Annotated in this window: 211 protein-coding genes (2 of these 211 cut by a window edge); 106 read left to right on the forward strand and 105 right to left on the reverse strand. The window is 65.1% G+C overall.

What is annotated here, in order from left to right; translation table 11 throughout:
* On the forward strand, positions 1-2381 hold the end of the coding sequence (locus tag AC1Q5W_RS03705) for an RHS repeat-associated core domain-containing protein (RefSeq protein WP_492704068.1). Its footprint begins 2428 nt before the window's first position; the window shows 2381 of its 4809 coding nt (coding positions 2429-4809); its start codon lies beyond the left edge, outside the window; its stop codon occupies positions 2379-2381.
* Positions 2356-2925: a DUF3828 domain-containing protein gene (locus tag AC1Q5W_RS03710; RefSeq protein ID WP_492704070.1), complete on the forward strand. Its 570-nt coding sequence runs from the start codon at positions 2356-2358 to the stop codon at positions 2923-2925. The genes AC1Q5W_RS03705 and AC1Q5W_RS03710 overlap by 26 nt, the downstream gene beginning before the upstream one ends.
* Positions 2926-3222: 297 nt before the next feature.
* Here the strand turns inward: AC1Q5W_RS03710 and AC1Q5W_RS03715 are convergent, their stop codons facing one another.
* Positions 3223-5094 carry a GNAT family N-acetyltransferase gene (locus AC1Q5W_RS03715; protein ID WP_492643802.1) on the reverse strand — a complete coding sequence of 624 codons (1872 nt, stop codon included), beginning with the start codon at positions 5092-5094 and terminating at the stop codon, positions 3223-3225.
* 81 nt (positions 5095-5175) lie between these two features.
* Between AC1Q5W_RS03715 and AC1Q5W_RS03720 the strand changes: the two genes are divergently transcribed.
* A complete protein-coding gene (locus AC1Q5W_RS03720) occupies positions 5176-5970 on the forward strand; it encodes an SDR family oxidoreductase (protein WP_492643801.1) in 795 nt (264 codons plus the stop codon).
* 7 nt (positions 5971-5977) lie between these two features.
* Positions 5978-6643 (forward strand): rhomboid family intramembrane serine protease, encoded by a 666-nt coding sequence (locus AC1Q5W_RS03725; RefSeq protein ID WP_492643800.1) that lies wholly within the window; start codon positions 5978-5980, stop codon positions 6641-6643.
* Here AC1Q5W_RS03725 and AC1Q5W_RS03730 read toward each other — a convergent pair.
* From AC1Q5W_RS03730 to AC1Q5W_RS03740, 3 genes are all read right to left on the reverse strand, one after another.
* Entirely contained in the window at positions 6602-8770 is a 2169-nt protein-coding gene (locus AC1Q5W_RS03730; protein WP_492643799.1) for a S8 family peptidase, read from the reverse strand. The two genes, AC1Q5W_RS03725 and AC1Q5W_RS03730, sit on opposite strands and share 42 nt — an antisense overlap.
* Before the next feature lie 106 nt (positions 8771-8876).
* On the reverse strand, positions 8877-9317 hold the full coding sequence (locus AC1Q5W_RS03735) for a hypothetical protein (protein WP_492704072.1): 441 nt from the start codon (positions 9315-9317) through the stop codon (positions 8877-8879).
* A gap of 165 nt (positions 9318-9482) precedes the next feature.
* The gene (locus AC1Q5W_RS03740; RefSeq protein ID WP_492643797.1) at positions 9483-10385 is read right to left on the reverse strand and encodes a DMT family transporter; all 903 of its coding nucleotides are present in this window, start codon (positions 10383-10385) and stop codon (positions 9483-9485) included.
* Positions 10386-10510: 125 nt separating this feature from the next.
* Between AC1Q5W_RS03740 and AC1Q5W_RS03745 the strand changes: the two genes are divergently transcribed.
* Together AC1Q5W_RS03745 and AC1Q5W_RS03750 are read left to right on the forward strand one after the other, a co-directional pair.
* Positions 10511-11494, forward strand: a complete 984-nt coding sequence (locus AC1Q5W_RS03745; RefSeq protein ID WP_492646120.1) for a quinone oxidoreductase family protein — start codon at positions 10511-10513, stop codon at positions 11492-11494.
* Between the two features lie 43 nt (positions 11495-11537).
* The gene (locus tag AC1Q5W_RS03750; protein WP_492643796.1) at positions 11538-12449 is read left to right on the forward strand and encodes a hypothetical protein; all 912 of its coding nucleotides are present in this window, start codon (positions 11538-11540) and stop codon (positions 12447-12449) included.
* 27 nt (positions 12450-12476) lie between these two features.
* On the opposite strand, the gene AC1Q5W_RS03755 is transcribed toward AC1Q5W_RS03750, so the two are convergent.
* The 7 genes from AC1Q5W_RS03755 to AC1Q5W_RS03785 form a co-directional block, all read right to left on the reverse strand.
* On the reverse strand, positions 12477-13361 hold the full coding sequence (locus tag AC1Q5W_RS03755; protein ID WP_492643795.1) for an ABC transporter permease: 885 nt from the start codon (positions 13359-13361) through the stop codon (positions 12477-12479).
* Positions 13358-14245 carry an ABC transporter permease gene (locus AC1Q5W_RS03760; protein WP_492643794.1) on the reverse strand — a complete coding sequence of 296 codons (888 nt, stop codon included), beginning with the start codon at positions 14243-14245 and terminating at the stop codon, positions 13358-13360. Before AC1Q5W_RS03760 ends, AC1Q5W_RS03755 begins: the two co-directional genes overlap by 4 nt.
* Positions 14232-15380, reverse strand: coding sequence for an ABC transporter ATP-binding protein (locus AC1Q5W_RS03765; RefSeq protein ID WP_492643793.1), 1149 nt, complete (start codon positions 15378-15380; stop codon positions 14232-14234). The genes AC1Q5W_RS03760 and AC1Q5W_RS03765 overlap by 14 nt, the downstream gene beginning before the upstream one ends.
* Before the next feature lie 7 nt (positions 15381-15387).
* Positions 15388-16455 (reverse strand): extracellular solute-binding protein, encoded by a 1068-nt coding sequence (locus tag AC1Q5W_RS03770; RefSeq protein WP_492643792.1) that lies wholly within the window; start codon positions 16453-16455, stop codon positions 15388-15390.
* A gap of 157 nt (positions 16456-16612) precedes the next feature.
* The gene (gene lspA / locus AC1Q5W_RS03775; RefSeq protein WP_492643791.1) at positions 16613-17110 is read right to left on the reverse strand and encodes a signal peptidase II; all 498 of its coding nucleotides are present in this window, start codon (positions 17108-17110) and stop codon (positions 16613-16615) included.
* A gap of 52 nt (positions 17111-17162) precedes the next feature.
* A complete protein-coding gene (gene ileS / locus AC1Q5W_RS03780; protein ID WP_492643790.1) occupies positions 17163-20039 on the reverse strand; it encodes an isoleucine--tRNA ligase in 2877 nt (958 codons plus the stop codon).
* 111 nt (positions 20040-20150) lie between these two features.
* A complete protein-coding gene (locus AC1Q5W_RS03785; protein ID WP_492643789.1) occupies positions 20151-21125 on the reverse strand; it encodes a bifunctional riboflavin kinase/FAD synthetase in 975 nt (324 codons plus the stop codon).
* Between the two features lie 174 nt (positions 21126-21299).
* On the opposite strand from AC1Q5W_RS03785, the gene AC1Q5W_RS03790 reads away from it, so the two are divergent.
* A complete protein-coding gene (locus AC1Q5W_RS03790) occupies positions 21300-21857 on the forward strand; it encodes an HNH endonuclease (RefSeq protein ID WP_492643788.1) in 558 nt (185 codons plus the stop codon).
* A gap of 203 nt (positions 21858-22060) precedes the next feature.
* Entirely contained in the window at positions 22061-24292 is a 2232-nt protein-coding gene (locus AC1Q5W_RS03795; RefSeq protein ID WP_492643787.1) for a DUF1631 family protein, read from the forward strand.
* A gap of 80 nt (positions 24293-24372) precedes the next feature.
* Here the strand turns inward: AC1Q5W_RS03795 and AC1Q5W_RS03800 are convergent, their stop codons facing one another.
* From AC1Q5W_RS03800 to AC1Q5W_RS03845, 10 genes are all read right to left on the reverse strand, one after another.
* A complete protein-coding gene (locus AC1Q5W_RS03800; protein ID WP_492643786.1) occupies positions 24373-28245 on the reverse strand; it encodes a PilC/PilY family type IV pilus protein in 3873 nt (1290 codons plus the stop codon).
* A 37-nt stretch (positions 28246-28282) separates the two neighbouring features.
* A complete protein-coding gene (locus AC1Q5W_RS03805; RefSeq protein WP_492643785.1) occupies positions 28283-28825 on the reverse strand; it encodes a pilus assembly PilX family protein in 543 nt (180 codons plus the stop codon).
* Positions 28822-29889, reverse strand: coding sequence for a PilW family protein (locus AC1Q5W_RS03810; RefSeq protein WP_492643784.1), 1068 nt, complete (start codon positions 29887-29889; stop codon positions 28822-28824). Before AC1Q5W_RS03810 ends, AC1Q5W_RS03805 begins: the two co-directional genes overlap by 4 nt.
* A gap of 3 nt (positions 29890-29892) precedes the next feature.
* Complete coding sequence (pilV, locus tag AC1Q5W_RS03815; protein WP_492643783.1) at positions 29893-30507, reverse strand: type IV pilus modification protein PilV; 615 nt, start codon at positions 30505-30507, stop codon at positions 29893-29895.
* The gene (locus AC1Q5W_RS03820) at positions 30504-30992 is read right to left on the reverse strand and encodes a GspH/FimT family pseudopilin (RefSeq protein ID WP_492643782.1); all 489 of its coding nucleotides are present in this window, start codon (positions 30990-30992) and stop codon (positions 30504-30506) included. Before AC1Q5W_RS03820 ends, pilV begins: the two co-directional genes overlap by 4 nt.
* 7 nt (positions 30993-30999) lie before the next feature.
* Positions 31000-31458, reverse strand: coding sequence for a type IV pilin protein (locus AC1Q5W_RS03825; RefSeq protein ID WP_492643781.1), 459 nt, complete (start codon positions 31456-31458; stop codon positions 31000-31002).
* Positions 31459-31619: 161 nt separating this feature from the next.
* Positions 31620-32813: a DUF5666 domain-containing protein gene (locus AC1Q5W_RS03830; RefSeq protein WP_492643780.1), complete on the reverse strand. Its 1194-nt coding sequence runs from the start codon at positions 32811-32813 to the stop codon at positions 31620-31622.
* On the reverse strand, positions 32810-33664 hold the full coding sequence (locus AC1Q5W_RS03835) for a DUF6502 family protein (protein WP_492643779.1): 855 nt from the start codon (positions 33662-33664) through the stop codon (positions 32810-32812). The genes AC1Q5W_RS03830 and AC1Q5W_RS03835 overlap by 4 nt, the downstream gene beginning before the upstream one ends.
* 132 nt (positions 33665-33796) lie before the next feature.
* Positions 33797-34912: an acyl-CoA dehydrogenase family protein gene (locus AC1Q5W_RS03840; protein WP_492643778.1), complete on the reverse strand. Its 1116-nt coding sequence runs from the start codon at positions 34910-34912 to the stop codon at positions 33797-33799.
* A 33-nt stretch (positions 34913-34945) separates the two neighbouring features.
* Positions 34946-36121, reverse strand: coding sequence for an acyl-CoA dehydrogenase family protein (locus AC1Q5W_RS03845; RefSeq protein WP_492643777.1), 1176 nt, complete (start codon positions 36119-36121; stop codon positions 34946-34948).
* 146 nt (positions 36122-36267) lie between these two features.
* On the opposite strand from AC1Q5W_RS03845, the gene purN reads away from it, so the two are divergent.
* On the forward strand, positions 36268-36861 hold the full coding sequence (purN, locus tag AC1Q5W_RS03850) for a phosphoribosylglycinamide formyltransferase (protein ID WP_492643776.1): 594 nt from the start codon (positions 36268-36270) through the stop codon (positions 36859-36861).
* Positions 36862-36951: 90 nt separating this feature from the next.
* Here purN and AC1Q5W_RS03855 read toward each other — a convergent pair whose 3' ends face one another.
* Positions 36952-37191: a DUF1653 domain-containing protein gene (locus tag AC1Q5W_RS03855; RefSeq protein ID WP_492643775.1), complete on the reverse strand. Its 240-nt coding sequence runs from the start codon at positions 37189-37191 to the stop codon at positions 36952-36954.
* Positions 37192-37207: 16 nt separating this feature from the next.
* On the opposite strand from AC1Q5W_RS03855, the gene AC1Q5W_RS03860 reads away from it, so the two are divergent.
* On the forward strand, positions 37208-38479 hold the full coding sequence (locus AC1Q5W_RS03860; protein ID WP_492643774.1) for an RsmB/NOP family class I SAM-dependent RNA methyltransferase: 1272 nt from the start codon (positions 37208-37210) through the stop codon (positions 38477-38479).
* A 144-nt stretch (positions 38480-38623) separates the two neighbouring features.
* Positions 38624-39841, forward strand: coding sequence for a DesA family fatty acid desaturase (locus AC1Q5W_RS03865; RefSeq protein ID WP_492643773.1), 1218 nt, complete (start codon positions 38624-38626; stop codon positions 39839-39841).
* 11 nt (positions 39842-39852) lie between these two features.
* On the opposite strand, the gene AC1Q5W_RS03870 is transcribed toward AC1Q5W_RS03865, so the two are convergent.
* The 5 genes from AC1Q5W_RS03870 to trxB all read right to left on the reverse strand — a co-directional run bounded on the left by AC1Q5W_RS03870 (position 39853) and on the right by trxB (position 42192).
* Positions 39853-40140 (reverse strand): helix-turn-helix domain-containing protein, encoded by a 288-nt coding sequence (locus AC1Q5W_RS03870; RefSeq protein WP_492643772.1) that lies wholly within the window; start codon positions 40138-40140, stop codon positions 39853-39855.
* 61 nt (positions 40141-40201) lie between these two features.
* Positions 40202-40435: a hypothetical protein gene (locus AC1Q5W_RS03875; protein WP_492643771.1), complete on the reverse strand. Its 234-nt coding sequence runs from the start codon at positions 40433-40435 to the stop codon at positions 40202-40204.
* A gap of 99 nt (positions 40436-40534) precedes the next feature.
* Positions 40535-40705: a 50S ribosomal protein L33 gene (gene rpmG / locus AC1Q5W_RS03880; RefSeq protein ID WP_011465453.1), complete on the reverse strand. Its 171-nt coding sequence runs from the start codon at positions 40703-40705 to the stop codon at positions 40535-40537.
* An 11-nt stretch (positions 40706-40716) separates the two neighbouring features.
* Positions 40717-40950: a 50S ribosomal protein L28 gene (gene rpmB, locus AC1Q5W_RS03885; protein WP_492643770.1), complete on the reverse strand. Its 234-nt coding sequence runs from the start codon at positions 40948-40950 to the stop codon at positions 40717-40719.
* A 291-nt stretch (positions 40951-41241) separates the two neighbouring features.
* The gene (gene trxB / locus AC1Q5W_RS03890; RefSeq protein WP_492643769.1) at positions 41242-42192 is read right to left on the reverse strand and encodes a thioredoxin-disulfide reductase; all 951 of its coding nucleotides are present in this window, start codon (positions 42190-42192) and stop codon (positions 41242-41244) included.
* 160 nt (positions 42193-42352) lie between these two features.
* Here trxB and AC1Q5W_RS03895 point away from each other — a divergent pair, with 160 nt between their 5' ends.
* Genes AC1Q5W_RS03895 through AC1Q5W_RS03910 form a run of 4 tightly spaced genes read left to right on the forward strand, consistent with a single transcriptional unit; the run spans position 42353 to position 46761 of the window.
* A complete protein-coding gene (locus AC1Q5W_RS03895) occupies positions 42353-43027 on the forward strand; it encodes a Crp/Fnr family transcriptional regulator (RefSeq protein ID WP_492643768.1) in 675 nt (224 codons plus the stop codon).
* A 53-nt stretch (positions 43028-43080) separates the two neighbouring features.
* Positions 43081-45408: a DNA translocase FtsK gene (locus AC1Q5W_RS03900; RefSeq protein ID WP_492643767.1), complete on the forward strand. Its 2328-nt coding sequence runs from the start codon at positions 43081-43083 to the stop codon at positions 45406-45408.
* 55 nt (positions 45409-45463) lie between these two features.
* Positions 45464-46096 carry an outer membrane lipoprotein periplasmic chaperone LolA gene (gene lolA, locus AC1Q5W_RS03905; RefSeq protein WP_492643766.1) on the forward strand — a complete coding sequence of 211 codons (633 nt, stop codon included), beginning with the start codon at positions 45464-45466 and terminating at the stop codon, positions 46094-46096.
* A 5-nt stretch (positions 46097-46101) separates the two neighbouring features.
* Positions 46102-46761: a DUF1345 domain-containing protein gene (locus tag AC1Q5W_RS03910; protein ID WP_492643765.1), complete on the forward strand. Its 660-nt coding sequence runs from the start codon at positions 46102-46104 to the stop codon at positions 46759-46761.
* Between the two features lie 111 nt (positions 46762-46872).
* On the opposite strand, the gene AC1Q5W_RS03915 is transcribed toward AC1Q5W_RS03910, so the two are convergent.
* The 3 genes from AC1Q5W_RS03915 to AC1Q5W_RS03925 are packed head-to-tail and all read right to left on the reverse strand — an operon-like array spanning position 46873 to position 49889.
* The gene (locus tag AC1Q5W_RS03915; protein WP_492643764.1) at positions 46873-47781 is read right to left on the reverse strand and encodes a DMT family transporter; all 909 of its coding nucleotides are present in this window, start codon (positions 47779-47781) and stop codon (positions 46873-46875) included.
* Positions 47778-48272, reverse strand: a complete 495-nt coding sequence (locus tag AC1Q5W_RS03920) for a methylated-DNA--[protein]-cysteine S-methyltransferase (RefSeq protein WP_492643763.1) — start codon at positions 48270-48272, stop codon at positions 47778-47780. The genes AC1Q5W_RS03915 and AC1Q5W_RS03920 overlap by 4 nt, the downstream gene beginning before the upstream one ends.
* Before the next feature lie 42 nt (positions 48273-48314).
* The gene (locus AC1Q5W_RS03925; protein ID WP_492704075.1) at positions 48315-49889 is read right to left on the reverse strand and encodes a DNA-3-methyladenine glycosylase 2 family protein; all 1575 of its coding nucleotides are present in this window, start codon (positions 49887-49889) and stop codon (positions 48315-48317) included.
* Between the two features lie 94 nt (positions 49890-49983).
* On the opposite strand from AC1Q5W_RS03925, the gene AC1Q5W_RS03930 reads away from it, so the two are divergent.
* Genes AC1Q5W_RS03930 through AC1Q5W_RS03940 form a run of 3 tightly spaced genes read left to right on the forward strand, consistent with a single transcriptional unit; the run spans position 49984 to position 53725 of the window.
* Positions 49984-51366, forward strand: coding sequence for a phosphomannomutase/phosphoglucomutase (locus AC1Q5W_RS03930; protein WP_492643761.1), 1383 nt, complete (start codon positions 49984-49986; stop codon positions 51364-51366).
* Between the two features lie 11 nt (positions 51367-51377).
* A complete protein-coding gene (waaC, locus tag AC1Q5W_RS03935) occupies positions 51378-52406 on the forward strand; it encodes a lipopolysaccharide heptosyltransferase I (protein WP_492704077.1) in 1029 nt (342 codons plus the stop codon).
* Positions 52403-53725: a 3-deoxy-D-manno-octulosonic acid transferase gene (locus tag AC1Q5W_RS03940; RefSeq protein ID WP_492646119.1), complete on the forward strand. Its 1323-nt coding sequence runs from the start codon at positions 52403-52405 to the stop codon at positions 53723-53725. Before waaC ends, AC1Q5W_RS03940 begins: the two co-directional genes overlap by 4 nt.
* Here AC1Q5W_RS03940 and AC1Q5W_RS03945 read toward each other — a convergent pair.
* The 6 genes from AC1Q5W_RS03945 to AC1Q5W_RS03970 are packed head-to-tail and all read right to left on the reverse strand — an operon-like array spanning position 53714 to position 61150.
* Positions 53714-55066, reverse strand: coding sequence for a TolC family outer membrane protein (locus AC1Q5W_RS03945; RefSeq protein WP_492643759.1), 1353 nt, complete (start codon positions 55064-55066; stop codon positions 53714-53716). The genes AC1Q5W_RS03940 and AC1Q5W_RS03945 overlap by 12 nt on opposite strands.
* Before the next feature lie 55 nt (positions 55067-55121).
* The gene (locus AC1Q5W_RS03950) at positions 55122-55463 is read right to left on the reverse strand and encodes a rhodanese-like domain-containing protein (RefSeq protein WP_492643758.1); all 342 of its coding nucleotides are present in this window, start codon (positions 55461-55463) and stop codon (positions 55122-55124) included.
* 18 nt (positions 55464-55481) lie between these two features.
* Positions 55482-56135: a protein-L-isoaspartate O-methyltransferase family protein gene (locus AC1Q5W_RS03955; RefSeq protein WP_492643757.1), complete on the reverse strand. Its 654-nt coding sequence runs from the start codon at positions 56133-56135 to the stop codon at positions 55482-55484.
* Positions 56136-56177: 42 nt separating this feature from the next.
* On the reverse strand, positions 56178-59330 hold the full coding sequence (locus AC1Q5W_RS03960; RefSeq protein WP_492643756.1) for an efflux RND transporter permease subunit: 3153 nt from the start codon (positions 59328-59330) through the stop codon (positions 56178-56180).
* A gap of 3 nt (positions 59331-59333) precedes the next feature.
* Positions 59334-60467 carry an efflux RND transporter periplasmic adaptor subunit gene (locus AC1Q5W_RS03965; protein ID WP_492643755.1) on the reverse strand — a complete coding sequence of 378 codons (1134 nt, stop codon included), beginning with the start codon at positions 60465-60467 and terminating at the stop codon, positions 59334-59336.
* Positions 60464-61150 carry a TetR/AcrR family transcriptional regulator gene (locus AC1Q5W_RS03970; RefSeq protein ID WP_492643754.1) on the reverse strand — a complete coding sequence of 229 codons (687 nt, stop codon included), beginning with the start codon at positions 61148-61150 and terminating at the stop codon, positions 60464-60466. Before AC1Q5W_RS03970 ends, AC1Q5W_RS03965 begins: the two co-directional genes overlap by 4 nt.
* Positions 61151-61419: 269 nt before the next feature.
* On the opposite strand from AC1Q5W_RS03970, the gene ubiU reads away from it, so the two are divergent.
* The 19 genes from ubiU to AC1Q5W_RS04065 all read left to right on the forward strand — a co-directional run bounded on the left by ubiU (position 61420) and on the right by AC1Q5W_RS04065 (position 76494).
* Positions 61420-62454 carry a ubiquinone anaerobic biosynthesis protein UbiU gene (gene ubiU / locus AC1Q5W_RS03975; protein ID WP_492643753.1) on the forward strand — a complete coding sequence of 345 codons (1035 nt, stop codon included), beginning with the start codon at positions 61420-61422 and terminating at the stop codon, positions 62452-62454.
* Positions 62455-62468: 14 nt separating this feature from the next.
* On the forward strand, positions 62469-63380 hold the full coding sequence (gene ubiV / locus AC1Q5W_RS03980; RefSeq protein WP_492643752.1) for a ubiquinone anaerobic biosynthesis protein UbiV: 912 nt from the start codon (positions 62469-62471) through the stop codon (positions 63378-63380).
* A gap of 5 nt (positions 63381-63385) precedes the next feature.
* Positions 63386-64003: a PAQR family membrane homeostasis protein TrhA gene (gene trhA, locus AC1Q5W_RS03985; RefSeq protein WP_492643751.1), complete on the forward strand. Its 618-nt coding sequence runs from the start codon at positions 63386-63388 to the stop codon at positions 64001-64003.
* A gap of 14 nt (positions 64004-64017) precedes the next feature.
* Positions 64018-64518: a ubiquinone anaerobic biosynthesis accessory factor UbiT gene (gene ubiT / locus AC1Q5W_RS03990; protein ID WP_492643750.1), complete on the forward strand. Its 501-nt coding sequence runs from the start codon at positions 64018-64020 to the stop codon at positions 64516-64518.
* 2 nt (positions 64519-64520) lie between these two features.
* Complete coding sequence (locus tag AC1Q5W_RS03995; protein ID WP_492643749.1) at positions 64521-64979, forward strand: putative zinc-binding protein; 459 nt, start codon at positions 64521-64523, stop codon at positions 64977-64979.
* Positions 64976-65596 (forward strand): UbiX family flavin prenyltransferase, encoded by a 621-nt coding sequence (locus AC1Q5W_RS04000; RefSeq protein WP_492643748.1) that lies wholly within the window; start codon positions 64976-64978, stop codon positions 65594-65596. The genes AC1Q5W_RS03995 and AC1Q5W_RS04000 overlap by 4 nt, the downstream gene beginning before the upstream one ends.
* 17 nt (positions 65597-65613) lie before the next feature.
* Entirely contained in the window at positions 65614-67098 is a 1485-nt protein-coding gene (gene ubiD / locus AC1Q5W_RS04005; RefSeq protein ID WP_492643747.1) for a 4-hydroxy-3-polyprenylbenzoate decarboxylase, read from the forward strand.
* 322 nt (positions 67099-67420) lie between these two features.
* Positions 67421-68095, forward strand: a complete 675-nt coding sequence (locus AC1Q5W_RS04010; RefSeq protein ID WP_492643746.1) for a CsgG/HfaB family protein — start codon at positions 67421-67423, stop codon at positions 68093-68095.
* A gap of 31 nt (positions 68096-68126) precedes the next feature.
* Complete coding sequence (locus tag AC1Q5W_RS04015) at positions 68127-68483, forward strand: DUF4810 domain-containing protein (protein WP_492643745.1); 357 nt, start codon at positions 68127-68129, stop codon at positions 68481-68483.
* 9 nt (positions 68484-68492) lie between these two features.
* A complete protein-coding gene (locus AC1Q5W_RS04020) occupies positions 68493-69155 on the forward strand; it encodes a DUF799 domain-containing protein (RefSeq protein ID WP_492643744.1) in 663 nt (220 codons plus the stop codon).
* A 91-nt stretch (positions 69156-69246) separates the two neighbouring features.
* Positions 69247-70551: an acyl-CoA dehydrogenase family protein gene (locus AC1Q5W_RS04025; protein ID WP_492643743.1), complete on the forward strand. Its 1305-nt coding sequence runs from the start codon at positions 69247-69249 to the stop codon at positions 70549-70551.
* 71 nt (positions 70552-70622) lie between these two features.
* Positions 70623-71774, forward strand: coding sequence for a hypothetical protein (locus AC1Q5W_RS04030; protein ID WP_492704080.1), 1152 nt, complete (start codon positions 70623-70625; stop codon positions 71772-71774).
* Between the two features lie 9 nt (positions 71775-71783).
* The gene (locus AC1Q5W_RS04035) at positions 71784-72869 is read left to right on the forward strand and encodes an acyltransferase family protein (protein WP_492643741.1); all 1086 of its coding nucleotides are present in this window, start codon (positions 71784-71786) and stop codon (positions 72867-72869) included.
* Between the two features lie 37 nt (positions 72870-72906).
* The gene (gene msrA / locus AC1Q5W_RS04040) at positions 72907-73449 is read left to right on the forward strand and encodes a peptide-methionine (S)-S-oxide reductase MsrA (RefSeq protein ID WP_492643740.1); all 543 of its coding nucleotides are present in this window, start codon (positions 72907-72909) and stop codon (positions 73447-73449) included.
* Positions 73450-73460: 11 nt separating this feature from the next.
* On the forward strand, positions 73461-73727 hold the full coding sequence (locus tag AC1Q5W_RS04045) for an HNH endonuclease (RefSeq protein ID WP_492643739.1): 267 nt from the start codon (positions 73461-73463) through the stop codon (positions 73725-73727).
* Between the two features lie 59 nt (positions 73728-73786).
* Positions 73787-74455 (forward strand): ABC transporter ATP-binding protein, encoded by a 669-nt coding sequence (locus AC1Q5W_RS04050; protein ID WP_492643738.1) that lies wholly within the window; start codon positions 73787-73789, stop codon positions 74453-74455.
* Positions 74452-75654: an ABC transporter permease gene (locus AC1Q5W_RS04055; RefSeq protein ID WP_492643737.1), complete on the forward strand. Its 1203-nt coding sequence runs from the start codon at positions 74452-74454 to the stop codon at positions 75652-75654. The genes AC1Q5W_RS04050 and AC1Q5W_RS04055 overlap by 4 nt, the downstream gene beginning before the upstream one ends.
* Positions 75655-75678: 24 nt before the next feature.
* Complete coding sequence (locus AC1Q5W_RS04060; RefSeq protein ID WP_492643736.1) at positions 75679-75927, forward strand: hypothetical protein; 249 nt, start codon at positions 75679-75681, stop codon at positions 75925-75927.
* 24 nt (positions 75928-75951) lie between these two features.
* Positions 75952-76494, forward strand: a complete 543-nt coding sequence (locus AC1Q5W_RS04065) for a DUF3299 domain-containing protein (RefSeq protein WP_492643735.1) — start codon at positions 75952-75954, stop codon at positions 76492-76494.
* 9 nt (positions 76495-76503) lie between these two features.
* Here the strand turns inward: AC1Q5W_RS04065 and pdxH are convergent, their stop codons facing one another.
* Positions 76504-77142 (reverse strand): pyridoxamine 5'-phosphate oxidase, encoded by a 639-nt coding sequence (gene pdxH / locus AC1Q5W_RS04070; protein ID WP_492643734.1) that lies wholly within the window; start codon positions 77140-77142, stop codon positions 76504-76506.
* A 190-nt stretch (positions 77143-77332) separates the two neighbouring features.
* Between pdxH and AC1Q5W_RS04075 the strand changes: the two genes are divergently transcribed.
* The 7 genes from AC1Q5W_RS04075 to AC1Q5W_RS04105 all read left to right on the forward strand — a co-directional run bounded on the left by AC1Q5W_RS04075 (position 77333) and on the right by AC1Q5W_RS04105 (position 84783).
* On the forward strand, positions 77333-77797 hold the full coding sequence (locus AC1Q5W_RS04075) for a (2Fe-2S)-binding protein (RefSeq protein ID WP_492643733.1): 465 nt from the start codon (positions 77333-77335) through the stop codon (positions 77795-77797).
* Between the two features lie 11 nt (positions 77798-77808).
* Complete coding sequence (locus AC1Q5W_RS04080) at positions 77809-79935, forward strand: xanthine dehydrogenase family protein molybdopterin-binding subunit (protein ID WP_492643732.1); 2127 nt, start codon at positions 77809-77811, stop codon at positions 79933-79935.
* Between the two features lie 23 nt (positions 79936-79958).
* On the forward strand, positions 79959-80987 hold the full coding sequence (locus AC1Q5W_RS04085; RefSeq protein WP_492643731.1) for an XdhC family protein: 1029 nt from the start codon (positions 79959-79961) through the stop codon (positions 80985-80987).
* Positions 80988-81009: 22 nt separating this feature from the next.
* Entirely contained in the window at positions 81010-81558 is a 549-nt protein-coding gene (locus tag AC1Q5W_RS04090; protein ID WP_492643730.1) for a nucleotidyltransferase family protein, read from the forward strand.
* Positions 81559-81658: 100 nt separating this feature from the next.
* Positions 81659-83518, forward strand: a complete 1860-nt coding sequence (edd, locus tag AC1Q5W_RS04095) for a phosphogluconate dehydratase (protein ID WP_492643729.1) — start codon at positions 81659-81661, stop codon at positions 83516-83518.
* On the forward strand, positions 83503-84150 hold the full coding sequence (gene eda / locus AC1Q5W_RS04100) for a bifunctional 4-hydroxy-2-oxoglutarate aldolase/2-dehydro-3-deoxy-phosphogluconate aldolase (protein WP_492643728.1): 648 nt from the start codon (positions 83503-83505) through the stop codon (positions 84148-84150). The genes edd and eda overlap by 16 nt, the downstream gene beginning before the upstream one ends.
* Positions 84151-84291: 141 nt before the next feature.
* Complete coding sequence (locus tag AC1Q5W_RS04105; protein WP_492643727.1) at positions 84292-84783, forward strand: LapA family protein; 492 nt, start codon at positions 84292-84294, stop codon at positions 84781-84783.
* An 18-nt stretch (positions 84784-84801) separates the two neighbouring features.
* On the opposite strand, the gene gloA is transcribed toward AC1Q5W_RS04105, so the two are convergent.
* Together gloA and AC1Q5W_RS04115 are read right to left on the reverse strand one after the other, a co-directional pair.
* A complete protein-coding gene (gene gloA / locus AC1Q5W_RS04110) occupies positions 84802-85215 on the reverse strand; it encodes a lactoylglutathione lyase (RefSeq protein ID WP_492643726.1) in 414 nt (137 codons plus the stop codon).
* Positions 85216-85281: 66 nt separating this feature from the next.
* Entirely contained in the window at positions 85282-85824 is a 543-nt protein-coding gene (locus tag AC1Q5W_RS04115; protein WP_492643725.1) for a PaaI family thioesterase, read from the reverse strand.
* 66 nt (positions 85825-85890) lie between these two features.
* On the opposite strand from AC1Q5W_RS04115, the gene AC1Q5W_RS04120 reads away from it, so the two are divergent.
* The 3 genes from AC1Q5W_RS04120 to AC1Q5W_RS04130 are packed head-to-tail and all read left to right on the forward strand — an operon-like array spanning position 85891 to position 88044.
* Positions 85891-86388 carry a MarR family winged helix-turn-helix transcriptional regulator gene (locus tag AC1Q5W_RS04120; protein ID WP_492643724.1) on the forward strand — a complete coding sequence of 166 codons (498 nt, stop codon included), beginning with the start codon at positions 85891-85893 and terminating at the stop codon, positions 86386-86388.
* A complete protein-coding gene (locus AC1Q5W_RS04125) occupies positions 86381-87619 on the forward strand; it encodes an MFS transporter (RefSeq protein ID WP_492643723.1) in 1239 nt (412 codons plus the stop codon). The genes AC1Q5W_RS04120 and AC1Q5W_RS04125 overlap by 8 nt, the downstream gene beginning before the upstream one ends.
* A 41-nt stretch (positions 87620-87660) precedes the next feature.
* Positions 87661-88044 (forward strand): cupin domain-containing protein, encoded by a 384-nt coding sequence (locus tag AC1Q5W_RS04130; protein WP_492643722.1) that lies wholly within the window; start codon positions 87661-87663, stop codon positions 88042-88044.
* A gap of 13 nt (positions 88045-88057) precedes the next feature.
* Here the strand turns inward: AC1Q5W_RS04130 and AC1Q5W_RS04135 are convergent, their stop codons facing one another.
* Together AC1Q5W_RS04135 and AC1Q5W_RS04140 are read right to left on the reverse strand one after the other, a co-directional pair.
* Positions 88058-88714, reverse strand: a complete 657-nt coding sequence (locus AC1Q5W_RS04135; protein ID WP_492704082.1) for a Rossmann-fold NAD(P)-binding domain-containing protein — start codon at positions 88712-88714, stop codon at positions 88058-88060.
* Entirely contained in the window at positions 88629-90377 is a 1749-nt protein-coding gene (locus tag AC1Q5W_RS04140; RefSeq protein WP_492643720.1) for a DEAD/DEAH box helicase, read from the reverse strand. The genes AC1Q5W_RS04135 and AC1Q5W_RS04140 overlap by 86 nt, the downstream gene beginning before the upstream one ends.
* Before the next feature lie 286 nt (positions 90378-90663).
* Here AC1Q5W_RS04140 and AC1Q5W_RS04145 point away from each other — a divergent pair, with 286 nt between their 5' ends.
* The 3 genes from AC1Q5W_RS04145 to AC1Q5W_RS04155 all read left to right on the forward strand — a co-directional run bounded on the left by AC1Q5W_RS04145 (position 90664) and on the right by AC1Q5W_RS04155 (position 96998).
* On the forward strand, positions 90664-92871 hold the full coding sequence (locus AC1Q5W_RS04145; protein ID WP_492643719.1) for a DUF1631 family protein: 2208 nt from the start codon (positions 90664-90666) through the stop codon (positions 92869-92871).
* A 77-nt stretch (positions 92872-92948) separates the two neighbouring features.
* On the forward strand, positions 92949-94610 hold the full coding sequence (gene ettA / locus AC1Q5W_RS04150; RefSeq protein WP_492643718.1) for an energy-dependent translational throttle protein EttA: 1662 nt from the start codon (positions 92949-92951) through the stop codon (positions 94608-94610).
* A gap of 66 nt (positions 94611-94676) precedes the next feature.
* Positions 94677-96998 carry a DUF1631 family protein gene (locus tag AC1Q5W_RS04155; RefSeq protein ID WP_492643717.1) on the forward strand — a complete coding sequence of 774 codons (2322 nt, stop codon included), beginning with the start codon at positions 94677-94679 and terminating at the stop codon, positions 96996-96998.
* 47 nt (positions 96999-97045) lie between these two features.
* Here AC1Q5W_RS04155 and AC1Q5W_RS04160 read toward each other — a convergent pair whose 3' ends face one another.
* Positions 97046-97957 (reverse strand): DMT family transporter, encoded by a 912-nt coding sequence (locus tag AC1Q5W_RS04160; RefSeq protein ID WP_492643716.1) that lies wholly within the window; start codon positions 97955-97957, stop codon positions 97046-97048.
* Positions 97954-98472, reverse strand: a complete 519-nt coding sequence (locus AC1Q5W_RS04165; RefSeq protein WP_492643715.1) for a flavin reductase family protein — start codon at positions 98470-98472, stop codon at positions 97954-97956. The genes AC1Q5W_RS04160 and AC1Q5W_RS04165 overlap by 4 nt, the downstream gene beginning before the upstream one ends.
* Positions 98473-98655: 183 nt before the next feature.
* Here AC1Q5W_RS04165 and AC1Q5W_RS04170 point away from each other — a divergent pair, with 183 nt between their 5' ends.
* Positions 98656-99402 carry a M14 family murein peptide amidase A gene (locus AC1Q5W_RS04170; RefSeq protein ID WP_492643714.1) on the forward strand — a complete coding sequence of 249 codons (747 nt, stop codon included), beginning with the start codon at positions 98656-98658 and terminating at the stop codon, positions 99400-99402.
* Positions 99403-99426: 24 nt separating this feature from the next.
* Here the strand turns inward: AC1Q5W_RS04170 and AC1Q5W_RS04175 are convergent, their stop codons facing one another.
* Genes AC1Q5W_RS04175 through AC1Q5W_RS04190 form a run of 4 tightly spaced genes read right to left on the reverse strand, consistent with a single transcriptional unit; the run spans position 99427 to position 103505 of the window.
* Positions 99427-100170, reverse strand: coding sequence for an amino acid ABC transporter ATP-binding protein (locus AC1Q5W_RS04175; protein WP_492643713.1), 744 nt, complete (start codon positions 100168-100170; stop codon positions 99427-99429).
* The gene (locus tag AC1Q5W_RS04180; protein ID WP_492643712.1) at positions 100167-101273 is read right to left on the reverse strand and encodes an amino acid ABC transporter permease; all 1107 of its coding nucleotides are present in this window, start codon (positions 101271-101273) and stop codon (positions 100167-100169) included. Before AC1Q5W_RS04180 ends, AC1Q5W_RS04175 begins: the two co-directional genes overlap by 4 nt.
* 9 nt (positions 101274-101282) lie before the next feature.
* The gene (locus AC1Q5W_RS04185; RefSeq protein ID WP_492643711.1) at positions 101283-102446 is read right to left on the reverse strand and encodes an amino acid ABC transporter permease; all 1164 of its coding nucleotides are present in this window, start codon (positions 102444-102446) and stop codon (positions 101283-101285) included.
* Positions 102447-102467: 21 nt separating this feature from the next.
* Entirely contained in the window at positions 102468-103505 is a 1038-nt protein-coding gene (locus AC1Q5W_RS04190) for an amino acid ABC transporter substrate-binding protein (RefSeq protein WP_492643710.1), read from the reverse strand.
* 189 nt (positions 103506-103694) lie between these two features.
* Here AC1Q5W_RS04190 and AC1Q5W_RS04195 point away from each other — a divergent pair, with 189 nt between their 5' ends.
* Genes AC1Q5W_RS04195 through AC1Q5W_RS04205 form a run of 3 tightly spaced genes read left to right on the forward strand, consistent with a single transcriptional unit; the run spans position 103695 to position 107460 of the window.
* On the forward strand, positions 103695-105380 hold the full coding sequence (locus AC1Q5W_RS04195; RefSeq protein WP_492643709.1) for a long-chain fatty acid--CoA ligase: 1686 nt from the start codon (positions 103695-103697) through the stop codon (positions 105378-105380).
* On the forward strand, positions 105380-106258 hold the full coding sequence (locus AC1Q5W_RS04200; RefSeq protein WP_492643708.1) for an ion transporter: 879 nt from the start codon (positions 105380-105382) through the stop codon (positions 106256-106258). Before AC1Q5W_RS04195 ends, AC1Q5W_RS04200 begins: the two co-directional genes overlap by 1 nt.
* A complete protein-coding gene (locus AC1Q5W_RS04205; protein WP_492643707.1) occupies positions 106255-107460 on the forward strand; it encodes a serine hydrolase domain-containing protein in 1206 nt (401 codons plus the stop codon). Before AC1Q5W_RS04200 ends, AC1Q5W_RS04205 begins: the two co-directional genes overlap by 4 nt.
* A 308-nt stretch (positions 107461-107768) precedes the next feature.
* Here the strand turns inward: AC1Q5W_RS04205 and AC1Q5W_RS04210 are convergent, their stop codons facing one another.
* The 3 genes from AC1Q5W_RS04210 to AC1Q5W_RS04220 are packed head-to-tail and all read right to left on the reverse strand — an operon-like array spanning position 107769 to position 109309.
* Positions 107769-108782 carry a tellurite resistance/C4-dicarboxylate transporter family protein gene (locus AC1Q5W_RS04210; RefSeq protein ID WP_492646118.1) on the reverse strand — a complete coding sequence of 338 codons (1014 nt, stop codon included), beginning with the start codon at positions 108780-108782 and terminating at the stop codon, positions 107769-107771.
* A gap of 53 nt (positions 108783-108835) precedes the next feature.
* The gene (locus AC1Q5W_RS04215; RefSeq protein WP_492643706.1) at positions 108836-109072 is read right to left on the reverse strand and encodes a hypothetical protein; all 237 of its coding nucleotides are present in this window, start codon (positions 109070-109072) and stop codon (positions 108836-108838) included.
* Between the two features lie 45 nt (positions 109073-109117).
* Entirely contained in the window at positions 109118-109309 is a 192-nt protein-coding gene (locus AC1Q5W_RS04220) for a hypothetical protein (protein ID WP_492643705.1), read from the reverse strand.
* A gap of 115 nt (positions 109310-109424) precedes the next feature.
* On the opposite strand from AC1Q5W_RS04220, the gene AC1Q5W_RS04225 reads away from it, so the two are divergent.
* Positions 109425-110270: a YiiX/YebB-like N1pC/P60 family cysteine hydrolase gene (locus tag AC1Q5W_RS04225; protein WP_492643704.1), complete on the forward strand. Its 846-nt coding sequence runs from the start codon at positions 109425-109427 to the stop codon at positions 110268-110270.
* On the opposite strand, the gene AC1Q5W_RS04230 is transcribed toward AC1Q5W_RS04225, so the two are convergent.
* Positions 110221-111264, reverse strand: coding sequence for an NADP-dependent oxidoreductase (locus AC1Q5W_RS04230; RefSeq protein WP_492643703.1), 1044 nt, complete (start codon positions 111262-111264; stop codon positions 110221-110223). The genes AC1Q5W_RS04225 and AC1Q5W_RS04230 overlap by 50 nt on opposite strands.
* Before the next feature lie 157 nt (positions 111265-111421).
* On the opposite strand from AC1Q5W_RS04230, the gene AC1Q5W_RS04235 reads away from it, so the two are divergent.
* On the forward strand, positions 111422-112168 hold the full coding sequence (locus AC1Q5W_RS04235) for a 2OG-Fe dioxygenase family protein (protein ID WP_492643702.1): 747 nt from the start codon (positions 111422-111424) through the stop codon (positions 112166-112168).
* Positions 112169-112207: 39 nt separating this feature from the next.
* Positions 112208-113824 (forward strand): GGDEF domain-containing response regulator, encoded by a 1617-nt coding sequence (locus AC1Q5W_RS04240; protein WP_492643701.1) that lies wholly within the window; start codon positions 112208-112210, stop codon positions 113822-113824.
* A gap of 11 nt (positions 113825-113835) precedes the next feature.
* Here the strand turns inward: AC1Q5W_RS04240 and AC1Q5W_RS04245 are convergent, their stop codons facing one another.
* From AC1Q5W_RS04245 to AC1Q5W_RS04255, 3 genes are all read right to left on the reverse strand, one after another.
* A complete protein-coding gene (locus AC1Q5W_RS04245; RefSeq protein WP_492643700.1) occupies positions 113836-114447 on the reverse strand; it encodes a YitT family protein in 612 nt (203 codons plus the stop codon).
* Between the two features lie 8 nt (positions 114448-114455).
* The gene (locus AC1Q5W_RS04250) at positions 114456-114944 is read right to left on the reverse strand and encodes a hemerythrin domain-containing protein (RefSeq protein ID WP_492643699.1); all 489 of its coding nucleotides are present in this window, start codon (positions 114942-114944) and stop codon (positions 114456-114458) included.
* 128 nt (positions 114945-115072) lie between these two features.
* Complete coding sequence (locus AC1Q5W_RS04255; protein ID WP_492643698.1) at positions 115073-117763, reverse strand: bifunctional acetate--CoA ligase family protein/GNAT family N-acetyltransferase; 2691 nt, start codon at positions 117761-117763, stop codon at positions 115073-115075.
* Between the two features lie 171 nt (positions 117764-117934).
* Between AC1Q5W_RS04255 and scpC the strand changes: the two genes are divergently transcribed.
* Positions 117935-119473, forward strand: coding sequence for a succinyl-CoA:acetate CoA-transferase ScpC (scpC, locus tag AC1Q5W_RS04260; protein WP_492643697.1), 1539 nt, complete (start codon positions 117935-117937; stop codon positions 119471-119473).
* Here the strand turns inward: scpC and bktB are convergent.
* From bktB to AC1Q5W_RS04275, 3 genes are all read right to left on the reverse strand, one after another.
* Positions 119470-120654 (reverse strand): beta-ketothiolase BktB, encoded by a 1185-nt coding sequence (gene bktB, locus AC1Q5W_RS04265; protein ID WP_492643696.1) that lies wholly within the window; start codon positions 120652-120654, stop codon positions 119470-119472. The two genes, scpC and bktB, sit on opposite strands and share 4 nt — an antisense overlap.
* Before the next feature lie 104 nt (positions 120655-120758).
* Complete coding sequence (recJ, locus tag AC1Q5W_RS04270; protein WP_492643695.1) at positions 120759-122468, reverse strand: single-stranded-DNA-specific exonuclease RecJ; 1710 nt, start codon at positions 122466-122468, stop codon at positions 120759-120761.
* A complete protein-coding gene (locus AC1Q5W_RS04275) occupies positions 122465-123421 on the reverse strand; it encodes a phosphoglycerate mutase (RefSeq protein WP_492643694.1) in 957 nt (318 codons plus the stop codon). Before AC1Q5W_RS04275 ends, recJ begins: the two co-directional genes overlap by 4 nt.
* 39 nt (positions 123422-123460) lie before the next feature.
* Between AC1Q5W_RS04275 and AC1Q5W_RS04280 the strand changes: the two genes are divergently transcribed.
* The gene (locus tag AC1Q5W_RS04280) at positions 123461-124717 is read left to right on the forward strand and encodes a lipoprotein-releasing ABC transporter permease subunit (RefSeq protein ID WP_492646117.1); all 1257 of its coding nucleotides are present in this window, start codon (positions 123461-123463) and stop codon (positions 124715-124717) included.
* A gap of 178 nt (positions 124718-124895) precedes the next feature.
* Entirely contained in the window at positions 124896-125570 is a 675-nt protein-coding gene (gene lolD, locus AC1Q5W_RS04285; RefSeq protein WP_492646116.1) for a lipoprotein-releasing ABC transporter ATP-binding protein LolD, read from the forward strand.
* A 1-nt stretch (position 125571) separates the two neighbouring features.
* Here lolD and gdhA read toward each other — a convergent pair whose 3' ends face one another.
* From gdhA to AC1Q5W_RS04305, 4 genes are all read right to left on the reverse strand, one after another.
* A complete protein-coding gene (gdhA, locus tag AC1Q5W_RS04290; RefSeq protein WP_492643693.1) occupies positions 125572-126915 on the reverse strand; it encodes an NADP-specific glutamate dehydrogenase in 1344 nt (447 codons plus the stop codon).
* A gap of 156 nt (positions 126916-127071) precedes the next feature.
* Entirely contained in the window at positions 127072-128634 is a 1563-nt protein-coding gene (locus AC1Q5W_RS04295; protein WP_492643692.1) for an FGGY-family carbohydrate kinase, read from the reverse strand.
* Complete coding sequence (locus AC1Q5W_RS04300; RefSeq protein WP_492643691.1) at positions 128627-130255, reverse strand: glycerol-3-phosphate dehydrogenase/oxidase; 1629 nt, start codon at positions 130253-130255, stop codon at positions 128627-128629. Before AC1Q5W_RS04300 ends, AC1Q5W_RS04295 begins: the two co-directional genes overlap by 8 nt.
* Positions 130252-131856: an FAD-binding oxidoreductase gene (locus tag AC1Q5W_RS04305; RefSeq protein WP_492643690.1), complete on the reverse strand. Its 1605-nt coding sequence runs from the start codon at positions 131854-131856 to the stop codon at positions 130252-130254. The genes AC1Q5W_RS04300 and AC1Q5W_RS04305 overlap by 4 nt, the downstream gene beginning before the upstream one ends.
* A 110-nt stretch (positions 131857-131966) precedes the next feature.
* Between AC1Q5W_RS04305 and AC1Q5W_RS04310 the strand changes: the two genes are divergently transcribed.
* The 12 genes from AC1Q5W_RS04310 to AC1Q5W_RS04365 all read left to right on the forward strand — a co-directional run bounded on the left by AC1Q5W_RS04310 (position 131967) and on the right by AC1Q5W_RS04365 (position 145308).
* On the forward strand, positions 131967-133010 hold the full coding sequence (locus tag AC1Q5W_RS04310) for an AraC family transcriptional regulator (RefSeq protein ID WP_492643689.1): 1044 nt from the start codon (positions 131967-131969) through the stop codon (positions 133008-133010).
* Positions 133007-133852, forward strand: coding sequence for a TatD family hydrolase (locus AC1Q5W_RS04315; RefSeq protein WP_492643688.1), 846 nt, complete (start codon positions 133007-133009; stop codon positions 133850-133852). The genes AC1Q5W_RS04310 and AC1Q5W_RS04315 overlap by 4 nt, the downstream gene beginning before the upstream one ends.
* A 6-nt stretch (positions 133853-133858) precedes the next feature.
* On the forward strand, positions 133859-134617 hold the full coding sequence (locus AC1Q5W_RS04320) for a class I SAM-dependent methyltransferase (protein ID WP_492643687.1): 759 nt from the start codon (positions 133859-133861) through the stop codon (positions 134615-134617).
* Positions 134614-136401, forward strand: a complete 1788-nt coding sequence (gene tfpB / locus AC1Q5W_RS04325) for a type IV pilus assembly ATPase TfpB (protein WP_492643686.1) — start codon at positions 134614-134616, stop codon at positions 136399-136401. Before AC1Q5W_RS04320 ends, tfpB begins: the two co-directional genes overlap by 4 nt.
* Positions 136402-136421: 20 nt before the next feature.
* On the forward strand, positions 136422-136910 hold the full coding sequence (locus AC1Q5W_RS04330; RefSeq protein WP_492643685.1) for a tripartite tricarboxylate transporter TctB family protein: 489 nt from the start codon (positions 136422-136424) through the stop codon (positions 136908-136910).
* Between the two features lie 9 nt (positions 136911-136919).
* A complete protein-coding gene (locus tag AC1Q5W_RS04335; RefSeq protein ID WP_492643684.1) occupies positions 136920-138431 on the forward strand; it encodes a tripartite tricarboxylate transporter permease in 1512 nt (503 codons plus the stop codon).
* A 1-nt stretch (position 138432) separates the two neighbouring features.
* Positions 138433-139710 (forward strand): DUF3422 family protein, encoded by a 1278-nt coding sequence (locus AC1Q5W_RS04340; protein ID WP_492643683.1) that lies wholly within the window; start codon positions 138433-138435, stop codon positions 139708-139710.
* Between the two features lie 123 nt (positions 139711-139833).
* On the forward strand, positions 139834-140409 hold the full coding sequence (ahpC, locus tag AC1Q5W_RS04345) for an alkyl hydroperoxide reductase subunit C (protein ID WP_492643682.1): 576 nt from the start codon (positions 139834-139836) through the stop codon (positions 140407-140409).
* Positions 140410-140574: 165 nt separating this feature from the next.
* Positions 140575-142131, forward strand: coding sequence for an alkyl hydroperoxide reductase subunit F (gene ahpF, locus AC1Q5W_RS04350; protein WP_492643681.1), 1557 nt, complete (start codon positions 140575-140577; stop codon positions 142129-142131).
* 208 nt (positions 142132-142339) lie between these two features.
* A complete protein-coding gene (locus AC1Q5W_RS04355; protein ID WP_492643680.1) occupies positions 142340-142801 on the forward strand; it encodes a methyltransferase family protein in 462 nt (153 codons plus the stop codon).
* Between the two features lie 71 nt (positions 142802-142872).
* Entirely contained in the window at positions 142873-144198 is a 1326-nt protein-coding gene (locus tag AC1Q5W_RS04360; protein ID WP_492643679.1) for a glycosyltransferase, read from the forward strand.
* A 129-nt stretch (positions 144199-144327) separates the two neighbouring features.
* On the forward strand, positions 144328-145308 hold the full coding sequence (locus tag AC1Q5W_RS04365; protein WP_492646115.1) for a tRNA dihydrouridine synthase: 981 nt from the start codon (positions 144328-144330) through the stop codon (positions 145306-145308).
* A gap of 56 nt (positions 145309-145364) precedes the next feature.
* Here AC1Q5W_RS04365 and AC1Q5W_RS04370 read toward each other — a convergent pair whose 3' ends face one another.
* Positions 145365-146231 carry an NUDIX hydrolase gene (locus tag AC1Q5W_RS04370; protein WP_492643678.1) on the reverse strand — a complete coding sequence of 289 codons (867 nt, stop codon included), beginning with the start codon at positions 146229-146231 and terminating at the stop codon, positions 145365-145367.
* Positions 146232-146350: 119 nt separating this feature from the next.
* Here AC1Q5W_RS04370 and AC1Q5W_RS04375 point away from each other — a divergent pair, with 119 nt between their 5' ends.
* The 3 genes from AC1Q5W_RS04375 (at position 146351) to AC1Q5W_RS04385 (ending at position 149447) form a co-directional block, all read left to right on the forward strand.
* Positions 146351-147265: an SDR family oxidoreductase gene (locus AC1Q5W_RS04375; RefSeq protein WP_492643677.1), complete on the forward strand. Its 915-nt coding sequence runs from the start codon at positions 146351-146353 to the stop codon at positions 147263-147265.
* A 90-nt stretch (positions 147266-147355) separates the two neighbouring features.
* Complete coding sequence (gshA, locus tag AC1Q5W_RS04380; protein ID WP_492643676.1) at positions 147356-148906, forward strand: glutamate--cysteine ligase; 1551 nt, start codon at positions 147356-147358, stop codon at positions 148904-148906.
* Positions 148907-149018: 112 nt separating this feature from the next.
* Positions 149019-149447, forward strand: coding sequence for an Hsp20/alpha crystallin family protein (locus AC1Q5W_RS04385; RefSeq protein ID WP_492643675.1), 429 nt, complete (start codon positions 149019-149021; stop codon positions 149445-149447).
* A gap of 3 nt (positions 149448-149450) precedes the next feature.
* Here AC1Q5W_RS04385 and AC1Q5W_RS04390 read toward each other — a convergent pair whose 3' ends face one another.
* Complete coding sequence (locus AC1Q5W_RS04390; RefSeq protein WP_492643674.1) at positions 149451-149978, reverse strand: hypothetical protein; 528 nt, start codon at positions 149976-149978, stop codon at positions 149451-149453.
* A 185-nt stretch (positions 149979-150163) separates the two neighbouring features.
* Between AC1Q5W_RS04390 and AC1Q5W_RS04395 the strand changes: the two genes are divergently transcribed.
* Positions 150164-151447: an O-acetylhomoserine aminocarboxypropyltransferase/cysteine synthase family protein gene (locus tag AC1Q5W_RS04395; protein WP_492643673.1), complete on the forward strand. Its 1284-nt coding sequence runs from the start codon at positions 150164-150166 to the stop codon at positions 151445-151447.
* A 26-nt stretch (positions 151448-151473) separates the two neighbouring features.
* On the forward strand, positions 151474-152454 hold the full coding sequence (ylqF, locus tag AC1Q5W_RS04400) for a ribosome biogenesis GTPase YlqF (protein ID WP_492643672.1): 981 nt from the start codon (positions 151474-151476) through the stop codon (positions 152452-152454).
* A gap of 67 nt (positions 152455-152521) precedes the next feature.
* Here the strand turns inward: ylqF and mobB are convergent, their stop codons facing one another.
* The 8 genes from mobB to modA all read right to left on the reverse strand — a co-directional run bounded on the left by mobB (position 152522) and on the right by modA (position 159631).
* Complete coding sequence (gene mobB / locus AC1Q5W_RS04405; protein WP_492643671.1) at positions 152522-153037, reverse strand: molybdopterin-guanine dinucleotide biosynthesis protein B; 516 nt, start codon at positions 153035-153037, stop codon at positions 152522-152524.
* A gap of 51 nt (positions 153038-153088) precedes the next feature.
* Positions 153089-153904, reverse strand: coding sequence for a TOBE domain-containing protein (locus AC1Q5W_RS04410; protein WP_492643670.1), 816 nt, complete (start codon positions 153902-153904; stop codon positions 153089-153091).
* A complete protein-coding gene (locus AC1Q5W_RS04415) occupies positions 153901-154464 on the reverse strand; it encodes a nitrogen fixation protein NifQ (protein WP_492643669.1) in 564 nt (187 codons plus the stop codon). Before AC1Q5W_RS04415 ends, AC1Q5W_RS04410 begins: the two co-directional genes overlap by 4 nt.
* Before the next feature lie 7 nt (positions 154465-154471).
* Positions 154472-155314: a molybdopterin-dependent oxidoreductase gene (locus AC1Q5W_RS04420; RefSeq protein WP_492643668.1), complete on the reverse strand. Its 843-nt coding sequence runs from the start codon at positions 155312-155314 to the stop codon at positions 154472-154474.
* 29 nt (positions 155315-155343) lie between these two features.
* A complete protein-coding gene (locus AC1Q5W_RS04425) occupies positions 155344-157380 on the reverse strand; it encodes a TonB-dependent receptor plug domain-containing protein (RefSeq protein WP_492704086.1) in 2037 nt (678 codons plus the stop codon).
* Between the two features lie 79 nt (positions 157381-157459).
* Positions 157460-158170, reverse strand: a complete 711-nt coding sequence (locus AC1Q5W_RS04430; protein WP_492643666.1) for an ABC transporter ATP-binding protein — start codon at positions 158168-158170, stop codon at positions 157460-157462.
* A gap of 11 nt (positions 158171-158181) precedes the next feature.
* Complete coding sequence (gene modB / locus AC1Q5W_RS04435) at positions 158182-158853, reverse strand: molybdate ABC transporter permease subunit (RefSeq protein WP_492643665.1); 672 nt, start codon at positions 158851-158853, stop codon at positions 158182-158184.
* 19 nt (positions 158854-158872) lie between these two features.
* On the reverse strand, positions 158873-159631 hold the full coding sequence (modA, locus tag AC1Q5W_RS04440; protein ID WP_492643664.1) for a molybdate ABC transporter substrate-binding protein: 759 nt from the start codon (positions 159629-159631) through the stop codon (positions 158873-158875).
* Positions 159632-159802: 171 nt separating this feature from the next.
* Between modA and AC1Q5W_RS04445 the strand changes: the two genes are divergently transcribed.
* A complete protein-coding gene (locus tag AC1Q5W_RS04445) occupies positions 159803-160393 on the forward strand; it encodes an NAD(P)H-dependent oxidoreductase (protein WP_492643663.1) in 591 nt (196 codons plus the stop codon).
* Between the two features lie 10 nt (positions 160394-160403).
* On the opposite strand, the gene AC1Q5W_RS04450 is transcribed toward AC1Q5W_RS04445, so the two are convergent.
* On the reverse strand, positions 160404-161453 hold the full coding sequence (locus AC1Q5W_RS04450) for an AraC family transcriptional regulator (protein WP_492643662.1): 1050 nt from the start codon (positions 161451-161453) through the stop codon (positions 160404-160406).
* Positions 161454-161565: 112 nt separating this feature from the next.
* Between AC1Q5W_RS04450 and AC1Q5W_RS04455 the strand changes: the two genes are divergently transcribed.
* The 6 genes from AC1Q5W_RS04455 to AC1Q5W_RS04480 all read left to right on the forward strand — a co-directional run bounded on the left by AC1Q5W_RS04455 (position 161566) and on the right by AC1Q5W_RS04480 (position 167028).
* Complete coding sequence (locus tag AC1Q5W_RS04455) at positions 161566-163176, forward strand: FAD-binding dehydrogenase (protein WP_492643661.1); 1611 nt, start codon at positions 161566-161568, stop codon at positions 163174-163176.
* A 34-nt stretch (positions 163177-163210) separates the two neighbouring features.
* Entirely contained in the window at positions 163211-164866 is a 1656-nt protein-coding gene (locus tag AC1Q5W_RS04460) for an acetolactate synthase large subunit (RefSeq protein WP_492643660.1), read from the forward strand.
* Between the two features lie 81 nt (positions 164867-164947).
* Positions 164948-165514, forward strand: a complete 567-nt coding sequence (locus tag AC1Q5W_RS04465; RefSeq protein WP_492643659.1) for a sigma-70 family RNA polymerase sigma factor — start codon at positions 164948-164950, stop codon at positions 165512-165514.
* Positions 165511-165960 (forward strand): anti-sigma factor family protein, encoded by a 450-nt coding sequence (locus AC1Q5W_RS04470; RefSeq protein WP_492643658.1) that lies wholly within the window; start codon positions 165511-165513, stop codon positions 165958-165960. The genes AC1Q5W_RS04465 and AC1Q5W_RS04470 overlap by 4 nt, the downstream gene beginning before the upstream one ends.
* A complete protein-coding gene (locus tag AC1Q5W_RS04475; RefSeq protein ID WP_492643657.1) occupies positions 165957-166427 on the forward strand; it encodes a Spy/CpxP family protein refolding chaperone in 471 nt (156 codons plus the stop codon). Before AC1Q5W_RS04470 ends, AC1Q5W_RS04475 begins: the two co-directional genes overlap by 4 nt.
* 127 nt (positions 166428-166554) lie before the next feature.
* Positions 166555-167028, forward strand: a complete 474-nt coding sequence (locus tag AC1Q5W_RS04480; RefSeq protein WP_492643656.1) for a hypothetical protein — start codon at positions 166555-166557, stop codon at positions 167026-167028.
* Between the two features lie 75 nt (positions 167029-167103).
* On the opposite strand, the gene AC1Q5W_RS04485 is transcribed toward AC1Q5W_RS04480, so the two are convergent.
* Positions 167104-167514, reverse strand: coding sequence for a hemerythrin domain-containing protein (locus AC1Q5W_RS04485; RefSeq protein ID WP_492643655.1), 411 nt, complete (start codon positions 167512-167514; stop codon positions 167104-167106).
* A 148-nt stretch (positions 167515-167662) separates the two neighbouring features.
* Positions 167663-168574 carry a cation diffusion facilitator family transporter gene (locus tag AC1Q5W_RS04490; protein ID WP_492643654.1) on the reverse strand — a complete coding sequence of 304 codons (912 nt, stop codon included), beginning with the start codon at positions 168572-168574 and terminating at the stop codon, positions 167663-167665.
* Positions 168575-169043: 469 nt separating this feature from the next.
* On the opposite strand from AC1Q5W_RS04490, the gene AC1Q5W_RS04495 reads away from it, so the two are divergent.
* Positions 169044-171830: an EAL domain-containing protein gene (locus AC1Q5W_RS04495; RefSeq protein WP_492643653.1), complete on the forward strand. Its 2787-nt coding sequence runs from the start codon at positions 169044-169046 to the stop codon at positions 171828-171830.
* Here AC1Q5W_RS04495 and AC1Q5W_RS04500 read toward each other — a convergent pair.
* On the reverse strand, positions 171811-174411 hold the full coding sequence (locus AC1Q5W_RS04500; protein ID WP_492643652.1) for a cation-translocating P-type ATPase: 2601 nt from the start codon (positions 174409-174411) through the stop codon (positions 171811-171813). The two genes, AC1Q5W_RS04495 and AC1Q5W_RS04500, sit on opposite strands and share 20 nt — an antisense overlap.
* A gap of 63 nt (positions 174412-174474) precedes the next feature.
* Between AC1Q5W_RS04500 and AC1Q5W_RS04505 the strand changes: the two genes are divergently transcribed.
* Complete coding sequence (locus AC1Q5W_RS04505) at positions 174475-175428, forward strand: DHH family phosphoesterase (protein ID WP_492643651.1); 954 nt, start codon at positions 174475-174477, stop codon at positions 175426-175428.
* Here the strand turns inward: AC1Q5W_RS04505 and AC1Q5W_RS04510 are convergent.
* Entirely contained in the window at positions 175401-176024 is a 624-nt protein-coding gene (locus AC1Q5W_RS04510) for a class I SAM-dependent methyltransferase (protein WP_492643650.1), read from the reverse strand. The two genes, AC1Q5W_RS04505 and AC1Q5W_RS04510, sit on opposite strands and share 28 nt — an antisense overlap.
* A gap of 36 nt (positions 176025-176060) precedes the next feature.
* On the reverse strand, positions 176061-176534 hold the full coding sequence (locus tag AC1Q5W_RS04515; RefSeq protein WP_492643649.1) for an RrF2 family transcriptional regulator: 474 nt from the start codon (positions 176532-176534) through the stop codon (positions 176061-176063).
* Positions 176535-176758: 224 nt separating this feature from the next.
* Between AC1Q5W_RS04515 and AC1Q5W_RS04520 the strand changes: the two genes are divergently transcribed.
* The gene (locus tag AC1Q5W_RS04520; RefSeq protein ID WP_492643648.1) at positions 176759-179038 is read left to right on the forward strand and encodes a nitric-oxide reductase large subunit; all 2280 of its coding nucleotides are present in this window, start codon (positions 176759-176761) and stop codon (positions 179036-179038) included.
* A gap of 65 nt (positions 179039-179103) precedes the next feature.
* On the opposite strand, the gene AC1Q5W_RS04525 is transcribed toward AC1Q5W_RS04520, so the two are convergent.
* Positions 179104-179241: a hypothetical protein gene (locus AC1Q5W_RS04525; protein ID WP_492643647.1), complete on the reverse strand. Its 138-nt coding sequence runs from the start codon at positions 179239-179241 to the stop codon at positions 179104-179106.
* A gap of 123 nt (positions 179242-179364) precedes the next feature.
* Here AC1Q5W_RS04525 and AC1Q5W_RS04530 point away from each other — a divergent pair, with 123 nt between their 5' ends.
* Positions 179365-179805: a universal stress protein gene (locus AC1Q5W_RS04530; RefSeq protein ID WP_492643646.1), complete on the forward strand. Its 441-nt coding sequence runs from the start codon at positions 179365-179367 to the stop codon at positions 179803-179805.
* Here the strand turns inward: AC1Q5W_RS04530 and AC1Q5W_RS04535 are convergent, their stop codons facing one another.
* The 5 genes from AC1Q5W_RS04535 to AC1Q5W_RS04555 form a co-directional block, all read right to left on the reverse strand.
* A complete protein-coding gene (locus tag AC1Q5W_RS04535) occupies positions 179806-180759 on the reverse strand; it encodes a glutathione S-transferase N-terminal domain-containing protein (protein WP_492643645.1) in 954 nt (317 codons plus the stop codon).
* The gene (locus AC1Q5W_RS04540) at positions 180756-182033 is read right to left on the reverse strand and encodes a cation:proton antiporter (protein ID WP_492643644.1); all 1278 of its coding nucleotides are present in this window, start codon (positions 182031-182033) and stop codon (positions 180756-180758) included. The genes AC1Q5W_RS04535 and AC1Q5W_RS04540 overlap by 4 nt, the downstream gene beginning before the upstream one ends.
* Before the next feature lie 395 nt (positions 182034-182428).
* Entirely contained in the window at positions 182429-184066 is a 1638-nt protein-coding gene (locus tag AC1Q5W_RS04545; RefSeq protein WP_492643643.1) for a 3-(methylthio)propionyl-CoA ligase, read from the reverse strand.
* Positions 184067-184098: 32 nt separating this feature from the next.
* The gene (locus AC1Q5W_RS04550; RefSeq protein ID WP_492643642.1) at positions 184099-184536 is read right to left on the reverse strand and encodes an RcnB family protein; all 438 of its coding nucleotides are present in this window, start codon (positions 184534-184536) and stop codon (positions 184099-184101) included.
* A 104-nt stretch (positions 184537-184640) separates the two neighbouring features.
* Positions 184641-184928: a 2Fe-2S iron-sulfur cluster-binding protein gene (locus AC1Q5W_RS04555; protein ID WP_492643641.1), complete on the reverse strand. Its 288-nt coding sequence runs from the start codon at positions 184926-184928 to the stop codon at positions 184641-184643.
* A 266-nt stretch (positions 184929-185194) separates the two neighbouring features.
* Between AC1Q5W_RS04555 and AC1Q5W_RS04560 the strand changes: the two genes are divergently transcribed.
* The gene (locus AC1Q5W_RS04560) at positions 185195-185896 is read left to right on the forward strand and encodes a hypothetical protein (protein ID WP_492643640.1); all 702 of its coding nucleotides are present in this window, start codon (positions 185195-185197) and stop codon (positions 185894-185896) included.
* Between the two features lie 18 nt (positions 185897-185914).
* On the opposite strand, the gene AC1Q5W_RS04565 is transcribed toward AC1Q5W_RS04560, so the two are convergent.
* Positions 185915-186163, reverse strand: a complete 249-nt coding sequence (locus AC1Q5W_RS04565; protein WP_492643639.1) for a hypothetical protein — start codon at positions 186161-186163, stop codon at positions 185915-185917.
* 87 nt (positions 186164-186250) lie between these two features.
* Between AC1Q5W_RS04565 and AC1Q5W_RS04570 the strand changes: the two genes are divergently transcribed.
* Genes AC1Q5W_RS04570 through AC1Q5W_RS04580 form a run of 3 tightly spaced genes read left to right on the forward strand, consistent with a single transcriptional unit; the run spans position 186251 to position 187971 of the window.
* Positions 186251-186961, forward strand: a complete 711-nt coding sequence (locus AC1Q5W_RS04570; protein ID WP_492643638.1) for an RNA polymerase sigma factor — start codon at positions 186251-186253, stop codon at positions 186959-186961.
* Between the two features lie 39 nt (positions 186962-187000).
* Positions 187001-187573 carry a ferritin-like domain-containing protein gene (locus AC1Q5W_RS04575; RefSeq protein ID WP_492643637.1) on the forward strand — a complete coding sequence of 191 codons (573 nt, stop codon included), beginning with the start codon at positions 187001-187003 and terminating at the stop codon, positions 187571-187573.
* Complete coding sequence (locus AC1Q5W_RS04580; RefSeq protein WP_492643636.1) at positions 187573-187971, forward strand: c-type cytochrome; 399 nt, start codon at positions 187573-187575, stop codon at positions 187969-187971. The genes AC1Q5W_RS04575 and AC1Q5W_RS04580 overlap by 1 nt, the downstream gene beginning before the upstream one ends.
* Positions 187972-188033: 62 nt before the next feature.
* On the opposite strand, the gene AC1Q5W_RS04585 is transcribed toward AC1Q5W_RS04580, so the two are convergent.
* Positions 188034-188360 (reverse strand): hypothetical protein, encoded by a 327-nt coding sequence (locus AC1Q5W_RS04585; RefSeq protein WP_492643635.1) that lies wholly within the window; start codon positions 188358-188360, stop codon positions 188034-188036.
* Between the two features lie 129 nt (positions 188361-188489).
* On the opposite strand from AC1Q5W_RS04585, the gene AC1Q5W_RS04590 reads away from it, so the two are divergent.
* Both AC1Q5W_RS04590 and AC1Q5W_RS04595 read left to right on the forward strand, forming a co-directional pair.
* Positions 188490-189245 (forward strand): NYN domain-containing protein, encoded by a 756-nt coding sequence (locus AC1Q5W_RS04590; protein WP_492643634.1) that lies wholly within the window; start codon positions 188490-188492, stop codon positions 189243-189245.
* A 116-nt stretch (positions 189246-189361) separates the two neighbouring features.
* Positions 189362-190522, forward strand: coding sequence for a hypothetical protein (locus AC1Q5W_RS04595; protein WP_492643633.1), 1161 nt, complete (start codon positions 189362-189364; stop codon positions 190520-190522).
* A gap of 154 nt (positions 190523-190676) precedes the next feature.
* Here AC1Q5W_RS04595 and AC1Q5W_RS04600 read toward each other — a convergent pair whose 3' ends face one another.
* From AC1Q5W_RS04600 to AC1Q5W_RS04610, 3 genes are read right to left on the reverse strand one after another with little or no spacing between them, the layout of a single operon-like run.
* A complete protein-coding gene (locus tag AC1Q5W_RS04600) occupies positions 190677-191582 on the reverse strand; it encodes a hypothetical protein (RefSeq protein WP_492643632.1) in 906 nt (301 codons plus the stop codon).
* On the reverse strand, positions 191579-193063 hold the full coding sequence (locus AC1Q5W_RS04605) for an AAA family ATPase (protein WP_492643631.1): 1485 nt from the start codon (positions 193061-193063) through the stop codon (positions 191579-191581). The genes AC1Q5W_RS04600 and AC1Q5W_RS04605 overlap by 4 nt, the downstream gene beginning before the upstream one ends.
* A 44-nt stretch (positions 193064-193107) precedes the next feature.
* Positions 193108-195168, reverse strand: coding sequence for a glutamine--tRNA ligase (locus tag AC1Q5W_RS04610; protein ID WP_492643630.1), 2061 nt, complete (start codon positions 195166-195168; stop codon positions 193108-193110).
* A gap of 71 nt (positions 195169-195239) precedes the next feature.
* On the opposite strand from AC1Q5W_RS04610, the gene AC1Q5W_RS04615 reads away from it, so the two are divergent.
* Positions 195240-196349: a DUF2157 domain-containing protein gene (locus tag AC1Q5W_RS04615; RefSeq protein ID WP_492643629.1), complete on the forward strand. Its 1110-nt coding sequence runs from the start codon at positions 195240-195242 to the stop codon at positions 196347-196349.
* Between the two features lie 18 nt (positions 196350-196367).
* Here the strand turns inward: AC1Q5W_RS04615 and AC1Q5W_RS04620 are convergent, their stop codons facing one another.
* Positions 196368-196958, reverse strand: coding sequence for a hypothetical protein (locus tag AC1Q5W_RS04620; RefSeq protein WP_492643628.1), 591 nt, complete (start codon positions 196956-196958; stop codon positions 196368-196370).
* A gap of 319 nt (positions 196959-197277) precedes the next feature.
* Here AC1Q5W_RS04620 and AC1Q5W_RS04625 point away from each other — a divergent pair, with 319 nt between their 5' ends.
* Both AC1Q5W_RS04625 and AC1Q5W_RS04630 read left to right on the forward strand, forming a co-directional pair.
* Complete coding sequence (locus AC1Q5W_RS04625) at positions 197278-198132, forward strand: tetratricopeptide repeat protein (RefSeq protein WP_492643627.1); 855 nt, start codon at positions 197278-197280, stop codon at positions 198130-198132.
* A gap of 335 nt (positions 198133-198467) precedes the next feature.
* Positions 198468-199745: an NRAMP family divalent metal transporter gene (locus tag AC1Q5W_RS04630; protein ID WP_492643626.1), complete on the forward strand. Its 1278-nt coding sequence runs from the start codon at positions 198468-198470 to the stop codon at positions 199743-199745.
* 19 nt (positions 199746-199764) lie between these two features.
* Here AC1Q5W_RS04630 and ccoG read toward each other — a convergent pair whose 3' ends face one another.
* Positions 199765-201213, reverse strand: coding sequence for a cytochrome c oxidase accessory protein CcoG (gene ccoG, locus AC1Q5W_RS04635; protein WP_492643625.1), 1449 nt, complete (start codon positions 201211-201213; stop codon positions 199765-199767).
* Between the two features lie 149 nt (positions 201214-201362).
* Between ccoG and AC1Q5W_RS04640 the strand changes: the two genes are divergently transcribed.
* On the forward strand, positions 201363-202196 hold the full coding sequence (locus tag AC1Q5W_RS04640) for an undecaprenyl-diphosphate phosphatase (protein ID WP_492643624.1): 834 nt from the start codon (positions 201363-201365) through the stop codon (positions 202194-202196).
* A gap of 6 nt (positions 202197-202202) precedes the next feature.
* Here AC1Q5W_RS04640 and AC1Q5W_RS04645 read toward each other — a convergent pair whose 3' ends face one another.
* The 8 genes from AC1Q5W_RS04645 to AC1Q5W_RS04680 all read right to left on the reverse strand — a co-directional run bounded on the left by AC1Q5W_RS04645 (position 202203) and on the right by AC1Q5W_RS04680 (position 206949).
* Entirely contained in the window at positions 202203-203006 is an 804-nt protein-coding gene (locus tag AC1Q5W_RS04645) for an alpha/beta fold hydrolase (protein WP_492643623.1), read from the reverse strand.
* A 23-nt stretch (positions 203007-203029) separates the two neighbouring features.
* Positions 203030-203857, reverse strand: a complete 828-nt coding sequence (locus tag AC1Q5W_RS04650) for a proteasome-type protease (protein WP_492643622.1) — start codon at positions 203855-203857, stop codon at positions 203030-203032.
* A gap of 245 nt (positions 203858-204102) precedes the next feature.
* Positions 204103-204666, reverse strand: a complete 564-nt coding sequence (locus AC1Q5W_RS04655) for an RNA polymerase sigma factor (protein ID WP_492643621.1) — start codon at positions 204664-204666, stop codon at positions 204103-204105.
* 2 nt (positions 204667-204668) lie between these two features.
* On the reverse strand, positions 204669-204878 hold the full coding sequence (locus AC1Q5W_RS04660; protein WP_492643620.1) for a YgaP family membrane protein: 210 nt from the start codon (positions 204876-204878) through the stop codon (positions 204669-204671).
* Between the two features lie 103 nt (positions 204879-204981).
* Positions 204982-205710, reverse strand: a complete 729-nt coding sequence (locus AC1Q5W_RS04665) for a cytochrome c biogenesis CcdA family protein (RefSeq protein WP_492643619.1) — start codon at positions 205708-205710, stop codon at positions 204982-204984.
* Entirely contained in the window at positions 205710-206096 is a 387-nt protein-coding gene (locus AC1Q5W_RS04670) for a thioredoxin family protein (RefSeq protein WP_492643618.1), read from the reverse strand. The genes AC1Q5W_RS04665 and AC1Q5W_RS04670 overlap by 1 nt, the downstream gene beginning before the upstream one ends.
* A 17-nt stretch (positions 206097-206113) precedes the next feature.
* A complete protein-coding gene (locus tag AC1Q5W_RS04675; RefSeq protein WP_492643617.1) occupies positions 206114-206533 on the reverse strand; it encodes a c-type cytochrome in 420 nt (139 codons plus the stop codon).
* A gap of 38 nt (positions 206534-206571) precedes the next feature.
* The gene (locus tag AC1Q5W_RS04680) at positions 206572-206949 is read right to left on the reverse strand and encodes a hypothetical protein (RefSeq protein ID WP_492704093.1); all 378 of its coding nucleotides are present in this window, start codon (positions 206947-206949) and stop codon (positions 206572-206574) included.
* A gap of 27 nt (positions 206950-206976) precedes the next feature.
* On the opposite strand from AC1Q5W_RS04680, the gene AC1Q5W_RS04685 reads away from it, so the two are divergent.
* Positions 206977-207696: a DUF6969 family protein gene (locus AC1Q5W_RS04685; protein WP_492643615.1), complete on the forward strand. Its 720-nt coding sequence runs from the start codon at positions 206977-206979 to the stop codon at positions 207694-207696.
* Between the two features lie 94 nt (positions 207697-207790).
* Here the strand turns inward: AC1Q5W_RS04685 and mutS are convergent, their stop codons facing one another.
* The gene (gene mutS, locus AC1Q5W_RS04690; RefSeq protein WP_492643614.1) at positions 207791-210430 is read right to left on the reverse strand and encodes a DNA mismatch repair protein MutS; all 2640 of its coding nucleotides are present in this window, start codon (positions 210428-210430) and stop codon (positions 207791-207793) included.
* Between the two features lie 174 nt (positions 210431-210604).
* Positions 210605-211219, reverse strand: a complete 615-nt coding sequence (locus AC1Q5W_RS04695) for a Crp/Fnr family transcriptional regulator (RefSeq protein WP_492643613.1) — start codon at positions 211217-211219, stop codon at positions 210605-210607.
* Positions 211220-211304: 85 nt separating this feature from the next.
* Between AC1Q5W_RS04695 and AC1Q5W_RS04700 the strand changes: the two genes are divergently transcribed.
* The 3 genes from AC1Q5W_RS04700 (at position 211305) to AC1Q5W_RS04710 (ending at position 216839) form a co-directional block, all read left to right on the forward strand.
* Positions 211305-212063 (forward strand): DUF4395 domain-containing protein, encoded by a 759-nt coding sequence (locus AC1Q5W_RS04700; RefSeq protein ID WP_492643612.1) that lies wholly within the window; start codon positions 211305-211307, stop codon positions 212061-212063.
* A gap of 219 nt (positions 212064-212282) precedes the next feature.
* The gene (locus AC1Q5W_RS04705) at positions 212283-213755 is read left to right on the forward strand and encodes a trypsin-like peptidase domain-containing protein (protein WP_492643611.1); all 1473 of its coding nucleotides are present in this window, start codon (positions 212283-212285) and stop codon (positions 213753-213755) included.
* A gap of 141 nt (positions 213756-213896) precedes the next feature.
* On the forward strand, positions 213897-216839 hold the full coding sequence (locus tag AC1Q5W_RS04710) for a sensor domain-containing protein (protein WP_492643610.1): 2943 nt from the start codon (positions 213897-213899) through the stop codon (positions 216837-216839).
* A 23-nt stretch (positions 216840-216862) separates the two neighbouring features.
* Here AC1Q5W_RS04710 and AC1Q5W_RS04715 read toward each other — a convergent pair whose 3' ends face one another.
* Positions 216863-217771 carry an inositol monophosphatase family protein gene (locus AC1Q5W_RS04715; protein ID WP_492643609.1) on the reverse strand — a complete coding sequence of 303 codons (909 nt, stop codon included), beginning with the start codon at positions 217769-217771 and terminating at the stop codon, positions 216863-216865.
* A 141-nt stretch (positions 217772-217912) separates the two neighbouring features.
* Between AC1Q5W_RS04715 and AC1Q5W_RS04720 the strand changes: the two genes are divergently transcribed.
* Both AC1Q5W_RS04720 and cysE read left to right on the forward strand, forming a co-directional pair.
* A complete protein-coding gene (locus tag AC1Q5W_RS04720) occupies positions 217913-218713 on the forward strand; it encodes an RNA methyltransferase (protein WP_492643608.1) in 801 nt (266 codons plus the stop codon).
* A gap of 10 nt (positions 218714-218723) precedes the next feature.
* Entirely contained in the window at positions 218724-219497 is a 774-nt protein-coding gene (gene cysE / locus AC1Q5W_RS04725) for a serine O-acetyltransferase (protein ID WP_492643607.1), read from the forward strand.
* A gap of 6 nt (positions 219498-219503) precedes the next feature.
* Here the strand turns inward: cysE and mog are convergent, their stop codons facing one another.
* Positions 219504-220112 (reverse strand): molybdopterin adenylyltransferase, encoded by a 609-nt coding sequence (gene mog, locus AC1Q5W_RS04730; protein WP_492643606.1) that lies wholly within the window; start codon positions 220110-220112, stop codon positions 219504-219506.
* Positions 220109-220771, reverse strand: coding sequence for a ribosome biogenesis factor YjgA (gene yjgA / locus AC1Q5W_RS04735; protein WP_492643605.1), 663 nt, complete (start codon positions 220769-220771; stop codon positions 220109-220111). Before yjgA ends, mog begins: the two co-directional genes overlap by 4 nt.
* A 25-nt stretch (positions 220772-220796) precedes the next feature.
* On the opposite strand from yjgA, the gene pmbA reads away from it, so the two are divergent.
* Together pmbA and AC1Q5W_RS04745 are read left to right on the forward strand one after the other, a co-directional pair.
* Positions 220797-222203, forward strand: coding sequence for a metalloprotease PmbA (pmbA, locus tag AC1Q5W_RS04740; protein WP_492643604.1), 1407 nt, complete (start codon positions 220797-220799; stop codon positions 222201-222203).
* Positions 222204-222326: 123 nt separating this feature from the next.
* Complete coding sequence (locus tag AC1Q5W_RS04745) at positions 222327-223502, forward strand: cytochrome P450 (RefSeq protein ID WP_492643603.1); 1176 nt, start codon at positions 222327-222329, stop codon at positions 223500-223502.
* Here AC1Q5W_RS04745 and AC1Q5W_RS04750 read toward each other — a convergent pair.
* A complete protein-coding gene (locus AC1Q5W_RS04750) occupies positions 223499-223945 on the reverse strand; it encodes a GatB/YqeY domain-containing protein (protein WP_492643602.1) in 447 nt (148 codons plus the stop codon). The two genes, AC1Q5W_RS04745 and AC1Q5W_RS04750, sit on opposite strands and share 4 nt — an antisense overlap.
* A gap of 113 nt (positions 223946-224058) precedes the next feature.
* Positions 224059-224149 carry the 3' portion of a 30S ribosomal protein S21 gene (rpsU, locus tag AC1Q5W_RS04755; protein WP_006296472.1) on the reverse strand. 122 nt of this gene lie beyond the right edge of the window, so only the last 91 of its 213 coding nucleotides appear in the window; the start codon falls outside the window, past its right edge; its stop codon occupies positions 224059-224061.

Below are 224149 nucleotides of genomic sequence, written 5' to 3' on the forward strand. Positions count from 1 at the left end.
CCCGCCAAACCCTGGACGCCCTGCGCCGGCCCATTGCCATCACCTTGCCCGACAACGCCCAGGCCAGCACCGCCTGGAGTGCCCTGGGCGAGCTCGCCAGCGCCACCGACCCCAAAGGCGTTACCACCACCTACGTGCGCAACGCCTGGGGTGAGGTACTGCAAGAAACCAGCCCCGATAGCGGCACGACCACCTATACGCGCGACGCTGCAGGCTACGTCAGCGCTCAAACCGATGCACGCGGCCAAGCCACCCGCTATGACCGCGACGCCTTGGGCCGCCCCACTTTGATCACTTTGGCCGACGGCAAAACTCAAACCCTGGGCTACGACGCCCAAGGCAATGTGGTTGAGGTGACGGACGCCAGCGGCAGCACCCGCTACACCCGCGATGCCTTCGGCCGTGTTCTGCAAAAAACGCAGACGGTGGCAGACAACCCCGGCTACCCCAGCACCACCACCACGGCCTATGCCTACCACCCCGGCGGCACGCTGGCCCAAGTTACTTACCCTAGCGGCTTGAAGGTCTACTACCGACTGGGCAGTGGCGCCAACGTGGGCCGCATCGTGCAGGTGGATGTGCAGCAACCCGGCTGGAACCAACCCCTGCAAAGTTTTGTAGCTAACCTGACCTACACCGCGCTGGGCAAGCCCCAGAGCTGGAACTGGAGCAACACCGACGTAGCCCAAAGAAGCTTCGATGCCGATGGCCGCATGACTGCCAACGAGTTCGCCAGCTACCAATACGACGCCGCCGGACGCATCACTGCCATCACGCAAGCTCTGCGCACCCAAGGCGGCAGTACCCCCATCAGTTGGAGTGCTGGCTACGACGCCCGCGACCGCCTTACCAGCTTCGCCCGCACCAGTGGCGGCGGTGCCAGCACCCGCTATACCTACGACGCCAACAGCAATCGCCTCAGCAGCATCGATACCACCACCAGCGACACTGACCTGGACGGCGACTTCGACCAGAGTGACACCACGCAAACTACCGCTCAGGCCCTGCTCATTGCGGCTACCAGCAACCGCCTGTTGGGCTTCACCCAAACCCAAACCGTCAACCGTACCAACGCCAAAGGCCAAGCGGTAGTGACCAGTACCAGCACCCAGGTCAACTACAGTCTGGACGAGACGGGAAACCTCACCAGCGATGGCCTGCGCCAGTTTGGCTACGACGCTGCCAACCGCCTGAGCCAGGTGCAAAGAGGTCAAACTCACCCCGGGGCGCATGACAACGCCAGCAAAGTGGTCTACCTGCACAACGCCCTAGGCCAGCGCGTCTTCAAGAGCGAACCGCAGGTCACGCAGGCCAAGCCGGATGCAGACGAACTCGGTGGTGATTTCCTTCACTGGCTCCAGAACAGTTTTGGCTGGCTGTTTGCCCACAGCCGCCAACCCACCCTGCTGGGCCAAAGCTATGTGTATGGCGACGGCCAACTGGGCAGCTACAACCTGCTGGGTGAATACGGTAACGGCGGCAGCAAGAGCGCCGGGCGCATGGAGTACCTCTGGCTACCCACCGAGGCGGGCAGTGCCCAGCTCATTGGCCTGTACCGCAACCACCGCTTCTATGCGGTGCACACGGATCACCTGGGAACCCCCCGCCTGGTCACGGACGACGACAATCGCCCGGTGTGGCAGTGGAGCTACTCCGCGTTTGGCGACAACAAACCCATGGGCATCCTCAGGGCCACGCACAACCCGAAGCAAGCGGTGACGAATATGCCGCAGATGCTCAAGGCCACCAACCCGGCCATCACGATGAACCTGCGTTTCTCCGGGCAGTATTGGGATGAGGAAAGCAAGCTGAGCTACAACTATTTTCGGTCGTACCAGGGTAGCCAGGGGCGGTACACGCAGAGTGATCCGATTGGGGTGAGAGGCGGGTTAAACACATATGCATATGTGGAGGGAAACCCGTTGCGCTTTATAGACCCACGCGGGTTGGATAACCCTAGGATGGGCCCCTATGGGCCATATTGGAACCTACCTTCGCTGGATATACCTGCTATGAGCACTTGGTTGAATGCCAATGCGTATTCTTCTTCCCACGGACAATGTGCCAAGTATGTCCGTCTCGGGCTGGAGGCCGCAGGTGCCAACACAAGCGGGCATCCGGTGGCTGCTGCGGACTACGCAACTACAGTTCAACGCAACGGGTATGTTCCGATCCACGCTGAGCAGTATGTACCGCGGGAGGGCGATATTACCGTAATCGATCGCACAGATCGGCATGCTTATGGTCATATAGCGGTGTATGACGGACAGCAATGGATTTCGGACTTCAAACAAAAGAATCAGTCACCCTATGCGGATAAGACGATACCGATGCAGGTCTATCGCTACCCTGTGAATGGCAGTGATTGTGGATGTCAGTAAGGGGCTCAATATGCGTACTTTGAACTTGTGGGTTCAATATGGTTCTTTATGCTTATTTTTCTTGGCTTGTATGACTCTCAATGCAAAGGCGACTCCAGTACCTGCGCAAAAAAATGAGTCAGCGCAAATGGTTGTGCAACGTCTTTATCAAGACTACGCTTGGGTGGTTTCTGCGAAACCAGTTCGAGGAAAGAAAGACTTAATTGCTGAATCGGAAGAAGTTCTGGCCCAGTATTTCACCGATGCTCTTGCCAAATTGATTCGCCAAGATTTCGAGTGCGCGCGGGAATCTTCTGAGATATGCAACTTGGATTTTGATCCAATTTATGCGTCGCAAGATCCTCAAGCAAGGAATTTGCGCGTCCTTGAGCTTGATAAAAACCAGCATGTTGCGGTTCAATTTAGGTACCCAAGTACAGGTCAGATGATTCAAGTGGAGTACAAAATGGAAATGGTGGATCGTGGGTGGCGCATCAGTGACGTTTGTTACAGGCATACGAAATGTCTTCGTCAAATCCTGGAACATCCTATTAAAAAAAAATAGCCACTCGTCATCTGTAGTTTTTGCACGTTGGCGTTGAGGTCACTATTTCGTCTGGTGCGTTTGTCCGTTCTGTGTGAAAACAGTTGATCTTTGAATCCACTGACGGGAAAGTTCAAACCATTATTGAAATCACTCCTGCCCCCTGGCCATAGTAGAAGTTTCTTTGAATTTTTGAACCAATCTGAAGTAGAGGTTGGAAAAATGTTTCGCACGGCATTTGACTGGCGGAGCGGACCTCGGTGCGTTATGGGTTTTTGGTAGCTGGGAACTTCCCGTCAAACCACAGACCTGATGCGCTCAAAACAACTGCGTCAAATGCACCGAGTCGCTGTTGCGCTCCACCTGTACCGTGTCCGAGCCCTTGTGCGCCAGGCGCAGCATGCGGTTGTTGCCGGGTAGCACGTCGGCCACGAAGCCGCGCAGGCCGCGCTTGGCGGCGTGCTGGGCCATGCAGTCCTGCATGGCGGTGCCCAGGCCGCAGCCCTGCCAGTCGGGGTGCACCATGAAGGCGGTGTCGGCCAGGTTGGTGGTGGGGTTGGTGAAGTAGCACGACTGCCCCACGATGTGCTCGTCTTCGCGCGGACCGGTGGTGGCCACAAACGCCACCTCGTGCTCGTAGTTGAGGTTGCACAGGCGTTGTACGTCGGCGTTGGAGAGGCCGCGCACATGGCGGAAGAAGCGGGTGTAGATGTCGGCTTCGCTCAGGTGGTGGAACAGGTCGCGTATGCCCTGGGCGTCGCTGGAGAGGGCCGGGCGCAGTTTCACGGTGCGGCCGTCTTTGAGGACGACGGTGCGCTCTTCTTCCACCGGGTAGGCGCGCAGGTTTTGCAGGGTCTGGTCTGCGGCCAGGTAGCCTAGCGCCTGGGCCTGGGCAAACAGCTCGGGGCGGAACTGCGGGTGGGCCAGCTCGATCAGCGCCGTGGCGCGCTCGCGGATGGATTTTCCAAACAGGTAGGCAATGCCGTATTCGGTGACCACGTAGTGCACGTCGGTGCGGGCAATGGTGGCGGCCTCGCCCGCCAGCAGTGCCGGGCGGATGCGCGAGGCCTTGCCGTCTTCGGTGGTGGAGCTCATGCAGATGATGGGCTTGCCGCCGGGGGAGCGCGAGGCGCCGCGCAGGAACTCGTCCTGGCAACCCATGCCGCTGTAGAACTCGCCGCCAAACTGGTCGATGCAGACCTGGCCGGTAAGGTCCACCGCAAAGCCTTGCGCAATGGCCACCATCTTGTACTGCGCCGCAATGGTCACCGGGTTGCACACCGCTTCGATGGGCTGGAACACGAACAGCGGGTTCTGGTCGATGTGGTCGTACAGCGCGCGCGAGCCCAGCGCCAGACTGGCCACGATCTTGAAGGCCTGGCGGGTCTTGCGCGCACCGGTCAAGCTGCCGTTTTCGAGCAGCGGCAGGATGGCGTCGGTGATCAGGTCGGAGTGGATGCCCAGGTCCTTGCGATCGGTCAGGTACTGCAGGGCTTCGTGGGCCACCGGTCCCAGGCCGATCTGCAGGGTGGAGCCGTCGTCGATGATGCCGGCAATGTAGCGCGCAATGCGCTGCACGGCTTCGGCCTGCACCGGCATGCGGTCCATTTCGGTGATGGGCGCGTTGACGGGCACCAGGTGGTGGATGCGGCTGATGTGCAGGGTGGAGTCGCCCATGGAGCGGGGCATGGCGGGGTTCACCTCGGCAATCACCAACCGGGCGCGGGCCACGGCCGCCGGAATGATGTCCACCGACACGCCCAGGCTCACGTAGCCAAAGGCATCGGGCAGCGACACCTGGATGAGCGCCACATCCACCGGAATTCGGCCCAGCGCAATCATCTCGGGCACACGGGCAATGGACATGGGCACATAGTCCACCAGCCCCTGCTTGATGGCCGCGCGCATGTCGGTGCCGACAAAGAAGGTGCGGTGGCGAAAGCGCGTGGTGCTCTGGCCCTGCGCGTCGTGACCAAAGGCCTTGATGGTGAGAAAGTGCAGCAGTTCCACGTCGGCGGGCGGCACGGCCATGGTCTCCAGCACCTGCAGCAACCGGTGGGGCGCGGCACAGCCGGTGCCCACAAACACATGCTCGCCGTTGTGGATGTGTCCCACGGCCGCCTCGGCGGTGGTGATCTTGTCGGCATAGGGCTGCAGGGCGGCGTGGGGGTCCGGGGCTTTTGCGGGCATGGGCAAGGGCGTGCTGTAAATGGAGTCCGTATCATCAGCGATATCGGTTTTGTTTGGCAACAGCGGCACAGGAGAATCAGCATGGATTTGGGCATTCGCGGTAAATGGGCGCTGGTGTGTGGCGCCAGCAAGGGGCTGGGCCTGGGTTGCGCGCAGGCACTGGTGCAGGAGGGTGTCAATGTGCTGATCGTGGCGCGGGGCGCCGAGCAGCTGGAAGCATCTGCTACCAAATTGAGAGCTGTTGACGCAGGTTCCACGGGCGCCAGCGTGCTGTTTTGTGCCCAAGACATCACCACCGAGGCTGGGCGGGCCGCCGTGTTTGCCATGCGCCGCGACTTCGACATCGTCGTCACCAACGCCGGCGGTCCGCCGCCCGGCGATTTCCGCGACTGGGACCGTGAGGCGTGGATCCGGGCTGTGGACGCCAACATGCTCACGCCCATTGAGCTCATCAAGGCCACGGTGGACGGCATGGCGGCGCGCGGCTTTGGTCGCATCGTCAACATCACGTCCAGTTCGGTGAAGGCGCCTATTGACATCTTGGGTCTGTCCAACGGCGCACGCAGCGGCCTGACGGGCTTTGTGGCCGGCGTGGCGCGCAGTGGCGTGGCAGCGCAGGGTGTCACCATCAACAACCTGCTGCCCGGGGTGTTTGACACCGACCGCATCAAGACCACCATGCAGGCAGCAGCGCAGAGAACCGGCCAGCCGGTGGAGGCCTTGTTGGCAGCCCGCCGCCAGGGCATTCCGGCACGCCGCTTTGGCACGCCGCAGGAGTTCGGCGCCATCTGCGCTTTCCTGTGCAGCGTGCAGGCCGGCTACATCAACGGCCAGAACGTGCTGGCCGATGGCGGTGCCTACCCGGGCACGTATTGAAATCTTCGTGAATTCTCTGCACGTGAACGGCAACACCTGGTACCGGTCGCCGCTGGCGGCCCTGGTCGTGGGCTTTGGCGTGTGCACGCTGGGGCTGCAGCTGTGGCCGGGCGCCGCCGAGGCGCTGCAGTTCACGCGCCTGCGCTACGCACAGGGCGCGCACTGGCAGCTGCTGACGGCGCAGTGGGTGCATCTGAGCCTGGGGCATGCGCTGGGCAATGCCCTGGCCTTTGCCGTGCTCGCCCTGTGGAGCGGGCGTTGGCTGGGTTGGCGCCAGCAACTGCTGGCGCTGGGCGGCGGCTATGCCGGCGTGGCGGTGGTGCTGGCACTGGATGCACAGTGCCGCTACTACGCGGGGGCTTCCGGCGCCTTGCACGGGCTGCTGGCGGGCAATGCTCTGTACATGGTCTGGGTGGGCCGTGCACAGGGGCTGCGCACGGGTGCCGCGCGCGAGCCCTGGTTCAACACCACGCGCGGGGTGGGCCTGGCTCTGCTGGGTGCGTTGGTCTTCAAGCTGTGGTGGCAGTCAGGTGACACACCAGCCGCACCATGGGGCGGCTGGAGCTTTCCGGTCTACCACCCCGCCCATATTGCCGGGGCCTTGGGCGGTATGGGGTTGGTGCTGCTGGTGTTAGCCGCGCGTGCCGTGCGGGCGACGCCCGACCAGGCCTAAGGCTGCCAGCGCCAGCAGGGCGAAGGCGTCCAGCCAGCCCAGGGAACCACCGCCGCCGCCGGCCGCGGGTGCAGGTGTCGCCGCCGTAACCGTGACGGACACGGTTTGTGGAGTTCCATCGACATAGCCATCATTGGGCTTGACCGTGAACGAGTAGCTTCCTGCCGGTCCGGCGGCATTCCAGGTAAATGCACCCGTAGTGGCATTCAGGCTGGCACCACTGGGCAGGCCGCTGGCGACGAAGGTTACGGTATTGCTATCCGCATCGGTGGCCGTGGCGGTGAAGCTCAGGTTAGCGCCGGCAACCACCGACAGCGCAGGAATCGATGCCAAGACGGGCGCCGTGTTGGTGATGACGCTGACGTAGTTCGACGCTGTCTGCGGCGTGCCGGCGCTGTCGGTGGCCGTGACCTTGAAGGTGTAGCCGCCTCCAGGTGTGGGAGCGACGAAGGACGGAGTGGCCGTCGTGGAATTGTTCAGGGTTACGGTACCACCGGCGACTTTTGTCCACACGTAGCTGTAGGGGGCGGTGCCGCCGTTGGGGGTCGCCGTCAGGTTGACGGTGGATCCGGTGAGGCGCACACCCGTCTGAACCACCGACGCAGCCACCGTGGGTGCTGAGGCGGTGACGCGGGCGAGGGCGGCATTGGCGTCCAGAAGGCCGGCACCACAGTCGGTACGGCCTGCGCAATAAGTACCTACCGGGTGGGCACGGACGGAACTGACCAGTATCGAGCTCACGGCGTCCGGGGTCAGAGTCGAATCCTTGCTGAACAGCAAGGCCGCCACACCGGCCACATGGGGCGTTGCCATGCTGGTGCCTTGGTAGCCTGCGTAGCTGTCGGCAACAGGGATGGTGGTGCCGCTGTTCAGGGTGGAGTACACCAGGGCGCCGTCGCCTGTCACGATGGTACCGTTGCCGCCACCGGGGGCGCTGATGGTGGTACCGGGGCCGATGTTGGCGTAAGTGGCGTTGTCGCCGAGTTTGGTGTGGGCGGTCACCGCGATGACGCCGCTGCAATTGGCGGGGCGGCTGATGGTGTTGTAGCCGTCATTGCCGGTAGCAACCACTACCACGCTGCCGGCGGTGCGAGCGGCATCGACGGCATCCTGGTAGGTCTGACCACATACGCCTCTACCGCCCAGACTCAGGTTCAGAACCTTGGCCTTGTTGGCGACGGGATTGTTTGGCACACCTGGAATGCTCACGCCGACCGCCCATTGCATGCCGGCAGCAATGTCGGAGATAAAGCCACCGCACTTGCCGAGTGCCCGTACCGGAAGAATCTTGGCGTTGTAGGCTACGCCGACGCCGCCGTTGCCATTGTTGGCCGCTGCCGCGATGGTCCCCGCCACGTGGGTGCCGTGCCAGGTGCTGTTGGTGGCGCTGGAGCCCGTGTAGCAGGCTCCGGCGGTTGTCCAGTCGCCCGGGTCGCTGGCATCGGCGTCACGGCCATCTCCGTCGTTGGCGACGGTGGTGTCGCTGATGAAGTCATAACCCGGTAGCAGGTTGGCGGTCAGATCGACGTGCGACCGGACACCGGTGTCAATCACGGCCACCACCACACCCGTACCCGTGGCTGTGTCCCACGCGGTTGGTAAGTTGATGGCGCCAGGGTAGGTGGCCGAATCCTGGTAATGCCATTGCTGAGCCGCATAGCTCGGATCAGTGGGGGTTGTGATGGATGGATAGGCCAGTTCGTCGACCTCGGCATACGCCACATTGGGATCCTGCTCAATCTGCTTGGCCAATGCAAACAACTCGGCGTGGCTGAGTTTCTGGCCCGTGGTGGCGACGTGGGTTTTGGGGGTGACCGACTTGAGGTACGTCAACCCGCCCACATTGGTGCTGGCCACTTGCAAGGCGGCGTTGCTCTCCAGCATCGACACCTGGCTACGCGCCGTGTTGAGGTCGAAAGTGCCAGCGGGTGTGGCGGCTTTGGCCTTGAACTTGATGATCAGGCGATTGAACTGAGCCCCGGTCTGTAGCGGCCCGGAGAGTGCGGACGTTCTTGCGTCGGGAGCGGATGTTCCCTTGGGTGTCAGCTGCGCCGTGGACAAGGTGCTGGCGGTTGCGACGGACAGTGCAATCGCGGTGATGCCAATATGTTTTGGCTTGATTCTCATGGTGATCCCTTAGGTCGAGGTTAGAAAAATGGTATATGGTTGCGTAAGCGATTGCGGTTGCATTCCCGGGGAGCGCCGCCAGCAGACAGTGGCTGGATGATTCGGCTCAGGAGGGGTGCGCCAGCGCGTCCACTTCGGTGCGCAACACGGTTGGGGCATCGCTCAGACGCTGCAGCACGTCAGCCGGGCGCTGGTTGCCCAGGGGTTCGACCCGGTACACATGGGTGTCGGCTGAAACGCTGTCCAGGTAGGTGATGTGGGCATTGGCCTGCTGGCCCAGGGTTTGCAGGAAGGTGGCGTCGGCATACGCAACGGTGGTCCGGAATTGCACAATGACGCGCATGGCGGGGCTGGAGGGCACCACGGCCGGGGCGGGTGCCGTTGTGTTCTGCGCCACCGGTGTGACCGGTGTCAGGGCCGGGCTGCAGGCACCCAGAAGCAGGGTCAGCGCAGGAGCCAAGGTAAGCCCCTGCCACGCGCCCTTGCCATGCGGCCTGGGCGCGCAGGCTTGCGCCGTTCGCGACCCGTTCGAACCGTTCTCTTGCATACCACTTCCCTGTGTTTCTTTGTTTGTCAGCCGGGAACTTTAGCTATGCGTATGACATTTGGCTGTGATTAAAGTCACGGTTCACTGCCTTTCGGGTGACGCCTTTGAGGAGAATCAACAGACCGACTCTCGGTGCGCACACGGATGTAACAAAAGGTATCAACATCACCGTCGTGACGACAGCACGATGCCCGAGACGATGAGCACAAACGCCACCCCGTGAAAGAGCTGCGGGGTTTCTCCCAGAAAGGCGGTGGACAGCAATGCGGTGAATAGCGGCGTCAGGTTGATGAAGAACCCCGCCGCTGCCGGCCCGGCGCGCGACACGCCTGCGCCCCATGCGCGGTAAGCGATCAGCGCCGGCCCCACGGCGATGAACAGCAAGGCCGCCAGCAGAGACCCGCTCCAGTCGACATGTGCATCGGTCAGTGCCCACTCGGCGCCGGTGAATGCGGCGGACCACAGCAGGCCAAACACGATTTGCCCCATCAAGAAAGCGGCCCAATCGGTACGCAGCGCGGCGGCTTTCGGGGTGGGGTGGGCCAGCATCCAGCTATAGTACGCCCAGCCCATGCTGGCCAGCAGCACATACAAATCGCCCATTACCAGATGCAGCCCCAGCAGCAGTGCCCACTGGCCCCGGCACAGCACCAGTAGCACGCCGCCAATGGACAGCACGGCGCCCAGCATCTGTCGCCCCGAGATGGTTTGCCCGAAAAACACCCGCCCGAACAGCAGCATCCAGATCGGCAGGCTGGCGCCCACCAGCGTGACGTTGATGGGCGTGGATGTATTGAGCGCCAGATAGAGCAAGGCGTTGAAGCCGCCAATGCTGAACAGACTCAGTAGCGTGAAATGCCGCCACTGGCTCCACAAGGGGCTGCTGCGGCGCAGGACGCCACGGGCCAGCGGCAGCAGGATCAGAAACGCCAATGTCCAGCGCAACAGGTTCAGGGTCATGGGCGAAATCACCGGACTGACGAGGCGCCCCACCACAGCATTGCCAGCCCACAGCAAGGGGGGAATGAGCAGCAGCACAAAGGCGGTGGGGGTCAGGCGTTGGGACATGGCGGGAACTGTACCAAGCCCTTCACCGTGCACGCACGCGCAGGGCCATTTCGTGGCAGGATGGTGCCCTGCGGCGCGCAGGGAGCGCGCCGCCTGATTCCACCGGAGACCCGCGCATGCCCATCCTGTCCAGAGCCATTCACATCGACCAGCACGGTGGCCCCGAGCAACTCAAGCTGGTGCAGGTCAGTGTGGGGGATCCGGGGCCGGGTGAGATCCGCATACGCCACCATGCCGTGGGGTTGAACTTCATCGACGTGTACCAGCGCAGCGGCCTGTATCCCATGGCCATGCCCCTGCAGCTGGGCATGGAGGCGGCCGGCGTGGTGGAGGCGGTGGGCCCCGGCGTGACGCACTTGCAGGCGGGAGACCGCGCGGCCTACGCCAGCCAGCCCCCGGGCAGCTACTGCGATGTGCGGGTGATGCCGGCCACGTGCGTCTGCAAGCTGCCCGATGCCATCCCGTTTGATACGGGCGCTGCCATGATGCTCAAGGGCCTGACGGCGCAGTACCTGCTGCGGAAGACGCTGCCCCAGGGCGGGCTGAACCCGGGTGACTTCGTGCTGTTCCATGCCGCCGCCGGTGGCGTGGGTTTGATTGCCTGCCAGTGGGCGCGCGCCCTAGGTCTGCAGCTCATCGGCACAGCGGGGTCGGACGCCAAATGCGCGCTGGCGCTGGAGCATGGTGCGGCGCATGCCATCAACTACGTCAAAGAGGATTTCCTGGCCCGGGTGAAGGAGATCACGGGTGGCAAGGGCGTGAAGGTGGTGTACGACTCGGTGGGCAAGGACACCTGGGACAAGTCGCTGGACTGCCTGGCTCCCTTTGGCCTGATGGCCAGCTTCGGCAACGCCTCGGGCCCGGTGGCACCGTTTGCCCCTGGCGTGCTGGGGGCCAAAGGCTCGCTCTACGTCACGCGCCAGACCCTGTTCACCCACATTGCCACGCGTGAAAGTACGCTGGCCATGGCCGATGAGCTGTTCGGGGTGGTGGTCAGCGGCAAGGTCGAGATTCGTATTGATCAGCGTTATCCGCTGGAGCAGGTGCAGCAGGCCCATCGGGACCTTGAGGCACGCAAAACAACTGGTTGCACTATCCTGACCCTGTAGGCCCGTCGGGTAAGGGGGCCGGGATAAAATTTTCCCACTCCCTATGAAAAATATTTCCGCCGGCCCTTTGCAGGTTGCGTTGGTGTGCGCCGCCAATTTTTTGGCCCTCCCCAGCAGCGTCGCCCGAATCACCAACACCGTGCTGTTGGCAGACGCAGCGCCGAACAAGTCGGTCCCTATCGCTGCGACGGCTGCGGCCGATACCCGAACAGCCGCCCAGAAAGATGCGGACACCACCAAACGGTGGTCGGTTTACTGGGGTTGGAACCGCTCTACGTATTCGCATAGCGACATCCATTTCAAAGGCTCCGACCACGACTTCACCATCAAGGATGTCGAAGCCAAGGACATGCAGTCGGATGTCGGCGGCGGGGGCCTCTTCCAGTATTTCCTGAACCCTGCGGAAATGACCATTCCGCAGACCAATATGCGCTTGGCGTACCAGTACAACGCGGATACTGCCGTTGCCTTGAACCTGGACCACATGAAATACGTGGTCACGCAGGATCAGTCCGTGCCGATTGAAGGGCAGATCAAAGGCGTAACCCAATCCGGCCAGCAAGTCATTGCAGACAACTGGTTGAACTACGAGCATACGGACGGACTGAACATCGTGAGTCTCGAGCTGGAGAGGCAGCGTCCGGTGAACTGGTTTGGTGACAACCACCACGCCAAGGTGTTCGCGCTGGCTGGCGTGGGTGTGGTCATTCCCAAAAGCAATGTCACCATGCACATGGTGAACCAGGTGCGCAACGATGAATTTCACTTGGCGGGCTATTCGGTCGGTGTGGGGGCCGGCCTGGAGGTGGACGTGTACAAAGACGTGTTCTTTCGCACCGCCTACAAATACGGCTACGTGAACCTGCCCGATGTGTTGACCAGTGCCCGCGGCGACAAGGCGGCACAGTCTTTCACCTATAACGAGTTGCTGATCGCGGTCGGCGTGCGCTTCTAGGCGGACCGCCTCTTGCGGTGACAGGGTTCAGGGCCTGCTGCCGGAATCTGGTGGGTCGGAGCGGCGCAGCAGCGTGAGTGCCAGCACGCCGGACGCCACCATCAGGAACAGGCTGACGGCATTGAGCACCGGCGTGGCGCCTTCGCGCATGCGGCCGTACATCATCACGGTGAGCGGTGCGTCCGAGCCCACCAGCATGAGGGTGGTGTTGAAGTTCTCGAACGACATCAGAAACGCAATGGCTGCGGCCCCGATGAGCGCCGGCTGCAGGTAGGGCAGCGTGATGGTGGTGAACACGGCCAGCCGCGAGGCGCCCAGGTTGTAGGCGGCTTCTTCCAGTGCCATGTCGAAGCGCCTGAGCCGGGCCGAGATGGTGAGCGTGGCAATGGACGCAATGTAGGTAAACTGCCCCAGCACCACCAGCGGCAGGCCGGGCCGCAGAAATTCCAGCTCCAGGCCCCACAGGTCGTCGGCCAGGTTGGCGATGCGGCTGGCGAAGGCCAGGATGGAGATGCCCAGGATCACGCCCGGAATCACCAGTGGCGCCAGCATCAGCAGGCTCAGGGCGCGCTTGCCGCGAAAGGTGTGGCGTTCCAGCAGAAACGCGTTAGCGGTTCCCACCGTGACCGTGAGCACCGTGACCCAGCCCGCCACCACCACGCTGGTCCACAGGCTGTGCAGGAGGGCGGTGTCGGCAAACAGGCCGCGGCGCGCGCCGCCGCTGGCCGTGGCGGGGCTGCCCAGAAACCAGTCCAGCGTAAAGCCCTGCCACGGCGGGGCCGGGTAGGGCGCATCGTTGAACGCGAACACCGCCACCACCGCCAGCGGCAGGAACAGGAAGGCCAGGAACAGCACCCCGTAGACCACGGTGCTGGCGCGCAGCCAGGCGGGGCGGGGCAGTGAGGGAATCATGTGCGTTGCATCACTTCGCCGAATTTCTGGCCGGATAGCCGAAGCCCCAGCCACACGGTGGCGGTGCTCAGGCCCAGCAGCAGAAAGCCGAAGGCCGCACCCTGCTCCCAGTTGAAGCGAGTGATGAACTGGGTGTAGATCTGCTCGGTAAACCACAGCGAGTTCTTGCCGCCCAGCAGGGTGGGCGTGAGGTAGTTGCCCAGCGTGAGCATGAACACCACGATGCAACCCGCCACCATGCCCGGTGCGGCGTGCGGCAGGATGATCTGGCGCAGGATGGACCAGCCGTTGCCGCCCAGATCGTAGGCCGCCTCGATGAGGGAGTCGTCCAGGCTTTCCAGTGCGCTCACGAGCGGGATGAGCATGAACAGCATGGACGTGTACACCAGGCCCACCAGAATGGTGGCGTCGTGGTACAGCAGCTCTACCGGCGCCGGTGTGAGCCCCAGCCACACCATCAGGCCGGGTAGCACGCCAGACTCGCGCAGCAGAATCATCCAGCCCAGGGTGCGCACGGTTTCGCTGACCCAGAACGGAATCAGGCACAGCACGAACAGCAGCGCCTTGGCGCGGCCACGGGCGATCTTGGCAATCGTCCAGGCCATGGGAAACGCCATCAGCAGGGTGACGGCGGTGGCCAGGACCGACATCCATGCCGTGCGCACCAGGGTGCGCCAATACAGCGGCTCCTCCAGGAAGGTGAGGTACTGCGCCAGGCTGGGTTCGTACACACGGGGGGCAACCCGCGTGCGCAGCGACAGCACGGCCAGCTCGGCGTGGGGCAGCACGATCAGGCTCACCAGCCACAGCAGCGCCGGCGCCAGCAGCAGCATGGCCAGCAGCCGCTGCACGGCGCGCTGGGATGCGACTTCAGGCGGCATCATGGACAGGCGGCGCGGCGAAGCACACCGCACGCTGCGGGTCAAAGCCAAACACCACGGTTTCGCCGGCGCGCAGGTCGGCAAACTGGCCGGTCTGCGGCAGCGCGATGCGGAATGCCGCCCGCGTGGCGGTCTCGTGCACCAGCACGGCGGAGTTGGCACCGTCAAACAGCAGGCTCTCCACCACGCCAGTGTGGTGCGGTACGCCGGTTGCTATGAATTCAGTAGCTGTCCGCGCAATGCGGATAACCTCCGGGCGCACAAATGCCTCTACAAAATCACCCACCTGGATGGGCCGATTTCCGGCCCGGCGCGCGTGCACGACCAGCCCGCTGACGCTGACCAGCTGCACACGATCGCCCTGCACGTCCACCGCCTTGCCCGGCAGGCGGTTGTTGGCGCCCACAAAGCCGGCCACAAACGGGGTTTGCGGCGCGTAGTACAGCGCCTGCGGTGTATCCAGCTGCTCAAAGCGGCCGTGGTTCATCACCGCCACGTGGTCGGACAGCACCAGGGCTTCCGACTGGTCGTGGGTGATGTAGACAAAGGTGGTGCCAAAAGCCGCCTGCAGCTGCTTGAGCTCGATCTTCATGTGCTCGCGCAGCTTGAGGTCCAGCGCGCCCAGCGGCTCGTCCAGCAGCAGCAGGGTGGGCTCCAGCACCAGGCTGCGGGCAATGGCCACGCGCTGGCGCTGGCCGCCCGAGAGCTGGTCCACGCGCTTGCCCTGGGCGCCGGCCAGGCTCACCCGTTCCAGCATCTCGCCCACGCGGCGCTTGATTTCTTCTCGCGCCACGCCGCGGCGCGCCAGGCCGTAGCCCACGTTGTCGCCCACGCTCATCATGGGAAACAGTGCCAGGTGCTGGAACACCATGTTCACTGGCCGCCGGTTGGGCGGCACGCCCTGCATGGATTGGCCGCCAATGTGGATCTCGCCGGCGTCCGGGCTCTGGAAGCCGGCCACCATGCGCAGGAGCGTGGTCTTGCCGCAGCCCGAAGGGCCGAGTATGGAAAAGAAGCTGCCCCGCTCCACGGTGAAGGACAGGTCGTCCACGGCCGCATGGGCGCCGTAGCGCTTGGCGATACCGCGAGCCTGGAGGTCGGGCTGCGCCCCTGCGGGCGCAGCGGGGGTGGCGGTCAACGGCAAATCAGTTGGCCGCCTTGATGCGGTCCAGCACGCGGCCTTCAATCTCTTCAATGCCAGCGGGAACGGCCGGGTACCACTTGATGTTCTTCAGCGCCGCCTCGGGGAAGCTGGTGGCAAACTGGGCCTTGAGCTTGGCGTCCATCAACTGGTCTGCGCCCTTGGATGCGGTGAAGTTGCCGGCCGCGCCCGCCACCTTGGCGGCAATCTCGGGGCGCATGTTGAAGTTGATCCAGGCGTAGGCGGCGGCGTCGTTCTTGCCCTTGGCAGGGATGGCAAAGGTGTCAATCCAGCCCATGGCGCCGGCCTTGGGGGCGATGTACCGGATCTCGGCCTTCTCGCCGTTGAGCTTCCAGCCGCCGGTGTCCCACATCATGGCGCCCACGATTTCGCCAGTGCGCATGCCATTGAGCAGCTGGTCCTTGTTGTCCCAGTAGAACTTCACGTTGGGCTTGCAGGCCACCAGGGTCTTGCCCACTTCGTCCATCAGGGCGCTGTAGGCCTTGGCGTCGTGGTACAGGGCAAAGGGGTTCTTGCCGGAGGCAAAGGCAAAGGCCAGCAGGGTGGGGCGCTTGAGGCGGTAGGCCACCTTGCCCTTGTATTCGGGCTTGCACAGGTCGGGGTAGTCGGCCATCTTGGCCAGCTGGGTGTTCACCACCAGGCCATCGGTCCCCCAGATGTGGGGCAGGCCATAGACCTTGCCGTCCACCGTGGTGTTGCCCTTGGTGGCTTCCAGCATGGAGGGGATGAACTGCTCGGCCTTGAGCTTGCTCAGGTCCAGGGGCTTGTAGATGCCGAATTCCTTCTGCGGGCCGGCAATGCGGTCCTGCGAGGGCTGCGCCAGGTCAAAGCCGGCGCCGCCGGTGGCGCGCAGCTTGGAGATCATTTCCTCGTTGTTGGAGAGGGTCAGCTCGACCTTGTAGCCGGTCTCTTTTTCAAACTGTTCCACCACGGCAGCGGGGGCATAGTCGGCCCAGGTGAGCAGGCGCAGGGTCTTTTCCTGTGCAATGGCCGAGCCGGCCAGGCCGAGCGTGAAAACTGCAGACGCAATGATGGCGCGTTTGAAAGTCATGGGGATGTCCTTGTAGCGTTGGGTGTTGCAGGCTGCAACACGCTGGGCAGACTAATGCACGGGCATGACAGTTATATGTCTGCCGTGCTACAAGGCGCTTGGTGTTTTCCCCTAGAGGGAATGCGCTGCCAGATGACTGGCGCTTGCCCAAAGGGCTTCAGTGGGTGCGGCGTACCCGCAGCAGCTCGTCCAGAACCAGGCACACGGCGCCGACGGTGATGGCACTGTCGGCGATGTTGAAGGCCGGAAAGTGCATGCCGAGCCAGTGGAAGTCCAGGAAATCGACCACGTAGCCGTACAGCAGGCGGTCGATCACGTTGCCCAAGGCACCGCCCAGGATGCAGGCCATGGCAAAGCTGAACAGGCGCTGGCCGGGGTGGGTCTTGAGCATCCACACGATCACGGCGCCCGCCACGATCCCCAGCACGGTGAAGAACCAGCGCTGCCAGCCCGAGGCGCCGGCCAGGAAGGAGAACGCCGCCCCGCTGTTGTGCACCCGCACGAGGTTGAAGAAGCTGGTGACATAGGTGCCCTCGCCCGGGTGGTAGTAGCCCAGCACCAGCACCTTGGTGAACTGGTCCACCAGCAGCACGATGAGGGCCAGGCCCAGCCACTGCAGCAGGCCACCGCCACCACTTTTGCCGCCCCGTGCCATCAGGCGCCTCCCACCGGGGAGCGTGCATGCACGCCGTGCTGCATGTGGGGGCTCATGCGCACTTGCGGGCTTCGCCCGCGCCAAAGAGGTTGCTGGTGCAGCGGCCGCACAGGGTGGGGTGGGCGGTGTCTGTGCCGACATCGTCGCGGTAATGCCAGCAGCGCTCGCATTTGACGGCTTTTGACGGTGTAACCGCCGCAGATACTGCGTCACCAGCTATTAATTCAATAGCAGATGTGATGAAGACGAACTTGAGGTCTTCGCCCAGGCTGGACAGCAATGCGTGGTCTTCGGCCGGCACGGTGAGCTGCACCGTGGCCTGCAGGCTTGATCCCACCTGGCCGGCGGCGCGCAGGGTTTCAATGTCCTTGTTCACCGCTTCGCGGATCTCGCGGATACGGCCCCACTTGGCCAACAGATCCACGTCGGGCGCCTGCAGCGCCACGTAGCCGTCCATGAAGATGGACTCCCGGGTGGCGGTAGGTGTCTTGCCTTCGGTACCCAGTACCGCCCACGCTTCTTCGGCCGTGAAGCTCAGGAAGGGCGCCATCCAGCGCAGCATGGCTTGGGTGATCTGCCACAGCGCGGTCTGCGCCGAGCGGCGGGCTTTGGAGTTGGCACCAGTGGTGTAGAGGCGGTCTTTCAGGACGTCCAGGTAGAACGCGCCCAGGTCTTCGCTGCAGTAAACCTGCAGCTTGGCCACCACGGGGTGGAACTCGTACACCTTGTAGTGCGCCAGGATGTCGGTCTGCAACTGGGCCGCGCGGCTCAGGGCGTAGCGGTCGATCTCCAGCATCTGCTCCAACGGCACGGCGTCTTTGACGGGGTCGAAATCGCTGACGTTGGCCAGCAGGAACTTCAAGGTGTTGCGCACGCGGCGGTAGGTGTCCACCACGCGGGCCAGGATCTTGTCGTCGATGTTGAGGTCGCCCGAGTAGTCGGTGGAGGCCACCCACAGACGCACGATCTCGGCGCCCATCTTGGTGGTGATGGCTTGCGGTTCCACCGTGTTGCCCAGGCTCTTGCTCATCTTGCGGCCCTGGCCGTCGGTGGCAAAGCCGTGGGTCAACAGGCCCTTGTAGGGTGCGCGGTCGTACAGGGCGCAGCCCAGGAGCAGCGAGCTGTGGAACCAGCCGCGGTGCTGGTCGTGGCCTTCCAGGTACAGGTCGGCTTCGGGGCCTTCTGCGTGGAAGGGTGGGCGGGCATAGGCGTCCTTGTGGCTGCCGCGCAGCACGTGCTGGAAGGTGCTGCCGGAGTCAAACCACACTTCCAGAATGTCGGTGCTCTTGGTGTAGTGCTCGGCGTCCGCTGCACCCAGGATGTCGGCCGTGGTGACGCGGCTCCAGGCTTCGATGCCGCCTTTTTCGACAATGTCGGCGGCCTGGTCCAGGATGGCCATGGTGTTGGGGTGCAGCTCGCCCGAATCCTTGTGCAGGAAGAAGGGCACGGGCACGCCCCAGCTGCGCTGGCGGCTGATGCACCAGTCGGGCCGGTTGGCGATCATGTCGCGCAGGCGGGTCTTGCCGTTTTCCGGGTAGAAGTTGGTTTGCTCGATGGCGTCCAGGGCGAGTTGGCGCAGGGTCTTGGGCGCCTTGTCCTTGGTGAACACGCCGGGGCCTTCGTCCATGCGGATGAACCACTGGGCCGCAGCGCGGTAGATCACCGGCGTCTTGTGGCGCCAGCAGTGCGGGTAGCTGTGGGTGATGGCCTGCGTGGCCAGCAGACGCTGGTTTTCCTGAAGGGTGGCGAGGATGACCGGGCAGGCCTTCCAGATGTTGAGGCCACCAAACAGCGGCAGGTCTTCGGCATAGCTGCCGTTGCCTTGCACGGGGTTGAGAATGTCGTCGTACTTCAGGCCGTGGGCCACGCAGCTGTTGAAGTCGTCCACCCCGTAGGCGGGGGCCGAGTGCACGATGCCGGTGCCGTCCACCGCGCTCACGTAGTCGGCCAGGTACACGGGCGACAGGCGGGCGTAGCCGGGGTCCACGTCGTACAGCGGGTGCTTGAAGTGCAGGCCACCCAGCTTCTCGCCGGTGGTCGTGGCCACCACGGTGCCCTGCACGCCGTAGCGTTCCAGGCACTTCTCGACCAGGCTTTCGGCCAGCACCAGGAGGCCGCGCGGTGTATCCACCAGCGCGTAGGTCAGTTCGGGGTGGGCGTTGAGCGCCTGGTTGGCGGGAATGGTCCAGGCGGTGGTGGTCCAGATGACGATGAAGGCCGACTTTTCGCTAGCGGGCAGGGCGGCCAGGCCGAAGGCCTTGGCCAGGGCCTGCGGGTCGGCGGCTTCAAAGGCCACGTCCAGCGTGTCGCTCTTCTTGTCGGCGTACTCGATCTCGAACTCGGCCAGGCTGGAGCCACAGTCAAAGCACCAGTACACGGGCTTCAAACCCCGATAGACAAAGCCGCGCTCGATCACGCGCTTGAAGGCGCGGATTTCGCCGGCCTCATTCGCGGGGTTCATGGTCTTGTAGGGGCGTTCCCAGTCGCCCAGCACGCCCAGGCGTTTGAAGTCTTCACGCTGCTGGTTGATCTGCTCGGTGGCGTAGGCGCGGCTCTTGGCCTGCATGTCGTCCCGGCTCAGGTTGCGGCCATGCAGTTTTTCGATGGCGTTCTCGATGGGCAGTCCGTGGCAGTCCCAGCCGGGGATGTACTGGGCGTCAAAACCGTCCAGCTGCTTGCTCTTGACGATCATGTCCTTGAGCACCTTGTTCAGCGCATGGCCAATGTGCAGTTTGCCGTTGGCGTAGGGCGGGCCGTCGTGCAGCACAAACAGCGGGGCGCCCTGGCGTGCCGTGCGCAGCTTCTGGTACAGGCCGTGCTCGTTCCAGTCTTTCACCCAGGCTGGCTCGCGCTTGGGCAGGTCGCCGCGCATGGGAAACGGGGTGTCGGGCAGGTTCAGGGTGCTGCGGTAGTCAACTTTGTCAGTCATGGCGAATTGCAATCTGGAAAATCGGAAGGGGCCGTGCCCGGGGCCAAAGCGGCGGCAGGCGATGGGACAAACGGGACAAGACGCGGGGCAAGGTGCGTCGGGTGAGCCCCGTCAAATTCGGGCAGCGAACCAGGCGCGTGCGTCATCGCAGTCCTGGTGGATGCCCCGGGTGAGGCTGTCCAGACCGTCGTATTTCAGCTCGTCGTGCAGTTTGTGCAGCAGTTCCACGCGGATGATTTTACCGTAGGCCCCCTCGGGGCCCAGTTCGGCGGGCCAGTCCAGGCAATGGGTTTCCAGCAGGACCCGCCCGCCGTTGACATCGTTGGGGTCCAGTGACGGACGCACACCCAGGTTGGCCACGCCTTGGATTGGCGCGTCCGACAGGCCGTGCACCAGCACGGCAAAGATGCCGCTGGCTGCCGGTTTCCAGTGGGCAAAGCGCAAGTTGAGCGTCTTGAAGCCCAGGGTGCGGCCCAGCTTGCGCCCGTGGACCACGTGGCCCGAGATGCAGTAGGGCCGGCCCAGCAGGCGCGCGGCGTCCGCCATGCGGCCCTGGCCCAGGGCGTCGCGCACCGCGGAGCTGGACACGCGCAGGCCGTGGACTTCGTAGCTGTTCATGCGCGCCACGTCAAAACCGTTGGCGTCGCCGGCGGCGTCCAGCAGGGCGTAGTCGCCGGCACGCTGCTTTCCAAAGCGGAAATCGTCGCCCACCAGCACGTAACGGGCACCCAGGCCGTCGATCAGCACCTGCTGGATGAATTCCTGCGGCGACTGGTTGGCCAGCCGGGCGTCAAAGGGCAGCACCACGGTCTGGTCCACGCCGCATTGGGCCAGGTCTTCGAGCTTGTCGCGCAACGTGCCCACACGCGCCGGGGCCAGTTCGGGTTTCCTGTGCAGCTCGGCAAAGTAGTCGCGCGGATGCGGTTCAAAGGTGAGCACACAGCTGGGCACGCCGCGCTGCTGGGCTTCGCCGCGCAGCAGGGCGAGCATGGCCTGGTGGCCCCGGTGGACACCATCGAAGTTGCCGATCGTCAGGGCGCAGGCGGGCGCAACGCCCGGGTGGTGGAAGCCGCGAAATACCTTCATAGATTTGTTATCTTTTTGATAGCAGGCCGCGCAGGGAGCGCCCATGCTGGAAGCCAGTTTGTCACAGAAACAGGGTATATTGTGACGCAGCAGCGCGCCGTGCTCCATGACGCCTGACTGCAGAGATGTGCATTCCCGGTTGGTGGTTGTTGTAACCGTTACAGGAGGCGTGTTTTGAAAGTCTTGAAACTGTCAGCCCAGGGGCTGCCGCAATCGTGGATCTCGCTGGAACAGGCGGTCATCCATTACGCCTCCGACGAGGTACGCTGGGAGTCGGGTGGCGAGGTGGCGGTGTTCCGCGGCGGGCACAACGCCGTCACGGGTGCGCAGTCCATCATCCGGGTCAACAGCATCATTGGCACGCGCGGCGTCCCCAACATCAACCCGTTCAACCTGCGTCCCGGCCTGACCAACGCCAAGCTGTTCATTCGCGACCGCAATGTGTGCGCCTACTGCGGCGGACATTTCCATGAGTCGGACCTGACGCGCGAGCACATCGTGCCCTTTGCGCAGAACGGGGTCGATACCTGGATGAACGTGGTCACCGCCTGCCGCCCCTGCAACCACCGCAAGAGCCACCGCACCCCGGAGCAGGCCCACATGCCGCTCCTGTACACACCCTACGTGCCCAGCCTGTGGGAGGACTTCATCCTGCGCAACCGCCGCATTCTGGCCGACCAGATGGAGTTCCTGATGGCCCACGTACCGCGGTCTTCACGCCTGCTGGCGTGAGGGTTTTCGGGTGAATCGGCCCGCCGGTTACAACCCCTTACATCTATCTCGTTCATGAGGCCGTTTTTCAGTCGAAGTTAAGCCTTACAGGGTGCGTGCGTTGAGGGAAATGAACCACAATTCAAACGAACTTGTTTCCTTCCTTCACGTGGTCGTTTTGGCCGCTGGAGATCTCTGCAGATTGAACGGTGATGCGCGAGCAAATGATTCCGACACATGGACGCACGGGCCGCGAACAGCAGGTGCTGGCGTTGGCGCGCACGCTCGTGACCCAAACCCTGGCCCATGTTGCCAAGCATGAGGACCAGACCCTGACGCGGGTGCGAGACCGGCTGATGGCGCTGGTGGATGCCAAGCCGCCATTGGGGCAGGGCCAAAACCTGCGGTCCATCCACCTGCTGCTGGGTCGTTACGGGGATCGCTTCAACCGGGCCTTTCAGAAAACACTGGCCGAAGAACTGTCGGGCGAGCTGAGCGCGGCCTTGCCGGGAATGCGCCGACCGGCCAACACGGCTGCGGGCGCCCTTGACGGCCTGAGTCTGATTGACGTGGACGAAGTAGAGCGCGTCCTGATGCTCGACCGGGTGGCCCAGCGCTTTACGGCCCGCTACGAGGCCGTGCTGGAGCCGCTGACGCAGCGTTTGGGCGTGCTGCTGGGCCGCGAAAGCAGTGCCGTGCAGGACAACCCGTTCCAGCCCCTGGTTTTGCTGCGTGCTTTTGTGAGCGCATGGGACCGCTGTGAACTGGATGCCCAGGCCACCACCGATCTGGTGCTCTCCCTGGAGCCGGTATTCTGGCTGGACCTGGTTCCCTTGTACGAAGAGTTGAACGCCACCCTGCAGAAGGCGGGAGTGCCCGCGCAGCGGGCATTGATCATCAAGCGCAGTGCCAGCGCATTCGCCCCGCTGGATGGCGCGTCGCCGTCGTCGCGGCCGGTGCCGCTGGGGGCGGAAGAACCAACCCGTTCGGCTTGGGGTGCGCTGGCGCCGGCCGGGCGCAGTGTCGCGGCGCATGCCCGCCAGTTCCTGCAGCGCCTAGGTCTGGGTGCCCGAGGTGACGGTGCTGGGGCGCCGGAGGATGGGGACGCAGGATTGCCGACGCACGCCGCGTTTGGCGTGGCCGACCCGGCCCTGATGGGTTATCTGGGCAACCTGCAGGCCGGCGCGGGTGCGGCGCCGCCGCAGCATTGGGAGGCCGGTCAGGACCCGTCCAGGCAGAACGTGCTGCGCCAGATGCGCGACCGCGACGAGGTGCGCCACGCACCGGAGCTGGACCGCGGTACGGTGGATGCGCTGGCCGAGGTGTTCGACTTCGTGTTTGCCGACCAGGCCATTCCGATGCAGATGAAGGTCATCATCGGGCGCCTGCAGATTCCGGTGCTCAAGGCGGCCATGATCGACCGCGATTTCTTTTTGTCCGACGAGCACCCGGCGCGCCGCCTGGTGGATACGCTGGCCGGGGCTTCGGTGGCCTGGGCGCCGGAAAAAGGGGAAGCCGACCCGTTGTACGTCCGCATCGAGAGCACGGTGCAGCGGGTGCTGACCGATTTTGAAGACGACCTGACCCTGTTTGCCGATTTGTTGCGGGAGTTCACCGAATTCCTGTTCGAGTCGGAGCAGCAGGCCCAGGCCCGGGTGGAGCCGGTTGCCCAGCAGGAGCATCGGGGCGAAAGCTGGGACGACGCCCTGGCCCAGGTGGATGAGTTGATCCATGAGCGCATCCAGGCGCTATCGGTTGATCAGCCCTTGGTGCCGTTTCTGCTGCCATTCCTGACGACCCAGTGGCGCCAGGTGCTGGCCCGGGCCATGGTGGACAAGGCCCCGCAGATGCCCAGCTACGAGCAGGCACTGGCAACCATGGAGCGCCTGATCTGGTCCACCCAGCCCAAGACCACATCCGAGCAGCGGCGCGAGCTGGTTGCCGTGTTGCCGGAGATGGTGCGCCAGCTCAACGCCGGGCTGGATGCCATTGAATGGAATGGCAAGCCCCGCGCCACGTTCACCCGCCGTCTGATCACCACCCACACACTGGCCATTCGCCTCACGCAAGCCCCGCCCGTAGACACCGGGTTGGGCGAACTGGAGGTCCGCGAAGGGCAGGCCGCCATGCAACAGCTCGACGAGCGTCGCGCAGCCCGGCAGTTTGCGCTGGAAGACACCTTTGATGCGCAGGCGCAGTCGTTCACGCGGGGCTTGTGGTTCGATGTGACGTTGGACGACGATGTCCACGTCCGTTCGCGCCTGAGCTGGATCAGCCCCATGCGCACCCGCCTGCTGTTTACCAACCGCGAAGGTTTCGATGCGTTTGTGCGCTCGGAACGTGAAGTCGCGGCCATGCTGCGGCTGGGACGCCTGCGGGTGCTGGACCAGGAACCCATCGTCGCACGGGCGCTGGACCAGATCATGGCCGCACAGGAACAACAACTGGCAGCCTAGCGACTTTTTGGCGGTTCGGTTTTCGTTGCAAAAAAGCCCTGGGGCCGGATTCCGGCCCCAGGGCTTTTTTCTGGGAAACCTTACTTGGTGTACCAGTACGACCGTTTCAGGCTCTTGGGAATGCCTTTGTCCGGCAGGCAGTTCTGCAGCGCGGAATTGCAGGCCGGTGGAGGGGTTCCTCCCGTTGTGGGAGGGGCGCCGGCGCAACCAATGCAGAACTTGCGCAGCAGGGAGCTACCGTCCTGCAGGGTGAGGCTGACCAACCCGGACACGGGGGAAGGAGGCAAGCCGCCACCATCGAAGACGTTGCTGGAATAGCCGCCGGTAAAGGGGTTGAGTGCATAGCCCTTGGCGACGCCGAGCGTGGACTTGCAGGACGTGGCCGAAGGCGTTGCCGGCGTGTTGGTTCCGAAGTAGGTGGCGCCGTACACGGTGACAGGCGCGTTGACCGATTTTTCACCCGCACCACTGAACGTGATGTAGTAGCCGTTCAGGGTGCCCGCGTAGTTGGTGCTGGTGGCATCGAACAGGCCCAGCAAGGACGGTGCCGGATTGGGGCTCGGTGGCGTCTCCACCGTGACGCTCACGGTGGGGGTTGCCACTGCGGTGTTGGTGTCCTTGAGGAAGTAGACGCGGTTGGTGACGTTGTAGGCGGAGTTGGTGGCTGTGTCCTTCAGGGGGTGCTCGCGGTCACCAGAGGCCAGCATGACAGCGTCGTAGGAGGTCGTGCCACCGGTTACCCCCACAGAGACAACCGCCGCAGGGAAGAAGAACTTCCGGGGCGTGGTTCCCGCAGCACAGGTGCCGCTGCTGCAACCCAAGGCCGCCAGCTTGCTCACGGTCCAGTTGGCGGGGCTGGCGTCAAAAAGGTCCATGCGCCAGATATTGCCGCCGGTGTCGCCCACATAGGCCTTGTCGGTTTTTCCGTCTGCGTCCCGGTCGACAAAGGTCACTTCCGACGGGATGGCGTAGTTCATGCCGGGCACATTGCGGCACGTGGCGCTGGTGGTGCAGGTGGGATTGGCGCTCCAGATTAAGGCGCCGGTTTCTGCGTTGACGACGAATATGCCTCGCCCCATGGTGTTCGTGGTGGGGGGCTCGCTGTCCTGCGCAGGGTCATAGCCTGCGCCAAATACCAGAACCGGAGTGCCGCTGCCATAGTTGTTCAGCACCGTGATACGGGGGCGGGACCAGGTCTGGCCGAGCTCCGAGAAACCTGCAGTGTTCTGGTCGATTTTCCAGAGCACTTGGGGATTGTTGGGCGTGGTTACGTCGATAGCGTACAGGAAGCGTCCGCCACGGCGCATGGCCAGGTACAGATAGGCTTTGTCAATGACCTGGGGCAGGGTCGTATCGGGCGTGCCGTCGGCCTTGAGTTGGTATTTCAGTTTCTGGTAGACACCGGTTGGTCCGTCGACAAAATAGTCCTTGGTCCGGGCCGTTGCCAGTGTGGTGGAGGGGAATTTCAATTCGGGCGCGTTGATGCGTTGGCGATTGAGCTTGCCGTAGTGCTCCGGCAGCACCAGGCTCCAGAACTCGCCACCCGCGGGCACCGTGGTGCCGTCGTAGTTGGCCAGCGCGGTGGTCTGGTTGCCGTTGACGGCGTGGAACATGCCGTCGTTGGCGCCGTAGAACACCACTGTGCCGCGGCTATCGCCGTAGTTCACCACCACGGGTCGGGAATGCAGCACGTCGCCATGCACCGACGGCCGAACCGTGATGCCGTTGCCCGGGCCGGCTTCGTCGCCGTAGTTGTCTTCCCCGCGCACCCAATTGATGAGCGAAGTGCGGTCGCTGGCGCCGACCTTGGTGACCTTGATCGTTCCCGTGGCGGGCGATACCGGCCCGATGGATGCCACACTGTAGGTGAAGCTGTTGGTTCCGGTCACCGTGACCGTGGGGCTTCCGTTGTAGGCCGGGATAACCGAGCCGTTGGCGTCACTGATGTTGGCCAGTGTCACGCTGTCACCTGTGGAAAAACCGTGCGCTGTGGTGGTGTTTACCGTCACGGTCGTGCTGCCCAGGACACGGACCACGCCGGGGATGGCGGCGTCCCATGCGGCAATCGTGACGGTTGTTCCGCCCTTCTTGGCCGTTCCACCGCCTGCAGGCGAGGCCGGTGATTCGAGAACCGGGAAACTGAAGGTGTTGGCGGTGGCCGCCGTCACGGCCACGTTGGTGACGTTGTATTCCGGCTGGGTGGCGCCGGTAATGGTGACGCGATCCAGCGTCGAGAAACCATGGCCGGCCTTGGTGATGGTGGCCACGTTGCCGGTACGGGTGAGCGCGCCGGCCGCCAGGGTGAAGCCGGAGCTCGAACCCAGCACTGTGTCGGTAATGCTGGCGTTGCTGGTGGCAAATGCGTTGCTCGTGTTGTTCAGTGCCGCGTTGCAGCTCGCACTCACCGTTGCAAAGCCGCCGCTGAGCGGGGCCTGGCCGGGACAGAAGGTGTACACCTTGCGGGGTCCTGCCGGCGTGCTGGTGTAATTCGTCGTCAGTATCTTTTTTCGGATCTGCTGCGCTGCGCCGCCTTTGTCGACTTGTTCACCATCCACTTTGTCGAAGGTCTTTCCGGCGCCGCGCGAGTCGTTGACGAAGAAGCCACCGGTGGTAGCGTCATCCGGCGCGTTGCTGGTGTCCTTGTAGGTCCAGAAGCTCACTGCATTGGCTGAAATGAAGCCGGTGGAGGTCGAACTGATGGCCGCATCGCCGTTGGCATCTGCCAGGATCAGCGAGGCATTGTTGGGGTCGGGTTTGGACGGGTCGTTGTAGACCAGGGCGAACTGGAACTGTTTGAGGTTGCCCACCCAGCGCGGCAGCGCAAAGGGGTCGGGGCGGAACATGCCCAGGTAAATCTGGTTCAGGTAGGTGCCTTGTGCGTTGACGCTGACGGGCAGGGTGGCTGAGGCGAACACGCTGTTGACCGCCTGCACCTCGTTGAGGATCTTGTCGATGGCGGTCTTGATCTCGTCGTAGCTGCTGGTGGCAAAGTACTTGCCACCGCCAACTTTGGCCATGCTGGTCATCAGGGCCGGGTAGTCGGGCTTGCAGGTGGTCCCCAGAAAGCCGATGGTGTAGGTGATGATGCCCTGGCTGTCGTCAAGGGTGCTGAAGATGTCCGTGCTCTTCATGAACTGGGACCACTCGTCACCGTACAGACCGGACGAGTCGGTGTGGTTGCCCATGCTGTAGTTGCCGCAGGAGAAATTGCTGGCACCGTACGAACCCGAGGGGATCGCTATGCTTTTCAACTGGTCAGCCGAGGCGCCGGCACTTGCCAGGGAGCTGTAGATGGCGGCGCTGCCGCCGTCTCCCGGTGTGCCGGAGGTGCCAAAGGCGTTGCCGACGAAAATGACGAAGTTCTTCTGACAGCCCGCTGTGGGTTGTATTCCCGCGTAGTTGCGTCCCGAGAGACCCGTGGCGCCCTTGTAGTAGGCCCAGGCTTCCTGCATGACGGCACCGGTGCGCTCGGTGCTGGACTTGATGTAGCCGTCGCCAGTGCCGCCGGTGGTTTTCCAGGTCTTGATCCAGGCCAGGAATGCCGCCTTGGCCGTTCCGCTCATGGGGATCAGCGGCTGTACGAGGCATCCGCCGTTGGAGTTCCCGCAGTTGGCGTTTGTGACGTCCCGGATATTGTTGGACTCGTACACCATCAGGCCAATGTTCACCGAGTTGGGCGTCAGCGCATAGACCGTGTTGTACAGCGCGCATTGCTCCACGCCACCCGAGGTGTTGCCCAGGGAGGGCGCCTGGTGGTCGTCCACATAGGTGCAGGTATTGGTGGCACTGGCATCGAAGCTAGCCGCGTTATCGAAAATGAACAGGACGTTGGGGGTGCCGGCCGTGCCGGAATTGTCGACATAGATGTCGGTGTCCTCCGCCCGTACCGATGCCGATAATCCAACGAACAGGCACAGGCCAGTCAACAAGACAGTGCGCAGATTTTTTTTCATCATGTGCTCCAAACGACGGGCTATTCAATATGGGTGATCACGGGCACTGAACCTGCGCCGACACGCGCACGGAAAAGCCCTGGTAGGTTGTTACCTTGGTTCCACTGGAGGGGTCGTCAACCGATGCCTCCACGCCCCACTGCTGGTCGTTGCAGGCTGATGGGCTGGTGGTCAAGCTGCCACTGGCGCTCACCTGCTTGTCGCTGTCGCTCGACTCGAAACACGGCAGGTCTGCCGGCTTGCTGGTGTTGAGCTCGGCGTTGCTGACGGGACGGGTGCTGACGCAGGCCGGGGCTTTCCAGGCAACCTTGTAATCGGCGCCGCCGGTGTTGATGGCGGGCGTGGTGGTGGTGCTGGCCGCAATCTTGTCGATGTTGGGCGCGTCCTTGACCTGTTCCATGACCCGCTCGATGGCAATTTGCGTCGCGGCCACGGCTTCCGATTGCGATTGCATGTTGCCGGCAATCTTCAGGTTGATGTTGCCAAAGCGGATGGCCGAGATGACAAGCAGGGTGAGCACTACCATCATGATCAGCGTGACGATCAGTGTGGTGCCTTTCTGCGTGGCTTGCGTGTTCACAATGGCCTCCTGCCGCTCGGATTGATGATGCGCACGGTCTGGGAAAACACGTGGCGCTTGTAGTGGTCATTCATAGCCGCCGTGGTTTTGAAGCTTCCCAGGTCGTAGAGCTTGGTGTCGGTGTAGCCCGCGGTGGTTTCGGGGCTCTTGGCCAGCAAATTCACTTTCACACTCATCACGTTGGGCCAGTCACTGACGCCCAGCGCCGCGCCATTGGTGTAGTCGCCGTCCGGAACGCCGTCGTTGTCGGTGTCCACGCCGTAGTCAATTTGCAGGTTTTCAATGCCTTCTGCAATCGACACAGCGGTCATGGCCGGGTTGCCTGCGGCAACGCCGAGTTCCATGCGTTTGAGCGTGGGTATGGGGGTTCCTCCATCGGCGCCGGCGCAGCTGTTGGCCACTGGTTCACTGCACTGGCTCACGTAATAGATGTGGATCAACACCTTGCGCAGACTGGCGGCTGTGCCGTCTTTTTTCTTCAACGTAAATACCGAGGTATCGCTGCCGGTTCCCATCCGGTATTCCAGGCCCATTCCCGAGGGCGTCAGTCCGGTCTGAACATAGACCTGCCCCGCCACGGCGCTGGCCAGAGGGATTTCCTGCGTGTCCGTACGCCGAACGACCAACACGTCGGTGTTGGCCAGCTGGTTGGTGACGCAGGTTATGGGTTCGGTCGCGAGCGTAGCGACAATGACATCGCTCTTGCCCTGCAGGTGCAACGGCAGGGCAGGCTGGATGTCGGCAACCGCAGTCGCGCAGGGATCGGGCAGCGCGGCCGGAGCCGTGGGAATGATCGACAGCTCACCCCAGTAGCCGGCCAGTTGGAGGTCCTGGACCAGGGTTTGCAGCGCATACCGGCCACTTTCAATCATCCGGCCGGATTTGTCGATTTCTGCCCGGGTGCCACTCTGGTTGGCGATCAAGGTTGCCAACCCCGCCACCAGGAAAAGGCCCACGGTGATGGAGATCATCAGTTCGATCAGGGTCAGCCCGGCTTGTCGCGCCCGCAGTCCGGATCGGCCGCGACCGGCGGGGGGGAGCGTATGGGGGTGGATGAGGAACATGGCTCAGGACAGGTTGGTGATGTGCAGTGGCAGGCTGACCGCACGCCGCTGGGTGTCGGTACCGTACAAGTCCTTGCCGCACGTAATACCGGCCGGCGGGGCATAGGTGGCGCCTCCGCCCTGCCAGGCGACGCTGACCTGGTATTCGTTGGTGGTGCCGGCAATTAGCGATACGCAGCCGCGAGCCCCCAGCACCGCACCGACCTTGTTGGTGCCGACCACCTCGGTGCTGCCCAGGATCAGATCGTGCCAGTCGGCCAGATCCTGGTTGGCGCGCGCCTGCTGGTTGGCGGTCCCCGCCGTGCACTGCGGCACATTGGCTTTGTTGGTGGTAGCTGCCGTGCCGCTGACCAGGGGGGAGTTGGTACCCAAGTAGCTGGCCAGGACGTAGCAGGATGCTACGGCCGAGTTGGCATTGATACGGGAGACCATATCCTGCGCCAGGGCCAGGGCCTGCACGCGCTGGTAGGATTCCAGTTGCGAGTTCTGGCTTTGGACCATCAGGCCGGTCAGGCCCAGCAAGGCCACCATCAGGATCAACAGCGACACCAGAATCTCGATCAGGCTGGAGCCCCGGGCTCCCCGACGCCGGCCCACCATGCTGTGCGTCCGTTTCATGGGCATGCTCCTGTTTTAGTACTGGTCATGCCACTGAGGTCCACGGTGACACACCGGCTTGACTGGCCGCCGCTGAGCGTGAACTGGGTCTTGCCGGCGGTCGGTCGTCCGGAGGCGCCCTGGTAAACCACGTTGGCCGGAATGCTGGGGTTGGTGATGGCGATGCCGCCGTAGGCTGCCTGCTCGGACAGGGTTGTGGTTCCCACGGTCACCGTCCAGCCGCCAACCCATCCGTCGGCAGCAACCTTGGGTGCCACCGTGACGTCGGCGTTGCGTTTGATCGCTTCACTGCGGGCCAGCAGCAAGGTGCTGGCCAGATCGAAGGCTGCGGTCTTGACGCGTTGCCCGACGATGAAATTGCTGAAGGACGGCACCCCGATGGTCAGCAGAATGGCCACCAGCACAACGACCACCATCAGCTCGATCAGCGAGAAGCCGCGCTGGCCATTGCGCGTCAAGCGAGGCGGGGAGTACTGCGTGTTCATGGTGAGCTCACCAGCAAGCCGATACCGAAGGTGCCGAGCCCGATTTGCCCTTGGCGCCGTCCTGTGCCAGGGTGAGGTTGGCGCACTTGGTGTCTCGCTGGGCCTGCACGCCGCTTGGGGTTGCCGTAATGGTGTAGGTCGGGGGGGCGCCAGCCGTGTTGTCGCTGGCCACCGTGATCACGTAATTGGCTTGTACCTCGGCGGGAACCGTGATGGAAGCCGCAGTCCATTCGGCGGCGGTACCCGTGGCAACCGAAAAATAGCTGCGGGCATTCAGCATGGACTGCTCCTGCCGGTTGGCCACCGTGTACATGAAACTCTGTGCCGCCGAGCGGTTGGCCCGGACGATGTACTGGGTATACGAGGGAAAGGCAACTGCCGCCAAGATTCCGATGACCGCTACGGTGATCATCAGTTCGATCAGGGTAAACCCGTGTTCCCTGCGTGGGTGCCGACCTGCCTGCATTTCACACTCCTGATTGAATGGCCCGGGTTTTCCTGTACTCAACCCGGTTTGATTATGTGAAAAATTACCATTTGCAAGCAGTGTAAGCGACAAGCGGTAGGTAAAACCCGACAGGCGTAGCGGATGCGGCTGGGAGGCACCGGGGAGCCCCGGTGCGGGGGTCAGGGGAGGAAGGTCACGGAGGTGGCGCTGAGCACGCCGTTGGTCACTTGCGTACCCAGCACTTGCACTTTCTTGCCGTTTTGCAGGTCTGCCACCGTTCCATTGGCGAAGGTGGTGCCTGGCACGGTGTAGACGGCTTTCTGGCCCTTGACGGAAAAACTCTGCTGCCCGGTATCGAGCAGACTCATGGGGCCGCTGAGCGAATAGGTCACTGGCGCGCCGCCGGTGCCGGTGTAAACCGTGACCTTCTGGGCCACCAGAACGTTGTTGAGCCAGTGGCCCTTCACCTGCACTTCGCTGCCGTTGCCGATGGACGCGCTGGAACCCACGAACTGGACCCCATTGCCGTCCGCTTTGACGGGTATTCCCAGAACCCGGAAGGACGCCAGCGTGGAGAAATCCGAAACCGCGCCGCGCAGGTGCACGTTTCCGCCGGCCTGGGGGTTGGCGGGTTGCCAGAGCTGCAGCTGTTGGGCGTTGAGCAAGCCGGCCACAGGGGCGCTGGGGGCGCGGACCTGGACAATCACCCCGGTGGCCAGGCCGGCCGCAGTCAGGCCACCCGCGTAGCTGGTTCCGCCGTAACTGATGGTGAGTGTTCCCAGCTGGAAGGTCTGCGCCAGGGTGTCGACGGACTGTATGGCGCCGGTGGTCTGGAACCGGGGCAGCGAAGCGCGCTTTTCGATGCGGGTGGCCAACAGCCTGCTGCCTTCCGGAACACCGTAAACAAACACGGGGTCAGCGGCCGACAGGGCGGACAGGCCCGCAACGCCGTCGTACACCGTTGCCGTACCCGTCTGTACGGTGACACCGGCAACCACCAGCGTGCCAGCGCCCGGGTTGGTGGACGCCACCGTATCCATCAGTTCGACGCCGGCCGAGAGGGTTTGCGCCACCCCGGTGGTCTGGCTGTTCAGGCTGCCCGAAATGCGCACCACCATGCCCAGCGCCAGTGTCGAAATGGAGTCCAGGCTGTTGGTGGTGGACGTGTTGTCGTAGGTGACGCCGTTGACGATCACGCTGCCAAATCCGTCGACGGAGCCGACGCTGGCCACATTGCCGGTGCCGCCGGAGCCGGGGTCGATGCCGGTGCCACCCGAGCCGGGGTAGGACGCCACATCGGTCGATCCGCCTCCGCACGAGGCCAGGCTGGCCATGACCACGGCCACCCGTAGCGCGAAGCCCAGCGTTCTCACGATGGGGCTCCGGTGGACCCTGCCTCGGGCGGCTGCGCGCCGCCCTGGGAGGGTTCGAAATAGGTAAAAATCCCCACCCGCATCCGGTGGGTGGGTGCGTCCGTGCTGCGTTGCTCGGAGGCCAGCATGTCCGAATAGATTTTGGCGTGCAGCTGGTCCCAATCCTTGCGGATGCCGGCCTGCAGTGCCTCGCACTCGGCTTCCGAGAGCCCCTCGGTGAAGATGGCCCGTTCCAGAAAGCGGGGCGCCTCGCCGGTCACATTGGCAACGCCGGCGGACAAATGGTCCCGACCGTTGTCCGCCAGGAAGGACAGCAGGGTCTGCAGGTCGTTGGAGGGAACAAAACCGTCGCGGGTCAGCTCCACAAATCTGCCGTCACAGCGGACCACGCCGAGCCGCTCCATGTCCTCCAGCAGTGCCCGAGCATGGACGTCGCCCCGGGTCTCCATCCGGGCCAGGGTTTCAAAGGACATGCCTGCCGCCTTGTCGGCAATGGGCAGGCGCCACAAGGCCGGATCGGCCATGACCTGCTGCAGCCATCGGGTGAATACCCGCGATGCGGGTGAGGCCTCGGTGTGGGGAATGCCGCCGTCGTCGCCTTCGCGCAGGCGGCTGGTGACATCCTTGCGGTGCAGGCCGGTGACCATGGCCAGCTGGCTGACGTTGGTGGGTGTCCCGCCCCGGGCGGTGAGCACACTGCGGGCTTCGCTGAGCAGGCTTTGCCGCAGCAGCGCATCCAGCTGGCTGTGCTTCAGACCCATACCCAGCGCCAAGCGGACAATCGGGCGCAGTAGCCGCGCTACCGTGCCCATGGCCCAGTCGGTCTGCTTACGCTGTAAGCCCGGCAGCATGTGAAGTCACGATGAAAATCCCGTCCATGAGCGCCGGTGCCAGCGGCACGGCTTGTATGGACAGGTATTTTAGGGGACTTCCCGCTGCGTCGGCGCCAGGAATGTGAAGGTTTCCCTGTTACAGACTGGCGTTCAGGCGAACACGCCGGCCGTGTCCTGCATGCGGTTGGAAACCTCACCCAGGTGGTGCAGGGTGTCGCCAAACGTCATTTCCAGCTGCGTGAGCTTCTTGAAGTAGTGGCTGACGATGTACTCGTCCGTTACGCCGATGCCGCCATGCAGTTGCACGGCCTGCTGGCCCACGAAGCGCATGGACTGGCCCAGCTGGTACTTTGCGCGGGCCAGTGCGGCACGGCGCTCGGCCACGGGCGCATTGAGCTTGAGGCTGGCGTAGTAGCTCATGGAGCGGGCCAGTTCCAGCTGCATCTTCATGTCGGCCGCGCGGTGGCGCAGAGCCTGGAAGCTGCTGATCACCACGCCGAACTGCTTGCGGGTGTTCAGGTACTCGGCGGTGATGGCCATGGTCTTGTCCATGACCCCTACCGCTTCGGCGCAGGTGGCGGCAATGCCGATGTCCACGGCATGCTCCAGGGCCGTCTGGCCATCCTGGGTGATCAGGGTGGCGGGCGCGTTCTTCAGGCTGACGTCGGCTGCGCGGCTGCCGTCCTGGGTGCCGTAGCCGGTGGTGGTGACACCGGCGGACTTGCGCTCCACCAGGAACAGGGCCAGCTGGCTGTTGATCTTTGCCGGCACGATGAAGGCATCGGCCTGGTCGCCCACTGGCACCACGGTCTTGGTGGCGTTGAGCACATAACCGCCGGGCGCCTGCGTGGCCTTGGCTTCGCACACATCGAGCTTGTAGCGGGCGGCGCGTTCCTGGTAGGCCAGCACCACCAGGGCTTCGCCGCTGGCAATCTTGGGCAGCCAGGCCGCCTTGGTGGCGGCGTCGGCATAGCCGGCCAGCACGCCGCCGGCGATCAGGCTTTGCGTCAGCGGTTCGAGCACGATGCCGCGACCCAGCTCTTCCATCACCACCATGCCTTCGACCGGGCCCATGCCCAGGCCGCCATCGTCTTCGGGAACGTACAGGCCGCACAGGCCGAGCTCGGCCAGTTCGTTCCACGCCGCGCGGTCAAAACCACCGGCTTTCTCGATGCTGCGGCGGCGTTCGAAGGTATAGCCCTTGTCTACCCATTTGCGTACGGCATCGCCGAGTTGTACCTGGTCGTCAGAAAAATCAAAATCCATTTTGTGTCACCTGTAATTGGGGGTGTATTGCCTTCAGCCCAGCACGAACTGGGAGACGATGTTGCGTTGCACTTCATTGCTGCCGCCGTAGATGGTGGTCTTGCGCATGTTGAAGTACGTGGACGCCAGCGGCGCACAGCGTGCCACGGCCTGGTCGCCCTGCCAGCCGGCTTCCATGGCTTCGCGGATCAGGGGCAGAGCGGCGGGGCCGGCGGCCAGCATCATCAGCTCGGAGTAGCGCTGCTGGATCTCGCTGCCGCGGATCTTGAGCAGGCCGGCGATGTCCAGCGAGTTCTTGCCGGATTTCTCGGCGGCCAGTACGCGCAGTACCAGCATTTCCAGCGCCACCACGTCTACTTCCAGCTTGGCGATTTCGTCGCGGAAACGGACATCGTCGTACACGCCTTCGGCCTTGGTCAGGCGCTTCAAGCGTTCGAGTTCGCGCTTGGCACGGTTCACGTCGGCAATGTTGGTGCGCTCGTGGCTCAGCAGGTGCTTGGCGTAGGTCCAGCCCTTGTTCTCTTCGCCGATCAGGTTCTCGGCCGGGACTTCGACGTTGTCGAAGAACACCTCGTTCACCTCGTGGCCGCCGTCGAGCATGATGATGGGGCGCACCGTCACGCCGGGGCTCTTCATGTCGATCAGCAGGAAGGAGATGCCGGTCTGGGGCTTGCCCTCGGTGCTGGTGCGCACCAGGCAGAAAATCCACTCGCCATACTGGCCCAGGGTGGTCCAGGTCTTCTGGCCGTTGACGATGTACTTGTTGCCCTGGCGTTCGGCGCGGGTCTTGACGGAGGCTAGGTCGGAGCCGGAACCGGGTTCGCTGTAGCCCTGGCTCCACCAGACTTCACCGCTGGCAATGCCGGGCAGGAAACGCTTGTGCTGCTCGGGCGTGCCAAAGGCCATGATCACCGGGGCCACCATCACGGGGCCGAAGGGCACGATGCGCGGTGCTCCGGCCAGCGCGCACTCTTCCTCGAACAGGTGCTTTTGGGTCGAATTCCAGCCCGGGCCGCCGAATTCCTTGGGCCACCCAAAGCCCAGCCAACCCTTCTTGCCCAGAATCTTGGCCCAGCGCTGCATGTCGTCGCGGGTCAGGTGCAGGGCGTTGTGCACTTTGTGGGCAATGTCGGCAGGCAGGTTTGCGCCCACCCAGGCGCGAATCTCTTCGCGGAATTTCTGCTCTTCAGGGGTAAATGCCAAATCCATCAGGGGTCTCCAGTCGTTCGGTCTCGGTACATCAACAACCGTCTTTTTAGCACGACCGTTCGCTTGCAGCTGTCCAAACGGCGACATTTTTTGCCGGTCGTCCGCGCCGGGCGCGGCGCCACGCACGGTCATAATCGGCGCTTCCCATGAAAAACATCGTCATACTGATCTCTGGCAGCGGCTCCAACATGGCCGCCATCATCCGGGCCGCCCAATGTGAAAACTGGGCCCAAACCCGCCAGGCGCGGGTGGCTGCCGTGATCAGCAACAAGGCCGATGCCCAGGGGCTGGTTTTTGCCCGGGAGCACGGCATCGCCACCGAGGTGCTGGACCACAAGGCGTTCGCTACACGGGAGGCCTTCGACAGTGCGCTGGCTGCGTTGATTGACGGGTTTGATTCCCCCGCGCAGCCTGTGCTGGTGGTGCTGGCCGGCTTCATGCGGATCCTCACGCCGGGTTTCGTGCAGCGCTACGCCGGGCGCCTGACCAACATCCACCCCTCGCTGCTGCCGGCTTTCGGGGGGCTGAACACCCACCAGCGGGCGCTGGATGCCGGTTGCCAGTTTGCCGGTGCCACGGTGCACCTGGTCACGCCCGAACTGGACCACGGCCCCATCCTGGCGCAGGCGGTGGTGCCGGTGGTGCCGGGCGACACGGCGGAAGTGCTGGCGGCTCGCGTGCTCACGCAGGAACACCTGATCTACCCCCGCGCGGTGGCCCAATTGCTGCAAAAAATGTAGCTGTCTGCGCAATGAATACGGCGCTTTTCGGCTAATTTTATTGAAAATTTGGGGCTGACAAAGTGGACGTGACGCTGCTGCGCGCGCGCATCAGTCGGCGATGCGGGTGAAGCGGGCTTGCCTGACGCCGTCGACCAGAACGGTTTCCGCAAACATGGCGGCGGGGCGTACCCACAGGCCCTGCTCGCCGTACAGCGCCCGGTACAGGGTCATGGGTTCCAGCGTTTCGCTGTGGCGCACGGTGTCGAGCACCTGGTACATCCGGCCTTTGTAATGCCGGTATCGGCCGGGTGGGGTGGTGACTAGGGGGGGGGAATTTTCTGCACTCATGGGACAATCGTAGGCTATGCATCCAAAAGCCCTGTTAGACGCCTGTTCCGAACTGGTCCGGCTCACCCTCAAATTCGACCACCCCGCCGACGCTACCGTGTCGCGCTTCTTCCGCGACAACCGGAGGCTGGGGCCGCGCGAGCGTGCCACGCTGGCCGAGACGGTGTACACCGTGCTGCGCAAGAAGCTGTTGTTTGATCACCTGGCACCGTCCGGCAGCGGCCCCAAGGAGCGCCGTCTGGCGATCCTGGGCTTTTACGGCCCTGGCGACTTCCTGCGCAGCGCGCTCACCGAGCAGGAAAAGAGCTGGCTGGACCAGTGCGAAAAGGTCAAACCGGAAGACCTCATGGAGCGCCACCGCCACAACCTGCCCGAGTGGCTGGTGCAGCCGCTCAAGGACCAGCTGGGCGACGGGTTCTGGCCCTTGGTGGACAGCCTCAACCAGGGCGCCGGGCTGGACCTGCGGGTCAACACGTTCAAGGCCAAGCGGGCGGATGTGCAAAAGGAGCTGGCCCAGGCCGGCATCAAGGCCGTCAACACGCCGTATTCCCCCTGGGGCCTGCGCATTGCCGGCAAGCCCGCGCTGAACAAGAATGAGGCCTTTGTCCGCGGCGAGTTCGAGGTGCAGGACGAGGGCTCCCAGCTGTTGTCCATGCTGCTGGACCCCAAGCGCGGCGAGATGGTGGTGGACTTCTGTGCCGGCGCCGGCGGCAAGACGCTGGCCCTTGGCGCCGCCATGCGCAGCACCGGGCGCCTGTATGCGTTCGACACCTCAGCGCACCGGCTGGACGCGTTCAAGTCGCGCCTCAAGCGCAGCGGCCTGTCCAACGTGCACCCCGCAGCCATTGCCCATGAGCGCGACGATCGGGTCAAGCGTCTGACCGGCAAGATGGATCGCGTGCTGGTGGACGCGCCGTGCACCGGGCTGGGTACGCTGCGGCGCAACCCGGACCTGAAATGGCGCCAGAACCTGCAGGCCGTGGAGGAAATGGCCGTCAAGCAGACCGCCATTTTGCAAAGCGCATCCCGCATGCTCAAGCCCGGTGGGCGACTGGTGTACGCCACCTGCAGCATCCTGCCGCAGGAAAACGAGGCCATAGCCGATGCCTTTTCTGCCGCCAACCCGGATTTCGTCCCGTTGCCGGCAGCCGAGGTGCTGACCGGGCTCAAGGTCGAGCAAGCGGCCTCCCTATGCAGCGGCGGTGACAACGGCCAGCTGTACCTGCGTCTGTGGCCGCACCGCCACGCGACAGACGGATTCTTTGCCGCGGTCTGGCAGAAGAAATAAACGTCTGGCGGGAGTCAGCGGCTCGGGGCTGGAAAAGCCCTGTTGCCGCTCCTTTTTTTCAAAGTGCCTACCATGCAGGACGGCCACGCGGGGTGATACCTGGCGTCGGGCGTTCTGTTTTTCCATTGAGAGAGTGATCGGACCATGTTGTTACCGGATTGGACTGTGCTGGACGCAGCGGTTGAATGGCTTGCCCATGGCCTGTGGGACCTGCACTGGTGGCAGTTGGTGCTGCTGACCCTGGCCCTGACCCATGTCACCATGGTCAGCGTCACGGTGTTCCTGCACCGCCACCAGGCGCACCGCGCCCTGGACCTGCACCCCGCAGCCTCACATTTCTTCCGTTTCTGGCTGTGGCTGACCACCGGCCAGGTAACCCGGGAGTGGGCCGCCATCCACCGCAAGCACCACGCCAAATGCGAACAGGCCGAGGACCCGCACAGCCCGCATGTGCATGGCATCTGGACGGTGCTGCTGCAGGGGGCCGAGCTGTACCGCGCCGAGTCCAGAAACCTGGACACCCTGGCCCGCTTCGGCCACGGCACACCCAACGACTGGATCGAGCGCGCGCTCTACAGCCGTTATTCATCGCTGGGCGTGAGCCTGATGCTGGTGATCGACCTGGCCCTGTTCGGCGCCGCCGGTCTGGCGGTGTGGGCGGTGCAGATGGCGTGGACGCCGGTCATGGCCGCCGGCATCATCAACGGGGCGGCGCACTACTGGGGCTACCGCAATTTCGAGGCGGCCGACGCCAGCACCAACATCTCGCCCTGGGGCATTCTCATTGCCGGCGAAGAGCTGCACAACAACCACCATACCTATCCCACATCGGCCAAGTTGTCGGTCAAGCCCTATGAGCTGGATATGGGCTGGGTGTATATCCGCCTGCTGCAACGCCTCGGTCTGGCCACGGTGAAGAAGACCCCGCCCCGGGCAGCCTATGGCGCCATGCGTGCGGTGGCCGACGAGAAGACGCTGGAAGCGCTGATTGCCAACCGCTATGAAATCATGGCCCGCTATGCCAAGGGCGTGCGCCAGGCCGCGCGTGACGAGTTGCAGGCCATGCGAGCCCGCAGTGCCGATGCCAGCGTCATCCAGGCCGCCCGGCGCTGGATGCACCGCGATGGAGAGAAGGTGCCCGCGTCCGTTGCCCCCGAACTGGCCCGGGCCCGCGCCGCATCGCCTCTGCTCGACAAGATGGTCACCATGCGCGAAGAGCTGCGCCAGATGTGGCTCGACACCTCGGTGTCGCGTGAGCAGCTGACGGCCAACCTGCAGGCCTGGTGCCAGCGCGCTGAAGAGAGCGGCATCGCAGCCCTGCGCGAGTTTTCGATGAAGCTGCGGGCCGCCCGCGTGGCGTAGGCGGCGCGGCGTCAGGCCGGGTCGGTCGCCGCCAGCGACCTGCTGGCCAGCGTGTAGTGTGGGTGCTGCCCGGTGAGCAGCAGGAACATCGCAAACACCGGTCCCGGCATGGTGCGGTCGTCGCTCGGGCTTTCCAGGGCCTGCCAAGTGCGTGACTGCACGCCGCCGCGGCTGCCCACCTGCAGGGCGTAACCCATCAGTTCGGCCGCCTGGGCCTGGCTCAGTCCGGCCGCCAGGCGTGCGGCCTTGAGTTCTTCGCCGCTGGGGGCGGGCATGGGGAGGGCAATGGTCGCGGGCATGGGTGTGCGGGTGCCAAGGGTGGGTGGGAGCCCTATGGTAGCGCGGTGCGCAGCCACTCCGTCAGCGGCCGCCCAGTCGTGCATTCACTTCGGCGGCATCCAGTGTGTCAAACACCATGTTGTGCTGGTGGGTCAGCGGCCCGCCCCCCGGAATCACGTCACCCGCCGAGTCGTAGCCGATGGCCTTGAACTTCCAGCGTCCCTGGATCCATTTCAGGTTGCCCACGTGCTCGCCCTGCGCGGTTTCCACGCTGTACACGAGGTCGTTGACGTGGCGCAGGGTGAGTGAGGTCATGGGGCCTGATTATTGCGGACACAAAAAAGCCCGAACGGGTCGGGCTTTTTGTTGAGGCTTGAAGCGAGAGGGCAGAGCGGAAGACCTGCCCCCAGGACATTACTTGAGCTTCATTTCCTTGTAGTCCACATGCTTGCGAGCTTTGGGATCAAATTTCTTGATCAGCATCTTCTCGGGCATGGTCTTCTTGTTCTTGCTGGTGGTGTAGAAGTGACCGGTGCCAGCAGTAGATTCCAGCTTGATTTTTTCGCGTCCGCCTTTGGTTGCCATGGTGCTGCTCCTTAAGCTTGGCCACGTGCGCGCAGGTCTGCGAGCACAGAATCAATACCGTTCTTGTCGATCAGACGCAGGGCTGCGCTGGAGACGCGCAGGCGAACCCAGCGGTTTTCAGTCTCGACCCAGAAACGGCGGTATTGCAGGTTCGGCAGGAACCGGCGCTTGGTTTTGTTGTTGGCGTGGGAAACATTGTTCCCGACCATGGGGCCTTTGCCCGTAACTTGACATACGCGTGCCATGAGGACACTCCGATACTTCTTTAACGGCTATCACTGGCGACCACAGGGCTGCTTTCGCAGGCCGTGCGGTCTCGCTCTAGCCTCACCTCGCCAATGAAAAGGGTGGCGGTAACCCCCCGCCAATTGCTCGGCGGTGTTTGTTACTGGATCCAAGCCCTCACGGGCGGAATTCAGCAAAGCCTTGGATTATAGGCGAAAACTCCCCAAGAAGGAAATTTGCCACCGGGCCGCCCCAAGGCAAATGAGCCGCCTCGGGGGCAGCGACCCGCGCAGCGGCGCGGCGTGGGGGCTTTATTCCTGTTCCAGGAAGCGCTGGGCGTCCAGTGCCGCCATGCAGCCGGTGCCCGCGCTGGTGATGGCCTGGCGGTACACGTGGTCGGCCACGTCACCGGCGGCAAAGACGCCGGGCACGGAGGTTTGCGTGGCAAAGCCCTTGAGGCCGCCCTGGGTGACGATATAGCCGCCATCCATCTCCAGCTGGCCCTTGAAGATGTCGCTGTTGGGGGCGTGGCCGATGGCAATGAAGCAGCCGTTGAGCGTGAGGTCCTCCAGGGAGCCGTCCTGCACGTTCTTGAGGCGGATGCCGGTGACGCCCGACGCGTCGCCCAGCACCTCTTCCAGCGTGCGGAAGGTCTTGAGTTCGATCTTGCCGGAGGCCACTTTTTCCATCAGCTTGTCGATGAGAATGGGCTCGGCCTTGAACTTGTCGCGCCGGTGCACCAGCACCACCTTGCTGGCGATGTTGGACAGGTACAGCGCCTCTTCCACCGCCGTGTTGCCGCCGCCCACCACGCAGACGGGCTGGTCACGGTAGAAAAAACCGTCGCAGGTGGCGCAGCCGGAGACGCCGCGGCCCATGAAGGCCGTTTCGCTGGGCAGGCCCAGGTACTTGGCCGAGGCGCCGGTGGCGATGATCAGCGAGTCGCAGGTGTAGGTGCCGCTGTCGCCGGTCAGGGTGAAGGGACGCTTGGACAGGTCCACCGCGCTGATGTGGTCGAACACGATGTCGGTCTTGAAGCGCTCGGCGTGCTCCAGGAAGCGCTGCATCAGGTCCGGGCCCTGCACGCCGTGCACGTCAGCGGGCCAGTTGTCCACTTCGGTGGTGGTCATCAGCTGGCCGCCCTGTGCCATGCCGGTCACCAGCATCGGGCTGAGGTTGGCGCGTGCCGCGTAGACGGCGGCCGTGTAGCCGGCAGGGCCAGAGCCCAGAATCAGAACCTTGGCGTGTTTGGGGTCAGACATTGTGTAACCTTTGTTAGCATAAAACGGGAGCCGGGCCGTGTACATTTGGAGGCAATGCACACCATTTCAGTGCGTGCCCATGCGGCGGTTTCTGAACTGCGCGACCCGGGCACAGACCCGATTGTAAGAAACGCCACATGATCTATATGGAAACCATGGCATGGTAATGTTGAGCAACCTGGATTTGATCCGCAGGGTTCCCCTGTTCGCAACGCTGACGCCCAAGCAGGCCGAGTCCGTGGCCGATGCGGTCACCAAGCGGCGCTACAAGCGGGGCGAGAGCCTGGTGGAGCAGGGGAAGGTCTCGCACGCCTTGCACATCATCCTGGCGGGCCGCGCCCGCGTGCTGATCACCGACCGCAAGGGCCGCGAGGTCATCCTGGCCACCCTGAAGGCCGGTGACTACATCGGCGAGATGAGCCTGATCGACAACGATGCCCACTCGGCCTCGGCCGTGGCGGAAGTACAGACCGACGTGCTGTTGCTCGGTCGCGACGATTTCCTGCGCTGCCTGGGCGAGAGCACGGCCATGGCCCACGCCGTGATGCGCGGCCTGGTGCAGCGCCTGCGCAGTGCTGACCAGAAAATCGGTTCCCTGGCCCTGATGGGCGTTTACGGGCGCGTGGCCACCGTGCTGCTGGAGACCGCAGTGCCCACGGAGAACGGTGACCGCCTGATCCGCGACAAGATCTCGCGCCAGGACCTGGCCAAGATGGTCGGCGCATCGCGCGAAATGGTCAGCCGGGTGATGAAGGACTTCGAGGAGGGTGGCTTCATCCAGACGCTCGACGGCGGCGTGGTGCGTGTGTGCGAGCGCCGCCGCACGCCGCGCTGAGGATTCCCGCGCCGGCGCAGCTTGCGTTAAGCTAACCCGGACTGATTCGCTCCATGACTTACTCCCTCCACACCCTTCATTCCTCCTCGCCCGCGCCGCAGCGCGAGCCTACCGGCCTGGGGCGCTTTGCCAGCGAAATCACGCTGATTGCCGGCTTTGTGCTGCTGGCCTTGTGGCTGATTGCCCTTTTGACCTACTCGCCGCAGGACGCCGCCTGGTCCACCTCGGGCGTGGGCCTGCCGGTGCACAACCGGGCCGGGCGCCTGGGGGCCTGGATTGCGGACATCAGCTATTTCCTGCTGGGCTTTTCCGTCTGGTGGTGCGTGGCGGTCTGCGTACGCCTGTGGCTGGCCGTGCTGGCCGACCGGCTGCGGGGCGATGCCGCCGGCGTGGCGGCGGCGCCCGCTCCGGTGGTCGCGCACCGCGTGGTGTTCTGGGTCGGGCTGGTTTTGCTGCTGTGTGCCAGCACCGGCCTGGAATGGTCTCGGCTGTACAGCCTGGAGCCGCGCCTGCCGGACCACAGCGGTGGCGCTTTGGGTTACCTGGTGGGGCCCTTGGGAGTGAAGTGGTTGGGTTTTGCGGGTGCCGGTCTGGTGTCGATTGCGCTGGGCGTGATCGGGTCGGCGCTGGTTTTTGGCTTTTCCTGGATGCAGGTGGCCGAGCGTATCGGCGCCTGGATGGACGCCCAGGTGCAGTCGCGGCGCGAGAAGCGGGAACTGGCCCAGGACCGGGAGCTGGGCCAGCAGGCGGTGCGTGAGCGGGAAGAGATCTTGCTCGAAGAGCGCGAGGAGATCGAGGTGCACCACCCGCAGCCGGTCTATATCGAGCCGGTCATCATGGAGCTGCCGCCCAGCGACCGCGTGGCCAAGGAACGGCAGAAGCCGCTGTTTTCCGAGATGCCCGACAGCAAGCTGCCGCAGGTGAGCCTGCTCGACGGGGCGCAACTGCGCCAGGAAACCGTGGCCCCCGAGACGCTGGAGATGACCAGCCGCATGATCGAGAAGAAGCTCAAGGACTTCGGCGTGGATGTGCGCGTGGTGCTGGCGCAGCCCGGCCCGGTCATCACCCGCTACGAGATCGAGCCCGCCACCGGCGTCAAGGGCTCGCAGATCGTGGGTCTGGCCAAGGATCTGGCGCGGTCCCTGAGCCTGGTGTCCATCCGCGTGGTGGAGACCATTCCCGGCAAGAACTACATGGCGCTGGAGTTGCCCAACGCCAAGCGCCAGAGCATCAAGCTGTCCGAGATTCTGGGCTCGCAGGTCTACAACGAGGCCAAGAGCCTGCTGACCATGGGCCTGGGCAAGGACATCGTGGGCAACCCCGTGGTGGCCGACCTGGCCAAGATGCCACACGTGCTGGTGGCTGGTACCACCGGCTCGGGCAAGTCGGTCGGCATCAACGCCATGATCCTCTCGCTCCTGTACAAGGCCGAGGCCCGCGATGTGCGGCTGATGATGATCGACCCCAAGATGCTGGAAATGTCGATGTACGAGGGCATCCCCCATCTGTTGTGCCCCGTGGTGACCGACATGAAGCAGGCCGCCCACGGCCTGACCTGGTGTGTGGCCGAGATGGAGCGCCGCTACAAGGTGATGAGCAAGGTCGGCGTGCGCAACCTGGCGGGCTACAACCACAAGATCGACGAAGCCACGGCGCGTGGCGAATTCATCTACAACCCCTTCAGCCTCAACCCCGAGGCGCCGGAACCGCTGCAGCGCGAGCCGCACATCGTGGTCATCATCGACGAGCTGGCGGACCTGATGATGGTCATCGGCAAGAAGATCGAGGAGCTGATCGCCCGGCTGGCGCAGAAGGCGCGCGCGGCGGGCATCCATTTGATTCTGGCCACCCAGCGCCCCAGCGTGGACGTGATCACCGGCCTGATCAAGGCCAACATTCCCACCCGCATTGCCTTCTCGGTCGGCTCCAAGATCGACAGCCGCACCATCCTCGACCAGATGGGCGCCGAGGCCCTGCTGGGCATGGGCGACATGCTCTACATGGCCAGCGGCACCGGCCTGCCCATCCGCGTGCACGGCGCCTTTGTCAGCGACGAGGAAGTGCAGCGCGTGGTGAGCTACCTCAAGAGCCAGGGCGAACCCAACTACATCGAGGGCGTGCTCGAAGGCGGCACGGTCGACGGTGACGGCGAGCCCGGCACGGACGGCAGCGGCGGTGGCGAGAAAGACCCGCTGTACGACCAGGCCGTGGAAGTGGTGCTGAAGAACCGCAAGGCCAGCATCTCGCTGGTGCAGCGCCACCTCAAGATCGGCTACAACCGCGCCGCCCGCCTGGTGGAAGACATGGAGAAAGCCGGCCTGGTCAGCACCATGAGCAGCAGCGGCCAGCGTGACATCCTGGTGCCGGCGCGAACCGAATAGCTTTTTGTGGGTCATACCACTTTGCGCAGCCAATGTGCTCTGACCCCGACTGAACATGAATAAACTGTTTGCTACTGTTTTAATAGCTGTCTGCGCAATGTCTGCGCGGGCGGATGGCCTGGAAAGCCTTGAAAACTTCATCAAGACCGTGAAGACGGCGCACACCGATTTCACCCAGGTGGTCACCCTGCCTGCCAAGGAAGGGCAGGCCGCCCGCACCAAGACGTCCAGCGGTACCTTTGAGTTCTCGCGTCCCGGGCGCTTTCGCTTCGTCTACCAGAAGCCGTTCCCGCAGACCATCGTGGCCGACGGCCAGACCCTGTGGCTGTATGACGTCGACCTGAACCAGGTCACCGCCCGCAAGCAGGCGCAGGTGCTGGGCTCCACGCCGGCGGCGCTGATCGCCTCGGCCTCCGATGTGCGGGCCCTGCAGGCCGACTTTGTGCTGGCCGCCGCGCCCGACCGGGACGGTCTGGAGTGGGTGGTGGCCACACCCAAGGCCAAGGACAGTTCGTTGCACAGCGTGCGCGTCGGTTTCCGCGCCGGTGCGCTGGTGATGCTCGACATCCTGGACAGCTTTGGCCAGCAGTCCAGCCTGCGCTTCAGCGGCTTCCAGGCGAATGCGCCGCTGGCCGCCGGCAGCTTCCAGTTCAAGCCCCCCGCGGGGGCTGACGTGATCCGGCAGTAGCCGCCATGCGCCGCCACTTCTCCGAAACCACGGGGCACCAGCGGGTGGTGTACGCCGTGGTCGTCGGCGCTGCGGTGGCCCTGCTACCGCTGCCCCTTGCCACGCAGTCGCATGCGCTGCTGGCCTGGTGTGCCGGCGCGATCACCTTCCTGGTGCTGGCCTGGTGGTTGGCCGTGGAGTTTGATGCCGCGCGCACCCGGGCGCGGGCCCAGGCGCAGGACCAGCCGGGGCTGCTGCTGTTCCTGCTGCTGCTGCTGTCGGCCTTTGCCAGCGCGGGTGCCATTGCCCTCATGCTGCAGCACGTCAAGGACCTGGCACTGGCGCAGCGGCTGGCGCACCTGGCGTTGTCCATGCTGGCGCTGGCGGCGTCCTGGCTGCTGATGCAGACCATCTTTGCCTTCCGCTATGCGCACCGGTACTACCAGTCCGAGCTGCATGGCCACCCGCAGGGCGCCGGGCTGGAATTCCCCGGCAAGCTGCCGCCCGACTACTTCGACTTTTTGTACTACGCGCACGTGGTGGGCATGACCTCGCAGGTGTCGGACGTGGTCGTCACCTCGCGCCCCATGCGCCGCCTCACCCTGCTGCACAGCGTGACGGCCTTTGCCTTCAACATGCTGGTACTGGCGCTGAGCATCAACGTGATGGCCGGCGCCATCCAGTAAGGCCCCCGCGGTTGCCCACTGTGTGTGGCGCCCTGCCCCCCGCGGGGGCCGCGTTTTGGCTTCGCCGCACTTCGTGAAGCCTTGGGGCGGCCCTACGGCAAAACTCTTGCTTTACTTGCGGCCCAGCGAAATCAGCCCGGTGGACAGCGTGGTGCCGGCCACGATGACCAGGCCGCAGCCCACCATCCACGGCGTCACCACTTCACCCAGGAACGCCACGCCATAGAGCACGGCAAACACCGGAATGGCAAAGGTCACTGCCAGTGCACGCGCCGGCCCGGCCCGCTCGATGAGGCGGAAATACAGGATGTAGGCAACCCCCGAGCACAGCACGCCCAGGGCGACGACGGCCAGCCAGGCGTCCAGCGACACTGCGTGGGCCGGCCAGTACCACCAAGTCAGCGGCAGCAGCCCCACGGCCGCGCCCAGCTGGCTGCCGGTGGCCGACACCAGCGAGGGCATGCCGGCCATGTAGCGCTTGGTGAAGCTGGCCGAAATGCCGTAGCACAGCGTGGCCAGCAGGCAGGCCAGCACGGCCCAGCCCGTGGCGTTGCCGCTGGCATCGGGCTTGAAGCTGGCCTTGTCCCAGGCCAGCAGCGCCACGCCCAGGAAGCCAACGGCCAGGCCCAGGATGCGCGAACCGTTGGGCCGGTCCTTGAGCCACAGCCAGGCAATGACAGCGCCGAACAGGGGCACGGTGGCGTTCAGGATGGACGAGAGGCCGGAGGTGATGGATTGCAGGGCGTAGGTGAAGCAGGCAAACGGAATGGCCGAGTTCAGGATGCCGACGACGAAGGTGAGCTTCCAGTGCGCGCGCAGCGCCCGGCCCAGCCCCCGCGCCAGCAGGATGGGCAGCAGGAACAGCGCCGCAATGCCCACGCGCAGGCCGGCCGTTGGCAGGGCGCCGAGTTGCAGCGTGCCGATGCGCATGAACAGGAAGGACGCGCCCCAGATGGCCGCCAGCAACACGAATTCCAGCACCCAGCCTTTGGACTGGGTGGTTGCTACCGGCGCCGTCACAGGCAACCTTCCAGCTGCAGCAGGGCAATCTTGCGATCCATGCCGCCCGAATAACCCGTCAGCGCGCCCTGGGCGCCCAGCACCCGGTGGCAGGGCACGAGGATGCTGATGGGGTTGCGCCCGATGGCGCCGCCCACGGCGCGCACGGCGCTGGGCTGGCCGATGTGTTGACTGACGGCGCCATAGGTGCTGGTGGCCCCCGGCCCGATGGCCAGCAGCGCCTGCCAGACGCGTTGCTGGAACGCCGTGCCGCAGCCCAGGTCCAGCGGCACGTCAAAGGTCTGGCGCTCGCCGGCAAAGTACTGCTGCAGCTGTTCGACCGTCTGGCGCAGCACCGGGTGGCTGGCGTCCACGGGCCACGACTGCCGGTCGGTTTCGTAGCGCTGGCCGTCAAAGCCGACCCACACGAGGGCGGTGTCGTTGGCTGCCAGTGTCATGGGGCCCCAGGGACTGGCCAGGGCGCAGCGTACAGGAATGGGTGTGAATTTCATGGTTAAAACAGGCTGAAGCCCCCGTATGGATTGCGTGGATAGCTATGTATTTGATAGTGAAATGGTGCCCGGCGGTGGCCCGGCCAAGCGGGCCCAGGCCCGCACCACGGCGTAGCTGCGCCACGGGCGCCAGCGTTGCGAGGCCTGTTCGGCCGCCTGCTGTGGCCGGGGTGCTTCCTGCACGCCCAGGGCCTTGTGCAGGGCCACGTCGCCGGCGGGAAAGGCATCGGGCCAGCGCAGGGCCCGCATGGCAATGTAGTGGGCCGTCCAGGGGCCCACGCCGGGCAGCGCCTGCAGCGCGGCCAAGGTGGCCGGCACATCGGCACCGGGGTGCAGGCTCAGCCGGCCCTCGGCCACGGCCTGGGCCAGTGCCTGGATGGCGCGCTGGCGCTGGCGCACGATCCCCAGCTGCCCCAGGTCTTCGCCCGACGCGGCGCCCAGCGCCTGCGGTGTGGGAAACAGGCGCGTCACCGGGCCCGTGGCATCGGCCAGCGGCGTGCCGTAGCGTTCCACCAGCCGCGCGCCCAGCGTGCGGGCGGCCCGCACCGTGATCTGCTGGCCCAGGATGGCGCGCACACCCAGCTCGAATCCGTCCAGACAACCTGGCACGCGCAGGCCGGCCGTGCCGGGGAAGTCGCTCTCCAGCACGGCGGCGATGGCGCATGGGTCGGCGTCCAGGTCCAGCAGGGCCCGCAGCCGGGCCCGCACCAGGGGCAGCGCGCCGGCCAGGGAGGCACTGATGTGCAGGACCACCGTGCAGCGCTCCGGTTCAAACCGGGCCTGCACCCAGCCCTGGCGCGCTTGCCCGGCCACGTCCAGGGCCAGGGTGCGCGTGAGTGTCAGCCGGTCCCGGTCCACGGCTTCCAGGCCGTCGATCTGGCGGGTGGCAAAAAAGTCCAGCATCGCGGCCACGTCGTACGGGGGCCGGTAGGCGGCCTTGAGCACGATGGACCCGGCGGCTGGGGTGCTTTCGCCGCCGGAGTGGCTGGCCTGGCGCAGCTGGCGGGGCTGCAGCCGGTAGTGGCCGGCAAACGCCGCGTTGAAGCGGCGCACGCTGGCGTAGCCGCTCAGGGCGGCCACCTGGGTGATGGGCAACGGGGTATCGGTGAGCAGTTGCTTGGCGGTGAGCAGGCGCCGCGTCTGCAGGTACTGCAGGGGCGAGACGCCCCACTGGGCCTCGAAAATGCGCCGTACGTGGCGCGCGCTCACGCCCAACCGTGCGGCCAGCGCGGCGATGCTGGGTGCGCCCTCGTTCCAGCCCTCGGGGGTGTCGAGCAGGCAGGCCGCCTGGCGGGCCAGGATGGCCGAGGCGTCCTGCACGGACCAGGGCACGGTGGTGGTGGCCACGGCGGTCGCACCCGGCGCCAGCTCCGGGCGGCAGCGCAGGCAGGGCCGGAAACCGGCGGCTTCGGCCTGGGCCGCCAGGGCGAAGAACCGGCAGTTTTCCCGCTTGGGCGTGCGCACGCGGCAGACCGGGCGGCAGTAGATGCCGGTGGAGGTGACGCCGGTAAAGAACTGGCCGTCAAAGCGCGCATCCCGGGCCTTCAGGGCCAGGTAGCAGGCGTCGTCCCCACAGGCGGGGGTGACAGGAGCGAGTGTGCAGCGCATGGTGGACATAATACGCAGAACGCTCCGGTAAAGTAGCCATTTCCGGACCTGTTGTCCCTGGCGTCCCCGCCTACAATGCCAGCCACACAGACTCACCCCCCCTATGCACCTCTCTGCCAGCATCTTCAAAGCGTACGACATCCGGGGCATCGTGCCCAGCACGATCAACGAGGACGTCGCCCTCGGGCTGGGTCGCGCCTTCGGCTCGGTGGCCCGGGCGCAGGGCGAGACGACGGTGGCCGTCGGGCGCGATGGCCGCCTGAGCGGTCCGGGCCTGGCCGAGGGGCTGATGCGCGGACTGCAGGAGGCCGGCATCGCGGTCATCGATGTCGGTCTGGTGACGACGCCCATGCTGTACTTTGCGGCCAACACGCTGTGCCAGAGCGGCATCCAGGTCACGGGCAGCCACAATCCCAAGGACTACAACGGCTTCAAGATGGTGATGGCCGGCCGTGCCATCTACGGCGAAGACATCCAGGCCCTGCGCCGCATGATGGAAACCGAGCGCTGGAACCTGCAGGCCGGTGGCACGCGCCGCGTGGTGGACGTGCTGGACGCCTACCGGGATCGCATCGTCGGCGACATCCGCCTGGCGCGTCCCCTGAAAATTGTGGTGGACTGCGGCAACGGCGTGGCCGGCGCATCGGCACCCGCCATCCTGCGGGCCATCGGCTGCGAGGTGACCGAGCTGTTCAGCGAAGTGGACGGCAACTTTCCCAACCACCACCCCGACCCGAGCAAGCCCGAGAACCTGCGCGACCTCATCGCCGCCCTCCAGGCCAGCGACGCCGAACTCGGCCTGGCGTTCGATGGCGATGGCGACCGCCTGGGCATCGTCACGCGGGACGGCAACAACATCTACCCCGACCGCCAGATGATGCTGTTCGCGCAAGATGTGCTGTCGCGTGCGCCGGGCGGAACCATCCTGTTTGACGTGAAGTGCTCGCAGCGCTTGGCGCCAGCCATTGCCGCGGCCGGCGGTGTGCCGCTGATGTACAAGACCGGCCATTCGCTGATCAAGGCCAAGATGCGCGAAATCGGCTCGCCCCTGGGCGGCGAGATGAGCGGCCACATCTTCTTCAAGGAACGCTGGTACGGCTTTGACGACGGCACCTACGCCGGGTGCCGCCTGCTCGAAATCGTCAGCCGCGCGGCCGACGCCAGTGCCCTGCTCAACGCCTTGCCGACCAGTTTTTCCACGCCCGAACTCAACGTGCCGTGCGCCGAAGGCGAGCCGCATGCCGTGGTGGAGCAGCTGGTGGCCCAGGCGCACTTTGCGGCGCCCGCCACCGTGAACACCATCGATGGCCTGCGCGTGGACTGGCCGGACGGCTTCGGACTGATCCGCGCCTCCAACACCACGCCGGTGCTGGTGCTGCGTTTTGAAGGCCACACGCCCGAGGCGCTGGCGCGCATCGAGGCCGCCCTGCTGGGCCTGCTGCGCGCCGTGAAGCCCGACGCCACGGTGGCCGAGGCCGCGCATTGAAGGCTGCCGCGGTGAAGGTTCTGGTCGTCAAGCTGTCCTCGCTGGGGGATGTGGTGCACGCCATGCCTGCCGTGCAGGACCTGCTGCGCGCCGTGCCGGGAGTCCAGGTGGACTGGGTGGTGGAGAGCGCCTTTGCGCCGCTGGTGGCGCGCTGCCACGGCGTGGCGCGGGTCATCACCTGCGACCTGCGCCGTTGGCGCAAGGCGCCGCTGGCGTCGCAGACCCGCGCCGAGTGGCGCACCTTCAAGACCGCGCTGCGGCGCGAGGCCTACGACGCGGTGATCGATTTGCAGGGCCTGACCAAGTCGGCCCTGGTGTCCTGGCTGGCGCGCACCGCGCCGCAGGGGCACCGCTTCGGCCTGGCCAACCAGACCGATGGCTCCAGTTTTGAAGCGCCAGCCCGCTGGGTAGCCGATGTGCCCATTGCACTGGAGCCGCATGTGCATGCGGTGCAGCGCTCCCGCCTGCTGTGCGCGGCGGCCCTGGGTTACACGGTGGCGGGGCCGGCGGTTTTCGGTCTGCAACCCGGTGGCCTTGCCGCACCGGCGCCTGCGGGTGGCGGCGCCAACGCACCGGCAGCGCGCAGGCCCTGCGTGGCCCTGGTGCACGGCAGTTCGCGGGCCGACAAGCAGTGGCCCGTGGCGTCGTGGGTGGAGCTGGGCCGGCGCCTGAACGGCAGCGGTTTTTCCGTGGCGCTGGCGCACGGCAACGCCGCCGAGCAGGCCACCAGCCAGGCCATTGCCGCGGCACTGGACGATGCCTGGGTCTGGCCCTCCATGGGACTGGACGCCCTGGTGGACACCATGGCCGGCTGTGCCGGCGTGGTGGGCGTGGACAGCGGCCTGAGCCACATTGCCGTGGCGCTGGACCTACCGCACGTGCAGATCTACAACTTCGATACAGCCTGGCGCACCGGCCCACAAAACGGGGCCCCTGCGGACCTGCCCCGCCAGGTCAGCGTCTTTGCCACACCCCAGCCCGCCGTGGACGCGGTGTGGCGCGCCTGGGAAAGCGTGGCGCCACCGGTGCAGAGCCCATGATGCGCGGGGTGTACTCCGGGGTGATGCAGTTGCTGCAGCCGCTGGTGCGGCGCAAGCTGCGCCGGCGCGCGCGGGCGGAGCCCGAATACGGCCACGCCATCGAGGAGCGCTTTGGCTACTACGCCGCGCCCGATTCCGAGCAGACCACCCTTCCCGGCACGGCGTCGTTCTTCGTCTGGGTCCACGCCGTCTCGCTGGGGGAGACGCGGGCGGCCGCCGTGCTGGTGGCGCAGCTGCGCCTGGCGCTGCCGGGCATGCGTCTGCTGCTCACGCATGGCACTGCTACCGGCCGCGCCCAGGGGCGCGCGCTGCTGCAGCCTGGCGACGTGCAGGTCTGGCAGCCTTGGGACACACCGGGCGCCGTGGCGCGCTTCCTGGCGCATTTCCGGCCCCGCGTGGGGCTGCTGGTGGAAACCGAGGTCTGGCCCAACATGGTGGCGGCTTGCGCGCAGGCTGGCATCCCGCTGTGTCTGGTCAATGCACGCCTGAGCGACAAGTCGTTGCGCCAGGCCCTGCGCCTGGCCTGGTTGTCGCGGCCGGCGTATGGGGGGCTGCGGGCCGTGTGGGCCCTGTCCGCCGACGACGCGGCGCGCCTGCAGCAGCTGGGCGCACCCGTGCAGGGGGTGCTGGGGAACTTCAAGTTCGACGCCACGCCCGATGCCGCCCAACTCGCGCAGGGGCGTGCCTGGCGTGCGGCGCGGGCCGCGCCGGTGGTGCTGTTTGCCAGCTCGCGCGAGGGCGAAGAGGCGCTGCTGCTGGAAAAATTGAAGCAAATGCGCTCGCAAACCGCCGTGGATACTGCGCAGACAGCTATCAATACGGTAGCAAGCGGCGTGCAGTGGCTGATCGTGCCCCGCCATCCGCAGCGTTTCGAGGAAGTGGCCCGCCTGTGCGAAGCGCAAGGCTTTACGGTGTCTCGCCGCAGCAGCTGGGCGCAGCAGCCCGTGGCGGCCGATATCTGGCTGGGGGATTCGCTGGGCGAAATGGCGCAGTACTTTGCCCTGGCGGACGTGGCCTTGCTGGGCGGCAGTTTTGCGCCGCTGGGTGGCCAGAACCTGATTGAGGCGGCTGCCTGCGGCTGTCCGGTGGTGATGGGGCCGCACACCTTCAATTTCGCGCAGGCGGCAGAACTGGCGCAGGCGGCCGGCGTTGCTTTCGAGCAGCCCGACCTGCCGCGGGCGGTGGACCGGGCCTTGGCCTTGCTGCAGGCGCCGGCTGCGCTGCAGCAGGCCCGTGCTGCCGCCAGTGCGCTGACCCAGGCCCACCGGGGGGCCGCGCAGCGCACCGCCGAGGCGGTGCGGGACCTGTTACGGGGCTAGCTGGCTGTTGATGGGCTGCAGGTCGGAGGCGGCGAGGACGCCGCTGGCTTGGCGCAGTTTCAGGCCACCCACCAGCACGTCGTAGCGGGCCTTGGCCAGCTTGGCTTTGGTGTCAAACAGCTGGCTCTGGGCGTTGAGCACATCGATGTTGATGCGCACGCCCACTTGGTAGCCTAGCTTGTTGGCGTCGAGTGCGCTCTGGCTGGAGGCCTCGGCGGCTTCCAGGGCCTTCACCTGGGCCTGGCCCGATTGCACGCCAAAGAACGCAGTCCGCGTGCCCTGTGCCACTCCGCGGCGGGCGGTTTCCAGGTCGGCGCGGGCCTTCTCTTCCAGCGCCAGGGTTTCCTTGACGCGGTTCTGGGTGGAGAAGCCGGCAAACAAGGGCAGGGTAAAGGTCACGCCCACGGCGGCCTGGTTGCCCCGGGTGCTTGTACCGGGTAGCGAGGAGGTGCCGTCCTGCGTCTGGGCGACGGTGTAGCTGCCGGTCAGGTCCAGGGTGGGCTTGTGGCCGGCTTCGGCCTTGCTGGTTTCCAGCTTGGCTACGTCCAGTGCCAGGGCGGCCTGGCGGATGCTGGGCTGGTTGTCCTGGGATTGGATGACCCATTGCTCGACCTCGGCCGGCTGCAACTCGGCCAGCACCAGCGGTGCACGCAGGGGTTTGGGGCTGGTATGGGGCTGGCCCACCAGCTGGTCCAGGGCCAGGGACTTGACGCGCAGGTCGTTTTCCGCCGCCAGTTCCTGGGCAACGACCAGGTCAAAGCGGGCCTGGGCTTCGCGGGTGTCGGTGATGGTGGAGGTGCCCACTTCAAAATTGCGCTTGGCGGACGCCAGCTGCTCGGCCACAGCGGCCTTCTGGCTCTTGACAAACGCCAGGCTGTCGCTGGACGCAAGCACGTCAAAGTACGTCTGGCTGACGCGCACGATCAGGTCCTGTTCGGCGGCCGTCAGCTGGGCCTGCGCTAGTTCGACGCTCTTGTTGCCTTGCTCGTAGGTGGCCCAGTTGGCGGGGCGGTACAGAGGCTGCGACACCGCGAGGGTGGTGGTCTGAGCCGTGTAGTTGTAGTTCTTGGCCGCCGCCGTGGGCAGCTGGGTGTCCTGGTTGATCTGGCTGGCCGAGGCCGTCAGACCCGCTGTGGGCAGGATGGCTGCTTTGGCCTGCGCAGCCTTGGCCAGGGTGGCGTCATATTGCGACTTGGCGGACTGGTAGGTGGCGTCGTAGCTGCGCGCGGCGTCGTACAGGTCGACCAGGCTTTGCGCCTGCACCGGCAGCGACACGGAGGCACCCAGGGCCAGGAGCAGGGGAAGCAGGCGCAATGGGGGAAGAGGGCGTTGGCGTGGCATGGTGGTCTTTCTCAGGCTCGTAAACAAAGGGTTGCAGGTGATCAACAGGGGTCAATCAATAGCGTGCGATGGAAGGGTCGAGCTCTGCGGACCAGGCATTGATGCCGCCCGCAATGTTGGCAACGTGCGCGAAGCCACGGCTCTCCAGGAAATGGGCCACCTGCATGCTGCGTCCGCCGTGGTGGCAGAGGCAGGCAATAGGGCGTTGGGGATCCAGTTCCGACAGGCGTGGCGGAATGACACCCATGGGAATGCTCACCATGGTGAAGCCGTCCGGCGTGACGCTGGCCATCTGCAGTTCGTACGGCTCGCGCACGTCCAGCACCACGGGCTCGCCATGGGGACGTACGCTTTGCAGCCATTGGGCCAGTTCACGGGGACGGACTTGGGTGATCATGGGGTACTCAGGGTTGGCTCAGAACTGGAAGCGCGAAGGCTCCGGGAAGTTTTGCAGGCGGGGGGCACAGGTGTCCCAGCTCTGCACGGTACGGAAGGCGGTGTCGCTGGTGCGGGTCACGAAGGTGGCGCGCATGACCGGCTCCTCGCCCACGATGGCAGCCAGGCGGCCGCCGACTTTCAGCAACGACAGCAGGGTGTGGGGCACTTCGGCCACGGAGCCGCTGAGCAGGATGACGTCGTAGCTGCCTTCGGCGGGCACGGGGTCGGCCCCGTCGGCCAAGCGGACCTCGGCGTTCTGGACGCCGGCGTTGCGCAGGTTGTCACGGGCCATCTTGGCCAGCTCCGGCACGATTTCCAGCGACACCACGCGGTGTGCCCGGTGCGCCAGCAGGGCGGCCATGTAGCCGGACCCTGCACCGATTTCCAGCACGGTCTCGTGGGGCTGGACGGCCAGGTCCTGCAGCAGGCGGGCTTCCAGGCGCGGCGCCAGCATGCACTGGCCGCCCGGCAGGGGAATTTCGAGATCGGAGAAAGCCAGGCTCTTGTGGGCCAGCGGCACGAAGTCTTCCCGCTTCACGACCGTGAGCAGTTCCAGCACCGAGGCATCCAGCACGTTCCAGGGGCGGACTTGCTGCTCAATCATGTTGAAGCGGGCTTTTTCGAGGTTCATTTTCTATACTCCATGGGGTATGTTAGCCGATTATCGTAAATTTTACCGGGAAGGGTTTTTTGAACCGCTCCAGAGGCGGCGCACCCATTGCGCCAGATCATCCATGTAGCAATACACCACGGGCACCACCACCAGTGTCAGCAGGGACGAGGTGATGACGCCGCCGATGACGGCCTGTCCCATGGGCGCGCGCATTTCCGCCCCTTCCGACAGCGCCAGTGCCAGCGGCAGCATGCCGAAGATCATGGCCAGCGTGGTCATCAGGATGGGGCGCAGCCGCACCTTGGCCGCCATCAGCAGGGCGGCGCTGCGCTCCATGCCGTCTTCCTGGGCGCGGATGGCAAAGTCCACCAGCAAAATGGCGTTCTTGGTCACCAGGCCCATCAGCATCACCACTCCGATGATCGAGAACATGGACAGGGTGGAATTGAACATCATCAGGGCCAGCACCACGCCGATCAGCGTCAGGGGCAGGGCGGTCATGAGGGCCAGCGGCTGCAGGAAGCTCTTGAACTGGCTGGCCAGAATCATGTAGATGAAGACCACGGCCAGCGCCAGCGCCGAGATGGCGTAGCCAAACGCCTCGGCCATGTCCTTGGTGGAGCCGCTGAACTTGTAGCCGTAACCCGGCGGCATGGCGATGGTGTCCATGGCTGCGGTGATGTCGGCCGACACCTCGCCGGCGGAGCGGCCCGACACGTTGCCGCTGATGGCCACTTCGCGCATCAGGTCGCGCCGGTTGATCTGGTTGGGGCCGGTGGATTCCCGCACCTCGGCCACCTGGTTGAGCCGCACGATACGCGGGCTGCCATCGGCATTGCTGCCCACGGTGAAGGGCAGCAGGTCCAGATCCCGCGGGTTGTCGCGGGTTTGCGGTGACAGGCGGACGTTGACGTCGTAGGTCTGGTCGTCCGGCGCGCGCCAGTTGCTGACGGTCTGGCCTGCCACCAGGGTGCGCAGGGCCGAGCCCACCTGTGCAACGCTCAGGCCCAGGTCTGACGCGATGTCGCGCTTGACCACCACGTCCAGCGTGGGCTTGTTGGGCTTGGCGCTGGAGTCCAGATCGACCAGGCCGGGGATGTTGCGGATCTTGGCCATTGCCAGCTGGGTCAGGCGCTCCAGTTCGGCGGTGTCAGCCCCCTGGATGGAAAACAGGATCTGCTTCTGCCCGCCCACCGAGTCCAGCAGGCCCACGTGGGTGACGGTGATGCCCGGCACCCGCTGGAGCCGCTGGCGCAGGATGGTCGACATGGTGTCGACGCTGAAGCTGCGGTTCTTGCGGTCCACCATGCGGATGTAGATGCTGGCGTAGATCTTGCCGTTGACGCTGCCGGTGTTGATGGTCGTCAGGGTGTAGCGCACCTCGGGGAACTCGCGGACGATGGCCTCCACCTGGCGTGCCTTTGCCTCGGTGACTTCCAGCGAAGAGCCCACCGGCGTGTTGAAGTTCAGCATGGTTTCCGAGAAATCGGCCTTGGGCACGAACTCGGTTCCCAGCAGTGGCACCATGAAGATGCTGCCCACGAAAATGCCCAGCGCCAGTCCTACCGTGGCCAGCTTGTGGACCAGAGCCCAGCGCAGGATGCTCTGGTAGGCGTCGGCCAGCCAGTCGGTGGCGTGGTCGAACCAGCCCGTGACGCGGCCAATGGTCTTGTCGTACAGCGTGACCGGAGCGTGGCGATGGCCGTGGGCCTCGATGCTGGGGTCATGCCAGATGGAAGACATCATGGGGTCCAGCGTGAAGCTGACGAACATCGAGATCAGCACGGCCGCCACAATGGTGATGCCGAACTCGTGGAAGAACTTGCCGATGATGCCGCCCATGAAGCCGATGGGCATGAACACCGCCACGATGGACAGCGTGGTGGCCAGCACGGCCAGGCCGATTTCCTGCGTGCCGTCCAGCGAGGCCTGGTAGGGCGTCTTGCCCATCTGCACGTGGCGCACGATGTTTTCGCGCACCACGATGGCATCGTCGATCAGCAGGCCCACGCACAGGGAGAGCGCCATGAGCGTGATCATGTTGATGGTGAAGCCGAACAGGTTCATGAAGAAGAAGGTGCCGATCAGCGCGATGGGCAGGGTCAGGCCCGTGATGACGGTGGAGCGCCACGAGTTCAGGAACAGGAACACGATGAGCACCGTCAGTGCCGCGCCTTCGATCAGCGTCTGGCGCACGTTGTCGACCGACACGCGGATCTGGCGCGAACCGTCGGTGATCTGCTCCAGCTTCACGCCGGGGGGCAGCTGCTTCTTCATCTCCGCCAGCGTTTTTTGCAGGGCGTCCACCACGGCAATGGTGTTTTCGTCCTGTGATTTCTGGACGTTGAGGAGCAGCGTGCGCTGCCCGTTGTACAGGGCCAGGTTCTCGATCTCCTGGGCGCCGTCCACCACCCGCGCCAGCTGGTCCACCCGCACGGGGGCGCCATTCTTGCGGGCCACGATGATCTTGCCGAAGTCCTCGGGGCGCTGCATGCGCGCCTGGATCTGGATGACGCGTTCCTGCTCGCTGGAGTGGATGGTGCCCACCGGCACGTCCTGGTTCTCGTTGCGCACGGCCGCGACCACCTGGTCGGGCGTGACGCCGAAGGCCTCCAGGGCCTGGGGGTTCAGGTACACATTGATTTCGCGCAGGGTTCCCCCCACCAGGGTGACCGAGCCGACACCGCGCACGTTTTCCAGCCGTTTCTTGAAGGTCTGCTCGGCCCAGTTGGTGAGTTCCACGGCGCTCATGCGCTTGTCTGCCGGAGCGCTGTTGTCGGGCAGTACCGCCACGGACCAGATGGCGCGCGCCGCCGGGTCGAAACGCAGCACCCGGGGCTCCTTGACTTCGGTGCGCAGGTTGGGCCGCACGGCTGCCACCTTCTCGCGTACGTCGTCGGCGGCCTTGCGCCCGTCGATGTGCAGTCCAAATTCGATCACCACTACCGACTGGCCTTCGTAGCTGCGCGAAGTCAGGGCGTTGATGCCAGCAATGGAGTTGACACCTTCCTCGATTTTCTTGGACACCTCGCTCTCCACGATCTCGGGCGAGGCGCCGGGGTAGTCGGCAATGACCACTACCACCGGGAAGTCCACGTTGGGGAACTGGTCAACCTGCAGGCGTTGCAGGGAGAAGAAGCCCAGCACCACCAGGGCCAGCATGACCATGGTGGCAAAGACCGGATTTTGAAGGCTGACGCGGGTGAACCACATGGCTTACTTGGCGCTTGCCGGCAGTTTGGCCACGGTGCCCGCGCGGATGCTGCCCACGCTGCCACTGAGCACGGTGGCGCCTTCGGCCACGCCCTCGATGCCGACCATGCTCTGGCCGTCCGCTTCGCCACGCGGGCCGAGCGTGACCGTCTGGTGCACCACCTGCCCGTTGCTGAGAACCTGCACGTACGGTTGCGGCTTGTCGGTGCGTACGGCCGTCAGGGGAACCGCCAGGGTGTGTGTGGTGCCGGTGCCCAGGGTGCCCTGGGCAAACAGGCCCTGGCGCAAGCCGGGGGCGGGCTCCATGACAAGGTAGGCCAGCACGGCGCGGCTGCCGGCCACAGCGCTGGGATTCACGCGCACGACCTTGGCGGTCAGTGGCTTGGTCGCACCTTCCACGGTCAGCTGTGCGGTCTGGCCCACCTGCACGCCCAGCGATTCGGTGGCGCTCAGGCTGGCTTCCAGCTCCAGGCGGCTGAGGTCGACGATCTCCACAATGCGCGCATCCACCGCCACGCGCTCGCCCGGCTGGGCGAGGCGCTGGGCGATCTGGCCGGAAATGGGTGCCCGCAGCACCGTGTCGTCCAGTGATTTGGCAGCGACGTCCGCACCGGCCTGTGCGGCCCGGTAGCTGGCCTCAGCGCCCGCGAGCGTGGCCAGCGACGATTCCAGTGCCGTCTTCGAAATGAAACCCTTGTCCACCAGCGAGCTGTTGTTGTCAAAACTGCGTTTGGCGATGTCGACCTGGGCCTTGGCGGCCTCGGCCTGCTGCTGTGCCTGGCGCACCCGGGCCTGGAACTCGGTGGAGTCCACACGGGCGATGATCTGGCCGGCTTTCACCACGTCGCCTTCGCGCAGCGTCAAGCCCTGCAGCTCGCCGGCCACGCGGGCTTTCACCACCGCGGAATTCACGGCCTTGAGGGGACCGGAGATGGCCAGGCCCTGCGCCAGATCCAGGGTCTTGACCACCAGCAGATCGGCGGGCGTGAGCTCCACGGTGGCTTGTGCCTTCTGTGCCACCTGTTGGGCCTCAAGCGCCGCCTTCTGGGCCTTGCGGGCTGACAGGGCGCGCAGCACGCCTGCGGCCAGCAGCGCGACGACCACGCCGACGACGATCCATTTCAACCAACGTTTCATGATGTTCGGGGTTCCTGGGTTGGGGGAGGGCTCGCCGGTTGGCTGCTCAACCCGTAGAGTATGGTTTCAACCTGCACGGCAATGTACTGTTTCGGATCAAGTTGCGGGTTGAGCGCACTGTAACTGGCCATGGCCAGAAACAGCATGGGTGCCAGCAGGGTGTAGGCGCCGTAACGGATGTCGATGGGGCGGAACTCGCCGCGGTCCACGCCGCGCTGCAGGACGCGCTGGATCAGGTCGGTGCCCGGTTGAATGACTTCGTGCTGGTAGAAGCTGGTCAGCTCCGGGAAATTGCGGGCCTCGCTGAGCATCAGCTTGGTGATGCCCGCGGCCTTGGTCGCGCCAATGCGTTCCCACCAGACCTGGATGCCGTAACGCAGCATATCGGCCGAACTGCCTTCAAAATGGGCAAACTGGGCGTTCCATTCGTCAAAGCGTCCGGAAATGTTCTCGCGCACCACGGCCTTGAACAGCTCTTCCTTGCTGGAAAAATAGAGGAAGAGCGTGCCCTTGGATACCCCCGCCCGTTTGGCAACCTCTTCGACGCGGGTGGCGGCGAAGCCCTTTTCGACGAACAGTTCCAGTGCTGCGGCCAGCAATTCCCCCGGGCGTGCCTCCTTGCGGCGCTCACGCTTGGCCCGCACGGTGGCGGCAATCTCGCAAATGGGGCAGGAAGAGGTCATGAAGTTAATGACTGGTTGGTTATTAGTGTACTGTGGGGGCCATCCAGGGTCAAGCGCGGGCGGCGAGGCTGCCAAAAGGCAGAGGGGGGCGGGGACCAAAAGCGTGCGGATCTGGCGATCCCTGGTCATCGCTTGATTGTCCGACTGATTTTGTCTGGCATTCTGATTCTTCGTTGACCAGGATCAACACCCGGCGTCGGGCGTCGGCGTATCGTTCCGCCCAGTGCCAAGGGTCCCTTTTTGGGACCCGCTTCAACCCCCACACCCGCATGGAACCTTCAACCCCCCTTGCTGATACGGCTCCCATGGAGCTGGTATGTCCGGCCGGTAGCCTGCCGGCCCTGAAAGCCGCCGTGGACAACGGCGCCAACTGCGTCTACCTCGGTCTGCGCGACGCGACCAATGCGCGCAACTTTGCCGGCCTCAACTTCGACGAGGCGGCCATTGCCAATGGCATCCGCTACGCCCATGACCGGGGCTGCAAAGTCTTCATGGCGCTCAATACCTACCCGCAGGCCTCCAATCCCGAGCCCTGGCGCACCGCGCTGGACAAGGCGGTGGATCTGGGCGTGAACGCCGTCATCCTGGCGGACCCGGGCCTCATGCAGTACGCCGTGGCGCGCCACCCGCAGCTGCGCCTGCACTTGTCGGTGCAGGGCTCGGCCACCAATTTCGACGCCATCAACTTCTACCGCGAGCAGTTTGGCGTGGTGCGCGCGGTGCTGCCGCGCGTGCTCTCGCTCACGCAGGTTCAGCAGGTGATCGAAAAGACACCGGTGGAGATTGAAGTGTTCGGCTTTGGCAGCCTGTGCGTGATGGTGGAGGGGCGTTGCGCCCTGTCCAGCTATGTCACCGGCGAGTCGCCCAACACCCACGGTGTGTGCTCGCCACCCAAGGCCGTGCGCTGGCAGGAAACCCCCAAGGGGCTGGAGTCGCGCCTGAACGGGGTGCTGATCGACCGCTACGCCGACGGCGAGAACGCCGGCTACCCCACCTTGTGCAAAGGACGCTTTGACGTGGGGAACGACGAGAATTACTACGCCATCGAAGAGCCCACCAGCCTCAACACGCTGGAGCTGCTGCCCCAGCTCATGAAGATGGGCGTGCGCGCCATCAAGATCGAGGGACGCCAGCGCAGCCCTGCCTATGTGGCGCAGGTCACCAAGGTCTGGCGTGAAGCCATTGACCACTGTGTGGCCAATCCGCACCGCTACGCACCCAAGCCGGTCTGGATGAACAATCTGGACAACGTTGCCGAAGGCCAGCAACATACGCTGGGTGCCTACCACCGCCCCTGGAAATAATGGAATCCCGCACCATGAAAATCGCTTTGGGCCCTTTGCTGTACTACTGGCAGCGCGAGGCCATCTTCAGTTTTTACGACGCCATGGCCAGCACGGCGGTCGATGTGGTGTACCTGGGCGAGACCGTGTGCTCGCGCCGCCACGAGCTGCGTCTGTCGGACTGGCTGGACATTGCCAAGCGACTGCGCGCGGCGGGCAAGGAAGTCGTCCTGTCTACCCAGGTGTTGCTGGAGTCGGGGGCCGAGGTCGGCACCATGCACAAGATCGCCAGCAATGGCGACTTTCTGGTCGAAGCCAATGACATGGGCGCCGTGCAGAGCCTGGTGGGCAAGGTGCCGTTTGTGGCCGGTCCGCACCTCAACCTCTACAACCTGCCGTCGCTGCAATGGATGGCTTCGCTGGGGGCCACGCGCTGGGTCATGCCGCTGGAGATGAAGCGCACCGATCTGGCCGTGATGCAGCAGGGCCTGCCTGCCGGGCTGCAGACCGAGGTGTTTGCCTACGGGCGCATGCCGCTGGCCTTTTCGGCACGCTGCTTCACGGCGCGGCACCACAACCTGCCCAAGGACGATTGCCGCTTCAGCTGCATTGCGAACCCCGATGGCCTGCTGCTGAAAACGCGCGAGCAGTCCGGTTTCCTGGTGCTCAACGGCACGCAAACCCAGTCGGCCAAGGTCTACAACTTGGTGGACGCGCTGGACGACATGCGCACCCTGGGCGTGGACGTGGTACGCCTGAGTCCGCAGTCGGAAAACATGGCCGAGGTGGTGGCCGTGTTCGACGCGGTGCGCAAGCAGACGCTGGCGCCCCAGGCGGCGCTGCAAAGCATGCAGCCGCTCATGCCCGACCAGGGATGCAACGGCTATTGGCATGGCCAGCCGGGGCTGGACCAGGTCGCATCGGCGGCGCAGGCAGTCGCAGCCTGATCACCATGTACTACGGTGAGCGCTTCAACAGTATCAGCCACCTCATCGGTGCGGGGCTGGCGCTGGCTGGAGCCGCCGTTCTGGTCGGGCTGGCGGCACACCTCGGCGACCCCTGGAAAATTGTCAGCTTCAGCGTCTACGGCGCCATGCTGGTGGCCCTGTATGTGGCTTCCACGCTCTACCACAGCGTGCGCGGCCGCGCCAAGGCGGTGCTGCGCAAGCTCGACCACTGCTCCATTTATCTGCTGATCGCGGGCAGCTACACGCCGTTTGCGCTGGTGTCGCTGCGCGGGCCCTGGGGCTGGTCGCTGCTGGGTGTGGTGTGGGGGCTGGCCCTGCTGGGCATCCTGCAGGAAATCTGGTTTGCCAAGGGCGCCCGCGTGCTGTCACTGGTCATCTACGTGCTCATGGGCTGGCTGGCGCTGGTGGCGGTGTCGCCCCTGTGGGATGCGCTCACACCCCTGGGCTTTGCCTGGCTGGCCGCGGGGGGTGCCTTCTACACGGTGGGCATTGTTTTCTACGCCACGGACCACAAGGTCCGCCATGGTCACGGCGTGTGGCATTTGTTTGTGCTGGCGGGCAGTAGCTGCCACTTCTTTACCGTGCTGTTTTTTGTCGCCTGATTGACTGGATTGCCATGAACCCATCTGCTCCCTTTTTGCTGCCGCCCACTGTGGGTTCCGTGCTGGCGCGCCTGCCGGCTTATCCGGGTTCGGTGTTGCTGGTGACAGCGCTCAACCGGGTCCTGGTACCGCATCTTCCGGCGGATGTGCGCCAGATCCTGCTGGGCAAAAAACTGCGTATCCAGGTGCGCGACGCACGCCTGACGTTCGACTACACCTGCACCGGTGATCGCTTCATGGCCAGCCACAGACAGTCGGAGACCGACCTCACCATCAGCGCCAGCGCACACGATTTCCTGCGCCTGGCGCAGCGCCAGGAAGATCCCGACACCCTGTTCTTCAGCCGCCGCCTGTCCATGGAAGGGGATACCGAGCTGGGCCTGGTGGTGAAGAATGCGCTGGATGCGCTGGAGCTGCCGGTGTTCGACCTGCAGCAATGGACGCCCAGCCAGGTGCTCGCCCGCTTTGCGCCACGGCGTGCTGCTACCGCGCCTGCGCACCATCCCGGAGAGTAGGCATGAAGGAGCGGGGAGCCGTCCTGCCGCTGGTGTATTCCTGCTCGGGGTGCTCCAGTGCGGCGCAACTGGCCAACCACGTGGCCTTGCGGCTGGACCGCCACGGCGTGGCCGAAATGTCGTGCATTGCCGGCGTGGGCGGCGACGTGCCCCACCTGTTGAAGATTGCGCAGTCCGGCCGACCCATCATCGCGCTCGACGGCTGCCCGCTGGTGTGCGTGCAAAGCAGCCTGGCGCGCCACGGCATCGCCGCCGACCGCCACTACCAGTTGCAGCAATATGGCGTGAAAAAGCGCAAGCACGAAGACTTTGACGCCGAGCAGGCGGCCATGGTGCTGCAACGCGTGCAGGCCGATCTGCTGGCCGCGCCGCTGACCGGAACGACCGGGGCGGGGGATGCCTGCCTGCGGGGCTGCCAGGACACGCCGCAGGCGCGCGAAATGGTTGCGACGTCCGCATGAGCACCACCCCAGCCCACGCGGCGGCTCCTGTGCCGCGGCGCATCATCGTTGCCATCTCGGGCGCCAGTGGCGCCGTCTACGGCGTGCGCCTGCTGCAGGCGCTGCGTGACATGCCGGGCGTGGAGTCCCATCTGGTGGTGTCGGACGCCGGCTGGCGCAACGTGCAGCAGGAGCACGGCCTGGACCGGGCGGCGGTGGAGGCTCTGGCCGACTGCGTGCACGACGCGCGCAACGTGGGCGCCGCCATTGCCAGCGGGTCCTTCCAATGCAGCGGCATGGTCATTGCGCCGTGTTCCATGCGCACGCTGGCGGCCGTGGCGCACGGCCTGTCCGACAACCTGCTGACCCGCGCCGCCGATGTCGTGCTCAAGGAGCGCCGCCGCCTGGTGCTCATGGTGCGCGAGTCGCCCCTGCACCTAGTGCACCTGCGCAACATGGTCAGCGTGACCGAAATGGGCGCCATCGTCTGCCCGCCCATGCCGGCGTTCTACCTGCGCCCGCAAACGGTGGATGACATCATCGACGCCAGCGTGGCGCGCGTGCTGGATCTGCTGGACCTGCCCCACACCCTGGCGCTGCGCTGGCAAGGGCAGGCGCTAACGCCCGCCGCCGATTAACCCGAGCCCCTACCGATATGCCCTACCGCGACCTGCGCGACTTCATGGCCCAGCTGGAGCAGGCAGGTGAACTGCGCCGCGTGGCCCAGCCCGTGTCGCCCCACCTGGAAATGACCGCCCTGTGCGACCGCGTGCTGCGCGCCGGTGGCCCTGCCATCCTGTTTGAAAACCCCACGGGCTACAGCATGCCGGTGCTGGGCAACTTGTTTGGTACGCCCGAACGCGTGGCGCGCGCCATGGGGGTTGCATCCCTGAGCGGCCTGCGCCCGTTTGGGGAGCTGCTGGCGTCCCTGAAGGAGCCCGAGGCGCCCAAGGGCTTCAAGGAAATGGTGGGCATGCGCAGCTTGCTCAAGACCCTGTGGAACATGGCGCCCAAGGAACTGCGTTCGGCCCCGTGCCAGGACGTGGTGTGGGAAGGCCAGGACGTGGACCTGGCCCGCCTGCCTGTGCAGCACTGCTGGCCGGGCGACGTGGCGCCGCTCATCACCTGGGGCTTGGTCATCACCCGCGGGCCGCACAAGGCGCGCCAGAACCTGGGTATCTACCGCCAGCAGGTGCTCTCGCGCAACCAGCTCATCATGCGCTGGCTGGCGCACCGTGGCGGCGCGCTGGACTTTCGCGACCACTGCGCCAGGAACCCTGGCCAGCCCTATCCGGTGTGCGTGGCATTGGGCGCCGACCCGGCCACCATCCTGGGTGCCGTCACCCCCGTGCCCGACAGCCTCTCGGAGTACCAGTTTGCCGGCCTGCTGCGTGGCAGCCGCACCGAACTGGTCAAGGCCCTGGGCAGCGACCTGCAGGTGCCCGCCAGCGCCGAGATCGTGCTCGAAGGCCATATCTACCCCGACGCCACCCACCCCAGCGGTTACCAGCATGCGCTGGAAGGTCCCTACGGTGACCACACCGGCTACTACAACGAGCAGGCCGATTTCCCCGTGTTCACCGTGGACCGCATCACCCTGCGCCGCGACCCCATCTACCACTCCACCTACACCGGCAAGCCGCCGGACGAACCGGCCGTGCTGGGCATGGCGCTCAACGAGCTGTTCATTCCGCTGCTGCAGCGCCAGTTCCCTGAAATCACCGACTTCTACCTGCCGCCCGAAGGCTGCAGCTACCGCATGGCCGTGGTGCAGATCAAGAAGGCCTACCCCGGCCACGCCCGGCGCATCATGATGGGCGTGTGGAGCCACCTGCGCCAGTTCATGTACACCAAGTTCATCGTGGTGGTGGACGACGATGTGAACGTGCGCGACTGGAAGGAAGTCATCTGGGCCCTGACCACCCGTGTCGACCCGGTGCGCGACACCATGATGGTGGAAAACACCCCCATCGACTACCTGGACTTCGCCTCCCCCGTGAGCGGTCTGGGCAGCAAGATGGGGCTGGATGCCACCAACAAATGGCCGGGCGAGACGCAACGCGAATGGGGCCGCACCATTACCATGGATGCCGATGTGCAGCAGCGCATGGATGGGGTGTTTGACGCACTGGGGTTGTAAGCAATCTGCTGCTTGTGCGAAGTTTGCTATCGAATGTATAGCTGCTTGTATAGATCAAAAAAATGTTTGAAAACGCAGGCGCGCGAAATGCAGCGGATTTTTATATTTCCGACGAATTGATGCGTTGACGTGGAATCCCCGGGGCAGGGCAGTCCTTTGCGGTGGGTTTCTGTATTCGTTAATTTCTGTCGCGAATTGCCCCAACGCTCCCCCGTTTTATCAATCGCTGGATGTTTCTTTGGTACATTTATTGCGCCTCTTTGGTGGGGTGCATAAGTCACTCAATGGCCAATGAGGCATTAACTAAGGGAATTGCTTTTACATGAAAAATAATATTTATCCGCCATGCTTGCTGACGGTGGTTTTGGTTCTTGGCGGATGTGCCCATCAAGAAGAATCAAGGACCCTACCCATTCAAAAAGTGGAGTCTGCGGGGCAAACATATAGCGGCCCACGCACTCCCATATCAGTTGGCAAGTTCGACAACCGATCATCTTTTTTGCGTGGTGTGTTTTCTGACAATGTAGATCGCTTGGGAGGTCAGGCACAAACGATTCTGGTCACCCACTTGCAGCAGAGTCGCCGCTTCAACGTGTTGGACCGTACGAACATGACGGAAATTAAGGAAGAGGCGGCTATCCAGAAAAAAGTTCAAAAACTCAAGGGAGCAGACTTTGTCGTAACCGGTGACGTGACGGAGTTTGGACGCAAGGATGTAGGCGATCGCCAGTTGTTTGGCATTCTGGGGCGTGGGAAAACGCAGATTGCTTATGCCAAGGTCAATTTGAATATTGTGAATACGCTGACGTCGGAAGTGGTGTTTTCTTCACAAGGCGCTGGTGAATACAGCCTGTCTGAACGTGAAGTTATCGGCTTTGGTGGAACGGCAGGTTACGACTCCACGCTCAATGGAAAGGTGCTTGATCTTGCGATTCGTGACGCGGTGAACAATCTTGTTACCGGCATCGACAGTGGCGCGTGGCGTCCAGCTCCTTGATATCACTCTCTACACATCGAGGAAACAACACATGTCAAAAATTCGATTGGGCGTGGCCGCAATTTTGCTGGTCTCTGCCGTGCTGGGTGGCTGCGCCACCAAACCGACCACCCTCTATCAATGGCAGGGCTACCAGGCTAACGTGGATGCCTACTTCCGTGGCGATAAGCTGAGCCCGGATGCGCAAACACAGTTGATGGAAGAAGACCTGCAAAAAATTCGGGCTAGTGGTGGAGCTGTTCCACCAGGGTATTACGCGCATTTGGGTTTGCTCTATGGGCAGCAAGGAAAATTGGATCAATTTGCCCAGCAAATGCGGGCGGAGAAGAAACAGTACCCTGAATCGGAAACGTTCATGGACTTCCTGTTGCGTAACTTCAAAAAATAAGGGAGCCCTATGTACTGCAAAAACTACTTCAAAATACTGGCGGTCGTGATCTGCGCAATCGCTATGACGGGATGCGCGACGCAAAAGGCATTCGATTACACCGCGTACAAAGAAAGCCGACCCAAGTCCATTTTGGTTCTTCCCCCCTTGAACAATACGCCTGAGGTGCAAGCCTCGTATAGCGTGCTGTCGTACGCTACCCGGCCGTTGGCTGAGGCTGGCTACTATGTCATGCCCGTAACGTTGGTGGCCGAAGCTTTCAAGGAAAACGGGATGACACAGCCGGCCGATATGCATGCAACGTCGGCCGACAAGTTGCGACAGATTTTTGGCGCAGATGCGGTTCTGTACGTCACCATTTCCAAGTACGGCACGGTGTATCAGGTGGTCAATAGCGCCTCGGTGGTTGCTGCCGAAGCCAAATTGGTAGACCTGAAAACTGGCAAGTTGCTGTGGACGGGTTCCGCTTCGGCGTCGAGTGAGGAGGGGCAGAACCAACAACAGGGTGGATTGGCTGGCTTGCTGATTTCGGCCATCGTCAAGCAAGTGATGGCGAATGTTTTGGATCAAAGTCATCAAGTGGCAGGCATCACTACCGCCCGTTTGTTGTCACCCGGTATGCTTAACGGCGTGTTGTACGGTCCGCGCTCGCCAAATTACGGCAAGGATTGAGCTTCTGGAATGTGAGCGCGGGGGCATGGGTTGTTCAAGCCCCTGTCACCTGCGTTCAGACGGCACCCCACCCGCCGACGACAATAGGTGCATGGACTTTGCACATTCCTCCCGGGCGCAGGACTTGCGCCAACGCCTGGATGCCTTCATGCAGCGCTATGTGCTGCCCTACAACGCGGCCTGGCACCGTTCGGTGCAGGACGGCGTGTACCCGCCGCCGTTTCTGGAAGACCTCAAGACCCTGGCGCGGGAGGAGGGGTTGTGGAACCTGTTCCTGCCCTGCCTGGAGGCCGGTGAGCCCGGCACCCGCCTGAGCAATCTGGACTACGCGCCGCTGGCCGAAACCATGGGCCGCCTGCACTGGGCGCCCGAGGTGTTCAACTGCAGCGCGCCCGACACCGGCAACATGGAGTTGCTGCACCGGTTTGCCACGCCCGCGCAGCGCGCGCAGTGGCTGGAACCCCTGCTCAATGGCCAGATGCGTTCGGCCTTTGCCATGTCCGAACCCGATGTAGCCTCCAGCGACCCCACCAATCTGCAGACCACCGTGCGCCGCGAGGGCGAGCAACTGGTGCTCAATGGCCGCAAGTGGTTCATCACCGGCGTGTCCCATCCGCAGTGCAAGCTGATGATCGTGATGTGCCGCAACACCTCCGATGCAGAAGAAGAGGGGGCTGATGCCAGCGCCCACCACCAGCACAGCATGGTGCTCATTCCCCTGGATACGCCGGGCGTGCAGGTGGTGCGCAACATTCCTGTGGTGCACCACCACTCGCCCGAAGGGCATTGTGAGATCGTGCTGCGCGACGTGCGCGTGTCCGCTGACCATTTGCTGGGTGCCTGGGGCGCCGGTTTTGCCATGGCGCAGGCGCGCCTGGGGCCGGGGCGCGTGCACCACTGCATGCGTGCCATTGGCCAGTGCGAGCTGGCGCTGGCGCTGGCCACCGAGCGCACGCTGGAGCGCCAGGCCTTTGGCAAATACCTGTCGGACTTTTCCAATGTGCAGGACTGGATTGCCGAGTCGCGCATGGAGATCGACCAGGCCCGCCTGCTGGTGCTGCAGGTGGCCTGGATGCTGGACCAACCCGCCGGCGTGGTCGAGCCCGGTGTGCTGCGCGCCCAGGTGGCGGCCATCAAGGTGGTGGCCGCGCGCCTGCAGTCGCGCGTGGTGGACCGTGCCATGCAGATTTTTGGCGCCATGGGTCTGTCGCCCGACACGCCCCTGGCCTTCTTCTGGACCTGGGGCCGCGCCCTGCACCTGATGGATGGCCCCGACGAAGTGCACCTGCGCACCGTGGCCCGCCATGAGCTGGCCCAGGGGCGGGCGCGTGCCGGCTCCACGGCGGCCTACTTCACCACGCCCGAGCAGCTGCAGGCACCACCGCGCATCCGCTGAGAGGGCCCATGGTCCTCGGGTATATTGCCTGTCATTCAAAAAGTTTGACCACGGAAAGACACGCACAGCAGATGAACACCCCAGGCAACCCGTGCATCAGCTCCTGCAGTGGCCTGGTGGTCCGATTTCCTGCGCCGATGGACGCGGCCCACGCCTGCCAGGACGTTCTGGCGCAGCTTCAGGCGCCCGACCTGCTGCCCCATGTGCTGGCGTCGGTCGGGCACGATGCCCTGGGTGCGTACCTGAACCTGCGGCTCGATGACGCCACCCGCGAGGCCTGGGCGCCCGGCCACGACACGCTGCAGCTCACCGATACCCTGCACCTCGACACCCAGAACCGGCCCGACGACCTGACCCGCGAGATCGTGGTGGCCATACTCATGGGGCCGGTGGCTTTCGAGTTCCCCAGTGTGGACGAGTTGCTGTCGGCCGTGCGCATCCGGCACAACATCGTGCAGGCGGCCCGCAAGACCACGCTGGCGTTTCACACCTCCGAGGCCGAGCGGCCGGAAGATTGCTGGACCTACGACGAAGACCGGGGCTTCGTCATCCGGCCCAATGTGTCGCTGATCACCGCGTTGACCAAGGCGACCCAGCCCGAGGTCTCGGGCGCGTTGTATTCGTTCTCCTGCTACCGCGCGTCGGAGTACGTCATCGTGCTGGGCATCGCACAGGAACTGCAGACGTGCAACCCGGCACTGCTGCAGCAGTTGCAGACCCTGTGGACCCAGCGGCCCATCCGGTCGGGCGAATTCCACGAGGTGTTCCTGCGCGAGCAGGGCTCCATGGAGGCGCCGTTGCCGCCGCACTATTTCGTGCCGGGGGATCGCACCTGGTTTCGCAACCCCGACGAAGCCTCGGCCGAGGCGTCCGGGTTCGAGGGCTCCTGGGTCATGTACCTGGGCGGCGGCTTGTTCACCAATTTCTGGAAGCGCGACCAGCCCTATACCCTGATGCAGAAATGCCTGGAGATCTACCACTGGCGCCATGGTCTCTACCGCGACGCTGAGGGTGAGGAACGCATCGACGAGGACAAGGTGGCCATGTGCATTGAAGCCACGCTGCAGCAGCCCGCCGAGCTCCGGCGTATCATGGCCGTCATGGAACGTTACCGTGAGGCCCGCGGCATCTACACCGATGCCGGAGGCTGCATTGATACCACCCGTGAGTTTGCGCGGTGGGTCCGCCCCGGAACGGCTGATCTGGTTCTGCCGGCTCCCTGATTTCCCGTCATGCAGTCTCGCCGCGCGCATATTGATGCGCTGAAAATATTAGCTTCGCAAAGCATCGTGCTGCACCACTTTGCGGCCTATGGGCCCATAGGGGATGCCATCAGCATTGCCGCACCCGACCTCATGGAATGGCTGTACGACTACGCGCGCATGATGGTGCAGGCGTTTCTGGTGCTGGGGGGCTACCTGGCGACCCAGAGCCTGGAGCCTTCGGGCGGTGCGCATCCGGCCCCGCTGTGGCGTACGCTGCTGCGTCGCTACCAGCGCCTCATCCTGCCGTTTCTGGTGGCGCTGGCCATCTCGGCCGCCTGCGCCGCCGCGGTGCGCCAGTGGATGCCCGATGAATACATTCCCGCCGCGCCCACCTGGCCGCAGGTGCTGGCCCATGCCCTGCTGCTGCACGGCGTGCTGGGGTACGAGGCGCTGTCGGCTGGTGCCTGGTATGTGGCGATCGACTTCCAGCTCTTTGCCCTGATGGCCCTGTGCATGTGGCTGGCCCACCAAGTGGGGCGGGGGCACGCCTTTGCCCGCAAGCTGGCGCGGGCGCTGGTCGTTGGGCTGCTGCTGCTGTCGCTGTTTCACTTCAACCGCGATCCGGATTGGGACAACTGGGCGCTCTATTTTTTCGCCTCCTACGGCATGGGGGCGGTGGCCGCATGGGCCGGCAAGTCCCGCCGCCCGGGGCTCATTCTGGCCCTGCTGGCCCTGATCGGCGTCTCGGCCCTGGCGCTGGATTTCCGGGGGCGCATTGCCCTGGCGCTGGCCGTGGCGTTGTGGCTGGGCACCAAGCTCTGGCCGCGTGCGGTGAAATGGCGCCACAAGCGGGTGCCGGCGCTGCCCACCGTGCTGGTGCGGCCGGTGTCGGTGCTGGGTCAGGCGTCCTACGCCCTGTTTCTGGTGCATTTTCCGGTCCTGATGCTGGCGAATGCGCTGTTCGTGCACGCGGGGCTGACGACTCCGCTGGCGGGGCTCATTGCGCTGCTGGTCAGCTGGGGCGCCTGCACGGCAGTGGCGCTGGGGTTTGCGTACCATGTCGAGATACCGCTTTCGCGCTGGAGCGCCCAACACGGCTTGCGCCGGCTTTAGAGCCACTGGCGCAACCCGATTGACGGAGACCCCCTGTATGTCCTCTGCTACTGAAACCATCACCCTGGGCGGCGGCTGCTTCTGGTGCACGGAGGCGGTGTACGTGCAGGTGCGCGGCGTGCTCGATGTCGAATCCGGCTACAGCAACGGCCACCTGCAGCACCCCAGCTACGAGGAAGTGTGTACAGGCACCACTGGTCACAATGAGGTGGTCAAGCTGGTTTATGACCCGGCGCAGATCAGCACGCGCGAGGTGCTGGAGATTTTCTTTGTCATCCACGACCCCACCACGCTCAACCGCCAGGGCAACGACGTGGGCACGCAGTACCGCAGCGGCATCTACACCAGCACGCCCGAGCAGCAGGCCGTGGCGCAGGCCGTGATCGCCGAGATGGCGGCCAGCGGCGTGTACAGCCACCCCATCGTCACGGAAGTGCTGCCGGTGTCCAATTACTGGCCGGCCGAGGACTACCACCAGGACTTCTTCGCCCGCAACCCCCACCAGGGCTATTGCATGGCGGTGGCTGCGCCCAAGGTGGCCAAGTTCCGCAAGACGTTTGCGCGGCTGCAAAAGACCTGAGCCGCGCGCCCATGAGCCGATTGGCCCTCACCCGCGACAAGATCTACAAGACCGTAGCCCGCCAGTTGCACGGCACGGTGCCCTGCTGGGTGTGTGGCGAACACGTGCTGCCCGGCGCGGCCACGCTGGAGCACATCCGCCCGCTGAGCGAGGGCGGCAGCAGCCACCTCGAAAACCTGGCCATCAGCCACGACTTCTGCAACAACCAGCGCCACGCCAAGGGAACGGTCACGCCGTCCACGGAGCTGGCTGGCACGGTGCGCCCGCGCGCGGGCTGACCAAGGCGGTCCGGTCCGGGCTGCGGGAACTTTATGCCGCTTTGCTATTCTGACCGGCCATGATTCAAACGCTCCAACTGGGTTACCACTACCCGAACGGCCCCCGGCTGGAATTTCCCGACGTAGATGTTGCCCAAGGCGCGGTGCTGCTGCTCAGCGGTCCTTCTGGCTGCGGCAAGTCCACCTGGCTGGCGCTGGTGGCCGGTTTGGTGGCGCCCACGGCGGGCTCCCTGACGGTGGCGGGGCAGGCGCTGGCCGCGCTCAAACCGGTGGCGGCAGACGCCTGGCGGGCCCGGGCCATCGGTTTCTTGCCCCAGAAACTGCACCTCAGCGCCGCACTCACCGTGGCGCAGAACCTGGCCATGGCGCAATGGGCGGGCGGCCAGCCGCAAGACCCGGCGCGCATCGACGCCGCCCTGGGTGCCCTGGGCGTGCAGGACCTGGCCCAGCGCAAGCCCGCGCAGCTCTCGGGCGGGCAGGCGCAGCGCGTGGCGCTGGCGCGCGCCGTGCTGGCGCAGCCCCGCGTGATCCTGGCCGATGAGCCCACGGCCAGCCTGGACGACGAAGCCGCCGCCGATGCCGTGGGGCTGTTGCTGGCCACCGCCCGCACCCAGGGCGCCACGCTGGTGATTGCCACCCACGACGCCCGCGTAGCGGCCCTGATTCCCCCGGGAACGGATGGCCAAACCGGCTTCCAGTCCTTGAAATTACTGCGCAAACAGCTATGAAAACAATAGCACTCGCCTGGCGCTACCTGTGGTCCCGTCCCCTGGGCGCGGCCCTCAACCTGCTGCTCTTGAGCCTGGGGCTGGCTTCCATCACCTTCCTGCTGCTGGTGAACTACCAGTTCAGCCGGGCCTTTGACCGCGATCTGGCCGGCATTGATGTGGTGGTGGGGGCCAAGGGCAGCCCCATGCAGCTCATTCTCTCGGGCGTGTTCCACATCGACGTGCCGCCGGGCAACGTGCCGCTCAAGGCCGTGCAGGCGCTGCGCGCGCACCCGCTGGTGGCCCAGGTCATCCCCATCAGCCTGGGCGACAACTTCCGCGGCTTTCGCATCGTGGGCACCTCGCACGACTACATTACGCACTACCAGGCCACGCTGGCCCAGGGCGAACTGTGGAACGCGCCCATGCAGGTGGTGCTGGGTTCCACCGTGGCCCAGAAAATGGGCCTGAAGCTGGGGGACACGTTTGTCGGCTCGCACGGCCTGGGTGCCGGAGGCCATGTCCACGGCGACAGTACCTACACCGTGCACGGCATTCTGGCGCCCTCCGGCAGCGTGCTGGACCGCCTGATCCTCACCGACACAGCCTCCGTCTGGAAGGTGCACGAAGACTACACCGCCGTGGACGACGAAGACCGCAAGATCATGGAGGAGGAGCGCGAAGTGACCCTGGCGCTGGTGCGCTACAAGACGCCCATGGCGGCCATGACCTTCCCGCGCTACATCAACTCCAGCACCGAAATGCAGGCCGCCGCCCCCGCGCTGGAAATCACCCGCCTGCTCAGCATGCTGGGCGTGGGCACCGACGTGCTGCGCGCCTTTGCCGGCGTGCTCCTGCTCACGGCGGGCCTGAGCGTGTTCATCGCCCTGTGGAGCGCGGTGCGCGAACGCCGGGGCGATCTGGCGCTGCTGCGCATGCTGGGCGCGCCCCCGCGGCGGGTGGCGGCGCTGCTGCTGTCCGAAGCGCTGTGGCTGGGCCTGCTGGCGGCCGTGCTAGGGCTGGCCGCCGGCCAGGCGCTGACGGCCGCACTGGGCTGGATGCTGCAACTGGACCACTCGCTGCTCATTGGTGGCATGGTCTGGCCGATAGAACTGGCGCTGGTGCCGGTCCTGGCGCTGGGTGTGGCCCTGGCGGCGGCGATTCTGCCGGCGCTGGGGGCCTACCGCGTGAGCGTGCTGGAGCTGCTGCAAGGCCGATAACTTCTACCCCACCAAGGAAAAATGATGCATAAGACACTGCTAGCCCTCGCAATGATTGCGTTGAATGCTACGGTTTCCATAGCGGCCGAGAAACCGCTGGATGCCGACACCCAACAGGACATCGCCCGCCACCGCGCCATGGCTGCCGCCCACGAGGCTGCCGCCCAGTGCCTGGAGTCCGGCAAGAAAGACGAAGTCTGCGAGAAGGAATTGCTGCAGGCCTGCAAGGGGCTGGCCATTGGCCGGTTTTGTGGAATGAAGCACGAGCACTAAGATAGACGGGTCAAGGAGTCCACCATGCAACGCACCACCATTCGCCCCTCCACCCGCCGCAGCGTACTGGCGGCGGCGCTGTGCGCCTGCCTGCTGCCGCTGGGGGCCTCGGCGCAGCTGAGTTCGCCGCTGGGCGGTGGCGCACTGCCTTTGGGTACCGGTCCTGGCGTGCACCCCCCCAACAGCCCGTTCCCGCCGCTGCAGGAGCGGGCCGATGTGCTGCCCTGGTCGGTGCTGACCGCCGTTAAGACCAAGGTGGAGAAGAACCGGATGCTGCCGGTATTCACTGCGCCCATCCTGGCCCTGAACCAGAAGAGCCAGCGCGTGCAGGGCTTCATGATGCCGCTGGACCCGGGCGAAAAGCAGAAACACTTCTTACTGAGCTCGGTGCCGCTGACCTGCGCGTTCTGCGTGCCCGGCGGGCCGGAGAGCATGGTGGAAGTCAAGACCAAGACCCCGGTGAAGTATTCGATGGAGCCCGTGGTGGTGGAGGGGCAGTTTGCCGTCCTCCACGACGACCCCTATGGCCTGTACTACCGCGTGACCGACGCGGTGGCGGTGAAGTAGGGCGCCTCGTTAAGGCGCCAGCCGTTCGCGCACCCAGGAGCCGTCGGCGGCCAGCGTGTAGCGCAGACGGTCGTGCAGGCGGCTCTTGCGGCCTTGCCAGAACTCCCAGCGGTCGGGCTTGAGGCGGTAGCCGCCCCAGTGCGGCGGGCGCGGCGGCTGCAGCAGGAAGCGGGCGCCATATTTGGCGGCGTTGGCCACCAGCACGCTGCGCCCGGGAATCACCTGGCTCTGGGGCGACGCCCAGGCACCGATGCGGGAGTCCAGCGGGCGGGTATGGAAATAGGCATCGCTTTCCTCGGCGCTGACCCGCTCCACCACGCCTTCGATGCGCACCACGCGCTCCAGCTCCACCCAGTGGAACTGCAGCGCGGCAAACGGGTTGCCCGCCAGCTCCTGGCCCTTGCGGCTCTCGTAGTTGCTGTACCAGGTGACGCCCTGCGCGTCGTAGCCCTTGATCAGCACCACCCGGGTGGAGGGGCGCAGGTTGCTGGCCACGGTGGCCACGGTCATGGCATTGGGCTCGGGCACCTCGGAGGCAATGGCTTCCTGGAGCCACTGGTCGAATTGCTGCAGGGGGTCGCTGTGCGAGGCGCTCTCGTCGAGTTCGGCGCGTTCGTAGCTCTTGCGGAGGTCGGCGATGGAAGTCATGCCCGCAGTATAGGGAGGTCTGGGGGGGGCCTGGCACCCCGCTGGCGCCGGCGGGGCGGGGCGGGCGGGCGGTCCGTGGAGTTGCCCGCGCACCGGGGTTTACCCGAATAGCGATTGTTTGATCCAGGTCTAAGCTGTTTGTTGCGATTGTGGTATAGGCCCTTTCGCTCCACTTTCAGGAGACACCCCCATGAGCGTCAAATTCCAGGTCAATGGCAAAGCCGTCGAAGCCCATGCCGAGCCCGACACCCCCCTGTTGTGGGTCATTCGTGACGAGCTGGGCATGACCGGCACCAAGTTTGGCTGCGGCGCGTCGTATTGCGGGGCCTGCACCGTGCACGTCAACGGGGCGTCGGTCAAGGCGTGCCAGACGCCCCTGTCCACGGTGGCGGGCAAGAAGGTCTCCACGGTCGAAGGGCTGTCCAAGAACAATACCCACCCACTGCAGGTGGCGTGGATCAAGCACGATGTGCCGCAGTGCGGCTACTGCCAGTCGGGCCAGCTCATGAGCGCAGCCGCGCTGCTGGAGGGCAACAAGAACCCGACCGATGCCGACATCGATGCCGCCATGAACGGCAACCTGTGCCGCTGCGGAACCTACCCCCGGATCAAGGCGGCCATCAAGGATGCCGCCTCCATGATGCGCAAAGCCTGAGGAGAAACAGCATGACCACTTCACGTCGCGACTTTCTCAAGACTTCTGCCCTGGCCAGCGGAGGCCTGCTGATGGGCATTGCCCTGCCGGGCGCCCTGCAGGCCGCCGGCAGCGCGGTTTACGCACCCAATGCCTGGGTGCATATTGCCGAGGACAACACCATCACGCTGCTCTCGGCGCGTTCCGAAATGGGGCAGGGCGTGTACACCTCCATGCCGATGCTGATCGCCGAAGAGCTCAACGTCGACATCAAGGCCATCAAGGTGGAAATTGCACCGGCCAACGGCAAGCTCTACGGCAACCCCTTGCTGGGCGGCCCGCAGCTCACCGGGGGCTCCACCTCGGTGCGCGATGGCTGGGAGAAGCTGCGCGTGGGCGGCGCGCAGGTGCGCGAGATGCTGATCAGCGCCGCCGCCGCGCGCTGGAAGGTGGACCGCAGCGAGATCAAGGCCGTCAACGGCATGGTCCTGGGTCCCAAAGGCAAGAAGGCCACCTACGGCGCCCTGGCGGCCGATGCCTCCAAGCTGCCGGTGCCCGAGAAAGTGGCCATCAAGGACCCCAAGGACTTCCGCATCGTGGGCAAGCGCACCCGGCGCCTGGACACGCCGGCCAAGGTCAACGGCACGGCGCAGTTCGGCATCGACGTCAAGCTGCCCGGCATGGTCTACGCCGCGCTGGAGCAGTGTCCGGTGATCGGTGGCAAGGTCAAGTCGTTTGACGCCACCCGCGCGCAGTCCATGCCCGGTGTCGTGAGCGTGGTGGAGATTCCCGACGGTGTGGCCGTGGTGGCCGACAGCTGGTGGCGCGCCAACATGGCGCGCAAGACGCTGGTGGTGAACTGGGACGAGGGCCCCGGCGCTGCGCTCAACGAGAAAAACATGCTCGAAGGCATTCGCGCCGCGTCCAAGACCGGCAAGGCCCTGCCGCTCAAGGCGGTGGGAGATGCCGATGCCGTCATTGCGGCAGCGCCCAAGGTCATCCGCGCCGAGTACGTGAGCCAGCTGCTGTCGCACTCGCCGCTGGAGCCCATGAATTTCACCGCCGATTTCCGCAACGGGAAGATGCGGCTGATCGGCCCCACGCAGTGGCAGGACGGCGCCCAGGGCACGGTGGCCGCGGCGGTGGGGCTCAAGCCCGAAGACGTGACCGTTGAGACCACCTTTCTGGGCGGTGGCTTTGGCCGCCGCATCGACCTCGACTTCATCGTCCAGGCGGCGCAGATTTCCAAGGCCGTGGGCAAGCCCGTCAAGCTGGTGTGGTCGCGCGAGGACGATATGACGCACGACTTCTACCGGCCCCAGGCGGTCAACACGCTGGCCGCCGCCGTGGGGGCCGATGGCAAACCCACCGCCATGACCTACCGCCTGACTTCGCAGTCGGTGACCGGGCGCGTCTTCGGCCTGCCGGCCGAGGTGCAGGACCCGCTGATGATCGAGGCCGCGGTGGCGCGCTACGACATTCCCGCCACCAAGCACGACATCGTCAAGCACGATGCCGGCCTGCGGGTGGGCTACTGGCGCTCGGTGAGCCACGCGCTCAATGCCTTTGCCAACGAGAGCTTCATCGACGAGCTGGCCACGGCGGCCGGCACCGACCCCTACGCGTACCGCATGAGCATGCTGGGCAACCAGCCCCGCATTGCCAACGTGCTCAAGCTGGCGGCGGAAAAGGCCGGCTGGGGCAAGCCGCTGGCGGCCGGGCACGCGCGCGGCATCGCCATCATGGAAGGCTACGACACCTACATGGCGCAGGTGGCCGAGATCAGCCTGGAGGGCAGCGGCGTCAAGGTCCACCGCGTGACGGTGGCGGCCGACGTGGGCCGCATGGTCAACCCCGATACGGTGGAGGCCCAGATCCAGTCCAGCGTGGTGTTCGGCATGGGGGCGGCCATCCTGCAGGAAATCACCCTGGACAAGGGGCGCGTGCAGCAGACCAACTTCCACCAGTTCCAACTGGTGCGCATGCGCGACACGCCGCAGATCGACATCATTCTGGTCGACAGCACCGAGAACCCGGGCGGCGTGGGCGAGCCGGCCACCGCCCTGGTGGCCCCGGCCATTGCCAATGCCGTGGCCACGCTGACCGGCAAGCGCGTGCGCAAGCTGCCCATCACGGGCGATGCCATCAAACAGGCCTGACGCCGGCGAACGCGAGAACCGCAATGGAAAGCCTTGACCTTCGGGTGCTGGCCGATGCCCTGGCCTGGAAGCAGGCCGGGCACGCCGTCAGCCTGGTGACGGTGGTGGAGACCTGGGGCAGTGCGCCGCGTCCGCCCGGTGCACTGCTGGCCGTGCGCGGCGACGGCATGGTGAGCGGCTCGGTGTCCGGCGGCTGCGTGGAGGACGACCTGATCGCCCGCACGAAAGCGACGATGCAGCAGGCCGCCACAGACCCGCGCAGCGAGCCGGCGACCGGCAAGCCGGCCATGCTGGCCTACGGTGTTTCCAAGGAGGAGGCGGCCCGTTTCGGCCTGCCGTGCGGCGGCACCCTGCGCCTGGTGCAGGAGCCGTTGCGCGATACCACCTGGGTGCAAGCTGTGCTGGAGCGCACTGCGGCGCACCAACTGGTGGCGCGCACCCTGACGCTGGCCAGCGGCGCCGTCACCCTGCACGATGCGGTGCGGGGGCAGGCCATGCATTTTGATGGCTCCACTTTGACGACCCTGTTTGGCCCGCGCTGGCGGCTGCTGTTGATTGGGGCCGGACAGCTGTCGCAGGCCGTGGCGGCCATGGCCACGGCGCTGGACTTCGAGGTGCTGGTGTGCGACCCGCGCGAGGAGTACGCTTTTACCCTGGCGGGCCACGGTGCGCCAGGCGTGCAGCGTGTGGAAGGCATGCCCGACGACGTGGTGCGGGAGCTGCAGGCCGATGCCCACACCGCCATCGTTGCACTTACCCACGACCCCAAGCTCGACGACATGGCGCTGCTGGAGGCGCTGACCTCGGACGCGTTCTACGTGGGGGCCCTGGGCTCGCAGCGCAACCAGGACGCGCGCAAGAAACGGCTGGCCGAGCATTTCAATTTGTCGGCTGCGCAACTGGACCGCCTGCACGGACCGGTGGGGCTGCGCTTGGGCGCCCGCACGCCGGCCGAGATTGCAGTCTCCATCGTGGCGCAGATCGTCCAGGTCAAGAACCGGGTGGCGGCGGTGCCGGAGGTCCCTAGCCGGTCCGCTTGCGCCTTGGCCTGAGCCGGAGCCAGGGGAATCAGTCATGACGGACGCGCACGACCTGCCGGTTGTCCTAGTGCTGGCCTCCGGGCGAGGCGAACGGTTTCAGGCATCCGGCGGCCAGACCCACAAGCTGCAGGCCGATCTGGCCGGGCGCACGGTGTTGCAGCGCACGCTGGACGCGGTGCAAGCCAGTGGCCTGCGCTGGCACCTGGAAGAGGCCGGCCACCCCGGCATGGGCGACTCCATTGCCGCCGCCGTGCGGGCCACGTGGGACGCTCCGGGGTGGATGGTGCTACCGGCCGACCTGCCCCTGATTGCGCCGCAGACGCTGCTGCAGATCGCCTGTGCGCCACTGGCCACCGAGGTGCTTCTGCCGCTGTACGGCGGCCAGCGCGGTCACCCGGTGCGCTTTACCCGCACCTGTGGCGAGGCACTGGCTAATTTGCAGGGAAATCAGGGCGCAGCCCCCGTGGTATCTGCGCACACAGCTACAAAATTCATAGTAACGGACCCTGGCTGCGTGGAAGATATTGATACGGTGGACGACCTGGTCCGGGTTCGTTCGCTCTGGAACGCCCGGCTGGCCTGACGGCGGGGCAGATCGCTTTGTACCCCGTTGGTAACCGGGGGCATTCCCAGCTTGGGGTTTCCCAGTTACCATCCAGGATGTAATTTTGTTACATAGCATCATGTCCAATCTGTCCCCCCTCCATCCGGTCGTGGAAGCGGTCACCCGCCGCATCCGCGAGCGCAGTGCTCCCGCCCGCAGTGCCTACCTGGCCCGTCTGGACGCCGCCGCCGCGCGCCCACCCGGCGCGCAGCGCATGGGGTGCGCCAACGTGGCCCATGCCTTTGCGGCCATGCCCGATGGCGACAAGGCCCGCGCCACGTCCATCGACAAGTTCCAGGTGGTGGTGGAGCGCGGTGCCAACATCGGCATCGTCACGGCCTACAACGACATGCTCTCGGCCCACGCGCCGCTGCAGACCTACCCCGACCTCATCAAGACCGAGGCCCGCCGCCTGGGCGCCACGGCGCAGGTGGCCGGCGGCGTGCCCGCCATGTGCGATGGTGTGACCCAGGGCACGGCCGGCATGGAGCTGAGCCTGTTCTCCCGCGACACCATCGCCATGGGCACCGCCATCGCCCTGAGCCACGACGTGTTCGACGCGGCGCTGATGCTGGGCGTGTGCGACAAGATCGTGCCCGGCCTGCTGATTGGCGCGCTGCACTTCGGCCACCTGCCCACCGTGTTCGTGCCGGCGGGGCCCATGACCTCGGGCCTGTCCAACAGCGAGAAAAGCAAGGTGCGCGAACAGGCGGCGCAGGGGCTGGTCGGGCGCGCCGAGCTGCTGGCGGCCGAGTCGGCCGCCTACCACGCCCCGGGGACCTGCACTTTCTACGGCACCGCCAACAGTAACCAGATGCTGCTGGAGGCCATGGGCCTGCATGTGCCGGGTACCGCCTTCATCAACCCCGGTGCCGAGGTGCGCGACGAACTCACGCGCGAAGCGGTGCGTACGGTGCTGGACATCACCAAGGCGAAGCGCTTCGCGCCCATTGGCCGGGTGGTGGACGAGCGCAGCATCGTCAATGCCATGGTGGCCTTGCTGGCCACCGGCGGCTCCACCAACCACCTGATCCACTGGGTGGCGGTGGCGCGCGCGGCGGGCATCACCATCGACTGGGACGATTTCTCGGCCCTGTCCGACGTGGTGCCGCTGCTGACCCATGTCTACCCCAACGGCACTGCCGACGTGAACCAGTTCCAGGCCGCCGGCGGCCCGGGCTTCGTGATCCGCGAGCTGCTGGACGCCGGTTTCCTGCACCCCGACGTGCTGACCGTGCGTGCCGGCGGCCTGCGCGAATACACCGCCATTCCCGACGCGCACCCCGAAAACGGCGTGCTGCACTGGCACGACGCCGGCGCCAGCCAGGACCTGTCCGTGGTGCGCCCGGTCAGTGCCCCGTTCAGCGTCCACGGCGGCCTCAAGCTCCTGCAGGGCAACCTGGGGCGCAGCGTGATCAAGGTGTCTGCCGTGCCCGACGATCGCCACGTGATCGAAGCCCCGTGCCGCGTGTTCGATTCGCAGGAGGCCCTGCACCACGCCTTCAACGCCAACGAGCTCAACCAGGACGTGATTTGCGTGGTGCGCTGGCAGGGCCCGCAAGCCAATGGCATGCCCGAGCTGCACAAGCTGACGCCACCGCTGGCTGTGCTGCAGGGCAAGGGCTACCGGGTGGCCCTGGTCACCGACGGCCGCATGAGTGGCGCGTCGGGCAAGGTGCCGGCGGCCATCCATGTCTCGCCCGAGGCGGCAGCCGGCGGCCCGCTGGCCAAGGTGCGCAGCGGCGACCGCATCCGCCTGGATGCCGATGCCGGCACGCTGCAGGTGCTGGTCGATGCCGCCGAGTGGGACGCGCGCCTGCTGTCGCCCATGCCCGATGCGCTGCGCGTGTCCAACGGCCTGGGTATGGGGCGTGAACTGTTTGCCAACATGCGCCGCAACGCGCTGACCGCGGAAGAAGGAGCATGCACGTGGCTGTAAATACACCGCTGTCCGCTCTGCAGGTCATGCAGGACGCCCCCGTCATTCCCGTCATCGTGCTCAGCGACGTGGCCCACGCCGTGCCCTTGGCGCGCGCGCTGGTGGCCGGCGGCATCCGCATGCTGGAGGTGACGCTGCGCACGCCGCAGGCGTTGGCCTGCATGCAGGCCATTGCCCGCGAGGTGCCCGAGGCCGTGGTGGGCGCGGGCACCGTGCGTTCCCCGGCCGATGCCCAGGCCGCCGCCCGAGCCGGCGCCCGCTTTGCGGTGAGCCCCGGCTACACCCGTACGGTGGGGCAGGCCTGCCGCGATGCGGGCCTGGCCCTGCTGCCCGGCGTGGCCACGGGCAGCGAAATCATGCAGGCGCTGGAAGACGGTTTTACCGAACTGAAATTCTTCCCGGCCCTGCAGGCCGGCGGCCCCGCCATGCTCAAGGCCTGGGGCGGTCCCTTCTTCGATGTGCGCTTCTGCCCCACGGGCGGAGTGACCCTGCAGAACGCTCCCGAGTTTCTGGCGCTGCCCAACGTGGTGTGCGTAGGCGGCTCCTGGCTGGTGCCGGCCGATGCGCTGGTTAAGGGAGAATGGGGCAAGATCACCCAACTGGCCAAGGACACGCAGGCTTTGCGCAAGTAAGCGGCACTGGGATCTGCGCGGCTTTTTGGCTATGGTGGCTGAAGAACAGTGCGATGCGTGGACAGCGGGGCATAGGCGTTCCGGCGTCGTTTGCCACGGGGTGTGGCCTTGATACTCGATCAATTACTGGGGATGTTTCTTATGAAGCTTTCTACTCTGTTGTTGCTTCTCGTTTTGGCGGCCATCGCTGCCTTCTCTGCGCTCAATTGGAATGTTTTCATTACGCCGACCGACCTGTCGCTTGGCTTTACTACCGCCCGGATTCCATTGGGGCTTGCCATGCTTGGGCTGCTAATTTTTGTTACGGTCCTTTTCCTCGTTTTTGTGGTCTACCTGCAGACTTCGGCCCTTCTTGAAACCCGTCGGCAGTCGCGTGAATTGAAGGCGAGCCGAGAGCTTGCAGACCAGGCAGAAGCATCCCGTTTCAGCGAATTGCGCAGCCTCATAGAGGCAGAGTTGTTGAAGCTGGCAAACCTGCATGCGAAGTCCCATTCCGAAGAGGAGGCAAGAACGGAACGACTCGAAAGTAATCTTCGCACGGCTATAGAGCAGTCAGGAAACACGCTCGCAGCGTATATAGGCGAGTTGGAAGATCGCCTTGACAAGTCAAAGACGCCACCTTCCGCGGGCTGATCTACCGATGTCGTCAGGCTAGCGCAGCCCGGTACCTTCGGCGTTTCCGGCGCGCTGGATCAGTTCGATCTTGTAGCCATCCGGATCGGTCACAAAGGCAATGACGGTGCTGCCGCCCTGGACGGGGCCGGCCTCTCGCGTCACGTTGCCGCCGGCGGCCTTGATCTTGGCGCAGGCGGCGTAGGCATCAGGCACGCCCAGGGCGATGTGGCCGTAGGCGGTGCCCAGCTCGTAGTGTTCCACGCCCCAGTTGTAGGTGAGCTCGATCTCCGCCTGGCCGGGGTTGCCGCCATCAAACCCGAGGAAGGCCAGCGAGTATTTGTACTCGGGGTTTTCGGATTGGCGCAGCAGCTGCATGCCCAGGATCTGGGTGTAGAAGTTGATGGAGCGTTGCAGATTGCCGACGCGCAGCATGGTGTGGAGAAGTCGCATGGTCAGGAGCGGTGTGGGTTGAAAGGAATCACGTGCCGGCCCTGATTGTGGCGTCAAACCGGCGGATCAGCCCTTGGGCAGTTCAAACACCAGGCAGGTGGTGGTGGCATGGGCGTACAGCGTGCCGTCCGGACCAAACAGGCGCGCCTCGGCGGTGGCCAGCTGCCGCCCGCAGTGCACGACCTTACCTTCGGCCCGCACGCGCGGCGCCTTGGGGCCTATGGCCTTGACCAGGTTCACACCCAGTTCGGCCGTGGTGTAGCCGCGCCCCGGCGGCATCAGGGTGTGAATGGCACAGCCCAGCGCCGAGTCCAGCAGCGTGGCATACCAGCCACCGTGGATACCCCCCATGGGATTGAGGTGCGCCGGGCCAGGCGTGCCCTGGAATACGGCGCGGCCTGCGTCCACCTCCACGATGGTGAAGTCCAGCGTCTTGGCAATGGCGGCGTAGGGAATGTCGCCGCGCAGCATGGCCTGCATCACTTCCAGGCCGGTCATGCCGGCAATCTGGTCCGGGCGCGCCACGCCAGGGCCGGGGCCGCGCTCCAGCGCCGCCAGAACGGCCTGTTCCTCGGCTAGCCAGGCGTCGAGTAGGTTGGGGGTGCTCATGGGGTGTCCTTTCAGCGAATGGTGCAATTAACTTGCATATGCAACAATTGTAGCTACAATGAAACCATGCGCAATGTCACCACCGTTACAGAACGGGCCGCCACGCCCGTGGCACCCAAACCCCAAGGCTGCACCAACCTGCAGCTGCGCCAGCTCACGCGCCGCGTGTCGCAGCGCTATGACTTGGAGATGGCGCAAATTGGTCTGAAGACCACCCAGTATTCGCTGCTGTCCTACGTCGTCAAGCTGGGCCCGATTCGCCCCCTGGATCTGGCTCAGGCCATGGAACTGGAGCCCTCCACGCTGACGCGCAACCTCAAACCCCTGGTGGATGCCGGCTGGGTCGAGATGACGGCCGGGGTGGACGGCCGCAGCCGCCTGGTCTGCGCCACCGCGGCCGGGCGCGAGAAACGCAGCCAGGCGCAGCGCCACTGGAAGGCGGCCCAGGAGCACCTGAACCAGACGCTGGGCCTGGAGCGGGTGCAGGCCCTGCACGCGTTGATCCAGGAGTCGCTGGCCTTGCTGGCCTCAAACGAAACGGATGCCGGAGCCGACCATGATTGATGCAACCCCCTCTCTGCCATCGCGCAAGCAACAGGCCGTCTGGCTGGTGCTGCTGGCCGCTGCCGCCACCTTTGCACTGACCATGGGCACGCGCCAGACGATGGGCCTGTTCTTGAGCGCGCTGAACACATCGACCGGGCTGGGCGTGGGCAGCATCAGCCTGGCCTTTGCCTTCGGCCAACTCTGGTGGGGTCTGACCCAGCCGTTTGCCGGCGCCTTTGCCGACCGGGTGGGTGCGGGGCGCGTGCTGTTCATTGGTGTGACGTTGGTGGCCATCGGCACCTTCATCACCCCGTTCATGACCAGCACGGCGGGACTGATCTTTGCCATTGGCGTTCTCGCAGCGGGCGGCGCCGGCATGGCAGGGCCTGCGGTGCTGATGGCGGCCACGGCGCGGCTGATCCCGGCGGACAAGCGCGGCATGGCCACCGGCATCATCAATGCGGGCGGCTCGTTCGGCCAGTTCATGATGGCGCCGGTGGCTGGCGCGTTGATGGTGGGCGTGGGTTGGGCCTCGGCCATGCAGGTGCTGGGGCTGTTGGTATTGCTGGCCTTGCCGGCGGCGTTCTTCCTGAAGGGCGGCTCTCAGCATGCTGGTACGGTGCACCAGCCGCCGGTGGGGACCCGCGAGGCGATTCGTCAGGCCTTGCACACGCCCAGCTTTTTGATGTTGGCAGGTGGCTTTTTCGTCTGTGGCTTCCATGTGGCGTTTCTGGCCACCCACCTGCCCGGCGTGGTGGCGCAGTGCGGCTTGCCCACCAAATGGGGTGCCTGGGCGCTGGCCATGCTGGGCCTGTTCAACATCGTCGGCAGCGTAGCCATGGGCTGGGCCGTGGGGCGCTGGCGCATGAAATCGCTGCTGTCGCTGGTGTATGGCGCACGCGCGTTGGCGGTGCTGGTGTTCCTGCTGGCGCCCAAGACCGGGCCGGTGGTGCTGGTGTTTGCCGCCGTCATGGGGCTTACTTTTTTGTCCACCGTGCCGCCGACCGCCGGGTTGGTGGCCAAGTTCTTTGGCGTGGGCAATATGGCCACGCTGTTTGGGGTGGTCATGTTGACCCACCAGATCGGCGGCTTTCTCGGTGCCTTCCTGGGCGGCAAGGTGCTGGATTGGACCGGCAGCTACGACTGGGTCTGGTATGCCGACATTGCGCTGGCCGTCGGCGCGGCGCTGATCCATCTGCCGATTCGCGAGGCGCCGCTGGTGCGGGTGGTGGTGCCGCAGCCGGCCTGAGCCATTGGGGATAATTCGGGCATCCCAATACTGAGCCCGCCATGACTGCATTCACCAAAGTTGTTTTGTTCACCGATACCGACGGCCGCGCGCGGTTCCGCGAGGAAGCCGTGCCGCTGGAGCAGGGCAATCCGCAGTCGCTGTTGTCGGAGTTGTTTGCGTCCGGGGGCTACCAGTTGCGCCACAGCCCGGTGGGCTTTCGCAGCCAGTTCCACTGCTCGGGCCACACCCAGTGGTGTTTCATTCTCGGCGGGCAGATGGAGATTGGCCTGCAGGGCGGCGTCTCGCGCATTTTCAAGCCCGGTGAGCATTTCTACAGTGCAGACTTGTTGCCTGAAGGGGCCACGTTCGACCCGGCCATCCATGGCCACTGGAGCCGTCAGGTGGGGCCGGACCCGCTGGTGACGCTGTTCGTGCGCGGCTAGCGCCGCATGCGGCTCAGGCCGGCTGCATGGCGCCGGACAGCAGCCGCTGGACGCCGGGTTGGCCTACTTTGACGGCGTGGACCAGCGCACGTGCCACATCGCCGGCCTGGATGGAGCGGTAGTTGGCAGGAATCACCGGTTTGAGCCAGCGTGTCAGCACCAGGGCGATGCGTTCGCCGTTGCGTACCGGCTGGTCCAGCGCCTCGCGGTGCCCCGCCAGCATGGAGGGGCGTGCGATCACCAGGCTGTCAAAACCGATGGAAGCCAGCGCGGTTTCCATCTCGCCCTTGACACGGTTGTAGAAAACAGGGGAGCGTGCGTCGGCGCCCATGGCGCTGATCACTCCTAATTTGGTAGCGCCCTGCGCATGTGCTGCGCGGGCCAGTGCCACAACGGCATCAAAATCCACGGCACGAAAGGCCGCCTGGCTGCCGGCCACTTTGATGGTGGTGCCCAGGGCAATGAAGCAGTCATCCACGTGGGGCAAGGCCGCCAGGGCCTTGAAATCCACCACGTGCTGGACCAGTTTGGGGTGCTGCAGTGGCAGCGTGCGCCGGCCCACGCAGTGGACCGACGTGTAGGCTTTATCGGCTAAAAGGGCCGCGAGGATTTCCCGACCCACGAGTCCCGTTGCCCCCGCCACCATAGCCACCCGAGCGTGATCCGCCATTGCCGCCTCCGTTGCTTGAACCACCACGATTGCCACCGCCGTAGCCGCGGCGCGCGCCGCGTTCAGCCATCATATCGACGCTGGTGCGCATCGGGTCGGGCTGGCCACCTGCCGCAGCGCGGGGGGCACGGGGCTCGCCCATGCCGCTGGCGAAACGGCCTTCGTGGCTGCGCGGCTGTGCGTCACCCTGGGGTGCGCGATCACGGTTGGGGCCGCGTCCGGCGCCTTGCGGGCCACGGGCGCCTTGGGGCCGGGGAGCTTGCTCGCCCCCGCGACCGCCGCCGCCCTGACCACCGTTGCCACGGGCGCCCTGACCGCCACGGCCACCGCCGCCGTTGCCGCGACCGGCACCCTGGCCGCCGCGCTCGCCTTGACCGGCCTTGTTTTCACGCACGCGCTGCAGCATCTCGGTGCGGGCGGCCTTGGCGGCTGCCTGCATGACGTCGCGGCTGGGCGGTTTGCCTGCGCCGCCCCAGATGGTCTGGCGGCCCATGGCGATGGGTTCGGCGCGCTCACCCGCTTCGGGGCCAAAACCGTCCACGACGACGACCGGAATTTCTTGCTTGGTGAAGCGTTCGATGTCCTGCATGAAACCTTCTTCGTCCATGCACACCAGATTCACTGCCGCGCCGTCGGCACCGGCACGACCGGTGCGGCCGATGCGGTGCACATAGTCTTCGCTGACGTTGGGGATTTCGTAGTTGACGACGTGTGGCAGGTCGTCGATGTCGATGCCGCGCGCGGCAATGTCGGTGGCCACCAGGGCACGCACTTCGCCGCTCTTGAAGCCGGCCAGGGCCTGCGTGCGGGCGGCCTGGCTCTTGTTGCCGTGCAGAGCCATGGCGCTGATGCCGTTCTTGGTCAGGAATTCGGCCACGTTGTTGGCGCCAAACTTGGTGCGAGTGAACACCAGCACCTGGCTCCAGTTGTGCTCCTGGATGATGTGGGCCAGCAGGGCCTTTTTCTTGCCGCGGCCCACGGGGTGGATCACCTGCGTGATGCGCTGCACCGTGGTGTTGCGCGGCGTGACCTGCACGCTTTGCGGGTTCTTCAGCAGGCTGTTGGCCAGATCGCGGATTTCATCGCTGAAGGTGGCCGAGAACAGCAGGCTCTGCTTGTCCTTGGGCACGGCGGCCAGCACCTTCTTCACGTCATGGATGAAGCCCATGTCCAGCATGCGGTCGGCTTCGTCGAGCACCAGCATCTGCACCTGGCCCAGGTCCAGCATACCTTGCTGCATCAGGTCCAGCAGGCGTCCGGGTGTGGCCACCAGGATGTCCACGCCCTTCTTGACCTTGGCGATTTGCGGGTTCATGCCCACGCCGCCAAACACCACGGTGCTGGAGAGTTGCAGGTACTTGCCGTAGGTCCGCACGGATTCTTCCACCTGGGCGGCGAGTTCGCGGGTGGGGGTCAGCACCAGGGCGCGGATGCCGGTGCCGCCAAATTTGTTCTGGGCGCCGGGGTTCAGGGAGAGGCGGTGCAGCATGGGCAGGGTGAAGGCTGCCGTCTTGCCGGTGCCGGTCTGGGCGCCGCCCAGCAGGTCATGGCCTTCCAGGACCAGCGGAATGGCCTGGGCCTGAATGGCGGTGGGGGTCTCGTAACCCTGCTCGCGCACGGCTTTCACAATGGCCGGGGCCAGGTTCAATTCTTCGAAGTTCATAGTGTGGCGCCCACCCAGGGCGCTAGGGATATCGGCCTGTCTGGGGGCTTGCGCCGCCAGTCAGTCAAAGGCAGATGGATGCAAAAGTGGGCAGAGATTGTCGGTCTTGCCCCCAGCAAGGTGCTGGAGTTGCGGGCAACTGACGCGCCGCAACAACCCATATTGTCGCACGACAGGCCCCAAACTGCAAAAAGCACCGGAATTGACGTCTTCGTGCAGCCTGCGGCTGGTAACAATATGTCAGGGGGCTGGTCAGCGTGGCAGGCAACGGGGAGAATGCAGCACGATGAAAAAGTTCATGTTGCGGCGTTTTGGTGTGGCCAACGAGCCCGGCACGTTCAAGCCGACCCTGCACGATTGCCTGGAGGCGGTTCTCCAGCAGAGCGACACCCTGGTGGACGACGTGCTGGCGGGCTTGCGCGCAACACTGCTGCCCACGCGCGGGAAAAGCCTGCGGGTGGAGCAGACCCCGGCGGCCAAAGCGGCCATTGAGCGGCTCGACGCCCATGCACAGGCCCTGAAGAAGAGCTTTGCCGCCGCCCTGCGCGCCGCGGTGTACGGGGGCGAGGCGTTCCGCAAGACGGAGCAGCCGCTGGTGCGCTTCGACGATTTCCAGTTTCTCGAAGAAGAGCAGATCGACGCCAACATCGAATTTGCACTGACGCAGCAGGAAATCCTGCTGGCGGTGGACGACGTGCTGCCGGCGCTCAATGCGCTGATCAGCAGCCTGCTGGGCTGGGTCACCGTGCAGCCCCACCTGAATCCGATCAAGCCGGAGTCCTTTGTGTATGCCCTGCGGGAAAGCCTGCAGGAGCATGTGGCCGATGACGCGGCCCGCGCCGCCCTGATGACGCCCGCAGCGGGCATGCTGGGCGTCAGCCTGCGCCAGCTCTACAAGGAAGTGTCCGAATGGCTGCGCACCCAGGGCGTGGAGCCGGTGGGCGGAGTGGGCAGCGGGGGCGCTGGTTTCGGCGTGCCGACCAAGCCGGCAGAAAACTCTGTGAGCCGCACCATGCTCACGCTGGACAAGTTGCGTCGCCTGCTCTCGGGCGAACTGGACGCCACACCGCTGGTGGCTGGCGTGAAGGACTTCATGCACACCGTGCCGGCCTCCTTTGTGGCGCTGGAAGACATGAAGCTGATGGAGCCCATGATCAAACGCCTGACCGCCCGCGCCAGCCAGGCGCCGGCGGCCAGCGACAAGGTGGTGCTGCTGGAACAGACCAAGAGCAAGAAGCTGGGGCGCGAGCTGGGGGAAGAGGTGGTGCGGCTGATGCTGGAGAACCTGCTGCAGGACCAGCGCCTGCTGCCACCGGTGCGCAAGGCGCTGAAGACGCTGGAGCCGGTGCTGATCAAGCTCTCGCAGTCGGACCCCCGGTTTTTCAGCGAACGCCAGCACCCGGCACGCCAGTTTCTGGACAAGCTCACCGGGCGCAGCCTGGCGTTTCCGTCGGAAAACGCGTCGGGTTATGCCCATTTCCAGAAAACGCTGGAGAACGCCGTCAACGTGCTGGCCTGGGGCGAGGGCGATGCAGCCGGTTTTGCGCGCGTCCTGCGCAAGCTCGAGGAGGGCTGGAGCCACGAGGAGCACGACCAGCGTCAGCGCGCCGAGGAAGCGGCCCGCGGGCTGCTGCGCGCCGAGCAGCGCAATTTGCTGGCCCAGCGGCTGGCGCAGGACTTCACCGAGCGCCTGCACAACAAGAGCGTGCCCGAGATCGTGGTCAATTTCCTGCGCGGCCCCTGGGCGCAGGTGGTGGCCCAGTCGCAGCTGCAGTGCGTGGACGGCACGGTGGACGCCGACGGCTACCTGGGCCTGGTGGACGACCTGATCTGGAGCGTGCAGCCGCGCCGGGCGCGGCGCAACCGCGCCCGCCTGATGCAGATGGTTCCGGGCATGCTGGTCAAGATGCGCCAGGGCCTGAGCCAGATTTCCTATCCGCCCGAGCGCATGGCGGTGTTCTTTGATGAGCTGATCACCTTCCACGAACAGGCGTTTGACAGCGCCCGTGCTGCGTCGGCTGCCGAGGGGGCCGCAGAGTCCGTGGCGGCGGAGGCGGACGCCGACGCGCAGGACAGCGTCGAACCCGGGTCGGATGACCTGTGGATGGCCGAAGACGAGGCCGTCGATTCGGGCTATCTGCACGGCACGCAAGAGCTGCTGCAGGACTACGCCGAGCCTGAGGAGCTGCCGGACGCGACAGGACAGGAGTCCTGGACGGTGCAAAGCCTGGGCACGGGTTCCTGGGTGGATCTCGCGCTGGCGGGCCAGTGGGTGCGCGCCCAGCTGACCTGGGCCAGCCCGCACCGCACCCTGTTCATGTTCACGTCTGCCGGCGGCATGTCGCATTCCATGTCCCGGCGCACCATGGAACGCCTGCGCGCCATGGGCCTGATCCGGCTGGTTTCCGACGGCCGGATCATGGAGCACGCCCTGGACGCGGTGGCCCTGGCGGCCCTGCGCAACGACCTGGAAAAAACGGGAGGGGGCGCGTAAATAGGGCCCGATCACCACCGTTTGGAGGTGCTGCAGTCGATAATGCTGCTTTTACGCTCCCAAAAAGTAACACCGTAATGGCCCAATACGTATTTTCCATGAACCACCTCGGCAAGATCGTGCCGCCGAAGAAGTTCATTCTCAAAGACATTTCCCTCAGCTTTTTTCCGGGCGCCAAGATTGGCGTGTTGGGCACCAACGGTTCCGGCAAGTCCACCCTGCTCAAGATCATGGCCGGCGTCGACAAGGAATTCGAGGGCGAGGCCCTGCCCATGCCGGGCCTGAATATCGGCTATCTGCCCCAGGAACCGCAGCTGGACCCCGAGCAGACCGTGCGTGAAGCCGTGGAAGCGGGCATGGGCGACGTGGTCAAGGCCAAGGCACGCCTGGAGGAAATCTACGCCGCCTACGCCGAGGAAGACGCCGATTTCGACGCGCTGGCCGAAGAGCAGGCCAAGATGGAAGCCATCATCGGCAGCGCCGGCACCGACTCCGAGCACCAGCTGGAAATCGCCGCAGACGCCTTGCGTCTGCCGCCGTGGGAGGCCAAGATCGGCCTGCTGTCCGGTGGTGAGAAACGCCGCGTGGCCTTGTGCCAGTTGCTGCTGTCCAAGCCCGACATGCTGTTGCTCGACGAACCCACCAACCACCTGGACGCCGAGTCCGTGGACTGGCTGGAGCAGTTCCTGCAGCGCTACCCCGGCACCGTGGTGGCCATCACCCACGACCGCTACTTCCTGGACAACGCCGCCGAGTGGATTCTGGAACTGGACCGCGGCTCCGGCATCCCCTACAAGGGCAACTACTCCGACTGGTTGATGCAGAAGCAGGCCCGTCTGGAAGCCGAGCAAAAGGGCGAGGAAGCACGCGCCAAGGCCCTGAAGAAAGAGCTGGAATGGTCGCGCCAGAACCCCAAGGCCCGCCAGGCCAAGAGCAAGGCCCGTCTGGCCCGCTTCGAGGAACTGAGCGATTACGAATACCAGAAGCGCAACGAAACCCAGGAAATCTTCATCCCCGTGGCCGAGCGCCTGGGGCATGAAGTCATCGAGTTCACCAACGTCACCAAGTCCTTTGGCGACCGCGTGCTGATCGACAACCTGAGCTTCAAGATTCCGGCCGGCGCCATCGTCGGCATCATCGGCCCCAACGGCGCCGGCAAGTCCACCCTGTTCAAGCTGATCGCCGGACGCGAGAAGCCCGATTCCGGCGAAGTCAAGATCGGCCAGACCGTGAAGATGGCCTTTGTCGACCAGAACCGCGACGACCTCTCCAACGACAAGACCGTGTGGGAAGACGTCTCCGGCGGCCTGGACATCCTCAACGTGGGCAAGTTCCAGATGGCCAGCCGCGCCTACTGCGGTCGTTTCAACTTCAACGGTGCCGATCAGCAGAAAAAGGTGGGCATGCTGTCCGGTGGTGAGCGCGGCCGTCTGCACCTGGCCAAGACCCTGATCGCCGGCGGCAACGTGCTGATGCTCGACGAACCCTCCAACGACCTGGACGTGGAAACCCTGCGCGCCCTGGAAGATGCCCTGCTGGAATTTGCGGGCTCCATCCTGGTCATCAGCCACGACCGCTGGTTCCTGGACCGTATTGCCACCCACATCCTGGCCTGCGAAGGCGACAGCCAGTGGACCTTCTTCGATGGCAACTACCAGGAGTACGAGGCCGACAAGAAGAAGCGCCTGGGCGAAGAGGGTGCCAAGCCCAAGCGCATGCGCTTCAAGGCGCTCAAGTAGCCACCCGCGGTCATCTTCCACACCATGCCCGCCTTCCCGCCTCCCGCTTCTGGTCCGAATCCGGCCTTGGTCCGGTCCGTCCTGGACGGGGCGGCCGCCGGCGGGTCGGCGTTGATGGGCAAGCTGGTTGCCGCGGCACGGACCACGCTGCGCTCCCGCGAGGTCGCCGCCCGCGACCTGCGCGAACGCGATGCGCTGGCGGCATCCGCCCAGTTGCTGCTGAGCCGGGAAGACGAGTTGCGCACCCTCTACGTACAGGCCTTGCGCACGGCGTTTGCCGACTCCGACCGGGGCCGGCAGGCCGAACCGGCCGCGGCCGGCACGGTGCAATTCGACCAGCTGGAGCTGATGGACGAGTGGCAGGTGCAGGAGAGCGTAACCGTGGCGCGTGCCCAGCAGGTCGCATCACTGGCCACCGATAGCAACCTGGCCGAACTCAACACCCTGGTTGCCAGTGCCCAGGGGCTCAAGACCGTGCGCCCCGAACGCAATCCCCTGCGCCCCGAGGTGTATGTCACCGCCCTGAAAGAAGTGCTGGGCCAGATGCCGGTCCCTGAGGCCACCCGGCTCAACTGGCTCGATTGCATGGGCGCGGCCCTGGGGCAGGAGCTGCGCAAGCTGTACGACGAGGTGTCTGCCCGCCTGCGGTTGGAAGGCGTGGTTGCCGCCGGGTATGCGGTGCTGCAAACCCCGAGCAGTGGTGCGGGCGGTGGTGGCGGTGGCGCGCAGGCGCCGTCGTTCACGGCCACAGACGTGGGGGCTGGTGCGCCAGCCACCGCGGCGGAGCCGACCCTGCAGCCGCTGGCCGGTGGTGCGGCGCCTCCTGCGCGCGCGCCGGCGGGCAACGGGGCCGTGCTGACGCTGGACCGGCTGCGCCGCCTGCTGGCTGGCGAACTGGACCAGCAGGCCGGCGGCGCTCGCGCCGTCGAGTCGTTCGCCCAGCGGTTCTCACGCGAGTTCGAGAGCGGCCCGGCCCACCGGGAAGCGCCGGAGACCGATTTCGATGCCACCATGCCGGCGGCACTGGAAGCCCTCCAGGAAATGAAACAGGTGGACCAGGTGGTCCAGCGTCTGGAACAGCGCCGCAGCGCGCCTGCCGCTGCCCGGGCCGCCCAGCAGGGTGCGCGCCCCCAGGCCAGTGGCGTGGCGCAGGCGCTGAGCCTGGAGGTGGTGGCTCTGATGGTGGACAACATCGCCCGGGATGCGCGGTTGCTGGCACCCATGCAGCGGCTGGTGCGCGAGCTGGAGCCCGCCCTGCTGCGCCTGGCGCTGGCGGACCCCCGCTTCTTTACCGACAAGCAGCACCCGGCGCGGGTGCTGCTGCAGGAGATGACCCACCGCAGCCTGGCCTATGCCTCGGAGCAGGCGCCCGGGTGCACCGAATTCATGCGCGCGTTGCAGCAGGCCGTGGCGCCGCTGGCGGGCGCCGAGATCGACAACGCCGAACCGTTTGAACAGGTCCTGGGCTCGTTGCGCAGCACCTGGGGCCGCCTGGCGCAGCGCGAGACACAGGCCCGCGACCGGGCGGTGGAAGTGTTGCAGCACGCCGAGCAGCGCAACGTGCTGGCCGAGAAGATCGGCCGTGAGATCGAGTCCCACGCCGACGCCTCGCGGGTGCCGCCGGTGGTGATCGACTTCCTGTGCGGCCCCTGGGCCCAGGTGGTGGCGCAGGCGCGCATGGCGGGTGCCGGTGGCGCCGCCGTGGCCAACAAATACCAGGCGCTGATTTCGGCCCTGCTGTGGAGCACCCACCCGGAGCTGACGCGCCAGAACACGGCCAAGCTGACCCGTCTGGTGCCGCTGCTGCTGGCCACGCTGCGCGAAGGGCTGGAGACCATCAGCTATCCCGTAACCAAGACCAGCGCGTTTCTGGAGGCCCTGATGGGCTTGCACCAGATGGCGTTCGAATCGGCGCGCAAGCCTGCCGGTGCGCCAGCGGCTGCGCCCGTGGTGGCGCCGGCACCGCTGCCCGCACGCGCGCATGGGGTGCAGGACGGCGACCCGTGGGTGGCGCCGGAGGAGGCGCGCACTTCCAATTTCATGGAGTTGCCGGACATGCCGCAGGCCTTGGCGGACGACGTTTCTGCCGCAGCCCCCTCGCTGGCTGCTGCCGAGGCCGATGCGCCAGAGCTGGCGCTGGGAACCTGGGTGGAGCTGCGCATCAACGGCCAGTGGATGCGCACGCAGCTCACCTGGACCAGCCCGCACGGCACGCTGTTCCTGTTCACCAGTGCCGTGGGGACGACCCAGTCCATGACGCGCCGCTCCCGCGACAAGCTGATGGCGGTGGGCAGCCTGCGCATCATCTCGGGCCAACCGGTGGTCGATGGCGCGCTAGACGCCGTGGCCCAGACGGCCATGCGCAACAGCATGGACATCACGCTGTAAATCAGATCGTTTTCGGGCTGCAACCCGCGCCGATACGGCGCAGACAGCTATGGTTTTGCTAGCGGGCGGGCGCCGCGGTTGACCAGCGTGATGCCTGCGCCCACCAGGGCCAGCGCCGCCAGCAGGGTGGGGGTCACCGCTTCGCCCAGCCACAAAGCGGCAAAGACCAGGGCAAAAACAGGGGTCAGAAAGGCAAAGACACTGACCTTGGTGGCCGGGTAGCGGCCCAGGATCCACATCCACACCAGGTAGCTGGCAAACGCCCCGACGGCGATCTGCAGCACCAGCGAGGTGGCGGCAAAGGCGCTGAAGCTGGCGTGCCAGGGCTCACCCAGGCCCCAGGAAATCAGCGGCAGCACGACCGCACTCAGGCCCACCTGGTAGAAGAGCAGTTTCTCCGCCGAGATGCGCGACAGGCTGCTGCTGCGAATCACCACCGTGGTCAGCCCCCAGAACATGCCGGCGGCCAGGCCCAGCAGGTCGCCCAGCCACTGCAGCGGCTGCCCGGCCACCGTCAGGCCTTCGCGCAGCGTGAGCGCCACGGCACCGAAGGCCAGCGCCAGCCCCAGCCACTGCGTGCGCGACAGGTGTTCCGTTTTCGCCACCCAGGGCACCAGCACCGCCACCCACAGCGGCGAGGTGTACAGGAACAGCGTCAGCCGCGAGGCCGAACCGTACTGCAGCCCGATGAACAGGCACACGAATTCCAGCGCAAACAGCGTTCCGGCTAGCAGGCCGGCGCCCAGCGTGCCGTCGCGTTCGAACAGCCGCACGCCGCGCCAGGCGCACCACAGCAGCAACAGCACGGTGGCGCCAGCCAGCCGCAGGGCCGACTGGAACACCGGTGCCACCTCGGCCAGCGTAGCCTTGACCAGCACCTGCTGAAAGCCCCAGAACACAAAGCAGGCTAGCAGCAGGCCGACGGCCAGCGGGTCCAGGTGGGCCTTGCGCGGGCTCACAGGGGGTGCTCGGCGTAGAACTTGCCGCCGTGGTAGAGCAGCGGCGAGGCGCCGGCGCGGTGGGCGCAGCGCTCCACCTCGCCGACAAAGATGACATGGTCGCCTTCCTCGTAGCGGCTGCGGTTGAAGCATTCAAACGTGGCCGCCGCCCCTTCCAGCAGCGGCGCGCCGCCGGTGCCGGGCGTGAAGCGCACGCCGGCAAAGCGGTCGATGCCCCGGTGGGAAAACTGCCGTGCCAGATCCTGTTGGTCGGCGCTCAGGATGTTGATGGCGTAGTGGGAGCCGGTGCTGAAGGCCGCCAGCGAACCGGCCGCGCGCGACAGGCTCCACAGCACCAGCGGCGGCGCCAGGGATACTGAGTTGAACGAGTTGGCGGTGAGGCCGATGAGGGTGCCATCACCCGAGCGGGCCGTGACAATCGTGACCCCGGTTGCAAACATGCCCAGGGCTTTGCGGAATTCGGGTTGGGAGAAGTTGGGGGGGAGGGCCCGCGGCGGGGTGGCTGACAAAGGCATGCGCGCAATTTACCTGAAATCGGCGCCGGCGCGGCGGCCCGCCGCCAACAACCCCGTACCTGCGTAGGGTAGCCCTACAATTGCGGCATGCGCCTGCCCTATCTCCTTGTCGGCCTGTTTGCTATGGTTAGCATAGCGTCTCACGCAATGCCGGAGCGGTATTGCCGCGATTTTTCTTCGAAAATGCCAAATCTGGGCCCGGCACTGTGCGAAGCCGCCCAGCTGCAGGACACCCAGGCCCGCTCGGTCATGGGGCGCACCATCTGGAGCCGCGATATCCGCCCCGGCGACCCACGCCTGCGCGTGCTGGTGCTGGGCGGCATCCATGGCGATGAAATGTCTTCCGGTTCCCTGGTGTTCCACTGGATTGCGCTGGCCCAGACACCGCCGGCCGACACGCCGCTGCCCATCCATTGGCGTTTCATTCCGGTGCTCAACCCGGACGGGCTGTTTTCCCGGCCCTCGCGGCGCGTCAACGCCCATGGTGTGGACCTGAACCGCAACTTCCCCACGCCCAACTGGGCGCGCGATGCCAAGGTGTATTGGGAAACCCGCACCCACCGCGACCCGCGCCGCTGGCCGGGCAGCAAGCCGCTGTCGGAGCCCGAGTCGCGTTTCCTGCTGGAGCAGATGGAGCGCTTCAAGCCCAACCTGATCGTCAGCGTCCACGCGCCGTACGGCGTGCTCGACTTTGACGGTCCGGCCTCGCCGCCCAGCCGCCTGGGGCGCCTGTACCTGGACCAGGTGGGCATCTACCCCGGCTCGCTGGGCAACTACGGGGGCATCCACAAGGGGGTGCCGGTGGTGACGATCGAGCTCACCAGCGCCTCGCGCACGCCGCAGGAAGCCGAGATTCGCCAGATGTGGCTGGACCTGCTGCGCTGGACGACCGACCGGCTGGGTCCGGGGCTGTCCACCGCCTCCCCGTAACGCGGCCCGCGCGCGGGCGCGGCGTCAGTGCCCCAGGATGTTGGCCAGGAAGTTCTGGCTGCGTTCGCTCTGCGGGTGGCTGAAGAATTCGTCCGGCGTGTTCTGCTCCACGATCTGCCCCTCGTCCATGAAGATCACACGGTCGGCGGCCGCCTTGGCGAACCCCATTTCGTGGGTAATGCAGACCATGGTCATGCCCTGGCTGGCCAGCTCCACCATCACGTCGAGCACCTCCTTGATCATTTCCGGGTCCAGCGCGGAGGTGGGCTCGTCAAACAGCATGATTTTCGGTGTCAGGCACAGGGCGCGGGCAATGGCCACGCGCTGCTGCTGGCCGCCGGAGAGTTGCAGCGGGTACTTGTGGGCCTGCTCGGCAATGCGCACGCGCTGGAGCTGCTCCATGGCTCTTTCCTCGGCCTCCTTGCGGGGCAGCTTGCCCACCCACATGGGCGACAGCGTGAGGTTCTCCAGCACCGTGAGGTGGGGAAAGAGGTTGAACTGCTGGAACACCATGCCCACTTTCTTGCGCACGTCGTCAATGACCTTGATGTCGTCGGTGAGCTCCACGCCGTCCACCAGCAGGCGGCCCTGCTGGTGCTCCTCCAGGCGGTTGATGCAGCGGATCAGCGTGGACTTGCCGGAGCCCGAGGGTCCGCAGATGACGATGCGTTCGCCCCGGGCCACCGAGAGGTCGATGTCGCGCAGCACATGGAAGGCGTTGCCGTACCACTTGTTGACCTTGTCGAAGAGGATGATGGGTTCAGTCATGCGCGGCGGTTGCCTTTGTTGAGCTGTTTTTCAATCCACAGGCTGTAGCGCGACATGGAAAAACAGAAGGTGAAGTAGATCAGGGCGATGAACAGGTAGCCCTCGATCTTGAAGGGGCGCCAGTTGGCGTCGGCGTTGAGCGCCAGGCCCATGGCGCCGGTGAGTTCGTACAGGCTCACGATGGTCACCAGCGAAGTGTCCTTGAAGGTGGAGATGAAGCCGTTCATGATGCCGGGCACCACCATGGCCAGCGCCTGCGGCAGCACGACCAGGCGCTGCGTCTGCCAGTACGACAGGCCCAGCGTGGCCGCCGCTTCCAGCTGGCCCTTGGGAATGGCCTGCAGGCCACCGCGGATGACCTCGGCCATGTAGGCTGCGGCAAACAGCGTGATGCCGAGCAGGACCCGGATCAGGACATCGATGTTGAAGCCCTGGGGCATCAGCAGCGGAAACATGAAAGACGCCATGAACAGAACCGAAATCAGCGGCACCCCGCGGATCAGTTCCACATAGATGCTGCAGAGGCTGCGGATGGCGGGCATGTCGGATCGGCGTCCCAGCGCCACCACGACGGCAATGGGAAAGGCCAGCGACATGGACAGCAGGGCCAGCACAATCGTCAGCGGCAGGCCGCCCCAGCGGTCGGTTTCCACCGGGGCAAGGCCCAGAACGCCCCCCCGCATCAGCACGAAGAAGATGCCGAGCATGGCGACCCACAGCGCCGCCAGCCAGGGCTTCCAGAAGGCCCGTATGCCACTGGCCACCACCAGACCGACCAGCAGCAGCGTGGCCACCAGTGGGCGCCACTGGTCTTCAAACGGGTAGCGCCCAAACAGGATGAGCCGGTATTTCTCGGCAATCACACCCCAGCAGGCGCCTGTGGCGGCGGCGTGGCAGGCCTCGTAATCGGGTCGCCAGTGGGCCTGGAACAGCGCCCACTGGACCAAGGGCGGCAGCACGTACAGCAGCAGGCCGGCGATCACGAGGGTGCCCAGTGTGGTTTTCCAGTCATTGAACAGGTTGATGCGGATCCACGCCAGCAGGCCCTCGCTTTTGAACGGGGCGGGCCGCGGCGCGATGGGTTGGTAGGTCGTGCCAGGCATAAGCAGTCTTCAGCGGTCCTGGATCGCTGCGCGGGCGTTGTACCAGTTCATCAGCAGGGAAGTGAACAGCGAGGTGCTGAGGTACACCAGCATGATGACCGCGATGCATTCCATCGCGCGGCCGGTCTGGTTGATGGTGGTGCTGGCAATCGACACCACATCCGGGTAGCCGATGGCCACGGCCAGGGAGGAGTTCTTGGTCAGGTTCAGGTACTGGTTCGTCACCGGTGGAATGATCACGCGCAGGGCCTGCGGCAGCGTGATCAGGCGCATGGTCTGGCCGCGGCTCAGCCCCAGGGCGCTGGCGGCCTCGATCTGCCCGGCCGCCACCGATTGGATGCCACCGCGCACCACCTCGGCCACAAACGCGGCGGTGTAGGTCGTCAGGCCCAGCAGCACCGCCAGAAACTCCGGTGTGAGGGCGCCGCCGTTCTCCACCGCAAACTCCCCCTGCAGGGGAACATTCCAGGCAGCGGGCGCGCCGCCCAAGACCCAGCCCAGCATGCCACCGGCGAGTACCAGCGCCAGTGGCACCCAGGCCATGCTCCGGGGCTGGCCGGTCTGCTCGAACGACCGGCGCGCGTAACGGCGGTAGATCCAGCCCATCACCCCGCCCGCCAGCAGCCCCCCGGCGGCCCAGACATGGCCGCTGGCCCACACGGGAATGGGAAAGTTCAGCCCCCCCTTGCTCAGGTACAGCGGCCCCCAGGCCAGCGGCTCGGAAGCAGAGGGCAGCACCTGGGTGAACATCAGGTACCACATCAGCAGCTGCAGCAGCACGGGGATGTTGCGGAAGAATTCCACATAGGTGATGCACAGGCCGCGCATCAGTGCATTGCGGGAGAAGCGGCCCACCCCCACCAGGGTGCCGATCACGGTGGTGAGCACGATGCCCAGTACTGCGATGCGCAGCGTGTTGACAAAGCCGACCAGGAAGGCCCGCCAGTAGGGCTCGCCCGAATCAAAGGGAAACAGGCTCTCGCCAATGTCGAAACCGGCGGCGCTGCTCAGAAAGTCAAAACCGGTGCGTATGCCCCGCGCATGCATGTTGGCGCTGGTGTTGTGCGCCAGAAACAGCAACACCGCCGCAATGGCGGCGAGGGCGATCCCCTGGTACATCAGCGCGCGAGACGCCTGGCTGCGCCAGGACCAGCGTTTGCGTTTGACCGGCATGCCCATGCCCCGTGGTGCGCGTCAGCGGATCGGAGGGGCGTACATGATGCCGCCCTTGTTCCACAGATTGTTCAGACCGCGCGGCAGTTGCAGGGCGGACTTGGAGCCCACGTTGCGTTCAAAGATTTCGCCGTAGTTGCCGGTGGCCTTGATGGTGCGCGCCATCCAGTCCCGGTCCAGGCCCAACAGTTTGCCGGTGTCTTCCGTGGTGCCGAGAATGCGGCCCACGACGGGGTCCTTGCTGGTGACCTTCACCTGGTCCACATTGGCCTGCGTGATGCCGTATTCCTCGGCTTCCATCAGGCCGTAGATCACCCATTTCACAATGGCAGACCATTCGTCGTCACCGCGGCGCACCAGGGGGCCCAGGGGTTCCTTGGAGATCAGCTCGGGCAGGATCAGGTGGTCGGACGGGTTCTTGGCCGACTTGTTGCGTACCGAGGCCAGGCCGGAGGCGTCGGTGGTGTACGCGATGCAGCGCCCCGAGAAGTACGCGCCCTCGGCGGCTTCGAGCTTGTCGAACACCACCGGCTTGATGGCCAGGCCGTTGGCCTTGGAGTAGTCGGTCAGGTTTTTCTCGGTGGTGGTGCCGCTTTGCACGCACACGGTCTGCCCCTTGAGCTGCTTGGCGCTCTTGATCTTGCTCTTGACGGGCACCATGAAACCCTGGCCGTCGTAGTAGGTGACGGCGGTCTGGTTCAGGCCCAGCGAGGCGTCGCGGGTCAGCGTGAAGGTGGTGTTGCGCGAGAGAATGTCCACCTCACCCGATTGCAGCGCCGTGAAGCGTGCCGCCGGCGGCAGGGGCACCCATTTCACCTTCTCCCCATCGCCCAGCACGGCGGCGGCCACGGCGCGGCACACGTCCACATCCAGCCCGGTCCACTTGCCCGTGGAGTCGGCGGCGCCAAAGCCCGCCAGACCGGTGTGCACGCCACAAATGACCTGCCCGCGCGCCTTGATGGCATCCAGGGTCTTGCCGGCGTGGGCCGGGGCCGCCAGCAGCAGGGCGCCCAGCATGGTGAGCGCCGCGGTTGCCAATCTGACCGGTTTCGTTGTCATCAAGGGTTCTCCTGTCAAAGTAAGAAGGGGATGGGAGCCGCATTCCCGGGCACCGCCCGATGCCTGAATGGTAGCCGCTGCGGGCGTCGCGTGGGTGACTGCGCGGGCAGTTTTCGGGGGGTGACCCGGATGCGGGCGGCGCCAATGCGCGCTAGGCTTGGTGCATTCCCATCTGCATCAGGAGTTCTCGTGCGCGCCCATTACAAGTTCTGGCCCAAGCGGCTGCCCCATGCCATCAATCTGCCGGCGACGTCCCTGTGGGACAACCTGGAGACCAGCGCCCGGCGCTACCCGGACAAGCCGGCACTGGTCTTCTTCGGGCAGGTGGTGAGCTATGCCGGGTTGCTGCAAAAGGCCGAGCGCCTGGCGGCCTGCCTGCACGGGCTGGGTGTGAAAAAGGGCGACCGGGTGGTGCTCAACATGCAGAACTGCCCGCAGCTGGTGATTGCCCACTTTGCCATCCTGCGCGCCAATGCCGTGGTGGTGCCGGTCAACCCCATGAACCGTGCCGAAGAGCTCAAGCACTACATCACCGACCCCGACGCCAAGGTCGCCATCACCACGGCCGACCTGGCGGCCGAGCTGGCCCGCGCCAGTGACGCGCTGGACGCCAAGGACCGCCTGAGCCACCTGGTCGTGACGCACTTCACCGATGCCTTTGACGCCACGGTGAGCGGCGACAACGCGCCTCCTGCCGCCTGGCGGGACTGGCTGCTGACCCAGCACGCCCTGCCGTCGCTGCAGGGCGGGCAGGTGCTGCGCTGGGACGACGCGCTGGGCGTGACCGATGCGCCGCCGGCGCTGGCGGTGGGCCCCGCCGACATGGCCTTGCTGCCCTACACCAGCGGCACCACCGGCCTGCCCAAGGGCTGCATGCACCCGCACTCCAGCGTCATGCACAACGCGGTCGCCGCCGGGCTGTGGGGCAACGGCTCGGCCGAGAACGTGGTGCTGTCCGTGGTGCCCATGTTCCACATCACCGGCATGGTCAGTGTCATGCACACCAGCATCCGCGGCGGCGCCACGCTCATCGTCATGCCGCGCTGGGACCGCGACCTGGCCGGGCGCCTGATTTCGCGCTGGAAGGTGACGCACTGGACCAACATTCCCACCATGGTCATCGACTTGCTGGGCAGCCCCAACTTCGCCAGTTTCGACCTCACCAGCCTGGTCTACATCGGTGGCGGCGGGGCGGCCATGCCCCAGGCCGTGGCCCAGCGCCTGCTGGAGCAGTACGACCTGCGCTACGTGGAAGGCTATGGCCTGACCGAGACCGCGGCCCCCTCGCACAGCAACCCGCCGGACGCGCCCAAGCAGCAGTGCCTGGGCATTCCCTTCATGAGCACCGACGCCCGTGTGGTGGACCCGGAAACCCTGCAGGAAATGGCCGTGGGCGAGCAGGGCGAAATCGTCATCCACGGCCCCGAGGTGTTCCAGGGCTACTGGAAGCGCCCGGACGCCACGGCCGCTGCCTTTGTCGAGATCGACGGCAAGCGCTTCTTCCGCTCCGGTGACCTGGGCCGGGTCGACGAAGACGGTTACTTCTTCATCACCGACCGCCTCAAGCGCATGATCAACGCCTCGGGCTTCAAGGTCTGGCCCGCCGAGGTGGAAGCGCTGATGTACCGCCACCCGGCCATTCAGGAGGCCTGCATCATCTCCACCCGGGACAGCTACCGCGGTGAATCGGTGAAGGCGGTGGTGGTCTTGCGGCCTTCGCACCAGGACCTGGTGACCGAGCAGGACATCATCGACTGGTGCCGCGACAATATGGCGGTATACAAGGTACCGCGCGTGGTGCAGTTCGCCAGCACCCTTCCCAAGAGTGGTACCGGCAAAGTCATGTGGCGCCACTTGCAGGAAGCAGAGGGTTGATGGCAGAAGACACACACCGTACCGAAGGAGACCCCGCACAAGCCGCCTGGCAGCAGCGGCTGTACCGCGTCATCTTTGAATCGGACACGCGGGCCGGCCGGCGGTTTGACCAGTGGCTGATCGGCATCATCCTGGCCAGCGTGCTGGTGGTGGTGATTGACAGCATGCAGGGCATTGCGCCGCCCCACCGTCTGGTGTTCGCGGCGCTGGAGTGGGTCTTCACCGCGGCCTTCACGCTGGAGTACGTGGCGCGCCTGGCCTGCGTGCGCCACCCGTGGCGCTATGCGTTGAGCTTCTTTGGCATCATCGACCTGCTGGCGCTGCTGCCCACCTACGTGGCCCTGCTGGTGCCGGAGGTGCATGCCCTGATCGATGTGCGGGTGCTGCGCCTGCTGCGGGTGTTCAGGGTGTTCAAGCTCACCGCCTACGTGGTGGAGTACCAGTCCCTGGGGCGCGCCCTGCAGGCGAGCCGGCGCAAGATCATGGTGTTCCTGTCGGCGGTGCTGATGATCGTGCTGGTCATGGGCACCCTGATGTACGTGGTGGAGGGGCCGGCCAACGGCTTCACCAGCATCCCCACCGCCGTCTACTGGGCCATCACCACCATGACCACCGTGGGCTTTGGCGACATCACGCCCAAGACCGACCTGGGGCGTCTCATTTCCTCGGCCATGATGCTGCTGGGCTGGGGCACGCTGGCGGTGCCCACCGGCATTGTCACCGCGGAGATGACCGCCCGGCATTTTTCTTCCCCTCACCCGGCGCGTACCTGCCCCGAGTGCCTGACCGAGGGCCACTTGCCCGAGGCCCGCTACTGCCTGCATTGCGGTGCCCGTCTGCCTTCCTTGCACCCCGTATCCGAGGAGCCTGTGCCATGACCGCTTCCCCCGTTCTGCCCGCCGGCGCTCCCGCCACCCTGGGCTTTTGCCCGCAGCGCACCCGCCACCTCACCCAGGTGCTGCAGGCCGAGGTGGACCGCGCCCGCCTGCCCGGCGCCGTGGCCCTGATTGCCCGGCGCGGCCAGGTGGTGTTGCATGAAGCCGTGGGCCGGCAAGACCCGGCCGCCGGCACGCCCATGGCGTTGGACGCCATCTTCCGCATCTACTCCATGACCAAGCCCATCGTCTCGGTGGCGGTGATGGTGCTCGTGGAACGCGGGCAACTGCTGCTCAGCGACCCGGTCGCCCAGTACCTGCCGGCCTTTGCCGATGTGCAGGTGGCCAGCCACATCACCGGCCACACGGTGCTGCGCCACCCCAAGGCCGCGCCCACGGTGCAGGACCTGCTGCGCCACACCGCCGGTCTCACCTACGAAATCCTGGGCAGCGAACCCATCCAGCGCCAGTACGCCCAGGCGCGCCTGGCCTCGCGCGACCGCAGCAACGCGGAGTTTGCCCAGGCGCTGGCTGGCATTCCGCTGATGTTCGAGCCCGGTACCGTGTGGGAATACAGCCGCGCCACCGATCTGCTGGGCGCGCTGGTGGAAGCCGTCAGCGGCCAGAGCCTGGGGGCTTTTCTGCAGGAGAACATCATGGGGCCGCTGGGCATGGTGGACACCAGCTTCGTGGTGCCGCCCGAAAAGCACCACCGCATTGCCGAAGCGTTCGAGAAAGACCCCGACGGTGGCATTCCCATGCGCCTGATCGACGTGCGCAAGCCTGTGGCCATGCAAGCTGGCGGCGCCGGCCTGGCCTCCACCAGCGCCGACTACGCCCGCTTCTTGCAATGCCTGTTGAACGGCGGCGCGCTGGACGGCCAGCGCATCCTCAGCCCCGCCACCGTGCGCACCATGACGGCCGACCATCTCGGGAGCATCGGCGTGCACCGCGCCGGCCGCTCGGGCGAACTGCTGCCGCCCGGTCACGGCTTCGGCCTGGGCTTTGCCGTGCGCCTGGAGGAGGGCGTAGCCAGCATGGCCGGCTCCAAGGGGCTGTACTACTGGGGCGGCATTGCCGGCACCACGTTCTTTGTGGACCCGGCCAAGGACTTCTTCGCCCTCATGATGATCCAGGCCCCCAACCAGCGCGACTACTACCGCCCGCTGTTTCGCAACCTGGTGTATGCCGCGTTGCTGGAGTAAACCCCGTGGGGCAGGGCAGCAGGCCCATTTTTTAAGCCGAATAGGTCTCCAGACCGCGTATAACCGGCGCAGACAGCTATTAAATACATAGCGTTTTGGGGGCGCGCCGCATTGGCTATCCTCGTAGCCTGCCTTACCCCCCACTCTGACATGTTCACTGGCGACCTCAAAAGCAAAATTGACCAGATATGGAACGCCTTCAGGTCTGGCGGCATCGCCAGACGCACTGTTCACCTCCGCCCAGGTGAATGAGCTGTTTGTGGTCTTGGACCACATCAAGGCCACCGCGCTGGCGGCTTGATGACCGTTTAAACCTCCAACCCGCGCACCGTGATGCGCCAAGCCTGTTTGGCTGCACCGACGCAGGCCAAGCTCCAGGTGAGCAGCGCGACGCCCAGAAACACCATCGGCAGCACACTGAGGAAATCAAAGCCCATTGCCAGGCGCATTTCCTGCGTGCACGCAGCGTACATGCCCAGCGGAAACACGGCCCCCCAGTACAAGGGGTCGTAGTGCAGGCCAAACTGCTTGGTGCCGTAGCGCCACACGGCCAGCACCAGCAGCATGGGAATCCACCAAGTGCCGGTGGCCCAGTAAAACACCGTGAACCCTTTCAGAAAGGGCAGCAGTGAGGCGATGAAAGGCGCGTCCGGCGTGTTGATAATGAGCAGCGAGCCCGCCAGCGTCGAGATCGCCATGGCGCCCATGTTGATCCAGTAGGGCGGCGAGAGGTCGCCCGGGCTGAACGGAAAGAAGGTGTAGCGGTAGAAGATGAGCGACATCATCCAGATGTAGAGCATGCCACCCCACAGCCACATCGAGAGCGCGAAGAAGTTCAGCTCCAGCCGCAGGGGTTGGTCAATGTGCGTGGCCAGCAGCGCGCTGAGAACCGCCACGGATTGCGTTGCCACGACCGCCAGCAGCCAGCCGCCGCTGATGCCGCGATCCAGTGTGGGCTTTTTTTCCTTGATGGTGAGCACCGTGAAGATGGTGTAGGTCAGAAGCAGCCACAACGCCAGGCCCCAGGCCCACAAGACCAGACCTGCAGTGGTCCAGTGCATCAGCAGCAGGCACTGGCTGCCCAGCACATTGGTGGCCGCCACAGCGGTGAAAAAGGCCGGGCCGCGCAGGTGGTCAAACAGGTCGTCAAAAAAACGTTTGCGAAAGAGCGTGAGGCGCGCCAGGTAGAGCCCCCACATCAGTACATAGAGCAGCATATTGAGCGTGAACAGCACCAAGGCCAGCGCGTGCAGGCCCAGCATGTTGCAGCCCATTGACACGATACCGGTCGCCATGACCATACCGAAGTTGGCCGGCGACATATCGGCCAGGGCCGTGCGCCAGGCCGGCGCTGTGGGCGAAATAGGCAGATGGGTCACGGCAGGAATCCAATCGGGCAAAGGATGAGCGTTGGGAATGTGCACCCGATGATAGGACTGTGCGTTATCCGTGAGGTGACTTGAGCAATTCTTTTTTTACACGCGCTCCGGCTGGCGCGCAAGGTGCTCTTGTTGACCACGCCCAGCAAGACCGGAGAGGCCAGGCTGTCGATCACGGGCAGACGTTCCCCGCGATGGTCCATGAAGCGTTGCAGCGTTTCCGCGAGCGTCATGTCCGATGTCAGTGGCGCAATGTCATTCGTTAGCAGATCAGGCGCTCAAAGAGTTGACGACTGGAACTCAGGCCGCCCCAGCGGTGAAGCACTGAGTGCCGCCAGTTGCACCATGAAGGCCAGGTGCTTCATGCGGACAAGGATAGCAACGCGCAATGCGCCAGGGCCTTCAACACGTTGCAAATGATCAAAGAAGCGCAAGGCCGCATGCTGACGAAACTGGTGGGCAAAGTCCATGAGACCACGCCGACGCCCATTCAGTAAAATCGATTGCCAGCACCCCAGGAATATGCATATACAGCTATCGAAAAGAGAGTGAAATGCAGAACGCAAGAAGACGCTGGATGGCACCATGAAAACCGTCGCCCGCTGGCTCGGGCGCTGGCTCAGCCGCTACCTGACGCGTCGGAGCACGGGCAGCGACGTCAACGCCACGTGGCCCATCGACCCGGACAAGCTTGCCGCCTGTTTGCGCCCCGGCGACGTGCTGCTGGTGGAGGGCAACACGCGCATCAGCATGGCCATCAAATACCTGACGCAATCGACCTGGTCGCACGCCGCGCTGTTTGTGGGTGCGCAGGCGGGACCGCATGGGCCGGACGGCCTGCCCTTGTGCCTGGTCGAGGCGGATATGGAACTCGGCGTACACGCCGTCGGCCTGGCGCATTTTCGGGGCCTGCATTGCCGGATATGCCGTCCGGTGGGTATGACGCCCGAAGAGGCGCAGCGCGTGTGCGACTTCGCCGTGCAGCGGCTGGGCGAGCAATACGATCTCAAGAATGTGTTGGATCTGGCGCGCTACCTGCTGCCTACGCCGCCGGTCCCGCCGCGTTGGCGCCGCCGCATGCTGGCGGTCGGCAGCGGCGACCCTACGCGCGCCATCTGCTCGACGCTGATCGCCCAGTGCTTCGAGTCGGTGCGCTACCCGATCCTGCCGTTGATCGAGACCGTACACCTGCAGGACCCGGAGCATGTAGACCATGTGCGCGAGATTTTGCATGTGCGCCACTACAGCCTGTACGTGCCGCGCGACTTCGACGTGTCACCGTATTTTCAGATCATCAAGCCGACGCTGGCGGCCGGATTCGACTACCACACCCTGGCGTGGGGGGAGCCGCAGAACCCCGTGCCAGATGCGCAGACGCAGCTCAGTTCTTCGCCACTTCCAGCACCAGCTTGCCGAAGTTCTCGCCGTTGAACAGCTTGAGTAGCGTTTCGGGGAAGGTTTGCAGGCCTTCCACCACGTCTTCCTTGCTCTTCATGCGGCCATCCTTGATGTAGCCGGCCATTTCGGCAATGGCCAGGGGGTAGCGGTCGGCGTAGTCGAACACCACGATGCCTTCCATGCGGGCGCGGTTGACCAGCAGGCTCAGGTAGTTCTTGGGACCCTGGATGGGCGTAGTGTTGTTGTACTGGCTGATGGCGCCGCAGATGATGATGCGGGCTCCCCGGGTGATCTTGGCCAGCACGTCGTCCAGGATTTCGCCGCCCACGTTGTCGAAGTAGATGTCCACGCCTTTGGGGCAGTGCTCCTTCAGGCCGGCGCGCACGGCACCGGGGCCGGCCTTGTAGTCGATGCAGGCATCAAAGCCCAGCTCCTTCACCACCCACTCGCACTTGGCCTGTCCGCCGGCAATGCCCACCACGCGGCAGCCCTTGATCTTGGCCATCTGGCCCACGGTCTGGCCCACGGCACCGGCGGCGCCGGACACCACCACGGTTTCGCCCGCCTTGGGCTGGCCCACGTCCATCAGGCCGAAGTAGCCGGTCATGCCGGGCATGCCTAGCACGTTCATCCACTGGGTGAGGCTGCCCAGTCGCAGGTCGATCTTGGCCAGGCCGTTGCGCTTCATCTCGTCGGCGGCGATGGTGATGTATTCCTGCACGCCAAAGGTGGCGCTGACATAGTCACCCACGGCATAGGCGGGGTTCTTCGACGCGATAACCTGGCCCACGCCGCCGGCGCGCATGACTTCGCCAATGCCCACCGGGGGGATGTAGCTCTTGCCTTCGTTCATCCAGCCGCGCATGGCGGGGTCCAGCGAGAGGGCCAGGGTCTTGAGGGTGACGCCACCCTCCTGCGGTTCGGCCACGGCTTCGGTGGTGTGGCTCCAGTCCGTGGGTTTTGGCATGCCGACGGGGCGGGCCGCGAGGCGGATCTGGTGGTTGACGAGGGTGCTGAGTGCGGACATGGGCGCTTCCATTTCTGAAAATTCCCGAAGGGGGTTCGGGTTGGATGGGGCATGGTAGCCGTGTGCGCCAGGGCCATGCGTTGCCAAGGTGACAAACCCGTGCACCCTGCAGGGCTGGAGGGCAAATATGTCACGCCGTGGGGTTATGCTTCTCTCCATGACGACCGAGTTTTTTGCTCCACCCTGTGTCGCACCGGCCGATGTGGTGCCGGTGCTGCGCCGGCAGGGGTATGCCGTGCTGGACGCGCAGTCGGTCGCACAGCTGGCCCACGTGGCGCTGGACGACCTGAACACGCTGCTGCCGGGCTGGGACGACCTGCCTCCGGACAACTACCTCAAAGACGGTGGCCGCTACCGCCGGCGCCGCCACGGCAGCTTCGTGCTGCAGGGCGGCCAGGTGGTGCCGGTGGCGCATCGGGCCCATTGGCAGCCGTTGCAATACAACGCCCTGCACGGCGGCATGCAGCGCTGGTTTGAGCCGCTGGCTCCGGCCACGGTGGCGCACGCCGCCTGGTCCCGCTTGCTGCTGATGCTGGGGGCGCTGTGCTCGCAGCTCAAGGGAGCGCAGACCTGGTATGGGGAGGCGCACCAGTTCCGCATTGACACCACCGACGGCATTGGCCGCCCCACGCCGGAAGGCGCCCACCGTGACGGGGTAGACTTAGTGGCTGTATTCCTGGTCAGTCGCCAGGGTGTCAAAGGTGGAGAAACCCGGGTATTCGAGGCGGCAGGCCCCAACGGGCAGCGGTTCACCCTGAGTGAACCCTGGTCGGTGCTGCTGCTCGACGATGCGCGGGTGATCCATGAGTCCACACCCATTCAGCCCCTGGGCACGGCGGGGCATCGCGATACGCTGGTGGTAACCCTGCGCGCGGGTGGTTTCCAGGACGACAACACAAACTAAGATACCCACAGAACCGGTCAACCGGTCACGAGGAGAGACATGTCTTGTTCACCTGCCGAGCTCAAGAGAAAAAGCGATGGATTCCTGGCGCAGTGGCAATCCTGCAAAGGCCATCCGGTATTTGACAGTTTCGTGGAGTTTGCGGTTGCCGTTTCCAGTTTCACGGCGTTCCTGGAGTCCAAGGGCCTGTCGGGCCTGCACCAGAGCGCCCGCGCGCTGGAGCAAAACGTGCTGGCCTTGTTCGACAGCTGGAGCGGGGACCGCATACCCGACGCGATGCTGGAGGAGCTCGATGGCCAGATTGGTGAAATCGGCGCCCGCATTGCCACCTTCCTGGGGGACAACGCCGCCGCGGCACCCGAGCGGCGCCAGCACCAGGACGGCAGCGCCGCGACCGACCTGCTGGCAACCAAGAACATCTGGCTGCTGACAGCCACCCCCGACAGCTGGCAGGATCTGGTCACGCAGGCGGGCTATTTCAACATCCAGGTCGCGCTGCACAGCCCGCACGCCGCCCCGGAAGTGACCCAGGAGCCGGTCATGGTACTGGTGGATGCCCTGGGCCTGGAGCCCGCGGCCTTCATCGAACGGGTGCAGGCCCTGCGTGGCCGGTTTTCGGTCAGCAGCATCATGGGGCTCAACCTGACGGCCGACTTCGACGCCATCAAGCTGGCCCTGCGGGCCGGTTGCAATTTCTGCTTCCCGGTGGGCACGGCGCAGGCCGTCATCATGAACCGCATGGTCAAGCTCTGCGTCACGGAGGTGGAGTCGCCCTACCGGGTGCTGGTAGTGGAAGATTCCAAGACCGCCAGCACGCTGATCCAGCGCACGCTGGGCGAGTGCGGCATCGAGTCCAAGGCCATCGCCCGGCCGCAGGAGGTGCTGACCAGCCTGGTCCGGTTCCAGCCGGATCTGGTGCTGATGGACATGTACATGCCCGGTTGCACCGGGGTGGAGGTGACCCGGGTCATCCGCCAGCACGAGGAGTTTCTCTCGACGCCGGTGGTCTATCTGTCGGCCGACACCAGCGTGGCCCTGCAGGTGGAGGCCCTGCGCCTGGGCGGCGACCACTTCCTGACCAAGCCGTTCAACCCGGTGATCCTGAATGCGGTGGTCCAGAGCAAGATCGAGCGCTACCGCATTCTGCGCCGTTCCATGTACCTGGACAGCCTCACGGGCCTGCTCAACCACACCACGTCCAAGCAGCGCCTGGATGCGGCCGTGAGCATGGCCCTGGCCGAGGGCACGCCGCTGAGCGTGGCCATGATCGACATCGACCACTTCAAGAAGGTCAACGACACCTTTGGCCACCCCCTGGGCGACCAGGTGATCCGCAGCCTGGCCTGGTTGCTCAAGCAGCGCCTGCGCAGGACCGACGCGGTGGGACGCTACGGGGGTGAGGAGTTCCTGGTAGTCCTGCCCGATTCGGACGCGCAGCGGGCGCAGCAGGTGCTGGACCGCATACGGGTCGACTTTTCCCATTTCCGCCATCCGGTGCAGGACACCTGGTTTTCCTGCACCTTCTCGTGCGGCATTGCCGAACTGGTGCCCGGACTGGGCGCTCCGGCGCTGCTCAAGCAGGCCGACGAGGCCCTCTACCAGGCCAAGCGGGCCGGGCGCAACCAGATTCAGATCGTGGAGATGGTGGCTGGCTAGGGCGTGCGCGCCTAGACGGCCATGTAGCGCCCCGGGCGGTGGTTGATGGCCAGTGTCAGGTTCAGCACGACGGCGCCCAGCACCGACAACCCCACGCGCTGCCAGTCGGCCACGAAGAGCGCGCCCAGCACGATCAGGCTGTCGAGCAGCATCTGGATCTTGCCGGCGCGCCAGCCCAGCTGCTCCTGCAGGTACAGCACCAGCACGTTGAGGCCGCCCAGGCTGGCCTTGTGCCGAAACAGGATCAGCATGCCGGTGCCCATCAGCAAGCCCCCCAGCACCACGGCCAGCGGTGCCGACAGGTACTCAAAGCGCAGGCCCAGTGGCAGGAAGTGCACAAACAGCGACAGCAAGGCCACGGCGGCAAAGGTCTTGACCGTGAAGACCGGGCCCATGCGCCGCCAGGCAAACACGTAGAACGGCAGGTTGATGAGGAAGAACGCCGGGCCAAAACCGACGCCACTGGCGTAATGGGCCAGGAACGCCAGTCCGGCCGTGCCGCCGGTCAGCAGGCCGGCGTGGCCGTACATGGCCACGCCCAGGGCGACAAACAGGGTGCCCGTGATCAGCGCCTGCACGTCCTCGTGCGGGCGGTGGCGGTGGACGGGCATATCGGTGGGCATGCCGGGGCTCAGGCGGCTACTTCGGCTGCTTCGCTGTCGGAGCAGGTGACGCCGCCGCAGCCCTGGATTTCTTCGCGGGGCAGGGATTCGGGGGCGTGCACGATGCCGGTGAGCGGGTCGTAGCCCACGCGGCGCATGTGCAGGGCCAGGGCGGCATCCATGGCCTGGGCGTGCTGCGGGAACCAGACAGCCAGCTCGCGGGCCATTTGCCGCACCATGGCGCGGTCCGCCTTGGCCGCGCCGTCCTGCATGATCTGCAGCACGACATGGTGCTGCGTGCTGTGGCAGTTGCTGGAGGCAAAACGGGTGTCGGCCATCCAGCGGTCCTCGCGGCCGAAGTGGTCGTCGGTGTGGTCGACCAGCTGTTGCCAGGCGGGCAGCAGGTCTGCGTCGGAGGCCGCTTCCACCACGGCCAGCAGTTCGACGAACTCCTGGTGGGTGGTGTCCATCATGGGCAAATCGAGCGACAGGGCATCCGACCATTCAAGTGCGGGCATGGAAAGTTCTCCTGGAGGGTGCTGGAAAGGGTCCCGAGCTTACGGGGCGCGTTGCCAGCGGCGGTTGATGAAGGTCAGAAAATCCGGTAATGGATGGCGCCGCCCTGTTGCCAGGGTCTCTGCGGATGTCATAGCGCGTGCGTGACCAGCTTGAAGTCGGCGTCCTCGGCATACGACTTGACGGTGAAGCCCAGGCTCCGCATGAGCTTGAGCATGCCGGGGTTGTTGGCCAGCACCAGGCCTTCAATGTCGGACAGGCCCTTTTCGCGCGCCACGTCCATGATGCTCTGCATCAGACGTGAGCCCAGGCCCTTGCCGTTGAAGTCATCGGCCACCACCAGGGCGAACTCGCAGCTCGACTGGTCGGGGTTGGTGATGTAGCGCGAGACGCCCACGATGCGTTCGGACTCGACGATGTCGCCATCCGGTCCGGCCATGCGTTCCTTGAACACGGCGACCAGCGCCATTTCGCGGTCGTAGTCGATCAGCGTGAACCGTGCCAGCATGGACGGCGGCAGTTCGGCCAGGGACGACACGAAGCGGAAGTAGCGGCTCTCGGGCGACAGGCTCTGCACCAGGGCCTGCAGCATCTGGGCGTCGTCGGGGTGGATGGGACGCACCAGGTACTCCCCGCCGCCGCGCAGCGGCCAGACCTGCTCGAAGCGTGCCGGGTAGGGCAGGATGGCCAGGTGGTTGTAGTTGTTGGAGCGTCCGCTGGCGGCCTGTGGCGCGTGGTCGATGACGATGCGGGCATCCACCGCCACCACGCCCGACTCGTCGACGATCAGGGGGTTGATGTCCATCTCGCGCAGCTGGGGCAGCTCGCACACCATTTCCGAGACGCGCAGCAGCACCTGCTCCAGCGCATCCATGTTGACCGCGCTGCTGCCGCGCCACTCGCCCAGCGTTTCGGCCACGCGGGAGCGTTCGATCAGGCGGCGGGCCAGAAACTGGTTGAGTGGCGGCAGCTCCATGGCCCGGTCGTTGATCAGCTCGATCATGGTGCCACCGGCGCCGAAGGTGATCACCGGACCAAACGGATCGTCGGTGACCAGGCCGACGCAGACCTCGCGGCCGCGGCGCGCGCGTGCCATCTTCTGCACCGTCACGCCATTGATGCGGGCATGGGGCTGCAGGCGGGCCACCGCCTGCATCATGTCGTTGTAGCTGTCGCGCACGCTGGTGGCGTTGGCAATGTTGAGCGCCACGCCCAGCACGTCGGACTTGTGGCTGATGTCGGGCGAGTCGATCTTGAGCGCCACCGGAAAGCCCAGCTGCGTGGCGATCATCATCGCCTCGTTGGCGCTGCGCGCCAGGATGGTCTGGGTCACGGGAATGTGGAAGGCCGACAGCAGGGTCTTGGACTCCATCTCGGTCAGTACCTTGCGGCGCTCGGCCAGCACCCCCTCGATCACCAGCCGTGCGCCTTCGATGTCGGGTTGGGCCAGGGTGGACAGCGGTGGCGGCGTCTGTTGCAGCAACTGCTGGGCCTGGTAGAACGAGGCGATGTTGCCAAAGGCGCCCACGGCGGCCTCGGGCGTGCGGAAACTGGGAATGGAGGCTTCCAGCAGGATGCCGCGGGCCGGTACCACCGAGGCGTCGCCCATCCAGCACGACAGCAGGGGCTTGCCCATGGTGCGCTTCACGTCGGCCACCGCGCGCGCCACGGCCGAGGCGTCGCCGCCGGCCTTGGGCGAGTAGATGGCCAGCACGCCGTCGATCTGGCGGTCGTGGTCGGCTGCGGTAATGGCGGCGTGGTAATGCTCGGGCCCGGCGTCTTCCGACAGGTCGATCAGGTCCGACAGCGACGCTAGCGCGGGCAGCTGCGGCTTGAGGGCGCGGACCGTTTCCGGCGACAGCTTGCCCAGTTGCAGCAGGATTTCATTGACCCAGTCGGCCGCCAGCACGCCCGGCCCGCCGCCGTTGGTGACGATGGCCAGTCGCTTGCCCACCGGCCGGTAGCGCGAGGCCAGGCATTTGGAGGCCGAGAACAGCGCCACGAAGGAGCGCACCCGCACCGCGCCGGCGCGGCGCAGGGCGGCGTCAAACACGTCGTCGCTGCCGACGATGGCGCCGCTGTGGGTCTGCGCGGCTTCGTTGCCGGCGGGCTTGCGGCCGGCCTTGAGCACCACCACCGGCTTGGCGTTGGCCGCCGTGCGCAGCGCGCTCATGAAGCGGCGCGCGTCGGCAATGCCTTCCATGTAGACGACGATGCTGTGGGTGTGGGCATCGTTGGCCAGGAAGTCCAGCACGTCGGCAATGTCCACCCCCGTGTGCGGGCCCAGGGACACCACCGACGAGAACCCTACCGCGTTGTTGCTGGCCCAGTCGAGCATGGAGGACGTCAGCGCCCCCGACTGCGACACCAGCGCCAGCGAACCCGTGCGGGCCAGGGGCCCGGCTGCGCTGGCATTGAGCTGCAGCAGCGGGCGCTGCAGGCCCAGGCTGTTGGGGCCCAGCAGGTGCACCCCTTCGCGGCGGGCAATTTTCTTGAATCTCTCGGCGTCGTCGCTGCTGATGCCGCTGGAGATCACCAGCGCCGAGCGACAGGCCATGCGCCCGGCGATTTCCAGCGCGGCGGCGATGTCCTGCGGGGGCAGGGCGATGATGGCGAGGTCGGCCCGGGTCTGTGCGAGGTCGGCCAGCGTGCCGCTGGTATGGATGTCCACAAACACCAGGTTCCCGTGGAAGCGCTGGGCCCGCAATGCCTCATGCAGTGCCCGGGCCTGCGAGGTCTGCGTGGCCGCATCGTCGGCCTGACCCGCGAAAACCACAATGGATTCGGGGGCAAAAAGGGGGGTGAGGTAGTGTTTGTCCATGGAATGTTTCCGTCAGCGCCAGCCAGAACCCTAACATGGGCAAGGCCGCCGCCGGCGGCGACGGTCGGGACCTAGGGTTTACCCTTAACTATACGGGCTCACCTGATAAGATTCCAGCGTTTGGCGCGATTTCGCGCGCCGGTGTTTCTTCTTTCCCACTTTCGAGTTCCTATGTCCACTGCCGATCGCATACGTAACCCCCTCCTGCAATCCCGCATCATGTCGGCCGACGCAGCGGCCGCGCTGATTCCGGCCGGTGCCAACGTCGGCATGAGCGGCTTTACCGGTGCGGGCTATCCCAAGGCGGTGCCCCATGCGCTGGCCAAGCGCATCGAGCGCCTCAGTGCCCAGGGCGAGCAGTTCCGCATCGGCCTGTGGACCGGTGCGTCCACCGCGCCCGAACTCGACGGCGTGCTGGCCGGCGTGGACGGCATTGCCATGCGCCTGCCCTACCAGTCGGACCCCACGGTGCGCAAGCAGATCAACGCCGGGCGGATGCAGTACACCGACATCCATCTCTCGCACGTGGCCCAGCTGGCCTGGTTCGGCTTCCTGGGGCATCTGGATGTGGCGGTGGTCGAAGTTGCGGGCATCCTGCCCGACGGGCGGCTGATTCCCTCTTCGTCCGTGGGCAACAACAAGACCTGGCTGGACCAAGCGGACAAGATCATCCTGGAAGTCAACACCATGCAGAACCCCGGTCTGGAGGGCATGCACGACATCTACTACGGCACGCGCCTGCCACCCGACCGCCAGCCCATTCCGCTGGTGCGCCCGGGCGACCGCATCGGCGAGCCTTATCTGCACTGCGATCTGAGCAAGGTGGTGGCCGTGGTGGAAACCAACCAGCACGACCGCAACTCGGCCTTCGCCGCGCCGGACGAGATCTCGCAGCGCATTGCCGGCCACATCATCGAATTCCTGCAGCACGAGGTCAAACGCGGCCGCCTGCCGGCCAATCTGCTGCCGCTGCAGTCGGGTGTGGGCAACATTGCCAACGCCGTGCTGGCGGGCCTCAACGAGAGCCCGTTCGAGAACATGACGGCGTACACGGAAGTGCTGCAGGATGGCATGCTGGACATGCTGCGCTCGGGCAAGCTCACCATGGCCTCGGCCACCGCACTGTCGCTCAGCCCCAAGGCCCTGGCCGACTTCAACGCCAACATCGACTTCTACCGCGAGCGCATCGTGCTGCGGCCGCAGGAAATCAGCAACCACCCCGAGGTCGTGCGCCGCCTGGGCATCATTGCCATGAACGCCATGATCGAGGCCGACCTCTACGGCAATGTGAACTCCACCCACATCATGGGCTCGGGCATCATGAACGGCATTGGCGGCTCGGGCGACTTTGCGCGCAACGCCTACCTGTCGTTCTTCGTGACGCCTTCGGTGGCCAAGAATGGCGCCATTTCCTGCATCGTGCCCATGGTCTCGCACGTGGACCACACCGAGCACGATGTGGAAGTGATCGTGACCGAGCAGGGGCTGGCCGACTTGCGCGGCCTGTCGCCCACGCAGCGGGCCCGGCTGGTCATTGAGAAATGCGCCCACCCGGACTACCGCCCGGCCCTACAGGACTACTTTGAACGCGCCCAGCGCGCCGCGCCCGGCCAGCACACGCCCCACATCCTGAATGAGGCGCTGTCCTGGCACGCGCGCTGCGTCGAGACCGGGCACATGCTGCCCGGTGGCCCGGGCGCCGCGGCTTAAAGCCGCTCGAAGATGGCGGCAATACCCTGGCCGCCGCCAATGCACATGGTCACCAGGGCGTAGCGGCCCTGGATGCGCTGCAGCTCGTAAATGGCCTTCACGGTGATCAGCGCGCCGGTGGCGCCAATGGGGTGGCCCAGCGAAATGCCCGAACCGTTGGGGTTGACCTTGGCCGGGTCCAGACCCAGGTCGCGGCTCACGGCGCAGGCCTGGGCGGCAAAGGCTTCGTTGGCCTCGATCACGTCCAGGTCGTTCACCGTCAGGCCGGCCTTCTTCAGGGCCAGCTGCGTGGCCGGCACCGGGCCGATGCCCATGTACTTGGGGTCGACGCCGGCGTGGGCGTAGGACACCAGGCGGGCCAGCGGCTTTGCGCCGCGGGCCTTGGCAGCGCCGGCTTCCATCAGCACCACGGCGGCGGCCGCGTCATTGATGCCCGAGGCGTTGCCGGCGGTCACCGTGCCGTTTTCCTTCAGGAATGCGGGCTTGAGCTTGGCCATGTCGGCCAGGCTGCAGTTGGAGCGGAAGTGCTCGTCCACCGCGTAGGCCACGTCGCCCTTCTTGCTCTTGAGCATGACGGGCAGGATCTGGTCCTTGAAGTAGCCCGCCTCGGTGGCGCGCTGGGCGCGGTTGTGGCTTTCCACGGCCAGGGCGTCCTGGTCTTCGCGGCTGATGCCCCACTTGGCGGCGATGTTCTCGGCCGTCACGCCCATGTGGATGGTGTGGAAGGGATCGTGCAGCGCGCCGATCATCATGTCCACCATCTTGGTGTCACCCATACGGGCGCCCCAGCGCATGTTCAGGCTGGCAAAGGGCGCGCGGCTCATGTTTTCGGCGCCGCCGCCGATGGCGATGTCGGTGTCGCCCAGCAGGATGCTCTGGCTGGCCGAGACGATGGCCTGCAGGCCCGAACCGCACAGGCGGTTCACGTTGAAGGCGGGTGTGCCTTCGGCGCAGCCCCCGTTGATGGCGGCCACGCGGGACAGGTACATGTCCTTGGGCTCGGTGTTGACGACATGGCCGAACACCACGTGGCCGACGTCCTTGCCGTCCACATTGGCGCGCTTGAGCGACTCGCGCACCACCTGCGCGGCCAGCTCGGTGGGGGGAATGTCTTTCAGGCTGCCACCAAAGGTACCAATGGCGGTGCGCACACCGCTGACAACGACGACTTCACGGGACATGGGAGAACTCCTTAAAAATTTGCCTGCATCTTACACAAGCTGACATGCTATTAAAACAATAGCTACATGCGCAGTATTTACGGTGGTTTGAAGGCGAAAAGATGCTAAATTTTCGCCCCTTCGACCAGAAAGCGCACCCGGCGCACGCCGTTCCACTCGTCGGCGTCCAGGCGGAAGGCCAGCGTGACCCTGGCCGGCAGCGGCTCGGTGTGACCAAACCAGATGCCGTCCACCGGCTGGCCCTGGTGCTTGAGCTTGAGGGCCAGGTGTTTTTCGCCCACCAGCCGTTGCGAGATCACTTCGACCTCTTCGCTGAAAGTGGGCGCCGCAAAGCCCTGGCCCCAGACCTCCTTGTGCAGGGTGTCCACCAGTTCCACGCGGCGGTACTCGGGCGCCAGCGGGCCGTCGGTGTCCAGGCGGCGGGTCAGCGTGGCGGCGTCCAACCACTCCTGGGCGACCGCGATGAGCCCTTGCTCAAAGGCGTCCAGCCCGTCCTCGGTGATGGTGCAGCCGGCTGCCATGGCGTGCCCGCCAAAGCGCAGCAGCACGCCGGGGTTGCGCTTGGCCACCAGGTCCAGCGCATCGCGCAGGTGAAAGCCGGGGATGGAGCGGCCCGAGCCCTTGAGCTCGTGCTCCTTGCCCGGTGCAGCACTGGCGGCGAAGACGAAGCTGGGGCGGTGCAGCTTGTCCTTGATGCGGCTGGCCACGATGCCGACCACGCCTTCGTGGAAGTCCGGGTCGAACACGCAGATGGCCGGCGGCGGTTCGTCGCCTTCCTCGAACAGCCCTTCGGCAATCATCATGGCCTGCTCGCGCATGTCGCCCTCGATTTCGCGGCGCTCGCGGTTGATGCCGTCCAGCGTTTTGGCCAGTTCGTCGGCGCGGGCCGGGTCGTCGGTGAGCAGGCATTCAATGCCCAGCGTCATGTCCGACAGGCGCCCGGCGGCGTTGATGCGCGGCCCCAGGGCAAAGCCGAAGTCGAAGGTGGTGGCAATGCCGGCGTTGCGCCCGGCCGCCGCAAACAGGCTGGCCAGGCCCGCAGGCATGGCGCCGGCGCGCACCCGCTTGAGCCCCTGGGCGACGAGGCGGCGGTTGTTGGCGTCCAGCCGCACGACGTCGGCCACGGTGCCCAGCGCCACCAGCGGCAGCAAGGTGTCGAGCTTGGGCTGGTTCTGCGCCGTGAACACACCGCGGTTGCGCAGCTCGCTGCGCAGCGCCAGCAGCACGTAGAACATCACACCGACACCGGCAATGGACTTGCTTTCAAACGGGCAGCCGGGCTGGTTGGGGTTGACGATCACATCCGCGTTCGGCAGTTCGGGCGCGGGCAGATGGTGGTCGGTCACCAGCACCTGTAAGCCCAGTTCCCGTGCGGTGGCCACGCCCTCGACGCTGGCAATGCCGTTGTCCACGGTGATCAGTACGTCGGCGCCTGCGTCTTTCACGCGCCGGGCAATGGGAGGGGTCAGGCCATAGCCGTCGACGATGCGATCCGGCACGATGTAGCTCACATGCCGTGCGCCCAGCAGGCGCAGCCCGCGCAGGGCCACGGCGCAGGCGGTGGCGCCATCGCAGTCGTAGTCGGCTACGACGCACAGGTGCTTGCCTGCGTCCATGGCGTCGGCCAGCAGGGTGGCGGCCTCGGGCAGGCCCCGCATGGTGCTGGGGGGCAGCAGCTTGGCCAGGGCGTCGTCCAGTTCTTCGGTGCCGGTGACGCCGCGTGCGGCGTACAGGCGCGCCAGCAGCGGGTGGATGCCGGCCTGCTCCAGTGCCCAGACGGAGCGCGGCGGAATGTCGCGGGGAACAATGTTCATAGGGTCTTCAACCAGGTGGTGGCCTGCGGTGCAGCCAGGCGCCGACGCAGGCGCTCCCACAGCGCGGGGGCCTGCCATTGCAGGGTCTGCGCCTGCTGCTCGCCGCACAGGGTGAGCTGCACCTTCTGGCCGGCCTGCAGGTGCTCCAGCAGTTCGGCCAGGGTGGTGCGGTCGAGTTCCTGCCAGGCCTGGGCCCAGGCGGGGGCGTCGTCCTGCAGCGCGGCGCTGCGCAGGGTGTGCAGCACGGTGCTGGGGCCGGCCGCGGTGTCGGCCGGAGCCCACGTGCCGGTGCCGCTGGCCCAGAAGGAATTCACCGTGGGCTGGCCGCGCGCGGCACGCGCGTCGTTGACGGCGTGGGTGTACAGCAGCATCTGCATTTCGTTCTGCAGCCGCCGCAGGGCCTTGGCCTGCTCCTGGCGGGGTATCCAGGCATCGACCGGCTGCCCGGACACGCGGTCCAGCGAGGCGGTGGGCAGGGCCCGGAAGACCTCGCCCTGCGCCAGCCAGCGGGTGTGCGTGTGCGCCAGCGCCTGAGGAAACAGGGTGATGCCGTCCTCGGCAAAGTAGGGCTGCATGGCCGCGTGCAGGGCCTGGGCTTCGTCCGGCGTGAGCGCCAGCTGCTGCGGGTCTGCCATTTCCACATGGTGGGTGTGCACCTGCCACTGGCAGGGTGTGATCCAGGCCCAGCCTTCGCCGCCGTGCGCGGCGGTGAGGCCCAGCTGGGCGGCATCCTGCGCGGCCCAGGGCAGCAGGCCATCGGGGGCGTCCCCCAGGCCCAGGTGGAGGGCCTGCACGCGCTCGTGCAGGGGTGTGAGCTGGTCGGCCTGGCCGGGGTGTGCGGCGCCGGGGCTGAGCTGGCGCAGCAGGCGCGTCAGGTGGGGCAGCTGCAGCCCGTCCAGAGCCTGGCGGCACTGGGGGCTGGCGGGTGCCGCGTAGGAGATAACGGTGTGCATACCCTGATTGTCCCGCATGGATGCCACAATCCGGGGATGATGAAAATTCCCTATGAGCTCATTGTGGGCTGGCGCTACACGCGGGCCGGCCGCACCACCCGGCGCAACGGCTTTATCTCCTTCATCTCCGGGGTCTCCATGCTGGGCATTGCACTGGGGGTGGCGGCGCTCATCATCGTGCTCAGCGTGATGAACGGCTTCCAGAAAGAGGTGCGCGACCGCATGCTGGGCGTGGTCTCGCACATCGAGGTCTATGCCGCCAGCGGCCAGGCGCTGCCCGATGTCGCCCTGACGCTGAGCCAGGTCCGCTCCAACCCGCAGGTGGTGGGTGCGGCTCCGTTCATTGCGGCGCAGGCCTTGCTGGCACGCGGCGAGGACATGAAGGGCGTGATGGTGCGCGGCATTGACCCTACGCTGGAGCACGAGGTGACCGATCTGGCCGCCGGCGCCCAGTCGGCGGTGCTGGCCCAGCTGGCGCCGGGCAGCTTTGGCGTGGTGCTGGGTGCCGAGCTGGCGCGCAGCCTGGGCGTGCGCACCGGCGACAAGGTGACCCTGGTGGCGCCCAGCGGGCAGGTCACCCCCGCCGGCGTCGTGCCCCGGCTCAAGCAGATGACGGTGGTGGGCACGTTTGACTCTGGCCACTATGAATACGACTCGGCCATGGCCTTTGTGCACGTGGACGACGCGGCCCGGATTTTCCGCCTCGAAGGTCCTTCGGGCGTGCGCCTGAAGCTGCGCGACCTGCACCAGGCCAGGGCGGTTGCCGATGAACTCAGCCGCAGCCTCACGGGCGAGCTCTACATCCGCGACTGGACACGCCAGAACCGCACCTGGTTCGCCGCCGTGCAGGTCGAAAAACGCATGATGTTCATCATCCTCACCCTCATCGTGGCGGTGGCGGCCTTCAACCTGGTGAGCACGCTGGTGATGACGGTGACCGACAAGCGCGCCGACATCGCCATCCTGCGCACGCTGGGGGCCAGCCCGGGCAGCATCATGGGCATCTTTGTGGTGCAGGGCGCCATGGTGGGGGTCATCGGCACGCTGGCCGGTCTGGCGCTGGGCCTGGGTGTGGCCTTCAACATCGACGTCATCGTGCCGGCGCTGGAACACGCGCTGGGCGCCAGCTTCCTGCCCAAGGACATCTACTTGATCAGCCGCATGCCCAGCGATCCGCAGCAAGGCGACATCGTGCCGATTGCGGTGATTGCCCTGGTGATGGCCTTTGTGGCCACCCTGTATCCGAGCTGGCGCGCCAGCCGTGTCAACCCGGCGGAGGCTTTGCGTTATGAGTAGAAATGATGCCCCCACGTTCGGCACTAACGTGTCCTCTCTGCCCCCCGAGGGGGCCCTCGCGGCTAGGGGCGGCCCGTCGCCGCTCGACCCTGCATCGCGCGCCGCGGTCGGCGCCGCGCAGTACCGGCTGGTGGCCGGGCTGGGTGGAAGTTCGCCGGCGCCCGCAGGGCCAGGCGAAATCGTCTTGCGGGCCCAGGGCCTGACCAAGCGCTTTGCCGAGGGCCGGCTGGACGTGACTGTGCTGCAGGGCGTGGACCTACAGGTGCGCCGGGGCGAGACCCTGGCCATCGTCGGTGCCTCCGGCTCCGGCAAGAGCACGCTGTTGCACCTGTTGGGCGGGCTGGATGCTCCCACCAGCGGCACGGTCGAACTGCACGGGCAGAACCTGGCCCGCCTGGGCGCCGCCCAGCAGGGGCGCCTGCGCAACCAGCACCTGGGCTTTGTGTACCAGTTTCACCACCTGCTGCCCGAGTTCAGTGCCTTGGACAATGTCGCCATGCCATTGACCATTCGGCGTCTTGACCGCGCAGAGTGTGCGCAAACAGCTATGAAAATGCTAGCAAGCGTGGGCTTGCAGGACCGCGTGCACCATCGCCCGGCAGAGTTGTCGGGCGGCGAGCGCCAACGCGTGGCCATTGCCCGGGCGCTGGTGACCCGGCCCGACTGCGTGCTGGCCGACGAGCCCACCGGCAACCTGGACCGCAGCACCGCCGATGGCGTGTTCGACCTCATGCTGGAACTGGCGCGTGCCCACGGCACCGCCTTTGTGCTGGTGACGCACGACGCCGCGCTGGCCGCGCGCTGCAGCCGCCAGCTCACCCTGGTGTCGGGGCGCCTGGGGCCTGCGGCCTGATTTAGATCACGCCCTGCGCCAGCATGGCGTCGGCCACCTTGACGAAGCCGGCCACGTTGGCGCCGTCGATGTAGCTCACCGTGCCATCGGCGCGGACGCCGTGCTTCAGGCAGGCGGTATGGATGCCTTGCATGATCATCAGCAGGCGGTTGTCCACCTCTTCGGCCGTCCAGTTCAGGCGCATGGCGTTCTGGCTCATCTCCAGGCCCGAGGTGGCCACGCCACCGGCGTTGCTGGCCTTGCCCGGCGCGTACAGCACGCCTGCGGCCTCAAACGCCTTGGCGGCTTCGATGGTGGACGGCATGTTGGCGCCTTCGGCCACGCACAGCACGCCGTTCTTGATGAGGGTGGCAGCGTCCGCGGCGTCCAGTTCGTTCTGCGTGGCGCAGGGCAGGGCCACATCCACGGGCACATGCCAGGGTTTCTTGCCCGCTTCAAACTTCACCCCGGTGCGTTTGGCGTAATCGCTCACACGGCCGTAGAGGTGGTTCTTCACCTCCATCAGCTCAGCCAGCTTGGCCGTGGTGAAACCGTCTTCATCAACGATGGTGCCGCTCGAATCCGACACCGTGACCACCTTGGCGCCCAAGGCCATGGCCTTGTCCACGGCGTACTGGGCCACATTGCCCGAGCCCGATACCGAGACGCGCAGGCCATCAAACGACTTGCCGCGCGTCTTGAGCATTTCCTGCGCGAAATACACCGTGCCGTAGCCCGTGGCTTCGGGGCGAATCAACGAGCCGCCAAACGACAGACCCTTGCCCGTGAACACGCAGTCGGCGCGGTTGCTGAGCTTCTTGTACATGCCGGCAATGAAGCCGACCTCACGCCCACCCACACCAATGTCGCCGGCCGGAACGTCGGTGTCAGACCCGATGTGGCGGAACAGCTCGCTGGCAAAGGCCTGGCAGAAACGCATGATTTCGGCGGGGCTCTTGCCCTTGGGGTCGAAGTCGGAGCCGCCCTTGCCACCGCCCATGGGCAGGGTGGTGAGCGCGTTCTTGAAGGTTTGCTCGAAGGCCAGGAACTTCAAGACCGACAGATTCACCGAGGGGTGAAAGCGCAGGCCGCCCTTGTAGGGGCCAATGGCCATGCTGTGCTGGATGCGGTAGCCGCGGTTGACCTGCACGGAGCCATGGTCGTCCGTCCACGACACGCGGAACATGATCACGCGCTCGGGCTCCACCAGGCGTTCCAGCAGGCTGTGCTCGGCGTACCGGGGGTGCTTTTCGATGAAGGGCCACAGGCTTTCCATGACTTCGGTGACCGCCTGAAGAAACTCAGGTTGGTGGGGATTGCGTTCAGCCACATGAGCCAGGAAGCTTTCCAAAGACGGGTATTTCATCGCGCGTGCCTTTATTTGGTGCAAAAAGAAAGTAGCGGCTATTTTCCCATTGTTTATGCACCAAATAAGTGCTGCATATCCATAAAATGCATAGTTTTGGTGTGTTTGCCTCAACAAACGCCCAATCTGGGTGCGTTGCGGGGTGGTTGGGGCCACTCAATGCAGGCGCGGGTACCCTGTGATGTGCTGGATGGCCCGGTACAGCGGCTGCAGCCGGCCGTACATCTTCTGGTAGACCCGGTGGTACAGCGCGTCGTAGGTGGCGTGGTGGGTGGCCAGGGGTTCGAAGGTCTTTCCAATCCGGGTCATGGCCGCCACGGCGGTGCTGAAATCCGGGTGCAGGCCCAGCCCCACGGCGGCGTCGATGGCGGCGCCCAGGCCCGAGGTCTCGTACACATGGGGCCGCGACGTGGGCAGACCAAAGATGTCGGCGGTGAGCTGCATGGCGGCGTCGCTCTGCGAGCCGCCGCCGGAGATGCGCAGCTCGGTGATGGGCACGCCGCTGCGCTGCTCGATGCGCTCCTTGCCCTCGCGCAGCGCGTAGGCCAGGCCTTCGAGGATGGCGCGGTAGACATGGGCGCGGGTGTGCACGTCGCCAAAACCGATGATGGCGCCCTTGGCCTCGGGGCCGGGGATCTTGATGCCCGGCGACCAGTAGGGCTGCAGCATCAGCCCCATGGAGCCCGGCGGCACCGAGTTGACCAGCGCGTCGAAAAGGGCCTCGGGCGGGACTCCGAGCGCGGACGACTGGTGCTGCTCGGGGTGGCCGAACTGCTCCTTGAACCAGTTGACCATCCAGTAGCCGCGAAAGATTTGCACCTCGGTGCTGTACGCGCCGGGCATGGCGGACGGGTAGGGCGGAATGAAGGGTGTGACCTCCAGGTACCTGCTGCTGGTGGTGTTGATGGTGGCCGTGGTGCCGTAGCTCAGGCAGCCGATGTGCGGCTCGCGGCAGCCCGCGCCGATGACCTCGCAGGCCTTGTCGGCGGCGGCGGCCAGCAGCGGCGTACCCACGGGAATGCCGGTGGCTGCGCCGGCCTGTGGCGTGATGGCGCCCATGCGCGTGCCCGGAGCCACCAGTTCGGGCAGCCACTCCGGCTTCACGGCCAGCGCCTGCCACTTCCAGTCGCGCGGGCCCGCCCAGGCCAGGCGCTTGTAGTCAAACGGCAGGTAGCCCACCTGCGAGCCCACCGAATCGACAAAGCGTCCGCACAGGTGGTGGTTGAGGTAGCCCGAGAGCATGACGTACTGGCGGGTCTGCTCCCAGATAGCGGGCTGGTGGGCCTTGATCCAGTTGGTCTCGGCTTCGCCGCGGAAGTAGTTGATGGTGTGGGACACGCCGGCCAGCTTGAAGGCGCTTTGCCACAGGAGGCTGATGGGGGGCACAGTGTCGGTGCGGCGCTGGTCCAGCCAGGTGATGGCCGGGCGCAGTGGCTGGCCGTCAGCACCCAGATTGATCATGGTGCCACGCTGGGTGGTCACGGCCACGCCCTGCACCGTGTCGCGCACGCCGGGGTTCTCTTGCCACAGGCGCTGGCAGGCGGTGCACACGGCCTGCCAGTAGTCCTCGGGGTCGTGCTCGGCCCAACCGGGGTGGGTGGAAAAGTAGGCCTCCAGAGGCACCTGCGCTTTGGCGACGATGTTGCCGTGCAGGTCGAACAACAGCGCGCGCACACTTTGTGTGCCGTTGTCGATGGCCAGGATGGTGGGCTCAGGCATGGGTGCTCTCCGGCGGGGGGGGTGGCGGACGGTAGTGGCTGTGCCAGAGGGCCAGGTAGGCCGCCTGTTCGGCGTCCCAGTGCGCATCGCTCCAGCCCAGTTCACCCTGGCAGAGGGTGCGGATGCGCGCCAGGTGTTCGGCGCCGCCGCCCCGCAGCAGCAGGCCCAGGCGGGTGCGCCGCAGCAGCAGGTCCTGCATGTGCACCACGGCTTCGGTGCGCGCGGCCCAGCGCAGCTCTACCCACAGGGTTTCCGTGCCAGGGATGGCATGCAGCTCACCGGCTTGTGCGGCCGCCACCACCGCCGCGGCCAGCGGGCCGTAGTGGCCCTGCAGGCGCTGGCGCTGCTGCGCGGTCAACTCCCCCGACACTGGCAGCGGTGCGCCGGGTGCCAGCACGGGTGTTTCGGACGGAACGGGTCTGCCCCGGGGCAGCAGGGGTTCGAGCTGGTGCAGGGCGTCCAGCGCGATCAGGCGGAAGGTGGTGAGCTTGCCGCCGGTGACGGTGAGCAGGCCGTCTTCCATCCACACGGCGTGGTCACGGCCTTCCTTGGAGGGGTCGGCCTTGCCGGTGTCGATCACCGGACGCACGCCGGCGTAGGTGGCAATCACGTCGCCGGGTTCCAGTGCGAGTTGCGGAAACTGCCAGCGCAGGGCGGCCAGCAGGTAATCCTGCTCGGCCGGCGTGATGGCTGCCTCCTGCTGCAGGTCGGCGCCGTGGTCCACGTCCGTGGTGCCCACCAGGGTGGCGCCTTCCCAAGGAAAGGCAAACACCGGACGGCCATCCTGCGGGTGCATCAGGCTCACCGCCTGCGCCACCGGCAGGCGCCAGGCGGGCAGCACCAGGTGGCTGCCGCGCAGGGGGCGCAGCCGCCGCGGTGCACCCTGCTGCTGGCGCAGGCGGTCGGCCCAGGCGCCAGTGGCGTTGACGACCACCCGGGCGCGTACCGGGTAGCTGGCGTCGGCCACCGCGTCTTGCAGCTGCACGCCGCTGACCCTGCCGTGCGTGGCGTCACCCGCCCGCAGCAGGTGCTGGGCCTGCAGGTAGTTGATGGCCACGCCGCCCAGGCCGCGGGCCTCCTGCAGCACCCGCAGCACCAGGCGGGCGTCGTCGGTCTTCGCGTCCAGGTAGCACAGGCCGCCCTTCAGGTCGGCGCGGACAATGTGGGGCGCCAGCAGGAGGAATTCGTCGGCCGGGTAATGGTGGCGCGCGCGCTGGCCGGCCAGCCAGTCATACACGGCCAGGCCGAGCTGGAACACCCAGCGTCCAGGCTTGCGGTCCTTGTAGTCGGCAAAGGCAAAGCTCTGCGGCTCCACCAGGCCACGGGCCTGCTGCAGCAGGGTCTGCCGCTCGCGCACCGAGTCGCGGGTCAGGCGCAACTGGCCTTCCTTCAGATAGCGCAGCCCGCCGTGCACCAGCTTGGAGGAGCGGCTGGAGGTGCCCCAGGCAAAGTCGCGCTGCTCCACCAGCAGGGCCTTGTATCCGCGGCGTGCGGCCTCCAGCAAAATGCCGGCACCGGTGATGCCGCCGCCGATGATGACCAGATCCCACTCCGGCTGCGCCAGGGTCTGCAGCAGGTGCGCGCGTGCTGCGTCGGGCAAGGTGTGGGGCTCCGGGCTCATGGCGTGTCCGTGCCCACCAGCTTGCCGGGGTTCATCATGCCGCGGGGGTCGAAGTGGCGAAACAGGCTGCGCAGGGCGGAGATGCCCAGGGGCCCCTTCTCTGCCTCCAGGTAGGGCGCATGGTCCAACCCCACGCCGTGCTGGTGGCTGATGGTGCCCCCATTGGCCACGATGACCTGGCTCACCGCCGCCTTCAGGCTGCGCCAGCGGGCCAGGTCCGTGGCATGGTCGCCCGCCAGCCGGTAGGCAAAGGTGGTGTAGACGCTGGCCCCCTGGGTGTAGATGTGCGAGAGGTGGGTGTAGGTGTGGACCTTTTCGCCGTTCTGCGCCAGGGCGTGGGTGGCAGCATCCTCCAGTGCCTGCATCATGGGCGTGACGCGGCCCCAGTCGCACGCCGTTTCCACGGTGTCGATGGCATAGCCTTTGCGCCACAGGGCGTTGCGCAGGTAGACATTGCGAAAGCGGTTGGTCTTCCACTTGTTGCCCATGGCCTGGCCGATGGCCACACCGCCGTGGCCCCGGGCGGTGCGCAGGGCACCGCGCAGCGCGTGGGCCACGGTATCGCCTGGGCCGCTGGCGCCCAGCAGCAGCAGGCATTTCTGCTCCCGGCAACCGCGCCAGCCCAGGTAGGTTTCCAGGAAGCCGATCAGGCGCGCGTGCCCGGCCATGGTGAGCGTGGTCTGGGTTTCGATGGGGTTGGACAGCCGCAGCATGGACAGCGCCAGCCTGGTCTGCGCCATGGCGCGCACCGCGTCCTGCGCCTGCTCCCAGGTGGGGAAGAAGACGGCATGGAACTCCTCGCGCTGCGGCAGGGGCGAGACGCGCACCGTGGCCTCCGTCAGGATGCCCAGACGGCCTTCCGAGCCCAGCACCAGCTCGCGCAGGTCCGTGCCCGCGGCAGAGGCCGGGAAGGTGGCCACGCGCAGGGTGCCGCGGGGCGTTTCCACGGTGCCGCCGGCAAACAGCTGCTCGATGCGCCCGTAGCGCAGCGACTGCTGGCCCGAGGAGCGCGTCACCACCCAGCCGCCCAGCGTGGAGTATTCAAACGACTGCGGAAAATGCCCCAGCGTGTAGCCATGGGCGCGCAGCTGCGCCTCCAGGTCCGGGCCCAGCACGCCGGCGCCAAAGGTGGCTAGCTGTGCCTGGCGGTCCAGGTTGGTGAGCCGGCACAGGCGCGACAGGTTGACCGTGAGCACGGGCTGCGGCCCTGCAGGCACGGTCAGGTGGCCGACCACGCTGGTGCCGCCCCCGATGGGGATGACGGCGGCGCCGCAGCTCTGCGCATAGTCCAGCAGTTCACGCACCTGCTCACCGCTCTCGGGAAAGGCCACACCGTCGGTCACCGTGCCGACCTGGCCGCTGCGCAGCTTGAGCCAGTCGGGCAGGCTCTGGCCCAGGCTGTTGCGCAGGCGCGTTTCGGGGCGGGTGTCGACCAGTGGGTGTGCGGGCAGGCGGCTGGCGGGAATGCCGGCGCATGCCTGCTCCAGCGTGGCATCGGTTGGCGGGGTTCCGGGGCCGATGCGCCGCTGTAGGAACGCCATCGCATCGGCATGCAATTCCAGTTCAATGGCGTCGTCGCCCCAGCCATTCCACCGCTTCATGGTCAACCTCTTTCTGTGGGTGTGCGGCATGCAATTGCTACACTGGCCGCCAGCTTAGTCAACCCCTTTTGTGGCGTATTGCGCTTTCATGACAATTCGTTTGTTCAATCATGCCAACCCCGGACAGCGCGCCTGAAGGCGGTGGCGGCCGGGTGGCAGGGGCCTATGTGCAGCCCCTGCTGGAACTGGCCGTAGAGCGCGGGGTGGACTTGCGCGCGCTCGCGCTCGCGGCTGGCCTGCCCGCCCATGCCCTGTCGCCCCAACCCGAGTCGCTGGCCGCGCGGGACTACGTGCGCTTGCTGGACGCGGGCGCGCAGCTGGCGGAGCACCCGCATTTCGGGCTGCAGGTCGGTGAGCGAGTCAAGCTGGGAACCTACAGCGTCTACGGACTCATCCTGCTGAGTTGCCGGGACTTCGGCCAGGTGTTCCAGCAAACCCAGCGCTACGAAAGCCTGGCCCACGATCTGGGGCGCTCGGCACTGGTGGTCGACAACTGGGTGGCCGAGTACCAGTGGAACAGCCATTTCCCCCAGGCCAGCCGGCATCTGGCCGAGAGCGTGTTTGCCGGGATACGGGTGTTTGGCGAGTGGCTTGCCGGGGCGCCGTTGCCGCCGGCTGCGGTGGCGTTCTCCCACACGGCTCCCAGCGATTGCAGCGAGCACCGGCGCATTTTCGGTGCCGACGTGGTGTTTGGTGCCCCCCGCAACTGCGCCCGTTTTGATGCAGCGCTGCTGACTTTGCCGGTGCCCAACGCGGACGTCGGGCTGTACCCGGTGCTGCAGCAGCACGCCGAGCAGCTGCTGCGCGAAAAAATGCGCACCCAGGCGCATGCGGGCATCGTGGCGCAGGTGGGGGCGGCCATTGCCAGGAGTCTGTCGCAGGACCGCGCCCGCTTGCCGCTGGTGGCGCAGGACCTGAACCTCACCCAGCGCACCTTGCAGCGCAAGCTCAGCGAAGCCGGCGCCAGTTTCCAGCAGGTGCTGGATCGTACGCGCCGGGAATTGGCGCAGGACTATTTGCGCCAGCGCAGCCTGAGCCTGGCCGACATTGCGTTTCTGCTGGGCTTCCAGGACCAGAGCGCGTTCAACCACGCCTTCAAGGAATGGACCGGGCACAGCCCGGGGAGCTGGCGGGAGCGGACGGGGGCGCCATGACGTTCATCGATACCCATTGCCATCTCGATGCCGCAGAGTTCGCCGCGGACCGGGGTGCGGTGCAGGCCCGCGCACGCGCGGCGGGTGTGCGGCACTGCGTCATTCCCGCGGTGGAAGTGGCCAACTTTGACACCGTGCGCCAGCTGGCCCATGCCGGGGGCGACAGCTATGGCCTGGGCATCCACCCCTTGTACGTGGCGCAGGCCGGCCCCGATGACCTGTTGGCGCTGCAGGCGCAGCTGCAGGCCCACCATGCGGACCCGCGCCTGGTGGCGATGGGCGAGATCGGGCTGGACTACTTTGTGCCCGCCTTGTGCGAGAGCCCGCTGCGCGAACGGCAGGAGCATCTCTACCGGGCGCAACTGCAGCTGGCCCGCCAATACCAGTTGCCGGTATTGCTGCATGTGCGGCGCTCGGCGGACCGCCTGCTCAAGCAGCTGCGCGAGGTGGGCAAGGGCGGGCCGCCGTGGACCGGCATTGCCCACGCCTTCAACGGCAGCGCGGTGCAGGCGCAGGAATTCATCCGGCTGGGCTTCAAGCTGGGTTTTGGCGGTGCCGTGACCTTTGAGCGGGCCTTGCAGCTGCGCCGGCTGGTCAAGACCCTGCCGCTGGAGGCTATTGTGCTGGAGACCGATGCACCGGACATGCCGCCGCACTGGCGCTACGTTCCGGCGCAGCAGCGGGGGGCGGGCGGGGGCCAGGGGCGCAACGAACCCGGGGAGTTGCCCCGCATTGCCAGTGTGGTGGCGCAGCTGCGCGGCATGCCGGTGCAGGCGCTGGCGCAGGCCACCACAGACAACGCCTGCCAGGCCTTGCCGAAGCTGGCGGCGCTGCTGGTATAAATCCCCATGGCACGAAAAGCTCCCCTTACCCTCCCCGAAGTCAATTTCTCCGATGACGGCCCCGTCCGTCACCTGCACCTGGACAGCATCTGGATCCAGGGCTCCATGTTGGTGGACGCCCCCTTGGTGCTGGTGCATGAGTACGTCCAGCGCATGATGGCCTGGCTGCTGTTTGTGGATCCGGCGACGGTGTCCAAGCGCCAGGCCCTGCAGCTGGGCCTGGGGGCAGCCTCGCTCACCAAGTTCTGCTACAAGGTGATGCACATGAAGACGGCCGCGATCGAACTCAACCCGCAGGTGGTGGCGGCCTGTCGCGGCTGGTTCAAGCTGCCGCAGGACAATGCCCGCCTGCAGGTGGTGCTGGCCGATGCCTCGCAGGAGATTCGGCAACCCCGCTGGCTGGGTGCGGTCGACGCCCTGCAGGTGGACCTGTACGACCAGGAGGCCGCTGGCCCGGTGTTTGACAGCGCCGAGTTCTACGCCGACTGCCGCAAGGTGCTCACGGAAGACGGTTGCATGACGGTGAACCTGTTCGGGCGCACCTCCAGTTTCCAGCGCAGCGTGGACAACATGGTGGCCGCCTTTGGCAAGGAGGCCATCTGGGCCTTCAAGGCCACACGCGAAGGCAACACCGTGGTGCTGGCCCAGCGCACGCCGGTGCGCCCCAGCCGCGCGCTGCTGTTTGAGCGCGCGGATGTTATCCAGCGCCAGTGGGGTCTGCCGGCAGACAAGTGGGTGCGCGTTTTCAAACCGGTGTACCCATGAGCCCACAGCACAAGCACACGGCGCCTGCCAAGGCCGCACACAACGGACCGGTGGACTGGCGCAGCCTGGTGGAGTGGCTGCAGCGCGACGCCATCATTTCCGCCGAGGAGGCCCAGCGCACCGTGGCGCGCTGTTCGCAGGCCGAAAGCGCGCAGCACCCGCTGGTGCGCCTGGCCAGCGTGTCCATGCGCCGGGCCTCGGACAACAAGCCGCTGGACATCGAGTCGCTGACCCAGTGGCTGGCCGGACGGTGCGGGCTGGACTACCTGCGCATCGATCCCCTGAAGGTGGACGTGGGCAAGGTAGCCGACGCCATGGGCGCCGCCTACGCCGAGCGCCACAAGATCCTGCCCGTGGCGGTGACGCCCACCGAGGTGACCGTGGCCACGTCCGAGCCCTTTGTCACCGGCTGGGTGGACGAGGTGGAACGCCAGTCCCGGCGTAGCGTGCGCCGGGTGGTGGCCAGCCCGCAGGAAATCCACCGCTACACCGCCGAGTTCTATGCCCTGGCCAAATCGGTGCGGGCGGCCAGCAAATCCGGCGCCAACAACGGCGCCAGTTTCGAGCAACTGGTGGAGCTGGGCAAGACCAACAAACAGCTCGATGCCAATGACCAGGGCGTGGTGCAGGTGGTGGACTGGTTGTGGCAATACGCCTTTGACCAGCGTGCCAGCGACATCCACATGGAGCCCCGGCGCGAGCAGGGCGTCATTCGCTTTCGCATCGACGGCGTGCTGCACCCGGTGTACCAGATGCCCATGGGCGTGCTCAACGCCATGACGGCGCGCATCAAGCTGCTGGGGCGCATGGACATCATCGAGAAGCGCCGCCCGCAGGACGGTCGCATCAAGACGCGCAACCCGCGTGGCGACGAGATCGAGATGCGCATCTCCACTCTGCCCACCGCGTTTGGCGAAAAGATGGTGATGCGGATTTTCGACCCCGACAACACGGTCAAGGATCTGGATGCCCTGGGCTTCTCCAGCCACGACGCGCAGCGTTGGGAGTCACTGGTCAAGCGGCCCCACGGCATCATTCTGGTGACCGGGCCCACCGGCTCGGGCAAGACCACCACGCTGTACTCCACGCTCAAGCGGGTGGCTACCGAGGAGGTCAACGTCAGCACGGTGGAAGACCCGATTGAAATGATCGAGCCCGCCTTCAACCAGACCCAGGTGCAACCCCAGCTCGACTTCGGTTTCCCGCAAGGGCTGCGCGCCCTGATGCGCCAGGACCCCGACATCATCATGGTGGGCGAGATCCGCGACCTGGAAACCGCCGAGATGGCGGTGCAGGCGGCGCTCACCGGCCACCTCGTGTTCTCCACCCTGCATACCAACGACGCGCCCTCGGCCGTGACGCGGCTGCTGGAGCTGGGCATTCCGTCGTACCTCATCAATGCCACCCTGCTGGGCGTGCTGGCGCAGCGCCTGGTGCGCACCCTGTGCAAGCAGTGCCGGGTGCGCGACGAGGACACCAGCCGCGAAGCCCTGGGCGAACTGATCAAACCCTGGCAGATCAACGGCGGCTACCAACCCTACAAGCCGGTCGGCTGCGTGGACTGCCGCATGACGGGTTTCATGGGGCGCATGGGCCTGTACGAGTTGCTGGTGGTGTCCGAAGGCTTCAAGGCCAAGGTCAGTGGCGACCCGTCCATCGACGCCTTGCGCCGCCAGGCTGTGGCCGACGGCATGCGCCCGCTGCGGCTGGCCGGCGCCCTGCGGGTGGCGGAAGGGCTGACGGTGATGGACGAGGTGTTATCGTCCACGCCACCCATGCACTGATGGGGCAGAGGAGACGCGTGATGAATATAAAAAGTCAGAAGGATTTTTTTTCCGGCCTCATGTTCATGGTGGCCGGCGTGGCCTTTGCCTGGGGCGCCACCGGCTACACCATTGGCACCGGCGCGCGCATGGGCCCCGGCTACTTTCCGCTGGCGCTGGGCATTCTGCTGGCGGTGCTGGGTGGCATCATTACCTTCAAGGCCCTGGTGGTGGAGACAGTGGACGGTGACAAGATCGGCAAGCTGGCCTGGAAGCCCCTGTTCTTCATCATCGCGGCCAACCTGGTGTTCGGCGTCATGGTGGGTGGCCTGCCGAGCATCCATCTGCCGGCCATGGGCCTGATCGCGGGCATCTACGCGCTGACCTTCATTGCCAGCCTGGCCGGGGACGCGTTCAATGCCAAGGAGACGGCCGTGCTGGCCACGGTGCTGGCCGCCATGAGCTATGTGGCGTTTGTCCTGCTGCTCAAGCTGCAGTTTCCGGTCTGGCCCGCTTTCATCGTCGCCTGAGGATCCACCATGGAGCTGTTTCACAACTTGGCGCTCGGTTTCGGCGTGGCGTTCACCGCGCAGAACCTCCTGTACGCGTTTGTCGGCTGTTTCCTGGGCACCGTGATCGGCGTGCTGCCGGGCATTGGCCCGCTGGCCACCATTGCCATGCTGCTGCCGGCAACCTACTCACTGGCGCCGGCGTCGGCGCTGATCATGCTGGCCGGCATCTACTACGGCGCGCAGTACGGTGGCTCCACCACCGCCATCCTGGTCAACCTGCCGGGGGAGTCGTCTTCCGTGGTGACCGTGATCGACGGCTACCAGATGGCGCGCAACGGGCGCGCCGGCCCCGCGCTGGCCGCCGCCGGCCTGGGCTCCTTCTTTGCCGGCTGTGTGGGCACGCTCATCCTGGCGGCCTTTGCGGCGCCCCTGACGGAGCTGGCCTTCCAGTTCGGTCCGGCGGAGTATTTCTCGCTGATGGTGTTGGGCCTGATCGGCGCCGTGGTGCTGGCCTCGGGCTCCTTGCTCAAGGCCATTGCCATGATCGTGCTGGGCCTGCTGCTGGGCATGGTGGGCACCGACGTCAATTCCGGCGTGTCGCGTTTCAGCTTTGACATTCCGGAGCTGACCGACGGCATTGGTTTCATCGTGATTGCCATGGGCGTGTTCGGTTATGGGGAGATCATCACCAATCTGGGAAAGCACGAGAGCGAGCGGGAGGTGTTCACCGCCAACGTCACCGGCCTGTGGCCCACGAAGGAAGATTTCAGGAACATGGTGCCGGCGGTGCTGCGGGGCACGACGCTGGGTTCGGTGCTGGGCATCCTGCCCGGCGGCGGCGCGGTGATGGCGTCGTTTGCCGCCTACACGCTGGAGAAGCGCACCAAGTTGCGCCCGGGTGAAGTGCCGTTTGGCAAGGGCAACATCCGGGGCGTGGCGTCGCCGGAGTCAGCCAACAACGCAGGGGCGCAGACCTCCTTCATTCCCCTGCTGACGCTGGGTATTCCGCCCAACGCCGTGATGGCCCTGATGGTGGGCGCTATGACCATCCACAACATCCAGCCCGGGCCGCAGGTGATGACCAGCAACCCCGAGCTGTTCTGGGGCCTGATTGCCTCCATGTGGATCGGCAACCTCATGCTGGTGGTCCTGAACCTGCCGCTCATCGGCATCTGGATCAAGCTGCTCAGCGCGCCCTACCGCTGGCTGTTCCCGGCCATCGTGCTGTTCTGCGCCATTGGCGTGTACTCCACCAACAACGCCACCTTTGACATCTGGATGGTGGGTATCTTCGGTTTCATCGGCTACCTGCTCATCAAGCTGGGAACCGAGCCGGCCCCGCTGCTGCTGGGCTTCATACTCGGGCCCATGATGGAAGAGTATCTGCGCCGGGCTCTGTTGCTCTCGCGTGGCGACTGGAGCGTGTTTTTGACCCGTCCGCTGTCTGCCGGCCTATTGGCCGCGGCGGCGCTGTTGCTGGTGGTGGTGCTCATGCCATCGGTGAAATCCAAACGAGAGGAAGCCTTTGTTGAGGACTGACATGTTGCAGCAACACCCCCAGCGCGTTGCGCTGCATAACGAAATCCACGCCCGGCCGCCCGAGGCCATGGGCGTGCCGGTGAGCATCTCCCATGTGGTGATGGTGTGCGACGCGGCCCAGCGCGAAGCCAGTTGGGCGCATATCGCCGAGCTCGCCCGCGACCACCACCTGCCCCAGCCCAACGCGGGCTCGACCCATGTACGCATGGACCTGGGCCCCTACCGCGTGCGCTGGGAACTGCATACCGAGTTTGTCACCTGGACCTTCATGCGCCCGCTCAACGTGGAGCACTTCGGCGAGCGCGAGCCCGAGGCCGCGCTGGACGCCGTGCCCCAGCGCTGGTTTGCAGCGCTGCCCGGCCAGTGCCTGGCGAGCATGCACGTGTGGGTGCTGCCCACCAAGGCGTTTGGATCGGGTTCGCTGGTCAAGCATGTGCTGCACGAAGAGACCCTGGTGGCGTCCACCGTGGCCGATGGCTTTGCCGAGGTCTATACCGATTTTGCGGTGCACGCCGACGGCTTTTCGCGCATGGTCCTGCTGGCGGGGGGCATGGCGCCGCGCCGCCTGGGGCGGCTGGTGCAGAGCCTGCTGGAGATCGAAACCTATCGCATGGCGGCCCTGCTGGGCCTGCCCGCGGCGCGTGATGCCTCGCAGGTGCTCGCGTCCGCCGAGCGCGAGCTGGCCGAACTGGCGCAAGCCATCCGCTCGGCCACGCGCGACGACGAGCCCCTGCTGCTGGACCGCCTGACCCGTCTGGCCGGGCAGGTGGAAAGCCAGCACGCCGCCACGCACTCGCGGTTCTCGGCCAGTGCGGCGTATTTCGAGCTGGTGGACAAGCGCATCGTCGACATTGCCGAGTCCCGCCTGGCGAGCATGCAGACCATCCGCGAATTCATGGACCGCCGGCTCTCACCCGCGCGCAGCACCTGTGCCTGGTCGGCGCGGCGCCAGGACGCGCTCTCGCAGCGCGTCTCGCGCATCAGCAACCTGCTGCGCACCCGGGTCGAGATCGAGCAGCAGCAAAGTAGCCAGGCCCTGCTGGCCACCATGAACAGCCGCCAGGACATCCAGATCAAGCTGCAGTCCACGGTGGAGGGGCTGTCCGTGGCCGCCATCACCTACTACATCGTCGGGCTGGTGAGTTACCTGGCCAAGGGCGCCCAGCACTGGGGCTGGCCCTGGAGCCCCGAAATGACCGCCGCCGTGGCCATTCCCGTGGTGGCGACCGGCGTGTGGTGGTCCCTGCGCCGCCTGCACCAGAGCGTGTTCAAGGAGTAGGGCTGGGGCGCCATAGGTTTTGTCAATTTGATTGATTGGATCAATCAAACCACATGACTCCATAGAAGGGCTAGTATTCACCCTGTTCATTTGCAGAACAGCAACTTCACGAGGAAACCAACCATGTCCCTGATCAATACCCAAGTCCAGCCTTTCAAGACCACCGCCTTCGTCAACCGCAGCGGCAAGGGTGAATTCATCGAAGTGACCGAGCAGTCCCTCAAGGGCAAGTGGTCCGTGCTGATCTTCATGCCGGCTGCCTTCACCTTCAACTGCCCCACCGAAATCGAAGACGCAGCCGAGCACTATGCCGAGTTCCAGAAGGCCGGTGCCGAGGTCTACATCGTCACCACCGACACCCACTTCTCGCACAAGGTGTGGCACGAAACCTCCGACGCCGTGGGCAAGGCCAAGTTCCCCCTGGTGGGCGACCCCACCCACACGCTGACCAACGCCTTTGGCGTGCACATTCCGGAAGAAGGCCTGGCCCTGCGCGGCACCTTCATCATCAACCCCGAGCTGACGATCAAGACGCTGGAAATCCATTCCAACGAAATCGCCCGCGACGTGAAGGAAACCGTGCGCAAGCTCAAGGCTGCCCAGTACACCGCCGCCCACCCCGGCCAGGTGTGCCCTGCCAAGTGGAACGAAGGCGCCAAGACCATCACGCCGTCCCTCGACCTGGTCGGCAAGATCTAAGCCTGCCCCGGCCATAGGCGGTGCCTGCTTGCAGGCACCCACAAGCCGGACAGCGTCAGGGCGCCCAGCGCCTTGCCGTCCGGCTTTTTTATGCGCAAAAATGGCTGCCAGCCCGCGTAGAACCTGCGCAGGCAGCTATCAAATCAGTAGTAAAAGGAAACCACCATGCTCGACGATACCCTCAAGGCCCAGTTGGCCGCCTACCTGGAACGCGTGTCCCAGCCCTTCGAGATGGTGGCCTCCCTGGATGACAGCGAAACCAGCCGCGACACCCGCGCGCTGCTGGAAACCATCCAGGGCCTGCGCGCTGACAAGATCAGTGTGCGTTTTGACGGTACCGACGCCCGCAAACCGTCTTTCACGCTGCAGCGTGCAGGCGCCGCCACCAGCCTGCGCTTTGCCGGCCTGCCCCTGGGCCACGAGTTCACCTCGCTGGTGCTGGCCCTGCTGTGGACCGGCGGCCACCCGCCCAAGGTGGAGCAGGACGTCATTGAGCAGATCCAGGCGCTGGACGGTGACTACCACTTCGAGGTCTACATGAGCCTGACCTGCCACAACTGCCCGGACGTGGTGCAGGCGCTTTCGCTCATGGCCATCCTCAACCCCAGAATCAAGACCACGGTGATCGAAGGCGGCGCCTTCCAGCAGGAAGTGACCGAGCGCGAGATCATGGCCGTGCCCATGGTGTTCCTCAATGGCCAGATGTTCAGCTCCGGCCACATGCTGGTGGAAGAAATCGTCGCCAAGCTCGACACCGGCGCCGCCGCCAAAGACGCCGCCAAGCTCAGCGCCAAGGCGCCGTACGACGTGCTCATCGTCGGTGGTGGCCCCGCTGGCGCGGCCGCCGCCGTGTACGCCGCCCGCAAAGGCATCCGCACCGGCGTGGCCGCCGAGCGCTTTGGCGGCCAGGTGAACGATACGCTGGCCATCGAGAACTACATCTCGGTGCTGGAAACCGACGGCCCCAAGTTTGCTGCCGCGCTGGAAGCCCACACCCGCGCCTACGACGTGGACATCATGAACCTGCAGCGGGCCGACAAGCTCATCCCCGCCACGCAACCCGGCGGCCTGACGGAAGTGGTGCTGGCCAACGGCGGCAGCCTCAAGGCCAAGACCGTGATCCTGTCCACCGGCGCGCGCTGGCGCAACGTGAACGTGCCCGGAGAGGCCGAATACAAGAACAAGGGCGTGGCCTACTGCCCGCACTGCGACGGCCCCCTGTTCAAGGGTAAGGACGTGGCCGTGATCGGCGGCGGCAACTCGGGTGTGGAAGCTGCCATCGACCTGGCCGGTGTGGTGCAGCATGTGACCGTGTTCGAGTTCATGCCCGAACTCAAGGCCGACGCCGTGCTGGTGAAGAAGCTGCACAGCCTGCCCAACGTGACGGTGCACACCAACGCCCAGACCCTGGAAATCATCGGACTGGACGGCAAGGTCAACGGCATGCGCTACAAGGACCGCGCCACCGGCCAGGAGCACCTGGTCAACCTGGAAGGCGTGTTCGTGCAGATCGGCCTGGTGCCCAACACCGAGTGGCTCAAGGGCACGGTCGAACTTTCCAAGTTTGGCGAGATTGTGGTGGACGCCAAAGGCCACACCAACGTGCCCGGCGTTTTTGCCGCGGGGGACTGCACCACGGTGCCGTACAAGCAGATCGTGATTGCCGCCGGCGATGGCGCCAAGGCAGCGCTGAGCGCGTTTGACCATTTGATCCGGCACTGATAGCGCGTATGGCGGGGCCTTGCGCTCCGCCCCAATTTCTAAGAAAAACCGGTCTGTAGCCAATGTATTCATTGGTTATATTGCTATATTTTTTGTAGTGACATGGAGTGACGCTGAACACAGCCTTTACCCCATGCGCGCCAACCATTTGGCGCAGGCGGCTATAGTGCATGCAGCCCATTTGCCATGCACCGTGGGTTCATCCACCATGTTTTCACTCGAACACAAGATTCCACCCCCGGTGATAGCACTTCTCTGTGCGGTCGTCGCTTGGCTGGTGGCACGCGCCACGCCTGAACTTGCCTATCTGCTGCCGGCTCGCATCCCGGTCGCGGTGTTGCTGGTCGGGACGGGTCTCGCGCTGGATTTTTCCGGGCTGCTGGCCTTTCGCAAGGCCAAGACCACCTTCAATCCGCTCGCGCCAGACCGGTCAACGGCCATCGTCCAAACCGGGCTGTACCGATTCACCCGCAACCCCATGTACCTCGGCATGGTGATCCAACTGCTCGGCCTTTGCGTGTACCTCGCCAACCCCTGGACGCTCGTGGCCGTGGTGGTCTTTGTGGCCTACATCACGCGCTTTCAGATCATCCCGGAAGAGCGCTTCCTGCGCGCAAAATTCGGGGCACCCTACGTGCAGTACACCCAGTCGGTCAGGCGGTGGCTCTGAGTGTGGTGGGCCTGGCGGGCCAGTATCCGTAGTCTGGCCTTTTCAACAAACGATCACTTGAGCCACTCCAGATGAGAGTACTAATTTCTACGGCAGGCAGTCACGGCGATGTACTGCCATTTGTTGCACTGGGTCGAGAGTTCGCCGCCCGCGGACACGAAGTCATTCTTTATGCAAATCCGTTCTTCCGCAGTTACACAACAGATGCGGCAATCCGCTTCGTACCCATAAGTACGGTCGAGAAATATTCTTCGTTATTTGGCGAACTGGCAGACGGCGACCCAAGCCGTGCTTTCAAGCGTGTAGCAAGGGAATATGCCGAAATCTGCCCTGAATACTATCGGGCCATGAAATCCGATGTTGTTCCTGGCGAAACAATTGCCATCGGAAATTCCTTATTGTTTTCGCCCCGCTTACTGAGAGAAACCGACCATATTCCTTGTGCAACCGTTCACCTGGCACCGTCCGTCTTTCGGTCCGACCTGAGACCGCCACGATTGGTGCCAAACTGGATCAATTCGCATACATCATCTCTGCTGAAACGGACGGCTTGGTGGATGCTCGACAAGATCTTTTATGACCCCAACTTCACGGCGCCACTCAACAGATATCGGGCCGAGCTCGGCCTGCTTAGTGTGGATCGGATATTTCGGTCCTGGATTCACGAGGCAGACTGCGTAGTTGGATTGTTTCCGGACTGGTTCGGCGAGCCCCAAAGCGACTGGCCTGGACACGTGGCTCTGGCCGACTTTCCTTTATATGATCACGGCAATCAGGTTTCCCTCTCGCCACGCCTCGACGAATTTATAAAAGCCGGTCAGCCGCCTGTTGCCTTCTCGGCAGGAACAGCCACCGCCACGGCACATGAGTTCTTCCAAACATCTGTCGAAGCCTCTGAAACTGCGGGGTTACGAGCGATCCTCCTAACGCATTTCCCACAGCAAGTTCCGGCTTCATTGCCCAAAGGTGTGATTCACGTCGACTATGCGCCCTTTGGTGCCTTGTTGCCCAAGCTTGCCGCATTCGTCCACCACGGCGGTATTGGCTCTACTAGCCAAGCATTCCGTGCAGGCGTTCCACAACTTATCCGGCCTGTCGCTTATGACCAGTTTGACAACTCCGACCGCGCGGTGCGCCTCGGTGTGGCGCAAGAGGTTTTGCCAAAGCAGTATGTCCCTCATGTTGTTGCCGATGTGTTAAAGAAACTGACCACTGACAGTTCATTGCATCAGCGCTGCCAGCAGATCGCGATGCGATTCACCAATTGCAATTCAATCGTCACGGCTTGCGACTCAATTTTGAGCCGCCTTTGCGAAGTTGCGCCCAACCCAGTGGTGCAGGGGACCCTGCGCGATACAACCGCGCAGCGCCGGCTGGTTCCACGTCACCGTCCGTAAACGCATACCTTGACGCAGGCGCCAAGGCGCCAAGGCGCCAAGGCGGCAATGCAGTGACAATGCGGCATGCGCGTCCCCAACCATTGGCTTGCCTGAACCCCTGTGCCCCCTCGTATCTACCTCGCCCCCATGGAGGGCCTGCTCGACTGTGTGCTGCGTGACGTCCTGACCCGCGTGGGCGGGGTGGACCGCTGCGTGTCCGAGTTCATCCGCGTCACCCACACGCTGCTGACCGAGCGCACCTTCCTGCGCATCATGCCCGAGCTGCTTCACGGCGGGCGCACGCCGTCGGGCGTGCCGGTGCGGGCGCAGCTGCTGGGCTCCGACCCGATCAGCATGGCCGAGAACGCGGCGCGTCTGGCCGAGCTGGGGCCGCATGGCATCGACCTCAACTTTGGCTGCCCGGCCAAGGTGGTCAACCGCCACGGCGGTGGCGCCATGCTGCTGCAGTACCCCGAGGAGCTGCACGCCATCGTCAGTGCCGTGCGCCGCGCCGTGCCGGCGCATGTGCCGGTGTCGGCCAAGATGCGCCTGGGTTTCAACGACGACACCCGTGCGGTGGAATGCGCCCAGGCCCTGGCCGATGGCGGCGCCGAAGAGCTGGTGGTGCACGCCCGCACCAAGGCCCACGCCTACCGCCCGCCGGCCTACTGGGAGCGGGTGAACGACATCCGCCTGGGCGTTTCCATTCCCGTGGTGGCCAATGGCGAGATCTGGTCGGTGGAGGACGCCCGCCGCTGCCGCCAGGCTTCGGGCTGCGAGCACCTCATGCTGGGGCGCGGCATGGTGGTGGACCCCGGCCTGGCGCTCGCCATCCGTGCGGCCGACGCTGGCACGCGTGACCCGCAACACAGCGAGCCGCTGGTGCCCTGGGACGAGGTGCTGCCCCTGATGGGCGCTTTCTGGGAGCTGGTGGTGGCCCGCCTAGAGCGCCGCCAGCAGGCCGGGCGGCTCAAGCAGTGGCTCAACTTCATGCGCCAGCGCTACCCGCAGGCCGAAGTGGCCTATACCGAGCTGCGCGTCCTGCACGACCCGGCGCTGGTGCGCCAGTGGCTGGAGGCGCACGGCGCGCTGCGTGCGCAGGGTCGCTCTGCGCTATCGAATCAATAGCTGTCTGCGCAGCATGTGCGCTGGCCAGCGCCTTCTTTGATGCTGATTTTGCAGGTTCAGGCGAACAGCGCTTCAAACCCGTTTTCCGGCTCAAAGCGCTTGTTGCGAAACAGCAGACGGGTCGGGCCGGGCAGGGCGCGGGCTGAGACCGAGTGGGCCGGGTCGCCGGGGTAGCACAGCACGCGGGTGCCACCTTCGTCAAAGGTTTCCGGCAGGATGAGGGGCGGCGGGGCGCTGCGGGCGCTGTCCATCACGCTCTGCACGGTGGCGTGGCGGGCCAGATGCGCCAGGCTCATGATCTGGGGCGGGGCCAGCTGGATCTCGCCGTTCCAGTACTGTTCCAGCGCGGTGCGCGGCGGCAGCCACACGCTTTCCGTCAGCTCGTGGTTGTCGTGGCTGGCTTCCTGCTCGGGCGGCACGGTGGTGATGAAAAACCGAGTGTCAAAGCGCTTGGTGGACACCGAGGGCATGCGCGGCGTGATCCAGCGGGACCAGGGCAGCACGTTGCGGGTTTGCAGGCGCACCGCCAGATCGGCCAGCATCTGGTTGAAGGCCGTGGCCTGCTGGTGCTGGAGCGCAGCCCGGGCCACGGCGGCATCCTGCGTGAACAGCACCCGGGACTCTTCAAAGGCCTCGCGCAGCGCCGCCACATACAGCCCCACGGCGGTGGCCACCGGTGTGTCGGGCTCGCCCAGGGCCTGGTGCAGCTGCGCCGGTTCCTGGTCCAGGTGGGTCTGCACGTCCAGCAGGGCGTCGGTTTCGTCGAGCTTGCCGCCCGGAAAAACGTAGGCGCCGCCCATCACGTCCGACAGCCCGTGGCGCTTGACCAGGAACACCTCCAGCCCGCGCGGCGTATCCCGCAGCATGACCACGGTGGAGGCGTGGCGGGGTGGGGCGGTGGGGATTTCGGAATTCAGTTCCATGGCGTTGTCGCTTCGGGTAACAGGAATGGCAAACGCATGCAGTACAGTGCGTTCGGATGTGCAAAGGCTAACAGAAGCCTGGCGCGGGTTTTCTCTCTCTTATTTTCAGGAAACAGATTATGGATATCGAATTCAAGGGGCGCGTGGCCATTGTGACGGGTGCCGGTGGTGGCCTGGGCCGCCAACATGCGTTGGCGCTGGCGGCGCGTGGCGCCAAGGTGCTGGTCAATGACCTGGGCGGAGCCCGTGACGGTTCTGGCGGCTCCATGACCGCGGCACAGGCGGTGGTGGAAGAAATCCGGGCCGCCGGTGGCGAGGCCATTGCCAACGGCGCGTCGGTGACCGACTTCGAAGCCGTGCAGGCCATGGTGCAGCAGGCTGTGGACACCTGGGGCCGCGTGGACATTCTGGTCAACAACGCCGGCATCCTGCGCGACAAGAGTTTTGCCAAGATGGAGCTGGCCGATTTCCGGCTGGTGGTGGACGTGCACCTCATGGGCGCCGTGCACTGCACCAAGGCCGTATGGCCGCACATGGTGGAACAGAAGTACGGCCGCATCCTGATGACGACGTCGTCCTCCGGCCTGTACGGCAACTTCGGCCAGTCCAACTACGGTGCCGCCAAGATGGCGCTGGTGGGCCTGATGCAGACGCTGTCGCTGGAAGGCGCCAAGCATGACATCCGCGTGAACTGTCTGGCCCCCACGGCCGCCACCCGCATGACCGAAGACCTGATGCCGCCCGCTGTGCTGGCCGCACTCAAGCCCGAAGCCGTGGTGCCCGCCATGCTGGTGCTGGTGGCCGAGAGCGCGCCCACCCGCACCACCCTGTGCGCGGGCGCCGGCAGCGTGGAGGCGGCGCACATCACCCTGACGCAAGGCGCCTGGATCGGGATCGACGGCCAGTCACCCGAGCGGCTGGCCGAGCAGTTGGCGCAGGTGACGCAGCGCGCAGACGACATGGTGCCGCAAAGCGGTGCCGCGCAAGGGTCCCACGAAATCACACGGGCCACGGCGCACCTCGGCGCGGCCTGAGGCGCTGCGCAGGACACCCCCACGGCCGGCGGGAAATGCCGGCCTGTGTTACCTTTGCCTTAACCAAAAAAAAGTTGAAGGGCCACAGCCATGGATAGTTTGAGAGGGGCCCTGGGCTCCTTGACGCCCCAGCGTCTTCAGGGCATACGCCGCGGTATCGAAAAGGAAAGCCTGCGTGCGCTGGCCGACGGCGCGCTGGCCATGACGCCCCATCCGGCTGCACTGGGGTCGGCGCTCACACACCCCCATATCACCACCGATTTCTGCGAGTCTCAGGTGGAGCTCATCACCGGCGCGCATGCCAGTGTGCAGGCGTGCGTGGACGAGCTCACGCAGGTGCAGCGCTTTACCACCAGCGCCCTGGGCGACGAGATGCTGTGGGTGTCCAGCATGCCCTGCGGGCTGCCGCAGGACGATGCCATTCCCATCGGGCAGTACGGCAGTTCCAACGTCGGGCGTACCAAGAGCGTGTACCGCACGGGGCTGGGCTACCGTTATGGTCGGCGCATGCAGACCATTTCGGGCATCCACTACAACTGGTCGCTGCCCGGGGTGTCCAGCGAAGCCTATTTCGGGCTCATCCGCAATTTCCGTCGCCACGCCTTCCTGCTGCTGTACCTGTTCGGCGCGTCACCCGCGGTGTGCTCGTCGTTCGTGGCCGGGCGCACGCACCTGCTGGAGGCGCTCAATGCGCACACCATGTACCGGCCCTACGCCACTTCGCTGCGCATGGGCCGCCTGGGCTACCAGAGTGACGCGCAGGCCTCGCTGGCCGTGAGCTACAACAGCCTGCAGGGCTACGGCGACTCCCTGCAGGACGCACTGACACGCCCCTATGCGCCGTACGAGGCCATTGGCGTGCGCGGCCCCGATGGCGCGTACCGCCAGCTGGGCACCAGCCTGCTGCAGATCGAGAACGAGTTCTACGGCACCATCCGCCCCAAGCGGGTCATCTTTCCGGGGGAGCGGCCCCTGCACGCCCTGCGCGAGCGGGGCGTGGAGTATGTGGAGGTGCGCCTCATGGATCTGGACCCGTTTGAGCCGGTGGGCATCAACGCCCAGACCATGCGGTTCCTGGACGTGTTCCTGCTGCACTGCCTGCTCACGGACAGCCCACCCGACACCCCGCAGGAAATTGCCGCCCTGGGGCGCAACCAGCACAACGTGGCCGAGCGCGGGCGCGAGCCGGGCCTGCAACTGGAGTGCGGTGACGGCACCGTGGCGCTGACCACCTGGGGCCTGGACCTGGTCCGGCAACTGGCGCCGATTGCCCAGGCCATGGACGCCGTCCATGGGGGCGCCGACCACATGGCGGCCGTGCAGGCGGCCGAGCAGGCCTTGCACCACCCCGACGTGCTGCCGTCGGCGCGGGTGCTGCGTGCGGTGACCGAGCGCTTTGACGGTTCGTTCGTGGCTTTTGCCAAGGCGCAGTCCGCGCACACCAAACAGGTCATGCTGGACGTGCCGCTGGCACCGGCCGTGCGCCGCCAGTTTGAGGAGGCGTCGCAGGCGTCCTGGGACGACCAGCGCCGCATCGAGGCGGCCGACACCATGCCCTTCGATATCTACCTGCAGGAGTACCTGTCGCCCAAACGCCTGGTCGCGGAAAAGCAGGGCGGACCTGAGAATTCGCAAGCCTGACGGCGGCGGATTTCTTGCGCGCGGCGCTTCAAGGCACTAAAGTAAAACTGCATATCGATGCAGGACGGCGTCGTGGTGGCGCCGTTGCAACTTCAGGCAAAGGAGCGTACGCATGAGTTCATTGATTCGACGCGGCAATCTGCTGGACGAATTTTTCCGCGATGTGGCCCCCGGCTTTTACGTCAAGCCCCTGCACGGAGACCCCTTGCCCGGGCCGGAGCAGATCAAGATCGATGTGAAGGAAACCGACCAGGCCTACACCGTGCATGCCGAGGTGCCGGGCGTGGCCAAGGAAGACATCCACGTTTCGCTGGATGGCAACATGGTCACCCTGCAGGCCGAAGTCAAGCAGCAGGATTTGCAGACCAAGGACGAGAAAGTGCTGCGCAGCGAGCGCTATTTCGGCTCGGTGGCCCGCAGCTTCCAGCTGCCGCAGGACATCGACCAGTCCCTGGCGAAAGCCAAATACGAAAACGGCGTGCTGACGCTGACCTTGCCCAAGAAAACCGGTGGCAACGCCCAGCGTCTGGCCATTGACTGACGGTTAACGCGCCGCCTTCTTGGCTGGCGCGCGCTTGGCCGCGGTTTTGGCGGCCGTCTTGGCCTTGGGCTTCTTGCCCGCAATCTTGCCGGCCAGCGCGCCGGTCTGCGCCTCCAGCTTGGCGGCCACCTTGGTCACGGCCTGGGCGGCCGGCACGGCGGCCACGGCCAGTGTGTTCAGGGCGGTCACGCCGGTGGCCTTTTCAAAGCGGCCGGCGTTGGCGGCGACCTGAGTCAGGCCCAGGCCGGCCAGTTCCACCGCCTTGTCCACCACGCTGTCGGCGCTGTCGGTCGTCAGCGCAACACCCTTGGCGTAGTAGCCGGTCAGCTTCTGCTGCGCGGCCACGGCGTTGTCCCGCGCTTCGGCGCTGAGGCGGTTGCCGGCCTTGCCAACGGCGCTGGCCCAGCGCTGGTCCATGAAGCCGATCGCGCGCTGGTTGCCCACGCGGTACGCGTGGATGACGTTCTTGGCGGTCTTGCCATACGATGCAATCAGGTCGCTGGTCACGGTGGAAAGGGTCTGGTTGGCCATGAGGATCTCCGGGTAAATAGAATGGGGAAGGGAACTGGGGCGGATTCTCCCGGCTCACCCTAGTGGAGACACCTTAAATTCCCGCTATTTCCTAGAGCGGCCTGTCTAGGCCGGGTGTAGCGCGCAAACTGCCCGACAATCCGGTGCACGCAAACCCCATCCATTTCAACCCAGGAGTCTTTTGCATGAAGATCGAAACCATTGCCGTCCACGGCGGCTACACGCCCGACCCCACCACCAAGTCCGCAGCGGTGCCGCTGTACCAGACCACGGCCTACGCCTTTGACAGCGCCCAGCACGGCGCCGACCTGTTTGACCTGAAAGTGGCCGGCAACATCTACACCCGCATCATGAACCCGACCACCGACGTGCTGGAGCAGCGCGTGGCGGCGCTGGAAGGCGGCGTGGCGGCCCTGGCCATGGCGTCCGGCATGGCGGCCATCACGGCGGCCATCCAGACCATTGCCGAGACCGGCGACAACATCGTCTCGGCCAGCACGCTGTATGGCGGCACCTACAACCTGTTTGCCCACACCTTCCCGCAGCAGGGCATCGAGGTGCGCTTTGCCGACCCGCGCGACCCCGCCAGCTTTGCCAAGCTGATCGATGCCCGCACCAAGGCGGTGTTCTGTGAATCCATCGGCAACCCGCTGGGCAACGTGACCGACATCGCCGCGCTGGCCAAGGTGGCACACGACCATGGCGTGCCGCTGATTGTGGACAACACCGTGCCCAGCCCCTACCTGTGTCGCCCCATTGAGCACGGCGCCGACATCGTGGTGCATGCGCTGACCAAGTACATGAACGGCCACGGCAACAGCATTGGCGGCATCATCGTCGACAGCGGCAAGTTCCCCTGGGCCGAGCACAAGGCGCGCTTCAAGCGCCTGAACGAGCCGGATGTGAGCTACCACGGCGTGGTCTACACCGAGGCGCTGGGCGCCGCCGCCTACATTGGTCGCGCCCGCGTGGTGCCCCTGCGCAACATGGGTGCCGCCATTTCGCCGTTCAACGCCTGGCTGACGCTGCAGGGCATCGAGACCCTGCCGCTGCGCATGGACCGCACCTGCGACAACAGCCTGGCCCTGGCCAAGTTCCTGCAGAGCCACCCCAAGGTGGAATGGGTGCGCTATGCCGGTCTGCCAGACCATCCGGACCACGCACTGGCGCAACGCCAGATGGGCGGGCGGGCTTCGGGCATCTTGAGCTTCGGTCTCAAGAGCAGCGATGCCGACCCCCGGGCCGCCGGCGCACGCTTCCTCGACGCGCTGGACCTGTTCACGCGCCTGGTGAACATTGGCGATGCCAAGTCGCTGGCCACGCACCCGGCCTCCACCACGCACCGCCAGCTCGACGCGGCCGAAATGGCCAAGGCCGGCGTGAGCGAAAACATGGTGCGTCTGTCGGTGGGCATCGAGCACATCGATGACCTGCAGGCGGACCTGGCGCAGGCGCTGGCCAAGGTCTGATGCGCATCCACACGAGGTAAAACGGCATGGCAATCCAGTGGTTCCCCGGTCACATGCACCTGACGCGCAAGGCGATCGAAGAGCGCATCAGGGAGATCGATGTGGTCATCGAGCTGCTGGACGCCCGCCTGCCGGGCTCCAGCGCCAACCCCATGCTGGCCCAGCTCACGGCGGGCAAGCCGGCCCTGAAGGTGCTCAACAAGCAGGACCTGGCCGACCCGGCGCGCACCCAGGAGTGGCTGGCCCATTTCAACGCCCTGCCGGGCACCCGTGCCCTGGGGCTGGACGCCAGCATGGCGACGCCGGCCAAGGCGCTGATCGACGCCTGCTTTGCCCTGGCGCCGCACCGGGGCAGCAGCATGGCCAAGCCCATGCGGGTGCTGATCTGCGGCATTCCCAACGTGGGCAAGTCCACGCTCATCAACACCTTGAAGGGCAAGCGTGCCGCCAAGACCGGCGACGAGGCCGGCGTGACCAAGATCGAGCAGCGCATCGTGTTGCAGGACGCCTTTTACCTGTTTGACACGCCCGGCGTGCTGTGGCCGCGCATCATCGTGGCCAAGAGCGGCTACAACCTGGCCGCCAGCGGCGCCATTGGCAAGAACGCCTTTGACGAAGAAGAGGTGGCCCTGGAACTGCTGGACTACCTGCGCCAGCACTACCCGGCCCAGGTGGAGGCGCGCTACAAGCTCACCGGCGTGGCCGGGCAGACCGACGAGCAACTGCTCGAAGCCATTGGCCGCAAGCGCGGCGCGCTGCAAAGCGGTGGCCGGATCAACCTGCAGAAGGCGGCCGAGGTGGTGATCCACGACTTCCGCGCCGCCGTGATGGGGCGCATGACGCTGGAGACCCCCGCCGAATTCGCCGAATGGCTGGCCCATGGCCAGAAGATGGATGCCGAGCGTCAGGTCAAGAAAGACGCCATCGAGCTGGACCGCGCCATCCGCTTCAAGAAAGTGCCGCGCCCGCCCCGTGTGCAAGCAGCGGACGACGGAATTTCAGACTAAAACGGCCTGAAGCGCCCGTATTTACTGCGCAGACAGCTACGGAAACCATAGCAAAACGGCGACCCGCTCAGAGCGGCTGGGCGTGCTGGAGGACGAAATCGGCAATGGCGTGCAGGTCCTGCAGCGCCAGGCGCGCCGGCTGCGCGGGGTGGGCAGCATCGCCGGCCTCGGGTGGCGTATCGGAGGCAATGCCCACAATGTTGGGCCAGTCGGGCCATAGGGTGGCGCGCTCCTGCGATGCGCGCCAGACCTCGAGCTTGGGAAAGTCGCCCTGCTTGAAGCCTTCGATCAGCACCAGGTCGCAGGGCTGCAGGCGCCCCAGCAGGTATTCCACCGACGGCTCCGGTTCGCCGCGCAACTCGTGCATGAGGGCCCAGCGTTCGTTGCCCAGCAGCACCACTTCGTTGCAGCCCGCTTCGCGCAGGCGGTAGGAGTCCTTGCCGGGGCGGTCGATGTCGATCGACTTGTGGCTGTGCTTGATGAGCGACACGCGCAGGCCGCGCGACGCGAGTTCGGGGACCAGCCGCTCCAGCAGCGTGGTCTTTCCCATGCCGGAGTGACCGGCAATACCAAATACTTTCATGGGGGATCGGTTTCCCGGGCTAGGTCTACAGGGGTGAACACAGGGCCCGGCTCAGGCCGGGGTTCCGACAATAACACTGGACGCCTTGAAAATGGCCGTGGCCGGCTGCCCCACGGCCAGACCCAGGGTGCTTGCGCTCTCGTTGGTGATGACGGCCGCAATGGCGCCACCGCCGGGCAGGTCGATGACCACCTCGGTGTTCACGGCCCCCGTCTGCAGGCGGCTGACGGTGCCCGCCAGCCGGTTGCGCGCCGAGAAGCGGGCGCCCTGCGTGTCGGTCGCAACAATGATGGACGAGGCCTTGATGAGCGCGAACGCTTCCGCGCCCAGCCGCAGCCCCAGGCCTTCGGTGCTCTCGTGCGTCACCGTGGCCACCAGTTTCTGATCGCCCACGATGGCGAGTTCGATCTCATCGTTGACGGCACCGCGCTGCACGGCGGTGACGGTGCCCAGAAACTGGTTGCGCGCACTGGTTTTCATGGTCATTCTCCGGATCAGGAAGTAGTCGTTGGTGACCCCCTCGGCCTGCTGGCTGAGCTGGTCGATGAAACGCCGGTGTTCGGATTCGATCAGCCGGAAATTGTCGACCAGCTGCTGGCCGCGCCGGGTCAGCCGGGTGCCGCCGCCGCCCTTGCCGCCGGTGAGCCGTTCCACCAGCGGCTCGCCGGCCAGGTTGTTCATGCCGTCGATCGCGTCCCACGCGGCCTTGTAGCTCATCTTCATGGCCTTGGCCGCCTGCGTGATGGAGCCGGACGCATGGATGGCGGCCAGCAGGGCAATGCGACCAGGGCCACCCAGGTTTTCGCCGCCGACTGTCATCCACACAGCCCCCCTGAGCGCGATGGCCTTGTCGTCTACGGGTTTCATTTCATGCACCTTTCCACACGTCGAGGGGGAAAGCATACCGAATAGTTTTCGCAGCGTTCGCAGGTCGGCGGGCGCAGACCGGGCTGGCCGCGCTGTAGGCCCAATTCCATGAACAGGAAGTGCTTCCACCGCAGGGCGCGCACATTGAGGTCGTGCAGGGGCGTGAAGTAATGCCGCAGCAGTGTGGAGACCGCCTCGCGCCCGTCCAGACCCAGATCCTCCCAGAGGTGGCGGCTGCCGAAGCAGGCCGCCGCCACGGCCCGCGCCAGCCAGTCGGCGTGCAGCGGATCGGCGCCAGGGCTGCGGTGGGTATGGAGCAGCCGGGCCAGCAGGGCAAAGTCGGGTGGCGTGCGGTGGCCGAGTCGCGCGTGCTGCTGCTCGGAGAGCGGCTTCCCGACGGCGAGATCGGGCAGGCACTGCGCCAGCAGGGCGTGGTGCTCGGGCTGCGCCAGGCCCAGTGTCCAGGCGAACAGCGGGAGTTCACCTTCCTGCGCATTGCGCAGGGTGCCGCCGATGGCCTGGACCATCAGAGCGTAGTGGCCCGACTCGGCTGCGCGCATGACCGGCTCACTCCACGATCTTGCGCACTTCGATGCCTTGCAGCCATTTCACATGGCGTGGCCCGGTGCGGGTGTCCTTGGTGGAAACCAGGGCGATGCGGCCCTCGTCGTCGCCCAGCGCCTTGCCGTCCTTCTCGAAGAACACGATGACGCCGTCACCCAGCGGCGAGTTGAACACCTCGGTCCATGAGAAGACCACCTTGTAGCCGTCGCTGGCCGTGGCAATGATGGCCATCTTCTTGACGTCGTTGTGGCTGTGCGAAACGATGCTGGCCTTTTCCAGGATGTCCCGCAGCAGCACGCCCTTGAGGTGCTCAAGTTGACCGAGGTTGGCGCCGGACTGGCAGACCATGGGGACCTCGCCAACCTGCTGTGGCGGAAATTTCCGCAGGTCGTCCACACGCAAGCTCAGCGGGTGTTCCACGGCGCCCGAAATGGCAATGCTCTCGGTCACGAATTCGGTTGGGTTGGGAATTTCGCCGGTGGTGGCCAGGACCCAGCGGACCAGCTTGGTCGCGTCCTTGGGCGTCACACTGCCGTTGGGCGGCATGAAGGGCAGGGTCGCCAGGCCGTCCTTCATCCAGCCCAGGCCGTTCGGGCCGGTTCCCTTGATGACGTTGTCGACCAGCATAGCCAATGTCTTGGCGTCCTGGCGGCCGGCGTATTTTTCGGCGACCCGTTTGAAGGGCGGGCCGATGCGGGTCTCCAGACCCCGGTGGCAGGCGAGGCAGCCGCTGGTCTGGGCCAGCGCAATCTCGTCCGCGGCGGTGGCGGGTTGGATGGACAGCAGCAGGGCGGCTGCTAGGGTGAGCGAGCAGGTGATGCGGGTGGCAAGGCGGTTGGAGGCCATGGTGGGTTGTTTCCTTGTGGTGGTGGGGATCAGAATTGGTAGCGCAGCGTGCCGAACCACATGCGTCCGGGGCTGGGGAAGCCGTCGGCCAGCTGGTAGTTCTTGTCTTCCAGGTTGGTGACGCCGAATTCGGCGCTCACGTCCTTGCGCACCCGGTAGGTGGCGGTGAGGTTGAGGGTGGTGAAGTCGGGCAGCTCGACGGTGTTGGACGACCAGCGGCTGCTGTTGTATTCGGCGAACGCCAGGATTTCCAGCGAACCGGTGGGCCGGTAGAGCACCTGGGCCGTCAGCTTCTGGCGGGGTATGTCGGTGATGCGCACGGTCGGGTCGCTGACGTTCTCCAGTTCCATGTAGGTGTAGTTACCACCCACTTCCAGCTGGGCGTTGACCGCGGTGTTCAGGCTCAGTTCAACGCCGCTGGTGCGCACCTTGCCCACGTTCTGCATCTGGCATTTGAAGGTGCTGCTGCAGCTGGTTCCGATGGCGCCGACGTAGACCGACTGGATCTTGTCGCTGGTGTCGGCGTAGAAAACGGCCGCCTGTGCCTTGGCGTCCGCCCACGGCGCGCCCTGATAACCCACTTCGTAGCTGATGGAGCGTTCGGTTCCCAGGTTGGGATTCTCAATGTAGCTGCCCAGCCGCTGGGAGTAGCGGTCCTTGAGGGTGGGCAGGCGCGACTTCTGCGCGACCGTGGTGTACAGGCGGGCGTTGGGCGAGTAGTCGTAGTACAGGCCAGCCTGTGCATTGGTGGCGGCCTTGGTGTCGGGCAGCGCATAGGCATTGCTGCTGTTGTACACCGACAGCGGGCGCAGCATGTGGCGGGCCACGCCCACGGACAGCGCCAGTGCGTGGTTCAGGGCGATGGTGTCTTCGGCGCCCAGCGAGATCTGGGCGTCCCGGATGTTGGCGTTGGTGGCACCGGTGGCATCGGTCTCGGTGTGCAGGTCTTCCTTGTAATGCGCAATGGTGCGCACGGTGTGGGCGTTCCAGCGCAGGGATTCCAGCTCCAGCGACGCGCCGGTGACCGCATCGTCGTACAGGCTGCGCCCCGTGCCGACGCTGCCCGAGCCACTGGTCTTCAGGGTGCTGTAGCTGGCATCGGTGTAGGAGTCCGTTTCATTGGCATAGGTGTCGCGGTAGACGCGGGCCTTGAGGGTTTCGGCGCTGCCGATCAGGGTCTTGGTGACGATGGCCACGCCGCTGGTGTTCCAGTAGGGCCATTGCCAGTAGCGGGCGGCGGCAGGGATGGTGGAGGGCGGTTGGCCCTTGGTGCCCTGCTGGTTGTAGTAGCTCAGGGTGTACTCGTCGGCGGCGTTGGGCGTGAGCCCTAGCTTGAACGAACCCTTGCTATCCTTGCGGTAGGCGTTTTCGCGCTGGCCGCCGTTTTCGGTGGCGGTGGGCTTGAAGTCGGCCGAGAGCGGGAAGGAGTCACTCTGCAGATAGCTCGCACCCGCCTGGAAGTACCAGCTGTCCTGGTTGGAGCCGACGTTGATGCTCGCTTGGCGTTCGTTGCCGGACGCGAAGCCCACGCTGGCATCGCCTTCGAAGCGTGTCTTGGGCTTGCGTGAAATCAGGTTGATGGCGCCGCCCATGGCGTTGGGGCCGTACAGCACCGAGCTGAAGCCCTTGGCTACCTGGATGGCGGCCAGATCGGCCGTGGTGAACCGGTTGAAGTCCACATAGCCGTCGTAGGGGACGTACAGGGGAATGCCGTCCATGAACAGCGGCACCTGGCGCGCATCGAAGCCGCGCACGTAAATGACTTTTTCGTTGCGCGAGTTGTTGGACACAGTCACGCCGGAGAGCAGGTTGAGGGCGTCGCCGATGTTGTCGCGGTGGTTGCGGCGCATGTCTTCGGCGGCGAGCGCGGAAGACACCTGGTCCTCGCCAATCTCGCCCATCTGGGCGCGCGTTCCCAGCACCGTGATGGTTTCCAGCTGTGGGGTTTTTTTCTCGTCCGTGTCGGCGGCTTGCGCCGCCGGCAGGGAGCCCGCTGCCAGGGCAAGGCACAGCAGCATTTTTCTTCGGGCCCGGTTGTTTGGCCTGGGGTGTTGGCGTATCGGCATAGCAGGTGTCCTGTGGAAGGTTGGAAAAGGGGGTTGCCATTCGCTATATATAAGTCAATATAACGATGGGCAAAATTTTTTAAGCTGGCATGGCCTCCCGGGCGAGGGCCCCGAGGTCTTGCGCGGTGTCCTGGATGACTCCATCGCGCAGGTGCAGCACGTGCTCGCCAAACGCCGCCACGTCGTCCGGGTCGTGCGTGATCAGCACCATGGGCACGTTCAGCTGGCGTTGCAGGCGGTCGAGCTCGCCGCGCATGCGCCCGCGCAGGGCGGGGTCCAGCGCGGCGAAGGGCTCGTCGAGCAGCAGCGCACGCGGATGCGGCACCAGGGCGCGCGCCAGGGCGGTGCGCTGGCGCTGGCCGCCCGACAGCTGCGCCGGGTATTGGTGCGCCACGGCCTGCAGCTCGAAGGCCTGCAGCCAGTAGTCCACCGCCGGATCGGTCACCCGCGTGCGCGGGTTGAGCCAGCCGCGCCGGGCGCCGAAGGCCACGTTCTGGCGCACCGTCAGGTGGGGAAACAGGGCGTAGTCCTGGAACAGATAGGCCATCTGGCGCCGCTGCGCGGGCAGGTTGGTGCCGGTGGCGCTGTTAAACAGGGTCTGGCCACCGAGCTGGATGCATCCGGCGTCGGGCGTCAGCAGGCCGGCCATGGCCCTGAGCGTCAGGCTCTTGCCCGCGCCCGAGGGGCCGTAGATTACCAGCCGCTGGCAGGTGGACTGGAAGCGCACCCGCAGGTCAAACGTGCGGTGGCCGGCGCGCAGGGTTTTCTGGATGTCGATGTTGAACTGCATGGGCGTTTGCCTCAGGGGTGCGCGGTGCGCCCGGGTGCCAGCTTGCCGGCTGTCAGCAGCACGGCCATGCAGGTGAGGGAGGTGATGAGTACCAGCAGGTTGGCGGTGTCGTCCTGGCCGGCCTGCACGGCTTCATAGACAGCCACCGAGAGGGTCTGCGTCCGGCCCGGAATGCTGCCGGCCACCATCAGCGTGGCGCCAAACTCGCCCATGCCGCGCGCAAAGGCCAGCAGCAGGCCCGCCAGAATGCCGCGCCAGGCCAGCGGCAGCGTGATGCGGAAGAACACCCCCACGTTACCCACCCCCAGCACCCGCGCGGCCTGCTCCAGCTGGGTGTCCACCGCCTCAAAGGCCGCCCGCGCCGACTTGAAGACCAGCGGGAACGCCACCACCGTGGCGGCAATGACGGCGCCCTGCCAGGTGAAGATCAGGGTGATGCCGAAGTGGTCTTGCAGCCAGGCGCCCACCACGCCCTTGCGTCCCAGCAGCACCAGCAGGTAGTAGCCCAACACGGTGGGCGGCATCACCATGGGCAGGGTCAGCACGGCGTCGAGCACGTCGCGCCCGGCAAACCGGCCGCGTGCCAGAGCGTAGCCGGCGCCCACGCCCAGCACCAGGTTCAGGGCGGTGGCCCAGAACGCCACTTTCAGTGACAGGCTCAGGGCGATCCAGGCGGCGTCCATGGCGTCGGGTCGGAGGGGCTCAGGGCTTCAGGAAACCGTACTGACCCAGCAGGGCTTGCCCGGTGGCCGACAGCGTGAAGTCGATGAACTGGCGGGCCATCTCGCCGTGCGGCCGGTTGGCAATGGCGGCAATGGGGTAGCGGATGGCGGTTTCGGTGGGCACGGTGGCCACCACGCGCACCTTGGTCTTCTGGATGGCCGCGTCGGTGTTGTAGACGAATCCGGCATCCACCTCGCCGCGCACCACGTAGTCCAGGCCTTGGCGTACCGATTGCGCGTAGATGGCCTTGGGCTCCACGGCAGACCAGAGCTTGGCCTGCTCCAGCGCGTGCCGGGTGTAGCGCCCCACCGGCACGCTGGCCGGGTTGCCCACGGCGACGCGCTTGACGGCGGCCTGTGCCAGGTCGGCCACGGTGGAAACGGCCAGGGTGCTGTCGGCCGGCACGATGAGCACCAGGCTGTTGCCGACAAAGTCCTTGCGCGTGCCGGCGGCCAGCAGCTGCTGCGCCTGCGCCAGGTCCATGGCCTCCTGGTCGGCCGAGGCGAACACGTCGACCGGCGCGCCCTTGGCAATTTGCTGCACCAGGGCGTCCGAGGCGGCAAAGTTGAACAGCACCTTGGTGCCGGGGTGCTGTGCCTCGAAGGCGGGGCCCAGCGCCTTGAAAGCATTGGTCAGGCTGGCGGCGGCCGAAACGATCAGTTCTTCCGCGCTGGCCGAACCGATGGCAAGGCTGAGAGCGAGGACGGCGAAAGCGCGTTTGCCAAAGGACGGTTGCATGAAGAAAACCCTTGTTTGAGGTGCGTAGTATATATTTTTATATAACGGTTATGGTGAAGAAGGCTGGTTACTGAAATTCACGATAAAAACGCGCATTTGGCCGCTTAGAATATGCGCAGACAGCTATGAAAAACATAGCAATTGACGCGTTGCAAACCACAGGGACCACCCATGACCAGCAGGCGAATCGTGTTCATAGAGGGGCATCCGGACCCGGAGCAGGGCCATCTGTGCCAGACCCTGGCCGACGCCTACGCCGAAGGGGCGCAGCGGGCAGGCCATACGGTGCGCCGCGTGCAGGTGGCCCAGCTGGACTTCCCGCTGCTGCGCAGCCAGGAAGACTGGGAGCACGGTGTGCTGCCGCCCTGCCTGCAGCAGGCCCAGGCCGACATTGCCTGGGCGCAGCACCTGGTGCTGGTCTTTCCGTTGTGGCTGGGTGACATGCCCGCCGTGCTCAAGGGTTTTCTGGAACAGGTGGCGCGACCGGGCTTTGCCTTTAAGGCCCAGGGCAGCAACCCCATGGGCCGCAAGGGACTCACCGGCCGCTCGGCCCGCGTGGTGGTCACCATGGGCATGCCGGCCCTGCTGTACCGCTGGTATTTCCGGGCCCACAGCATCAAGTCGCTGGTGCGCAATATTCTGGGCTTTGTCGGCATTGCACCGGTGAAGGAAACCTACATTGGCCAGGTCGACAAGCTTGGCCCGGACGGCGTGCGCCAGTGGTGCGACAAGCTGCGGGCGCTGGGCGCCGCAGGCCGCTGACCGCCAGTCCTCACGCCTGCCGTGTGGCAGCGGGGGCCGTGGCGGCCTGCCGCCGGTACTCGCCCGGCACGCTGCCGGTCCAGCGCTTGAACGCCCGGTAGAACGCACTGGCGTCCGAGAAGTGCAGCAGCACGGCAACCTGCCCCAGGCTCAGCATGGGGTCGTTCAGGTAGTCCAGCGCCAGGGCGTGGCGCACTTCGTCCAGTGTGGCCAGAAAGCTGGTGCCCTCCTGGGACAGGCGCTGTTGCAGCACCCGGGGCGAAACGCCCAGCACGTCGGCCACCGGTTCCTTCTGTGCCAGGCCCTGCGCCAGCATCTGCTGCAGCACGGCGGCTACCCGGGTCTTGAAGCTGGCGGTATTCTCCAGCGAGGCCAGGTGCTGGCGCGCCAGCGCCTCGTGCAGGCGGCACAGTTCGGGGTTGCGTGCGGGCAGCAGGGTATCGAGCAGGGCGGTGGGCAGGCCCAGGCCGCTGAAGGTGCTCTGGAACTCCACCGCGCAGCCCAGCACGTCCTGGTACACCGCAGGCGGGCTGATGGCGGCATGGGTCATGCAGATGCGCTGGGGCGAAAACGCCGGCCCCAGAATCCAGCGCAGCAGGCGCACCGAACACGACAGCACGGCTTCGGCCTGCATGGGCGCAAAGCTCAGACGGTCTTCCACCGGGTGGTAGACCAGCCAGGCCAGCCCGTTCTGTTCCACCAGCTGCAGGCGGGCGCCATCGCTCACCAGCCGCTGGAAACGCTGCATGTGGCCGAACGCTTCGCGCAGGGTGGTGCTGGAGACCAGTGTGTAGGCCACCACGTTGAAGGACGTGGGCTCAATGGACAGCCCCATGTGCAGGCCAAATGCCGTGTCGCCGGTCAGCTCGGCGGCGGCGCGCCACAACCGCACCACGGCGTCCAGCGGCAGGCGTGCCAGCGGGTCGGCCGGCATCACGGCAATGCCGGCGCGCGCCAGCAGGTCGGCCGGGTTGGCGCCGCCTTGCTGCGCCGCCGCAACAATGGCCTGCACCCAGCCGATGCCCACGGTCTTGTCGGTCGATTGATTGGCCTGGTTCATCCGTTCGGGATTAAAAAGACAAGGGGCGCTGCTCGTGCGGACAATGCCGCGGGGCTGGCGCCTGCCTAAGATGGCGCCAGAATGGTAACCCAACAAGAAAGCGAGACAAGCCATGCAACAGTACCGCAGTGAGGTGCTCATCGTGGGCGGCGGCATTGCCGGTATCACTACCGCGCTAGAGCTGCTCGACAGCGGCAAGACGGTGCTGCTGCTGGAGCGGGACCAGCCGGAGGTGTTCGGCGGTTTGGCCCGCGAGAGCTTTGGCGGCATGTTCTTTGTTGACTCGCCCGAGCAGCGGCGTCTGGGCATGCGCGACTCCACGGAGCTGGCGCTGCGCGACTGGTGCAGCTTTGCCGAGTTCGGTCCGGATGACCACTGGCCCCGCGCGTGGGCCGAAGCCTATGTGCACCGCTGCACGCCGGATGTGCGCAATTGGGTTCACCGGCATGGCGTGCGGTTCTTTCCGGTGGTGAACTGGGTGGAGCGTGGCGAGTTCCGTCCGGGCAACTCCTTGCCGCGGTTCCACATGGTCTGGGGCACGGGCAAGGCACTGGCAGAGCAGCTGATGGCGGCCCTGCGCAGCCACCCCAACGCCGGCCGGCTCACCCTGCAGTTTGGCCAGCGCGTGGAGCGGGTGCTGGTGGAAAACGGCACGGTCTGTGGCGTACAGGGCTGTGCAGAGGGCAGCGGCATTCCCTTCGAAGCCCGCGCCGAGCAGGTGGTGGTGGCCACCGGCGGCATCAACGGCAGCCTGGACATGGTGCGCCAGCACTGGCATGCCGACTGGGGCCGCCCGCCCGAGACCCTTCTCAACGGCTCGCACCGCTTTGCCGACGGCACGCTGCACACGGCAGTGGCCAACGTGGGTGGCAGGCTCACCCACCTTGACAAGATGTGGAACTACGCCGCCGGCGTGCACCACCCGCGCCCGCGCAAGCCCAACCACGGCCTGTCCCTGGTGCCGTCGCGCTCGGCCCTGTGGCTCAACTGGCGCGGCGAGCGCATGGGGCCACAGCCCCTGGTGTCGGGCTTTGACACCCGCCGCTTGGTGACCGACATCTGCGCCCAGGAAAAAGCGTATTCGTGGCAGGTGATGAACCACCGCATTGCCCTCAAGGAGCTGGCCATTTCGGGCGCCGAATTCAACCCGTCGCTGCGCGACAAGAAGGTGTTTGGCTTCCTGCGCGACGTGCTGCTGGGCAACCGCTGGCTGGTCAACGACATGCTGACCCACTGCAAGGACTTCGTGGTGGCCCAAAGCCTGCCCGAACTGGTGGAGAAAATGAACGCATTGCAGGGCGACACTGCGGTGCAGCTGGACGCGGTGAGCGACGCAGTGTCCAGCTACGACGCCACCATTGCCCGCGGCGACAAGTACATGAACGACGAGCAGTTGCGCCGCATCGCCGCGCTGCGGCAGTACCGGGGCGACAAGGTGCGCCTGTGCAAGTTCCAGCCCATCAACGACGCCAAGGCGCTGCCGCTGATCGCCATCCGCGAATTCATCACCAGCCGCAAGAGCCTGGGCGGCATCCAGACCGATCTGCACAGCCGCGTGCTCAGCACCGGTAACGAACCCATACCGGGGCTGTATGCGGTGGGCGAAGCGGCCGGCTTTGGCGGCGGCGGCGTGCACGGCCTGCGCGCACTGGAAGGCACCTTCCTGGGCGGCTGCATCCTGTCGGCACGCATGGCGGCGCAGGCCATTGCCCAAGCGGTTTGACGATAGATACATAAATACAGAAGGAGACATATCCATGACCAACGGAGCACAAGCACTGGTGCGCACCCTGATCGACGCCGGCGTGACGGCCTGCTTTACCAACCCCGGCACCTCGGAGATGCACTTTGTCGCCGCGCTGGATTCGGCGCCCGAGATGCGGGCCGTGCTGACCCTGTTCGAGGGCGTGGCCACCGGCGCGGCCGACGGTTACGCCCGCATGGCCGGCAAGCCGGCCGCCACCTTGCTGCACCTGGGCTGCGGCCTGGGCAACGGCCTGGCCAACCTGCACAACGCCCGCAAGGCCCGCGTGCCCATCGTCAACATCGTCGGCGACCACGCCACCACCCATGTGCAGTACGACGCGCAGTTGCAGTCCGACATCGAGACCGTGGCCCGCAATGTGTCGCCGTGGGTGCGCACCTCGGCCAGCACGCAGGCGCTGTGCCGCGACGCGGTGGACGCGGTGGCGGCCGCCACGGCAACGCCTGCCGCCGTGGCCACCCTGATCTTGCCGGCGGACGTGTCCTGGGGCGAGGGGGCCGAGCCCGCGGCGCCCCCGGTGCAGGCCGTTGCGCCCGTGGCATCCGCCGAGACCCTTGCCGCGGTTGCCCAGGCGCTGACCGGTGGTGGCAAGACGGCCATTCTCCTGGGCGGCAAGGCGTTGCGTGAGCCGGCACTGCTGCTGGCATCGCGTATTTCCGGGGCAACGGGGGCGATTCTGCATGCCGAGGTCTTCCCGACCCGCATGGAGCGCGGCGCGGGCCTGCCCTACGTGGAGCGGCTGGCCTACCTGGCCGAACTGGCTTCGGTGCAACTGGCCGGGCTGGAGCACCTGATCCTGGTGGATGCCAAGGCCCCGGTGTCGTTCTTTGCCTACCCCGGCAAGAAGAGCTATCTGGTGCCCGAGGGCTGCAAGGTCCACACCTTGGCGGGGCTAGACCAGGACGCGCTGGGCAGCCTGCAGGCGCTGGCGGCCGTGTTGCGGGCGCAGGATGTGCTGCCCGCGCTGCTGGAGCCCGCGGTGCCCAAGCGCCCCAGTGGCGCGCTGACGGCCGACAAAGTGTGCCAGGCGGTGGCCGCGGTTCTGCCCGAGCGGGCCATTGTCTCGGACGAGGCGCAGACCTCGGGCGTTACCCTGTCCAAGCACACCGCGCAGGCACCCCGGCACGACCTGCTGACCCTGACCGGCGGCGCCATCGGCCAGGGGCTGCCGGTGGCCGTGGGCGCGGCCATTGCCTGCCCGGACCGCCAGGTGTTTGCGCTGGTGGGTGATGGCTCGGCCATGTACACCATCCAGGCCCTGTGGACGATGGCGCGCGAGCAGCTCAATGTCATCACCATTGTGTTCAACAACCGCTCGTACGCCATCCTCAACATGGAACTGGAGCGCGTGGGGGCCGACACGGTGGGGCCCATCGCCAGGTCGCAGCTCGACCTCTCGACACCGCCGCTGGACTTTGTTGCGCTGGGCAACGGGCTGGGCGTGCACTCCGTGCGCGCCGCCACCTGCGAGCAGCTCAACACCGCCCTGGACTTTGCGCTGGCGCATGCCGGCCCGCACCTGATCGAGGTGATCGTGCCCAACGCGTTTTCCGGCCTGAAGCTCAAAGCCCTGCCGCATGTGCTGGGCGCCCTGGAAAAACTGCCGCAGCCGGTGGCCAAAATACTCAAGCAGAAAATTTCGCCTTGAGCCCGTTTTTGCCCCGGGAACCGCACCGGCTACAGTAGCTGGAACTTTTTTCGCGCCCGTTCGTTGAACGGGGTTCCAGCCATGCGAAACCACCGTGACCTCGACGAGACCGAATGCATCACGCGCGCGCAGCGGGGTGAGGTGGCGGCGTTCACGGAACTGGTGGCGCGCTACCAGGACCGCATCTACCGCTTTCTGGTGCGGCTGACCCGTTCGCAGGACGATGCGCTGGACCTGACGCAGGAGACGTTCCTGCGCGCGTTCCAGGGCTTGCCGGGCTGGCGGCCGGACGCACGCTTCACCACCTGGCTGTTTCGCATTGCGCGCAACCTGGCGTTTGACCTGTTGCGGCGCCACAAAACCGTGGAATTCGTGGCCCTGGAAGACGACGCCGATGCCCCGGACCCGACCCCCGGGCCCGATGCCGCGCTGGAAACGGCGCAGCGCCTGCGCCTGCTGGACGCCGCCTTGCTGCGCCTGCCCGCCGAGCACCGCGAGATTGTGTTGCTGCGGGAAATCGAGGACCTGTCGTACGACGACATTGCCGCGGTGCTGGATATCAACCTCGGCACGGTCAAGTCGCGCCTGGCGCGGGCGCGCCGTACCCTGATCGACACCGTACCGAACGGACTGGAGGATTTGCCATGACCTGCCCCCCCTATGAAGAATTGTCGGCCTACGCCGACCACGGGCTCAAGCCCCGTGCCCAGGCGCGGCTGGCCGCGCATGTGCAGGGCTGTCCCCGTTGCCAGCAACAGCTCCAGGCGTTGCAGGCGCTGCACCAGAGTCTGCAAGCACTGCCGTCGCCGGCGCTGGGGTTTGATCTGGGCGCGCGCCTGAACGACCAACTGCTGGCGGGGCTGGGCCGCAACCGCACGCCCCCCCGCCCGGTCTGGGTCGGCTGGAGCAGCTGGGCACCGGCGGGGCTGGCGGTGCTGGCCATGGCCTCGGGTGTCTGGCTGGGCGGTCTGCTGGTGGGGGGCAGTGCCATCAGCGCGCCGCGCGCCACGATGGCACGGGTGTTTGACCCGGTGCCGCCCGGTGGCCTGTGCGCGATTGCCGAATTGTGCCGTGTATCGAAAGGAATGCCATGAACCGCACGCTTACCCGATGGCTGCTGGCCGTCTCGCTGTCACTCAACATCGGCATCATTGGTGCGGTGGTCTTCCGCCAGGCACTGCCCTGGGTGCCGCCGGCCGCCGCGCCGGCGCCCCATTTGAACCTGCCGGATGAACTGCAATTGAGCGCCGAACAACGCCAGCGCTGGCAGCAGCTGGAGCCGGCGTTCCTGCGCGACCTGGCGGCCAACTGGAGTGAAATCCGCCGCCACCGCGAGGCACTGGTGCGGGCCATTTTTGCCGCCGCGCCGCAGCGGGCAGACATCGACGCGGAGCAGACGCGGATCGCCGCCCTGCAGGATGCCCAGCAGCAGCGGGTGATTACCCAGCTGCTGGCTGAGCGGGAGGTGCTCAACGCCAAGCAGCGGGCCCGGCTGATGGAACTGCTCCTGGGGCGCTACGCGCAGGAGGCCACCGAGGAAGAGCTGCTGCACCGGGATTGATGTGCGGATCACCGCCGTCGCGGCCAGCGGGAAAAAATAAAAGGAACATTCTCAGTGCATGTTCGTTAAGACAAGCAAGGTCCGGCATGTGCTGGGCCGATTTTCCTTATCTGAACTGGAGCACACCATGAAATTTCCCTTGTATGTACTGATGGTCGCCACCCTCGCAACCCCGCTGGCCGCGCTGGCCGCCGACCACTCGGCGCACGGTGCCGAGGCCGGGCACGCGATCACGCTCAACGCGGGCAAGAAGTGGGAGACCGACGGCCCCCTGCGCCAGGCCATGACGGCCATCCGCATTTCCGTGGCCACCACCCTGCCCAAGGCCCACGCGGGCAAGGCCACGGCGGCCGACTACGACGCCTTGAGCAAGGAGGTGAACACGCAGGTGGCGTACATCGTGGAAAACTGCAAGCTCGACCCCCAGGCCGATGCCCAGTTGCACACCGTGATTGGCGACATGCTCAATGGCGCGGAAAAAGCCGAAGGCAAGCAGGGCAAGAGCCGGGCGTCTGGCGTGGTGCAGATTGCGCAAGGTCTCAACACCTACGGCAAGTACTTTGACCACGCCGGCTGGAAGTCGATCTCTGTGCCCCACTGAGGGCGTGCGCGGGCTGCTACCCAGGCGGCCCGCCGGGCATCTGCCGAGCGGGCTTATGCACGCGGACCCAAACGGTCAATGGGCTTCGATGACCGGGTAGAAGTCGGTGTTTTCCTTTTGCATGCGCTCGTACAGCACCTTGAGTACGCTGTTGGCATCGGTGCGAAATTCTTCCGGATTGTTCGAAACACTGGCGGCGCTGTTCCACTTGCGGGAGAAGGCCAGGTAGCTTGCAGCGATGTGCTTCATCTCGTCCTGAAAACGCTTGCCCATGGCGGCGAGCGCGGAGTCCTGGCTCTTGTTGAGTGCCGGGTATAGCACCGAGTCCTCCACGGCCAGGTGCAGCTTGATCGTGGAACTCATGGCCACGATCAGGCGGGCTATTTCGGCGGCGTTGTCGCTTATGCCCCGGTGGGAATGGGTCCGCAGGGCCGATATGCACGACAGGATTTCAACGTGCTGGTGCTTGAAGCGGTCGATGTTCATGGGCGTTCTTTCTGGTGAGACAAGAGGGGTGGTGCAGCACAAGGCGTGGCACCGACTGGTCTTCATTCTAGAAAAATACGCAATAAGATGCAAATTAAATGCATCTTATAAAAAGGGGCTTTGCACCGGCCTCGCGCGGCCGGGCGGCTCAGTGGGCGGGTTGGGGCTGGCAGAGTGGCCCGGTGCTGGCCGTGAGAACCTGCACGGTGACGTGTGTGATTTCGAAGCGGTCGTGCAGCTGGTGGTTGATCTCCGCCAGAAAGGCGTCGCCCGGATGCCCTTGCGGTGTCACCAGGTGGGCGGTCAACGCCACCTGGGTGGTGCCCATGGCCCACACATGCAGGTCGCTCACCTCGGTCACCTCGGGCAGGCTGCTCAGGTAGGCGTGCACGTCGGCCAGGGGGATGTGGTCGGGCACGCCGTCGAACAGCAGGTGCAGGGACTGGCGGAACAGTCCCCAGGTCCCGACGATGATGACCGCGGCGATCAGCAGGCTCATGACCGGGTCGATCCAGCTCCAGCCCTGCCACAGGTACAGGGCCCCGGCCACCACCACCCCCAGCGATACCAAGGCGTCGGCGGCCATATGCACGAAGGCGCCGCGGATGTTGAGGTCGTGTTCGCCACCGCGCATGAACAGCAGGGCTGTGGCCGTGTTGACCAGAATGCCCACGGAGGCAACGGCCATGACGGTGACACCATCCACGACCTGCGGTGAGGCCATGCGGTGCAGGGCCTCCCACACCAGGGAACCCATGGCGACCAGCAGCAGTACCGCGTTGACAAAGGCCGCCAGGATGGAGGCCCGCTTCCAGCCGTAGGAGTACCGGGCATTGGGGCGCCAGCGCGCCGCGAGAGCGCCGGCCCAGGCCAGTCCCAGGCTGGCCACATCGCTGAGGTTGTGTCCGGCGTCGGCCAGCAGAGCCAGCGAGTTGATGCGCCAGCCGTAGAACGCTTCCACCGCCACGAAAAGCAGGTTCAGGACCATGCCAATGGCAAAAGCCCGGTTGAATGATGCGGGGGCGTGGTGACTGTGGTCGTGGTCGTGGTGGCTGCTCATCGGCGGTGCGGGTGGAAAAGGCGATTCAAAGGGGGTGGGCGCCGATTGTCGCCCAAAAGGCGGCACCACTGCGAGGTCTGGGGGTATGGTCCGGCTTGTGTATATTGCGTTGCAAGCTATGAAATAAATAGCATTTGACGGAAGTTGCGTAGTGTGACACCCTTGGGTTGACCCGCGTGGCAGGCAACTTGGCTGTGGCTCAGGTACGGTGTTGCCGGGTCGCAGATTGATAAATTCCGCAACGGGCCTATAACTACAAATTGCCCGGGTGGTGTTGTCATGTGACGGCGTTGCCATGCGTTGCAGCCGGATGTTCAACAGGGAGGGTAGACATGGGCATGCATTCCAGTTGCCGTGACGGGGCGGTGCTCTGGCTGCCGAGGCGGCACCAAGCGGCAGACCGGCGACCAACATGAAAGTCGTCGAGCGCGCATTCTCAACCTGGCTGAATTCGCGGCTGTATGTCCGGATGTACATACCCATCCTGGTGCTCATCCTGCTTTTTTCCGGCCTGCGCTACCAGTTGTTCATCGATGCGTCCTTCCGGGAAATCAACAGCCGCAGCACCCGTGAATTGAGCCACATCCGCCACGCGCTCATGCCGGCGCTGGCAGAGTACGCGCAGACGGGCGACCAGGAGCGGCTGCGGCGCGTCATCGACGACGAGGTGCGTTCCAACCCGGACATCGCCACCATCCGCTGGCAGACGCACGCCACGCTGATCGAGGTCTCCAATCCGGACTTGCCGGTGCCTTTGTATCCGGTTTGGTTCCTGCGCTTTGTGCCGCCGCAGCCGGCGGACGTCACTTACCTGGTTGTGCTGTCCGGCCAGGAGAACGTCGCGCTCAGCCTGATGCCGTCTGTGGTGGGTGGCATCAATGGCGTGTGGGTGGCCCTGGTCACCCAGGTCAAGATGACGGCGGCCATCACCTTCATCGTGTTCTTCCTGCTGTCCCTGTTGCTGCGCAGCAATGGCGCCATGCTGCGACGTCTGGCCCGTGCCACCAACCAGTTCAGAAGCGGGGACTACAACGCGCGGATGGACGTCGTCGGCACGTACGAAGGGCGGGCCGTGGCGCAGACCTTCAATGCCATGGCGCACGAAGTGCAGATTCTGGTGGAGTCCCTGCGTTCAAGCCAGCACAAGCTCAGCGAGCAGCTGCATTTCACGCTGCAGCTGTCCAACGCGCTGCCCATTCCCGTGTTCGTGGTTGATGCCAAAGGAATCTGCCTGCGCGTCAACACTGCCTGGGAAAACCTGTTCGGGGTCCGGTCCGAGGATCTGGTGGGGCAACCCATGCAGGGCATCTTCAACAAGGTGGACCGCGTCGGCTCTGCGGAGCCCGCGGCCGACGACCGCTCGGTGCAGGAGCTCAGCGTGACCACACGCGCGGGCAAGGTTATCCAGACCATTTACTACAAGGCCACCTTTTCCACCATCGAAGGCGAGGACGCCGGCGCCATCTGCGTCCTGGTGGACGTGTCCCCCCTCAAGCAGGCGCAGGGTGCCCTCGTTCTGGAGAAGGAGCGGGCCGAGGTGACGTTGTCGTCCATCGGCGATGGCGTTATCACCACCGACCTGCACTGGCGCGTGGAGACCCTGAATACGGCGGCGCAGCAGCTGACCGGCTGGACGCTGGAGCAGGCGGCGGGTCGCCTGCTGGGCGACGTGTTCGAGCTGGCCGAGGACCCGGGCCAGTCCGTGGCCGGGAAGACCTGGAGCAACGCCCTGCGCGACAACGCCGTGGTGCACGCCTCCAACCAGGCGCTGGTGGACCGGTCCGGCAAGCGCTACTCCATTGACTACACGGCGTCGCCGATCACCAAGGTCGATGGTTCTGCCATCGGGTGTGTGCTGGTGTTCCGCGATGTCAGCGAGAAGCGCTACCTCAAGCGGCAGATCGACTGGCTGGCCAGCCACGACGAGCTGACCGGACTGGAAAACCGCGCCGCCCTGATCGAGGCGTTCCAGCAGGCGATTGCGCGGGCACAGAAAAACCACCAGTTGCAGGCGGTGTGCCTGCTGGACCTGGACCATTTCCAGCAAGTCAACGAGCGCTACAGCAGTGCGTACGGAGATCGCCTGCTGCAGGAAGTGGCCTCGCGCCTGAGCCGCCTGACGGCCGAAGGCGATGGCGTAGCACGGCTGGGCGGCGACGAATTCGTGCTGCTGATTGGCGGGCAGACCAAGGCCAGCGTGATCGAGAACATGGTGCGTCGCGTGCTGGCCGAGCTCGCGCGCCCCTACGTGATTGACGATGAAACCATCTACCTGACGGCCAGCGCCGGCATTGCCATCTACCCCGACGACGACGTCAGCCCTGACACCTTGCTGCGCCACGCAGACCAGGCCATGTACCAAGCCAAGCAGATCGGGCGCAACCGAGTGCACCTCTTTGACGCTGATCTGGACAAGGAAGTGCAGACCCAGCACACGCAGCGGGCCCGGGTCCGCAGCGCGCTGCTCGACGGCGAACTGCGGCTCCATTTCCAGCCCAAGGTCAACATGCGGACCGGCGAGATCGTCGGCATGGAGGCGCTGTTGCGCTGGCAGCACCCGGACAAGGGCTTGCTGGGCCCGTCGGATTTCCTGCCCATGGTGGGCAATACCGACCTCATCGTGAATATCGGCGAGTGGGTGCTGCGCCAGGCGCTGCTGCAGATGCGGCAGTGGCAGGCCCGCGGCATGCACTGGAGTGTCAGCGTGAACATTGCGGGGCGTCACTTCCAGCTCAAGGACTTCGTGGTGTGGCTCAAGAAGACGCTGGAGGCGTTTCCGGACGTGCCGCCGAGCTTGCTGGAGATCGAAATTCTCGAGTCCGCCGCGTTGGACGATCTGCAGCATGTGTGCGAGATCATGCAGGCCTGCCAGGCTCTGGGCGTGAAATTCGCCCTGGACGATTTCGGCACCGGCTATTCGTCCCTGGCCTACCTCAAGACCCTGCCCGCCGAAACCCTGAAGATTGACCAGACTTTCGTGCGCAACATCCTGGAAGATCAGGATGACCTGGTGCTGGTCAGTGCCGTGATCGGTCTGGCACGGGTCTTCAACCGCAAGGTCATTGCCGAGGGCGTGGAGACGCCGGCGCACGGTGTGCGGCTGCTCCAGCTGGGCTGTGATTGCGCGCAGGGCTTTGGCATTGCCCGCCCCATGGCGGCCCAGGCCGTGCTGCCCTGGGCCCACGCATTCAAGCCCGATCCGGCGTGGGCTGCCGTGGGGCCTGCCGAGCCGGCCTTCAGGAGCGGCCCGGCCTAGACAGCAGCTGCCTGCCGCGCCGCAGCAGTTCCAGCCAAACCCCGCTTGCCGCCAGCATGACCAGGCCGGCGGCCAGTCCTGCCAAGTCCGGCGGTGCCAGGCCCATGGTCGTGCGCAGCCAGGGTACCGCCAGCACGGCCAGCAACAGCAGCGCCATGGCGGCCGCCATGCGCGCAAGCCAGGGGTTGGGCAGCAGCACCCCCCGGAGTGCGGAGCGGGTCTGGTCGCGGTTGGCCACGATCAGCAGCATCACGCTCAACACCAGCGCAACAAACACCACGCTGCGGCTTTGCAGTGCGTTCCACGCATGTTCGATCAGCCAGGCATAGCCCAGCAGCAGGACCCCGGCCACGCCCAGGCCCTGCAGCACGGCATAACCTAGCGTGGTGCCGGCAAAGGGGGAGTCGGACACCGGGCGCGGTGCGCGCTCCATCAGGCCGCGGGCTTCGGGTTCGGCCTCGAAGACGATGGAGCAGGCCGGGTCGATCAGCAGCTCCAGCAGCACAATGTGCACCGGCAGCAACAGCACGGGCCACTGCAGCAGCGCGGGAACCAGTGTCAGCCCGATGATGGGCATGTGCACGGCAAAGACGAAGCGCGTGGCCTTGCGGATGTTGTCGTCAATGTGCCGCCCCTGGCGGATGGCCGCCACGATGCGTGCAAAGCTGTCATCCAGCAGCACCAATGCCGCCGCTTCGCGCGCCACGTCGGTGCCGCGCTCGCCCATGGCAACGCCCACATCGGCGGCCTTGAGCGCGGGCGCGTCGTTGACACCGTCGCCGGTCATGGCCACCACTTCGCCCGCACCCCGCAGCAGCTGCACCAGGCGCAACTTGTGTGCCGGCTGCAGCCGGGCGCACAGGTCCACATGGCGCAGCCGGGCGCGCAGCGCGGCATCGTCCAGTTCGGCGATTTCCTGGCCGGTTATGACGTCCGGCCGCTCCGACAGACCGACCTGGCGCGCAATCGCGAGGGCGGTGGCGGGGTGGTCGCCGGTCATCATGATCACGCGCACGCCAGCGCGCCGGCACTCCGCCAGCGCGGCGGGCACCTCGGGGCGCGGTGGGTCGGCCAGGCCGACCAGGCCCAGGAATTCGAAGTCGAAGTCATGCTGGCTCGCGGGCCAGGCGGGGCGCCCGCTCGCCGGGGTGTCGGCCGGCGCGCTGGCCCAGCGCCCACAGGCCACCCCCAGCACACGCAAGCCGCGGGTGGCCATGGCCTCCACCTGGCGGTGGATGGCCGCGCGCTGCTCCGGCGCCAGGTGGCACAGGTCGGCCACGGCTTCGGGCGCGCCCTTGGTGGCCAGCAGGTGTTCGGCCGGGTTGGCACTGGCGTAGACCCGCGTCATGGCCAAAATTTCGCCGGAGAGGGCGTATTCGTTCTCGGGCTCGCGGCCATCGTGCACGTGTTCGGTGCCAGCCAGCCAGCGGTGGCCAAAGAGCTGGATGGCTTTTTCCATGGGGTCGAACGGGTCGCCGGGTGTGGCCAGCATGGCGAACTCGGTCAGCGCATGGAATTCCTCGGGCATGTCCTCGGGTGAGGACGGGGCGGTGACGGCGGGCGCAAACTGCCCGTTCGCCGTGGCCAGCTCGGCAACGGCCATGCGGTTCTGGGTGAGTGTGCCCGTCTTGTCCACGGCCAGCACCGTGATGGCCCCCAGCGCCTCGACGGCCGAGACACGCCGCGTCAGCACCTGCTGGCGGGCAATGCGCCAGGCACCCAGTGCCAGAAACACGGTGAGAATGACCGGGATCTCCTCCGGCAGAATGGCCATGGCCAGGGCAATGCCGCCCAGCAGGCTCTCCAGCAGGGGGCGGCCATCCCACCACCAGCCCAGCAGAACCTGCGCACAGGCCAGCGCCAGCGCGCCCAGGCCCAGCCGGCGCACCAGTGCGCGGGAGGACTGCTGCAGGGCGGACGGCGGCTCCACGGTGGCGGCCAGATCGGCGCCAATGCGCCCCACCGCCGTGGCACTGGCCGTGGCGTGCACCTGGGCCAGGCCAACGCCCCGGGTGACCACGGTGCTGGCAAACACGGCGGCGGTGTCGTCATGGCTCATGACCGCAGTGGGCGCGGTGGCCGTCGTGGTCTTGGCCACCGGCACGGCCTCGCCGGTGAGCAGGGACTCGTCCACTTCCAGTTGCCCTTCCAACAGCCGGGCGTCGGCTGCAACGCGGTCGCCTTCGCGCAGCACCAGCACATCGCCACGCACCACGTCGCGCCCGGCAATGCGCTGCTCCTGGCCGTCGCGCACCACCAGCGCGCGCGGGGCCGAGAGGTCGCGCAGCGACTCCAGTGCCCGCTGCGTCTTGCGCTCCTGCGCCAGCGTGATGCCGATGACCACAAACACGAATCCGAGTAGGAACAACGCCTCGGCACGGTCCCCCAATGCCAGGTAGATGCTGCCAGCGGCCAGCAGCATCAGAAACATGGGTTCGGTCAGCACGTCGCGCACGATGGCCCAGGTGGACTTCGGGGCGCTGCCGGGCAGCAGGTTGGGGCCGTCGGCGGCCAGCCGGCGGGCGGCTTCAGCGCTGCTGAGGCCGGTGACGGAGGGGGCGGAGGCAGAATGTGCGTTCATCACAACATGGTACTGGCATGGCCGGCCCCCCAACGGGCGCCGCTGGGCGACAATGGAGCCGCCATGAACAAGATACTTTCCCTGCAACTGCCGGTTGCACCCGACAAAAACGACCCTAATCCCCTGGTTCTCTACCACGGCCGCAGTTGCCCGGACGGCTTTGCCGCCGCCCTGGCCGCCTGGCTGTACTACGGGGGCAAGGCTGAATTCCTGGGCCTGGACCACGGTGACATCAAGACCGTCGAGGACCTGCCCAGCCTACACGGCCGTGCGGTCTACATCCTGGATTTCTCGTTCTCGCCGGAAATCATGCAGGCCATTGACGAGCGTGCCGCCAAGCTCGTGATGCTGGACCACCACAAGAGCGCCGCCGAAAAGCTGACCGGTTTTGTCTGCCGTTGCGGCGTGGTGCATTTCGACATGCACAAGGCGGGCTCACGGCTGGCCTGGGAGTTTTTCCAGCCCGAGCGGCCGATGCCCGACCTCGTGCGCTTCATTGAAGACCGTGACATCTGGGTGTGGCAGTACCCCGAAAGTGCAGGTTTTCTGGCGGCCCTGGACATGGAACGCTTCGATTTTTCGCACTGGGCCGAGATGGCGTCCTTCAACGCGGCACAGCTTGCCGCCTTCATGGCGCGTGGGCAGGCCATGGACGACAAATTCAGCAAGCTGGCGGCCGATATCGCCGAGGGCGCACAACCCCTGACCTTCAATGGCCAGCACGGGCTCATGGTCAACGCGCCGGGCATGTTCCACAGCCTGGTGGGTGACATGCTCTCCCGCCAAAGCGGCACCTTTGCCCTGATGTGGAGTGCCGGCAAAGGGGGCGTTGTCAAGGCCGGCCTGCGTTCGCAGCGCGATTTCGACTGCATCAGCCTGGCCGAAAGCATGGGCGGCGGCGGCCATGCCCAGGCCTGCGGTTTCAAGATGGGAACCGAGCGCCTGCCCGAATTGCTCGGCGGCGTGTTCGATGCCGGTGCCAGGCCGGCTCACGCCGGCAAGGCGACACCCCAGTAGTGGAAGGTGAATGGGCGGGGGCCCGGCAGGTAGCGCGTGTGCAGGTCCGACAGGGCAAAGCCCGCTTCCTGCAGCAGGGCCGGAATATCGCGCCCCAGGTGGCAGCCGCCTGCCAGCTTGCCCCATAGCGGCTGCAGCCGCTCCTGCCAGCGCTGCACCGAGGCATCGGGTGCGCGGCCGTGTTCGCAATACAGCAGCTTCCCGCCCGGCGCCAGCACGCGGCGCATTTCCCGCAAGGCGGCCAATGGGTCGGGAATGGTGCACAGCGTGTAGGTCACCAGCACGGTGTCAAAACTGGCATCGGGCCGGGGAATCTGCTCGGCTGACAGGCCCACCAGCTCCACGTCCAGGCCCGCCTGGGCAATGCGCTCGCGCGCTAGCGGGTGCAGTTGCAGTGCCGGGTCCAGCCCGGTGATGCGGGTGACGCGGCGCTTGTCGTAGTAGGGCATGTTGAGCCCGGTGCCAATGCCCACTTCCAGCACGCGACCCTGTGCCAGGGGCACCACCAGCTGGCGCTGGCGACTGATCATGGGCAGGCCGCAGGCGTAGTCCAGCGCGCCGGGCAGGATGTGGCGCTCGTACCAGTTGGCAGGCATGCCGCTTTCTTCTTGCGCCGGTCGGTGCGTTGGCGGTCAGGCCTTTGGGGTCTTGGCCTTGGATTGCACGCGGATGGATTTGACGGCCACGCTGCCACTGCGGCTGCCACCTTTTCGCATCAGGTCTTCCAGCGTCACGCCATCCAGCACTTCCAGGAATGCGGCGGTGGCAGTGTGCAACACCCCTTTGAGGGTGCAGGATGAGCTCAGGATGCAGGCGTTCTTGTCGCGGTCGAAGCACTCGGCCATGAAGAAATCGGTCTCGGTGCTGCGCACCACGGCCCCGATGTTGATCTCTGCCGGCGTCTTGCCCAGCTTGAGGCCGCCGTTGCGGCCCCGCACGGTCTGGGCCAGGCCCAGCAGACCGAGCTGGTGTACCACCTTGGTCAGGTGGTTCTTGGCAATTTTGTGCAAGTCCGCAATTTCCTGGATCGTGACCAGCCGGTCCTGATTGGCAGCCAGGTACATCAGCGTGCGCAGTGAGTAGTCGGTGTAGGTGGTGAGTCTCATGGCGCAGTGGGTATCCGGTAAAGGGTAATTGGGCGCACTGTTGCGCAACCGCTTAATAGTGTATGCATTTTGGTGGTTTACCACCTATTTTGCACTGACGGGCAGAAGGAGGGGCGGATTGTGCAAATAAACATACAAATATCTTCCATCTTTAATAAGATGCAGATAGAATGCATCTTAAATTCAGTTTTGTTTTTTAATCACTACCAAGAAGGAAATTTGCCATGCATGCAACACGCAAACTCTGGACTTGGCTCGCTGTGATCTGCGTACTGTCCTTTGCCGTTTTGGGTTGGGTTGGTACCGAGATTTACCTGACAGCGCCGCCCATTCCAAAACAGGTCGTCAGCACCAAAGGAACGGTGCTCTTCTCCGAAGGGCAGGTTCTGCGGGGCCAGGAAGCCTGGCTGTCTGCCGGTGGGCAGCAGTTGGGCTCCGTCTGGGGCCACGGCAGCTATGTTGCCCCGGATTGGTCGGCCGACTGGTTGCACCGCGAGGCCCTGGCCCTGCGTGACGTGTGGGCACAGCGCGATTTCGGCAAGTCCTTCGAGCAACTGGGTGTCGGCCAGCAGGCGGAACTCAACGCCCGGTTGAAGACGGAACTGCGCGCCAATACCTATGACGCGGCAACCGGCGCCATTACCCTGTCGCCGGAGCGCGCGCAGGCGGTCGAGCAGGTGGTCAAGCACTACATGGGCCTGTTTGGCGATGATGCGTCGCTGGACAAACTGCGTGAGCAGTACGCCATGAGTTCCGGCTCGGTCCCCAACCAGGAAGACCTGCAGGCACTGCCAGCCTTCATCTTCTGGTCGGCATGGGCTGCCGCCACCGACCGTCCGGGTGAAACCGACCTCAGCTACACCAGCAACTGGCCGCATGAGCCGCTGGTGGCCAACACGCCTACCGCCGGTGCGGGCATGTGGTCCATCGCCAGCGTGATCTTCATGATTGCGGCCATTGCCGGCATGATCTTCTTCCACTCCACGGGACACGAAGAGGCAGACCCCACCCCTCCCAAGGCCGACCCGCTGTTCAGCCTCAAGCCCACGCCATCCATGCTGGCCACCCGCAAGTACTTCTATGTGGTGATCGGCCTGATCATGGCGCAGGTGGGAATGGGTGTCATTACCGCCCACTACGCGGTCGAAGGGCAGAGCTTCTTCGGCATTCCGCTGGCGCAAATCCTGCCGTTCACCGTGAGCCGCACCATCCACACCCAGTTTGCGGTGTTGTGGATTGCCACCGCCTGGCTGGCCACCGGCCTGTACATCGCGCCGGCCATTTCGGGCCACGAACCCAAGTACCAGAAGCTGGGCGTGAACGTGCTGTTCTACGCGCTGCTGTTCATCGTGGTGGGCTCCACCGCCTTCGGCTGGCTGGGCAGCCTGCAGCACCTGGGCAACAACTTCTCCTTCTGGATCGGCAACCAGGGCCTGGAATTCACCAGCATGGGCCGCGTCTGGCAGATCCTGCTGTTCATTGGCCTGCTGTTCTGGGTGACCCTGCTGGGCCGTGGCCTGATGCCGGCGCTCAAGACCCCGTCCGAGAGCCGTGGCCTGATCGCCATGGTGTTCCTGGCAGCCCTGTGCATTGGCGGCTTCTACGCCACCTCGCTCACCTGGGGCAAGCACACCCACTACTCCATGATCGAGTACTGGCGCTGGTGGCTGGTGCACCTGTGGGTGGAAGGTTTCTTTGAGGTGTTCGCCACCGCCGTGATTGCCCTGTTGTTCACCCGCCTGGGCTTGATCCGTGCCGCCACCGCCAACAGCGCCATCGTGCTGGAGACCATCGTGTTCCTGTTCGGCGGCATCCTGGGCACGCTGCACCATCTGTACTTCACCGGCACGCCCACTTTCGTGATCGCCATCGGCGCCATGTTCTCGGCGCTGGAAGTGGTGCCCCTGGCCATGATCGGTGTCGAGGCCTACCGCAACTACCAGCGCTCCAAGGTCGCCCCCTGGGTGCAGGCCTACAAGTGGTCCATCCTGTGCTTCATCGCCGTGGGCTTCTGGAACGTGGTGGGCGCTGGTCTCCTGGGCTTCTCCATCAACACCCCCATTGCCCTGTACTACATGCAAGGCCTGAACATGACGGCTGCGCACGGCCACGCCGCGCTCTTCGGTGTGTACGGCATGCTGGGCATCGGTCTGCTGCTGTTCTGCCTGCGGGGGCTGTCTGACCGCGCTGCGTGGTCCGACAAGCTGCTGTCGCCCATGTTCTGGTCGCTCAACATCGGCCTGGCCATGATGGTGTTCATCTCGTTGGTGCCGGCCGGCGTGTACCAGGCCTGGGCCAGCATCACCAAGGGCATGTGGTTTGCCCGCTCGCCGGAAGTGGTGCACTCGCACTTCATGGAAACCATGGTCTGGCTGCGGGTGCCCGGTGACATCGTGTTCGCCGTGGGCACGGTCTTCCTGGCCCTGTTTGCCCTGCGCCTGTTGACCGGCGGCAAGCGCCAGCAGCCTCTGGCGGTGCCTGCGGGCCGCACCAACCGGGCCTAAAAAAACAAGGCGCCGTTGCGGCGCCTGTTGATACCCCAAGCGTCTGCCCCGAAAGGGGCAGGCGCTTATTTGTTTTTGTCCTTGCCGCGGGGAATCACGGCCGTCACCGGCGCCATGGGGCGGTCGGATGTCGAGTTCTTGGGTTCCGAAGTGTCCTTCTTGGGCTTCTTCACCATTTTTTCCTTGCGCTGCTCTTTTGCCATATGTCCTCCAAGCCAGCCTCGAAATGAAGCCTATGGGCCGATATTACTATCTCGTTCTGCTGCTGTAATGCAGCCCGGGCAGGTTAGCATTCACCTACACCCAATTTTTTTGCGAGGTATTCCATGTTCAAGCACATTCTTATCGCCACCGACGGATCTGCCGCCTCCGAGCACGCGGCCCAACTGGCCGTGGGCCTGGCGCGCACGCACGGCGCCAAGCTGACGGCGGTGTACGTGGTGGACCCCTATCCCTACATCGGCCTGGGTGAAGTCAACCCCATGGGGTTCCAGGCCTACATGGCATCGGCCCAGCAAGCCGCCGCAGCCGCCCATGCGAAGGTGGAGGCGCTCTGCAAGCAGGGCGGTACACCCGTGGCCCTGCAGGTGCGCCTGGTGGAAGACGTGGCTGCCGCCAGCGGTGTGGTGCAAACCGCCGTGACCGAAGGGGCCGATCTGATCGTCATGGGCTCCCACGGCCGCACCGGCATTGCGCGCCTCATGCTGGGCAGCGTGGCCACCAAGGTGGTGGCCGAGTCGTCCGTGCCGGTTCTGGTGGCGCGCTGATTACGCCTTGGTGGTGGCCGCCTTGCGGTCTGCCACCACTTGCTGCGCGCTGCTGCGCTCGCCTACCAGCTTGAGATAGGGCTTGTAGTCCACGCCGGCAGCCGCCAGCAGGTCTTCGCCGTAGATGGCGCGCGTGGCCATGCCCACCAGGGGCAGGTTGTTGAATGCCACGCAGTCGGCCAGCGTGAAGGTGTCGCCCGCCACGTAGGGCCCAAACTTCACCAGACGCTTGAGACCGGCAATGTTCTTTTCCAGCTGCTTGCGCACGCGTGCCTGGGCCGACTCGCTCACCGTGCCGCCAAAAAAGGCCTGGGTGTACAGCTCACGCGCCACCAGCTCCAGGTGCAGGTCGATGAACATCATCAGCTCGCGCACCTTGGCGGCGGCAAACGCGTCGGTGGGCAGCAACGCCGGTGTGGGGTAGGTGGACTCGATGTACTCCAGAATGGCGTGGCTCTCGCACAGGGGGCCGTGCGGTGTGCGGATGAACGGAATCTTGCCCAGCGGCGAGCAGCCCAGCACCGCCTCCTCCTTGCTGCCCGTCATCACATGCTCTTCGGCAAAAGGCACGCCTTTTTCGAGCAGGGCCATCTTGGCCACGTTGTAGTAGTTGGAAATGGCAAAGCCGCACAAGGTAAGCATGGGGGAAGTCTCCTGGTGAATGTTTGCCGGCCAGTCTAAGCGCTGGCCGGTCGGGTGCCGTGCCGCGTGCGTGACACGTGCGGCACGGGCGGCAGCCTCAGGCTGGGCGGCCTGCAGGGCTTGCAGCGCGTCTTCTTGCCAGAAATGGGCGGCGGCAAAGAACCCTTCCCACACACAGCCGTTGCAGCCACGCCCGCAGCAGCTGGTGGGTTCGGGCGGCGGCTGACGCAGGGCAATGCCCTGTGCGCGGGCCTGCTGCTGCAGGGCGTGGAAGAGGGCGGCCGCGTCCTCGCGCGTGTGCAGGGCCTTCATGGTGACGGCGCCGGCTTGTCACGCCGCCAGACGCGCTCCATCAGCGGCTTGACGCTGACGCCATGCAGGAAGATGGACAGCGTCACCACAATCAGCGTCAGTTGAATCAGCTTCAGGGACAGCGGCTCCGGCAGCCCGTGCTGGATGGCGTACATCAGGTAGTACAGCGAGCCAATGCCGCGCACGCCAAACCAGCCCGTCAAGCCCCGCATGCGCCACGCCGTGCCGGTGCCCCACAGGCCCACCAGCACGCTCACCGGGCGCGCCACCACGAACACAAACAGCGCCACGCCCACGGCCTCCCAAGTCCAAGAATTGAGAAACAGCGTGCCGCCCACCAGCAGCACCAGCACCAGCTCCGAGAGCCGCTCCAGATGCTCCTTGAACACCAGCGAACCTTCGCTGACCGTGGGCACCGGTTCCGCCTGCTCCCCGGCGCCCAGCGGGGCGCGGCTGCCGCGGGCCAGCTTCTGCTCGGTCTGGCGCAGTGCCACGGCGGCAAAAAACACCGCCAGGAAACCCCATGCGTTCACCATGACCGTCAGGCCATAGACCACGCCAATCAGCCCCAGGCCCAGAAAATCGTCCAGCAGTACGTGCTGGTGGGGCGCACGGCGCAGCGTCCACCCCAGGCGGGCCAGCGCCACACCGGCCACGCCACCAATCACCACGCTGGCGGCCGTGGCCCACAGCACGTCCACCAGCAGCCATTTCAGCCCCAGGTCGCCCAGGTCATGCAGACCCAGCAGGCCCAGGCCCAGCATTACAAACGGGAAGGCGCTGCCGTCGTTCATGCCGGCCTCGCAGGTCAGGGTAAAGCGCAGCTGGTCGCGGTCGCCGGGGTGGCGGACCTGCACATCGGTGGCCAGCACCGGGTCGGTGGGCGCCAGTATGGCCCCCAGCAGCACGCCGGCCCCCAGCGGCAGGCCCAGCACGTAATACGCCAGCGCCGCCACCAGCGCCACCGTAATGCCCATGGACACCGTGGCCAGCAGAATGGGCGTGCGCCAGCGCGCCAGGCTGAACGGCACCGGCATCTTCACGCCGGCCGAGAACAGTGAAATCAGCACCACCACCTCCGTCAGCATCTCCAGCAGCGCGGATTCCTTGAGCGGGTTGAAGTGGAACAGGTTGAGCCCACTGGGCCCCACCGCCAGGCCCACCAGCAAGTAGACGATGGCCGCCGTGATGGGGGAGCGCTTGAGCACGGTAAACGTCAGGCCCATGACCAGCAGCAGCGCGCCCACCAGCAAAAACCACTGTGCGTTAGTCATCGATACGGTCCAGGTGCATACATCAACATCCATTGGCAAAGAGGGGGGCCTGCATCATATCGGCCCCACCGCTGGTCAATTGCCGGGCAGGCCGTTGCAAACCCAGTGGTAGCGCGGGTTTTGCGACTTGTGAACAAAGTTATCCACAAAGCTATCCAGAGGAAATGGGGGTAAAGCCGGGCGTTTTATGCTGCGCAGCAATGTATTTATGGCAAAAACTTTTTGCTATCACACAATTTGCCGTCATTGGAGAAACAGGAGAAAATTCCTCGGGTTAACCCTGAGCATGCTTAATTATTGGGCACTGTGTCCAAAGCCAATGCTGGCGCGGCCCCCGCCGCATATGAGCAGGGTTATCCACAGCGTGGCCCACATTAAATAGGGGTAAGTATTTTTCAGGCGGTAGGCAAACGGTAGTCCTTGAACTGCGCGCGCAGGCTGGTCTTGAGCAGCTTGCCCGTGGCCGTATGCGGCAGGCTGTCCACGAACACCACATCGTCGGGCAGCCACCATTTCGCGATGCGGGAGCTCAGGTAGTCCAGCATGCCGTCCCGGGTGACCTCCTGACCGGGGCGTTTCACCACGATCAGCAGCGGCCGCTCCTGCCATTTGGGGTGGGCCACGCCGATGATGGCGGCCTCTGCCACGCCCGGATGGCCCATGGCGATGTTCTCGACATCAATCGACGAAATCCACTCGCCGCCGGACTTGATCACGTCCTTGGCGCGGTCCACCAGCTGCAGGTAGCCGTCGGGGTCTATGGTCGCCACGTCGCCGGTGGGGAAGAAGCCCTCGGCATCCAGCACCGCGCCGCCCTCGCTCTTGTAGTAGCCGCTGGTGATCCAGGGGCCGCGCACATGCAGGTGGCCAAAGGCCTTGCCGTCCCACGGCAGCGCCTGGCCGTTTTCGTCCACGATTTTCAGGTCCACTCCCCAGACGCCGCGGCCCTGCTTGAGCTTGATCTTCAGCAGCTCGTCGCCCGCCAGTGCCGCGTGCTTAGGCAGCAGCTTGCTGATCACCCCGATGGGGCTGGTTTCGGTCATGCCCCAGCCTTGCACCACCTCGGCACCAAAGTCGTTCTCGAAGCGCTCCAGCATGGCGCGCGACACCGCCGCGCCGCCAATGCCGATGCGCTTGACGCCCAGCTCGCGCGGGCGCACGTCGGGGTTGGCGTCCAGGTACTGGAACAGCATGAGCCACACCGTGGGTACGCCCTGCGAGAAGGTCACCTTTTCGTCCCGCATGAGCGTGTAGATGCTCTTTCCGTCCAGGTGCGGGCCGGGCATGACCAGCTTGGCGCCCACCATGGCCGCGGCATAAGGCGTGCCCCAGGCGTTGGCGTGGAACATGGGCACCACCAGCAGCAGCGTCTCGCCGGAACTGATGCCAAAGGTGTCGGGCGCCAGCTCCATCAAGGTGTGCAGCACGGTGGAGCGGTGCGAATATAAGACCCCCTTGGGGTTGCCCGTGGTGCCCGAGGTGTAGCACAGCGAAGAGGCCGTGCGCTCGTCCAGCTCGGGCCAGGTGTAGTCGGTGCTCTGCGCGTCCAGCAGCTCCTCGAAGCACAGCAGGTTGGGCACCTGGATGGCGGGCATGTGCGCCCGGTCCGTCATGGCCACAAAGGTCTTGACCGACTTGAGCAGGGGTGCCAGCTTTTCCACCAGCTCGGCAAAGGTGATGTCGAAGAACAGCACCTTGTCTTCGGCGTGGTTGACGATGTAGTCAATCTGCTCGGGAAACAGCCGGGGGTTCACGGTGTGCAGCACGGCGCCGCTGCCCGAGACACCGTAGTACAGCGCCAGATGCCGGTACGAATTCCAGGCCAGCGTGCCCACCCGGTCACCCGGCTGCACGCCCAGCGCTGCCATGGCGTTGGCCACCTGCTTGGCGCGCTGGCGCACGCCCAGCCAGTTGGTGCGGTGCACCGTGCCCTCGGGCAGGCGCGAAACGATTTCCGTCTCGGGGTGAAACGTGGCTGCGTGTTCAACCAGCGACGCAATCAACAGCGGGCGGTCCTGCATCAATCCAAACATCGGTGTCTCCTCGGTATTGTTTTTTCAAGAACTCAGTAACCCAGAACAATGCTCACGATCAGGCCCGTGGCAATGGCGACCAGCACATAGTCCGGCCCCACCTGCACCCAGTGGTGGCCCCGCGGGGGCGGCGCCAGGTGGTGCAGGCGGTAGTCCACCACCACATAGGGGTAGCGGCGGTATTCGTACGGAATGGGGGCGCCACGGTGGAACTCCGGGCCGCGCGCGTTGTAGTAATAGTTGTGGCGGTCGTTGCGCCGCTCGTCCTGGAAGTCTTGCCGACGTTCCCGGCGGTCGTCGCGGTACTCCCGCTGGCGTTCTCGACGCTGGTCCTGGTAGTCGTGCCGTTGCTCCCGGCGTTGGTCTGCGCGGTCGTTGCGCTCGCGCCGGTCGTGGTCGGCCCCGAAGGCAATTGCGCTAAACCCCAGGCTGGCGGCCGTTACGGCACACACAATGGCATTGAACTTCATGGCGGGCTCCTCGTGGTGAATGAGCCCTCATAGTGTGGTGCTGATGTATCTGGCGTGTCAACGGCGCGGCCCGTTGTGCAACCAAAGGTTGCCAGGTGTGCGGCTCAGTAGCCCGGCTGCACCACCACGTCGGAGCAGGGGTAGGCCACGCAGGGCAGCACATAGCCCTCGGCCTTTTCTTCGGCGCTCAGGCCGGGCCACTCCATCTCGTAGCGCACAGTGCCGCTTTTCAGCTGGCCAATGCAGGTGCGGCAGTTGCCGCTGCGGCAGGAGCTGGGCCAGTTGCTGCCCCCCATTTCCAGCGACACCAGCAGCGGCTCGTTGGACCACGCGTCGGCCTGCAGGTCGTCGGGTTCGGTGCGGGCGGTAAACAGGGTGGGCGTGTCAGACATGGGGCGGGGCGGCGGGGGAATTGTGCAAGCGGGGAATGGTAAAAGTTTTTGCATGGCCCCGGGTGCGTGAGGTTTTGCCGGCCCTTACCACACCCGGTGCTGCCAAAAATGGCGGTTTCCGCATCTGCCTAAAAACAAGGCACTCTGTGCAAAGCCAATGCTGGAGCGGGTTTGGCGGCTTGTAAACACGCTTATCCACACAGAAGCCCACAGACTTCAGGGGCAAGTATTTTTTATCGACCAGGTGCCGGTGCGATACTTTGCGCATGACCGCCAACCCGCCCCCCGCCCACGCGGGCTCCCCATTTGCTGACCTCAACGCGCAGGGGCTGAACCTGCAAGCCGTTTTCAACCTGGCCGACCTGCCCGCCGACGTGCAGGCGGCGCTGCCGGTGGATGCGGCTGGCCCCTACCGCCAGTTGTTGCTGATCGGCCATCTGGGCGGCTTGCTGTGGCAGCAGCTGGCTTTGGCCGGTATGGAGGGCGAGCACCCCATCGATGCGTTCACGCGCACCCACGTTGCTGCCTGGCTGGCCCATACGCAGCCAGGTGTGCGGCATTGCTTTGTCTACCCCGGCCCCACGGCCGTTGGCCTGCAGCGGCTGGGGCAACTGGCGGGCTGGCACCATGCCTCGCCCTTCATGGTGGGCGTGCATGCTGCCTGGGGCAGCTGGTTTGCCTACCGTGCCGTGGTGCTGGCCGACACCACCCTGGCGCCCACACCGCCTGTGGAAAGCCCGTCGCCCTGCGACGCCTGCCCTGGCCGCATCTGCGTGGGCCAGTGCCCGGCCGGAGCGCTGGACGGCGGCTTCAACCTGAAGGCCTGCCTGAGCTACCGGCACCAGCCAGGTTCCGCCTGCCGCGACCGCTGCCTGGCGCGCAACAGCTGTCCGGTGGGGGCGGAGTACCGCTACAGCGACGCCCAAATCGGCTACCACTACGGGCAGTCCATGGCCGCCACACGGTAGCAGAGCGTACTTGCGCGCCTACTCGCTGACGAATTCGTAGGCCACGGCCTCGCTCTCCACCATGTCCAGGATGTTGTTGAGCACATCCTCGTCTTCGGTGCTGGACCAGGTTTCCTCGGGGTCGGTGGCGAACAGGGGTTCGATGGCCACGTCCATGAACTGACCATTGGGCAGCTTCACTACCGGCGTGCCTTCGGAGGTCTGTACCAGTTCCCAGTCGTCCGGTACGGACATTTCGACTTGAATGGTGATATTGAGCTTTTTCATAGAGATTCCGTGTTTGTGTGGGTGGGGAGCGTAACCGAAAAGCGGAACGCCGTCGGCCCATGCCCCATCTAATGGACAGGAACCGCCATGAACACCCAACACGCACTCCACTCCATGCCCCCGGACGCCAGCTCCGACGCCGAACTGGTCGCCATGGTCACCGCCGGCAATGACCTTGCCTTTGCCATGATCATGCGCCGCAACAACCGCCTGCTTTTTCGCACTGCGCGCAGCATCCTCAAGAACGATGACGACACGGAAGATGTCCTGCAAGAGGCCTATCTGCGGGCCTGGCGGTCCATGGGCAGTTTCAGGGCGGATGCCCGTCTGTCCACCTGGCTGGTGCGCATCGTCGTCAACGCGGCGCTGGGCCGCTTGCGCCGCACGGGCGCCCAGGTGCTGCCGTTGAACGCCGAGATGGACGCCGAACGCGAGACCCTGGAGACCCACATGCAGGCCAACCCCGACGACCAACCCGAAACCAGCGCCATGCGCGCGCAAATTCGCCAGCAGATCGAGGCACGCATTGACGCCTTGCCCGATACCTTTCGCACCGTGTTCATGCTGCGCGGCGTGGAGGAAATGAGCGTGGAAGAAGCCGCGCTGGCGCTGGACATACCGCAGGCCACCGTGCGCTCGCGCTTTTTTCGGGCCCGCAGCATCCTGCGCGAGGGCCTGTCACGCGACATCGACATGGCCATTGGCGACGCCTTCTCTTTTGCCGGTGCACGTTGCGACCGCATCGTGGCCGGCGTGTTGAGCCAGATTGGCTCTGAACGTGGTTCCTCTCGCCCGTGACCAGCCCGGTCACCTATTTTTTTTCAACAGGAGATCATCATGTCTTTCTTTCAAATGTCCAATCCCACCGCGGCACGACGCTTGTTTCTCGGCCGCTCGGGCGGTCTGGTTTTGTCGGGCGCCGCCGTGGCACTGATGGCCGGCAACGACGCGCTGGCCGCCAAGTCCGGCGGTGCCAAGGGGAGCGATATCCAGATCCTCAACACGGCCATCGGTGCCGAGCTGGAAGCCATTGCCGCGTACCAGCTGGGGGCCGAGAGCAAATTGCTCAGCAAGCCCGTGCTGGAACTGGCATTAACTTTCCAGGGCCACCACAAGGAGCACGTGGCCCTGCTTTCCAAGACCGTGGAGACGCTTGGCGGCAAGCCCGCCGCAGCCAAGGCCCGCTATGACTTCCCGGTGGACCAGCTGAAGGCGGAGCTCGACGTCTTAAAGTTTGCCGCCAAGCTGGAGCAGGGCGCCGTGAGTGCCTATCTGGGCGCCGTCCCGCTGTTTGGCAACCGCGACCTGGCCAAGGCGGCGGCCAGCATTCTGGGTGACGAGGCCATGCACTGGGCCGTCCTGCGCCAAGCCATTGGCGAAGCCCCCGTGCCTTCTGCCTTCATGGTCTGATGTCTACCCGCCATTGCATCGCGGTGGCTGTGCTGGTGCTCGGGGCAACGGGCACCAGCATGGCGGCCCCCGCCGGGCCGGATCTTGTGCGGGGCGAGCAGCTGTACGCGCGCTGCGCCGCCTGCCACGCGCTGGCGTACGACCGGGTAGGCCCGCGCCACTGCGGCCTGCTGGGCCGCCGCGCGGGTACCGTGCCGGGCTTTGACTACTCGCCTGCTATGCGCCAATCCGGCATTGTGTGGAACGAAAAAACGCTGGACCACTTTCTGCGCAAGCCGCTGGCCATGGTTCCCGGCAGCACCATGACCTATGACGGCGTGGCCGACGCCGGCGAACGCAACGACCTGATTGCCTACATCAAGGCCGCCAACAGCCGTGCGGAGTGCAAAAAACCGTGAATGGTGTCTGCGCAAACAGCCACCCAAACAGTAGCAAACCAAGGCGCTAACCGGTCAGGCGGTCAGGCCTGCCACACCCCAAACCCGGCGGAGCGCAGGTCGATGGCGACTTCAATCTCGCGGTCCACCGCCTCCTCATAGCGCATGGGGTTGAAGCCCTCGTACAGGTCCGGCAGCAGGCGCAGGCCGTACTGCTGCACATAGCGGTTGGCCTGGATGCCGGCCTTGTGCTTGTCAAAGCGCACGTCCGGGTCCAGGCCCGTCATGCCCACGTAGACGCAGGGCTTGTCTTCCACGTAGTGCGGGTTGTTCTTGCGGAACTTAGGCTCCAGCAGCACGTCTGGAGAGAGTTCGACCACGTAGACGTGGTGGTGCTTGCGGCGGGGCATGGGGTGGGTGGGGTGTTTGCCGGAATTATGAGCGTAATAGGCCTGCAGCGACCGTGGAGTATGCGTAGGCAGCTACTGAAAGCATAGCACGTCAAACCCTGTACCATGGCGAAAACAAGGGAGATCTCCATGGCAACCAACACCAACCAGAAACTCGCCGTGCTCATTGACGCCGACAACGCGCAGGCGTCCGTCATTCAGGAGCTGCTGGCCGAGGTGTCGCGCTACGGCACGGCCACCATCAAGCGCGCCTATGGCGACTGGACCACGCAGAACCTGCGCAGCTGGAAAGACGTGCTGCACACCATGGCCATCCAGCCCATACAGCAGTTCAGCTACACCAGCGGCAAGAACGCCACCGACTCCGCACTGATCATCGACGCCATGGACGTGCTGCACACCGGTAACGTGGACGGCTTTTGCCTGGTGAGCAGCGACAGCGACTTCACACGCCTGGCTACCCGCATCCGCGAGGCGGGGCTGGTGGTCTATGGCTTTGGCGAGCGCAAGACGCCCGAGCCCTTTGTGGCGGCGTGCGACAAGTTCATCTACACGGAAATTTTGCGCAACGAACCCGACGAAGCCAGCCCCAGCCAGCAGCAGCCCGTGGCCGAGCTGCCCAAGCTCAAACCGATATTGCTCAACGCCCTGAACGCCACCGCCCGCGAAGACGGCTGGGCCTCGCTATCGGCCCTGGGCAGTCAGATCAACCGTAGTCACCCCTCGTTTGACCCGCGCAACTATGGCGTGGCCAAGCTGGGCGAACTGATCCGCCAGCAGGCGGCGTATCTGGAGGTGAAGGAAGTGAAGACGGGCGAGGGGGATTCGGTGCAGACGCATCTGCATGTGCGGCGCAGGGCCGCGGGCGCAACCAAGGGGCAGTAATTTATTGCCAAATTGGCCCATGATGCCCGTAGAGCATGCGTAAGCAGCTATGCAATAGATAGCAAGTCGGCCCGTTGCGCAGCCTAGAATGAGTGCAAAAAAGGGAGAGAGGCGATATGCCCAAGTTCATGAAGAAGAACTGCACGGCTTCTGGGGAAGTCAAATCTGTGTGGTCACACAAAACGCGCCGACTATTTCGTTCGCTCAATGAAATACCGTGGCTGAGTCTGACGGCATTTGGCACTTTGCTGGGTGTCACCATTCTCTTTTGGTATTTCCGTTCCATCGACTTTTTTCCATCGGACTTCTCCCTCCTCATTGGCCTAGGAGTTGGCGCAGCAGCGAGCGCCGTTGGTGTGCTGAGCTTGTTGACATTGGGATTGTTTGCGCCTGCGATTTTTTATCGACACTACCTGTCGGTGCTGGAGGAAAAGAAAGTCGAGACCAAACGCCACTTCACCGAACTGGAAATGGTGGGGTTGCAGCTCGGCGGTGTTGGTCTGATGCTCGGCTTAATTGTTTACCCCGAATTTCGTGATTGTGGGACGTGGCTCAATTTCTATAGCGTACTGGCATTGGTAATGCTGTTGCTATGGGCAATGACGCTTGCAACAATCTTGTTTACCAAGGGGGGCACTGCGCGGGTAGAAACGAGTTCCGCCGCCGTCGGTATTGCAGTTGTGAGCATGAGCATTTCTCTTGTCTTGCTACCGTTGATGCAAGTGTTTAGGTCAAGGTATCTGCACACCGACGCCGTTTTCTTTGTTCTGTTGGCGCTTGGAATGGTGGCGAATGCATTTGCAGCGGTAAGGCTGCGGTCTCTTCATATTTCCATCGTGGGTGTCTTTGTTGTGGTTATTCTTTTCATCCTGTTACCGTTGATAGCAAACCAAAGCAACTTATTCCCCCAGATGACAGCTAGCTTTCTCGGAATCCGTGAAGACACCGCTGCTGAATTGCGGGTGCCCACCAAGACATGTCAATTGATTCGGAGTGCGCTGCCAGAAGGCATGACAAGCAAGGACGTGGAATGTGGCGCGGAGAATTGGGGAAAGGTCAGAGCCCAGATCCTCTCGAAGGTTGGTGATCTGTGGCTGATCGAATTGGCAGCGCAGAGCGATTCAGATCAAACAGCAGTTGCCAGGTATCGAGTCACGATCCCTCGCGGTGACGTGCAAGTCATCCGCGCAGTAGTGGACCGCCCCTTTCTGGGAAAACCAGGAGCCTGCAAGGTGACCGCAAGCACTCTTTTGGGCAGTTCTGCCTCAATGACCTAGCGGTGTCTGCCTCGGTCGGAAACGCCAGCTCTTCCGCGCTGGATGCACGTACAAATTGTGTTGTGGTGCGGGTAGCGGCCGAAGCGATCAATGATGAACTTGTGGTGCAACTCGAAGCGCAGGTCGTCTTCCATGAGTGCCGCTCCAGATGCCTCTATATAACTCCAATGCTTTTCACCGTAAAGTGAGTGCCATCATCACGTTCGATGCGTAGGTCCTCTCCCCCTGTTACGTCGTAAAAACTAATTTTTGATCGTCGATTTTTCCTTCTACCAGTTGGCGCATCGATATCACCAAAGCAATCTAGTCCTGCGGTAAAAACTAGCTGAAGGCGGTTGCCGAGAAAAATGTACCTGTCATGTTCAAGCTTTTTAAACGCAGTAGACACTCTTTGGCATTCGATATGAAGTGCACCATTTGCAGCCAGTAAACGAGCAGAAATGTCGGGTGTATCCAGTAGGTTGCCGCCAGCTTTGAATGTATGGAACACCCGCATAGTTGAACCAGCGCTTAGCGTCTTGGCAATGTGTTCCAAGAGTTGGATGGAGGTGGGGTTAATAAATTTATCGTAAACAACAACGTTTTCCTCAGGTAGCAAAAAACGCGTAAGACAGTCAAAGTCCAACGTACCACCAGACTCAGTGCCAATTGTGAATACTGGGTTATCTCCCTCGATCGGAAAGTCGATTCGGCGAGTTACCGAAATTATTCGAGTACCAATGCTCTCAAGACTTTGTGACGCAGCAGCGGTGACATTGGGTAGATGAGCGAAAAAACTAGAGTTACCAAAATATGCGGCTGTACCATAACCATCACATATGGCGTCAGCAACTCTCACCTTACTAGGGGAGAGCGCGGCCAAGTGAAGTGAAAGTCTCCCCTGGCTAGCCGACGCAAACCAAGTTTGAAACTGCTGATTTAAGCCGAGATTCTGTTCGTAGAGATCCAAGATTTTTGCAGTTACCGAGATCTTTGAAGAGAGCACTGCACCAGTGGTTACTTGGTCGCAGCGGCCATCAAAAATTGCCGCCAAAGCTTCCCATTGAACCGCGGTCCTCACGTGGAACTTCCTTTGGGTTTTGGACGCTCAATGACGTTTTCGGCTTGATTTGCGTTTTCGGCCTTGCTTTGAGCTGCGATGCGGTTCTGGAGTAGCTTCATTGCCGCCAGATAGCCTTCATCAAAGAATCCAGAAGGCCATGGATTAGAAAACTCTCCCCATTTATCTAGAGACATTTCGTGTGGAGATGCCGGCGATCTTGGCACATAGATAAACGTTATATCTGACGGGTGCAGCCTATTTGCAAGCAATCCTTTTTTTGCTGAGCCGTTAGATACAGCCAACTGGAGTCCTCGAACAAAATGCTCACTGTGAGTTTCAATTAAAAATCTTCGCCCGCTATTGCTTGCATCCGCAATGACTTCTGCTAATTTGGTTTGCGCACTTGGATGCAAGTGCAGTTCCGGTTGTTCAATCAGGAGTGTTGTATCCGCTGGCATAACAGCAGCCTGCACCAGTATTGGAAGTACTTGGGAAATGCCAAAACCCACATCAGAAATTACCTCACGACCACCATCGTTACGTTCAATCTCCAGCTTTACTAGTTCTTCGACCGCTTTGGATTCAATTCGACAACCGGGGAAAATGGCATCGACCCATTTGTTCAGTTGGTCCAAACGTTTGCTTTGGGGGCGTTCTTTTGAGCGTTCTTTGGCGGCCCTGGATTTTAGGTTTGCCAATACACTTGGTGTATGTTCACCGGCAGGCCCAACAGACAATAAATGTGCAGTTCTCCCATAGCTCCGAGATGGGCTCCTACGAAGCGGGCCAGTGTAGAAGAAGTCACGATCTAGGCCACGCAATACTGAAGATACCAAACGCGTAAGCACAGAAACCGGGAGGGCTTGAAAGTAATCTTTATTACCTATGGCTGTCGTTTTAGTAGCTTCCAAAGTGAATTGATAACGGTCGCCGACTAAAACTGAGACTCCCTTTTCCCACAGAGCTAATAAAGCGGTCTTTCTTGGATCGTCTTTGGCGTCAAAGAACTCACTTAGCAATTCTTTTCCAAAGGAATCGGACATTGTCAGTAAGAACGACTCCCTTGTTTTCTTCTTCACCAAGCTAACTAACGTGACTCCTCCATTGGCGTCGTCACGGACAAAGATTTCAAGAAGTCGAGCCTGCTCTGTAGCGAAGTCGTGTCCAAAACAAAATTCGACTTGCAGATTACGTGCATCTGCTCTACCAAATGGACTGAGATTTTCTTTTACCTTAAGGGCAATCTTGATCTTTTTCGTAATGTCGTGGTTCGAAACGTAATCTTTATATACGCCCAAGTCAACGTATTCACCTTGAGCTGAAAAAACCTCATTTTCGTTAGAAGGAGACGCTGTTTGTTTTAATCCAAGCAGCGCTTTGATAACAGATGACTTCCCTGAACTGTTGGGACCAAGTAGCAAAGTGATTTTGCTAGATAAATTGATCGGTTGGTTTGGAAAACGCTTGAAATTAGTTAGATTTAGCTCGGTCGTGTACAAAGAAATTCCCCCCCTGTTAGTATTATTTACTTATCCATCTAATGCTACTTCCCCCAACTATCCTTCAACCCCACCGCCAAGTTAAACACCGGCTTGGTGCCCGCAACGTGGTCAATACGATCCGCCACAAAGTACCCGTGCCGCTCAAACTGGAACTTCTGATCCGGCGCGGCGTTGGCTAGTGACGGCTCCACGATGGCGGTCACGACCTTCAGGCTGTTCGGGTTCAGGCTCTCCAAAAAGTCCTTGCCGCCCGCGTCGGGCTGGGCATCGCTGAACAGGCGGTCGTACATGCGCACTTCGGCGCGCACGCCGTCGGCCACGCCCACCCAGGTGATGGCGGCTTTCACCTTCACCAGGTCGCTGCCGGGGGTGCCGCTCTTGGTGTCGGGCACCACGGTGGCCAGCACTTCGGTGATCTGGCCGTTGGCGTCTTTGGTGCAGCCGGTGCACTCGATCACGTAGCCGCCCTTCAGGCGCACCTTGTTGCCGGGGAACAGGCGCTTGTAGCCCTTGGGGGGCACTTCTTCAAAGTCTTCGCGCTCGATCCACACCTCTTTGCCGATGGTGAAATGGCGCGTGGGGCTTTCCACGCCTTCGGGCGGGTGGGGCAGGGCGGGCTGGGTGCAGGGCTCCAGGTGGCCGGCGCCCATCACCTCGTCCCAGTTGGTCAGCACCAGTTTCACGGGGTTGATGACGGCCATGCCGCGGTGGGCCTTGGCTTCCAGGTCTTCGCGCAGGCATCCTTCCAGGGTGCTGTAGTCGATCCAGCTGTCGCTCTTGGTCACGCCAATGCGTTCGGCAAAGGCCTGGATGGATTCGGGCGTGTAGCCGCGCCGGCGCAGGCCCACGATAGTGGGCATGCGGGGGTCGTCCCAGCCGTTGACCTTGCGCTCGTTCACCAGGGCGGCGAGCTTGCGCTTGCTGGTGATGACGTAGGTGAGGTTCAGGCGCGCAAACTCGTGCTGGTGCGGCAGCAGGAAGGGGTTGGGGCGTTCCTGGTCCAGCGCGTGGGCCAGCAGGGGCGTGAACTGCGCGGTGTTCTCTTTCAGCAGCGCAAAGAAGGTGGGCAGGTCGCGCAGGATGGCGTCGCGGTCGTGCTCCCAGCGCACAAACAGGGCGCGCATGTCGCCTTCGGCGGCGCTGGCAAACAGCTTGTCGGCCTGGTTGTGGCAGTGCAGGGCAAATTCCTTGCCGGCTTCCAGACCCTGCTGCTCAATCTTCTCGATCAGCGTCTTGGCGTGGGCAAACTGCGGCCCGCGCAAGATGGGCACGATGCGCTCCAGCGTCCAGTCGTAGAAGGGGCGCTGGTCTTCAAATTCCAGCGTGCACAGGCTGTGGGTGATGTTTTCCAGCGCGTCCTCAATGGGGTGGGCAAAGCTGTACATCGGGTAGATGCACCACTGGTTGCCGGTGGCGTGGTGCTCGGCGTGCTTGATGCGGTAGATGGCCGGGTCGCGCAGGTTGATGTTGGGGTGCGCCATGCTGATCTTGGCGCGCAGCACGGCGGCGCCGTCGGGCAGCTTGCCGTCTTTCATTTCGCGAAAGCGCGCCAGGTTCTCGGCCGGGGTGCGGTTGCGGAAAGGGCTGTCGGTGCCGGGCTTCACAAAGTCGCCGCGGTTCACGCGCATCTGCTCGGGCGTCTGCTCGTCCACGTAGGCGTGGCCGGTCTCGATCAGGTACTCGGCGGCGCGGTACATGAAGCCAAAGTAGTCGCTGGCCTGGTAGGGGGCGGCGCCGGGGCTGCCGTTCCAGTCGAAGCCGAGCCACTTCACCGCGTCGATGATGCTGTTGACGTACTCGGTGTCTTCCTTCTCGGGGTTGGTGTCGTCAAAGCGCAGGTGGCACACGCCGTGGTAGTCGCGCGCCAGGCCGAAGTTGATGCAGATGCTCTTGGCGTGGCCCACATGCAGGTAGCCGTTGGGCTCTGGGGGAAAACGGGTGCGGATGCTGGCCAGGTCGGGCTTGCCCTGCACCTGCTGGTCGGCGTCGCCCGGGCGGCCGGCCCAATGGCGGCCGGTGTAGGTGCCTGCTGCCAGGTCGTGTTCGATGATCTGGCGCAAAAAGTTGCTGGACTTGGGGGTGTCAGGTGTAGGAGAGCTCATGCAACCAATTCTAGACGCCGTAAGCCTGCGCTACCATGCTCTTTTGCCAGCCACCAACCCCGCCTGCACCCATGACCCAACCCACCCCGGACCGCGTGGTTCTCCAGCAAGCCGACGTACAGGACGCCGCCCGCAGCGGCCTGATCACCGCCAGCCAGGCCGACGCCCTGTGGCAGCGCTGGACGCTGCTGGACCCGGCCACCCAGCCCACCGCGCCGGGGCCGCTGGCTGCGCACTCCCAGGGCCCCCGGTTTGGCTTGGTGAACGTGCTGTACTACTTTGGGGGCATGGTGGCCATCAGCGCCATGTCGCTGTTCATGACGCTGGGCTTTCAGGCCATGGGGCCGGCCGGCCTGCTGGCCATTGCGCTGGCGTATGGCTTTGCGTGCCTGAAGGTGGCCGACCATTTCAAGACCCGCGGCCTGCCGGTGCCAGCCGGCATTTTGGCCACGCTGGCGGTGTGCCTGGTGCCGCTGGCCGTGTGGTGTGTGCAGAGCCTGCTGGGCCTGTGGCCGCCGGGCGGCTCCAGCAACTTTTCGGCCTACCACACGCGCATTGACTGGCGCTGGATGACGCTGGAGTTCGCCACGCTGGCCGCGGGCGTGGTCATGCTGTGGCGCTACCGGCTGCCCTTCATGGTGATGCCCATTGCGGTGACCCTGTGGTACATGAGCATGGACGTGGCCAACGGCCTGATGCAGAGCCAGGGGTTCGACTGGCAGTTCACCCGCGATGTGTCGCTGGTGTTCGGCCTGGGCACCTGCGCGCTGGCCATGTGGGTGGATGCGCGCAGCCGCCGCGCCCAAACGCCCGAGTGGCGCCAGGACTATGCCTACTGGCTGTACCTGTTTGGCGCCATCATGTTCTGGTGCGGCCTGAGCCTGCGCCAGTCCGACAGTGAGCTGAGCAAGTTCCTGTACTGCGTGTTGAACGTGGCGCTGGTGCTGCTGGGTGCCGCCATTGGGCGGCGCGTGTTCACCGTGCTGGGGGCGCTGGGCGTGGCCATGTACCTGGGCTACCTGTCGCACCGGGTGTTCAAGGACAGCCTGCTGTTCCCGTTTGCGCTCACGCTGCTGGGCCTGGGGGTGGTGTGGCTGGGCGTGTGGTGGCAGCGGCACGAGGCCGCCATCCACGTCCGCCTGAGCCGGTTCGTGCCCGAGGGCTTGCGGCCCCGGGCCTAGCACCGGGCTGGTGGGCGCTCAGTCCAGCAGCGTGGCGGCAAAGGCGTTGATGGCGTCGATGTCGGGCGGCAGCAGGGTGAAGGGAATGCCCTCGCGGCTCAGCAGGCTGCGCAGGCCGCGGTCGACGTCACGGGCCTGCTCTTCGTCCTGGAACCGCCCGGTGTGCACGTACTTCTTGTCGCCGCGCTCCACCAGGATGTTGATGTTGTTGTGCTGCCCGTACCACTCCAGAATCTGGGCGCGGGTCTTGGCAACGTCGCAGATGTTGTCCGGGTAGTTCTCGTTGTAGTACAGCACCTGGGGCAGCGAGCACTCGGTGATGAGGAACTGCACCTGGCCGTCCAGCAGGTTGAGCATCTCGAACTGGCGCTGGGCAATGAAATACTGGTTCTTGAGCACCTGGAAGTTTTGCTGCCACACCAGCGACTTGGCAAAGTCGGGAATGGTCTCCACGGTCTTGTTGTGCAGGTTCAGGTACAGGATGATGGCCGCCGAATACAGGGACTTGTCACTGCCCGGCCCGCCGATGATGTTGACCACCTTGGTGGGGTAGATGCGCATCTTGGTCTCGGGCAGGTGGATTGCCATGTTGCTGTACCGTATCGTCATAGTGTCTCGGCCTTTCTTTCTTATGGTCTGCTGAGCACCATCGTAGTGTGCTGCCGGGGCTTGCGCAAGCGCTCGCCGGCGGCGTGGGCAACGGCAGTGACCGCATGGGCATGCCGGGTTTGCTCCTGAAACAATAGCGGTCTGCGCAGATAATACGGGCTCTTGAGCCTGAATTGGCCTCAAATTCAGAGCAGGCTTGTAAAGAAGTTTTTCTTCCCTTGTGTTTGGGCTGCACGCCACCATCTCGCAAGAGCAGCCGGTCGCCTTGTGTTGGCGGGCCTGTTTGCGCAACCACAGGATTTGGAAAAAGGAAGTACCCATGCTGAACCGAACGATCAAACGCTGCCTGGCGGTAGTGGCCCTGCTGGGCTGCGGCCTGACCATGGCGCAGTCCGAGCCCACGCTGAACCAGGTCTACGAAGCGGCGCACGCCGGCCGGCTGGACCAGGCCCAGACCATGATGCAGCAGGTGCTGGTGGCCCACCCGAACAGCGCCAAGGCCCACTTTGTGCAGGCGGAGCTGTCCGCGCAGCAAGGCCAGGCCGCCCGTGCCCGCGAAGAGCTGGCGCTGGCCGAGAAGCTGGCACCCGGGTTGCCGTTTGCCAAGCCGGCTGCCGTGCAGGGCTTGCGCGCCCAACTGGCGGCGGGCGCCGGCGGGGCATCGTCGAGCCGAGCCGTGGCGGCCCCCGTGTCCGCTGGGCAGGCCCTGGAGCCGCGCCCGGCCTCGTCACCGTTTCCCTGGGGCATGGTGCTGCTCTTGGGCGGGGCCGCCGTGGCCTTGGTGGTCTTCCATACCCGTCAGCGGGCCCAGGCGGCGGCGCCTGTGGTCTACGGGGGCGGCAATGGCCTGAGCGGCCCGCAGACTTTTGGTGCGGGCCCCGCGGCGGTGCCGGCGTATGGCCAGCCGGGCTACGGCCAGCCTGCGGGCAGCGGGCTGGGCGGCCAGGTCATGGGTGGGCTGGCAACGGGTCTGGCGGTGGGCGCCGGCGTGATGGCAGCGCAGGCCATCGGCAAGAGCCTGATGGGCCATGACACGCAAGTCGCGCCGTCGCCGGTGGTCGACACCACCTACGAGCCGCTGGCCGGCAATGGCGACATGGGTGGCCAGGACTTTGGCGTGGCCGACTCGGGCTCGTGGGACGACGGCGGTGGCGGCGGCGATTGGGACAACTGAAAGCCCCGCACCTTTACTCCTGATTTACAAAACCGTTCCCCGCCCAGGCGGAACGGGTGCTTACAATCCGCCTCTTATTCACTACCGGCCTCAGCCATGGAATCCGAAAGTTCCCGGCCTCCGGTCAGTTTGACGGGCACCTAGACACACCGTTGTCGTCATCGCTTGTCAGACTCGGCACGGAGGCACATGCCCAACGTGCCTGGCAAGCGAAGCGAATGCCCGGGGCCTTTGCCCCGCGTTCGAATGCATCCCCAGGTCTTTTTTCAGAACCGGCGCCCGATGGAGCGCCACAGCCGTCGCATGTGTTTGCGACGCAGCAGGGGGAAATTGCAATGGTGACCCAAACCGCAAAGAATATTGTTCGCCGGCTCGGACCGGGCCTCATCACGGGGGCCGCGGACGACGACCCCAGCGGCATTGCCACGTACTCGCAGGCCGGCTCCCAGTTCCGCTTTGCGCTGGTGTGGACGCTGCTCATCACCACGCCGCTGATGATTGGCATCCAGATGCTCTCGGCCCGCATTGGCTGGGTGACCGGCGAGGGGCTGGCCAGCAACATCAACAAGATGTTTCCGCGCTGGCTGACCGTCACGCTGGTGGGCCTGCTGGTGGTGGCCAATACCATCAACATTGCGGCCGACATCGGCGCCATGGGCGAGGCTGCGCGGCTGCTCATGGGCGGGCCGCTGGCCCTGTACGTGGTGGGCTTTGGCCTGCTGTGCATTGCCACGCAGGTGATCTTCTCGTACGAGAGCACGGTGCGCATTCTGAAATGGCTCACGCTGGCGCTGTTTGCCTATGTGGCGGTGATCCTGACGGTGCAGGTGCCGTGGCGGCAGGCCATTGCGGAGTCGCTGCACCCGTGGTCCTTCATTCCGCCGGGCACCTCGCTCAAGGACTATGCGGCCATGGTGGTGGCCGTGCTGGGAACCACCATCAGCCCCTACCTGTTCTTCTGGCAGGCCGCGCAGGAGGTGGAAGACAACAACCGCCGCCCCGAGGCGCAGGCGCTGCGCACGCACCCCGAATATGCGGCCGAGCACTTGTCCCGCATCAAGAGCGACACCTATGTGGGCATGACGTTTTCCAACGTCATTGCGCTGTGCATCGTCATTGCCACGGCGGTCACGCTGAACCAGCAGGGCATCACCAACATCCAGACATCGGCCCAGGCGGCCGAGGCGCTGCGGCCGGTGGCCGGCGAGTTCGCCTTTGCCGTCTTTGCGCTGGGCATCATCGGGACCGGCCTGCTGGCCGTTCCGGTGCTGGCGGGTTCGGCGGCTTACGCGGTCAGTGAGTTGTATGGCTGGACGGCCGGCCTGTCGCACGGTTTTCGGGACGCCAAGGGCTTCTACCTCATCATCGTGGCCGCCACGGGCATTGGCACGGTCATGGGCTACCTGGAGGTGGACCCGATCAAGGCGCTGGTGTGGAGCGCCATTGTGAACGGCGTCATTTCGGTGCCCATCATGGCGGCGCTCATGTGGATCGGCCAGTCCGAGCGCCTGATGGGCCGGCTCACCATCTCCACCCGGCATCGGGTTTTCGGCTGGGCCGCCACGGCGGTCATGGCGGTGGCCGTGGTGGTGATGCTGGCCACCAGCTTCTGACCTCCCATCGGGCGCGCTTTCAGCGCGGCACGAAGAAGGTGGATTTTTCGTGCAGGGTCACGACCTCGCCGGCGTGCTCCGTCTGGATGTCGAACACGATGGGGTTGGCCTGCCCGCGGTAGCTCTCCGCCGCATCGGGGGGCAGGGTCAGGCGCACGGGCAGCGACTCGATGCCGGTGGCCTCCACGTTCAGTTCGGGCGGCGTGACGATGGCAAGCCCCGGCAGGCCCGACACGCTCACGTGGTAGCGCTGGGGCTGCTCGGTGCCGTTGGTGACTTGCAGGCGGTAGACGTTTTCCACGTAGCCGCTGCCCACCACACGGGCCAGCGTGCCGCGGTCCTTGATGATGTTCACGGAGTAGCCCTTGCGCAGGGACAGGCTGCCCACAAAGACCAGGCTGGTGACCAGTAGCAAGGCGCCGTAGATCAGTACGCGGGGACGCCACACGCGGCGCACCATCTGCCCCGGCGTCAGGGACTGGGCGATGCCGTTGCCCGACGAGTAGCGGATCAGCCCGGTGGCGTAGCCCATCTTGCCCATCACGTCGTCGCAGACGTCGATGCAGGCGGCGCAGGCAATGCACTCGTTTTGCAGGCCGTCGCGGATATCGATGCCGGTGGGGCACACCTGCACGCACAGGGTGCAGTCGATGCAGTCGCCCAGGCCCAGGGCCTTGGGGTCGGCCTTGCGCGGGCGCGAGCCGCGGGATTCGCCGCGGCTGGTGTCATAGGCAATGACCATGGAGTCCATGTCGATCAGCGCGCTCTGGAAGCGGGCGTAGGGGCACATGTACTTGCACACCTGCTCGCGCATGTAGCCGGCGTTGCCGTAGGTCATGAAGCCGTAGAACAGCACCCAGAACCATTCCCAGGGCGAGAGCGACAGCACCGCCAGCTCGCCGACCAGGGTGCGGATGGGCGTGAAGTAGCCCACGAAGGTGAAGCCCGTGACCAGGCCTATGGCAATCCAGATGAGTTGCTTGCTGCCCTTGCGCGCGAGTTTTTCCAGCCCCCAGGGCGCGGCGTCCAGCCGCATGCGGGCCAGGCGGTCGCCTTCGGTGTGGCGCTCGACCCAGAGGAACATCTCGGTGTACACGGTTTGCGGGCAGGCATAGCCGCACCACAGGCGCCCCGCCACGGCGGTGAAGAAGAACAGCGCCAACGCCGAGATGACCAGCAGTGCCGCCAGGTAGATGAAGTCCTGTGGATGCAGCATCAGGCCCATGACGTAGAAGCGCCGCTCGTTCAGGTCAAAGAGCACGGCCTGGCGGCCGTGCCACTGCAGCCAGGGCAGGCCGTAGAACACCACCTGCGTGACCCAGACCATCAGCCAGCGCCAGTTGGCAAACCAGCCGCGCACGGAGCGCGGGTAGATCTTGACCTGTTTTTCGTACAGGGACACCGTCGCGCCGTCGTCAGCGGTGGCCGCCTGCAGGCGGATGGGAATGGTTTTCTTGGGGGTGGGCATGCGGCACTATAAGAAATATTTGCGATGCATTTTATGAACGCGGCGCCGGGTCTGCAGGGCCGCGCCGCAATACCGTGACGCCGGCAGTGGACAATAGTGGGGAACCAAAAAGGGTTAAGCCCTTCCAATTCAATTTTTAGGAGCGTGTTTTGGATATTGCATTGCTGATCAAGGCCACCATCATGGGCATCGTCGAGGGGTTGACCGAATTCCTGCCGATTTCGAGCACCGGTCACCTGATCCTGGCAGGCTCCCTGCTGGGTTTTGACGACGACAAGGCCAAGGTGTTCGACATCGCCATCCAGACCGGGGCCATTTTTGCGGTGGTGCTGGTGTACTGGGACAAGATCCGTGCCACGCTGGCGGACCTGCCCACCGGCCGGCAGGCGCAGACGCTGGCGCTCAACGTGCTGATTGCCTTTCTGCCCGCGGTGGTGCTGGGGCTGCTGTTTGGCAAGGCCATCAAGGCGTATCTGTTCACGCCGTCGGTGGTGGCCACCACGTTCATCGTGGGGGGCTTCATCATCCTGTGGGCCGAGAAGCGCCAGGCTGCCGGCGGCAATGCCGTGCACGTGACCGATGCCGACGACATGACCTGGAAGGACGCCCTCAAGGTGGGCCTGGCGCAGTGCCTGGCCATGATTCCGGGCACCAGCCGCAGCGGCGCCACCATCATTGGCGGCATGCTGCTGGGCCTGTCGCGCAAGGCGGCAACCGACTTCTCGTTCTACCTGGCCATTCCCACCCTGATCGGCGCCGGCGTGTACAGCCTGTACAAGGAGCGCGCCCTGTTGAGCCTGGCGGACCTGCCGCTGTTTGGCGTGGGGCTGGTGGTGTCCTTCCTCAGTGCCTGGCTGTGCGTGCGCTGGCTGCTGCGCTTCATTGCCACCCACAGCTTCACCGGCTTTGCCTACTACCGCATCGCCTTTGGTGTGGTGGTGCTGGCCACGGCCTGGACCGGCGTGGTGCACTGGGTCGACTGACCCTTTTCAGTGCTCCATGTTGCGCAGCGCCGTTTCGATGGCGGCTGCGGTGGCCAGGGGCTTTTCCATGGGAAAGAGGTGGCTGCCGTCGAGCATGAGCGTGCGGCCCCGGGTGATTTTTTCGGTCATGGCCATCCCCACCTGCTTCATCTCCTGCGAGGCGCGCCCGCCGATGAAGGTGACCGGGCACTTGAGCGGGTGGCGCGCCAGCAGGCGGTCCAGGTTGTCGGGCACGGTGTTGTAGAACAGGGTTTCCACGTCGCGGTGGAAGTTGAGCACGCGCTTGCCGTCGGCTTCGTGCGTGCCGTAGGTCACGTAGTCCAGCAGCACCTGGTCGTCCCACTTGGCAAAGGCCTTCTTGTGGCGGAAGTGTTCGTAGGCCGCTTCCACCGAGGGCCAGCTCATGCGGCGTTGCCGGCTGACGGCACCGGGCGAGAGCGAGCCCATGACCTGCGTGGTCTTCATTACGCCCACGGCGGTGGAGCGCCAGCCGCCCAGGATGGGGGAGTCGATCAGCACCACGCCGCGGGCCAGCTCGGGCTGGCGCACCGCAGCCATCAGGCTCAGGAAGCCGCCCAGCGAATGGCCGACCAGCCAGACCGGCGCGCCGGCCTTCTGGACCTCGCCCTGCGCGAAGTCGATGAGTTGCTGCACCACCTGGGGCCAGTTGTTGCTGACGGGGTAGCGCGGGTCATGGCCGTATTGCTCGATGGCCTTGACGGTGTAACCACGCGCGCGCAGGCTCTTGAACAGCACCTTGTAGGTGCTGGCGGGAAAGCTGTTGGCGTGGGAGAAAACGATGGTGGACATGGGGGTGGCAAGTCTGACGGGCGTCAGATCAGTTTTTCTTCAGGAGTCGTGATTTTCTTCAGGGGCTGGCTGCGCGCCGAGGGCACGCGCAGCGGCACCTCGGTCGGGCCGCCGTTCCACTGCGGGTCTTCAATGCTGTCGAACACCTCGCGCAGCTTCTGCCCCCAGCTGCCGTGCAGCATGCGGAAGTAGGGGTTGTTCTCGTCGATGCAGACAATCTTGTCGGTGCGGAACTGGTTGGCCTCGTACACCACCATGTCCAGCGGCAGCCCCACCGACAGGTTGGACTTGAGCGTGGAGTCCATGGACACCAGCGCGCACTTGGCGGCCTCGTCCAGCGGCGTGGCCGGGGTGATGACGCGGTCCAGCACGGGCTTGCCGTATTTGGATTCGCCGACCTGGAAATAGGGCGTCTCCAGCGTGGCCTCGATGAAGTTGCCGGCCGAATACACCTGGAACAGGCGCATGCCTTCGCCCTGGATCTGGCCGCCGAAGATGAGCGAAACATTGAAGTCCACACCGGCCTGCTTGAGCGAGACGGCGTCGCGCTCGTACACCTTGCGGATGGCCGAACCCAGCACGCGCGCGGCGTCGAACATGCTCTTGGCGTTCCAAATGGTGATGCCTTCGTCGCTCTCGTGATCCTTGAGCTTTTCCACCTGCAGGATCTCGCGTACCGATTGCGTGATGCTCAGGTTGCCGGCCGACAGCAGCACCATGAAGCGCTCGCCCGGCTTCTCGTAGACGATCATCTTGCGGAAGGTGCTGATCTGGTCCAGCCCGGCGTTGGTGCGGGAATCGGAGAGAAAAACCAAGCCGGCGTTGAGTTTGATGGCGACGCAGTAGGTCATTTGGAGATAGCGAGCAGAAAGCCTAGAGTGTAAATGCCACCCTGCAGGGCCGGCAGTCTTGCACTACCGGTTGCCGCATGCCCCCCCCAAGATTCAATTCTTGACAGTGCCGTGTTCCTCTTCGGTCAGGCGATTGGTTTTTCGCAGGATCGCGCCGGGTATGCCGATTTTCCCCCAAATCGCGAAGAAACCCGCCCAGACCAACCTGGGCGGCCTGCGATTCGATGATGCGCAATGGCCGCCATTCATCGGCGATGACTGGATCCGTTACCTCGGGGGAGTTTATGCGGCCCGATCATGTATTCGCGTACGAGTTCACGGGCTCTGTGCAGTCGGCTTTTGATCGCCCCATCGGGTTCGCCAAGGCGTTCGGCAATTTCTGCAATGGTGAGTTCTTCGAAGTCGCGCAGCAGCACCACTTCGAGATAGTGGGCCGGGAGTGATTCAAGTGCGGCTGCCAGGTCGATTCGCAAATCGTTGTCAGATTTGCAGAGCAATTGATGTTCGGCTAACTCTTCGTCCAGGGAGTCGGTCTTGAACATCACGCGCTCCAGCTTGCGGCATTCACGCTTGATCACGGTAAAGAGCCAGCCCGAAAAGGCTGCGGCGGCTTTGAGCCCGCTGACTTTGCGGGAAATGATCAATAGAGATTCCTGGACGGCATCGTCCACATCGCTGACCTGGCAGTGCTTGTAGGCATAGCGACGGGCGTCGGCCTGGCACACGGCCAAAAGGCGGCCGATCGATGCCGGGTCGCCCGTTTGGGCGGCCAGGATCAAGTTGTCCCGATCGGTGGCGCTGGCTGCCATGGTTATGTCTTCTTGTTGAGCTTGCGGCCCACCATGGCGCACATCGGGCAAAAGCCGAAGAGTCCTGTCATGGCGAGCATTGCGCCCATGGCGCCAATACCGACAGCCATGCCGGAGACTCCCCAATTCGCGACGGCGAAGGCAAGGCCTGCAATGCCCATCAAAACTCGAAGAATGCGCTCCCAGGTGGGTATATTTTTGACGTAGAACATAGTGATCTCCTTGGAACTGTTTCGTGTCGAGGAACATCCTCACCCACTAAGAGGTGCCAAGGGGGCGAAACGGTTCGCGGTTCCCCCAAAAAAAGTTCACCCATTAAAACCGGGTGGTCAGTCGGGTGAGCCACGCGGGCGAATGGTCCACCAGCCACGTTTCCATGGGCTTGTCGGCGCCAAGCAAGATTAACACCGACAGCGCGATCATGATGGAGCCCAGGATCATTTTTCCGGTCTTGCCGGCCTGCATGAGCTTGCCTCGCACCTTGAGCATGGCGCCACGCGAAACGTAGGCCAGCGCGACAACGGGTAGAGCAGCCCCAAGGCCAAAAATACCCATGAGCAAGGCGATCTGCGGAAGTTGCGAGCCCTGGCTGGCCAGAACCACGGCGGCGCCCAAAGTCGGCCCTACGCACGGGCTCCACACCACGCCCAGCACCAGGCCTATTGCGAACTGCCCCCAAAGGCCGTCCAGGTGCATGCGTGCAATCAGGCTGTTGCCTGCGTCTCCAATGCCGGCGGTGGCTGTCGCAAACCGCTGCTGCAGTCCCCCCGATATAAGTACCACGCCCAACATTCCCAAAATGGCGGCTCCGATGCCGCGAAAGATGGAAGCCTCCAGCCCCAGCGCGGAGCCCACCCATGCAAGTGTGGTTCCGATGATGGCGTAAGACAGGGCTAATCCGCCGGCAAGTGCCAGCGGCGCCCTGGGATGGACATGGGTGGCTGAGCCCAGCAGAATTGGAATGATGGGCAATACGCATGGTGATAGCGTCGAAAGCAGCCCTGCCAGGAAGCCAAATCCGTAGGAGCCGAGACCGAAATCCATCAGTTCACCGTCTTTTTGATGAGGCCCTCAAGGCCCGCTGGCGTGGTGTCGCCGACTGAGCGGCCCACTTCCTTTTCGCCCTTGAAGGCTACCAGCGTGCTTTGCATGGTGACCTTGAACTTTTTGAGTGTGGGCTTGGCGCTGTCGAAGTCGATGGTCATCAGTGTCACATCTTTGTAGGCGGGTTGCTTCATCAAGCCGTCAATGATGGGCTTTTGCGCCTTGCAAGTGGGGCACCATGGTGCGCTGATGTCCAGCACCACCGGCTTGCCGGCCTTGGTGAGTTGGTCAAATTCCTGTTGGTTGAAGGGCTTGATATCTCCAGCCGTGGCCAGGATTGCCCAGGAGGCGAGCGCGATGGCGGGGATGATTTTTGCAAGCTTCATGGGGACTCTCCGAGGGGTTAATGAGAAGGTTTGAACGTCTTTTGCAGCGTCTGCAAATAGGCGGTGAGGCCTGCCAGCTCCTTGGAGTTCCAGGGAAGCGGCTTGGCAGCCATGGGCATGACCATGCAGGCCTGGACCATTTCATCCAGGTGGATGGTCTTGCGGCCCAACTGGTCTTTGGCCATGGCGACGGTGTGGGGGTAGGGTTTTGCAAACGAGGCCGAGAACGCGCCGTAATTGGCATGGCAGGAAGCGCAGGACATGCCATTGGTCGAGAGCTTGGAGTCACTAAAGATTTTTTCTCCCAGCTTGGCATCCCCGGCGATGGGTTTGTAGCCAGCGGGCCGGGTTGTTTCGTCCGCAGCCGAGGCGCAAGCCGCAAAGCCTAGGGATGAAATTAAAGCGGCTAAGAGTGTGAGGGTTTGGTGGTGGGGCATGGCCGTCCTTTGGGTTCGCATTCAGGGTTGATTACCCACTAGGAGGATGCTTGGAGCAGAAACGGTTCGCGGATTGAAAAAGATATTTGCCATTGGTCGGATTGCGTGGCGTTTTCCTGCGCGGGCTGTTTTTCCCCATTTTTTTCACCCAATGCGAACCGGTTCGTCGGGTTGGAGGCTCTTAGTTGCAGAGGAAGCCAATCGCGGCCTCGACTTATCCACCACCGAGGAATATTTATGAAGACATCTTTGAAAATGGCATCACTTGCCGCTTTGACGGTTGCTACCCTGGCACTGCCAGCCGCGGCCCAAGACATGAAAGACGCTGCCAAGTGCAAGCCGAAAACCGGCATGTCCAAATGCTGCGGAAAATGCGCGTCCAAGTGTTGCGCCAAGCCTGCAAAGTGCGGGGCCAAGAAGTGTGCTCCCAAGTGCATGGCCAAATGCGCTCCGAAGTGCGCCCCCAAGAACTGATGGGCGAATCGAGCCGGCCGCCCAAGGCGTCAAGCCGTGCCGCGCAAGTTGCGGCCGGTTCCCGTTTGCTGGAAACCTATGCAGGCCTTGCCCTACGTGGGCAGCATCTGTTTGGAAGCCTGTTGAGTGGAGAGCCGCCCAGGCAATGGCGGCATTACCCGCAGGACGATGCGATCGATCTGCACAGCGGATTTCAGTGGTTTTACCACTCGCATTCGCCGGAGGATCGGCCGGAAGCGGCCGAGCATGGTCACATCCATTTGTTTGCCGGGCGCAAGCTCTGGTCGCACCGGCTGCGTTCCGCCCGTGCACTCGAATGGGAGGCGCTTGCGGGTGGCGCCAAAAACCCCGGCACACGCCACTTGCTGACGATGGGCTTTGACGCCAAGGGTGTCCCTGTTTCTCTGTTCACGGTTAACAGCTGGGTCACGGGCGACTTGATGCTCACGGCGCAAACCACGGTCGATCTGCTGGATCGAATCCATCTGGACACCGGGTACGCGGAAGTGGACGCCGTGGTGGAGTCGGTAGTCCGGCTGTGCATGGAAGAGATCCGAAGTCTGCTTGAGCGCCGGGACGCCGCGCTCTGGAACTTCGCCGGGGATAAGGTTCTGGCCAACGAGGCGCTTGAGATGCTCTCTGAGCAGGCGGTGGACATCGACGCGAAGCTGTCGTCCTTAATGCTGTGACAGGAGCGCGCGACTATCGAACTGGGGATTGAGCCGCGGCATCGTTGTCAAGGTGCTCTACAGGTTGCCATGCGGATCTCATGGGTAGAGATCATCAATCCTTGCCCGCCAAGGCCTTCAGCTGGTACAGCGCCTCCAACGCCTCACGCGGGCTCAAACTGTCAGGATTTATGGCTGCAAGCGCCGTATCCACTGCGCTGACAGCTATGGTTTCTGTAGCGGGTGGCGCGGCAAAGAGGTCTACCTGCGGGCGGCTCTGGGTGGCTTGCGACTCCAGCGCGTCCAGCGCATGGCGGGCCTGGTTGAGCACGGCCGCCGGCATGCCCGCCAGCCGGGCGACCTGGATGCCGTAGCTCTTGCTGGCCGGGCCGCTCTGGATTTCGTGCAGGAAGACGATGTCGCGGCCCGACTCGGTGGCGCTGACGTGCACGTTGAGCGCTTGGTGGTGCGTGGCGGGGAACTCGGTCAGCTCGAAGTAGTGGGTGGCAAACAGGGTGAAAGCCTGGGTCTTGTCGTGCAACTGCGTGGCAATCGCGCTGGCCAGGGCCAGGCCGTCAAAGGTGCTGGTGCCGCGGCCGATCTCGTCCATCAGCACCAGGCTGTGCGGTGTGGCGGCGTGCAGGATCTGTGCCGCCTCGGTCATCTCCAGCATGAAGGTGGACTGGGCGTTGGCCAGGTCGTCGGCCGCGCCAATGCGGGTGTGGATGGCGTCGATGGGCCCCAGGCGGCAGGCGCTGGCCGGCACATAGCTGCCGATGGAGGCCAGCAGCACGATCAGCGCCACCTGGCGCATGTAGGTCGATTTGCCGCCCATGTTGGGGCCGGTGATGATCTGCAGCCGCTGGCGGGGCCCCATGTGGGTGTCGTTGGCGATGAAATTGCCACTGGAGAGCTCCGCCAGCCGCGCCTGCACCACGGGGTGGCGCCCGGCGGTGATGGCGATACACGGCTCCACCACGAACTGCGGCGCGCACCAGTCCAGCGTGAGCGAGCGCTCGGCCAGCGCGCACAGCGCGTCCAGTGCAGCCAGCGCGCGTGCCGTGCGGGTCAGCATGGGGATGAAGGCCTGCAGCCGGTCCAGCACCTGCTCGAACAGCCACTTCTCGCGTGCCAGGCCGCGCTCCTGCGCGGACAGAGCCTTGTCTTCAAACGCCTTGAGCTCGGGGGTGATGAAGCGCTCGGCGTTCTTCAGCGTCTGGCGGCGGCGGTAGTCGTCGGGCACCTTGTCCAGCTGGCCCTGGCTGACCTCGATGTAGAAACCGTGCACCCGGTTGAACTGCACCCGCAGGTTGGCAATGCCGGTGCGGGCCTTTTCGCGCCCTTCGAGTTCGAGCAGGAAGCTGTCGCAGTTGGTCTGGATGGCGCGCAGCTCGTCGAGCTCGGCGTCAAAGCCGCTGGCAATGACGCCACCGTCGCGCACCAGGGCGGCCGGCTCGGGGGCTATGGCTTGCTGCAGCAGGGCGGCGCACTCTGCGGGTGGGTGCAGGTCTTCGGAAATGGCAGCCAGATAGCCTTCAAGACCTCTCAGATGCTGCGTGAGTTGCTCTGTTTTCTGTAGCGTGTGCAGCAGGGCAACCAGCTCGCGCGGGCGCACCTGGCGCAGGGCGGTGCGGGCGGTGATGCGCTCCATGTCGGCGCTGCCCTTGAGCTGGCCGCGCAGGGTCTGCCACAGCGCTGGGCGCAGCGTCGCAATGGCGTCCAGCCGTTGCTGGGCCTGGTTGCGGTCGCGCCGGGGTTCCAGCAGCCAGCTCTTGAGCAGGCGGCTGCCCATGCCGGTCATGCAGGTGTCCAGCAGCGAGAACAGGGTGGGCGTGTCTTCGCCGCGCAGGGTCTGCACCAGTTCCAGGTTGCGCCGGGTGGTGGGCGGCAGGGCTATGAGTTCGCCGTCGCGCTGCACCTGCACGGTGCGGATGTGGCTCAGGGCGCGGCCCTGGGTGTGTTCGGCATAGCCCAGCAGGGCGGCGCAGGCCGCATGCGCCTGGGGCAGGTCCTGTGCGTTCCAGCCGGCCAAGCTGGCGGCCTGCAGCACGTCGAGCAGCTTGCGCTGGCCCAGGGCGCTGTCAAACTGCCATTCGGGGCGGGCCGTCAGGTACACAGCGCTGCCTCGGCGCAGGCGCTTGAGGCGGTCCTCGAAAGCCTGGGTGACACCGGTGCTGTAGGCCAGCTCGCTGGGCGCCACGCGGGCCACCCACTCGGGCACCTCGTCGGGGGCGCATTCGGCCAGGTGCACCACGCCCTGGGTGACGCTGAGCCAGGCCAGGCCGCAGCGGTTGCGCGGGCCCTGGTGCGCGGCCATGAGGATGGATTCGGTCTTCTCGCTCAGCAGCTCGGTGTCGGTCAGGGTGCCGGGGGTGACCACGCGCACCACCTTGCGCTCTACCGGGCCCTTGCCGGTGACCTCGCCCACCTGCTCGCAGATGGCCACGGACTCGCCCAGGCGGATCAGCTTGGCCAGGTAGCCCTCCATGGCGTGAAAGGGCACGCCGGCCATGGAGATGGGCTGGCCGGCCGACTGGCCGCGGGTGGTGAGGGTGATGTCGAGCAGGCGCGCCGCCTTCTCGGCGTCGGCGTAGAACATCTCGTAGAAGTCGCCCATGCGGTAGAAGAGCAGGGTGTCGGGGTACTCGGCCTTGAGGGCCAGGTACTGGGCCATCATGGGCGTGTGGGCGGCCAACGGCGTGTCCTCGCTCGGCGCCTGGTTTTTATCTTTTGAAATCAAGGACTTGGATGTCATGTAAAAGCCGCCCCTAGGGTCTTCAGCGGGTTTGGGTGCCAGAGGGAAATGCAAGGGCCATTGTCCCGCACCGGTCGATCTGCCGATAAAGGACCGATTATCAGGCGCGAATGCAGGCGAAACGGGAGCTGCTGAAGCAGTTTGGCCGCTCCCTGCATGGGGGGCCGTTGGTGGTCACTTCTCCCGCGGTTGGGTCAGGCACAGGTGGGTTTCGGTGCGTTCGAGCGTGCCTTGTTTCTCCATCGAATAGATGCAGCGATACAACGCTTCGTGGGTAACGCCAAGCTCGGATGCCAACGATTTGATACCAGTGCCGATGGGAAAACGACCATCGGCTCCTTCGCTTTCCAGAAGATGGACGAAACGGTCCTGCACCCTGGTGAGGGAAAGCCTCTCGCATTGCAGCCGCAGACGTTTGACCTCCTTGTTGAGCATGGCAATCCAGCGCCCGGCGAAGCTTGAATCGCCATCGAGTGCATCGCGGATATCCCCGATGGGAATTTGGACGATCCTGGAGTGGGCGACCACCTGCCCCTGGCAGTGGTACTTTGAAGACTTCAGGCTTGCCTCTCCGACGAACCCCCTGCGTGTACGCTGCAGGATGACGGCAGAGCCCTGCAGTCCCGGGCGTTCCAAGACCACTTCGCCATTGACCACGAAAAACATGTGCTTTGGGCTGTCGCCAGCCTTGAACAGGCAGGTTCCTTTGGTGAGCGCCGCTTCCTCGCAGGACGCAAGCAAACTCTTTGGCAGCAGTTCGTGAAGCTCTTGGACGGCGTCTGCACACATGGGTAAATTCTTCTTGATATGATCTCAATCATATGATATTTATCATTTGCACGCAATACTTCTGCATCAGCCCAGCGAGGTAGCCGTGACCCAATCCATTCTTCAGTTCGGTGAAGTGCGACCCGAATTTCAAATACCTGTCCTCAACGAGCGGGCGGTGCGCGCCGCTGCGGGAATATTGTTTTTCCTGGCGCTGATCTGCTTCATGAATGCATGGCTCACCGGCAACTTCCAGCCCACACGGGTGTTTGTGGTCAGCTTCCTGATCGAGTTCACCATCCGCATTTTTGTGAATCCGCGCTTTGCGCCGGTCATGATTCTTGGGCAGTGGATAGTGCGCAAGCAGCCGCCGGAATGGAGCGGTGCTCCGCAAAAGCGGTTCGCATGGGCCATCGGCTTCGTGCTGGCGGCCACTATGTTTTACCTGGTGGTGCTCAACCATGTCATCGGGCCCATCAACCTGATCGTGTGCTCGATGTGCCTGATTTTGCTTTTCTTCGAAACAGCATTCGGCATCTGCATTGGCTGCAAGCTTTACAACCTCTTCAATGCAGAAAAAGCGCAGCTGTGTCCGGGTGGGGGGTGCGACATGCCCGCGGAGCAGGCTTCGTCTACTTCTCTTGCTCAGATGGCCATCGTCATCGCGTTTGCCGTTGCGGTCGGCACCATCGCCCAGTGGGTTTACAGCACGACGCCCAAGGGGACTGCCGAGTTGGAGGCACCCGTTGCCGCCCCATCAGCAGCGCCCATTGATCCCGCAGAAGCGCAGCGCTGCAAAGTCCCGGATTTTGCCAAGGCGCTGGGCCACGAAGAACAGTGGAAGCTTCACAACCACTGCAAGTGAAATCTTTTCGCGGCAATCCCTCGCGGTGCCCATCAATCGCGTTTCTGCTGAACGGATGGGCATTGCACGGCGCCATAGCGAGCTGACGGGCTGGTACCAATGGCGTGGCTAGCCGGTAACGTCGTCCAGCAGCTTGCGAAATCGCAAGGGGTGTGCGAAAAACCCGTCTAGCATTCCCCTGTGCTGCTGTGTCTGCACGGTTTTGGAGGGGAGGGGTTAATGACCCGTAAGACGTTGGTCCTGTCCCTGGTGGGTGTGGGCCTGGTGGCGGTGGCGGCCGTCGGTTTCCTGCCACGAGGGTGGTTGTCTGGCCGTGACGCATCCGATCCGGGCGCGGGCTACACGGTTGCGCCAGTGCCCATTGCGCCGTTGCCGGCAGGGGCCGCACCCAATTTTCGGGCCGTCGTGCAGCAGTCGGCCCCGGCCGTGGTGGGCATTTTCGTGACCGGACAGCCCCTGGGGGTGTCCGATGGGGGCACGCTCGATCTGGGGGACCCTTTCTATCTCTTTTACCGCGGCATCCCCGAGTTCCAGGCCCGCGCGCCGGGGCTGCGGGTGCCGGTGCTGTTTCGTAGCCAGGGTTCGGGGTTCATCATCAGCACCGATGGGCTGGTGCTGACCAATGCGCACTTGGTGCGCGACGCCCAGCAGGCCACTGTGCGCCTGGGGGACCGGCGTGAGTACCGGGCCCAGGTGCTGGGGGTGGACACCGTGAGCGATGTGGCGGTGTTGCGCATGAACGCCGGGAACCTGCCCGTGGTGCGCCTGGGGGATGCCGAGCAGGCGCAGGTGGGCGACCCCGTCCTGGCCATGGGGGCGCCGCTGGGCTTTGATCCGGCAGTGTCGCAGGGCATCGTCAGCGCCAGGGGGCGCTCGCTGCCCGGTGACTCGGCGGTGCCCTTCATCCAGACCGATGCGGTGGTGCCGCCTGGCAGTTCGGGGGGGCCGCTGCTCGATGGCAGCGGCGCCGTGGTGGGCCTCAATGCCCAGATTTACCCGCAGTCGGGTGCGTACCAGGGGGCGTCGTTTGCCATTCCGATTCAGGTGGCGCTGAAGGTCCGGGACCAGATCCTTGCCAGCGGCCACGTGTCCTACGCCTGGCTGGGCGCCCGGGTGCAGGACCTGAGCCCGACGCTGGCGCAGGCGCGTGGCCTGGACCTGCCCGATGGCGCGCTGGTCACGACCGTGGTGCCCGGCAGCGCGGCGGCACATGCCGGGCTCAAGGCCGGTGACGTGGTGACGCACGCCAATGGCGAGGCGCTGGTCCGCTCCGGGGACCTGAGCAGCCGGATCAGTCGTGCCGCACCGGGTGATGTCCTGCTGTTCAAGATCTGGCGCGACCGCCGCATGCTGGAGTTCCCGGCCACGCTGGGGCGCCTGGAGGAGGGCGTGCGCGCCCGGGCTTCGCGCGAGGCCGGCCCGTCGTCCGGGCCGCTGGGCTTGGCCCTGCGCCCGTTGACGCGCGACGAGCAGGCCATTGCCCATGTGCAGGGCGGTCTTCTGGTGCAGCGTGTTGCCGGGGCGGCGGCCTGGGCTGGCCTGGTGCCGGGAGACGTGCTGCTGACCCTCAACGGGGCGCCGCTGAAGTCGGTCGACCAGGTTGTTGGCGGAATCGGCAAGAAGGCCGGTGCGGCGGTGTTGCTGATCCAGCGCAGCGGCGAGCGCATGTTTGTGTCGCTGGAGCCGGGCTGAGGGGGCAGCGGCCAGCCCCCGCCGAGGCCGGGCTGGAAAAAGCTTGATCCATGATCACTACAAGGGTAGCCACTAATGGGCAGTGCGGGGTGTGGGCCCTATCATGGTGGCAATTTCATTCTGTTCTCCCAAGAATTCACTGTGGCGACCTCTCCCGATAGCGTGCAACCTGCGCCTCCCCCGTCCGCGCACGCCACAGACCCCGACGTTTTCGCGTCTGACGACACTTCGTTTTTCGGGGTTGTCTTCAGCCAGAGCCCGGAGGCCATTGCCGTTACCCGCGTGCGCGACGACGTGATCGTGGCGGTGAACGACGAGTGGCTCAAGTACACCGGCTATGACCGCCGCGAGGTGGTGGGCCATACCGCGGTGGAGATCGGGCACTGGGCCGACTCGGCCGCCCGCGAGAAAGCGTTCTACCCCCTGAAGATGGGCGGGCGCCTGACGGATGTCGATGTCACCGTGTTCCTGCGGGACGGCCTGCCCCGTATGGTGCGCATCAACGCCACGCGGGTGTCGGTCCAGGGCGAGGCCTACATCCTGGTTTACGCGCGCGACGTCACGGCGGAAAACCTGGCCCGGGAGGCACTCCAGGCCGGTGAAAAGGCGCTGGAACAGGCCAATGAAAAACTCAACCGCCAAGTCAAGATCTACGAGATGACCGAAACGGTGGCCCGGGTCGGGCACTGGGTGGTCTACCCGGGGGACCCCACGGTGCACCTGTCCCACGGTTACTCCCAGGTGGGTGGTCTGGGGGAGATCCAGTCGGCACCGGTCGGCGCGCACCTGCGCCGGGTGGTGAAGGAAGACCGTGAAAAGGTCAAGCAGGCCCTCAAGCGGATGACGGGCGAGGTGGTGGAGTACCGCTGGCAGCAGCCGGACGGCCACACCATCTGGCTGCGCTCGCGCATGCAGCGGCAGATCGAGAACGGTGTCGTCAAGGCCGACCTGGGCGTGGTGCAGGAATTCACGGCAGAGCGGCAGGCCCTGCAGACCGTGAGCGACCAGCTGGCCTTTGTCCAGAAAATCACCAGCCGCGCGCCCAGCATGCTGTACGAGTTCCAGTGGTGGCCCGATGGCCGGATGGCGTTTCCGTTCGTCAGTGCCGCCGTGCAGCAGCTCTTTGGCGTCACCGAGGCCGAGGTGCGTGCCGACCCGGCCCGGCTCCGGGATCGGATCATGGCGGAGGACCTGCCCCACATCATGGAAACCGCCCGGGCGTCGATGGACACGCTGTCGATCTGGCAATGCGAATTCCGTGCGCGGGACGCCAACAACGTGGTGCGCTGGCTGCTGGGCAACTCGCAGCCCGAGCGGCAACCCAATGGTTCGGTGCTGTGGTGTGGTTCGATTGGCGACATCACTGCCCAGAAAGAGGTGGTTGCACGCCTGCAGGACAGCGAGGCGCGCTTTCGCAGCCTGACCGAGCTGTCCTCTGACTGGTACTGGGAGCAGGACGAACACTACCGGTTCATTCGCGTGCAGGGCAGCGTGGATGCCGCCAGAGCCTTGCGGGCCAAACAGGTCCTTGGAACCACGCGGTGGGGGGACGATGTAGTGGGCGTCAGCCCGGAGCAGTGGGCCGCCCACCGCGCCGCGTTGGACGCACGCGAGACGTTCCGGGATTTTGAAATGCAGCGCCGGGGCGCGGACAACGTTCTGGTCTGGGTCTCCATCAGTGGCGCGCCCGTGTTTGACGCCGACGGCGTGTTCCGAGGCTACCGGGGTACCGGGCGCGACATCACCGCGCGCAAGCAGGCCGAGGCCGACATTGAGCGACTGGCTTTTTTCGATGCCCTGACCGGTTTGCCCAACCGGCGCCTGCTGATCGACCGGCTGAACCATGCCGTGGAGTCCGGCACGCGCCGGGGCAGCTACGGTGCGCTGCTGTTCATCGATCTGGACAACTTCAAGATGCTCAACGACACCGTGGGGCACCACATGGGCGACGAGCTGCTCAAGCAGGTGGCTGCGCGCCTGAGTGCCTGCGTGCGCAGCATCGACACGGTGGCCCGCCTGGGTGGCGACGAATTCGTGGTCATGCTGGAAGAACTGAGCGAGAACGCGCTGGAGGCCGGTGCGCAGGCCGAGGCCGTGGGCAAGAAAATCCTGGAGGCCCTCAACCGGCATTTCGAATTGGGTGGTCAGCAGCACCACAGCTCCCCCAGCATTGGTGTGACGCTGTTCTTCGACCACCAGCAAAGCGTGGACGAGCTGCTCAAGCGCGCCGATCTGGCCATGTACCAGGCCAAGGCGGCCGGGCGCAACACCCTACGCTTCTTTGACCCGGCCATGCAGGCCGCGGCCTCGTCGCGGGCGGCGCTGGAGGCAGACCTGCGCCAGGGGCTGGCGCGCGACGAGTTCCGGCTGTACTACCAGCCGGTGGTTGATGAGTGCAGCCGCGTGACCGGCGTGGAGGCCCTGTTGCGCTGGCAGCATCCGCAGCGCGGGCTGGTGTCGCCGGGGGAGTTCATTCCGGTGGCCGAGCAGACCGGCCTGATCCTGCCCCTGGGGGAGTGGGTGCTGAAGGAAGCCTGCGCGCAGCTGGTGGCCTGGAGCACGCAGCCCGCCACCCGCAACCTGACCATGGCCGTCAACGTGAGTGCGCGCCAGTTCCGCCACCCCGAGTTTTCCAGCCAGATACTGACCCTGCTGCGCCTGAGTGGCGCCAACCCCTACCGCCTGAAGCTGGAGCTGACCGAGAGTCTGTTGCTGAGCGATTTTGACGACGCCATCGTCAAGATGAGCGAGTTGCGCTCCATTGGTGTGGGCTTCTCGCTGGACGATTTCGGAACCGGCTATTCCTCGCTGTCCTACCTCAAGCGCCTGCCGCTGGACCAGCTCAAGATCGACCAGTCGTTCGTGCGCGACGTGCTGACCGACCCCAACGACGCAGCCATTGCCCGCACCATCCTCAACCTGGCCCAAAGCCTGGACCTGGGCGCCGTGGCCGAAGGGGTGGAAACCGCCGGCCAGCGCGACTTTCTGCTGCGCAACGGCTGCAAGGCCTTCCAGGGATATTTCTTTGGCCGGCCGGTTCCCGTCGGGGAGTTGCAGCTGGGCGAAGCGTCCGACCGGTCTTGAACCGGCCGGAGTGATTCAGAACATCAGAACGGTGCGTCGCCAGTGGCGTCGTCGGACGCCGCATCGGGCGCTGCTTCGGCGGGTGCCTGGGCGGCCTGGCGCAGCGTGGCCTTCTCGCCGGCGCTGGCGAACTTGCTGTATTTTCCCAGAATGCCCACCAACTGCCCGTAGACGCGGGGGGTGCCGGCCAGGCATTCACCCTGTTCCAGGAACTCGGATTCCCCAGTGAAGTTGCCCACCAGGCCGCCGGCCTCGGTGATGAGCAGCGAGCCCGCCGCCACGTCCCACGGTTGCAGGCCGGTTTCAAAGAAGCCGTCGGTGTAACCGGCGGCCACGTAGGCCAGGTCCAGTGCGGCGGCGCCGGGGCGGCGCAGGCCGGCCGTGCGCTGCATCACGTCGCCCATCATGGCGAGGTAGTTGCCGAAATTGTCGCCGGGGCGGAACGGAAAGCCGGTGGAGATGAGGGATTCCCGCAGTTGGGTCCGTTTGGACACGCGCAGGCGGCGGTCGTTCAGGTAGGCGCCGCGGCCCTTGGTGGCGGTGAAGAGGTCGTTGCGGGTGGGGTCGTACACCACCGCCTGTTCGATCTTGCCCCTGACGGCCAGCGCAATGCTGACGCAGTAGATGGGCAGGCCGTGGATGAAGTTGGTGGTGCCGTCCAGCGGATCGATGATCCACACGAACTCGGAATCCTTGGCGCCATGCTCGCGTCCGGATTCCTCGGCCCAGATGCCGTGGCCCGGATAGGCCGTCAGCAGGGTTTCTATGATCGCCTGTTCTGCAGCCTGATCCACTTCGGTGACGAAGTCGTTGGCCTTTTTCTGGGACACGCGCACCGACTCGATATCGAGCGCGGCGCGATTGATGATGGAACCGGCGGCACGGGCGGCTTTGACAGCCACGTTGACCATGGGGTGCAGATTGAGCGACATAAATTGTGGTGAAGAGCTGGGTGGATCCGCGCGGCGATGCGGGCGGCGACAATAGGCCCATTTTAGCTTCAGCGTGAAAAACCTTGCGGGCCGTTCCCGGCTGGCGCTGAAACTTGGCCGTTTTACCGGAAATACACCACAGTGAAGACTCGATTCATTCTCATCCAGACCAGCCACGCGGGCAACGTGGGTGCTGCGGCCCGCGCCATGAAAACCATGGGCTTTGACGACCTGGTGCTGGTGGCGCCGCGCTGGGCCAATGTCTTGCGCCGTGAAGAAACCATCCAGCGCGCCAGCGGGGCGCTGGACGTGCTGGAGAAGTGCCGCATTGTCGACACGCTGGACGAGGCGTTGGACGGCATCTCCCACCTGTGCGCCACGGCCATGACTCCGCGCGACTTCGGCCCGCCCACCACCACGCCGCGGGAACATTTCGAGTTGCTATCAAAAGCGCAGCACTCTGCGCAGGTGGAACCTGGTCTGCAAGCCAATTTGGCGGGTCAAACGGGGGTCGGCTTCCTGTTTGGTTCCGAGCGTTTCGGCATGCGCAACGAAGACGTGTACCGCTGCAATGTCTGCCTGAGCATTCCCAGCAACCCCCAGTTTGGCTCGCTCAACATCGGTGCGGCGCTGCAGGTCATCGCCTACGAGTGGCGCCTGGCCCTGGGGGGCTTTGGCGTGCAGCCGACGGTGCCGCGGCCCGCGCGGGCGGACATGGCGCAGGTCAGCGGCATGCTCAACCACCTGGAGCAGGCGCTGGTGGCGCTGGAGTTTCTGGACCCCGCCTCCCCCAAGAAGCTCATGCCGCGCCTGAACCAGCTGTTCAACCGGGCGGCGCTGGAGGAGGAGGAAATCCACATCCTGCGTGGCATTGCCAAATCCATCCTGCAGCGGTCGCAAGCCAAGTCCGCGCCGGTGGCAGGCGATTCCCTGAGCGGATAGACTCCTAGCCATGTTTTCCCGCCTACGCTCCGACATCCAATGCATCCTGGACCGCGACCCCGCTGCGCGTACTACCTGGGAGGTGCTGACCTGCTACCCCGGCCTGCATGCGGTGGTGTTGCACCGGCCGGCGCACTGGTGCTGGACCCACGGGTTCAAGTGGCTGGGGCGTTTCATCTCGCATTGCGCGCGCGGGCTCACGGGCATTGAGATCCACCCCGGCGCCATCATCGGCCAGCGGGTGTTCTTTGACCACGCCATGGGTGTGGTGGTGGGCGAGACCGCCGAAATCGGCGACGGCTGCACCATCTACCAGGGGGTGACCCTGGGCGGAACCTCGCTGTACAAGGGCGTCAAGCGCCACCCCACCCTGGGCAAGGACGTGGTGGTGAGCGCCGGTGCCAAGGTGCTGGGTGGCTTCGAGGTGGGGGACGGCGCCAAGATCGGCAGCAACGCGGTGGTGATCAAGCCGGTGCCGGCCGGCGCCACGGCGGTGGGCATTCCGGCGCGCATCATTCCCAGCAAGACCGGTGAAAGCGCCGATGTCACCAGCACCGACCGCAAGTTCACTGCCTACGGCATCACCCAGGACGACGACCCGGTGAGCCAGGCCCTGCGCGGACTGATCGACTCGGCTTCGGGCCAGGAGCACCAGATCGCCATGCTGTGGCAGGCGATCGAAAAGCTGTCGGCCAACCGCACGGCCACCGACTGTGTGCCGGGAGACGCGGCGCGCAAGGAATGCTTTGAGGCCGAGCGCCTCAACCAGCTGCTGGGCAAGTAGGCCGGTTTAGGCCGCCAGGGGGCGGATGGTGCTCTTGGGCCGGAATGCCTTGCACACCGCATCGTGGGTCTGCAGGTAGGGGCCGCCAATGAGGTCGATGCAGTAGGGCACGGCGGCAAAAATGCCGGGTACCACCGATTGGCCCGCGCTGTCTTTCAGGCCTTCCAGCGTTTCGGCAATCGACTTGGGCTGGCCGGGCAGGTTGATGATCAGGCTCTGGTCCCGGATCACGGCCACCTGGCGCGACAGGATCGCGGTGGGCACAAATTTCAGGCTGATCTGGCGCATCTGCTCGCCAAAACCGGGCATTTCCTTGTGCGCCACGGCTAGGGTGGCTTCAGGGGTCACGTCGCGCAGGGCCGGGCCGGTGCCACCGGTGGTGAGCACCAGGCTGCAGCCCGCCTGCACCAGCTCCACCAGGGTGGCGCTGATGGTTTCGCGCTCGTCGGGAATCAGCCGGGTCTCGAAGGTCAGCGGGTTCTGCAGCGCGCGCGCCAGCCAGTCCTGCAGGGCGGGCAGGCCCTTGTCTTCGTACACGCCGCTGGAGGCGCGGTCGCTGACGGACACCAGGCCGATCCGGACCGGCTCCAGTGCCGAAGAGGTGGTGCCGCTCATGCGTCGGCTCCCGGGTTGTGGGGCAGCTCGGCGGTGTCGGCTGTGGTGTCGGGCACATCGGGGCCCTGCGCCAGCTGTTCACGCACCAGCTGGAAGATGTCACGGTAGGCGCGGCCATGGCGTAGCGCCTCGCCGGGTTTCTCGGGCTTGGCGTCCTTGCGGGCCTGGCGGATCAGGGCGCGCAACTGCTGGCTGTCGGTGCCGGGGCTGACGTTCATCCACTGGCCGACCGCATCGTCGTCGGCAATCAGGCGGTCACGCCATTGCTCGGCCGCATGCAGCGCCAGCGTTTCCTGCGCCGAGGGCGTGTGCTGCTCCACCAGCGCGGTGCGGATGGCGTCCAGCGTCTCCGGAGGGAGCTGGCGCATGCGCTTGCCGATGAACTGCAGCAGGCGGCGGCGCCCCTCGAAGTTGGTGATGCGCTTGTACTCGGCCAGGGCTTCCACCAGTTTTTCGGGGAGTTCCAGGCGCGTGATCAGGTCGGCGCGCAGGGGCAGCAGGTCTTCGCCGAGCTTCTGCAGCTCGGTGCTTTCCCGTTTGAGGTCGGTACGGCTCTTTTCGTCCGTACCCTTGAGCTCACGCTTGAATTCCAGGTCCAGTTCGCTGCCTTCGGCAACGAACTTGCCCTTGACGAAGTAGCCTTTTTTTAGTTTGCTCATATAGCCAAGTATCATAGCCTCCGCTATGCACAAACCCCATTCTTCCCCCAAATCGTCTTCCCCGGCCAAGCCGGCGGACAGTGGCTTTGCCCACAGTCGCCCGTTTTTCGAATCGCTGGTGGATGCGGCGCTGGCGCAGGCCAAAAAGCTGGGGGCGACCGATGCCGGCGCCGAGGTGTCCGAGGGCTGCGGCCTGAGCGTTTCGGTGCGCAATGGCGAGCTGGAGAATGTGGAGCGCAACCGCGACAAATCGCTGGGCGTGACCGTGTACGTGGGCAACCGCCGGGGCAACGCCAGCACCTCCGATTTTTCGCAGGCCGCCATTGCCCAGACGGTGCGCGCGGCGTATGACATTGCGCGTTTCACGGCCGAAGACCCGTTTGCCAGCCTGCCCGACGCGAAGGACATCGCTCCCGTGGCCGACCGCGCGCGCGACCTGGACCTGTTTCACCCCTGGGCCATCACCAGCGAAGAGGCCATGCGCCTGGCGCTGGAGTGCGAGGCGGCGGCCCTGGCCACCGACCGGCGCATCACCAACAGCGAAGGCGCGGCCGTGTCGGCCCAGCAGTCGCATTTCTTCAGCGCCCATACCCGCGGTTTTCGCGGCGGTTACGCCAGCTCGCGCCATTCCATGTCGGTGTCGCCGATTGCCGGCAAGGGCGATGACATGCAGCGCGACAGCTGGTACAGCTCCATGCGCCACCCGGGCGAACTGGCATCGCCCGCAGCCATTGGCCGCTACGCCGCCGAGCGCGCCCTGAGCCGCCTGAAGGCGCGCAAGATTCCCACCGTGGAATGCCCGGTGCTGTTCGAGTCACCGCTGGCGTCGGGCCTGGTGGGCGGGCTCGTGCAGGCCCTCAGCGGCGGCGCGCTGTACCGCAAGAGCTCGTTCCTGCTGGACTCCCTGGGCAAGATCGTGCTGCCCCGGCACATCGATGTGCGGGAAGACCCGTTTGTGCTGCGCGGCAAGGGCAGCTCGCCCTTCGATGACGAAGGCGTCAGCGTCAGGGCCCGCCAGGTGGTGGAAGGCGGGCGCGTGCAGGGGTATTTCCTGAGCAGCTACTCGGCGCGCAAGCTGGGCATGCAGACCACAGGCAATGCCGGTGGCTCGCACAACCTCACGTTCACCTCGCGCCTGACCCGGCCCGGAGACGATCTGGACGCCATGCTGAAGAAGCTGGGCACCGGTCTGTTCGTGACCGAGCTCATGGGCCAGGGCGTGAACTACGTCACGGGTGACTACTCCCGCGGTGCCAGCGGCTTCTGGGTGGAAAAAGGGCGCATTGCCTACCCGGTGCACGAGATCACCATTGCCGGCAACATGCGGGCCATGCTCAAGGGCATCGAGGCGGTCGGCGCCGACACCTACAACTACGGCGCCAAGACGGTGGGCTCCATCCTGGTCAACCGCATGAAGGTGGCGGGGAGCTGATCCCCCCTGCGGGCATTTCCATCTCCATTGCTGCTGCGGTCTGGCAGCCGGCATGGGCTTGCGCTGTGGCGGGGATTGCTGGTTAAATATATCATGTGATGATGTATTTTTAATCCGCCTCCTATGACTACCCGCACTGAACCCGACAACTGGGACCCACGCTCCGAATCGGTCATCAACGACCCCATTGCCGCCTACGACCGGATGCGTCAGCGCTGTCCGGTGGCGCACAGCGGGTACCTGCACTGGTCCGTGTTCCGGCATGAAGATGTGCTGCGGGTGCTGGGCGACCACCGTACCTTCAGCAATGCGGTTTCCCGCTACCCTTCCGTGCCCAACGGGATGGACCCGCCGGAGCACACCCGCTACCGGCGCGTGATTGAGCCGTACTTCAATGCGCAGCGCATGCAGGACTTTGCACCCCTGTGCCGCGAGATTGCAGTGACACAGTTGCAGGACCAGTCAGCGCACGGTGGGGTCGTGGAGATGACCACCTTTGCGGAAGATTTTGTCCTGCGCATCGAATGCGCGTTTCTGGGCTGGCCGGCGGACTTGCATGAACCGCTGCGCCAATGGATACGCCGCAACCAGCAAGCCACGTTGTCGCGTGAGCAGGCGGCAATGGACGCCGTGGCGCTGGAGTTTGACGGCTACATCAAGGCGCTGTTGCGGGTGCGCCGCGATGCGGGTGACGCCGCGCCGGAGGACATCACCACAAGCCTGTTGCGCACCCGGATTGCCGGCAAGGAGCTGGGCGAGGACGCCATTGTCAGCATCTTGCGCAACTGGACGGTGGGTGAACTCGGCACCATGGCTGCCAGCGTGGCGATACTGGCCCACTACCTGGCAGCACAGCCCGCCTTGCAGCAGCAGTTGCGCGCACAGCCGGCATTGCTGCCAGCGGCCATTGATGAAATCTTGCGCATCCATCCGCCGCTGTTCAGTAACCGCCGGATTGCCACCGAACCCACCCAGATCGGTGGGCAGGCCCTGATGGCGGGCGATCGCATTACGCTGATGTGGGCGTCGGCCAATCGGGACGAGGCCGTGTTTGGCGACCCGGACGGGTTTCGGCTGGACCGCGATCCGTCACAGAATCTGTTGTACGGCGCGGGTATCCATGTCTGCCCCGGGGCACCGCTGGCCCGGCTGGAGTTGCGCATCCTGCTGGAAGAGTTGCTGCGCCACACGCAGCGTCTGGAGTTGGTGCCCCACCAGGCGCCACAGACGGCCGTCTATCCGGCCAGCGGCTTTGCGTCGCTGCCACTGCAGATTCAGTGGCAGCCCAACGTGTTTTAGCCGGCCAGCGCGGTCTTCACGGCGGCTGACACGGTGCCCATTTCGGCCTTGCCGGCCAGCCGGGTCTTGACCACCCCCATGACCTTGCCCATGTCGCCCGGGCCCTTGGCGCCCAGTTCGGCCACGATGGCCTTCACTTCGGCCAGCACCTCGTCGGCGCCCATGCGCTGGGGCAGGTAGGCCTGCAGCACTTTCATCTCGGCGGCTTCCTTGTCTGCCAGTTCCTGGCGCTCGGCCTTGACGAAGGCTTCGATGCTGTCCTTGCGCTGCTTGATCAGCTTGTCCACGATGGCCACCACGGCCACGTCGTCCAGCTCCACACGCTCGTCCACTTCCTTCTGCTTGCACGCGGCCAGCAGCAGGCGGATGGTGCCCAGGCGCTCGCTGTCCTTGGCGCGCATGGCGGTTTTCATATCTTCCGTGATTTGGTCTTTGAGTGACATGGCGTGGATTCCTGAAAGAGAGGGGGGTGAAAACAAAAAAAGCCCGCCGGAGCGTCCCCAAGCGAGCTTTTTTGTGGGCCGGAAACTGCGAGCAGCTTCGGGGCCAGAAACTGTCAGTAGAGTTTCTTCGGAAGCTGCATGCTGCGGATGCGCTTGTAGTTGCGCTTGACGGCAGCGGCCTTCTTGCGCTTGCGCTCGGCAGTG

Source organism: Rhodoferax sp. MLSD5-FHT05B10, from assembly GCF_058793415.1.

Excerpts from the sequence above, each read along its gene's own strand:
- AC1Q5W_RS04330 (WP_492643685.1), top strand. The coding sequence starts at position 136,422 with ATGAATATAAAAAGTCAGAAGGATTTTTTTTCCGGCCTCATGTTCATG.
- ubiT (WP_492643750.1), top strand. The coding sequence starts at position 64,018 with ATGAACCCATCTGCTCCCTTTTTGCTGCCGCCCACTGTGGGTTCCGTG.
- AC1Q5W_RS03930 (WP_492643761.1), top strand. The coding sequence starts at position 49,984 with ATGCACCTCTCTGCCAGCATCTTCAAAGCGTACGACATCCGGGGCATC.
- recJ (WP_492643695.1), bottom strand. The coding sequence starts at position 122,468 with ATGAACATTGTTCCCCGCGACATTCCGCCGCGCTCCGTCTGGGCACTG.
- AC1Q5W_RS04335 (WP_492643684.1), top strand. The coding sequence starts at position 136,920 with ATGGAGCTGTTTCACAACTTGGCGCTCGGTTTCGGCGTGGCGTTCACC.
- ccoG (WP_492643625.1), bottom strand. The coding sequence starts at position 201,213 with ATGCCCACCCCCAAGAAAACCATTCCCATCCGCCTGCAGGCGGCCACC.
- AC1Q5W_RS04695 (WP_492643613.1), bottom strand. The coding sequence starts at position 211,219 with ATGTGTGCAGACGCCGTCCAAGAGCTTCACGAACTGCTGCCAAAGAGT.
- AC1Q5W_RS03900 (WP_492643767.1), top strand. The coding sequence starts at position 43,081 with ATGACTTACTCCCTCCACACCCTTCATTCCTCCTCGCCCGCGCCGCAG.
- AC1Q5W_RS04480 (WP_492643656.1), top strand. The coding sequence starts at position 166,555 with ATGAAATTTCCCTTGTATGTACTGATGGTCGCCACCCTCGCAACCCCG.
- ettA (WP_492643718.1), top strand. The coding sequence starts at position 92,949 with ATGGCCCAATACGTATTTTCCATGAACCACCTCGGCAAGATCGTGCCG.
- AC1Q5W_RS04575 (WP_492643637.1), top strand. The coding sequence starts at position 187,001 with ATGTCTTTCTTTCAAATGTCCAATCCCACCGCGGCACGACGCTTGTTT.
- AC1Q5W_RS04455 (WP_492643661.1), top strand. The coding sequence starts at position 161,566 with ATGCAACAGTACCGCAGTGAGGTGCTCATCGTGGGCGGCGGCATTGCC.
- AC1Q5W_RS04185 (WP_492643711.1), bottom strand. The coding sequence starts at position 102,446 with ATGCCGGTCAAACGCAAACGCTGGTCCTGGCGCAGCCAGGCGTCTCGC.
- AC1Q5W_RS04685 (WP_492643615.1), top strand. The coding sequence starts at position 206,977 with ATGCGCTCCGAAGTGCGCCCCCAAGAACTGATGGGCGAATCGAGCCGG.
- AC1Q5W_RS04495 (WP_492643653.1), top strand. The coding sequence starts at position 169,044 with ATGTACATACCCATCCTGGTGCTCATCCTGCTTTTTTCCGGCCTGCGC.
- AC1Q5W_RS04660 (WP_492643620.1), bottom strand. The coding sequence starts at position 204,878 with ATGTTCTACGTCAAAAATATACCCACCTGGGAGCGCATTCTTCGAGTT.
- AC1Q5W_RS04420 (WP_492643668.1), bottom strand. The coding sequence starts at position 155,314 with ATGGCCTCCAACCGCCTTGCCACCCGCATCACCTGCTCGCTCACCCTA.
- AC1Q5W_RS04520 (WP_492643648.1), top strand. The coding sequence starts at position 176,759 with ATGCATGCAACACGCAAACTCTGGACTTGGCTCGCTGTGATCTGCGTA.
- AC1Q5W_RS04170 (WP_492643714.1), top strand. The coding sequence starts at position 98,656 with ATGCCAAATCTGGGCCCGGCACTGTGCGAAGCCGCCCAGCTGCAGGAC.
- AC1Q5W_RS03870 (WP_492643772.1), bottom strand. The coding sequence starts at position 40,140 with ATGCCCGCGACCATTGCCCTCCCCATGCCCGCCCCCAGCGGCGAAGAA.
- AC1Q5W_RS04745 (WP_492643603.1), top strand. The coding sequence starts at position 222,327 with ATGACTACCCGCACTGAACCCGACAACTGGGACCCACGCTCCGAATCG.
- AC1Q5W_RS03895 (WP_492643768.1), top strand. The coding sequence starts at position 42,353 with ATGGTAATGTTGAGCAACCTGGATTTGATCCGCAGGGTTCCCCTGTTC.
- AC1Q5W_RS04550 (WP_492643642.1), bottom strand. The coding sequence starts at position 184,536 with ATGAAGTTCAATGCCATTGTGTGTGCCGTAACGGCCGCCAGCCTGGGG.
- AC1Q5W_RS04090 (WP_492643730.1), top strand. The coding sequence starts at position 81,010 with ATGACGGACGCGCACGACCTGCCGGTTGTCCTAGTGCTGGCCTCCGGG.
- AC1Q5W_RS04470 (WP_492643658.1), top strand. The coding sequence starts at position 165,511 with ATGACCTGCCCCCCCTATGAAGAATTGTCGGCCTACGCCGACCACGGG.
- msrA (WP_492643740.1), top strand. The coding sequence starts at position 72,907 with ATGTCCTCTGCTACTGAAACCATCACCCTGGGCGGCGGCTGCTTCTGG.
- AC1Q5W_RS03840 (WP_492643778.1), bottom strand. The coding sequence starts at position 34,912 with ATGGATTTTGATTTTTCTGACGACCAGGTACAACTCGGCGATGCCGTA.
- ahpF (WP_492643681.1), top strand. The coding sequence starts at position 140,575 with ATGCTCGACGATACCCTCAAGGCCCAGTTGGCCGCCTACCTGGAACGC.
- AC1Q5W_RS03920 (WP_492643763.1), bottom strand. The coding sequence starts at position 48,272 with ATGAAATTCACACCCATTCCTGTACGCTGCGCCCTGGCCAGTCCCTGG.
- AC1Q5W_RS04365 (WP_492646115.1), top strand. The coding sequence starts at position 144,328 with ATGGAGGGCCTGCTCGACTGTGTGCTGCGTGACGTCCTGACCCGCGTG.
- AC1Q5W_RS04180 (WP_492643712.1), bottom strand. The coding sequence starts at position 101,273 with ATGCCTGGCACGACCTACCAACCCATCGCGCCGCGGCCCGCCCCGTTC.
- lolA (WP_492643766.1), top strand. The coding sequence starts at position 45,464 with ATGAATAAACTGTTTGCTACTGTTTTAATAGCTGTCTGCGCAATGTCT.
- AC1Q5W_RS04410 (WP_492643670.1), bottom strand. The coding sequence starts at position 153,904 with ATGAAACCCGTAGACGACAAGGCCATCGCGCTCAGGGGGGCTGTGTGG.
- AC1Q5W_RS04385 (WP_492643675.1), top strand. The coding sequence starts at position 149,019 with ATGAGTTCATTGATTCGACGCGGCAATCTGCTGGACGAATTTTTCCGC.
- AC1Q5W_RS03910 (WP_492643765.1), top strand. The coding sequence starts at position 46,102 with ATGCGCCGCCACTTCTCCGAAACCACGGGGCACCAGCGGGTGGTGTAC.
- AC1Q5W_RS04250 (WP_492643699.1), bottom strand. The coding sequence starts at position 114,944 with ATGCCCGCACTTGAATGGTCGGATGCCCTGTCGCTCGATTTGCCCATG.
- AC1Q5W_RS03715 (WP_492643802.1), bottom strand. The coding sequence starts at position 5,094 with ATGCCCGCAAAAGCCCCGGACCCCCACGCCGCCCTGCAGCCCTATGCC.
- AC1Q5W_RS04305 (WP_492643690.1), bottom strand. The coding sequence starts at position 131,856 with ATGAAGCGGTGGAATGGCTGGGGCGACGACGCCATTGAACTGGAATTG.
- AC1Q5W_RS04415 (WP_492643669.1), bottom strand. The coding sequence starts at position 154,464 with ATGCGCGCAGCCGAGTCGGGCCACTACGCTCTGATGGTCCAGGCCATC.
- AC1Q5W_RS03740 (WP_492643797.1), bottom strand. The coding sequence starts at position 10,385 with ATGTCCCAACGCCTGACCCCCACCGCCTTTGTGCTGCTGCTCATTCCC.
- bktB (WP_492643696.1), bottom strand. The coding sequence starts at position 120,654 with ATGTCCCGTGAAGTCGTCGTTGTCAGCGGTGTGCGCACCGCCATTGGT.
- trxB (WP_492643769.1), bottom strand. The coding sequence starts at position 42,192 with ATGTCTGACCCCAAACACGCCAAGGTTCTGATTCTGGGCTCTGGCCCT.
- AC1Q5W_RS04315 (WP_492643688.1), top strand. The coding sequence starts at position 133,007 with ATGACGTTCATCGATACCCATTGCCATCTCGATGCCGCAGAGTTCGCC.
- AC1Q5W_RS04215 (WP_492643706.1), bottom strand. The coding sequence starts at position 109,072 with ATGACGCTCGCGGAAACGCTGCAACGCTTCATGGACCATCGCGGGGAA.
- AC1Q5W_RS04120 (WP_492643724.1), top strand. The coding sequence starts at position 85,891 with ATGCGCAATGTCACCACCGTTACAGAACGGGCCGCCACGCCCGTGGCA.
- AC1Q5W_RS04165 (WP_492643715.1), bottom strand. The coding sequence starts at position 98,472 with ATGCCTTTGTCAGCCACCCCGCCGCGGGCCCTCCCCCCCAACTTCTCC.
- AC1Q5W_RS04080 (WP_492643732.1), top strand. The coding sequence starts at position 77,809 with ATGACCACTTCACGTCGCGACTTTCTCAAGACTTCTGCCCTGGCCAGC.
- yjgA (WP_492643605.1), bottom strand. The coding sequence starts at position 220,771 with ATGAGCAAACTAAAAAAAGGCTACTTCGTCAAGGGCAAGTTCGTTGCC.
- AC1Q5W_RS04560 (WP_492643640.1), top strand. The coding sequence starts at position 185,195 with ATGACCGCCAACCCGCCCCCCGCCCACGCGGGCTCCCCATTTGCTGAC.
- AC1Q5W_RS04310 (WP_492643689.1), top strand. The coding sequence starts at position 131,967 with ATGCCAACCCCGGACAGCGCGCCTGAAGGCGGTGGCGGCCGGGTGGCA.
- AC1Q5W_RS04625 (WP_492643627.1), top strand. The coding sequence starts at position 197,278 with ATGCTGAACCGAACGATCAAACGCTGCCTGGCGGTAGTGGCCCTGCTG.
- tfpB (WP_492643686.1), top strand. The coding sequence starts at position 134,614 with ATGAGCCCACAGCACAAGCACACGGCGCCTGCCAAGGCCGCACACAAC.
- AC1Q5W_RS03755 (WP_492643795.1), bottom strand. The coding sequence starts at position 13,361 with ATGATTCCCTCACTGCCCCGCCCCGCCTGGCTGCGCGCCAGCACCGTG.
- AC1Q5W_RS03820 (WP_492643782.1), bottom strand. The coding sequence starts at position 30,992 with ATGAACACGCAGTACTCCCCGCCTCGCTTGACGCGCAATGGCCAGCGC.
- AC1Q5W_RS04655 (WP_492643621.1), bottom strand. The coding sequence starts at position 204,666 with ATGGCAGCCAGCGCCACCGATCGGGACAACTTGATCCTGGCCGCCCAA.
- AC1Q5W_RS03940 (WP_492646119.1), top strand. The coding sequence starts at position 52,403 with ATGATGCGCGGGGTGTACTCCGGGGTGATGCAGTTGCTGCAGCCGCTG.
- AC1Q5W_RS03825 (WP_492643781.1), bottom strand. The coding sequence starts at position 31,458 with ATGCAGGCAGGTCGGCACCCACGCAGGGAACACGGGTTTACCCTGATC.
- modA (WP_492643664.1), bottom strand. The coding sequence starts at position 159,631 with ATGCAACCGTCCTTTGGCAAACGCGCTTTCGCCGTCCTCGCTCTCAGC.
- AC1Q5W_RS04375 (WP_492643677.1), top strand. The coding sequence starts at position 146,351 with ATGGATATCGAATTCAAGGGGCGCGTGGCCATTGTGACGGGTGCCGGT.
- AC1Q5W_RS03835 (WP_492643779.1), bottom strand. The coding sequence starts at position 33,664 with ATGCTGCCGGGCTTACAGCGTAAGCAGACCGACTGGGCCATGGGCACG.
- AC1Q5W_RS04320 (WP_492643687.1), top strand. The coding sequence starts at position 133,859 with ATGGCACGAAAAGCTCCCCTTACCCTCCCCGAAGTCAATTTCTCCGAT.
- AC1Q5W_RS04225 (WP_492643704.1), top strand. The coding sequence starts at position 109,425 with ATGAAAACCGTCGCCCGCTGGCTCGGGCGCTGGCTCAGCCGCTACCTG.
- AC1Q5W_RS03955 (WP_492643757.1), bottom strand. The coding sequence starts at position 56,135 with ATGAACCTCGAAAAAGCCCGCTTCAACATGATTGAGCAGCAAGTCCGC.
- AC1Q5W_RS04355 (WP_492643680.1), top strand. The coding sequence starts at position 142,340 with ATGTTTTCACTCGAACACAAGATTCCACCCCCGGTGATAGCACTTCTC.
- AC1Q5W_RS04020 (WP_492643744.1), top strand. The coding sequence starts at position 68,493 with ATGTACTGCAAAAACTACTTCAAAATACTGGCGGTCGTGATCTGCGCA.
- AC1Q5W_RS03960 (WP_492643756.1), bottom strand. The coding sequence starts at position 59,330 with ATGTGGTTCACCCGCGTCAGCCTTCAAAATCCGGTCTTTGCCACCATG.
- AC1Q5W_RS04555 (WP_492643641.1), bottom strand. The coding sequence starts at position 184,928 with ATGTCTGACACGCCCACCCTGTTTACCGCCCGCACCGAACCCGACGAC.
- AC1Q5W_RS03810 (WP_492643784.1), bottom strand. The coding sequence starts at position 29,889 with ATGTTCCTCATCCACCCCCATACGCTCCCCCCCGCCGGTCGCGGCCGA.
- AC1Q5W_RS04275 (WP_492643694.1), bottom strand. The coding sequence starts at position 123,421 with ATGCACACCGTTATCTCCTACGCGGCACCCGCCAGCCCCCAGTGCCGC.
- AC1Q5W_RS03730 (WP_492643799.1), bottom strand. The coding sequence starts at position 8,770 with ATGAGAATCAAGCCAAAACATATTGGCATCACCGCGATTGCACTGTCC.
- AC1Q5W_RS04190 (WP_492643710.1), bottom strand. The coding sequence starts at position 103,505 with ATGACAACGAAACCGGTCAGATTGGCAACCGCGGCGCTCACCATGCTG.
- ahpC (WP_492643682.1), top strand. The coding sequence starts at position 139,834 with ATGTCCCTGATCAATACCCAAGTCCAGCCTTTCAAGACCACCGCCTTC.
- AC1Q5W_RS04430 (WP_492643666.1), bottom strand. The coding sequence starts at position 158,170 with ATGCAGTTCAACATCGACATCCAGAAAACCCTGCGCGCCGGCCACCGC.
- AC1Q5W_RS04030 (WP_492704080.1), top strand. The coding sequence starts at position 70,623 with ATGAACACCCCAGGCAACCCGTGCATCAGCTCCTGCAGTGGCCTGGTG.
- AC1Q5W_RS04460 (WP_492643660.1), top strand. The coding sequence starts at position 163,211 with ATGACCAACGGAGCACAAGCACTGGTGCGCACCCTGATCGACGCCGGC.
- AC1Q5W_RS03800 (WP_492643786.1), bottom strand. The coding sequence starts at position 28,245 with ATGAAAAAAAATCTGCGCACTGTCTTGTTGACTGGCCTGTGCCTGTTC.
- AC1Q5W_RS03855 (WP_492643775.1), bottom strand. The coding sequence starts at position 37,191 with ATGAGTGCAGAAAATTCCCCCCCCCTAGTCACCACCCCACCCGGCCGA.
- AC1Q5W_RS04650 (WP_492643622.1), bottom strand. The coding sequence starts at position 203,857 with ATGACCTACTGCGTCGCCATCAAACTCAACGCCGGCTTGGTTTTTCTC.
- mog (WP_492643606.1), bottom strand. The coding sequence starts at position 220,112 with ATGAGCGGCACCACCTCTTCGGCACTGGAGCCGGTCCGGATCGGCCTG.
- AC1Q5W_RS04000 (WP_492643748.1), top strand. The coding sequence starts at position 64,976 with ATGAGCACCACCCCAGCCCACGCGGCGGCTCCTGTGCCGCGGCGCATC.
- AC1Q5W_RS04595 (WP_492643633.1), top strand. The coding sequence starts at position 189,362 with ATGCCCAAGTTCATGAAGAAGAACTGCACGGCTTCTGGGGAAGTCAAA.
- AC1Q5W_RS04340 (WP_492643683.1), top strand. The coding sequence starts at position 138,433 with ATGTTGCAGCAACACCCCCAGCGCGTTGCGCTGCATAACGAAATCCAC.
- pilV (WP_492643783.1), bottom strand. The coding sequence starts at position 30,507 with ATGAAACGGACGCACAGCATGGTGGGCCGGCGTCGGGGAGCCCGGGGC.
- AC1Q5W_RS04630 (WP_492643626.1), top strand. The coding sequence starts at position 198,468 with ATGGTGACCCAAACCGCAAAGAATATTGTTCGCCGGCTCGGACCGGGC.
- gloA (WP_492643726.1), bottom strand. The coding sequence starts at position 85,215 with ATGCGACTTCTCCACACCATGCTGCGCGTCGGCAATCTGCAACGCTCC.
- AC1Q5W_RS04715 (WP_492643609.1), bottom strand. The coding sequence starts at position 217,771 with ATGTCGCTCAATCTGCACCCCATGGTCAACGTGGCTGTCAAAGCCGCC.
- AC1Q5W_RS04475 (WP_492643657.1), top strand. The coding sequence starts at position 165,957 with ATGAACCGCACGCTTACCCGATGGCTGCTGGCCGTCTCGCTGTCACTC.
- AC1Q5W_RS04025 (WP_492643743.1), top strand. The coding sequence starts at position 69,247 with ATGGACTTTGCACATTCCTCCCGGGCGCAGGACTTGCGCCAACGCCTG.
- AC1Q5W_RS04010 (WP_492643746.1), top strand. The coding sequence starts at position 67,421 with ATGAAAAATAATATTTATCCGCCATGCTTGCTGACGGTGGTTTTGGTT.
- AC1Q5W_RS04060 (WP_492643736.1), top strand. The coding sequence starts at position 75,679 with ATGCATAAGACACTGCTAGCCCTCGCAATGATTGCGTTGAATGCTACG.
- AC1Q5W_RS04240 (WP_492643701.1), top strand. The coding sequence starts at position 112,208 with ATGTCTTGTTCACCTGCCGAGCTCAAGAGAAAAAGCGATGGATTCCTG.
- AC1Q5W_RS03760 (WP_492643794.1), bottom strand. The coding sequence starts at position 14,245 with ATGATGCCGCCTGAAGTCGCATCCCAGCGCGCCGTGCAGCGGCTGCTG.
- AC1Q5W_RS04515 (WP_492643649.1), bottom strand. The coding sequence starts at position 176,534 with ATGAGACTCACCACCTACACCGACTACTCACTGCGCACGCTGATGTAC.
- AC1Q5W_RS04665 (WP_492643619.1), bottom strand. The coding sequence starts at position 205,710 with ATGGATTTCGGTCTCGGCTCCTACGGATTTGGCTTCCTGGCAGGGCTG.
- AC1Q5W_RS04145 (WP_492643719.1), top strand. The coding sequence starts at position 90,664 with ATGAAAAAGTTCATGTTGCGGCGTTTTGGTGTGGCCAACGAGCCCGGC.
- AC1Q5W_RS04450 (WP_492643662.1), bottom strand. The coding sequence starts at position 161,453 with ATGAACCAGGCCAATCAATCGACCGACAAGACCGTGGGCATCGGCTGG.
- AC1Q5W_RS04580 (WP_492643636.1), top strand. The coding sequence starts at position 187,573 with ATGTCTACCCGCCATTGCATCGCGGTGGCTGTGCTGGTGCTCGGGGCA.
- pdxH (WP_492643734.1), bottom strand. The coding sequence starts at position 77,142 with ATGACTTCCATCGCCGACCTCCGCAAGAGCTACGAACGCGCCGAACTC.
- AC1Q5W_RS03770 (WP_492643792.1), bottom strand. The coding sequence starts at position 16,455 with ATGACTTTCAAACGCGCCATCATTGCGTCTGCAGTTTTCACGCTCGGC.
- AC1Q5W_RS04565 (WP_492643639.1), bottom strand. The coding sequence starts at position 186,163 with ATGAAAAAGCTCAATATCACCATTCAAGTCGAAATGTCCGTACCGGAC.
- trhA (WP_492643751.1), top strand. The coding sequence starts at position 63,386 with ATGTACTACGGTGAGCGCTTCAACAGTATCAGCCACCTCATCGGTGCG.
- AC1Q5W_RS04370 (WP_492643678.1), bottom strand. The coding sequence starts at position 146,231 with ATGGAACTGAATTCCGAAATCCCCACCGCCCCACCCCGCCACGCCTCC.
- AC1Q5W_RS04675 (WP_492643617.1), bottom strand. The coding sequence starts at position 206,533 with ATGCCCCACCACCAAACCCTCACACTCTTAGCCGCTTTAATTTCATCC.
- AC1Q5W_RS04300 (WP_492643691.1), bottom strand. The coding sequence starts at position 130,255 with ATGAGCCCGGAGCCCCACACCTTGCCCGACGCAGCACGCGCGCACCTG.
- AC1Q5W_RS04570 (WP_492643638.1), top strand. The coding sequence starts at position 186,251 with ATGAACACCCAACACGCACTCCACTCCATGCCCCCGGACGCCAGCTCC.
- AC1Q5W_RS04615 (WP_492643629.1), top strand. The coding sequence starts at position 195,240 with ATGACCCAACCCACCCCGGACCGCGTGGTTCTCCAGCAAGCCGACGTA.
- AC1Q5W_RS04130 (WP_492643722.1), top strand. The coding sequence starts at position 87,661 with ATGACTGCATTCACCAAAGTTGTTTTGTTCACCGATACCGACGGCCGC.
- AC1Q5W_RS04045 (WP_492643739.1), top strand. The coding sequence starts at position 73,461 with ATGAGCCGATTGGCCCTCACCCGCGACAAGATCTACAAGACCGTAGCC.
- AC1Q5W_RS04140 (WP_492643720.1), bottom strand. The coding sequence starts at position 90,377 with ATGAACTTCGAAGAATTGAACCTGGCCCCGGCCATTGTGAAAGCCGTG.
- AC1Q5W_RS04085 (WP_492643731.1), top strand. The coding sequence starts at position 79,959 with ATGGAAAGCCTTGACCTTCGGGTGCTGGCCGATGCCCTGGCCTGGAAG.
- AC1Q5W_RS04590 (WP_492643634.1), top strand. The coding sequence starts at position 188,490 with ATGGCAACCAACACCAACCAGAAACTCGCCGTGCTCATTGACGCCGAC.
- AC1Q5W_RS04135 (WP_492704082.1), bottom strand. The coding sequence starts at position 88,714 with ATGGCGGATCACGCTCGGGTGGCTATGGTGGCGGGGGCAACGGGACTC.
- AC1Q5W_RS04465 (WP_492643659.1), top strand. The coding sequence starts at position 164,948 with ATGCGAAACCACCGTGACCTCGACGAGACCGAATGCATCACGCGCGCG.
- AC1Q5W_RS03720 (WP_492643801.1), top strand. The coding sequence starts at position 5,176 with ATGGATTTGGGCATTCGCGGTAAATGGGCGCTGGTGTGTGGCGCCAGC.
- AC1Q5W_RS04620 (WP_492643628.1), bottom strand. The coding sequence starts at position 196,958 with ATGACGATACGGTACAGCAACATGGCAATCCACCTGCCCGAGACCAAG.
- pmbA (WP_492643604.1), top strand. The coding sequence starts at position 220,797 with ATGCACAAACCCCATTCTTCCCCCAAATCGTCTTCCCCGGCCAAGCCG.
- ileS (WP_492643790.1), bottom strand. The coding sequence starts at position 20,039 with ATGACTGACAAAGTTGACTACCGCAGCACCCTGAACCTGCCCGACACC.
- rpmG (WP_011465453.1), bottom strand. The coding sequence starts at position 40,705 with ATGGCAACCAAAGGCGGACGCGAAAAAATCAAGCTGGAATCTACTGCT.
- AC1Q5W_RS04445 (WP_492643663.1), top strand. The coding sequence starts at position 159,803 with ATGACCAGCAGGCGAATCGTGTTCATAGAGGGGCATCCGGACCCGGAG.
- AC1Q5W_RS03865 (WP_492643773.1), top strand. The coding sequence starts at position 38,624 with ATGTTGTTACCGGATTGGACTGTGCTGGACGCAGCGGTTGAATGGCTT.
- AC1Q5W_RS03875 (WP_492643771.1), bottom strand. The coding sequence starts at position 40,435 with ATGACCTCACTCACCCTGCGCCACGTCAACGACCTCGTGTACAGCGTG.
- AC1Q5W_RS04395 (WP_492643673.1), top strand. The coding sequence starts at position 150,164 with ATGAAGATCGAAACCATTGCCGTCCACGGCGGCTACACGCCCGACCCC.
- AC1Q5W_RS04175 (WP_492643713.1), bottom strand. The coding sequence starts at position 100,170 with ATGACTGAACCCATCATCCTCTTCGACAAGGTCAACAAGTGGTACGGC.
- edd (WP_492643729.1), top strand. The coding sequence starts at position 81,659 with ATGTCCAATCTGTCCCCCCTCCATCCGGTCGTGGAAGCGGTCACCCGC.
- lspA (WP_492643791.1), bottom strand. The coding sequence starts at position 17,110 with ATGGCACGGGGCGGCAAAAGTGGTGGCGGTGGCCTGCTGCAGTGGCTG.
- gshA (WP_492643676.1), top strand. The coding sequence starts at position 147,356 with ATGGATAGTTTGAGAGGGGCCCTGGGCTCCTTGACGCCCCAGCGTCTT.
- AC1Q5W_RS03945 (WP_492643759.1), bottom strand. The coding sequence starts at position 55,066 with ATGCCACGCCAACGCCCTCTTCCCCCATTGCGCCTGCTTCCCCTGCTC.
- AC1Q5W_RS04050 (WP_492643738.1), top strand. The coding sequence starts at position 73,787 with ATGATTCAAACGCTCCAACTGGGTTACCACTACCCGAACGGCCCCCGG.
- ubiU (WP_492643753.1), top strand. The coding sequence starts at position 61,420 with ATGGAACCTTCAACCCCCCTTGCTGATACGGCTCCCATGGAGCTGGTA.
- AC1Q5W_RS03845 (WP_492643777.1), bottom strand. The coding sequence starts at position 36,121 with ATGGATTTGGCATTTACCCCTGAAGAGCAGAAATTCCGCGAAGAGATT.
- AC1Q5W_RS04280 (WP_492646117.1), top strand. The coding sequence starts at position 123,461 with ATGAAAATTCCCTATGAGCTCATTGTGGGCTGGCGCTACACGCGGGCC.
- AC1Q5W_RS04220 (WP_492643705.1), bottom strand. The coding sequence starts at position 109,309 with ATGGACTTTGCCCACCAGTTTCGTCAGCATGCGGCCTTGCGCTTCTTT.
- AC1Q5W_RS03950 (WP_492643758.1), bottom strand. The coding sequence starts at position 55,463 with ATGATCACCCAAGTCCGTCCCCGTGAACTGGCCCAATGGCTGCAAAGC.
- AC1Q5W_RS03785 (WP_492643789.1), bottom strand. The coding sequence starts at position 21,125 with ATGAAGGTATTTCGCGGCTTCCACCACCCGGGCGTTGCGCCCGCCTGC.
- AC1Q5W_RS03925 (WP_492704075.1), bottom strand. The coding sequence starts at position 49,889 with ATGTCCACCATGCGCTGCACACTCGCTCCTGTCACCCCCGCCTGTGGG.
- AC1Q5W_RS04500 (WP_492643652.1), bottom strand. The coding sequence starts at position 174,411 with ATGAACGCACATTCTGCCTCCGCCCCCTCCGTCACCGGCCTCAGCAGC.
- AC1Q5W_RS04645 (WP_492643623.1), bottom strand. The coding sequence starts at position 203,006 with ATGTCCACCATCGTTTTCTCCCACGCCAACAGCTTTCCCGCCAGCACC.
- purN (WP_492643776.1), top strand. The coding sequence starts at position 36,268 with ATGAAAAACATCGTCATACTGATCTCTGGCAGCGGCTCCAACATGGCC.
- AC1Q5W_RS04210 (WP_492646118.1), bottom strand. The coding sequence starts at position 108,782 with ATGTCGCCGGCCAACTTCGGTATGGTCATGGCGACCGGTATCGTGTCA.
- AC1Q5W_RS04200 (WP_492643708.1), top strand. The coding sequence starts at position 105,380 with ATGGCAGAAGACACACACCGTACCGAAGGAGACCCCGCACAAGCCGCC.
- AC1Q5W_RS04530 (WP_492643646.1), top strand. The coding sequence starts at position 179,365 with ATGTTCAAGCACATTCTTATCGCCACCGACGGATCTGCCGCCTCCGAG.
- AC1Q5W_RS04115 (WP_492643725.1), bottom strand. The coding sequence starts at position 85,824 with ATGAGCACCCCCAACCTACTCGACGCCTGGCTAGCCGAGGAACAGGCC.
- ubiV (WP_492643752.1), top strand. The coding sequence starts at position 62,469 with ATGAAAATCGCTTTGGGCCCTTTGCTGTACTACTGGCAGCGCGAGGCC.
- AC1Q5W_RS04015 (WP_492643745.1), top strand. The coding sequence starts at position 68,127 with ATGTCAAAAATTCGATTGGGCGTGGCCGCAATTTTGCTGGTCTCTGCC.
- AC1Q5W_RS03970 (WP_492643754.1), bottom strand. The coding sequence starts at position 61,150 with ATGACCTCTTCCTGCCCCATTTGCGAGATTGCCGCCACCGTGCGGGCC.
- AC1Q5W_RS04075 (WP_492643733.1), top strand. The coding sequence starts at position 77,333 with ATGAGCGTCAAATTCCAGGTCAATGGCAAAGCCGTCGAAGCCCATGCC.
- AC1Q5W_RS04670 (WP_492643618.1), bottom strand. The coding sequence starts at position 206,096 with ATGAAGCTTGCAAAAATCATCCCCGCCATCGCGCTCGCCTCCTGGGCA.
- modB (WP_492643665.1), bottom strand. The coding sequence starts at position 158,853 with ATGGACGCCGCCTGGATCGCCCTGAGCCTGTCACTGAAAGTGGCGTTC.
- AC1Q5W_RS04535 (WP_492643645.1), bottom strand. The coding sequence starts at position 180,759 with ATGAAGGCCCTGCACACGCGCGAGGACGCGGCCGCCCTCTTCCACGCC.
- gdhA (WP_492643693.1), bottom strand. The coding sequence starts at position 126,915 with ATGAAATACCCGTCTTTGGAAAGCTTCCTGGCTCATGTGGCTGAACGC.
- mobB (WP_492643671.1), bottom strand. The coding sequence starts at position 153,037 with ATGAAAGTATTTGGTATTGCCGGTCACTCCGGCATGGGAAAGACCACG.
- ylqF (WP_492643672.1), top strand. The coding sequence starts at position 151,474 with ATGGCAATCCAGTGGTTCCCCGGTCACATGCACCTGACGCGCAAGGCG.
- AC1Q5W_RS04235 (WP_492643702.1), top strand. The coding sequence starts at position 111,422 with ATGACGACCGAGTTTTTTGCTCCACCCTGTGTCGCACCGGCCGATGTG.
- AC1Q5W_RS04540 (WP_492643644.1), bottom strand. The coding sequence starts at position 182,033 with ATGACTAACGCACAGTGGTTTTTGCTGGTGGGCGCGCTGCTGCTGGTC.
- AC1Q5W_RS03995 (WP_492643749.1), top strand. The coding sequence starts at position 64,521 with ATGAAGGAGCGGGGAGCCGTCCTGCCGCTGGTGTATTCCTGCTCGGGG.
- AC1Q5W_RS04390 (WP_492643674.1), bottom strand. The coding sequence starts at position 149,978 with ATGGCCAACCAGACCCTTTCCACCGTGACCAGCGACCTGATTGCATCG.
- AC1Q5W_RS03750 (WP_492643796.1), top strand. The coding sequence starts at position 11,538 with ATGAAAAATATTTCCGCCGGCCCTTTGCAGGTTGCGTTGGTGTGCGCC.
- AC1Q5W_RS04585 (WP_492643635.1), bottom strand. The coding sequence starts at position 188,360 with ATGCCCCGCCGCAAGCACCACCACGTCTACGTGGTCGAACTCTCTCCA.
- AC1Q5W_RS04295 (WP_492643692.1), bottom strand. The coding sequence starts at position 128,634 with ATGCCTGAGCCCACCATCCTGGCCATCGACAACGGCACACAAAGTGTG.
- AC1Q5W_RS04035 (WP_492643741.1), top strand. The coding sequence starts at position 71,784 with ATGCAGTCTCGCCGCGCGCATATTGATGCGCTGAAAATATTAGCTTCG.
- AC1Q5W_RS03965 (WP_492643755.1), bottom strand. The coding sequence starts at position 60,467 with ATGAAACGTTGGTTGAAATGGATCGTCGTCGGCGTGGTCGTCGCGCTG.
- AC1Q5W_RS04360 (WP_492643679.1), top strand. The coding sequence starts at position 142,873 with ATGAGAGTACTAATTTCTACGGCAGGCAGTCACGGCGATGTACTGCCA.
- AC1Q5W_RS04510 (WP_492643650.1), bottom strand. The coding sequence starts at position 176,024 with ATGCCTGCCAACTGGTACGAGCGCCACATCCTGCCCGGCGCGCTGGAC.
- AC1Q5W_RS03860 (WP_492643774.1), top strand. The coding sequence starts at position 37,208 with ATGCATCCAAAAGCCCTGTTAGACGCCTGTTCCGAACTGGTCCGGCTC.
- AC1Q5W_RS04505 (WP_492643651.1), top strand. The coding sequence starts at position 174,475 with ATGAACAAGATACTTTCCCTGCAACTGCCGGTTGCACCCGACAAAAAC.
- AC1Q5W_RS04525 (WP_492643647.1), bottom strand. The coding sequence starts at position 179,241 with ATGGCAAAAGAGCAGCGCAAGGAAAAAATGGTGAAGAAGCCCAAGAAG.
- AC1Q5W_RS04255 (WP_492643698.1), bottom strand. The coding sequence starts at position 117,763 with ATGGACAAACACTACCTCACCCCCCTTTTTGCCCCCGAATCCATTGTG.
- AC1Q5W_RS04065 (WP_492643735.1), top strand. The coding sequence starts at position 75,952 with ATGCAACGCACCACCATTCGCCCCTCCACCCGCCGCAGCGTACTGGCG.
- eda (WP_492643728.1), top strand. The coding sequence starts at position 83,503 with ATGCACGTGGCTGTAAATACACCGCTGTCCGCTCTGCAGGTCATGCAG.
- AC1Q5W_RS04105 (WP_492643727.1), top strand. The coding sequence starts at position 84,292 with ATGAAGCTTTCTACTCTGTTGTTGCTTCTCGTTTTGGCGGCCATCGCT.
- AC1Q5W_RS04245 (WP_492643700.1), bottom strand. The coding sequence starts at position 114,447 with ATGCCCACCGATATGCCCGTCCACCGCCACCGCCCGCACGAGGACGTG.
- AC1Q5W_RS04055 (WP_492643737.1), top strand. The coding sequence starts at position 74,452 with ATGAAAACAATAGCACTCGCCTGGCGCTACCTGTGGTCCCGTCCCCTG.
- AC1Q5W_RS04230 (WP_492643703.1), bottom strand. The coding sequence starts at position 111,264 with ATGTCCGCACTCAGCACCCTCGTCAACCACCAGATCCGCCTCGCGGCC.
- scpC (WP_492643697.1), top strand. The coding sequence starts at position 117,935 with ATGTCCACTGCCGATCGCATACGTAACCCCCTCCTGCAATCCCGCATC.
- AC1Q5W_RS04610 (WP_492643630.1), bottom strand. The coding sequence starts at position 195,168 with ATGAGCTCTCCTACACCTGACACCCCCAAGTCCAGCAACTTTTTGCGC.
- AC1Q5W_RS04705 (WP_492643611.1), top strand. The coding sequence starts at position 212,283 with ATGACCCGTAAGACGTTGGTCCTGTCCCTGGTGGGTGTGGGCCTGGTG.
- AC1Q5W_RS04125 (WP_492643723.1), top strand. The coding sequence starts at position 86,381 with ATGATTGATGCAACCCCCTCTCTGCCATCGCGCAAGCAACAGGCCGTC.
- mutS (WP_492643614.1), bottom strand. The coding sequence starts at position 210,430 with ATGACATCCAAGTCCTTGATTTCAAAAGATAAAAACCAGGCGCCGAGC.
- ubiD (WP_492643747.1), top strand. The coding sequence starts at position 65,614 with ATGCCCTACCGCGACCTGCGCGACTTCATGGCCCAGCTGGAGCAGGCA.
- AC1Q5W_RS03735 (WP_492704072.1), bottom strand. The coding sequence starts at position 9,317 with ATGCAAGAGAACGGTTCGAACGGGTCGCGAACGGCGCAAGCCTGCGCG.
- AC1Q5W_RS04425 (WP_492704086.1), bottom strand. The coding sequence starts at position 157,380 with ATGCCGATACGCCAACACCCCAGGCCAAACAACCGGGCCCGAAGAAAA.
- AC1Q5W_RS04490 (WP_492643654.1), bottom strand. The coding sequence starts at position 168,574 with ATGAGCAGCCACCACGACCACGACCACAGTCACCACGCCCCCGCATCA.
- AC1Q5W_RS04205 (WP_492643707.1), top strand. The coding sequence starts at position 106,255 with ATGACCGCTTCCCCCGTTCTGCCCGCCGGCGCTCCCGCCACCCTGGGC.
- AC1Q5W_RS04485 (WP_492643655.1), bottom strand. The coding sequence starts at position 167,514 with ATGAACATCGACCGCTTCAAGCACCAGCACGTTGAAATCCTGTCGTGC.
- cysE (WP_492643607.1), top strand. The coding sequence starts at position 218,724 with ATGTTTTCCCGCCTACGCTCCGACATCCAATGCATCCTGGACCGCGAC.
- rpmB (WP_492643770.1), bottom strand. The coding sequence starts at position 40,950 with ATGGCACGCGTATGTCAAGTTACGGGCAAAGGCCCCATGGTCGGGAAC.
- AC1Q5W_RS04750 (WP_492643602.1), bottom strand. The coding sequence starts at position 223,945 with ATGTCACTCAAAGACCAAATCACGGAAGATATGAAAACCGCCATGCGC.
- AC1Q5W_RS03795 (WP_492643787.1), top strand. The coding sequence starts at position 22,061 with ATGATTCCGACACATGGACGCACGGGCCGCGAACAGCAGGTGCTGGCG.
- AC1Q5W_RS04545 (WP_492643643.1), bottom strand. The coding sequence starts at position 184,066 with ATGTTTGGATTGATGCAGGACCGCCCGCTGTTGATTGCGTCGCTGGTT.
- AC1Q5W_RS03710 (WP_492704070.1), top strand. The coding sequence starts at position 2,356 with ATGGCAGTGATTGTGGATGTCAGTAAGGGGCTCAATATGCGTACTTTG.